The following is a 228,190-nucleotide window of genomic DNA, read 5'->3' on the forward strand; positions in this document are numbered from 1 at the left end:
CGTTGGCCTTGCTGCGGCTCTTCGGCTTGGCGCCGCTGCCGAGCAGGTTCGCCGGCGGCAGCGTGTAGTCGCCGGCAAGCCCGGTCAGCGCGAGCTGCTCGGCCCGGGTGGGCAGCGGCGAGTGCTCCGGCGGCTCGACCGGCTTGCGGTTCGCCGGCACCTTCGGCGGCTTGCGCGGCAGCACCAGCGTCTCCTGGAGGTCGACGCCTGCCAACTCGTCGTCCGGGTCCAGCGGCTCCAGCGGCGGCGGCATCCGCTTCGCGGGCCGCTTGCGGGCGGGCTTCGCCGGTGCCTCGTCCTCGGCGGACTCCTCGTCGGCGTCCGCCCCGGCCGGGTCGGCGCGCAGGCCGAGCCGCTCCGGGATCTTGTTGATCGGCGTCGCGGTGACCACGAGCAGGCCGAACACCAGCAGCAGGAGCAGCAGCGGCATGGCCACCCAGGCGGTCACCGCCGACTTCAGCAGGTCGCCCACGCCCGCGCCGATCAGACCGCCGGCGAAGTCGCGCTGGACCTCGTCGACCGGGTTCTGCCCGATGTGCAGCATCGCGGCGGTCGCCAGCATCATCGAGCCCCAGCCGACCAGGCCGCGACCGCGGTGCTCGGGGTCGGCGGGGGTCCGCATCAGCCGCCACGCGCCGACGATGAACAGCACCGGAAGGATTATCGAGATGGCGCCGATGAACAGCCGTACGGTGTCGGCCAGGTGCCGGCCCACCGGCCCGGCGCCGCCGCCCCAGATGCCCACCGCGCTGAGGATGGCCAGGCCGAACAGCAGCAGCCCGGCGCCGTCGCGGCGGTGCTCCGGATCCAGCTCCCGGGTGGACGCGGCCTGCCGCCCGGCCGCCCGGAACGTCCAGCCGACCGTGTGCGCAAGTCCCATCCAGACGGCACCGACCGCCCGGCCGACGAACGCGGCCGGGCTCGGCCCGGGAGCCGGGCGCCGACGCGCCGGTTTCCGCGCCGCCGCCTTCTTCGCCGGTTGCCGGGCGCGGTTGTTCGTGGTGCCACGCGGCGACGCGCCGCGCCGCCGGCTCGCCTGAGAGGTACGGCCCGCCATAGAGTCACGGTAACGGCGGCACCCGGTGGATCGCCGCTTTTCCGGGTCGTGTCCGCGCGTCGCAGCACGGGTCGGACCGTCGTTTGTGTTATTCGCCTCAGAAGGGATGCCCGATGGCGTCGCCGGAGATCGAGGACGGTCCGGACGGTCCGCTGGCCGGACACCCGCAGGAACTGCGCCCGCTGACCGGCGAGCTGATCGCCGCCGTTCTCGGCCATCGGGGGTACGCGGTGGTCGAGGAACCCGACGGCGCGCTGGTGGGCCGCTGGGAGCGGAACCTGATCTGGTTCCACCGCCGGGGCGTGGCCGGTGAGCTGCTCCAGGTACGCACAGTCGTCGCGGACCACTTCGGCATCGAGCGCGTGCCCGAGCTGCACGCCTTCTGCAACACGTGGAACCACGACCGGCTCTGGCCGAAGGCGTACGTGCACGTCGCCGACGACGGGTCGGCCCAGGTGTGCGGCGAGGTCACCACCGACCTGGAGCGCGGGGTGACGCCGCACCAGCTCGACCGGCTCGTCGACTGTGGCGTGACCACCGGGTGCCAGCTCGCCGCCGCCGTCGACGAGCTGGCCGGCGGGACGCTCCGGTGACCACGGCACGCGACCGAGGGCTGGCCGCCGCGCTCGCCGACGCCCGGGACCGGCCCGACGGTGCGGAGCGCTGCGCCGAGCTGGAGCGGATCGCGTCGCGGGCGGATGCCACCGGCGACCCGCGTACCGCCCTGTCGGCACGGTTCGCGCTGGTCGAGGCGTACCTGCACCGGGGCGAGCGGTGGCGGGCGGTGGAGCCGGTCCGGCGGATGCGGACCACGCTGGACGGGCAACCCGGGCTGCTGGACGCCCGCCCGGACGAGCTGACCCGGTTGCGCCGGCATCAGCGGCAGGCGGTGGAGGCGTCGTTCGGCACGCCCCGGGTGGGTCTGGACCAGGCCCGGTCCCTGTTGGACGCGCTCGCCGGGGAACTGGGCGAGGACGCCGCGCCGGTGGCGGAGCTGCGCTGCCGGCTCGCCGACCACCTCGGCGACGAGCCGGCGGCCCGGCGGGCGTACGAGCGCTGGTCGGCGGCGGACGCGAACGACCCGGTGGGTGGCTGTGCGGGGTGCGCCCCGGCGCGGCGGGCCGACCTGCTGGCCGGCTGGGGCGAGCCGGAGGCGGCTCTGGCGGCGCTGGCCCCGGCGCTGGCCGGCTGGGTCGAGCCGCAGTCGGTACCGACCCGGCGCGGCGAGCGGCAGGCAGCAGCCGCCGGCGCGATGGCCTGCACCGACCAGCCGGAACGGGCGCTCGCCGTGGGGCTGCTGCCGTGGCTGCGTACCGGCGCGGTGACGCGGGCGGCCCGGGCGCACGTGCGCGCGTACCGCCGGCACCGCAGCGAGAAGACGGCGTTCCCGCTGCTCGCCGCACATCTGCGCTTCTGCGCGCTGGGCGGCTACCTGCATCGTGGGCTGGAGATCCTCACCGAGCAGCTGCCCGAGCTGGACCGCCCGGCCGACGACCTGGCCGCGATGGAGTTCGCGGCGGCGGGCGCGCTGCTGTGCGGACTGGCCGCCGAGTCCGGGCTGGGCGGGCGGCGCATCCACCGCCCCGGGCACGGCTCCCGGCCCGCGGCCGAGGTGGACGTGGCGACGCTCGGTACGCAGTTGCAGGGGCTGGCGACGGCGCTCGCCGGCAGCTTCGACGCCCGCAACGGCACCGGGCACCAGTCCGGCCGGATCGCCTCCTGGCTGGCCGAACGGCCACTTGCCGCGCCGGTGTCGCTGGCTGCCGAGAGCGAGTTCGACGAGGAGCCGGACGCCGATGATCCGGCCGAACCCCTGCTGCCCGGGCCGGAGGAACCGGCCCCGCTGGACGCGGCGCTGCTCGCCGCCGCGCTCGACGCCCGGGGCGAGCCGTACACGCCTGAGCCGGACGGCACGCTCGCCGGACGGTGGGGCGAGGCCACGATCCAGTTCCGCCTGCTCGGCCGAGACGGCGACGTGCTGCACGCCCGGGTGGTGGCGGAGCGGCGGCTGCCGGCCGGTCGGCGCGCCGAGGCGTACGCGTTCTGCAACGCCTGGAACCACGACCGGCTGCTGCCCGCCGCGTACGTGCACGAGCCCGGCGACGGGACGCTGGTGCTGGCCGCGGGCATCTCCACCGACCTGTCCTGCGGGGTGGCCCCGGCGCAGCTCGCAATGCTGGTGGCCGCCGCGGTCCGCACCGGCACCGCGTACGCCGAAGCGGTCGCCGCGCTGCCCTGACACGCGGCGCGGCCCCCGATCACCGGGCGGTGGTGATCGGGGGCCGCGGTCTGGGTGCGGCGGTCAGCGGGCGGAGAACGCCAGCGTGTACTCGCCGGAGCCGGACAACCCGACGACGCGGTACCGGTACGCACCGGCCTGGGTCTCGGCGGTCAGGCGGGCCGTGCCGTCGGCGGTGGCCGCGCGGGCCACGGTGCGGAACGCGCCGCCGGTGAAGCGTTGCAGCTCCAGCACCACCCGGGCGCCGTCCGGCGCGGACAGGCACGCCTCCTGGGTGCCGTCGGGCACCCGGTAGAAGCGCCCGTCCGGCTGGACCTGGGTCCGTCCGGCGGCGATCCGGCCGGTCCGGCTCACCTGGCCGGAGCACTCGGTGTCGTCCGCCGGCGGGGTGGGCTCGGCGGTCACCGGCGGGGTGGTCTCGCCGCCGCCCGCAGGCGGCTGCGTGGGCGCGGGCTGGTCGCCTGCGGTGACGAGCGTCAGGTTGTTGCGCTGGAGGATCTCGTTGACCGGCTGGAAGAACGTGGTGCCGCCCCGGGTGCAGTCGCCGGATCCGCCGGACGTGACGCCCTGCGCCTGGTCGCCGGAGAGCCACGCGCCACCGGAGTCACCCGGCTCGGCGCAGACGTTCGTCCGGGTCAGCCCGGTGACGGTGCCCTCCGGGTAGTTGACTGTGGCGTTCTTCGCCTGGATCAGGCCGCAGCGGGTGCCGGTGGTGGAGCCGGACCGGCAGATCGACGCGCCCACCGGCGCCTCGGTGGAGCCGTTCACCGCCACCGTGCCGCCGTCGTTGAAGTCGGTCACCACGCCCTGCGGCGTCCAGTCGGCGTTCACCCGCACGAACGCCCAGTCGTCACCGGGGAACGAGGACGCGGCGAACGTGCCCTGGGCGACCCGGTTGGATCCGGTGGTGCGGTCCCCCGGCCGGCCGCAGTGCCCGGCGGTGACGAACCCGCCGACCACTGAGAAGCCGACCGAGCAGCGGCCCGCGTTGTTGATCAGGTAGGCGTCGCCGCCCCGCACGTCGAACAGCGGGCGCGGGGCCTCGTCGGCGGTCCGCACCCGGACCATCGCGGCCTTCGACCCGGCGGCGGCGGCGAGCCGTCGGCCGTCGGCCTCCGCGCCCGGCCGGGCGATCACGACCACCGCGTTGTCTGCCACGTCGACGTACCAGCCCGCGACGTCCGGGCTGGCGTCGGCGCCCGCCGCGTCCAGCCGGCTCTTCACCGCGTCCAGCTCGGCGACGCCGCGGGCCACCCGCTTCGGGACCGCGCCCGCGGCCCGTACCCGCGCCTCGCCGGCCGGGTCGGCCACCGCCACGGTGAGCGTGGCGCCGTCCGCGCTGAGCCAGCTTCCGCCGTATCCGGCGCCGAGTTCGCCGCGCAGCCGGGTGACGGTGCCGGCCGCCCACCGCTCGGTCCGCAGCCGCTTCACCGCCTGGTCGCGGGTCAGCGCGAGGTCGCGGCCCATCGCGTCCAGGACCTCCGGGGCGACGCCGTCGGCCGCCGGCGCGGCCCGCCGGGGTTCCTCACCGGCGAACGACGGTACGGTCACCGCCGCCGTCAACCCGGCCGCCGCCACCAGTACGCCGATGGCTGTCATCCGTCTGCGGTCCATCCGCCACGCTCCTCCCGACCGGCGCAGGGGCACGCCGGCCATCGGGAGGTACGGAGACGGACGCCGATCGGATGAGTGCGGTCACCACGTTTCGACACCGCGTGTCGGGGCGTACCCGGAAAGCGACGGCGCCGGCCCACCGCGGACGGTGGACCGGCGCGCGGCGCGGTCGGGTCAGACCTCGACGACGGTCGGGACGATCATGGGCCGACGGCGGTACGCGTCGTTGACCCAGCGGCCCACCGTGCGGCGGACGATCTGCTGGAGCTGGTGCGGGTCGGTGATGCCGTCCGCGGCGGCCCGGTTCAGCGCCTCGGTGACCAGCGGGACCACCGCGTTGAACGCCTCCGGGTCCTCGGAGAAGCCCTTCGCCGAGACGGTCGGGCCGGCGACCACCTTGCCGGTGACCGAGTCGACCACGACTGTCGCGGCGATGAACCCGCCGTCGCCCAGGATCCGGCGTTCGGTGAGCAGCGACTCGCTGACGTCGCCGACGGCGAGACCGTCGACGTAGACGTACCGGCTCTTGACCCGCCCGACCAGGCTGGCGCGGCCCTCGACCAGGTCGACCACGTCGCCGTCCTCGCAGAGCACGACCCGGTCCGGCGCGACGCCGGACTCGATGCCGAGCCGGGCGTGCGCCCGCAGGTGCCGCCACTCGCCGTGCACCGGCATCAGGTTGCTCGGGCGTACCACGTTGAGCAGGTAGAGCAGCTCACCGGCCGGGGCGTGGCCGGAGACGTGCACCTTCGCGACGTCCTTGTGCACCACCACGGCGCCGGCCCGGGCGAGCCGGTTGATCACCCGGTAGACCGAGGTCTCGTTGCCGGGCACCAGCGAGGACGCCAGCACCACCGTGTCGCCAGGGGCGATGGTGATGTGCCGGTGGTCGCCGCTGGCCATCCGGCCCAGCGCGCTCATCGGCTCGCCCTGCGAACCGGTGGACATCAGCACGATCTGCTCGGGCGGCAGGTTCGTGGCCTCCTCGATCCCGACCACCAGGCCGGGCGGGATGTTGAGCAGGCCCAGGTCGCGGGCGATGCCCATGTTGCGGACCATGGACCGGCCGATCAGCGCCACCTTGCGGCCGTGCTCGACGGCCGAGTCGAAGACCTGCTGCACCCGGTGCACGTGCGAGGCGAACGAGGCGACGATGATCCGCCCCTTGGCCTTCGCGAAGATCGAGTCGAGGACCGGGCCGATCTCCCGCTCCGGCGTGACGAACCCGGGGATCTCCGCGTTCGTCGAGTCGGACAGCAGCAGGTCGACGCCCTCGGCGCCGAGCCGGGCGAACCCGGCCAGGTCGGTGATCCGCCCGTCGAGCGGAAGCTGGTCCATCTTGAAGTCGCCGGTGTGCAGCACCAGGCCGGCCGGCGTACGGATGGCCACCGCCAGCGCGTCCGGGATCGAGTGGTTCACCGCGAAGAACTCGCACTCGAACGGGCCCAGCCGTTCCCGGCCGCCCTCCCGCACGGTCAGCGTGTACGGCTGGATCCGCCGCTCGGCCAGCTTCGCCTCGACGAGCGCGAGCGTGAACTGCGAGCCCACCAGCGGGATGTCCGGCTTGTGCGCGAGCAGGTACGGCACCGCGCCGATGTGGTCCTCGTGGCCGTGCGTGAGCACGATCGCCTGCACGTCGGCCAGCCGGTCCAGGATCGGGCCGAAGTCGGGCAGGATCAGGTCCACGCCCGGCTGCTCGACGTCGGGGAACAGCACCCCGCAGTCGACGATCAGCAGCTTGCCGTCGTACTCGAAGACGGTCATGTTCCGGCCGATGGCGCCGAGTCCGCCGAGCGGGATGATCCGCAGGCCGCCCTCGGGCAGCGGCGGGGGCAGTTCACCCTCGATGTGCGCCTCGGTCACGCGTCACCTCATTCTGCGACGCCGTCGCGCGGCGTCCGTCGTGTCGTTGATTCATTCGGGCAGGGGCAGGCCCGCCGCGGCGCAGTCGGCGCGCAGCTGGGCCAGTTCGTCACCGGTGGCGTCGACGAGCGGCGGCCGCACCGGGCCGGCCGGGCGACCCTGCGCCCCCAGGCCGGCCTTGACCAGGATCGTGCCCTGGGTGCGGAAGATGCCGGTGTAGAGCGGCAGCAACCGCCGGTGCAGGGCGAGCGCACCGGCGTTGTCGCCCGCCTCGAACGCCTCGATCATCTGCTTGGTCAGCGCGCCGGTGAAGTGGGTGGAGGTGCCGACCACGCCGACCGCGCCGATCGACAGCATCGGCAGGGTGAGCGCGTCCTCGCCGCTGTAGTAGGCCAGGTCGGTGCGGCTGAGCACCTCCGACGTGGCGAACAGGTCGCCCTTGGCGTCCTTCACCGCGACGATCCGGCCGTGCTCGGCCAGCTTGACGAGCGTCTCGGTGGCGATCGCCACGCCCGCGCGGTGCGGGATGTCGTAGAGCATGACCGGCAGGCCGGTGGCGTCCGCGACTGTGGTGAAGTGTCGCAGCAGCCCGGCCTGCGGCGGCTTGTTGTAGTACGGCGTGACCACCAGCAGGCCGTGCGCACCGGCCTTCTCGGCCTGCGTGGCCAGCTCGACTGTGTGCCGGGTGTCGTTGGTGCCCACACCGGCGACGATGCGGGCCCGGTCGCCGACCGCCTCGACCACGGTGCGGATCAGCGACTCCTTCTCCGCCTCCGTGGTGGTCGGGGACTCGCCGGTGGTGCCGTTGAGCACCAGCGCGTCGTTGCCCTGCTCGTCGACGAGATATTCGGCCAGCCGGGCGGCGCCGTCGAGATCCAGGCCGCCGTCCGGCGTGAACGGGGTCACCATGGCCGTCATCACTCGCCCGAACGGGCGCGACGCGCCCCGGCTCGGGGCGGCGGAGTGGTCGTGCGTCATGCTCACAACCTAGCGGACGGCCGCCGGTGGCCCGGCGGCGAAGGGCGACGAGTCACTCCGCGTGCGGCGACGCAGCCACCTCGGAGCCGTCGGGCAGGGTGGAGATCACGAAGTCGGCGAAGACGTTCGGCGCGACACCCTTGAGCTGGCGCAGGCACTCCACCGCCAGCTCGCGGATCTCCACGTCGGCGTGCTCGGTGGCGCGCATCTTCACGAAGTGCCGCCAGGCCCGGTAGTTGCCGGTCACCACGATCCGGGTCTCGGTGGCGTTCGGCAGCACCGCCCGGGCCGCCTGGCGGGCCTGCTTGCGGCGCAGCGTCGGGTTGGGCTCGTCGGTGAAGCGGGCCTCCAGCCCTTCCAGCAACTCGGTGTACGCCCGCACCGCCGCGTCGGTGGCCTCGACGAACTTCTTGTGCAGCTCCGGGTCGTCGGCGATCACCGACGGCTCGACCATCGCCGCGTCCCGCTCGGGCACGTAGCGCTGGGAGAGCTGGGAGTAGGAGAAGTGCCGGTGCCGGATCAGCTCGTGGGTGAACGAGCGGGAGACGCCGCTGAAGTAGAAGCTCACCGAGCCGTGCTCCAGCACGCTCAGGTGGCCGACCTCCAGGATGTGCGCCAGGTAACCGGCGTTGGTGGCGGTGGCCGGGTTCGGCTTCCTCCAGCTCTGGTAGCAGGCCCGGCCGGCGAACTCGGCGAGCGCCTGCCCACCGTCGGCGTCGGTGGACCAGGGCACCTCTTCGGGCGCCTGGAACTGGGTCCACGCGATCAACTTGACCTGGGGCTGAACCATCTCCGGCATTCCTGCGACTGTAGTTGGCCCGCGCCCGGCGTGGAAATCGGGCACGCGGCCGGCCAGCGGGCGCTCCGCCCAGGTGTCTCGGCCTGAGTCGTCCGATATCGCCGCTCCGGCTCTCAAGATCTTGGTAGGAAATGGCCCCCATAGGAGCGCTGCGCTTCCAAGATCTTCTCCGATCCCGCTTTGCGGAACATCGAACCCGGATAGCGGGAGCGCTCCGGCGGAGAGGGCGGAGAGGGCTAGACGTAGAGCGAGGTGAAGGGTGACCAGGGCAGGTTGCGGACGACCGAGAAGACCCCCCACGCGGCCAGGAACACGCCGATGACCTTGGGGCTGAACTGGACCTCGGGCAGCTTCCAGCCGAACGCCCGGTTGCCGGCCCAGGCCACGAAGAGCCAGGCCAGGAACGGCAGCGCGAAGATGAACAGGAAGTGGTGCCGGGCGGCGGCGGGCAGGTCGCCGTGCAGCACGTACCAGAGCGCGCGGGTGCCGCCGCAGCCCGGGCAGTCCAGCCCCGTGGTCAGCTTGAGCAGGCAGGTCGGCGCGGCGTCCGGGTCGCTCCGGGTCGGGTCGCTGATCAGGGCGTACGCGACGCCGAGGCCGACGCAGCCGAGCGCGGCCAGCGGCACCGCCCAGCGCGGGGCGCGGGCGTGCAGGCGCAGCACCATCCGGGTGAACCGGTCGGCCTCGACCGGCTGGTACGCCACCGGGTAACCCGGCCACGGCGCTCCGGGCGCCCCGACGGGAGCTGGCGGGCCGGCGAGCGCGTGCGACGGCGATCCGGACTCCGGCTGCGCGTGCCCGTGCGGGTGCGGCTGGGGGTGCGGGTCGGGCGCGGTGGCAGGCCGGTCAACGCTCGTCACGCGCTCACCGTACACCGGCCACGCCCACCAGCGCGGCGGCCAGCGGCCCCGCGAGGTCGCCCGCGGCGGGCGGGGCGACCGCGTCCAGGCCGAGCCAGCCGGCCAGCCGGTAGAGCTCGGCGGCGAGCGCCACTGCCGTCTCCCCCGGGTCGGCGCCCGGCTCGACCCAGGCGGCCGGCACCAGCAGCGCCCCGGCCTTCCGGTCGGCCTTCAGGTCGACGCGGGCGGTGAAGCGCTCGCCCTGTCGGAACGGCAGCACGTAGTAGCCGTAGACCCGCTGGGGCGCCGGCACGTAGATCTCGATCCGGTAGGTGAAGCCGAACAGCCGCTCGGTGCGCGCCCGCTCCCAGACCAGCGGGTCGAACGGGCTGACCAGCGTGTTGCCGCGTACCCAGCGGGGCAGCCGCGCGTCGGCGTGCAGGTAGGCCGGCTGCCGCCAGCCCTGCACCGTGACCGGGGTCAGTTCGCCCGCCTCGACCAGCTCGGCCACCGCCCGCCGCGCCCCGGCGACCGGCAGCCGGAAGTAGTCGCGCAGGTCCGTCTCGGCGGCGACGCCGAGCGAGCGGGCGGCGATCGACACGAGCGACCGGTGCGCCTCGGCGTCGCCCGGGGTGGGCGCGTCCAGCACGGCGGCCGGGAGCACCCGCTCGGGCAGGTCGTAGCGGCGGGCGAACGAGTTGGTGCGGTCGGCGGCGGTGACCTCGCCGGCCCAGAACAGGAACTCCAGCGCCCGCTTCACGGCCGACCAGTTCCAGCCCCAGTTGCCGGTCTCCCGCGGGGCGTCGTGCTCGATCTCGGCCGCGGTCAGCGGCCCTCGGGCGGCCACCTCGTCGCGGACCCAGGCGACCAGCTCGGGCTGCTCCTCGGCGATCCGGCGCATGCCGCCCCACGCCTCGTCGCGGGCCTTCGCCATCCGCCAGCGCAACGCCGGGTGCAGCCCCACCGGGACCAGCGACGCCTCGTGCGCCCAGTATTCGAACAGCTCACGCGGGCGGCGGTAGGCGGCGGTGTCCAGCAGGGCGGTCGGGTACGGCCCGAGCCGGCTGTAGAGCGGCAGGTAGTGCGCGCGCTGGAGCACGTTCACCGAGTCCATCTGGATCAGCCCGACCCGGTCGAGCACCCGGCGCAGGTGGCGGCGGGTGGGCACGCCTGAAGGCGCCGGGTCGGCGAAGCCCTGGGCGGCCAGGGCGATCCGGCGGGCCTGGGCGAGGGAGAGCGATTCCGGTACGGCCATCGTCGGCGACCCTAATCCAGCGGTACGACATCGGGAGCGGCGGCTGGACCGATCGCCCGCCGGGGCATAGAACGGACAGGTGCTCACCATTCGCCGGGAGGAACCGGACGACGCCGAGGCCATCGCCCGGGTGCACGTCCACGGCTGGCAGGCCGGGTACGCCGGGATCATGCCCGAGGAGGTGCTGAGCCGGCTGAACCCGCGCGCCTGGGCGCAGCGCCGCCGCGACCTCGGCACCGCCGACCCGGAGCACCCGTTCACCACGCTCGTCGCCGTGGACGGCGGCACGATCGTCGGGTTCACCACGTTCGGGCCGTACCGGAACAACCAGGACCGCGGCGACCTCGACCCGGCGCACGGCGAGCTGCTGGCGATCTACCTGGAACCGGCGCACTGGGGTTCGGGCGCCGGCCGGACGCTGCTCGCGGCGGCCCGGGATGGCCTGGCCGAGCGGGGCTGGACCGGGTACCGGCTCTGGGTGCTCGCCGACAACGCCCGGGCGCGCCGCTTCTACGAGCGGGCCGGGCACTCACCGGACGGTGAGGAGTCCGCCTACCCGGTGCCGCTGTCCGGTGGCCGCACCCCGATCCTGCTCCGGGAGCTGCGGTACACCACCGGAGGCTGACCCGGCCGGGACGCCGTCGCCGGGACGCCCGCCTCCGGCCGGCGTGAGCCAGCGCCGGATCGGCAGCCCGAGCAGCAGCGCCAGGCTGATCCACACGTACGTGTTGCTGCCGAGGAAGCCGTCCACGCCGGTGAAGTCCTTCTCCCAGGACCAGACGATCCGGCTGCACAGCAGCGCGTACCCGATCAACGCGGCGGCCAGCAGCAGACGGCGCCGGCGGCTGCGCGCGGGCGCCGCCATGCCGTTGTCGACGAGCAGGATCAGGCCGGGCAGCAGCCAGACCAGGTGGTGCACCCAGGTGACCGGGCTGACCAGGCACATCACGGCACCGGTGAGGGCCAGGCCGGTGGCCTCGTCGCCGGCGGCCACCGCCGCCCGCGAACGCCACGCCCACACCACGAGCGTCAGGAGTACGAGCACCAGCCAGGCGATCGTGCTCGGGTGCTGCGGGTCGAGCCGGGCGACCACCCCGCGCAGCGACTGGTTGGAGACGAACGCCAGTTCACCGACCCGGTCGGTGTTCCACAGCGCCTCGGTCCAGAACTCCCGGGACGCGTCGGGGAAGAGACCGGCGGCCACGAGCGTGGCGACGGCGGCCGTGCCGACTGTGGTCAGCGCGGCCCGCCAGCGGCCGGTGACCAGCAGGTAGACGATGAAGATGCCGGGCGTCAGCTTGATCGCGGTGGCCAGGCCGATGCCCACGCCCGCCCAGCGGCTGCGCGCCGGCAGCAGCCACAGCAGGTCCGCCGCCACCAGGAACAGCAGCAGCATGTTGACCTGGCCGAAGTTGACCGTCTCGCGCATCGGCTCGTACGCGGCCGCCAGGCAGAGCGCCACAGCGAGCGCGAACCAGCGGGTCCAGCCGGACCGGCGGGCCACCGGGTCCAGCAGCCGCCAGATCACCACGGCGCTCGCCAGCACCGTCGCGGTCACGCTCACCACGATCGCCGCGCCCCACGGCAGGTACGCCATCGGCAGCATCACCAGTGCGGCGAACGGCGGATAGGTGAAGCCGTACTGCGTGCCGGGGCGCAAGAAGTCGTAGATCTCCCCGCCGTCACGCGCCCAGTAGGTCAGCGCGCCGTAGTAGACCTGGAGGTCGAAGAAGCCGTGCCGCACGGCCGCCACGGAGAGGAACACGGTGACCGCCGCGGCGAGCGCCACCACGGCGACGACCTGCGTGATCGTCCGCCCGGCACCCTGCGCCACCGTCACCCTCCTCGCCCTGCGTAGGCTCACGTGCCATGGCTGCAGGCTACGTCCGGCCCGCGCGTCCCGAGGACGCCGGCGAGATCGCACGCATCCAGCTCGCGACCTGGCGGGTCGCGTACCGCCGGATCCTGCCACGGCACGTGCTCGACAACCTCGACGAGGCGTACCTCGCGCGGCGGTGGAGTGCGGCGGTGCAGGAGCCGCCCTCGGGCGCGCACCGGGTGCTGGTCGCCGTCGAACAGGCGGCGCAATCCTATCTGGTGGGGTTCGTCGCCTCCGGTCCGGCCGACGCCGACGCGCTCGCCCCCGACGAGCCGGCCGAGGCGCTCGGCTCGGACGTCGCCGCGGTCACGGATCTGCTGGTCGAGCCCCGGTGGGGGCGGCGCGGGCACGGCAGCCGGCTGCTCGCCGCGGCCGTCGACCACTGGCGCGCCGACGGTCTGACCCGGGCGGTGGCGTGGGCGTTCGACGCCGACGCCGCGACCCGGAAGTTCCTCGGCTCGACCGGCTGGGAGCCGGACGGAGCGGCCCGCGCGCTGGACGTGGACGACATGCTGGTCTCCCAGATCCGCCTGCACGTGGCAGTCCCGGAGGAAAATCTTCCGCCGCAGCGATGAGTTCTGCTCGTCTCGCCGGTCCACCCTCGCGTGGGTGGGCCGGCGGTCCCGGCACGGGGCAGGACCGCCACCCCACCCGCCGCACCCCGCCCCGATCCAGTCGATCATGAAGTTGGCGGCCTTTTCGATCTCCCCAACTGCCGCCAACCTCATGATCGACCAGGTACAGGCCCGGGGGGTGAGGGTGAGGGTGAGGGTGGGGGTCAGGCTGGGGGGAGTTCGGCTACCAGTTCTTCGTCCTCCATCGCGCCTGTGGGGTGGAAACCCAGGGACGTGTAGAGGGCGGCGGCGGGCTTGTTGTCGGGGTGGTAGCTCAGGCGGATCGGCCGGCCCGCCTCGGCGAGCCAGTCGGCGAGCGTCCGCACTGTGGCGCGGCCCAGGCCCCGGCCCTGCTCGGCGGCGTCGATCACCATGCCGCCGATCCAGCGCGACTCGTCGTCGTCCACGCCCCACATGACGTGGCCGACGACAGTCTCGTCGGCGTAGACGGCCAGCGAGTTCCAGACGTCCGAGCGCTCGGTGAGAAGCAGGTAGCGGGCGGCCAGCGCGGCCACGAAGGCGCGCTGGCCGTCGTGCGGCGCGACGTCCGCCACGGCCCGCCAGTTGTCGTCGTCCACCGGGCGCAGCGTCACCCGGCGGCCGGTGCGGTCGGAGTGTCCGGAATCGATCATGAAAGCAGCCTAGGTCCACGCCGCCGACCAGGCAAAACGGTTTCCCGCAGCAGGCCGGAGCACGCCGCGCGACGGATCAGTCGAGCAGGGCGTCCAGGCCGACTGTGAGACCGGGCCGGCGACCCACCTCCCGGACCGCGAGCAGCACGCCGGGCATGAACGACACCCGGTCGTACGAGTCGTGCCGGATGGTGAGCGTCTCGCCGGTGGTGCCGAACAGCACCTCCTGGTGGGCGACCAGGCCGGTGGCGCGTACGGCGTGCACGCGTACCCCGTCGATGTCGGCACCGCGGGCGCCGGCCACCTCGTCGCGGGTCGCGTCCGGCGCGAGCCCCAGGCCGGCGTCGGCGCGGGCGGCGGCGATCAGCCGGGCCGTGTGGGTGGCGGTGCCGCTCGGCGCGTCCAGCTTGCGCGGGTGGTGCTGCTCGACGATCTCGACCGACTCGAAGTAGCGGGCGGCGCGCGCCGCGAACTGCATCATCAGCACCGCGCCGATGCCGAAGTTGGGGGCGATCACCACGCCTACGCCGGGCCGGCCGGCGAGCCAGCCCCGCACCTCGGCGAGCCGCTGCCCGGTGAAGCCGGTGGTGCCGACCACCGCGTGCACGCCGTGCTCGACGCACCAGCGCAGGTTGTCCATGACCGCGTCGGGGGTGGTGAAGTCGACGACCACTTCGGCACCCGCCTGCGCCACCGCGTCCAGGTCGTCGCCCTGGTCGACGGCCGCGACCAGCTCCAGGTCGGCGGCGGAGCCGACCGCCTTGCAGACCTCCATGCCCATCCGGCCCCGGGCACCGAGCACACCGACCCGGGCCGCCGTCTTCTGCTGCTCAGTCACGGGCCACAACCTATCCCAGCGCCCGGCACGGGATCCGGCGGACCGGCGCGGCGCTCAGGACCGGTGGGGCGCTCAGCTCGTGGCCGTGAAGCTGCCGGAGTCGAACGGACCCACCACGGCAAGCGACATGGGCCGGCCGAGCAGGTCGGCGGCGAGCGTGTTCACGTCGTCGAGCGTCACCGCGTCCACCCGGGCCAGCAGGTCGTCCACCGGCATCAGGTTGCCGTAGAGCAGCTCCCCCTTGGCGAGCCGGCTCATCCGCGAGCCGGTGTCCTCCAGCCCGAGCACGAACGAGCCCTTGCTCATCCCCTTGCCCCGGGCCAGTTCCGCCTCGGTGATCCCCTCGGCTGCCACCCGCGCCAGCTCCGCGCGGGTCAGGTCCAGCACCTCGTCCACCTTGCCCGGCGCGCACCCGGCGTAGACGGCGAACACGCCGCTGTCGGCGTACTGGCTGGCGTAGGAGTAGACCGAGTACGCCAGGCCACGCTGCTCCCGGATCTCCTGGAACAGCCGGCTGGACATGCCGCCGCCGAGCACGTTGTTGAGCACGCCGAGCGCGAACCGCCTGTCGTCGGTGCGGTCGATCCCCGGGCAGCCGAGGATGACGTGCGCCTGCTCGGTCTCCTTCGGCTCGACGAGCGTGGTGGCCGGCTTGGTGCGTACCGTCGGGGTGGCCGCGCGGTGCGGCGCCGGCGACGCCGGGTCGGTGTCCAGCGGGGTGCCGCGCAGCGCCTGCCGGACCAGCTTGACCACTGCGGCGTGGTCGAGGTTGCCGGCGGCGGCGATCACGATCTGCGGCGCGGTGTAGCGGCGGCGGTAGAAGCCCTGGATCTGCCGCCGGGTCATCGGCGTGACCGTCTCCTCGGTGCCGGAGATGAGCCGGCCCAGCGGGTGGTCGCCGTAGACGGCGCGGGCGAACAGGTCGTGCACCTCGTCGCCGGGCTCGTCGTCGTGCATGGCGATCTCTTCGAGGATGACGCCGCGTTCGGTCTCCACGTCGGCGGCGGTCAGCACCGAGTCGGCGACCAGGTCGCACATGACGTCGATGGCCAGCGGCAGGTCCTCGTCCAGCACCCGCGCGTAGTAGCAGGTGTATTCCTTCGTGGTGAAGGCGTTCGTCTCGCCGCCCACGGCCTCGATCTGCGACGAGATCTCCAGCGCGCTGCGCTTGTTGGTGCCCTTGAACAGCAGGTGCTCCAGGAAGTGCGCGGCACCGGCCTGCGAGCCGGTCTCGTCGCGCGAGCCGACCGCCACCCAGATGCCGAACGACACGCTGCGCATCGCCGGGATCGCCTCGGTGAGCACCCGCAGCCCGCTGGGCAGCACGGTACGGCGGACGGTGCCGCCGAGCGGGTCGTCGCTGAGCGTCCGGGTGACCGCGCGGGCCGCCGAACCGGTCGACGCCACCCCCCGTCCCGTCGAGGCGACTGACGAACTCACGAGAACCTGCTCTCCGGATGACGAGGAACGGCGGGACGTACGACGGCTCCAGCTCGCGCAGGCGACCTGGAGCCGTGGGCCGGCCCGGGCGACGCGGACGTCACCCGGGCCGGTCGGTGGATCAGCTGTGCCGGGTCCGGCGACGCGGACGGGACTCGCCGCCGCCCTCGCCACCCTCGGAGCGGCGCTCGCCACCCTCGGAGCGGCGCTCGCCACCCCGGTCACCGCGGTCACGCGGGCCACGGTCGCCGCCGCGGTCCCGGCCCGACGGACGGTCGCCACCGGCTGCCTCACCGGCGGCCGGCGCCTCGGCGCCCTCCGGACGGATCTTGTCCAGGTAGATCTTGCCGCGGGCGTCGATGTCCGCGATCTCCACCTCGACCTTGTCGCCGACGTTGAGGAAGTCCTCGACCTTCTCGACCCGCTTGCCGTCGCCCACCTTGGAGATGTGCAGCAGGCCGTCACGGCCCGGCAGGAGCGAGATGAAGGCGCCGAACGCGGCGGTCTTCACCACCGTGCCGAGGAACCGCTCGCCCACCTTCGGCAGGGTCGGGTTCGCGATGCCGTTGATCCGGTCCACAGCGGCCTGGGCCGACGGCCCGTTGGTCGCGCCGACGTAGATGGTGCCGTCGTCCTCGATGGAGATCTCGGCGCCGGTCTCGTCCTGGATGGCGTTGATGGTCTGGCCCTTCGGGCCGATCACCATGCCGATCTTGTCGACCGGGATCTTCACGGTGGTCACCCGCGGCGCGTAGTCCGACATCTCGGCCGGCGCCTCGATGGCCCGCTGCATCACGTCGAGGATGGTCTGCCGGGCCTCGTGCGCCTGCTGGAGCGCGGCGGCCAGCACGTCCGACGGGATGCCGTCGAGCTTGGTGTCGAGCTGCAGCGCGGTGACGAAGTCACGGGTGCCGGCGACCTTGAAGTCCATGTCGCCGAACGCGTCCTCGGCGCCGAGGATGTCGGTCAGCGTCACGTACTGGGTCTTGCCGTCGACCTCGTCGGAGATGAGGCCCATGGCGATGCCGGCGACCGGCGCCTTCAGCGGCACACCGGCCGAGAGCAGGCCCAGCGTCGAGGCGCAGACCGAACCCATCGAGGTGGAGCCGTTGGAGCCGAGCGCCTCGGAGACCTGCCGGATGGCGTACGGGAACTCCTCGCGCGACGGCAGCACCGGGATCAGCGCCCGCTCGGCCAGCGCGCCGTGACCGATCTCGCGACGCTTCGGCGAGCCGACCCGGCCGGTCTCACCGGTCGAGTACGGCGGGAAGTTGTAGTTGTGCATGTAGCGCTTGCGGTTCTCCGGGGACAGCGTGTCCACCATCTGCTCCATGCGCAGCATGTTCAGCGTGGTGACGCCCAGGATCTGGGTCTCGCCGCGCTCGAACAGCGCCGAGCCGTGCACCCGCGGCAGCACGCCGACCTCGGCGCTCAGCGGACGGATGTCACGCGGGCCGCGGCCGTCGATGCGGACCTGCTCGCGCAGCACCCGGTTGCGGACCTCGGACTTGGTCAGCGAGCGGAACGCGGCGGACAGCTCCTTCTCGCGGCCCTCGAACCGGCCGGTCAGCTCCTCGGCGACCTTGGCCTTGATCCGGTCCAGGGCCTCCTCGCGGTCGGCCTTGCCGGCGATCTTCAGGGCCTCGGTGACGTCGGCGCGGGCCACGTCGGCCACCGCGTCGTAGACGTCGTCCTGGTAGTCCAGGAAGACCGGGAACTCGCTGACCGGCTTGGCGGCGACCTCGGCCAGCTCGCTCTGCGCCCGGCACAGCTCACGGATGGCCGGCTTGGCGGCCTCCAGGCCGCTGGCCACGATCTCCTCGGTCGGCGCGGTGGCGCCGTCGGAGATCAGGGCCACCGCGTTCGGGGTGGCCTCGGCCTCGACCATCATGATCGCGACCTCGCCGTCGGCGAGGGTGCGGCCGGCCACGACCATGTCGAAGGTGGCCCGGGCCAGCTCCTCCAGGGTCGGGAAGGCGACCCACTGGCCGTCCACGTGCGCGACCCGGGTCGCGCCGATCGGGCCGGAGAACGGCAGGCCGGAGAGCTTGGTCGACATCGAGGCGGCGTTGATGGCCACCACGTCGTACGGGTGCTGCGGGTCGAGCGCCAGCACGGTCTCGACGACCTGGACCTCGTTGCGCAGGCCCTTGACGAACGACGGGCGCAGCGGCCGGTCGATCAGCCGGCAGGTGAGGATGGCGTCCTCGCTGGGCCGGCCCTCGCGGCGGAAGAACGAGCCGGGGATGCGGCCCGCGGCGTACATCCGCTCCTCGACGTCCACCGTCAGCGGGAAGAAGTCGAACGACTCGCGCGGCTGCTTGCCGGCGGTGGTGGCGGAGAGGACGACCGTCTCGCCGAGCTGGGCGACGACGGAGCCGGCGGCCTGACGGGCCAGGCGGCCGGTGGAGAAGGTGATCTCACGGGTGCCGAAGGACCCGTTGTCGATCACCGCGGTGCGGGATTCGGTGCCGAGGTTGGTCTCGGTCATGTGCTGTGGTGCTCCTTCGCGTCGTCGGCCGACGACACGGGAACTGCTCAGGCGGCCGGTCTTCGATCGAAGCGCCCGGGGTGGCCGGCGTCGTGCCGGGATTCCCGGGGGCCACTACCGGAGACCGGTGCTGACCGGCTCCCTCTTCGGGTGTCGCGCGGCCGGGTTCTTCGGTGGTACTGCAACGGGGGAGCGGCCAGGCGGCCACTCCCCCGTCAGGTCATCGGCGCAGGCCGAGCCGCTCGATGAGCGACCGGTAGCGGTTGATGTCCTTCTTCTGGACGTAGTTCAGCAGCCGGCGGCGCCGGCCGACCAGCAGCAGCAGCCCACGGCGGCTGTGGTGGTCGTGCTTGTGCACCTTCAGGTGCTCGGTGAGCTCCGCGATCCGCTTGGTCAGGACCGCGACCTGCACCTCGGGCGAGCCGGTGTCGCCCTCGGCGGTCGCGTACTCCTGGCGGATCTTGGCCTTGGCTTCCTGGTCGAGCGCCATGTTCTCCCTGTTTCGTGGGTCATTCGATGAGGTCCGGAGCGGTCGTGGTGACCGGTGCAACGGACCGGTTCCTCGCACCCGCGGCGTCGTGCAGGCACGCGAGGCCCCCGTCGGTCAGCCGACGTCTCCGTCAGCCTACCAGCCCTCGGGACGGACGGCCGGTCAAGGTGGCCCCGCGCCGGTCAGAGCACCGCCCGGCGGGTGCGTTCCACGTCCTCGGCGATCTGGGCCACCAGCGGTTCGATCGCGTCGTATGTCCGCTGCTCACGCAGGTGCGCCACGAAGTCCAGGGCCAGCCGCTCGCCGTACAGGTCGCCGCTGAAGTCCAGCGCGTACGCCTCCACCCGCCGCTCCCGGCCGGAGAACGTCGGGTTGGTGCCGATCGACACGGCCGCCGCCAGCGGTTCGCCGTCGCGGCGCACCAGGCGGGCCGCGTACACCCCGTCGGCCGGCACCGCCGCGTACCTGTGGGTCAGCAGGTTGGCGGTGGGGTAACCCAGCTCACGTCCGCGCTGGTCGCCGCGGACCACCACGCCCTCGACGCGGTGCGGGCGGCCGAGCGCCGCCGCCGCCGCGCCCACGTCCCCCGCGTCGACGCAGGACCGGATGTACGTGGAGGAGAAGACGGTCCCCGCCTCGGCGACCAGCGGCGCCCCCTCGACGGCGAACCCGAAGGTACGGCCCAGCCGCTCCAGCAGCGGCACGTCACCGGCGGCCCGGTGCCCGAACCGGAAGTTGTCACCGACCACCACCAGCGCGGCGTGCAGGTGCGCGACCAGGACGTCGTGCACGAACGCCTCGGGTGGCAGCCGGGAGAACTCGACTGTGAACGGCACCACGCAGAGCACGTCCACGCCGAGCGCCTCGATCAGCTCGGCCTTGCGGGCCGGCTCGGTCAGGACCGCCGGGTGCGAGCCGGGGCGTACCACCTCGGCCGGGTGCGGGTCGAACGTCACCACCACCGACTTGACGCCCAGCTCCCGGGCGCGCGCCACGGCGTGACCGATGGTGGCCTGGTGCCCCCGGTGCACGCCGTCGAAGACGCCGATGGTGACCACCGAGCGTCCCCAGCCGCCGGGCGCTGCCTCGTACCCCCGCCACCGCTGCATGCCGTTCCTCCCCCTGTCCGCCCGCGCGCCGTTCAGGCCGGGGCCAGCACGATCTCCGCGCGGGCCCGACCGTCCCGCTCGCTGACGATAGCGATCAGCCCGCCCGCCGGGTCGAAGACCGCGTACGGCCCGGTGATCCCGGCGGGCGCGAGCGGCCCGCCGTGGGACAGCACCCGGGTCTCGTCGGCGGTGGCGTCCCGGCGCGGGAAGAACCGCGCGGCGGCGGCGTCCAGCGGCAGGTTCACCACGTCCGGCGCGCGCTCCTCGAGCTGGTCGAGCGTGGCCGCCTCGGCGAGCGTGAACCCGCCCACAGCGGTCCGGCGCAGCGCGGTGAGGTGACCGCCGACGCCGAGCGCCGCGCCCGCGTCGCGGGCCAGCGCCCTGATGTACGTCCCGGACGAGCAGGTCACGTCCACGTCCACGTCCACCACGTCCGGGACGTCCCGGCGGATCGCCAGCACGTCCAGCCGCGACACGGTCACCCGGCGGGCGGGCAGCTCGACCGCCTCCCCGTCGCGGACCCGCTTGTACGCCCGCTGCCCGTCGATCTTGATGGCGCTCACCGCGCTCGGCACCTGGTCGATCTCGCCGGTGAGGGCGGCCAGCGCGGCGCGTACCCCGTCGTCGGTGACCGCTCCGGCCGGGGTGGTCGCGACCACCTCGCCCTCGGCGTCGTCGGTGACCGTGGCCTGTCCCAGCCGGATCGTCGCGGCGTAGCTCTTGCCGGCGCCGATCACGTACGTGAGCAGCCGGGTCGCCCGGCCCACCCCGATCACCAGGACGCCGGTGGCCATCGGGTCGAGCGTGCCGCCGTGACCGACACGGCGGGTACGCGCCAGCCGCCGGATGCGGGCCACGACGTCGTGCGACGTCATGCCGCCGGGCTTGTCGACCACGATCAGACCGTCTGTGCTCACGACCGCCAAGCCTGCCAGACGTCGGTGATCGGCCCTGCGGGGGATACCGCCCAGCTTCGGCGGGGTGTCAAGATCGTGCGCCAGCGCCCCGTCTGCCCGGGAAGTCCGATGACCGATCACCGCTCCGCCCCCGACCCCTCCTTCTCCGCCGGCCCGCCGGAGGACGAGCTGGGACGGGCGCCCGAGTGGCTGCGCCGGCCCGAGCCCGAGGTGCCGCCCGGCCGCGCGGACCGCCTGCGGATCGCGCTCGGCGGGCACTCCGGCAAGCTGCTCGGCGGCGTACTCGCGCTGGTGCTGCTCGCGTTCTTCGGGCTCGTCGGGGGCCTCGGCTACCAGGGCTTCCAGCGCTGGCGGGAACCGGCCGCCGAACACCCCACGGTGAGCCTGCCGGTCGGTGAGCAGGCGTCCTCGTCGGCCTCGACCCCGCCGGCCGCCGGCCCGTTCGACGGCACCCCGGCGGCGGCCTTCCCGGAGGGCGCGGCGGGAATCGCGCTGCCCCGCGCCAAGCGCACCGGCCCGTTCACCGAGAAGCAGGTGGCCGACACGCTGGCCAAGGTACGCAAGGCGCTGGTCACCGCCCGGCTGGACCGCACCTTCTTCACCGCGAAGGACCCGGAGCGGCTGGTGCGCCAGTTCGCCCCGGACGCGCGGGCCGGCGTGCGCGACGACTTCCCCACCGGCGAGGCGAGCACCTACGCGACCCGGCTCGCCCCCGGCGCCCGGCTCACCGCCGACCAGCCCCGGGTCAAGGGCCGGATCAGCTACCGGGCGACGAAGGACCGGGACGGCATCCGCATCCTGGAGGTGACCACGAACTTCGTCTGGGCGTACGCGTTCCCCACCACCAGCCCCACGCCGGGCGACGGCGTCGTGGTGGTCCACGACACGGTGAAGTGGAGCATCCCGCACCCGGCCGACGTGACCACTGCCTCCGCCGGGCTGTGGATCGAGCGGGCCGACTCGTACGCCTCCAACATCGACTGCGCCGCGCTGGACAAGGGGCTGCTCGCGCTCGGCAAGCAGTCGTTCGGCGGGCCGGCCGACCCGGACCCGGACGCGGTCTTCGACCCGGACAAGACGGTCGATCTGCCGGACACCTGCTGACCGGCGTCAGCGCACCGCGCCGACCACCGCCCACGCACCCGAGCGCATCCGCAGCAGCAGGCCGGCCAGCCGCAGCACCACGAACAGCGTCAGTCCGGCCCAGATCCCGCCCAGCCCGAGGTCGAACCCGTAGGCCAGCCAGATCGCCGGCAGGAACCCGCCGAACGCACACACGATGGTGAGGTTGCGCAGGTAGCGCACGTCGCCCGCGCCGATCAGCACCCCGTCGAGCGCGAACACCACGCCGCCGATCGGCTGGAGCGCCACGAACCACGGCCAGGCCGTCATGGCCTGCTCACGTACCTGCGGATCGGAGCTGAACCACGACGGCACGACGCCGGCGCCGGCGGCGATGAGCACCGCGAAGGCCACGCCGCACAGCCCGCCGAGCAGCGCGATGCGGCGGGCCAGGAACCGCGCGGACGCCGCGTCGCCGCCGCCGAGCGCGGCGCCGACCAGCGACTGCGCGGCGATGGCCAGCGCGTCGAGCACCAGCGCGGTGAAGAACCACAGCTGTACGGCGATCTGGTGCGCGCCGACCGCGGCGGCGCCGAAGCGGGCCGCGACGGCTGTGGCGGACAGGAAGCTGGCCTGGAACGCGACGCCCCGCACGAGCAGGTCCCGGCTGAGCACGAGCTGCTGACCGATCACCCGCGGCCGGGGGCGCAGCGAGACCCGCTCCCGCACCAGCGCCGCCGCGAACAGCACCCCGGACAGCGTCTGCGCGATCGCGTTCGCCACCGCCGAGCCGACCAGGCCGAGCCCGGCCGGGTAGACGAGCAGCGGGCAGAGCACCGCGGAGAGCAGGTTCGGGCCGAGCACGAACAGCAGCGGGCGGCGGGTGTCCTGGATGCCGCGCAGCCAGCCGTTGCCGGCGGCGGCGAGCAGCAGGCCGGGCGCGCCGAGCGCCGCGATCCGCAGCCACCCGGCGGCGGCGTCGGCCACCTCGCCGGGGCTGCCGACGAGGGTACGCGCCAGCGCGCCCCCACCGATGCCGATGGCGACCGCCACCAGCACTCCGGTGGCGAGCGCGAGCCAGGACGCCTGGACGCCCTCGGCCACCGCGGCGGCCCGGTCCCCCGCCCCGAAGCGGCGGGCCGAGCGGCCCGTTGTGCCGTACGCGACGACGGTCCCGACCCAGGCGGTGAGCGTCATGACCGTGCCACCGACGGCGAGCGCGGCCAGCGGCACCCGGCCGAGGTGACCGACCACTGCGGTGTCGACCAGGACGTAGAGCGGCTCGGCGGCCAGCACCACGAGGGCGGGCAGCGCGAGCGCGGCGATCCGCCGCGGCGAGGCGGTGACGGAGGTGGCGGTGGTGCTCATCGCCGCCGATCCTGGCACGCCCCCAGTAAGGCACGCAAGGCAGGCGACTACTTACCCACAGCGGCCGGGAAGCGGGCGGGCTCCCGAGCGGCGGTGACGTCGGCGTCGGGCCGGGGTGTGGTCCTCGGGCCCGGCCGGCGTCACCGCCGGACGGCGTATGTCACTGACGGGTGTCCATCGAGGTCTGCAGCGCGCGGCGCATCTGCTCGCGCGCCTCGTCGGTGGTGGTCTCGGTCTGCGGCTTGCGCTTGCTCGGCATCTGAAGGTCCTTCCAGGGTGCGGACCGCCGGGACGTGGCGGTCCTACGGGCGCCCGGCGCTCCGGATCGGCGCGACAGCGAATCGCGCCGCGACCGGAAGTCGTCGGCGGCTGAGCGCCCGGCAGCGGTCCGGGATCACCGGAGCGGCTCGCCTGGCAGCGGGAGCCCGGGTCGGTCTGACCCTGGAGGGAGGCGAAGCCGGGTGCGGCACCACCGCCCGTGACCAGCGCCGCGAAGCGCCGGTCCCGCACCCAAATTAACGTTCACTTTCCAGATGCTGCCCGCTGTTCCCGAAATGCGGAAAGATCAACGTCGTCGTCCGGTCCGGCGAGGGCGGTCAGCGGGCCAGGAAGTGCCAGCCCAGCCACCACCAGAAGCCGAACAGCCCGATCCGGCCGACCGGCACCGGGCCCACCTCGTACCGCATCACGAACGCGCAGACGTCGGCCAGCGACGGGATCCGCGACCCCTCGCGGCGCGCGGCCCACTCGACCACGGCGAACAGCACGATCGAGACCAGAAACCCGCCGATCGCCAGTGCCCGCATCATCGGCGCACCAGTCCCCAGAACGCGGACAGCCACGCGAACCAGGCCGCCGAGCGGGCCAGGTTGTCCTCCAGCAGCGGATCGGCCAGCCGGGAGAAGGTGGGGAAGTCGTCACCCGCCGCCATCACGAACGTCGCCCCCTCGAAGACCCCGAAGACGGTCACCGGGACCAGCCACCAGAGCGCGACCGACGGCAACCGGCGCGGCGCCGGACGCCGGGGCACCCGGTTGCTCAGGCCGACCCAGATCAACCCCCCGCCGGTGGTGAGGATGTAGAGGTTCGCCGCGGTCGAGAAGGACGGCATCTGGCCGCCGACCAGAGAGAGGCAGATCAGCACCGGCACGGAGACGACCGGCCGGTCCCAGGCCCGGGGCGCCTCGACGGTGAGCTCACGGGGATGATCCATCACCCGATTGTCCCCAGCGTGACGCACTGCGGAAAGCCCGGCACGCGTCGTGATCCCCCGAAAACGCGCCGATCAGCTCACACTTCCGATCGCCGCCGCACCGGATCGACCGGACCAGAAGGACATATCGCTCCAGCCGGGCGCCTCACGCCACGGGGGTCACCGCGCCGGTGGCCAGCTCGGCGCGGATCCGTCCGACCACCTCGTCGAGCGCTCCCCGGCCGGTGAAACCGGCGGCGAACCGGTGCCCCCCGCCGCCGAGCGCCACCGCCACCCGGCTCACGTCCACCGCGCCCTTGCTGCGCAGTGACACCGCCCACTCCGCCTCGCCCGACTGCTTCACCACGCAGCTCACGTCCGCCTCGGCGGTGCAGCGCACCGAGTCGATCAGCGCCTCCAGCACGTACGCGGGCTGGTCGTGGCGGACCAGGTCGTCGCGGGTGGCGTACGTCCAGACGAGGCCGTGCCCGGCGGCGGCCGCCGGTTCCAGCGCGGCCCGGCCCAGCACCTCGCCGAAGAGGCGGACGGCACCGAACGGGCGGGTGTCGAAGATCCGCCGGGAGATGTCACCGGGCCTGATGCCCGTGGCGATCAGGCGGGCGGCCGTCTCGTGCACGGCCGGTGTGGTCGCCTCGAAGCGGAACGAGCCGGTGTCGGTGGTCAGCGCGACGTACAGCCCGGTCGCGATATCCGCGTCCAGCGTCACGCCGAGCCGGTCCAGCAGCTCCAGCGCGACCACGGAGGTGGCGGCGGCGTGCGGGTCGACCAGGCTGATCCGGCCGAACCCGCTGTTCGAGGCGTGGTGGTCGAGCACGAGCGACGTGCCGGCCGTGTCCAGCCGGTCGGCCAGGTCGCCCAGCCGGGACTCGCTCGCCGCGTCGAAGCAGATCACCAGGTCCGGAGCCGGGTACGCGTCGTCCTGCGGCACCAGCAGGTCCACGCCGGGCATCCACCGGAACGGCTCCGGCACCTCCGGCGGGCCGGGAAAGGTGGCCTGGAGATCGCGTACGCCGAGCCGGCGCAGACCCAGCCCGAAGCCGAGCATGCTGCCCAGCGCGTCCCCGTCCGGGTTCACGTGGCAGATCAGCAGCACCCGCGCGTCGGCGGGGAGATCGCGTACCGCCGCGACGGCGGCCGCCCATGCGGTCTCGGTGGGCCCGGCCGGCGCGCCACCCGCGGCGGCCTCGGTCACCGACGGTCGCCGGCGCGCGGCTCGTCGTCGCCCTCGTCCTCGGCCGGGGCGTCCTCGCCGTCCTCGTCCTCCTCCTCGACCCGGTACGGCTGGGCGTCACCCGCGTACGAGGCCTGGGCGGCGAGGCGCTGCACCTCGGCGTCGGCGGTACGTGCGGCGGCGAGCAGGTCGTCGATGTGCTTGACCTGGTCCTGCACGTCGTCGAGGACGAACGTGAGCGTCGGCGAGTGCCGCAGCCCGAGCGCCTTGCCGACGGTGCTGCGCAGCATGCCCTTGGCGCTCTCCAGCGCGGCGGCGGTGCTCGCCTGGGCCGCCGCGTCGCCGAGCACCGTGTAGAAGACAGTGGCGTCGCGCAGGTCGGCGGTGATCCGGGCGTCGGTGATCGTGATCATGCCGAGCCGGGGGTCCTTGATCTGGCTGCGCACCACCGACGCGACAAGTTCCCGGATGCGCTCCGCGTGCCGGCGAACCTTTGCCTGATCCGTCATGTCCCCCACCTCCGGGATCACCTGTACCAATGACGGCGCCGGATCACCAGGCGATCCGGGCCGTCGGCCGGAGACGGCGGGCGCGTGGACGCCGCCGGGTCCGACCGCCCAACGCTGAAGAACACTACCCGCGCCCGGCCGGGCGTCGCGCGGCACGGCCGGAGTGCCGCGCGACGCGCCGTCAGTCGTCCGCGCCGTGCAGACGACGGCGCACCGACAGCAGCTCGGTCTCCGGGCGGGCGGCGACCAGCCGCTCGCAGGAGTCGAGCACCTCACGGACGTGGGCCGGCTCGGCGGCCACCACCGCCACCCCGATCTCGGCCCGGCCGTGCAGGTCCAGCGCCCCCACCTCGGCGGCGGAGACCTCGAACTTGCGCAGCGCGGCGACGATCGGCCGGACGTAGGACCGCTTGGCCTTCAGGGACCGGGAGTCACCCGGGAGCAACAGGTCGAACAGTGCGGTTCCGGTATACACGGCGAGCAACGGTACGCCGGGCGGCGCACCCCGGCACGCGATTAAGGCGCGACAGCCACCAGCACGTCCCGCTCGATCGCCTGGTCGACCCGGTGGGCGAAGTCACCGAAGCCCGGGCCGTCGAGCACGCGCAGCCCGGCGTCGGCCAGCACCGCCTCCGCCTGCGCCCGCGGGGCCACGTGCGTGTTCCAGGACAGGCCGAGCGCCCCGCCCGGGCGCAGCAGCTCCCGCCACACGGGCACGGCGGCGGTGAGCAGCTCCAGCGGACTGCGGGACAACCCGTGGTCGGTACGGCTGCCGTGCGCCACGCCGTACGGCGCGTCGGTGACGATCACGTCCGCACAGCGGGCGCGCAACGCCTCGCGGGCCCGGGTGGTGTCGGTGTTCAGCACAATGACGCGCTGGGTGGCCCCGGCCCGGTGCTCGTCCCGCGACGGTGCGACGACGGCCTCGAAGCGGCGGGCGACCAGCTTGCGGTCCCGGCGCACCGACGTCGACTCGGCGGTGTGCTTGAGCCGCTTGCGGCGCAGCCAGGTGCGCAGGAACGCGGCGTACGCGTCCACGTCCTTGCCGTCGCGCTCGATGCCGATGCCGTCGTAGCCGTACATCAGCGCCTGGTTGAGCGTCGTGCCCCGGCCGCAGAGCGGGTCCAGCACCACCACCGGCCCGTCCAGCATCCGCGGCGCGGCGGCGGAGGCGAGCACTGTGACGTTGAGCAGCAGCCGGGTGAACTGCTCGTTGGTCTTTCCGGCGTACTTGGGGATGGTGATCAGGTCGGAGTCGTACCGGGCCAGCGGGCGCAGCGGCACCGGCCGCAGCAGGTCGTCGCCGACCCGCTCGAACAGCGCGTACGCGGCCGACAGGTTCGCCAGGTGGGCCAGGTCCCGCTCGCCCAGCCCCGGTTCGGCGGTGGTGAACGTCAGGTACTCCACCCCGCCGATCCCGGTCACCTCCGCGGCGGCCGGCACGACGTCGAGCACGCCGGAACCGGCGAACACGGCCAGTTCGGCGCGGGCCAGCCGGGCCGCCGCGTCGGCGTAGACGCGGTTGGCGGAGGGGGCGAGGAGCAGCGCGTACCGGATCACGCCGCAGATTGTCGCAGCCTGCACAGACGGCGACGGCCGGGGCCCGAAGGCCCCGGCCGCCGGCCGGTCGTACGCGTGGTCGTCAGGCGCGCGGCTTCTCGCGCATCTCGAACGTCTCGATGACGTCGCCGACCTGGACGTTGTTGTAGCCGCCCAGCGTCAGACCACACTCGAAGCCCTCGCGGACCTCGGTCGCGTCGTCCTTGAACCGCTTCAAGGAGCTGATCGTGAGGTTGTCCGCCACGACCGCCCCGTCCCGCAGCAGCCGCGCCTTGGCGTTGCGGCGGATGAGGCCGGACCGGACGATACAGCCGGAGATGTTGCCGATCTTGGACGAGCGGAAGACGTCGCGGATCTCCGCGGTGCCCAGCTCGACCTCCTCGTACTCCGGCTTGAGCAGACCCTTGAGCGCGGCGTCGATCTCCTCGATGGCCTGGTAGATGACGGTGTAGTACCGGATCTCCACGCCCTCGCGGTCGGCCATCTCGCGGACCTTGTTCGAGGCCCGCACGTTGAAGCCGATGATCGTGACCGCCTCGGACGAGGCGCTCGCGAGCATGACGTCGCTCTCGGTGATCGCGCCCACGCCCCGGTGGATGATCCGAAGCTGGACCTCCTCCGGGATGTCGAGGTTGAACAGCGCGTCCTCGAGCGCCTCCACGGAACCGGAGACGTCGCCCTTGAGCACCAGGTTGAGCGAGGTCTTCTCGCCCTCCTTGAGCTGCTCCATGAGCGTCTCGAGAGTGGCCCGGCCACGGGAGTTGGCGAACGACGCCGCCCGCCGCCGTGCCTGACGCTGCTCGGCGATCTGCCGCACGGTGCGGTCGTCCTCGGCGGCCAGGAAGGTGTCACCCGCACCCGGCACCGTGGTCAGACCCAGCACCATGACCGGACGGGCCGGACCAGCCGAATCGACCGGCTTGCCGTTCTCGTCGAGCATGGCCCGGACCCGGCCGTGCGCCCCACCGGCGACGATCGAGTCACCGGCACGCAGGGTGCCCTTCTGCACCAGCACGGTCGCCACCGCGCCCCGGCCCTTGTCCAGGTGCGCCTCGATCGCGACACCCTGCGCCGGCCCGTCGATCGGAGCGGTCAGCTCCAGCGACGCGTCGGCGGTCAGCAGCACGGCCTCGAGCAGTTCCTCGATGCCGATGCCGGGCTTGGCCGCCACGTTGACGAACATGGTGTCGCCGCCGTACTCCTCGGCGACCAGGCCGTACTCGGTCAGCTGCTGGCGGACCTTGTCCGGGTTCGCCTCGGGCTTGTCGACCTTGTTGACCGCGACCACGATCGGCACGTCCGCCGCCTTGGCGTGGTTGAGCGCCTCGATGGTCTGCGGCATGACGCCGTCGTCGGCCGCGACCACCAGGATCACGATGTCCGTGACCTGGGCACCACGGGCACGCATGGCGGTGAACGCCTCGTGACCCGGGGTGTCGATGAACGTCACCGCGCGGTCCTCGCCCTCGTGCGGGACGTGGACCTGGTAGGCGCCGATGTGCTGGGTGATGCCACCCGCCTCGCCGGCCACCACGTTCGCCTTGCGGATCGCGTCGAGCAGCTTGGTCTTACCGTGGTCGACGTGACCCATGACGGTCACCACCGGCGCACGGCTGACCAGGCGGTCCGCCGCGACCTCGGCGTCGAGGTCGATGTTGAACTGCGCGAGCAGCTCGCGGTCCTCGTCCTCCGGGCTGACGATCTGCACGTCGAAGCCGAGGTGCTCACCCAGCAGCTGCAGGGTCTCGTCGGAGCACGACTGGGTCGCCGTCACCATCTCGCCCAGGTTGAACATCTCCTGGACCAGCGAACCCGGGTTGGCGTTGATCTTGTCGGCGAAGTCCGACAGCGAGGCGCCACGGGACAACCGGACGACCTGACCCTGACCGCGGGGCGCACCCGAGGACATGGTCGGGGCCGACAGGTTGTCGAACTCCTGTCTGCGCTGCTTCTTGGACTTGCGACCGCGGGTCGGCCGGCCGCCGGGACGCCCGAAGGCACCCGCCGCGCCACCGCCACGGCCACGGCCACCGCCGCCGGGACGGCCACCGCCGCCGACCGGGCCACCCGGACGGAAACCACCGCCGGGAGCACCGCCACCGCCGCCGGGACCGCCGCGGTAGCCACCGCCACCGCCACCGCCGCCGGGACCGCCGCGGTAGCCACCGCCACCGCCGCCGCCACCGGGTCCACCACGGTAGCCACCGCCACCGCCGCCGGGACCGCCCGGACGACCGGCGCCTCCACCGGGTCCGCCACGACCGCCACCGGGGCCGCCGGGGCGGCCGGTGGTCGGGCGCTGGCTCGGCATCGAGGCCGGGCTCGGCCGCGGCGGCATCGACGCCGGGCTGGGCCGCGGCGGCATGCCGGCCGGGCTGGGACGGGGACCGCCCGCACCGGCGGCCGGGGGCCGCTGCTGCTGGCCGCCCTGGATGCCGAACGGGTTGTTACCGGCGCCACGCGCCGGCGGACGACCGCCGGGCCGGGCACCGGGGCCCTGACCCTGACCCGGACCGCCGGGACGACCGGCGGCCGGGGAACCCGGACGCGGCGGCATGGCGTTCGGGCCGGGACGCGGACCCGGGCGAGCACCGCCCTCGGCCGGAGGCTCCCGGCGTACGGTCTCGCGCTGCTGCTGACGGGCGGCCTGGGCGGCCTTGACCGCGGCCTCCTGCTCAGCCTTGAGCGCAGCGGCACGCGCCTCGGCGGCCGCCACTTCGATGTCGTGCGCGCTCGCCGGCTTGGCGACCGGAGTCGCCGGCTGCGGCGGGCCGGGGACCGGGCCCTTGGGCTTCGGTCCAGGGGTCGGCGCGGCCGGACGCCGGGGCGGCATCGGCTTGGCCGAGACCCGGGGGGCACCCGGGGTCGGGGTGGGCGTCGGGGTCGGTGCCGGGCCACTGGGCGCGGCAGCCGGCGGGCCGGCAGGCGCCGACGAACCGGCTACGAACGCGCTACGCAGCCGCCGGGCGACAGGCGCCTCGACGGTGCTGGACGCGGACTTCACGAACTCGCCCATTTCCTTGAGCTTGGCGAGAACGGTCTTGCTTTCGACCCCGAGCTCCTTGGCAAGCTCGTGTACGCGGGCCTTTCCTGCCACTGCACTCCTCACTCCGAGGTCGTGCGGGCAGCACCCGCAGCGACCTCACTCCTGCACTTGAAGCCTGGTCATTTCAGGGACTTCATCGTGTGCTCATGTCGGTCGTCCTACCTTGCTAGCGACCCTCGACCGGTCGGGCTTGACCGGTCGTCGGGGGTTGCGCGTCGACGTGCTCCGCAAGCGCACCGTGGTCGGGGACCCCGGTGAGGCGCAGTGCCCGCCCGAAGGCGCGGCGTCGCACCGCCTGCGCGAAGCAGGCCGGATCAGGGTGCATGTTCGCTCCCCGACCCGGCAGTCTGCGGGCCGGATCGGGCCGGAGACTGGTGTGACCAGCCTCGTCACCGATCGCGACGACCCGCAACAACTCGCTGGCCGGCGCTCGTTTCCGGCAGCCCACACAGGTGCGCTCCGGAATCGCGCGTCGTGCCACTGAGTAAGTCTACCCCTAGCCGCCGGAGATCGCGCCGCCCGGCTCCGGGACGTGATCAGCTCCGCCCCGGCTCTGCGGGGCTGCGGTCTCCGCGTCGGACCGGATGTCGATGCGCCAACCGGTCAGACGGGCCGCGAGGCGGGCGTTCTGCCCTTCCCGGCCGATCGCGAGCGAGAGCTGGAAGTCCGGCACGGTCACCCGGGCGGTACGGGAGGCCAGGTCGACCACCTCGACCCGCAGCGCCTTGGCCGGCGACAACGCGTTGCCGACGAAGGTGGCCGGGTCGTCCGACCAGTCGATAATGTCGATCTTCTCGCCGTGCAGCTCGCTCATCACGGCCCGGACCCGCTGGCCCATCGGGCCGATGCAGGCGCCCTTGGCGTTGACGCCGGACGTGGTCGAGCGCACAGCGATCTTCGTACGGTGACCTGCCTCACGCGCGATCGCGCCGATCTCCACGGTGCCGTCGGCGATCTCCGGCACCTCCAGCGCGAACAGCTTCTTCACCAGCGCGGGATGCGACCGGGACAGCGTGATCTGCGGGCCGCGCATTCCCTTGGCGACGTGCACGACCACGCAGCGGATCCGCTCGCCGTGCTCGTACCGCTCGCCGGGGACCTGCTCGGACTGCGGCAGGACGCCCTCCAGCTTGCCCAGGTCGACGCTGACGATGCCCTTCTCCCGGCGGGTCTCGTGCGCCTGCACCACGCCGGTGACCAGGTCACCGTCGCGGCCGACGTACTCGCCGAAGTGCACCTCGTCGGTGGCCTCCCGCAGCCGCTGGAGGATCACCTGCTTGGCGGTCATGGCGGCGATCCGCCCGAAGTCGTGCGGAGTGTCGTCCCACTCCCGGGTCACAGTGCCGTCGGCGTCCAGTTCCTGCGCGTAGACCGAGGCGGCCCCGCTCTTACGGTCGATCTCCACCCGGGCGTGCGGCTCGGCGCCGTCGGTGTGCCGGTAGGCGGTCAGCAGCGCGGTCTCGATCGCCGCGAGGATCGTGTCGAACGGGATCTCCCGCTCGCGCTCCAGGGCGCGCAGCGCCGCGAGGTCGATGTTCACCTCTCCTCGTCCTCCAGATCTTCGTCGTCGTCGGTGTCGTCACCGAAGTCCTCGTCGGCCAGGTCGTCCAGGCGGTTGAACTCCACCTGGACCCGGCCGGGCCCGAGTTCGGCGTACGGGTGTTCGGCGGGGCCGGCGTCGGTCTCCAGCACCACGCGCTCGTCGTCGGCGGCCGTGATCCGGCCGGTGAGCTGGCGGTCCCCCGCGTCGCCGCGGACGGTGACCTTGACCAGCCGCCCGGCGTTGCGCCGCCAGTGCCGGGGCAGGGTGAGCGGGCGGTCCACGCCGGGCGAGCTGACCTCCAGCTGGTACTCGCCGGCCACGATGTCGCCGCCGGCCTCCTCGGCCGCGTCCAGCGCCGCCGAGACCGCGCGGGAGACGTCCGCCACGCCGTCCAGGTTGATCCCGCCGTCGGCGTCCACGATCACCCGGACCACGTGCCGCCGGCCGGCGCGGGAGACGGAGAGGTCCTCCAGGTCGTAACCGGCCGCCGTGACGACCGGTTCGATCACCTCGCGCAGCCGGTTGCGGCGGGCGGCGAGATCGCCGCGGGGTGCGCCGCTCCGGTCCGTGCCGCGGGGCCCGTCGGAGCGGCGGGGCCGCCCGGCGGGCCCCGTCGACCGGGTGGCACGGCCACGCTGCGTCATTGCGCGCACCTCTCCTGCTGTTGCCACGACCCGCGGGCCGTGTTGTCCCTGGCCGGTGCGGGCGATCGGCCCGCCATACCGGCGCGCCACCGGGGCGTCCGCGCCCGGTGGTTGCGCAGAGCGTAACGCTAACGACCGCCGACGGACCCGGCGGCGCACCGAGACCCTGACCCACGAGACGGCGCGAATGGTGTTGACTCTGTCAGGTGGGGATCGGCAGAACACCATCCGACCAGGTCAGAGCGGGGCATTCCCGGCGCTGGCTGCTGCGCGCCGGCGGGCTCGTGGCGCTCGGCGGCGCGACCGCGCCGCTGACCGGTTGTGATCTTTTCGACCGCGACGAGGAGCCACCGGAGCCGGACGCGCTGGAGCCGCTCGTCGCCGAGGCGCTCGCGCTGGAGGCCCGCTACCGGGCCGCCGCCACCGCCGACCCGGCGCTGGCCGGGCGGCTCACCCCGATCGCCGACGCGCACCGGGCGCACGCCGAGGAGCTACGCCGCGTGATCGGCCGGCCGGCGCCCTCCGGCACACCGGCCGCCGGCTCGGCGAGCGCGCCCGCGCCCGACGCCGTGCTCACCGAGCTGCGCCGGGCCGAGCAGGAGGGCCGGACGAACGCGGCCAAGGCGTGCGCGGCAGCGCCGGCCGAGCGGGCCGCGCTGCTCGGCTCGATCGCCGCGGCGCGGGCCACACACGTGGAGGCGCTCAAGTGAACAGCCCGACGACCGGCCCGGCCTCGGCGCTCGCCGACGCGCTCGCCGCCGAGTACGCGGCGATCTGGGCGTACGGGGTGATCGGTGTGCACCTGACCGAGGCGGCGCGTACGGCGGCCCGTGCCGCCGAGGCGGCCCACCGGTCCCGCCGCGACGCGCTGCTGCTCCAGCTCGCCGAGGGCTCCGGGCAGGTGCCCGCCGACCGGGCCGGGTACGCGCTGCCCTACCCGGTGACGGACCGGGCGAGCGCGCTGCGCCTGGCGGTGGAGATCGAGGAGCGGACGGCCGGGCACTGGCGGGCCGCGCTGCCGCACACCACCGGCGCGGACCGGAACACCGCGCTCGCCGCGCTCACCGACTGCGCGTTGCGCGCCACCCGCTGGCGGCGTACGGCAGGCGTGACGCCGGTCACCGTTCCGTTCCCGGGCCGCCCGGCCTGAGCGCGACGCCGGTCACCCGGCGGAACCCTCCGGTTGCGTAGCGCATACCAGGTATGCATACTCGCGGTCATGTCCATCCGTCACGGCCTGCTCGCCCTGCTCGAACGCGGCCAGATGTACGGCTACCAGCTCCGTGCCGCGTTCGAGGAGTCCACCGGGTCGACCTGGCCGCTGAACATCGGACAGGTCTACACCACGCTGGCGCGGCTGGAACGTGACGGCCTGGTCCGCCCGCTGCCGGAGAACGAGAGCGGGCAGCGGCCGTACGAGATCACCGACGCCGGACGGGCGGACCTGGCGCTGTGGTTCGCCACGCCGATCAGCCGCGCCGACCGGCCGCGCGACGAGCTGTCCATCAAACTGGCGCTGGCGCTGACCACCCCCGGCGTCGACGTGCGGTCGGTGGTGCAGACCCAGCGCACCGCCACCATGCGCGCGCTCCAGGAGTTCACCCGGTTGAAGTACACGAGCGACAAGCCGGAGGATCTACCCTGGCGGCTGGTGCTGGACGCGATGATCTTCCAGACCGAGGCCGAGGTGCGGTGGCTCGACCACTGCGAGACGAGCCTGGTCCGGCACCGCCCGGCGCCGATCCGGGCGGTCGACCACCCCGAGGCGGTGGACCGGGCCGGCGACGAAGCCCGCCGGTGACCCGGCACGGGAGGCGCTGATGGACCCGATCGACGGGGTGCTGGAACTGCGTGACGTACGCCGGACCCACGGCGCCGGTGAGGCCGCCGTGCACGCGCTGCGCGGCGTGAGCCTGACCGTGCGGGCCGGTGAGCTGGTGGCGGTGATGGGCCCCTCCGGGTCCGGCAAGTCCACGCTGCTGGCGCTCGCCGGCGGCCTGGACCGGCCCACCGGCGGCGAGGTGGTGGTCGAGGGCGAGACCCTGGTCGGGCTGTCCGCCCGCGAGCTGGCCCGGCTGCGGCGCCGCCGGATCGGGTACGTCTTCCAGGACCTGAACCTGCTCGGCAGCCTGACCGCCGTGGAGAACGTGGCGCTGCCACTGGAACTGGACGGCACCGGCGTACGGGCGGCCCGCCAGCTGGCGCTGGCCGCGCTGCGCGAGGTCGACCTGGAGGACCTGGCCGACCGCTTCCCGGACCAGATGTCGGGTGGCCAGCAGCAGCGGGTGGCGATCGCGCGGGCCCTCGTCGGCGAACGCCGCCTGGTCCTCGCCGACGAGCCGACCGGCGCGCTGGACTCCCAGACCGGCGAGGCGGTGCTGCATCTGCTGCGCCGCCGGGTGGACGCCGGAGCGGCCGGGGTGCTGGTCACCCACGAGGCCCGGCACGCCGGCTGGGCGGACCGGGTGGTCTTCCTGCGCGACGGGGTGATGGTCGACTCGACCGCCCCGCTGATCGGCGTCGACCACCTGCTCAGCGGCAGCACCCGGTGACCGGCGGCCGCCTCGCCGCCGTACGCGGGTCGTGGCGGACCGCGCTGCGGATCGCCCGCCGGGAGGCCCGGCGGTCCCGGCGGCGCACGCTGCTGGTGCTGGTGATGATCGCGCTGCCGGTGTTCGGCCTCAGCTTCGCCGCGGTCAGCTACGACATGGGGGATCTGACCCGCGCCGAGCGCATCGAGCGCCAGCTCGGCGGCGGCGACGTCGCCCTGCGCTGGGACAGCCTCGCGCCGGTGACGCAGGACGCCTGGGGCGAGTCGGCCTGGCCGGTCCAGGGCGAATGGGTGTCCCGGACCCGCCCGGCGACCGCCGAGGAGGTGCGCGCGCTGCTGCCCGAGGGCAGCCGGCTGGCTCGCACCCGCTGGTGGATGACGTTCTCGACACGGGTGGACCGGCACGTCGAGTCGCTCGAGGCGCGCGCCGTCGACCTGACCGACCCGCTCACCCGGCCGCTGGCCCGGGTACGCGACGGCCGGCCGCCGGTACGCCCCGACGAGATCGCGGTCAGCCCGACGGCGCTGCGCCGGCTGGAGACCCGCATCGGCGATCCGGTACGCACCATCGACGGTGCCACGTACCGCGTGGTCGGGGTGGTGGAGTATCCGGACAACCTCCGGGACGTGATCACGCTGCCCGCTGTGACCCCGGAGGGCATGGCCGGCAGCGACACCTGGCTGGTGGACCTGCCCGGCCCGCTGGAACCGTGGCTCGTGGACCGGCTGAACGCGCAGGGCGTCCAGGTCGTCGCCCGCAGCCCGCTGCCGGGACGGCAGGAGTTCACCCGCGGCATGTCCGTACCGGACGCCGACGAGGCGGGCGTCATCGGAGTCGTCGGCGGGCTGGGCCTGCTGGAGGTGGTGCTGCTGGTCGGCCCGGCCTTCGCGGTGAGCGTCCGGCGCCGGCGGCGGGACCTCGCACTCGTCGCGGTGGCCGGTGGCGACGCCTCCCACCTGCGCCGGATCGTGCTCGCCGACGGGGTGGTGCTCGGCGCCGGCGGGGCCGCCCTGGGCATGCTGCTCGGCATCGGGGCGGCGTTCGCCGGCCGGCCGATCGTCGAGCAGTACCTGCTCGGGGAGCGCCTCGGGGCGTACCGGATCTTCCCGGCCGCGCTGGTGGCGATCGCCGCGACGGCGGTGCTGGCCGGGGTGCTCGCGGCGATGGCGCCGGCCTGGGCGGCGGCCCGGCAGGACGTGGCGACCGGCCTGGCAGGCCGGCGCGACGCGACCCGGCCACGCCGCCGCTGGCTGCTGGTCGGGGTGGCGCTCACCGTCGCCGGGACCGCGATCGCCGCGTTCGCCGCCGGCCGCACCTCGCAGACCGGAGTGCTGGCCGGTGTCGCGCTGGGCGAGCTGGGGCTGGTGTTCTGCACCCCGTCGCTCGTCGGCGTGCTGGGCCGGGCCGGCCGGCTGCTGCCGCTGACCCCCCGGCTCGCGTTGCGCGACGCCAGCCGCAACCGGTCCTCGGCCGCGCCCGCCATCTCGGCGGTGATGGCGGCGGTGGCCGGAAGCGTCGCGCTCGGCGTCTACGTGGCGAGCGACGAGACCCGCTCACGGGCGCTCTGGCAACCCGGCCTGCCGCCGGGGAACGTGCTGCTCACCCACTCCGGTGAGACCCCGGCGGACCCACCGTCGGCCGAGGTAGTGGCCGGCCGGGCCCGCGCGGTCCTGTCCGACGCCACAGTGGTGTCGGTCGCGATCCCCGGCTGCGGCGGCGACGTCCGGGAGAAGGACGACTGCAGCCCCTACGCGCTCATGCCGCAGGCGCAGCAGTGCCCGTACAGCTCCTCCGACCCGGTCATCCCCGATTCGGCCCGGCGGGATCCGCGCTGCGTGAGCCCCTTCCAGGAGCCCGTCGACGTCTACCTGCCGGCGCTCGTGGACGACGGCGCCGCGCTGCCCGCGCTCACCGGCGCGCCGGACGACGAGCTGGCCGCCGCGCGCCGGACGCTCGCCGCCGGGGGCGTGGTGGTCACCGACGCCCGGCGGGTGGTGGACGGGCAGGTCCGCGTGGAGGTCAACTACAACTCCGGCGGCCCGCCCACCGGGCGTCTCCTGCCCGCGTACGCGCTGCGCGGCGGTCTCACAGTCGACCGGCTGGTCCTCTCCCCCGCCGCCGCGGACGCGCTCGGCCTGTCCGCCGTGCCGATGGGTTACCTGCTGGACACCGCCGGCTCGCCCACCGACCGGCAGGTCGAGATGCTGACCGACGAGCTGTTCGACATCGGGCCCATGTCCGCGCAGGTGGCGACCGCCGAGCCGCCGTCGGACCAGCGCTCGATGCTGCTCCTGCTGGCGGTGGCCTCCGGGGTGATCACGCTGGGCGCCGCCGCGGTCGCCACCGGCCTCGCCGCGGCCGAGGGCCGCCGGGACCTGTCCACGCTCGCGGCGGTGGGCGCCGATCCCCGGGTACGCCGCCTGCTGTCGCTCTGCCAGGCCGGAGTCATCGCGGTGCTCGGCTCCGCGCTGGGCATCGTCGCCGGGCTCGGCTCCGCCGTGGTCGTCCTGTCCGCGCTCAACCAGCGGTACGCGGAGTCCTGGCCGGTGCAGCCGCCGTACCCGGTGACAGTGCCCGGCGTGACGCTCGCCGCGCTGGTCGTGGTGCCGCTCGTGGCGATGGGCGGCGCAGCGCTGTTCACCCGGTCCCGCCTGCCGATCGAACGCCGGCTCGACTGACCGTCCCGCCATGATCGACACCACTTCCGGCCATGATCGACACCATTCCGCCGGAGTGGCGGTATCGCGGTGGGGTGGATGCCACCACTTCGGCGAAATGGAGTCGACCTTGGGCGGACTGACCGTCCGAGGGATGACGGGGCACCCCGCGGACGGCACACTTGTCGGATGTCAGCCCTGGGAGCCCTCACCCGCCGTCTCGGTCACCAGCGTTGGTTCGGCGCCACCATGCGCCTGCTCGTCCCGGCCGACCGGCTGGTCGGCCGGATGACGAAGGGCCGCGTGGTCGCCTTCGGGCTCGTGCCCACGCTGGTGCTCACCTCCACCGGCCGCCGCTCCGGCAAGCCCCGCAGCAACCCCCTGGTGTACGTCCCCGACGGCGACGCCTACGTGGTGATCGGCTCGAACTGGGGGCAGCAGCACCAGCCGTCCTGGACGTTCAACCTGATGGCCGACCCGGCCGCCGAGGTGGACGTCAAGGGACGCCGGATCCCGGTCACCGCCGAGCAGGTCACCGGCGAGGAACGGGAACGGCTGTTCCAGCGGCTGGTGCAGGAGTGGCCCGCGTACCGCACGTACGTCGAGCGGGCCGGTGGCCGCGAGATCCGCGTGTTCCGGCTGGTCCCGAACGTCTGAGCGACGGCTCACCGTGGCCGGAATCGCGGCGAGCAGGAACGTAGCCATGGACCGAGTCCAGCGGTGACGCCTCCGCCGTCCGTCACCTTCGACCGACGCCGTCCGGACGAGCTGACGTCTGTCGTCGACGCTCTCGCCGACCTGTACGCGCTGGTCTACGCCGAGCCGCCCTACCTCGAAGGCACGGCACAGGTCGCCCGGTTCCGGACCGGGCTGCCCGACGAGGCGGCGCGGCCGGGATTCCGCCTCGTCCTGGCCTGGGAAGGCGAGGAACTGATCGGAGCGGCGTACGGGTGGACCATGGCCGCCGGCACCTGGTGGTCTCGGGCGAAGGATGAACCCCCGGCCGAGGTACGGGACCGCGACAAGTTCGCCGTACTGGAATGGATCGTGCATCCGCGGCATCGATCTCGTGGCGTCGGCGCGGAGTTGATGCGTCGGCTTCTTCAGGGGCGCCAGGAGAGCTGGGCGACCCTCGCCTCCGATCCGCGAAGCCGGGCGAACGGCATCTATCGCCGCAACGGCTGGATAGTTGCCGGGCACTCCGAGCTGCCATGGGGTCCGTCGATGGAACTGCTGGTCCGCGATCTGCGGATCGCGGAGGAGGCGCGGGCTGGAACGCCCCGGCCGGATCAGCGGCGATGACTGCCGCATTCTGGCTCAGCCGCGCCCCTTTCATACGATCCAGTTGAGCACCCTGCGCGCGTGGCCACGCTATCGTCGTGCACCGAGCGCTGTGAGGGTGACATGGATGATTCAATGGAGCGTTCCGCAGGCCGAAGAGCGGCAATCTGGCTCACCAGCGCAGTCGTGATGCCAGCGCTTCTTGGCCTCATCTTTATGGCCGATCCCCCCATGTGGACGAAATGGCTGAGCGAGGGGTTCGTCACCAAAGGTGACTGCTCGCCATATCGGGTCTACGCGCAAAACCGCTGGACTCCACTCGGAACTGCCATTCGCGCCAAGCCGGCTGTCGAGTCGGAGAAAATCGGCGAATTCTCCGGCAATCAATCGATCATGGTCGACGGCTGGATGCACGGAGCTGTCGCACACCCGACAAATCCCGAGCCGTGGAACAGCGATATCTGGTTCCACTTGACTGACAACAAGGGCTGGGTCTCCTTTGGTGGAGTACGCGGTGTTCCAACCGAGCCTGATCCAACCCTCCATTCTCCAGACGGAGGGCAGCCAGCCCTCTTGCTGACTAATTGCGAGGGTGAGATCAAGTAGCGCACGCATGCTCATCGGCAGCAAGCCGAACGCCAGGACTGCTCAGGGCTGCTCTGATTGTGTCGTCAACGCGAGTCCTGGCCCCGCTGCGGTCCGGCCCTGCGGGCGGCCTTTAACGACACAGCGCAAGGGGTTTCCGGAAGCGACCTGCTAGAGGATCTTGACTGCTGCCCGATCGATCTCGGCCGTGTAGACGGGGTGACACCTGCCTGCTCATAGACGCGACCCCCTACGCAGGTCAGGGGGAGATAGTCGCTTCTACCCAGTCCAAGCGGCCGGTGCGGCCCGGGGACCTCGTCACGTTCGACCGCCTCGGCGATCCACCGGAACAATGGCAACCAACCGCAGCGCATACAGCTCGCACGAGTCGTACAACCGGAAAGCGACAGGCGTGCGGAATGGAGGTGGGCCATGGTCGGCGAACGAGACGCCGAGCGGCGTCTGGACGACCCGCGATGGCAGGTGGCCGAGCGCGTCGGTGACGCCGTCCTGCGGCGGTTCCCGGCCGATGTGCTGGCGGTCGCCGTACACGGTCCGCTCGCGCACGGCGACGACGACGGCGGCGGGGACCGCGAGGTCGGCCTGCTGGTCGTCACCTACCGGCCCGGCGCCGGACCGCCGCCCGCCACCCGGCGGGTGGACGGGGTGCTCGTCGACCTGACAGTGGCCGGGGCGGACGACTACCTGCGCCGGGCGACGACGATCACGTCCCGCTGGCCCCTGGTCGCGGACCGGTACGTCACCACCCGCGCCCTGCACGATCCGACCGGCTGGCTGCGAAAACTGCGCGACGAGCACCTGGCGCGCCTGGCACGCGCCCGGCCGGCGGAGTTCACCGGCGCCGCGCGGCAGGCGTGGTACCGGGGCAGCGCGGCGCACGCTCGCGCGTTGCGGCTGGCCGAGTGGTACGAGACTGACCAGGCGCTGCTCATGCTCGGCGAGGCGCGGCTGGCCGCCGCGACAGTGCAGGGACTGTTCAGCCGCACCTATTTCCGCGACCCCGGTGACGCGGTGCGGCGTACCGGGCTGGCCGGGGCGGACATGACCGAGGTGGGTGCGGCGCTGACCCGCCAGGCCGAGGAACTGGCCGCCCGGGGGCGGCCGGTCGACGGCACCGTCGACGACCTGCTGGACGGCTGACGGCCCGCCGACGGCCGACCGTCAGCCGATGCCGCCGCCGACGCCGATCAGCGCGCCGATCAGGTAGGTGGCGCCGGCCGCCAGCGCGCCGAGCAGCAACTGCCGCAGACCGGCACGCCACCAGGCGCGGTTGGTGAACCGGGCCACGATCGCACCGGCGACGAAGAGGCCGACGCCGCCGACGCCGAGCGCCAGCCAGAGGCTGGTGAAACCGAGCAGGTACGGCAGCAGCGGCACCAGCGCGCCGATCGAGAAACAGATGAACGACGAGATCGCGGCGGCCCACGGGCTGGGCTGGTCGTCGGGGTCGACGCCCAGCTCCTCCCGTACGTGCACCCGCAGCGCCTCCTCCGGGTTGGCGCGTACCGCCTCGGCGACCTGCGTCGCCAGCTCGCGGGGCAGTCCACGGGCGACCCAGGCGTCGGCCAGTTCCCGGGCCTCGGCCTCCGGGTGGCGTTCCAGCTCGCGTCGCTCCTTGGCCACCTCGGCGGCGACCTGCTCGTTCGCGGACCGGACACTCGTGTACTCGCCGAGGCCCATCGAGATGGCGCCGGCCACCAGGCCGGCCGTGCCGGTGAGCACCACGCTGCGCGGCGACACCCCGCCGCCGCCCACGCCGGCGATCAGTGCGATGTTGGTGACCAGCCCGTCCATCGCGCCGAAGACGGCCGGACGCAGCCAGCCGCCGGAGACGTCCGCGTGGTGCGCCTCGCGCAGTGCCGCAGGGGTGTCGGTCACGGCAGCGTCAGGATCTCGTAGCCGTCGTCGGTGACGACGATGGTGTGCTCGAACTGGGCCGTCCACCGGCGGTCCTTGGTGACCACCGTCCAGCCGTCGTCCCACATGTCGTACTGGTAGGTGCCGAGCGTGATCATCGGCTCGACGGTGAACGTCATGCCGGGCTCCATCACGTCGGTGGGGCGCGGGCTGTCGTAGTGCGGCACGTAGAGGCCACTGTGGAACGCCTCGCCGATGCCGTGCCCGGTGAAGTCGCGGACCACGCCGTAGCCGAAGCGCTTCGCGTACGACTCGATCACCCGGCCGATGACGTTGATCTGCCGCCCCGGCGCGATGGCCTTGATGCCGCGCATCATCGCCGTGTGGGTCCGCTCGACCAGCAGGCGGGCCTCCTCGCTCACCTCGCCCACGCAGAACGTGGCGTCGGTGTCGCCGTGCACGCCGTTCAGGTACGCGGTGACGTCGACGTTGATGATGTCGCCGTCCTGGAGCACCGTGGTGTCCGGGATGCCGTGGCAGATCACCTCGTTGAGGCTGGTGCAGCACGACTTGGGGAAGCCCCGGTAGCCGAGCGTCGACGGGTAGGCGCCGTGGTCGCAGAGGAACTCGTGCACCACCCTGTCGATCTCGTCGGTGGTCACCCCGGGCTTGCAGTGCTCACCGGCGAGCTGGGTGGCCTGGGCGGCGAGACGCCCCGCGACGCGCATCTTCTCGATGGTCTCCGGCGTCTGCACGTGCGATCCGCGCCACTCCTGGGGGCGCTTCTTACCCACGTACTCCGGGCGCGGGATGTGGGCGGGGACCGCTCGCCACGGGGAGAGCGTGCCGGGGGTCAGCGGCGCACGGACGGTCATGACGCAAGCCTATCGCCGGGACCGGTGTGCCCCTCGCCACAGCCCCGCCGGGCAGGTTGTTGCCGTGCCGCAAACGCTGTGCCATTGTTGCTCCGTGGATCAAGGGGGCGCGGCGCCCGTCTTCTCCGTGACGGCGCAGGCCGACGGCGACCAACTGCGCGTCCAGGTGACCGGCGAGGTCGACATGGCGACCGCCGACACCATGTTCCAGACCGCGCTCCGCGAGCCCGCCAAGCGGCTCACGCTCGACCTGCGGGCGGTCACCTTCTTCGACTCGGCCGCCATCCACGCGGTGGTCCGGCTCGCCCAGCGGTTCCCGGACGCGTTGACCGTGCTGCCGTCGCCGCAGGTCCGGCGCGTGCTGGACATCTCCGGCCTCGGCGACCAGGACTGGCTCGCCGGCTAGATCGAGGGCTGCTCCCCGCGTGAACGCCGTCGACGCGGGACAGCGGGCAGCCCGGCCCGTCACTACGGTGCGGAGGATGGACAGCTCCCATCCGTCGATGGCCGGTGTCGTGCACGAGGCGCCCGGCTCGACCGTACGACTGCGCCCGGTGGCCGAGGACGATCTCGCGATGCTGCGCCGGTTCGCTGTCGAACCCGGGCTGATCGGCCTCGACTGGGCCGGCTTCCAGGACGCCGCCGCGCCGGCCCGCCGCTTCGCCGAGGACGGCTATCTCGGCGACCGGAGCGGTGGCCTGATCGTCCAGGTCGAGCCCCCGGACGCGCCGGTCGGTTACCTCAGCTACCTGCAGCGCGAGAGCGGGCGGGCACCGTACTGGGAGATCGGGATCGTGCTGCTGCCCGAGTGGCGCGGCCGGGGTCTCGGCTGGCGAGCGCAGGCGCTGCTCTGCGACTACCTGTTCAGCCACACCCCGGCGCAGCGCATCCAGGCCGGCACCCATCCCGAGAACGCCGCCGAGCAGCGGTCGCTGGAGAAGGCCGGCTTCCAACTGGAGGGAGTTCTGCGGTCCTGCGAGTTCCGGGCCGGCGCCTGGCGCGACGGGTGGCTCTACAGCCGGCTGCGCGACGACCCGTCGCCGCTGTGACCGGCCGCCTCAGCGTCCCGAGGGCGGCGCCTGATCGGCCAGCCGGCGGCGCAGCGTCAGCTCGGTGCCGTTCGCGGAACGGGTCACGTTCATCTCCCCCAGCGCCTGGATCAGCGCCAGCCCGCGCCCCCGGAAGGTCGACCCGCTCGACTCCCGCCAGCGTCCGCTGTCCCGGATGGTCGCGGTGACCGTACGGTCGGCGATCGTCACCTCGACCTCGATCGTCGGGTCCACCGGGTCGACCGGGTGCTCGATCGCGTTCGCCGCCGCCTCGGAGACCGCCACGGTCAGGTCGAACAGGTCGGTCTCGCCGACCTGGTGGGCGACGAGGAAGTCCTCCAGCCGCTTGCGGAGCACGCTGAGCCGGGTCGGGTCGGCGGGCAGGCGCAGCACGAACCGGTTCAGTTCGGCCGCCTCCAGCGCGAGCACCGCCACGTCGTCGTGCCGGGACCGCTCGGCCACCTGGGCCATGACGGCGTCGACAAGGTCCGCCACGTGCCCGGCGCGCGCCGTCGCGTCGGCCCGCAACTGGCCCAGCCCGGCGTCGATGCCCGCGGACCGGTCCTCGATCAGGCCGTCGGTGTAGAGCAGGAGCCGGTTGCCCGGCGCGAGTTCGCCCTCGGCGGCCGGGTAGACGGCGCCGGGGATCGCCCCGATCGGCGGTCCGAGAGCCCGATCGTGCAGGAACGCCACGTCGTCTCCTCGGATCAGCAGGGGTGACGGATGACCCGCGCTCGCGTACCGGATCCTGCCCGTGCGCGGGGAGAAGCCGAGGCAGACCACAGTGGCGAAGGAGCCGCTGCCGGCGGAGTGGACCAGCCGGTTGAGCCGGGTCAGCGCCTCGCCCGGGTCGTAGCCCTCCAGGACGTACGCCCGAAGCGCGTTGCGGAGCTGGCCCATCGCCGCGGCGGCCCGCACGCCCTTGCCCACCACGTCGCCGATGACCAGCACCAGGTCGTCGTCGGCGGTGGCCATCACGTCGTACCAGTCGCCGCCGACCTCCACGTCGGCGCTGCCGGGCAGGTAGCGGCTGGCCACCACCGCGCCGGGCAACTGCGGCAGCGTACGCGGCAGCAGGCTGTGCTGGAGCGTGGTCGCGATGTGGTGCTCGGCCTCGTAGAGCTGGGCGTTCTCCAGCCGCACGCCGATCAGCCGGGCCAGTTCGGTGAGCGCCGCCTCCTCGGTGCCGCCGCCCTCGCGGCGCCACACCCGCAGCTCGCCGAGCTGCTCGCCGGCGGTGCCGGTGAGCGGCAGCACCACTGTCGGCTCGGCGGGCAGGTCGCCGCCGGCGTCCTCCTCGTGGCGGGCGCCGGTGGCGGTGACCCGGACCCGTCCGGCCTCGGCCAGGCGCAGCGCGTGCCGGGCGGCCACCCGGACCACCTCGGCGGTGGACCGGGCGGTGTTGATCTCCACGGCGGCGTCGGCGAGTGCCCGCAGCCGGCGGATGATCTGCCCGCGCAACTGGCCCAGCTCGACGTTGGCCCGCACCCGGGCCACCAGCTCCTGGCTGGAGAAGGGCTTGGTCAGGTAGTCGTCCGCGCCGGTGGACAGACCCGCGACCTCCTCGGCGGCGCCGGCCCGTGCGGAGAGCAGCACGATCGGCACGTGCCGGGTGGCCGGCTCGGCCCGCAGCGCGGCGACCAGCCCGAAGCCGTCCAGCCGGGGCATCATCACGTCGGTCAGCACCAGGTCGAACGGGGTCTCGACGGCCAGCCGCAGCGCCTCCACGCCGTCCGGCACGGCCACCACCTCGTACGCCGGGGACAGCAGCCGGACGACGTGCTCGCGCAGGTCGGAGTTGTCGTCGGCGAACAGGATGCGACCGGACCCACCCGGCGCGCCGGACGCCTCCGGCAGCCCGGTGGGGCGGGCCACCTCGTCGGTCCAGAGCGCCGTCTCGGCGACGTACAGGCGGGCCTGCTCCGGTTCGGTCAGCGGGACCGGCGACAGGGCGGCCACCCGGTCGGCGGGCAGGTGCGCGTACCCGAAGGGCATGGTCACGGTGAACGTGGTGCCCCGGTCCACGACGCTGTGCGCGGTCACCGTGCCGCCGTGCATCTCGACCAGCTCGCGGACCAGGGCGAGCCCGATGCCGGTGCCCTCGTGGGTACGCGAGCGGGCGCCGGCCACCCGGTGGAACCGCTCGAAGACCTGCGGCAGTTCCTCCGGCGCGATGCCGACGCCGGTGTCGGTCACCTCCAGGACGGCGGCGCCGTCGTCCGCGCGGACCCGGACCCGGATCTCGCCGTCGAACGTGAACTTGACCGCGTTCGACAGCAGGTTGAGGACGATCTTCTCCCACATGTCCCGGTCGACGTAGACCGGCGCGGGCAGCGGCGGGCAGTCCACCACCAGGCGCAGCCCGGCCCGCTCGGTGGCCGAGCGGAACGTGCTGGCCAGCCGGGAGGTGTAGTCGGACAGGTCGGTGGGCTGGTAGCGGGCGGCCAGCCGGCCGGACTCCAGCCGGGAGAAGTCGAGCACCGTGTTGACCAGCTTGAGCAGGCGCAGCCCGTTGCGGTGCATGACGGTGAGCCGGTCCAGGTACCGCTCGGGCAGCTCCCGGTCGGCGAGCATCTCCTCCATCGGCCCGAGGACCAGCGTGAGCGGGGTACGGAACTCGTGGCTGACGTTGGCGAAGAAGTTGGTCTTGGCACGGTCCAGCGCGGCCAGCTCGGCGGCGCGGGCGCGTTCCTGCTCGTACGCCCGCTGCTTGCCCACGGCCCGGGACACCTGTGCGGCGACCAGGTCGACGAAGTCGCGGTAGTCGTCGGTGAACGGCAGCCGGCGCGACACCCCGAGCAGCAGCGCGCCGGCCGGCTCGTTCGTGGCGGTCAGCGGCAGCAGGAGCGCCTGGCCGGCGGCGTCCGGCGGCACCGCGCCCGGCAGGTCGGCGGTGGCGATCCAGCGCGGCTCGGTGAACGGCTCGCCCTCGGGCAGGCCGGGCGGCGGATCGGCGACGGTGGCCGGATCCACGCCGGAGCAGCCGCCCGGCACGAGTGTGCCGCGCTCGTCGGCGAACCACAGCGCGCTGAACGGCACGTCGGCGCGGTGGGCGTCGAGCACCCGGGTGACGGCCTGGCCCAGTTCGAGCATGCCGGGTACATCGCCCAGCTCGTTGCCCAGCTCGGCGAGGGCGCGCAGCCGGCGCTCGCCGAGCACCCGGCCGGTGGTCTCGTTGACGAAGCAGAACAGACCGCCGACGGTGCCGTCGGCGCTGCGGATCGGGTCGTACGAGACGTCGAAGTAGACGTCCTCCAGGAAACCGTGGCGGTCGAGCACGAAGGGGTGGTTCTCGCCCCGGTACGGCACGCCGGTGCGGCGCACGCCGTCCAGCAGCGGGCCGAGCACGTCCCAGGTCTCCGCCCAGTGCAGCCGGGCGGGCTGCCCGATCACGGCCGGGTGCTTGTCGCCGATGGTCGGCCGGTAGGCGTCGTTGTAGAAGGCCAGGTGCTCCTCGCCCCAGAAGACGACCATCTGGGCGCGGGACGACAGCATCGTGCTCACGGCGTGGCACAGCGCCGCGGGCCAGCGGTCCGGGCTGCCGAGAGCGGTGGTGGACCAGTCGAAGCCGCGCAGCCGGCCGCCCATCTCACCGCCGGCGGCGAACGCCGCGGCGAGCAGTGGCGGTAGGGACGCCTCGCCGGCCGCCGGGGACGAACGACCGTCCTCCCCGCCCCCGTGGGCCGAGCTCATGCAGCCTCCCGCTCCGGCCATGATCATGACGGCCGGCGATTCTCCGCCGACCGTCCCCGCCTACTACCCCGACGGACGAGCAACGTAACGCACCCGCACCGTTCGACGCTGCTTACCTCCGCCTCATCCTGGCGTAACCGACGCTCCGGGGCGACTCGGGCGGTCCTCGCCTGGTCGGCGGGCCGCCGATTCGGCTGTCCGCACCTACGAAACGCGGGTGTGTGATCTGGCCGACATCGCGGCCCGGACCAGCGCGGCCACGGGCCGCGGCTCGGCCTCGTTCTCCGGATGCCACTGCACCCCGAGCACGAAGCGCCGCGCCGGATCCTCCACCGCCTCGATCACCCCGTCGTCGGCCCAGCCGGTCACCGCCAGGCCGCCGGGGTCGGCCACCGCCTGATGGTGGTACGAGTTGACCCGGTCCACCCCGGCCATCACCTCGGCGGCCCGGCTGCCGGCGGCGAAGCGCACCGGATGCGACCCGTAGACGCCCGGCGCGGGACGGTGCCCGTCATGCCCGACCACATCCGGCAGGTGCTGGTGCAGCAGGCCGCCGTACGCCACCGCCAGCAGTTGCATGCCCCGGCACACACCCAGCACCGGCAGGTCGGCGGCGAGCGCGGCGGTCAGCAGCGTCGTCTCCCCCGCGTCGCGCTCCGGCCGGCACTCGGTACGCGGGTCCGGCGGCTCGCCGTACCGCTCCGGCCCGACGTCCGCGCCGCCGGCCAGCAGCAGCCCGTCCAGCAGCCCCAGCACGTCCGCGTCGGCGTCGTCCGGGGGCAGCACGACGGCCCGGCCGCCCGCCGCGGTGACCGCGCGGACGTACGCGTGCGGCACGAGCGTCGCCGGCACGTCCCGCCACACCGCCCAGCCGGCCGGCTCGACGTACGCGGTGATGCCGATGACCGGCCTTCTCGCGCTCACAGTGCCGGCCTGGGTTCGCGACTGCGGGGCTCGCAAAACCGGCTCACTCCTCGCACTCACAATGCCGGCCTGGGTTCGCGACTGCGGGGCTCGCAAGACCGGCTCACTCCTCGCGCTCACAATGCCGACCTGGTTCGCGACTGCGGGGCTCGCAAGACCGGCTCACTCCTCGCGCTCACAGGGGGGTGACGTACGCGCCGGTGATGCCGCCGTCGACGACGAACTGCGCTGCGGTCATGAACGAGGCGTCGTCGCTGGCGAGGAACGCCACAGCGGCGGCGATCTCGGCCGGGTCGCCGAACCGGCCCATCGGCACGTGCACCAGCCGCCGGGCGGCCCGCTCCGGGTCCTTGGCGAACAACTCCAGCAGCAGCGGCGTGGCCACCGGCCCGGGGCACAGCGCGTTGACCCGGATGCCCTCGCGGGCGAACTGCACGCCCAGCTCCCGGGTCATCGCCAGCACCCCGCCCTTGCTCGCCGTGTACGCGATCTGCGACGTCGCAGCGCCCATCAGCGCCACGAACGAGGCGGTGTTGATGATCGAGCCCTTGCCCTGGCGGCGCATGTGCGGGATGACGTACTTGCAGCACAGGTACACGCTCGTGGTGTTCACCCGCAGCACCCGTTCCCAGGCGTCCAGGCCGGTCTCCAGGATCGAGTCGTCCTCAGGCGGCGAGATGCCCGCGTTGTGGAACGACACGTCCACCCGGCCGTGCCGCTGCACCACCCCGTCGAACAGGTCACGCACCGCCGTCTCGTCGGCCACGTCGGCGGCGACGAACTCGCCACCCACCTCCTGCGCGGCCCGGGTACCGGCGTCGGCGTCGATGTCCACGCACACCACCCGGGCGCCCTCGGCGGCGAAGCGGCGTACGGTGGCGAGCCCGATGCCGCTGCCCGCGCCGGTCACCACTGCCACCCGGTCGGAAAGCCGTCCCTGCACTGTGATCACTCCTCGGTGCCGATGAACACGTTCTTGACGTCGGTGAAGGCGTGCAGCGCGTCCGGACCCAGCTCCCGGCCCAGGCCGGAACGCTTCATCCCGCCGAACGGGGTCCAGTAGCGCACCGAGGAGTGCGAGTTGACGCTGAGGTTGCCCGACTCGACGGCGCGGGCCACCCGCACCGCGCGCCCGACGTCCCGGGTCCAGATCGAGCCGGAGAGCCCGTACTCGGTGTCGTTGGCGAGCCGGATCGCGTCGGCCTCGTCGTCGAACGGGAGCACCGAGACGACCGGGCCGAAGACCTCCTCCCGCCAGTGCCGGTCCGCCGGGGAGCCGGCGAGCAGCACAGTGGGGGCGTACCAGAAGCCGGGGCCGTCGGGGCACGAGCCGGTGAATGCGACGTCCGCCCCGTCGATGTACCCGGCGACCCGGTCCCGGTGCGCGGCGGAGATCAGCGGCCCCATCTCGGCCGTCTCCCGGGCCGGGTCCTCCACCCGGAACGCCCGCACGGCCGGTTCGAGCAGTTCCAGAAACCTGTCGTACACCCGGCGCTGGACGAGGATCCGGGAGCGGGCGCAGCAGTCCTGGCCGGCGTTGTCGAAGACCGCGTACGGCGCGGTCGCAGCCGCCTTCTCCAGGTCCGCGTCGGCGAAGACGATGTTGGCGGACTTGCCGCCCAGCTCGAGCGTCACCCGCTTCACCTGGGCCGCGCAGCCGGCCATGATCCGGGTGCCGACCTCGGTCGAGCCGGTGAAACAGATCTTGCGGACCGCCGGGTGGGTGACGAACCGCTCGCCGACCACGCTGCCCCGGCCGGGCAGCACTGTGAAGACGCCGTCGGGCAGGCCGGCGTCGCGGGCCAGCTCGGCCAGGCGCAGCGCGGTGAGCGGGGTCAGCTCGGCCGGCTTCAGCACCACCGTGTTGCCGGCCGCGAGCGCCGGGGCGAACCCCCAGCCGGCGATCGGCATCGGGAAGTTCCACGGCACGATCACGCCGACCACGCCCAGCGGCTCGTGGAACGTGACGTCGAGCCCGCCGGGCACCGGGATCTGGTGGCCGGTCAGCCGTTCCGGCGCGCCCGCGTAGTAGTCGAGCACGTCGCGGACGTTGCCCGCCTCCCAGCGGGCGTTGCCGATGGTGTGCCCGGCGTTGCGCACCTCCAGGAGAGCCAGCTCCTCCAGGTGCGCGTCGACCTGGGCGGCGAACCGCCGCAGCAGCCGCCCCCGATCCCCCGGCGCCACGTGACGCCACGTCTCGAAGGCCGCAGCCGCCCGCGAGACAGCAGCATCCACGTCCTCCACGGAGCACCCCGGAACGACCCCGATCCCCGCCCCGTCAACAGGCGAGATCACCTCACCCACGCGGTCCCCTCCCCTCACCTCGGCGATCTTGCAGTTGCTGCCCCGGCGAAAGCCGCACAACACCCGCGCCAAGGGTCGCAAGTGCAAGATCGCGGGAGCGAGAGGGCGCGGACGCGGGCGAAGGCGAGGGCGCGTACACGTCAGAGGCGTTCGAAGCCACGGTTCAGCTCCCAGTCCGTCACCGCGGCGTCGAAGGCGGTCAGCTCGACCTTCGCCTGGTTGGCGTAGTGGGCGGCCACCTCGTCGCCGAACGCCTCCCGGGCCACCTCCGAGCGCTGCCACAGGTCCAACGCGTCACGCAGCGTGGTGGGCACCCGCTCGGCGTCCGGGTCGTCGTACGCGTTGCCGGTGCACTCGTCCGCCAGCTCCAGCTCGTTCTCGATGCCGTGCACCGCCCCGGCCACCAGCGCGGCGATCGCCAGGTACGGGTTGACGTCGGCCCCCGGCACCCGGTTCTCCACCCGCATCCCCTGCCCGTGCCCGACCAGCCGCAGCGCGCAGGTGCGGTTGTCGGTGCCCCAGCGCAAAGCGGTCGGCGCGAACGAGCCGGGCTGGTAGCGCTTGTAGGAGTTGATGTTGGGTGCGAAGAACAGGCTGAACTCGCGCATGGTGGCGAGCAGCCCGGCCAGCACCCGCTGCCCGGTGACGCTCAGGTGCGCGGGCCCGTCCCCCAGCATCGCCGAGGAGCCGGAGGCGTCGCGCAGCGAGAAGTGGATGTGGCAGGAGTTGCCCTCCCGCTCGTTCGGCTTCGCCATGAACGTGATCGCCATGCCCTCCTGGGCGGCGATCTCCTTGGCGCCGTTCTTGTAGATGACGTGGTGGTCGGCGCAGCGCACCGCCTCGTCGTACCGGAAGGCGATCTCGTGCTGGCCGAGGTTGCACTCGCCCTTCGCGCTCTCCGGGGTGAGCCCGGCGCCGGCCATCTCGGTGCGGATGCGGCGCAGCAACGGCTCGACCCGGGCGGTGCCGAGCAGCGAGTAGTCCACGTTGTACTGGTTGGCCGGCGTCAGGTCGCGGTAGCCGCGCTGCCACGCCTCCTCGTACGAGTCGCGGTAGAGCACGAACTCCAGTTCGGTGCCGGCGTACGCGGTCAGCCCGTGCGCGGCCAGCCGGTCGAGCTGCTTGCGCAGGATCTGCCGGGGCGAGGCGACCACCGGGCCGGAGCCGTCCAGCCACTCCAGGTCGGCCAGCAGCAGCGCGGACCCGGGTTGCCAGGGCATCCGGCGCAGCGTGTCCAGGTCGGGGCGCATGGCGAAGTCGCCGTAGCCGCGTTCCCAGCTCGACATCGCGTACCCGTCGACGGTGTTCATGTCGACGTCCACGGCGAGCAGGTAGTTGCAGCCCTCGCTGCCGTGCGTGACCACCTGGTCGAGGAAGTAGGGCGCGTGGAACCGCTTGCCCTGCAGGCGGCCCTGCATGTCGGTGAGCGCGAGCACCACCGTGTCGATCTCACCCTCGGTGACGGCGACCCGCAACTGTTCCAGCGAGAGCGGCGTTGGTTTCATCAGGGGCCTCCATCACCAAGGTCTACTGGCAAACCGGATCACCGTCAATGCCCCGGCGAGGTCGGGTGCGAAACCGAGGAGTGCACATGCGCCGTCGTACCGTCGCGGTCGTCGCCGCCGTCCTCGCGATCGTGCTCGCAGCGACCGACGCGCACGCCGACCGCAGACCCGCCGAGGGGCGACCCGCCGCCGGGCCGGACCGGCCGGCGACCGCCGACGCGCGACCGGTCACGCTCGACCTGCGCGGCTTCGACGGGCGCGCCGGCTGGTCCGGCTACGACCTGACCCGTCCCCGCGTCGTCGCGACCGGGCTGGAGGCGCCGTGGGGGCTGGCCTTCCTGCCCGACGGCAGCGCCCTGGTCGCGCAGCGGGACCAGGGCACGATCCTGCGCGTACGCCCGGGTCGCCCGGCCCGGCAGGTGGCCCGGATCGCCGACGTGGCCGCGGGCGGCGAGGCGGGCCTGCTCGGGCTCGCGGTCTCCCCCCGGTACCGCCGGGACAGGTGGGTCTACGCCGCCTACACCACGGCTGCCGACATCCGGATCGTCCGGTTCCGCCTCGGCTCGTCCCAGCCGCCGCAGGTGCTGGTGAGCGGCATCGCCCGCAGCGCGGTCCACGACGGCGGCCGGATCGCGTTCGGCCCCGACGGCATGCTCTACGCCGGGATCGGCGACGCCGGGGTGTCCGCCCGCGCGCAGGACCTGACCAGCCGCAACGGCAAGATCCTGCGGATCCGCCCGGACGGCGGCGTGCCGGCCGGCAACCCGTTCCCCGGTTCGCTGGTCTACAGCTACGGCCACCGCAACGTGCAGGGCCTCGCCTGGGACCGGCAGGGGCGGCTGTTCGCCACCGAGTTCGGGCAGAGCACATGGGACGAGGTGAACCGGATCGTGCCCGGCGGCAACTACGGCTGGCCGCTCGTCGAGGGCGTCGCCGGTGATCCCCGGTTCCGCGACCCGGTCGTCGTCTGGCCGCCCGCGCAGGCGTCCCCGAGCGGTGCCGCGTTCACCAGGGGCACGCTCCACGTCGCCGCGCTGCGCGGCGCCCGGCTCTGGGCGGTGCCCGTCGACGCCGCCGGCCGCGTCGGCGTACCCGTGGCGGAGCTGGTCGGCACGTACGGCCGCCTGCGTACCGTCGAGGTGGCGCCCGACGGCGCGCTCTGGGTCGCGACCAGCAACCGCGACGGCCGCGGCACCCCAGCGGCCGGCGACGACCGCATCCTCCGCTTCCCGCTCACCCACCGCCGCCCCACGATCTGACCCTTGGGGTACGCGGACAGCGTCCCCGCGTCAGCCACGAACCCGTGCCCAGGCCAGGAAGCGGCCGTGCAGATCCGGCGCGTGGTCCGGATTCAGCCGGGCGAGGTGTTCCCGCGCTTCGGCCATCAGCCCGCCGAGATAGAGAAGCAGCGCGGTGCGGTCCTCCCGGTACTCGACGAGCAGCGACAGCCGGGCCGGCTGGCAGGGCCACTCCGCCCCGCAGTTGCGGCACCGCCAGAGCGGGCGCATAGGCAGGTGCGGAACCACGCGCCGGCCCATCACCGCAGCCGACGGGCGATCGCACGCGCCTCGTCGTCGGTGAGCGGAAGGAACCAGAAGAACCGCCTGACGATCTCGGGTGGCTCCGGCCCCTCGACTCGGCCACGCAGATCCCGGATCGCGCCGCGCACGAGGAACGCCATCATCCGGATGAGCGCTGCCGGATCGAGCTGATCACGCGGAATGCGTCGCAGGGCGGGACACGGCCACGGCTCCCGGCAACGCTCGCATACCCAGTCCGGCTCGTACCCGATGTGACCGATGGCGCTGAGGACACCGACCAGAACCGTCACCACCGGCCCCCGTTCGCCCGCCACTCCTGCGCCGGTGTCAGACGCCCCGGGCTGCCCGGGCGAACCGTGGGAAACACCCGGGTCGGCTCGCGCATCCACGCCGGCAGGTTGCTGCCGGGGTCGCGCTTCGGCAGGGTGGGCAGCTCCCGGGTACGGCACCGGAACCATCGGACACGCACATCGGCCTCCTCGTTGATGGAGGGGGCCGCCCGGCATCGTCGGGACCGGGCGGCCCCGGGCTGGAATCCGCCCGTGCTCGCCTGCGACGAGCGGATCCGCATGCGTGACAGTCTGGTGAGGACACCGCTACGGTCGGAAGGCATCGAGCCTGGTCACGGCGCACCAGTGAAGCGCACATCCCAGCGCCGGATGGTGAATGAAGTTCACGCACGAACTGTGGAGGAACTGTGGAGGAACCGACAGCCGACCTCATCCGATCGCAACTCCGCCGGATGCGCTCCGCCGCCGGTCTCAGTCAAGAGGAGTTCGGCAGGCTCCTGCACTACTCCGCCTCCATGGTTTCGGCAGTGGAGACTGGGGCCCGTCCGCTGGATCGCGTGTTCCTCGCCCGAGCAGATGAGGCGCTGAAGACCGGCGATCTGCTGACGACACTGCTGAACATGGCCAAACGGGAGAGCCAGCCTTCGTGGTTCCAGCCCTGGCTGGAGGCCGAACGCGCGGCCCGACAGCTTCGGTACTTCAATCCGTCTCTGATCCCTGGCCTGCTTCAGACGGCGAACTATGCCCGCATGGTGCTGCGCTTCGACAGCACGAGACCGTCCGAGGAAGTGGAGAAGCGGGTAGCTGGACGGCTGGAGCGGCAGGAGATCTTGCTCCGCGACCATCCCCCGCTCGTCATCGCAGTGATTGATGAGTCAGCGCTCCGCCGCCGTGACGCCATCATGGCCGAGCAGCTCGCGCACCTGCTGCACGTGGCCGAACTCCCGCACGTCCAACTACACGTCATTCCAGCCGATGCCGGCCATCACGTCGGCCTTTCCGGGCCGCTGGCGCTGGCCCACTCGGCGGAGGGCGGCTGGGTGGGACACCTGGAGAACCAGCTTGACGGTCTGCTCATCGATGGCGAGGATGCGATGGCGACGCTCCTGGCACGGTGGGAAGGCGTCCGCAGCGTAGCCTTGCCGCAGACCCTGTCGGTCTCCCTGATCAAGGAAGTTGAGAGTCAGCATGGACCTCAGTAACGCGATCTGGAAGAAGTCCACCCGCAGCGGCACGAGCGGTGGCGACTGCGTGGAGGTGGCCGACAACCTGCCGGGAGTGGTGCTGGTGCGTGACAGCAAGGACCGCGACGGCGGAACCCTCCACGTCACCCCGTCCTCGTGGCGGTCGTTCGTCTCACTGGCCAAGCAGACCGGGCCCGCAGCCTGACCAAAAGGCCATCTCACATCGGCTGGATCCAGGCGGATCGCCACTGCGGGGACGGGTCCGCGCCGAGGCTCGTCCAGTACTCCCGGCCCTCGACGATCCGCCCGTCCCGCACGGTCCAGAACGACGCGACCCGATGCACGCCCATCCCCTCGTGCGGCACCTCCACCTCGGACACCACAGTGTCGCCTGATGCCACCACCCGCAGCACCCGGATCGACCAGCCCTCCGGGTACTCGGCGTTGACCTTCACGTAGTTGTCGCGGTCGACGATCCGCTCGGCGCTGACCGGCCACTCGACCACCACGTCGTCGGCCAGCAGCTCGCCGACGCCGGTCCAGTCGCGGGCCTGCATGCGATCCCACAACGCGCGTACCACCGCTTCCGAGTCCATGGCCGGATCATGGCAGGCCCCACCGACAGCTACGACGGCTCGGCGGGCTCGGGCTCGGGTTCGGCCTGGTCGACGGTGCGGCGCGGGCCGGTGAACCACTTGCGGGCCGAGGCGTACCACCAGATCGCGACGCCGAGCAGCACGCCACCGATGGCGATGGGCGCGTAGTTGACAGCCGTCCAGCTGAAGTCGGGGTTGCCTGGTACACCCGCTGGGACGATCGGCAGCACGAAGTAGACCGAGATGACCGCGATCTCGACCACCGCGATCCAGCCGAGCAGCTTGTAGCGGCGGCCGAGCGTCCACGGGCCCGGGGTGAACCGGTCGCCCATCCGCAGCCGCAGGAAGATCGGGATGATGAAGGACAGGTACAGCCCGATCACCGCGACCGACACCACCGCGTAGAACGCCACAGGGATGCCGCCGCGCTGGTAGAGCGCGGGCAGCGTGAGCACCAGCCCGGCCAGCGTCGCGCCGATGATGGCGTTCACCGGCGTACCGTTGCGGTTCACCTTCGACCAGAGTTTCCAGCCGGGCACCGCGCGGTCCCGGCTGAACGCGTACGCCATCCGCGACATCGACGTCACGCAGCTCATGCCGCAGAAGAACTGCCCGATGGTGGAGATGATGATGACGGCCTTGAAGAAGAACGGCGTCAGCGCGGACTCGAAGATCGCCCCGGAGAAGCCGCCCGCCTCGTTTATCGCGTCCACGTCGGTGGCCGCGAACAGGAACGCCAGCAGCAGGATCCAGCCGCCCACCGCCGAGTAGAAGATCGACCGCCACAGCCCCTGCGCGGCGGCCTTGGACGCGCCCCGGGTCTCCTCGGAGACGTGCGCGCAGGCGTCGAAGCCGGTGATCGTGTACTGCGTGAGCAGGAAACCCAGCGGCAGCACGTAGAACCAGAACGCCAGCCCGCTGGTGTCGCCGTCACCGAAGCCGGAGTTGTTGAACCGCTCGGTGAACACGAACTGGAAACTCTGGTGGTTGTCCGGGACCAGGACCAGGATCAGTACCACGGCGGCCGCGCCGGCGACGTGCCACCAGACCGAGACGTTCTGGAGTACGTCGATGATCCGGTGCCCGTAGATGTTGATCAGCCCGTGCAGCGCGAGGATCACCACGAACAGCCCGAACGTCTGGTGCCCGGTGCCGGCCCAGCCGTCGAACAGCGCCGACAGCGTCAGGTTGAGGAACGTGGCGCAGCCGTAGTCGACCGACGCGGTCACCGCGACCAGCCCGATCAGGTTGAGCCAGCCGGTGAACCAGCCGTGCACCGGCCGGCCCATCGTCGCCGCCCACCAGTAGATCCCGCCCGCCGTCGGGTACGCCGACACCAGCTCGGCCAGGCAGAAGCCGATGATCAGGATGAACAGCGAGATCAGCGGCCAGCCCCAGGAGATCGCCACCGGGCCGCCGTTGTTCCACGCCTGGCCGAACGTGGTGAAGCAGCCGGCCAGGATCGAGATGATGGAGAACGAGATCGCGAAGTTGGAGAAGCCGCTCCACTTGCGGCGCAACTCCTGTTTGTAGCCGAGTTCGGCGAGTCGTCGGGCGTCGTCGTCCATCGGCTGCTCGGCGGTCGGCGCGGGCGTCGTGGCCACTGCACACCTCCTCGAGGCGATGCTCGTGCGAGTGCTCGCAGTGTGCTCCCGGCCGATCAAGGCGGTCAATACGTACCCCGGTAATTGCGTTGTCGCCCGATCCCACCCGGGGCATCATTGTGGGCGTGACCAGGCCCGACCCGACGGGCCGGCACCGGGCGCTCGGCAACGCCCGGTCCGCGGCGGCGCGCGGCGTCCACCTCTCTCTCACTGAAGTACGGCGATCGGCCGTACCCTCCGGACGCCCCGCGCCGCCGCTCCCTACCGGCCGACTGTCACCGTCAGCCCGGGCGCAGCCACCTCCACCGGGCCGGCGAACCCGCGCCGTACGGCGGCCAGCGCCTCCCGCGGCTCCGTCCCCGGCCACAGATGGGTGAGCAGCAGGCGCCGCACCCCGGCCTCGACGGCGTACCGGCCGACCTCGACGGCGCTGGACAGGTTCCCCTCGTGCCGCTGCGGGATGTCGTCCGGATAGGTCGCCTCCGCGATCAGCAGGTCCGCGTCGCGGGCCAGCTCCACCAGCGCCGGGCTGGGTCCGGTGTCCCCGGTGTAGGCGAGCACCAGGCCCGCCGCCGAGAACCGGGCCCCGGCGTTCGGCACCCAGTGCGGCAACGCGAACGTCCGCACCTCGTACGGCCCGAGACGCAGCGTCTCCCCCGGTGTGAACCCGGTCAGCCGGTACCCGGGTTCGAGCAGGCCCGGCTCGTCGATCGCGAGCAGTCCGGCGAGGCTGCCGGTGGGGGCGTACACCGGCAGGGGCGGCCCGGACCGGTTCGCGAGCACCCTGGCGCGGACCAGCGGTTGCAGGTCGGCGCAGTGGTCGGGGTGGCCGTGGCTGACGTAGACGGCGTCGACGTGCTCCGCCCTCGTGAGCGCCAGCAACGGTTGCAGCGTCGCGTAGCCGGGGTCGATCAGCAGCCGGAAGCCGTCGTGTTCGACGAGGAAGCCGGCGCAGGCCTGGTGGGCGGTGGGGAAGGCGCCGAGGCCGCCCAGGACTGTTGTCCGCATCCGGTCGACCGTACCGGCCGGGTGGTCGCCGGGTGGCCCGGCGACGGTCAGACGAACAGCAGCCCCGCGACCCACAGCGCGGCGATCATCAGGCCGGCGGTGAACTCCAGGACCATCGACAGCCCGGCCGCCTTGAGCGCCTGCACCGTGGCCGGCCAGGCGAGCCGGGTGTCGCCGAGCCGCAGCCGTTCGGCGCCGAAGATGCCGCCGACGAAGCCGATCGGCAGCCCGACCACCGGGATCACGAAGAACCCGACCACGCCGAGCAGCCCGCCAGCCAGCAGCGAGGTGGTGGGCACGCCGGTCCGCTTCAGGTTGCGCCCCGGCCAGAGGTACTTGAGCACGGTGCCACCGGCGGCGATCGCCGTGGCGGCGGCGAGCACCGCCCAGCGACCCGGCCCGGCGTCGCCGAACAGCGTCCACACCAGTACGCCGCCACAGCACAGCGGCAGCGCCGGTAACCCGGGCACCACCACCCCGGCCAGGCCGGCGACGATCGCCAGCGCGGCGACCACCGACACCACGGCCTGCGAATCGGTGAGGCTCACCGGTTCTCCCTTCCTCGCCTGCCGCGTGCGCGGGAGGTGTTAAGCGGGGCCCCCTCCTCTACCGGAGGCGTTAAGAGGGGGCCCTTCCTTACCCGCCCAGGCGGGCGCGGATGCCGTCGGCGGGCATCGGGGCGCCGAACAGCCGGCCCTGCCCGGTGTCGCAGCGCAGCGCCCGCAGCCGTTCGGCCTGCACCTCGGTCTCCACCGCCTCGGCCGTCACCGACAGCTCCAGCGCGTGCGCCAGCCGGACCAGCGCGTCCACGATCCGCTCGTCCCGATGGTCGGCGACCGCGTCCCCGCCGTCACCCCGGATCCCCTCGACGAACGGGCCGGCCAGCTTCACGCAGTGGATCGGCAGCCGCCGCAGGTACGCGAGGTTCGAGTAGCCGGTGCCGAAGTCGTCGATGGCCAGCCGCAGCCCGAGGCCGGCGAGCTGGTGCAGCGTCCGCAGCGGCTCGCCGGCGCTGCCCATGACGGCGCTCTCGGTCAGTTCCAGCTGCAACAGCTCCGCGGGCAGGCCGGTGTGCTGCAACGCCTCGGCCACCGTCTCCACGATGGCCGGGTCGTCGGCCTGCCGGGCGGCCAGGTTGACGCTGACAACAGGCGTGGTGTCCGGGTACGCGCGCCGCCACGACTCGGCGTCGCGGCACGCCTGACGCAGCACCCAGGCGCCGAGCCGGACGATCAGGCCGGTCTCCTCGGCCAGCCCGATGAACCGGTCCGGCCCGATCAGCCCCAGCTCCGGGTGCTGCCAGCGCACCAGCGCCTCGACCGCCACCATCGTGCCGTCCAGCAGCGACACGATCGGCTGGTAGTGCAGCACGAACTCGCCCCGGTCCAGCGCGGCGGGCAGATTCGCGGCCAGCGCGGAGCGGGCGATGTCGGCGGCGCTGCGCTCCGGGTCGTACACCGCCCAGCGGCCCCGGCCCTCCGCCTTGGCCCAGTAGAGCGTGGTGTCGGCGGCCTTCATCAGGTCGCCGACGCTCGTCTCCGCCGCCGGGCACTCCACGATGCCGATGCTCGCCGACACGGCGAGCTGCTGGTCACCGACGTGCACCGGCGCGGACACCGCGGCCAGCGCCAGCTCGGCGACCTCCACCGCGTCGTCGATGCCGCCGTCGGAGTCGACCAGGATGACGAACTCGTCGCCACCCATCCGGGCCACCAGGTGGCCGCGCCCGGCCACGCAGTCGCTGAGCCGGCGGGCGATCACCTTGAGCAGCCGGTCGCCCAGGTCGTGGCCGAGGCTGTCGTTCACCGCCTTGAAGCCGTCCAGGTCGATGAAGCACAGCCCGACGCGCTGGTCCGGACCGGCGCCGTCGAAGACGTCACCGAGCGTCTCGAAGAACAGCGTCCGGTTGGGCAGGCCGGTCAGCGGGTCGTGCAGCGCCTGGAAACGCAGCCGCTGCTGCAACTCGTACCGCTGGGTGATGTCCTCCACCATCGCCACGGTGAACCGGGGCCGGCCGTCGTCGTGCCGGATGAGCGAGACCGCGAGGTCGGTCCAGACCACGCTGCCGTCCTTGCGGTAGTAGCGCTTCTCCACCCGCGCGCTGTCCCGCTTGCCCTCGATCAGCTCCTGGTACAGCTCCCACATCCCGGCCGCGTCGTCGGGGTGGAACAACGCCGAGACGTTCATCCGCCGCATCTCCGCGACGGCGTAGCCGAGCATGTCCGCGAAGGACTGGTTGACCTCGATGATCTGCCCGTCCACCCCGGCGATGCCGATGCCGATGGCGGCGCCGGTGAAGACCGCCCGGAACCGGGCCTCGCTGTCCCGCAGCGCCTGCTCGACGGTGTCCCGGGCCTGCCACGCGGACCGGGCGATCCGCTCCTGCTGGCTGAAGACCCGGTCGCGCAGCGCGCGGGCGAACCCGGCGGCGAACGCGCCCTGGAGCAGCGCGACCCGCTCACGCAGCTCCGGCGACTCGGTGCGCGACGGCAGCACCCAGGGCAGGAACCGGTCGCCGAGCGCCTGCACCGACCAGTCGAGCACGCCGGGCTCGGTGAGGTGCGCCTGGACCAGGGCACGCCCCACCTCCTCCGCCGGGCGGGCGGAGAAGGTGGGGGCGAGCAGGGCCTCGCCGAGTCGCTCGGTGAGCGGCACCAGCAGGCGCTCGGTCTCGGCCGCGCTCAGCGGCACGAACCCGATACGGCGCACCGCGCGAGCCCACTCGGCGGCGTACGCGGCGGCGCCGGGCCGGCTGACGTCTCCCCCGTCGCTGTCCGGGGCGCGCATGGGGCTCAGCCGGCGGCGCGGTCGTGCCGGGCGACGCCGCCGAAGGCCCCGAACCGCTCCGGGTGCTCGTCCACGTCCGACGGGGAGTCGGGCCGCCACAGCGGCATGTGCACGACGCCCGGTTCGAGGATCGTCCAGTCGCCGAAGAAGCCGGTGATCTCGGCCCGCGAGCGCAGTGTGATCTCGGTGGCGGTACGCGCCGACAGCCGCTGCGCGTCCAGCATCTCCTGCGGCTGATCCTCGAACGTGGAGTGGGAGATGACCAGGTAGCTGCCGGGTGCGGCGGCGGCGCGCAGCGTGGCCAGGATGTCGGCCGGGCGGTCGGCGTCGGGCACGAAGTGCACCACGCCGGCGAGCAGGATGCCCAGCGGCCGGTCGAAGTCGATCAGGCCGCTGGCGCGGGCGTGGTCCAGGATCAGCTTCGGCTCGCGCAGGTCGGCCAGGATCGCCGTGGCCCGGTCGTTGCCGGCGAGCAGTTCGTGGCTGTGCGCCACGGCGACCGGGTCGATGTCCACGTACACGATGCGGGCGTCCGGGTCGGCGGCCTGGGCGACCTCGTGCACGTTGCCGACGGTGGGGATGCCGGAGCCGACGTCGAGGAACTGGTCGATGCCGGCGTCGAGCAGCACCCGTACGGCCCGGCGCAGGAACTCCCGCCCGGAGCGCATGGTGGCGGCCAGGTTCGGCGTCATCGCCGCGATCTGTTCGGCGAGCTGCCGGTCGATCTCGAAGTTGTGCGCCCCACCGAGGAAGTAGTCGTAGACCCGGGCGGCGCTCGGCCGGGTCAGGTCGATCTCGGTGGGCAGGCTCTCCGGCGTCTGCATCGCTCGGTCCCCCAGGTCGTCGTCCGCCGTCGATGGCGGATCATGTGGTCCAGACCACTCTAGGCCGGTACGGCCGGGTTCGGGAGATCCACTGGAGGCGATGCCGGCGGCCCGGTTCAGGCGGCCGACTCCAGCAGCAGCGAGATGCCCTGGCCGACACCGATGCACATGGTGGCGAGCGCCCGCCGGCCGCCCCTTCGGCGCAGTTCCAGCGCGGCGGTCAACGCCAGCCGGGCACCGCTGGCGCCGAGCGGGTGACCCAGCGCGATGGCCCCGCCGCCGGGGTTGACGTGCTCGGCGTCCTCCGGCAGGCCCAGCTCGCGCAGCACCGCCACCGACTGCGCGGCGAACGCCTCGTTCAGCTCGATCACGTCCACGTCGGCAAGCGACAGGCCCGTCCGGTCGAGCAGCTTGCGGGTCGCCGGAACCGGACCGATGCCCATGATCCGCGGCGGTACGCCTGCCGACGCGGCACCGCGTACCCGGGCCAGCGGGGTGAGGCCGTAGCGCTCGACGGCGGCCGCGGAGGCGACGAGCAGCGCGACGGCGCCGTCGTTGACGCCGGAGGAGTTGCCAGCGGTCACAGTGCCGCCCTCGCGGAACGGGGTGGGCAGCGCGGCGAGCTTCTCCAGCGACGTCTCGCGCGGATGCTCGTCGGCCTCGACCAGCTTCGTCTCGCGCTTGCCCGCGGGCACCGTCACCGGGACGATCTCCTCGGCCAGCCGGCCGTCGGCCTGCGCCTTGGCGGCCCGCTGCTGCGACCGGTACGCGAAGGCGTCCTGCGCGGCCCGGTCCACGCCGAACTCCGCTGCCACGTTCTCCGCCGTCTCCGGCATCGAGTCGATGCCCCACCCCTTGCGCATCAGCGGGTTCACCAGCCGCCAGCCGATCGTGGTGTCGTACACCTCGGCGGTGCGGGCGAACGGCGTGGCCGCCTTCGGCATGACGAACGGCGCGCGGCTCATGCTCTCCACGCCGCCGGCCACCACCAGGTCGGCCTCCCCGGCGACGATCGCGCGGGCGGCGGAGGCGAGCGCGTCCAGGCCGGAGCCGCAGAGCCGGTTGACGGTGCTGCCCGGCACCTCCTCCGGCAGGCCGCCGAGCAGCGCGGCCATCCGGGCCACGTTGCGGTTGTCCTCGCCGGCCTGGTTGGCGCAGCCCAGGATCACGTCGTCGGTGCGGGCCCAGTCGACCGAGGGGTGGCGGGCCACCAGCTCGCGGACGACGTGCGCGGCCAGGTCGTCGGGGCGGACCCCGGCCAGCGCGCCGGCGTACCGGCCGATCGGGGTGCGGACTCCGGCAACGAGATAGGCCACTGTCATCGCGCGTACGTCCTTCGGGGGTGGGAAGGGGCCGGTCGGCGGGTCGCGGGGGTACCCGGCGCCAGGATATCCGTGACCGGAGCGGATAGGTTTGCCGCATGTCCGGGGCCCAGTTCAGCGCAGAGACCAGCGGCGGCGGCGCGTTCGTCCGCCAGCCCAACCGGTTCACCGGCCGGGTCACCCCGCACTCCACAGCACCCGAGGGGGGCGGGCCGGACGAGCAGGGACGCTGGCCGCTGGAGGCGGGCCGCTACCGGCTGATCTGGTGCCGGGCCTGCCCGTGGGCGCACCGGGCCCGGATCGTGCGCGGCCTGCTCGGGCTGGACGAGGTGATCTCGCTGGGCACCGTCGACCCGATCCGGGACGAGCGGGGCTGGCGGTTCGCGCTCGACCCGGACGGCTTCGACCCGGTGCTCGGCATCGGCTTCCTGTCCGAGGCGTATCTGTCCACCGACAGGGACTACACCGGCCGGGTGACGGTGCCGGCGCTCGTGGACACGCTCACCGGACGGGTCGTGACGAACGACTATCCGCAGCTCACGCTGGACTTCTCGACCGAGTGGCGGCGGTTCCACGCGCCGGACGCCCCGGATCTGTACCCGGTCGAGCTGCGCCCGGAGATGGACGCGCTGATGGCGGAGATCCACCGGGACGTCAACAACGGCGTCTACCGGTGCGGCTTCGCCACCTCCCAGGAGGCGTACGACGAGGCGTTCACCGCGTTGTTCGCCCGCCTCGACGCGCTGAGCGAGCGGCTGTCCGGTCGGCGCTATCTGATGGGCGACGCGATCACCGAGACGGACGTGCGCCTGTTCACCACGCTGGTGCGCTTCGACGTGGCGTACCACGGCCACTTCAAGTGCAACGAGCGCAAGCTCACCGAGATGCCGGTGCTGTGGGCGTACGCGCGGGACCTGTTCCAGACGCCGGGGTTCGGCGAGACGGTGGACTTCGACCACATCAAGCGGCACTACTACGCCACCCACGACATGATCAACCCGACCCGGATCGTGCCGCTGGGGCCGGACCTGTCCGGCTGGACCACCCCGCACGGACGTGGTTGAGGACACCGGCCGCCGGATCGCCGCCGCGTTCGCCGCCGTCTGCCTGGCAGCCGGCGCGGCAGCGGTGACTGTCGCGGTGATCGCCGGTCCCGGCCCGGGCCCCATCGCGTACGTGAGTGAGGCGGGCATCACCGACAGCGGGTACGCCGGGGCGTACCGGATCGGGATCTTCTCGGTGGCCGCGTCGCTGCTGCTGCTCGCCGGGTCGCTGCCACCGGGGTTGCGGGCGGCGGCCGGGCTGCTCGGCGTCGGCGCGGTCGCCACGGTGCTCTCCGGCGCCGTCACGTGCAGCGAGGGCTGCCCGCTGCCGCCGTTCGAGGCCACAACGGTGGCCGACCTGGTGCACGGCGGTGCGAGCATCGCGGCGACCGCCGCGGTGGTGCTCGCCATGCTCGTACTGCTGTTCTCCCCGGCGGCGGACCAGGGGCTGCGGCGGATCGCCGCGGTCGGCGCGGCGGTGGCGCTGCCGGTGGCCGCCGTAGTAGCGGCGGCGCTGCTCCTGGTCGGGCGCAGCGCGCTGCTCGGGGTGTCGGAGCGGGTGCTGCTGGTCGTGGTCGCCGCCTGGGGACTGGTCACCTCCGGCTACCTGGCTGTAAGGAGCCTCACCGGCGACGGTCCTTCCGTTCCGGCCCGGGGCGGGAGTAACGTGTCGCGACGATGACCAATGTCTGGTGCCTCACCGAGCGCCTGTACGTCGATCTGCGACGGCAGGCCAGCGGCGTCTGTCCGGCGTAGCTCCACGCCCCGACGCCCGCCTTCCCTCTCCAGACCTTGGATCCGTCCTCATGACTTCCGCCCTGCGCAGAATCCCCTTCTCCGTCCAGATCCTGCTCGGCCTCGTGCTCGGCGTGGCGCTCGGTTTCCTCGCCCGCGCCGCCGACCTCGCCTGGCTGACCAGCACGCTCGACACCGTCGGCGGCCTCTTCGTCCAGCTCCTCAAGCTCGCCGTGCCGCCGCTGGTCTTCACCGCCATCGTGGTCAGCGTGGTCAGCCTGCGCGGCGTCGCCAACGCCGCCCGGCTGGCAGTCAAGACGCTGCTCTGGTTCGGCGTCACAGCGCTCATCGCGGTGAGCATCGGCATCGGCCTCGGCCTGCTCACCGACCCCGGCCGGGGCGTCAACCTGGACCCGGCCGGCGCCACCGCGCCGAAGACCACCGGCTCCTGGATCGACTTCCTCACCGGCATCGTCCCGACCAACCCGGTCGGCGCGTTCGTCGAGGGCAACGTCCTGCAGATCGTCTTCCTCGCCCTGGTGGTGGGCGCCGCCGCGCTGCTGGTCGGCGACGCCGCCGAACCGTTCGTGGCGCTCAACCGCTCGCTGCTCTCGATCGTGCAGAAGGCGCTCTGGTGGGTCATCCGGCTCGCCCCGATCGGCACGCTCGGCCTGATCGGCAACGCCGTCGCCTCGTACGGCTGGGACCTGCTCGCCCCGCTCGCGAAGTTCACCACAGCCGTCTACGTCGGCTGCGCGCTGGTGCTGTTCGTGGTCTACCCGGTGCTGCTCGCGGTGGCCGGCAAGCTCAACCCGCTGCGCTTCTTCGCCGGCGCCTGGCCCGCCATCGAGCTGGCGTTCGTCTCCCGCTCCTCGGTGGGCACCATGCCGGTGACCCAGCGCTCGGTCGAGCGCCTCGGCGTCCCCCGCGAGTACGCCTCCTTCGCGGTGCCGTTCGGCGCCACCACGAAGATGGACGGCTGCGCCGCCATCTACCCGGCGCTCGCCGCGATCTTCGTGGCGCAGGTCTTCGGCGTGAACCTGGGCGTCACCGACTACCTGCTGATCGCGTTCGTCTCGGTGGTGGGCTCGGCCGCGACCGCCGGCCTGACCGGCGCGATCGTCATGCTGACGCTGACCCTGAGCACGCTGGGCCTGCCTCTGGCCGGGGCCGGCCTGCTGCTGGCCATCGACCCGATCCTGGACATGATCCGTACCGCCACCAACGTGGCCGGGCAGGCCGTGGTGCCGACCATCGTGGCCGCCCGGGAGGGCACGCTCGACCGGGCCGCGTACGACTCGGCCGGCAAGCGCGACCTGATCGAGCCCGCCGAGACCGAGCGGCTCGACCCCGTACCCGCCTGATCCACACCCCTTCGGGTGCGTCTCCTGAGAAGGAGGCGCACCCGTTGCCACGACCGGAGGATCCGAGAATGAGCGCCCTGTTCACCCCGCTCGCCCTGCGCGGCGTCACGCTGCCCAACCGGATCGCGCTGGCGCCCATGTGCCAGTACAGCGCCGGGCCCGACGGCCTGCCCACCGACTGGCACCGGGTCCACCTCGGCTCCCGCGCGGTCGGCGGGGCCGGACTGGTGATCACCGAGGCGACGGCTGTGGTGCCCGAGGGCCGGATCAGCCCGCAGGACATCGGGCTCTGGTCCGGCGCGCACGTCGACGCGTGGCGGCCGATCACCGCGTTCGTCGCCGCCCACGGCGCGGTCCCGGCCGTGCAGCTCGCGCACGCCGGGTTCAAGGCGTCCACGTACCGGCCGTGGGCCCCGCGGCGCGGCGGCGTGCCGGACGCCGAGGGCGGCTGGACCCCTGTCGGCCCCGGCGACCAGCCGTTCGTGCCGGAGTACCGCACACCGACCGCGCTGGACGAGGCGGGCATCGCGGCCGTGGTGGACGCGTTCGCCACCGCCGCCGGACGGGCGCTCGACGCCGGGTTCGCCGCCGTGGAGATCCACGCCGCGCACGGCTACCTGCTGCACGAGTTCCTGTCCCCGCTGACCAACCGGCGCACCGACGGCTACGGCGGTGACCGGGCCGCCCGGATGCGGCTCACCCTGGAGGTGGCCCGCGCGGTACGCGCCGCCGTCGGCGAGTCCGTGCCGGTGCTGACCCGGATCTCCGCCACCGACTGGACCGACGACGGCTGGACCGTCGACGACAGCGTGGTGCTCGCCGGGGAACTGGCCGCCACCGGAGTCGACCTGATCGACACGTCCTCGGGCGGCGCGGCCGTCCAGGCGTCCATCCCGGTCGGCCCCGGCTACCAGGTGCCGCTGGCCGCCCGGATCCGCCGCGACGCCGGCGTGTCGACCGGCGCCGTGGGCCTGATCGTCGAGCCCGAGCAGGCCGAGCAGATCGTGGCCGGCGGCGAGGCGGACCTGGTGCTGCTGGGGCGGGAACTGCTGCGCGACCCGTACTGGCCGCGCCGCGCCGCCGCCAAGCTCGGCGCCACCCCGGCCTGGCCCGACCAGTACACCCGAGCCTTCTGACCCACCCCGCCCCGCCCGGTGGGGTGGGGGCGGTCAGCCGGCCAGGTGGTTCCAGCGGGGTTCCAGGTCGGTCCAGGTGCCCTGGTCGGCGACAGTGCCGTCGATCAGCACCACCACGTGGTCGGCCCGGACCAGGGCGGCCCGCTTCGCGGTCGAGCCGACTACAGTCACCCCGTGCTCGCGCAGCGCCGCCCACAGCGCCAGCTCCGTGCTGACGTCCAGCGCCGACGACACGTCGTCGGCCACCAGCAGCTCGGTACGCGGCGCGAGCGCCCGGGCCAGCGCCAGCCGCTGGAGCTGACCGCCGGACAACCGGGTTCCCTTGTGCCCGATCAGCAGCCCGAGCCCGCCCCCGGCCGCGGCCAGGTCGTGTTCGAGCTGGGCGGTCGAGACCGCTCCGGCGGCGTCCACCTGGTGGCCGAGCGCGATGTTGTCGGCCACCGTGCCGGAGAGCACCCGGGGTAGCTGGCCCACGTACCCGACCTGGTTGGGGCGCAGGAACATCTCCGGCTCGGTGACCGGGTCACCGTTCCAGCGCAGCTCGCCGACGTGGTGCACGATCCCGGCGAGCGCGCGCAGCAGCGACGACTTGCCGGACCCGACCGGGCCGACGACCAGCACCAGTTGCCCGCGCTCGACCACCAGATCGACGTCACGGACGGCGAGCATGCCGTCGGAGTGCAGCGCGCCGAAGCCGGACAGCTCCAGGCGGCACAGCGGATGCCGGGGCGGCGGCTCGGGCGCGGGCGCGGTGCCCGCGACCAGATCGAGGCCGGGCACCGGCGCCGCGTACACGGCCTCGCCGGTCATCGCCACCGTCCGCTTGGTCCACACCCGCGCCGACGGGTGCTGCGACACCAGTGACGCGGTGGTCCACGCGAACCAGCGGGCCGCGCCCAGGGTGGACACGGCCACCAGTGTGGCACCCGCCGACAGCTCACCGGCCAGGTAGAGCGCCCACGCGCCGATCGGCAGCAGGCCGCTGGCGACCGACGGGGTGGACCGGGCCCACACCTGCATGGCGATCTCGCGTCGCTGCCGCTCGCTGCGTACCTCGTCCAGCCGGGCGAGGTGGCGCAGCACCGGGCGGGTGGCGCCGGCCAGCTTGACCGTACGGGCGGCGGACAACGCGGACACCAGCGCGGTGGCGAACGCGGCGCGCGCCTTCACCGTCCCTGCCGCGGTGCGTTCCAGCCGCGGCCCGAACAGCGTCGCCGCCAGCCCGGACACCACCATCGTGCCGACGAAGAACATCGCCGGTACGAGACTGCCCGTCACCAGCGTCATGGCGACCACGATGACCAGCGAGATGAACTGGTCCATCAGGTTGTCGGCCAGGTGCACCACCCGGTCGGTGTCGCCGCCCTGGGCCACCACCTCGGCCGGGGTGTGCCCGCTGACCCGGCGCGCGCCGGTCTGCCCGTGCACCAGCCGGGCGCTGATCCGCAGCATCTGCCGGATCCACCACTGCGGGAACCACAGGTTCGTCAGGTACGGCAGCGGCAGCACCACCAGCAGCGCGGCCACGATGCCCAGCGCCGGCAGCCACGGGTCGCCGCCGCCGACCAGGTCGGCCCAGAGCCAGGGCAGCACCGCGCCGTCCAGGCCGAGCACCGTCATCACGACGAACAGGCCGACCGAGAGCAGGCCGTACCGCGGATCGTTGGTGCCCAGCCGGAAGATCTCCCGCATGGTCCGCGCGGGCGGCGAGGGCGGCGCCGGTGGCGGATCGGTGCGCGGCACGGCGGCCGGCCGCGTCGAGGGCGCGGCCGGTGTGGCGGGCGCGTCGTCCCAGGCGGGCGCGTCGAGCAGGTCCACGCCGCCGCGCCGGGAACCCACCCCGGCGTACGCCCCGGCGTGGCTGGTGGCGAGCAGCTCGGCGAAGCGGGCCGACTCGCGCAGCGGGCCGGCCTCCAGCACCGCGCCGTCGGCCATCACGACCACCTCGTCGCAGCGGCGCACCGAGGAGAGCCGGTGCGCGATGACGATGCCGATCCGGTCGGTGAGCAGCCGTTCGGTGGCCTCTCGTACGCGGTTCTCGGTGACCGGGTCGAGCCGCGCGGTGGCCTCGTCGAGGATCACCACGTGCGGGTCGCGGACCAGGATGCGGGCGAACGCGACGAGTTGTTCCTGCCCGGCGGAGAGCACGTAGCCGCCGTCGCCGAGCCGGGTGTGCACGCCGTCGGGCAGTTCGGCGATCCAGCCGGCCAGGCCCAGTTCGGCCAGCGCCCGCTCGGCCGCGTCCAGCAGCTCCGGATCGAACAGCGCCACGTTCTCGGCGAGCGTGCCGGCCAGGATCTCGGTGCGCTGCGGCACCACGGCGATCCACCGGCGCAGTTCCTCCACGTCCAGGTCGACCAGGTCGGTGCCGCCGAGGAACACCGTGCCGCGCGGTACCTCCACCGCCCGGGTCAGCACCTTGGCCAGCGTCGACTTGCCCGAGCCGGTCCGCCCGACGAGCGCGTACGAGCGCCCGCGGACGAAGTCGAGGTGGACGTCGCGCAGCGCCGGACCGCGGTCGTCCCCGCCGGACGGGTAGCGGTAGGTGAGCCCGCGCACGGTCAGGTCGCCGTCGACCGGGGTGTCGCCGCCGTCCGGCTCCTGCGGCGATCCGGCGAGCAGTTGCACCCGGCCCCAGGCGCCGAACGCCTGTTGCAGGTGCGGCACCCAGCGGGCGATCTGCTCGACGGTCGCGCCGAACGCGACGGCCAGCAGCCAGATCGCGGTGAGCCGCGCGGCGTCCACCCGGCCGGTGGACAGCGCCCACGCGCCGCCCAGCACCACGCCCGCGACGCCGAGCCCGACCGCGCCGGCGGCGACCGCGGTGACCCGCGCGGAGAGCCGGAAGACCCGGCCGCACCGGGCGATCACCTCGGCCGCGCGGCGGGCGTAGAGGCGCAGCACGTACGGCCGGGCGAGGCTGGTGCGCACGTCGTCCTGCCCGTGCACCGCCTCCTCCATCACTGCGGCGAGGTCGGACCACGCCTCCTCCTCGGCCATCCGGGCCGGGGCGATCCGGGCGGTCGGGCGGCGCAGCGTCACCGCGAGCAGGGAGGTGAGCACGATCATGCCGACACCGGCGGGCCACCAGACGATCAGCGCGCTCACCGTCGCGAGGACACAGACCGCGAGGCCCTGCGCCAGCCGTACGCCGGTGTTCCGCATCTCGGCGGCGACCTGGTAGACGTCGTTGTCGATCCGGTCGAGCAGTTCGCCGACCGGCGTGGTCTCCAGGGTGGGCAGGTCCTGGCCGAGCGCGACCCGGCAGAGCCGCCGCCGCACGTCGGCCGACCAGTCGGCGGTGAGCCGGGCCATGATCAGGCCGATCAGCAGGTCGGTGACGACAGCGGCGACGAGCGCCACCGCGAGCGCGACGAACCACCCGGACGAGCGGTGCACCAGCACCGGCCCGGCCAGCGCGGAGGCGGCCGCCTGGCCGGCGGCGCCGAGCACGATCAGCAGCAGGACCGCCGTCATCCGCCGGGGCGCCGTGGCCCAGAGATCTCGGAGCAGGCGCATGGAAGGTCCTCCGGACTCGGATCGGTGGGGGCGGTGCCCTCACCCTCACCCTTCCGGCGGCCCGGAATCAACCGAATTACCGACCGCTGGTCAGGTCCGGGCGACCCGCCGGACGATGCCGAGCAGCGACTCCTGCACCTCGTCGATCGGCCGCTCCGGCGAGAAGACCAGCCAGTCCACTGCTACCACCAGCCCGACGCCGAACAGCGCCGAACTGGCGGTACGCACGTCCAGGTCGGCGGGCAGGTCGCCGCTGTCCACGCCGGCCTTCACCGTGTCGGCGATCACCGCGACGGCCTCGCCGCGCAGCAGCCGCAGCGTCTGCTGCCACTCCCTGTTGGTCCGCCACATCTCCGAGAGCAGGAGCTGGGCGAAGGCGCGGTAGCGGCGGATGTACTCCAGCTGGGCGCGGACCAGCGCGCCGAGCGCCTCCAGCGGCGGCAGCCCATCGACGGCGGCCCGGAACTCGGCGGTGAGCAGGCCGATGCCGTGCCGCAGCAGCTCCTCGAACAGGACGGTCTTGGACTCGAAGTTGTAGTAGACGGTCCCCTTCGCCACACCGGCGCGGGCCGCGATGTCGTCCACAGTGGTGGCCGAGAAGCCCTGCTCGGCGATGAGGTCCACCGCCGCCACGAAGAGCCGCTGGCGGGTGTCCTCGCGCCGGCGCGTCCGTCCGTCCGTCACCGGCTCATCCTCACATGGTCAGTTCGGGGTGCAGCTTGGCCGGGGTCAGGCGGCGGGACCGGCGGGTCGCGCCGACGGTGAGCGCCATGGCGCCCAGCCCGAACGCGAGCAGCACCAGCGCGGCGGTGACCACCGGGGCGGTCGTACCGCCGTTGACGGTGTGCCGCAGGCCGTCCACCACGTACGTCATCGGCAGCCAGGGGTGGATCGCCTGGAAGAAGCCGGGCGAGGTCTGCACCGGGTAGGTGCCGCCGGACGAGGTGAGCTGGAGCATCAGCAGCGCCAGCGCGGCCAGCCGCCCGGCCGGGCCGAGCGCCACGCCGAGCAGTTGCATGATCGCGGTGAACGCCAGCGAGGTGAGGGCGAGCAGACCGAACGTGGCCGGTCCGTGCCGCGGGTCGAGCCCGAGCCCGAGCGTCACCACCGTGTAGAGCACAGTGACCTGGGCCAGGCCGATGCCCGCGGCCGGGAGCCACCCGGCGAGCACGACCCGCCAGCCGGGGGCGCCGGACATCACGTGCCGCCGGTTGACCGGCCGCAACAGCATGTACGTGATCATCGCGCCGACCCAGAGCGCCAGCGACAGGAAGTACGGGGCGAAGCCGACGCCGTACGAGCCGGCCGGGTTCTGCGAGTCGCGGATCAGGCCGACCGGGTCGCCGAGCACGCCGGCGCGGGTGGCCGCGTCGTCGTACCCGGGTAGTTTCCGCTCCCCGGCGGCGAGCCCGTCGGCGAGGTCGCCGGCGCCGCCCTCCAGCCGGGTCAGCCCGTCGACCAGGCGGTTGCTGCCGCTGCCGAGCTGGGCCAGGCCGCCGTCGAGCTGGCGGGCGCCGGTGGCGAGCCGGTAGAGGCCGCCGCGCAACTGGTCGGCGCCGGTCGACGCGTCGCCCAGCCCGTCGCGGAGCTTGGCGCTGCCCTGCGCCAGCGTGGTGAGCCCACCGGCCAGCTCGTTGACCTTCGCGCGGGCGGAGGCGACGTCGTCGGCCAGGTGCGGCGCGGCGGCGGCCACCTCGCGGGCGGTCTTCGCCACGTCGGTCATCTGCTTGCGCAACGTGGCCATGTCGGTCTTGTCCAGCGCGGCCACCACTGAGCGGGCCTGCGTGACGGCCCGGTCGGCGGCCTTGCGGGCGGCGGCGAAGTCCGGGTCGTCGGCCAGTTCGGGGTGTTCCTTCGCGACCGCGTCGAGCCGGCCGCTGACCTCCTCGGCGGTCGCGACCACCTCGGCGGCCTTGCCGGGTAGCGCGTCCAGCCCGGCGGCGAGCTGCTGCGCGCCGTCGGCGACGAGCGTGGCCGCCTTCTCGATCTTGTCGGCGTTGCGGCGCAGCACCGGCTCGTACCTGTCGGCGGCGGCGTTCACGGTCGCGGCCGCGGCCTTGGTCTCGGTGGCGGCGCGCCCGGCGCCGTCGGCGAGCTGGGCGGCGCCGGTCCGCAGCTGGTCGAGGCCCTTGGCGAGCTTGTCCGCGCCCTGGACCGTCTGGTTGAGTCCACCGGCGAGCTGACCGGCGCCGTCCTCGGCGTCACCGAGCCCGTCGGCGATCTTTCCCGCACCCTGCTGGGAGCTGCCGAGCCCGTCGGCGATCTTCCCGGCGCCGTCGGCGGCGCGGCCGGTCTCGGCCTTGGCGTCGGTGAAGCCGATCAGCATCTTGTCGAAGTACGTGGCAGCGGTGCTCTGCGCGGCGGCCGCCCGGATCTCGCTGAACGCCGACCGGGCGAGCAGCCCGGAGAGGTAGTTGGTGGCGTCGTCGTTGACGACCTTCAGCTCGCCCTGCCGGGCCGGGCGGTCCGGTTCCGGGCCGGCGGCGAGGGTGGCGGAGAAGTCCTCCGGGATGGAGAAGACCAGGTGGTAGCGCCCGTCGCGCAGCCCTTTGGTGGCGTCGGCCTGGTCGGTCACGGTCCAGCCGAACACCTTGCGGTCGAGCAGCTTCTCGGTGAGGTCGCGGCCGGCGTGCACCTCGCTGCCGTCGCCGGCGGTGGCCGGGCGGTCGGCGTTGACAAGCGCGACCGGGATCCGGTCCATCTTCCCGTAGGGATCCCAGAACGCGTACAGGTAGAGCGCGCCGTAGAGCAGCGGGACGATGGTGAGCACTGCCAGGGCGGCGCGCGGCAGCCGGCCCCGGGTCATCCGGCGCAGCTCGAACAGGGCCAGTCGCAGGACGCTCATGCGGACACCTCGGTGGGCACGGTCAGGGCGGGGACGGGCAGGGCCGGGTCGCCGATGCGGTGCACGGTGGCGGTCACCCCGGGTTCGACGGCGCGGGCGCTGGCGACCACCGCGTACCCCTGGTCGGCGAGGCGTTCCAGCGCGCCCCACATCCACTCCCGCTCGGGCCGGTCGGCGCCGGCGTCCACGTCGTCGGCGACGATCAGGCTGGGGCCACCGAGGCTGGCGAGCACGAGCCCGAGCACCTGCCGCTCGACCGGGGTGAGGTCGCGGCCGTACCGGTCGGGGTCCAGGGGCGCGTCGGTGAGTCCGGCGCCGGCGATGGCTGCGGCGTAGGCGTCGCGGCGGTAGGCCCGGCGGGCCCGGACCGCTGCCACCGGGACCAGCCGGCGCCGGCGGCGGGGCACCGGGCCGAGCAGCAGCAGGCGTTCGGTGATGTGTTCGGCGACGGTGAGCGTCGGGTCGGGTTCGTGCACGCCCGCGACCTGGCCGAGCGCGGCCGGGCCGCGGCGGCGCAGCTCGCCGTGGTTGTGCGGGAAGCGCCCGGCCAGCGCGAGCAGCAGCGAGGTGCGTCCGCTGCCGGGCGGGCCGGTGACGGCGTGCAGCTCACCGCTCGCGGCGGTGAGGTCGACGTCCCGGTAGACCCAGCCCCGGCGGGTGCGCAGACCCAGGCCGACGGCCTCGACGATGTTCATCAGGACCCCGAATTCCGAACTGACTGGTCAGTATAAAAACATGCCCAGCATAGCGCCGGGTGTCCGGTTCGGGACGTCTGGCGGGAGTGATCCTCAGAACAGCACTGTGGCGAGCGTGCCGACCGGGCGGAAGCCGCAGCGCTCGTAGACCCGGCGGGCGGGCAGGTTGAAGTCGTTGACGTACAGGCTCACTGTGGGCGCGACCCGTTCCAGCGCGTCGCGGACCACTGCTGCCATCGCGGCGGCGGCGATGCCCCGGCCACGCCACTCGGGCGCCACCCAGACGCCCTGCACCTGCGCGGTCCGGCGGGTCACCACTGCCAGCTCCGCCTTGAAGACCACCCGCCCGTCGACGAAACGGGCGTAGGCGCGGCCGGCGCGCACCAGCTCGGTCACCCGCCGCCGGTAGCCGCGCCCGCCGTCCTCGGCCAGCGGCGACACCCCGACCTCCTCGGTGTACATCGCCACCGCCGCCGGGAACAGCAGGTCGACCTCGCTGCCGCGCACCCGCCGCACGTGCGGGTCGGGCGCCACGGCGGGCAGCGCGTCCGTCGCCAGCAGCGGCTGGTTCGGGCGTACGTCCCGAGCCGGCCCCCAGTGCGCGGAGAGGCGGTCCCAGAGCCCGAGCACCGCGTCGGCGCGGCCGACGATCGAGGAACAGAGCCGCTCCTCGGCGCTCAACTGGTCGGCGAACGCGGTCACCGCCGACTCGGACGCGAGCACCGGGGTCAGGTTGCCGCCCAGCCAGCAGATCGACTCCAGGTGCCGGCGGGAGCCGTACCCGAGGATCCGCGCCTCGGCCCGCCACCAGGCCAGCCCGCGCGCCGCCACCCGCTCGGCGACCTGCGCACCGGCGTACGGGTCGAGGTCGAGCAGCCGCTCGACCGCGCGGCGCTCCGACTCCCCCAGTTGGCGTACCGGCATGGTGAGCACGGCTACCAGCCTGCCAGATCCACCCCGGCGTGCGCGGGCCGACCGGGCACCTGCCGCACGGCGCTCAGCCGGCCGGCACCGGCACCGGTTCGGGTGCGGGCGGCCGGGTCCGGGCGGCCCATCGCACCACAGGCGGCACCATTGCGCCGAGCAGCAGGAACACCACGCCGAGCACCAGCCAACCGGGCACGCCCCAGCCGATCGCGAGCGTGGTCACGACCACCGGGGCGACCATCGAGCCGAGTTGCATGCCCATCCCGTACGCGCCCTGGTACTGCCCGTGTGCGTGCGCCGGGGCCAGGCCGAAGGAGATGCCCCAGCCGGCCGCCGCGTGCCACAACTCCCCCACGACGTGCACCAGCGCTCCGGCCAGCAGCAGCGGCACCGCCACCGCCACCGGTACACCGCCCCCTGCGGCGAACAGCGCGCAGGCGGCAGCGAGCAGGACACCGGCCCGGCGGGCGGCCCGGCCCGCGCCGGTCAGGTCCTCGGTGCCCCGCGAGGCGCGGACCTGGAACAGGATCACCACCACGGTGTTGACGAGCAGGCAGACGGAGATCAGCCAGTTCGGCGCGCTGGTGTGCCCGGCGATCCACAGCGGCAGGGCGATGTTGATCAGCGAGAAGTGCATGGACATGAGCCCGTCCAGGACGGTGAAGGCGAGGAACGGGCGGTCCCGCAGCGCGATCAGCCGCGGCCCGTGCGCCGGGGCGGGCATCGGCGGCACCGGCGGGAGCCGCAGCAGCACCGCCGCCGCCAGCACGTAGGTGGCGGCGTCGAGCAGGATCAGCGTGACGTACGCGGCGCGGGTGTCGGCGGCGAGCGCGAACCCGGCCAGCACCGTGCCCACCGAGATCCCGACGTTGGTGACAGCGCGCAGGTAGGCGCGGGTGCGGACCCGCTGGTCGGGCGGGACGGCGCCGGCGATCAGCGCACCGCGGGCGCCCCGGGTGCCCGCGTCGGCGACCGCCATCAGCACGCCGACGACCAGGAAGCCGGTGAACGAGCGCACCGTGACCAGCGCGGCCGTGCACCCGGCCGAGGCGAGCAACGCGGCCATCTGGAGCCCGCGCGGGCCGAGGCGGTCGGCGAGGTAGCCCATCGGCGTGCTCGCCACCAGGCTGACCAGCGCGGTGAGCGTGAGCGCCACACCGACCTGGGTCACCGAGAGCCCGACCGACCGGGTGAGGAACAGCGCGCTGGCGGTGAGCCAGGTGCCCCGCCCGACGGTGTTGACGAGCGTGGAGAGGGCGAGGGTCCGGGACGGGCCCGGTTCGGGAAGCAGGCGCACACCGGCACCCTAACAGTACGTACGTACGGTTTTCAGCCCGGTTACGTGACGTCTTGTCGGCGATGCATTGCCGATATATCGTTGATGCATCAGTGATACGACGACAGAAGGAGAGCCCTGATGGGTTTCCATCGACGCATGCACGCCATGCACGACGAGATGCGCCGCCGTGGCGGTTTCGGCTTCCCGCCCGTACCCCCGGGTCCGCCGCCCTTCTCCCCCGGACCCCACGGCCACGGGCGGGGCCGGGGCGGGCGCGGACGCGGCCGGCGGCCGAACGTGCGCGGGGCCGTGCTGGCCCTGCTCACCGAACGGCCGATGCACGGCTACGAGATGATCCAGGAGATCGACTCCCGCACCGGCGGGGCCTGGCGGCCCAGCCCCGGCTCGATCTACCCGACGCTGCAACTGCTGGAGGACGAGGGGCTCATCGCGACGGCCCCCGACTCCGAGGGCGGGCGCAAGCGGTTCGCGCTGACCGAGGCGGGCCAGGCCGAGGCGGCCGGCGCGGCGCAGGCCCCGCCCTGGGCGGAGTTCGCCGAGCAGACCGTCAACAGCTGGCACGACATCCGCGACGCCGGGGCGCAGGCCATGCAGGCGCTGCGGCAGGTCATGACCACCGGCACCGACGACCAGCGCGCCCGTGCCGCCCAGGTGCTCGACGAGACCCGGCGCAAGCTCTACGCCATCCTCGCCGAGTCCGAGTGAGCACCGCCGCCGGAACGGCACGCCGGCCGGACGACGACCGGCGTGCCGTCAGGCGCGGCGCGCGGTGACGAGCAGGTACTCCCAGCGCATCACGCCACCGTCCAGGTGCCGGGCGGCCAGGTCGGTCAGAGCCCGGTCGAGCCCGGCCGTACGCTCCGGATCGCCGGCGTTCGCCCGGTAGACCGCCACAGTGGGCCCGTAACGGGTCGCGAAGAACTCCCGGAACTCCCCCGGCGTGGCGAACCGGTCCACCACCACGGCGTCACGCGCCGACGTGAACGCGTCGACCCGGTCGCCGAACAACTCCCGGACATGGTCCTCGTCGCCCCAGAGCGGGGGCGGCTGCGCGCCCGGCGGCGGTGGCGGCGCGTACGGCCGCATGGCCGCGAACAACTGGCCCACGAAGCCCTCCGGAGTCCAGTTGACCAGCCCGATCGTCCCGCCCGGCCGGCACACCCGCAGCACCTCGTCGGCTGCGGCCCGGTGCCGGGGCGCGAACATCACGCCCACACACGACAGCACCGCGTCGAACGCGGCGTCCGCGTACGGCAGCGCCTCCGCGTCCGCCTCCTCCCAGGTCAGCGTCAAGCCCTCCCGCTCGGCCTCCGCCCGCCCGATCGCCAGCAACTCCGGGGTGAGGTCGCCGGCCACCACCTCCGCACCGGCCCGGGCCGCGGGCAGAGCCGCGTTGCCGGTCCCGGCCGCCACGTCCAGCACCCGCATGCCCGGCGCCACCCCGGCGGCCCGGACCAGCGTCGCCCCCAGCTCCGGGATCACCTGCGCGGCCACGGCGGCGTAGTCCCCCATCGCCCACATCGCGCGGTGCCGGGCCTTCACCGCGGCGTCCTGTTCCCGTTCCTCGATCATCGGTCGCTCCTCACCTGTCGTCCCTGCACAGGACGCTAGGCAGCGGACGACCCGGCCCCCAGTACGAGATCTGTACCGCTCCCGACAGGCGGCTGGCCGGGGTGGCGGGCCGCGCGTAGCGTGCCCGCCATGGGGGCCTCCTACCACCAGTTCTGCCCCGTGGCGAAGGCCATGGAACTGCTCGACGAGCGGTGGACCCTGCTCGTGGTCCGGGAGCTGGTCAGCGGCTCGGAACGCTTCAACGAGCTGCGCCGGGGCCTGCCCCGGATGTCGCCCACGCTGCTGTCCCGCCGGCTGCACCAGCTCGTCCGCGCCGGGGTGGTGGAGCGGCGCGTCGACGGCGCCGACGTGCGCTACGTCCCGACCGCCGCCGGACGCGAGCTGCGGCCCGTGGTGGAGGCGCTCGGCGCCTGGGGCGTGCGCTGGATCGGCGAGCTGGGCGACGCCGACCTGGACCCGAAGCTGCTGCTGTGGGACATGCACCGCCACGTCGACCACGACGCTGTTCCGCCGGGGCGTACCGTCGTGCGGTTCCGCTTCCGGGACGTGCCCACGACGCAGCGCGACTGGTGGATGGTGATCGCCGCGGGCGAGGCCGACGTCTGCGACAGCGACCCCGGGCACGACGTGACGGTGACCGTCACGGCGGACCTGCGCGCCCTGGTCCAGGTCTGGATGGGCGACCTGGAGTGGGCCGCGGCGCTGCGCGGCGGCGCGGTGGAGGTGGCCGGACCGGAGGCGTTGCGGCGCGCCGCGCCCGGCTGGTTCACCCTCTCCCCCTTCGCCGCCGTGCCCCGGCCCTGAGACGGCGCGTGCGGCCGCCCCCTGCCGGGGACGGCCGCACGACGACGCGAAAAGCAGATCAGTGCACTGTGACTGTGGCGCCGCCCGGCACCAGGTCACGCAGTTCCTCGGGAATCTCGGCGCCCATCTCGTCGGCGATCCGCAGCGCCTCCTCGATCAGCGTCTCCACGATCTGCGCCTCGGGCACGGTCTTGACGACCTTGCCCTTGACGAAGATCTGGCCCTTGCCGTTGCCCGAGGCCACACCCAGGTCGGCCTCGCGGGCCTCGCCCGGACCGTTCACCACGCAGCCCATGACCGCGACACGCAGCGGCACCGGCAGGCCCTCCAGCCCGGCGGTGACCTCCTCGGCCAGCTTGTAGACGTCGACCTGCGCCCGCCCGCAGGACGGGCAGGAGACGATCTCCAGGCCGCGCTCGCGCAGGCCCAGCGACTCCAGGATCGCGTTGCCGACCTTGATCTCCTCGACCGGCGGGGCGGACAGCGAGACCCGGATGGTGTCGCCGATCCCCTCGGCCAGCAGCGCGCCGAACGCCACCGCCGACTTGATCGTGCCCTGGAACGCCGGGCCGGCCTCGGTGACACCGAGGTGCAGCGGGTAGTCGCACTTCTCGGCCAGCAGCCGGTACGCGCGGATCATCACCACCGGATCGTTGTGCTTCACCGAGATCTTGATGTCCCGGAAGCCGTGCTCCTCGAACAGCGAGCACTCCCACAGCGCCGACTCCACCAGCGCCTCGGCGGTGGCCTTGCCGTACTTGGCCAGCAGGCGCTTGTCCAGCGAGCCGGCGTTGACGCCGATCCGGATCGGCACGCCCGCGTCGCCGGCGGCCCGCGCGATCTCCTTGACCTTGTCGTCGAACTGCCGGATGTTGCCCGGGTTCACCCGAACCGCGGCGCAGCCGGCGTCGATCGCCGCGAAGACGTACTTCGGCTGGAAGTGGATGTCGGCGATCACCGGGATCTGCGACTTCTTGGCGATCGCGGGCAGCGCCTCCACGTCGTCCTGCGACGGCACGGCGACCCGGACGATCTGGCAGCCGGACGCGGTCAGCTCGGCGATCTGCTGGAGCGTGGCGTTGACGTCGGCGGTGAGGGTGGTGGTCATGGACTGCACCGAGACCGGCGCGCCACCACCGACCGGCACCGAACCGACCATGATCTGGCGGCTGGCCCGGCGCGGGGCCAGCGGCGGCGGCGGTACGGGGGGCATACCGAGACTGACAGCGGTCACTTCAGGCACTCACCTTGAGAAGAGCGTGATGGGGTTGATGACATCAGCGGTGACTGTGAGCAGCGTGAACGCGCCGCCGATCAGGATCACCGCGTACGTGAACGGCATGAGTTTGAGGTAGTCGACGCGGCCCGGATCGGCGCGGCCGATGCGTGCGTAGAGCCAGGACCGCGCCCGTTCGAACCAGGCGATGGCGATGTGGCCGCCGTCCAGCGGGAGCAGCGGCAGCAGGTTGAACACGCCGATGAAGAAGTTCAGCGACACGAACAGCATGAAGAACACCAGCCAGGCGTTGTTCTCCACGGCCTCGCCGCCGAGCCGGCTGGCGCCGACCACGCTGATCGGGGTGTCCACGTCGCGCTCGCCGCCGGTGATCGCGTTCCACAGCGCGGGCACCTTCTGCGGGATGCGCTGCATGGCGTGCGCGGTCTGCACGGCCATGGTGCCGGTGAAGTCGGCGGTGGCGCCGAACGCGGCGACCGGGCCGTACTCGACCCGGGTCGGGGTGCTGGGCGAGAGCGCCACACCGAGCGCGGAGACCGCCGAGGCGGCGCCCTTCGGGTCGCCCAGCGGCGGACGCTGCACCGAGGCCAGGTCGACCCGCGCCTCGGCCGGCTTGCCGTCACGCACGTAGGCGACGGTGGCCGTGCCGGGCGGGGTGGCCCGGACCACGTCGAGCATGTCGCCCCAGGTGGAGACCGGCTTGCCGTTCACCGCGGTGATCCGGTCGCCGTCCTTGAGCTGGGCCTTCTCGGCCGGGCTGGCCGGGTCGCCGGACTCGCAGGCGCGGGCCGCGTTCTCCACCACCACGCACGGCGCGATGGCGATCACCGCCGGCTCGGCCCGGAAGCCGGCCTCGGTGCTGGGGAACTTCGGGTTCGGCAGCCCCACCGACACCGCGATGATCCAGAGCGCGATCAGGGCCAGGGCGAAGTGGGTGATCGAGCCCGCGGACATCACGATCGTCCGCTTCCACACCGGGTAGCGCCACATGGCGCGCTTCTCGTCCCCCGGCTCGACGTCGTCGTCCTGCGGTGTCATGCCGACGATCTTGCAGAAGCCGCCGAGCGGGATGCCCTTGATGCCGTACTCGGTCTCGCCCCGCTTGAACGACCAGAGCGTCGGGCCGAAGCCGACGAAGTAGCGGGTGACCTTCATCCCGAACGCCTTGGCGGTGAGCATGTGCCCCGCCTCGTGCAGGCTCACCGAGATGAGGATCGCCAGGGCGAACAGCACCACCCCGAGCAGATAGCTCATCGAGCTCCTTCCACCGACCCGACGATGATCTCCTGGGCGTGCGCCCGTGCCCACGACTCGGCGGCGAGCACGTCCTCGACGGTACCTGGTTCGTCGAAATCGGGAGCGTCCTCCAGCACCCGCTGGAGGGTGTCGACGATGCCGAGGAACGGCAGCCGGCCCGCGACGAACGCGGCCACGCACTCCTCGTTCGCCGCGTTGTAGATCGCCGGGCGGCAGCGCCCGGCCTCCCCCGCCGCCTTGGCCAGCGCGACAGCCGGGAACGCCGCGTCGTCGAGCGGGAAGAACTCCCACGTGTGTGCGGTGGTCCAGTCGACAGCCGCGGCGGCGCCGGGTACGCGGTCCGGCCAGCCGATACCCAGCGCGATGGGCAGTCGCATGTCCGGCGGGCTGGCCTGGGCGAGCGTGGACCCGTCGGTGAACTCGACCATCGAGTGGATCACCGACTGCGGGTGGACCATCACCTCGATGTCGGCGTACGGCACGTCGAACAGCTCGTGCGCCTCGATCACCTCCAGCGCCTTGTTGACCATCGTGGCGGAGTTGATCGTGACGACCGGGCCCATGTTCCAGGTCGGGTGTGCCAGCGCCTGCTCCGGCGTGACGGCGGTCAGCTCGTCACGCCGCCGCCCCCGGAACGGGCCGCCGCTGGCGGTGACCACCAGCCGCCGCACCTCGCCCCGGGCGCCGCCGCGCAGGCACTGCGCCAGCGCCGAGTGTTCGGAGTCCACCGGGACGATCTGCCCCGGGTGCGTCACCGCGGCCCTGACCAGCGGGCCGCCGGCCACCAGGGACTCCTTGTTGGCGAGCGCGAGGGTACGACCGGCGTGCAGCGCGGCCAGCGTCGGCGGCAGGCCCAGCGAGCCGACCACGCCGTTGAGCACCACGTCGCACGGCCACTGCGCCAGCTCGGTCATCGCGTCCGGCCCGGCCACGATCTTGGGCAGCTTGAAGTCGCCGGTGGCCCAGCCACGCCGGCTCGCCTCGGCGTAGAACGCGAGCTGAAGATCCTGCGCGGCGGACGCGCGGGCCACACCGACCGCCTCCACGCCCAGCTCCAGCGCCTGCGCGGCGAGCAACTCCACGTTGCCGCCACCCGCGCCGAGGGCCACCACCCGGAAGCGGTCCGGGTTGCGCTTGACGATGTCGATGGCCTGGGTGCCGATCGAGCCGGTCGAGCCGAGCAGCACGAGATCTCGGGGAGTGGTCACCGGACCATTGTTCCCCAGCGCCTCACCCCGGTTCGTCCCGGAGTGCCCGGCGGCATGATCGACTCCACTTCGCCGAGGTGGCGGCATCAGGGTTGCCGCGATGCCGCCACTTCGGCGAACCGGTGTCGATCACGCCTGCGGCGCCTCCTCGTCGAGCAGGTCGGCCGGGTCGACGCTGAACTCGACCTTCGGGCCGTTGGTCTCCGGTAGGAGATCGAGAGCGAGCTGCCCGGTCCAGGGCTCGTCGTGCCAGCGGAGCACGTCGAACGACGGCTCGGCGGGCTGCGGTGCCGGCTCGGGCGCGAATGCGGCCTGGGCCATCGGGCTCACCCCCTCAGCGGGTGATCGTGCTACCCCTCACCTAGCGGCGCTGCCCCGATCCGCCCTGCTCGCACACGTTGTCCGTCCCCACCGCCACTCCCGTTGATCATGAGGTTGGCGGCGTCGGCGGTCCGATTTGTCGCCGCCAACCTCATGATCGCCGGGGCGGGGGCAGCTCCGCCGAACGGTCAGGCGGGGCGCTCCAGGACGAAGGTCTCCAGCTCGACGCCGCCGTACCAGTCGGTGCGCACACCCGCCTGCGTCATGCCGAGGCGCCGGGCCACCGCCATCGACGGGTCGTTCCCGGTCATCACCACCGCGTACACCCTCGGGGTGCCGGCGGCGAACTCGCGCTTCAGCACCGCGCGGGCCGCCTCGGTGGCGTAGCCGCGGCCCTGGGCGTCGGGGTGCAGGTGCCAGCCGACCTCGATGTCATCGGTGAGAGTGACGCCGTCGCGTCCCGGTAGCGGTTTGAGCAGGATGCTCCCCGCCACCGGCCCGCCGTCGCGCGGCTCGATCGCCCACAGGCCCCACCGGCCGCCGTACGGCGTCCAGCGTTCGTGCCACATCCGGACCCGCTCGCGCGCCTCGGACGGGTCGGTCATCCGCCCTTTGCCGCCGCCCAGCCAGCGCATCACCTCGTCCCGGGAGTAGATGTCATAGATCCGGGCCAGGTCGTCCGGCGACTCGGTCCAGTCCCGGAGCACCAGCCGGTCGGTCGTGGCGATCGTCATGCCGCCGGATCGTAATGCGTGGCGCGGGGGCGTACGGGGAACGAGAGGGCGATGGGCGACGGGTGGGCACGGACCAAGCGGATCACGGCGGCGGCGTTCCGGCCGGTCCGCGGTCGCGACCTGTCGCTGCACGCCGCCGCGATCACCTTCTACGGCGCGATCGCCGTGGTGCCGGTGGCGCTGCTGGCGATCTGGCTGACCGGGCTGCTCGCCGGGGCGGACCGGGTACGGCGGCTGACCGGGTACGCGATCGACACGCTGCCCACCGAGATCGGCGCCCACCGGGCGGCGGCCGCGCTCGTCGAGGCCGGTCTGGGGCTGACCCCGCTGCTGGCGCTGGCCTCGCTGCTGCCGGCTTCGCTCTACGGCGAAGGGCTGCGCCGCGCGTTCGTCTCGGTGGCCGAGCCGCGCGCCGAGTCCGGCGCGCTGGTCGGCTGGCGGGGCCGCCTGCTGCTGCTCCCGCTGCTGGCGCCGGCCCCGGCGCTGCTGCTGTCGATCCTGCTCGGGCTGCCGCTGACCACCCGGCTGGTACGCCAGGGCGGCTGGGTCGGCGCGCTCGGCGTGGTGCTGTCGTTCCTGGCGGTGTGGCTGGTGCTCACACCGGTGCTGATCTGGGTGTTCCGGGTGGTCGGCCCGGCTTCCCCGGACTGGCTCGCCACCGTGGCCCTGGGCTCGTTCACCGCGGCGAACCTGTCCGGCTTCCTGCACGGCTTCGTGCTGTTCTGCTCGCTGCCGCTGGACCTGGGCGTGCCGTTCGGCGGGTTCGACGAGATCGGCGGCGGCGTGGCGGTGCTGCTCTGGCTGTACCTGTTCCACGTGATCGTGCTGTCCGGCTACTCGGCCACGCTGGCGGCGAGCCGCTGGCGGGCCACCCGGGAGGCGGCCCGCGCCTGACGGCGGGAGGTCAGCGCCGGAACGGGCCGCGCACCTCGTACGTGATGCCGCCGGTGCCGGCCCGGGCGCCGCTGGTGCCGCGCTGCGAGGAGAAGTAGAGCCGGCTGCCGTCCGGCGAGAACGCCGGCCCGGTGATCTCCGACTCGGACTGCCCGAGCAGCCGCAGGAACGGCGTCACCACACCGGCCGGTGTGATCACGTTGATCTCCATGTTGCCGCCGTCCTCGGCCACGTAGAGGTCACCGCCGGCGGTGCCGGTGATGTTGTCGACGCCGGTCAGCGGCGCGGCCCCGGCCGGCACCAGCGAGTCGTCGTACGCGAGGTCGAGCCGCTGGTTCACCGCGTCGTACGCCCACACCCGGTTGTCGCCCTTGGTGGTGAACCAGCAGGTGTCGTCGGCGTACCAGCAGCCCTCGCCGCCGTCGAACGTCTGCGCCGCGGCCACCTGGTAGCGGGTGGGCACCGGGAACCCGTCGCGGTCCGGCAGGTCCCGCCAGGTCACCGGGCCGGTCACCTGGCCGTCCGGGGCGCAGAGCACCTGCACCCGGCCGGTGCGCAGGTCGCCCCAGGTGTCCGGGACGAACCGGTAGAAGCAGCCGTCGCCCTCGTCCTCGGTCAGGTAGACCACCCGCCGCTGCGGGTCGCAGGCCGCCGCCTCGTGCTTGAAGCGGCCCATCCGGGTCCGCTCCTCACCGGCCCGGCCGCCCTCCGGCCAGGTCTCGAAGACGCGGCCCAGCGGCACCTCCTCGCAGGACAGCCACGTCCCCCACGGGGTCGGTCCGCCCGCGCAGTTGACGTTCGTGCCGCCGAGGATCCGGTACGCGGCGGCGATCGCGCCGTCGGCGGCGAACCGCACCGCCGAGGCGCCGCCGACGAGCGGCACCTCCGAGTTGGAGACGTAGATCCAGCCGTCGCCGGCCGGGAAGCAGGCGCCGCCGTCGGGCGCCGGGTGCCAGGTGTACGAGGTGCCCGCGACCCGCTGACCGGAACGCGCGATCACCCGGCTGGTGAAGCCGGCCGGCAACTGGAGGCCGTTGGCGTCGGCGGCCAGCAGGTCGCCGTACGGGCCGGGGCCGGGCTGGGCGGGCTGGGCCGGGGCGGCCGCGGCGGCCCAGAGACCACCGGCGAGAGCGGCGGCGCCACCGGCGGCTGTGGCGCGCAGGACGGTACGACGATCCATCGGGGATTACCTCCCGGAGGCGGTGGGTGTCCCGTCGACGGTAGGACGAAAATGCATCGACAACTGCCACTATAGGGTGAACGCGGGGTGACGGCCGTCCGGCGTCAGAGGCCTTCGACGTACCGCTTCGCGTCGGCGAGCGACATGTGCGTGTGCTCCCGCACCACCTTGATCGCCTGGATCTTCTTGCCCCGGTACAGCAGCCGCGTGGCCTCGGCCCGCACCGCGTCGTCGACACCCTTTCCGGGGGCCGGCGGGCCGGGCGACCAGGTTCCGCCGGCCGCCAGCGCGTCCACCGCCCGCTTCGCGTCCAGCAGCGACAGCCCGGTCTGCTCGCGCAGCACCTTGACCGCCTCGACCGTACGCCCCGCGCGGGCCAGCCGGAGCACCTCGGCCTGCCCGTCGCCGGCCGGGCGATCAGGGGCGACCAGGTCCCGGGGACGGTCGCGCCGCAGCACGAGCAGGAGCAGGAGCACCACCACGACGAGCGCCACCGCGAGCGCGATCTGAACAGCCGGGGACATGCCCGGAACGGTAGCGCCCCGCCGCGAACCCTCCCGTCCGGGACGGGCCGCCGCTACGCTCCGCGGCATGAGCGAACGCACCGAGCGAAGCGAGGGCCGTGAGCGCATGCCCAGCCCGCACTCCATGAGCGACGCCAGTGAGCTGCCGTCCCGCGCCGACGTCGTGGTGGTCGGCGCCGGACACAACGGCCTGGTCTCGGCGATCCTGCTGGCCCGCGCCGGCCTGGACGTGCTGGTGCTGGAGGCGTCAGCGGTGATCGGCGGGGCGACCCGCACCGAGAACCCGTTCCCGAAGGTGCCGGGGCTGCGTCACTCCACCGGGTCGTACCTGCTCGGGCTGATGCCGCCGGAGCTGCTGGCCACGCTCGACGTGACCATCCCGGTGCTGCGCCGCGACCCGCACTACTTCCTGCCCACGCCGGGCGGGCTCGGCTCGCCGTACCTGCTGGCCGGCAGCGACGTGGCGGCGAGCCGGCGGCAGCTCGCGGAGATGTTCTCCCCCGCCGACGTCGCAGCCGACGACGCGCTGCACGCCGAGCTGGCCCAGCTGCGGGAGGATCTCGCCCCGGCGTGGCTGGCCGAGCCGCTGCCGGTCGAGGAGACCGCCGAACGCTACGTGCGGCCCGCGCTGCGGCAGGTCTTCGTCGACCTGGTACGCGGCTCTGTCGCCGACCACCTGGCCCGCTTCGATTTCCGCTCCGAGCTGCTGGTCAGCATGTACGCGGTCACCGACGGCCTGTCCGGGCTCAACGCCGGCCCGGACGATTCTGGAACGGGTCACAACTTCCTGGTGCACAACATGTGCCGGCTGCCGGGCGCGGACGGCACCTGGATGATCACCCGGGGCGGCATGGGCACGGTGTCCCGCACGTTCGCCGAGGCCGCCGTGCGCGCCGGGGCGCGGATCGTGGCCGACGCGCCGGTCACAGCGATCCGGCTGGCCTCCGGTGCCGCCGCCGGGGTGACGCTCGCCGACGGGCGGGAGGTGGACGCCTCCGTGGTGCTCGGCGCCTGTGACCCGTACCGGCTGATGGAGCTGCTGCCCGACGGCGCGCTCCCGGCCGAGCTGGGCGCGCGGATGGCGGCGGTCCGCCGACCCGGCACCACGCTCAAGCTCAACCTGGCGCTGACCGGGCTGCCGCGCTTCTCCTGCCTGCCGGACGACGCGCCGAGCCCGTTCGGGTCGACCATCCACCTGCTGCCCGGCTCGGCCTCACTCGTCGGCGACGGCGGCGAGTCGCCGATGGCGGCGCTGCGCGGCATGTGGGCGGACGTGCGGGCCGGGCGGCTGCCGGAGGAGCCGACGATCGAGTGGTACCTGCACACCACAGTCGACCCGTCGCTGTCCGACGACGCGGGGCACCACTCGTCGGCCCTGTTCGTGCAGTCGGTCCCCTACGAGCTGGCCGGCACCACCTGGGAGGCGGCGCTGCCCGGCTACGTGGAGCGGCTGATCGCGATCTGCGAGCGGTACGCCCCGGGCGCCGGTGACCTGGTCGCGGACGCGGTGCCGCTGCCGCCGCCCGGCATCGAGGCGCACTTCGGCATCACCGGCGGGCACATCCACCACGTCGACAACACGGTGTCGTTCACCGACCGGATGCCGTACGCCACGGGGGTGGACGGCGTGTACGCGGGCAGCGCCGGCTGCCACCCGGCGGGCAGCGTGATCGGCGCGGCCGGGCACAACGCGGCCCGCCGCATCCTCGCCGAGATGTAAGGAAGGGCCCCTTATTAACGCCTCCGGTAGAGGAAGGGCCCCTTCTTAACAACCGCCTCAACAACCGCTCACGGCGTCTCGGGCGCCTCCTGGCCGGCGGGCGGGAGGTCGCCCGGCCCGCGCACCAGGTAGACGCCGACCAGCAGCAGGTACGCCAGCAGGCTCAGCACCGGGTCGACGAACACGATCGCGAACGCGATGAGGTAGAGCAGCGGCCCGAGGCGGAACCGGCGGGCCACGGCCCGCGCCAGCCTCGGGTCCAAACCCGGTTGCAGCAGCCCGCGGCGGCGCGCCCACCACCAGCTCAGGTTGAAGAACAGCGCCTCACCGAGCACCACGCCCGCGTACAGCGCGGCGGTCAGCCGCTGGTCGCCGACGGTGCCGCGCAGGTTGTCCGCGAGCAGGTCCGCGGTGAACGGGATCGCCGCCACGAACATCAGCAGCAGCAGGTTCAGCACCAGCAGCATCTGGTCGACCCGGCGGACGTAACGCCACATGTTGTGGTGGGTCAGCCAGACCTGGCCGACGATGGCGAACGTGATCACGTACGCCAGGTAGGCGCGCCACTCGTGCAGCAGGGCGGCCGGCAGCCCGTCGTCCTGCGGCGTGTCCGGGTCGAACGACAGCAGCTCGACGGCCATCAGGGTGAGCACGATGGCGATCACCGCGTCGCTGAACGCCTCCACCCGGGAGGCGTCGCGCGCCATCTCGTTGCCGCGCCCGAACCGGTACGCCGGTTCCCTGTCCGCACCCGTCACGCCGCCCCCCTCACGACAGATGGTCGCGTGCCGGGGACGGCGGACGGGGCGGAACTCGTCAGATGGCCGCTTCCCCGGCCGGCGCCGGGGTCTCCGCGTCGGCGCGGTGCGCGCGGATCTTGTGCCCGACGCTGGTCAGGCAGCGCCCGCTGGCCAGGTCGAACTTCCAGCCGTGCAGCTGGCAGGTGAGCTGGTCGCCGTCGACGATGCCGAACCGGCTCAAGTCCGCCTTCAGGTGCGGGCAGCGCCGCTGCACCACCCAGCCGTCGAGCGTGATGTCCTCGGCGTCGACCGCCCGCTCGTGCTCGTCGTACCAGCCCTCGGCGTACTGGAGGCGCTCCTCGGACAGGCACTTGAAGAAGGCGTAGACGAACTCGTTGTACTGGCCGATGCGGGCCGCGGAGAAACGGCAGGACAGGAAGAGGGAGTTGACCCAGTCCACCTCGCCGATGTGCAGCAGGTGCTCGATCAGCGCCCGCTCGGTACGGAACCGGTAGCGGACCTTCTCGTCCGCGTACGGCCGGACCTCCTTGCCGGGGAAGTCCACGACGATGGATTCGACGCTCTCGCCGTCGTAGCCGACCAGGTCGAAGCGGACCGGCCCGCCGACGCCCTTGGCCAGGTAGATCGACTCGTCGAGCAGCGGCTCGACCCGGCGCTTCATCTCGCCGAGCACGTCGACCTCGGGGTGCCGCCAGGACGCCTTCTCGGCCTCGATGACGCCGCGCTTGCGCTCCCGCATCTCCTCCAGGTGGGCGACCTTGTTCGCGAAGAACTCCTCCACCGGCACCGGGTGGGTGGTGGTCGCGCCCTCGGTGGTGATCTCCGAGACGCTGCCCGGCAGCAACACGATGCCGTTGGTGCCGCCGACCTTGGCGTACTCGGCGAGGAACACCGACTGGTCGGGGAAGATGTTGCCCTCGTCGCCGAAGATGTCGTTGAACTGCCACAGCTCGTCGTCGAGGAAGCACGGCGGGCCGGCGATCGGGAAGACGTGGTCGGCCTTCAGGTCGTCGATGTAGCGCCAGGTGCGGTCGAACTGCCGGTCCCGCTTCTGCTTGCCGAACGCGGTCTTCGCCGCCTGCGGCAGCTCGTAGACCATCGGGTACCAGATCGCGCCGGAGAACTGGAGCATGTGCGCGTGCACGTGGCCCAGCTCGGCGAACACGCTGAGGTCGGTCGGGCGGGCGTCGTTCTGGTTGAGCAGCCGGACGCCGTCGTACTCGACCCAGAGCGAGGAGTCGCCGATCGGGCCGTCGGTCGGGCTGGTCAGCGCCTGGATCATGATCTTCAGGCCGCCGGGCAGCTCCACGACCTGCTCGTTCGGGGCCTTGAGGAACTTGGTGAAGCCCAGCTCCCGGAACTCGTCCTCCATCTCCGAGGTGGGGAACTCGGGCAGCAGGACGGTGGCGTCCTTCGACACGAAGTCACGCAGGTGCTTCGCGTCGAAGTGGTCCCGGTGCAGGTGCGACACGTACAGGTAGTCGACCTGGCCGAGGGTCGCCCAGTCGAGCAGGGAGTTGTCCGGGAAGGGGAACCACGAGGCGAAGTAGGCGGGGTTGACCCACGGGTCGCACAGGATGCTGCCCGCGGCCGTGTCGATCCGCATGCTGGCATGCCCTGTACCGGTCACTCGCACCGCAGTCCTCCTCAAAAAGGCATCAAGGTGTACGTCAAGACGCTACCGGAGGCAGTGTGCTCGCCGTCCCGCGACGCCGGTAGTGGCCAACCGCCCCCACCGGTACGGGACCAACGACCCGGGCCGTGCCGCCCGCCCGCTGTCGCCCGCCCGGGTCATCCCCGGCACAGGAGGTCGGACCCTGCGCCGGGCCCGGTTCGGGCCGTGCCAGACTGATCGGAGATCCGATCGCGAGGGAAGGACCGACAGTGGCAGGAGACGAGCCGGTAACCGCGCCAGATCAGCACAAGCCCGGACACCGCAAGTCCGGACGGATCGGTGCGGTGCTGTCGGCGGTGGCTTTGGTACTGATGGCGCTCTGCGGGATCGAGGAGGGCCGGGTGGAGCACATCTGGCTGTTCGGGATCGCCGGACTGCTGATCGCCATCGTCATCGGCGACGCCGTGCTGCGCCGCAACGGCCTGCGGTCCTGACGCGCGGCGCCCACGGTAGTGCGCGAAGGGCCCGCCCCCTCGCCGGGGGGCGGGCCCTTCGTCGTCTCGGGAGGCGGGGTCAGCGGCCGAGCAGGATGTCCTGCACGTCCTTGAGCGCGGCGTCGACCTCGGCCTCGAAGTAGCCACCGGGCACCAGCCCGAAGCGCAGCGTGTCGAGTTCCTTGGGGTTCACCGGCATCGGGTTGCGCCCCTGCATGCCGCCGAGCAGCGTCTCGAAGAACCGGTCGACCTGGTCCGGGTCGTACCCGCTGCCGAACCGCCGGACCTGGAAGCTGCGCCGGATCTGGTCGACCCGGTGCAGGTCGCTGCCGGGCGGGCCGGCCATCGGCGGCCCCACCATCGGCGGACCGGCGACCGGCGGGCTCACGAGCGGCGGGCCGGTCATCGAGGGGCCCGGGCCGTAGCCCTGGTCCGGCGGCCCGTAACCCGGGTCCGGCGGGCCGTAGCCGGGCTCCGGTGCGCCGTAACCCTGCTGCGGCAGCGCCGGCGGGCCACCGGGGCCACGACCGCGCAGCTCACGCTCGGGCATGCGGATCTCGGCGGTCATGTCGGCACGGGCACGCCGGCCGGCCTCGAACCCGTCGAAGCGCTCCTCCTGGCCGTACCCACCGGGGCCGCTGTCCGGCGGACCGTAGCCGCCCGGGCCGTTGTCCGGCGGGCCGTACCCACCGGGGCCGTTGTCCGGCGGCCCGTAGCCACCAGGGCCGGGCGGCAGGCCGCGCGAGGGCGGGCCGCCGTGCCCCATCGGCGCGCCCGGGCCCATCGGGCCGGGGCCACCCGGGCCGCGGGGGCCGTCGTAGCCACCGCGCGGGCCGTCGTAGCCACCGGCGAACGCGCCGGTCGGCTCGTCGTAGCGGTTGCCGTAGCGGTCGGCGGGCGGGCCGGGCTGGGCGGGCATCTGCCGGGGCGGCATCGGCGGCTGCGGCACCGGCGACATGCCCCGGTCGTCGCGCATCGGCGGGCCGAGCCGGTCGGCCATCCGCGGGTCGCCACCGCGCCCGGCCGGTGCGCCACCGCGCTCCTCCAGCTCGGCGAGCTGGCGCTCGACCCGGTCGAGGTGCAGGTCGACCTGCCACTCGTCGTAGCCGTTGAACCGGACCCGGAAGACGACGTCGTGGACCTCCTGGGAGGCCACGGGCGCGCCGATCGGCTGGCCGTCGAGTGTCGCCTCGACCCGGTCCAGGAAGGCATCGACCTCGTCGACCTTGTAGCCCCGGCGGAGCGCCTTACGCCGGAAACGCTGACCCTGACTCGCCACTATGTCTCCTGGTCTCGTACCGCTACGCCGTTGCCGCGCGTGAGTCGCCGTCCGTGTCCCCGGCGGCGGCGAGCTGCCCACAGGCCCCGTCGATCTCGCGTCCCCGGGTGTCGCGCACCGTGGTCGACACCCCGGCGTCGCGCAACCGCCGGACGAACTCCCGCTCGACCGGCTTCGGGCTGGCGTCCCAGCGGCTGCCCGGAGTCGGGTTGAGCGGGATCAGGTTCACGTGGGCCAGCTTGCCGGCCAGTAGCCGCCCGAGCAGATCGGCTCTCCACGGCTGATCGTTCACGTCCTTGATCATCGCGTATTCGATGGACACGCGACGCCCCGTCGTGGCCGCGTAGTCCCACGCCGCGTCCAGCACCTCGGACACCTTCCAGCGCTGGTTGACCGGGACGAGTTCGTCGCGCAGCTCATCATCGGGGGCGTGCAGCGACAACGCAAGGGTCACCGAGAGGTCTTCGCTGGCCAGTCGGCGGATCGCCGGCACCAGACCGACGGTCGAGACGGTGATGTGCCGCTGCGACAGGCCCAGCCCCTCCGGCGCCGGGGCCACCAGCCGGCGGATCGCCGCCACCACCCGCGAGTAGTTCGCGAGCGGCTCGCCCATGCCCATGAACACCACGTGCGACAGCCGCGGCGGCGAACCGGCCACGACGCCGGACGCGGCCACCCCGGCCAGGTAGACCGCCTGGTCGACGATCTCGGCGGTGGACAGGTTGCGGGTCAGCCCGGCCTGGCCGGTGGCGCAGAACGGGCAGGCCATGCCGCAGCCGGCCTGGCTGGAGATGCAGACGGTCACCCGGTCCGGGTAGCCCATCAGCACGCTCTCCACCAGCGAGCCGTCGTGCAGCCGCCAGAGCGCCTTGCGGGTCGCGCCGTCGTCGCAGGCCAGCTCGCGGACCGGGGTCAGCAGCGTGGGCAGCAGCTCGCCCGCCAGCCGCTCCCGGGTCGCCGCCGGCAGGTCGGTCATCCGCTCCGGGTCGCGTACCAGGCGGCCGAAGTAGTGGTTGGAGACCTGCTTGGCGCGGAACGCGGGCTCACCCAGCTCGGCGACGAGCGCCTGCCGGCCCGGCAGGTCCAGGTCGGCGAGGTGGCGGGGAGGCATCGAGGGCCGGCGGCCGCGGGCGTCGGGGTCTACGGAGATCAGCGGAAGACTCGTCATGGCGCGTCCAGTCTGACACGCTCCCGCCCGGACGCACCCGTCCGTACGTGTCGAATCGCCCCCGGCCACCCGGCCCGCAGCGGGTCGCCGCCGTGACGCATGCCTCAGTTCACCACCGGGACGAAGACGGCGAGCAGCAGGTAGGCCACCGGCACGGCGAACAGGATCGAGTCGAGCCGGTCCATCAGGCCGCCGTGCCCGGGCAGCAGGTTGCTCATGTCCTTGACGCCGAGATCCCGCTTGATCATCGACTCGGCCAGGTCACCGAGCACCGCCGAGACCGAGATCGCCATCCCGAACAACGCGCCCCACCAGGGCGCCACGTCGAACAACGCCCACAGCAGCGCCGCGCTGCCCGCCGCCGCTGCGGTCACCGAGCCGGCGAAGCCCTCCCAGGACTTCTTCGGGCTGATCGTGGGCGCCATCGGGTGCTTGCCGAACGACACGCCCGCGGCGTACCCGCCGGTGTCGGAGAGCACCACCGCAGCCAGCGTCACCAGCACCCGCAGGTGCCCGTCACCAGGCGCCGCCGCGAGCATGGCCGCGAATCCGGCGAGGAACGGCACGTACACCGCGATCAGGGTGGCCGCGGTCAGGTCGCGCTGGTAGTTGCCGGGCCCGTCACCGAGCCGCCAGATCATCGTGCCCAGCACCGTGACCAGCAGGCCGAGGCAGAGCGCGTCGGGGCCCGCGTACCAGGCCAGGCCCACTGTGATCACGCCACCGGCGACGAGCGGCGCCAGCGGCGGGTGGGCGCCGCTGCGGCGTACCGCGCGGGCCATCTCCCAGATGCCGATCCCCACAGCGGTCGCCAGCACGGCGAGGAACGCCGGCATGAAGAAGAACAGCGGCACCACGACCGCCGCGCCGAGGGCCACCCCGACGCCGATCGCGGCCGGCAGGTTGCGCCCCGCCCGGGACGTCTTCGGCACGGTGGTCGGCGGACGCTCGGCGCTCGCCCGCCGGCGTCCCGGCCCGCGGCGCCCGGCCGGCGGCTCCGAGGCGGGCTCGTCGCGTACCGCCGGGATCTGCTCGGTGGGCTCGTCGCGCACCGGCGCGATCTGCGCGGTCGGGTACTCGTCGTCGCGGGCGGGCTCACCCCACGGGCCGTCGTGGTCCGGCCCGGCGGGCCGCCCACGGTCGCCGGCCGCCGGTCCGTCGTACCGGCCCGGGCCGTCGTGGTGCCGCGAGGTCGTCGGGTACGGCCCGGCGTAGGTGTCGGACCCGGTGTACGTGTCCGGCGTCGCGTACGTGTCCGGACCGGCATACGGGTCCGGGGCTGCTCCGGGACGCGCGTAGGTGTCCGGCTCGGCGGGGTGGGTGTGCGCGGCCGGGCCGGGCCGCCAGGGGCCGGGCTCCAGATCGGTGTCCGGCCAGGGCAGGGCCGGGGCGGCCGGGCGGTCCCAGCCACGCGACTCGGTGTTGCCGTAGGGGTCGGGGTGGGACATCACGCACCGGCAGCCGGTACGAGAGCCACCACATGACGCAAGACCAAGACCATCCCCTACCGGCGTGAGACTTCCTGTTGACCGACCGACGGCCGGGCGACTCCCGCCGTTCACCCCGTGGTGGTCGGGAATCGTGCCGAGCCTACTGCACCCGCCGCGGCCCCGAGGGTGTGCGCCGCCGGGCACGACGACGGCACCGGGCCGCCGCCCGGGCGGGCGACGGCGGCGCGGTGCCGTGCGAGGTACGCGGGTGCTCAGACTTCGAGCAGCTCGCTCTCCTTGTGCTTGACCAGCTCGTCGACTCCTGCGACGAAGCGCTGGGTCAGGTCGTCCAGCTCCTTCTCCGCGCGCCGGCCCTCGTCCTCGCCGACCTCGCCGTCCTTGACCAGGCGGTCCAGCTCCTCCTTGGCCTTGCGGCGGATGTTGCGGACGGCGACCTTGGCCTCCTCGCCCTTCTGCCGGGCGACCTTGATCATGTCGCGGCGCCGTTCCTCGGTCATCTGCGGCAGGACGATGCGGAGCTGGTTGCCCTCGTTGTTCGGGTTGGCCCCGAGGTCCGAGTCGCGGATCGCCTTCTCCATGGCGCCCAGCTGCGAGTTGTCGTACGGCTTGATGATCACCATGCGCGGCTCGGGCACCGCGATGGACGCCATCTGCGGCAGCGGGGTCGGGCTGCCGTAGTAGTCGATGACGATCCGGGAGAACATGGCGGCGTTGGCGCGTCCGGTACGGATGCCGCCGAACTCCTCCTTGGCGTGCTCGATGGCACGCTCCATCTTCTCCTCCGCCTCGAGGAGGGTGTCGTCGATCACCGGTCTCCTCGCCTCCTTCTGTCGCTCGTCGTGTGTGGTGCGGGTGCTGCCGTGGCAGAGGGACCGCTGCCGGCCGGCGGGCCGGTCAGGCGGTGATCAGGGTGCCGATCTTCTCGCCGCCGACGGCCCGGACGATGGTGTCGTCGCCCTGGGCGCCGAAGACCAGCATCGGCAGGCCGTTCTCCATGCAGAGGCTGAACGCGGCGGCGTCGGCCACCCGCAGGTTACGGCGCAGCACCTCGGAGAAGGTGATGGAGTCGAGCTTGCTCGCGGTCGGGTCGATCCGGGGGTCGGCGGTGTAGACCGCGTCCACGCCGTTCTTGCTCATCAGCACCACGTCCGCGCGGATCTCCAGCGCCCGCTGGGCGGCCACCGTGTCGGTGGAGAAGTACGGCATGCCGGCGCCGGCACCGAAGATGACCACGCGGCCCTTCTCCAGGTGGCGGATCGCGCGCAGCGGGATGTACGGCTCGGCGACCTGGGCCATCGTGATGGCGCTCTGCACCCGGGTCTCGATGCCCTCCTTCTCCAGGAAGTCCTGGAGGGCCAGGCAGTTCATGACCGTGCCGAGCATGCCCATGTAGTCGGCGCGGGCGCGGTCCATGCCGCGCTTCTGCAGCTCGGCGCCGCGGAAGAAGTTGCCGCCGCCGACCACCACCGACACCTGCACGCCGCGGCGTACCACTGTGGCGATCTGGCGGGCGATGCCCTGCACGACGTCGGGGTCGACGCCGATCGCGCCGCCGCCGAAGACCTCACCGGAGAGCTTCAGCACCACCCGGCGGGACCGACCGGGCGGAGGGGCGGTCGGGTCCTCCGCCGCCAGGCTCCGGTCACTCACAACCTGCGTCATCCGCCCCGCCCCTTCTCCCCGCGCATCGCGCGAGCGTCGCGTACGTGCCCCTGCCGACCCTATGTGACGAGGAGGCCGCGGTGCCTGTCGCGTACACCGGCGGCCTCCTCGTCGACGTTGTCCCCTGTGCCCGGGCCGGACGGCCCGGTGCGGCGGCTCAGGCCTGGCCGACCTCGAACCGCAGGAAGCGGGTCACCTCGATGCCGGCGTCGGCCAGCACCTGCTTGACGGTCTTCTTGTTGTCGGCGACCGACGACTGCTCCAGCAGGACGAAGTCCTTGAAGAAGGCGTTGACCCGGCCCTCGACGATCTTCGGCAGCGCCGCCTCGGGCTTGTTCTCCTCGCGGGCGGTCTGCTCGGCGATGCGCCGCTCGGACTCGACGGTCTCGGCCGGCACCTCGTCGCGGGTGAGGTACTTCGGCCGCATCGCGGCGATCTGCATGGCCACGGCGCGCGCGTCGGCGTCCGCCGCCTCGTCCGACTTGCCGGTGAACTCGACCAGCACGCCGACCGCCGGGGGCAGATCCTGGCTCTTGCGGTGCATGTAGACCGCGGTGGTGCCGTCCAGCTTGGCGAAGCGGTTGAGCACCAGCTTCTCGCCGATCTTGGCGGACTGCTCCTGGATCAGGTCGGCCACGCTCTTGCCGTCGATGCTGCTGGCGAGCAGCTCCTCGGCGTTGGTGGCGCCGCTGGCCACGCCGTGCTCGACCAGCTGCTGGGCCAGCGCGATGAAGGCGTCGTTCTTGGCGACGAAGTCGGTCTCGCAGTTGAGCTCGAGCAGCGCCTGGCCGGAGTGGGCGATCAGGCCGTTGGCGGCGGTGCGCCCGGCCCGCTTGCCGACGTCCTTGGCGCCCTTGACGCGCAGGATCTCGACGGCCTTGTCGAAGTCGCCCTCGGCCTCGGTCAGCGCCTTCTTGGAGTCCATCATGCCGGCGCCGGTGAGGTCGCGGAGCTTCTTGACGTCCGCGGCGGTGAAGTTGGACATGACTCTCTCTTCGGTGTCAGTGAGGTGGTCTGGGGTGCTGGTTACCCGGTTCCGGGCCGGTTCTGCCCGGCGTACCCGTCACGCCCCCACCGCCGGGAATCGCCGACGGTGGGGACGCGACGGCGAGATCACTCCGCGGAGGCGGTCGCCGGCTGCTCGGCGGCAGGCGCGGCCGGCTCGGCGGCGGCGGCGGGCTGCTCGTCGGCCTTCTTCGGCTCCTCGAGCAGCTCGCGCTCCCACTCGGCCAGCGGCTCGTCCGCGCCGACCTGGCCGGCCTCAGGCTTCTCGTCCGCGCCCCGGTTGCGGCCGGAACGGGCGATCAGACCGTCGGCGACGGCGGCGGCCACGACCTTGGTCAGCAGCTCGGCCGAGCGGATGGCGTCGTCGTTGCCCGGGATCGGGAAGTCGACCTCGTCCGGGTCGCAGTTGGTGTCGAGCACCGCGATCACCGGGATGCCCAGCTTGCGGGCCTCGTCGACGGCGATGTGCTCCTTCTTGGTGTCGACGATCCACACCGCGGCCGGGAGCTTCTGCATGTCCCGCAGACCACCGAGGGTCTTGGTGAGCTTGATCTTCTCGCGGGAGAGCTGGAGCGTCTCCTTCTTGGTGTAACCGGCGGCGGTGCCGCTCAGGTCACCCAGGGCCTCCAGCTCCTTCATCCGCTGCAGCCGCTTGTACACGGTCTGGAAGTTGGTCAGCATGCCACCGAGCCAGCGGTGGTTGACGTACGGCTGGCCGACCCGGGTCGCCTGCTCGGCGATGGCCTCCTGGGCCTGCTTCTTGGTGCCGACGAACAGGATGCTGCCGCCACCGGCGACGGTGGTGCGGACGAACTCGTACGCCTTCTCGATGTAGTCGAGCGTCTGGCGCAGGTCGATGATGTAGATACCGTTGCGCTCGGTGAAGATGAAGCGCTTCATCTTCGGGTTCCAGCGGCGGGTCTGGTGCCCGAAGTGCACACCGCTTTCCAGCAGCTGACGCATGGTCACGACGGCCATGGTGGGTTACTCCTACGTTGTCCCTGGTTGTCCGTCCAGCCGGCGGCCGGACGCCTGGCGCCCGATCGCCGGCCAGGGTGGGCCCGATACGTCAGACCGGGACCAGGGAGGCCGTCGCCCCACGGAGGAGACCGTGGAGAGGGCACGCGAGGTCGACCGCACGAGGCGGTCGCCAGTCGACCAGTGTACGCGCCCTCTCCGCTGTACGACCTCCGGGTGCGGAGGCCGGCCTGATCGACTCCAGGTGCGCCTTGATCGGCCCCAGGAGCGCCTTGATCGACTCCAGGACGGCGAAGTGGCGGCGTCACCCTGTCGGTGACACCGCCACTCCGGCGTACCGGGGTCGGGCCGCGTCTCAGCCCGCCGCGAGGGCGGCGGCGAGGAACAGCACCAGCCCGACGGTCAGGTACGCCGTCGGCGGGCGCAGCCAGCCCCGGCTGCCGTCGGCCAGCGCCAGCCCGCCGGTGCGCAGCCCGTACAGGCCGGTGCCGAAGATCGGCAGGCCGACCACCAGGAAGATGCCCACCACCACGTGCGACGTCGACACCGGGTCGCCGAACAGGCCGTGCAGCAACACCCGTACCGCCGGCACCTCCAGCACCAGCACCATCACCGCCAGCAGCACCGCCAGCGCGGGGCGCCGGGTCCGGTAGACGCCGTCACCGGGCGGCGGCCCGTCCGGACGCGGCAGCACCGCGGGCATCGGGCCGGTCGGCATCTCCAGCGGATTCGGGGTCGCGGCCGGCTGGGCCGGGCCGCCCGGACGCTCACCGATCCGCAGCGGGGTGGCCTCACCGGGGTTCAGCCGCGCCGCGGCGGTCGCCTCGGCTCCGCCGTCCGCGCCCGCGGTACCAGGCGCCGCCTCGACGACCGGGTAGCCGCCGATCGGGCTGAGTCGGGGTTTGTCGACGCCGCCGACAGCGCTGCGGGCGTCGACGCCGGCGCCACCGGCCGGGTCGCTGCCGTGGGCGATGAGGCCGTACGGGTCGGTGCCCGCCGGGGCCGCGCCGGTCAGCGGGGCGGTCGCCGGCGTACCGAGCGTGCTCGACAGCGGGTTGCCGTGCGCGGCGGTGCCGAGCGCGTCGACGCCGCTGCGGGACACCGCGCCGAGCGGGTCGGCCGCCGACTCGCGTGCCGCGCGACGGCCGGCGCGCGATCCGGGCAGCTCACCGGAGACCTCCGGGTCGTCCGGACGCTGCGACCGCCAGCTGCTCGTGTCGTCCACCAGCGGATCGGCGGCGGAGTACCGGCCCGGCTCGGCGTACCGGTTCTCACCGGCGCGCTGCTCGGGCGTGCGGTAGTCGTCGTCGCGGTAGCGGGGCTCGCCCGCGGCGCGCCAGTCCGACTCGTATCCCCGGTCGCCCCATCGCGACCCCTGCTCATCCTCGGAGTAGCTCCGTCGTCCGTCCACGACCGGCACGGTATGCGACGGGCACCAGCCGCGCCATTCGGGTCTCCTGGGGATCGGCCCAGGTCAGCACCGATGTCGCCGGGTCGCCAACGAGACACGGTCAGTAGCCGTAGGGCGTGAACGTCGGCGCGACGTCCGGGTACGGGAAGTCGTCGGGGAAGGCGGGCACCACCCACTCGCGGTTCAGCACGGCGACCAGGCTCCGTAGCAGATCGGGCCCATGATCGTCGTTCCGTCCACAAGCCCACCCCTGTCCACAGGCAACCGATCCGCGTCCCCCGCGACAGTGGCCTCCGGTCGCATCCTGGCCGGCATGACGAACCGGAACCGAGCCGTCGGGGCGTACGGCGAGCGGTGCGCGCTACGGCACCTGATCGAGACGGGCCTGCGCCCGGTCGCCCGAAACTGGCGCTGCCCCGAGGGAGAGATCGACATCATCGCCTGGGAGGGTCCGGTCCTCGCCATCTGCGAGGTCAAGACCCGCCGGAGCGAGCAGTTCGGCTCCCCCGCCGAGGCCGTCGTGCGGGCCAAGGCCCGCCGGCTGCGCGGCCTGGCCGCCCGCTGGCTCGCCGAGACCGGCACCACCGCCGCCGAGGTCCGCTTCGACGTGCTCTCCGTCCGGCTCCCGCTCACCGGCCCCGCCCGCGTCGAGCACCTCCGCGGCGCGTTCTGACATGGGGTACGCGAAGGTGCTGAGCGTCGGCCTGGCCGGAGTCGCCGGGCATCTCGTCGAGGTCGAGGCCGACCTGGCTCCCGGACTGCCCGCGGTGATCATCTCCGGTCTGCCGGACACCGCGTTGCACGAGGCGCGCGACCGGGTCCGCGCCGCGATCGTCAACTCAGGCCAGAAGTGGCCCAACCGCCGCATCACGCTCAACCTGCTCCCCGCCACCCTGCCGAAGTACGGCTCGGCGTTCGACCTCGCCATCGCGCTCGCCGTCCTGGCCGGCTCGGGCGAACTGCCACCGGTCGCCCTGGACGCCACAGTCGTGCTCGGCGAACTCGGCCTCGACGGCGCGGTACGCCCCGTCCGCGGCACGCTGCCGATGGTCGCCGCCGCCGCCCGCGCCGGGCACACCCGCGTCGTCGTACCCGCCGGCAACGCCGCCGAGGCGGCAGTCATCCCGGGCGTACGCGTGCACGCGGTCGACACGCTGCACCGGCTCGTCGCCCACGTCCGCGACGGCAGTCCGCTGCTCGCCCCACCCGCCCACGTCCCGGCCTGCGGCCCGGCCGGGCCCGACCTGGTCGACGTGGCCGGGCAGCCGCTCGGGCGGCGTGCCCTGGAGATCGCCGCCGCGGGGGGCCACCACCTCGCACTGTTCGGTCCACCCGGCGCCGGCAAGACCATGCTCGCCGAACGGCTGCCGTCGATCCTGCCCGAACTGGACGACGAGGCAGCCCTGGAGGTGACGGCGCTGCACTCGATCGCCGGCCTGCTGCCACCCGGTGGCGGGCTGCTGCGCCGTCCCCCGCTCCAGGCGCCGCACCACACCGCCACGGTGCCCGCGCTCGTCGGAGGCGGTTCCGGGCTGGCCCGGCCCGGCGCGGTGTCGCTCGCCCACCGTGGGGTCCTGTTCCTGGACGAGGCGCCCGAGTTCAGCAAGGGTGCGCTGGAGGCGTTGCGGCAGCCGCTGGAGAGCGGCCGGGTGCGGGTGGCGCGTACCCGGGGCGCCACCGAGTACCCGGCCCGCACCCAACTGGTGCTGGCGGCCAACCCCTGTCCGTGCGCGAAGCCCTCCGGCGACGTCGACTGCGAGTGCCCGCCCCTGGCCCGGCGACGCTACCTGGGACGGTTGTCGGGTCCGCTGCTCGACCGGGTGGACGTACAGGTCCGGTTGACTGCGGTACGCGCGGCGGAGCTGCTGAGCACCGACGCCGCGCACGAGTCCTCGGCCACCGTCGCCGCCCGGGTCGTCGCCGCGCGGCACGCCGCCGCCGATCGCTGGGCGGCCACCGGGCATCGGGTGAACGCCGACGTCCCCGGCCCGTACCTGCGCCGGCCGCCGTGGCACCTGCCGGCCCGGGTCACCACGGATCTGCGCCGCCGGCTCGACACCGGATCGCTGTCCGCGCGCGGCTACGACCGCGTACTCCGTCTCGCCTGGACCATCGCGGACCTGGACGGGCGGGACCGGCCCGGCCACGACGACGTGGCGGAGGCCATCCAGCTCAGGACCGGGGAGGTCGCGTGAGCGCCGACGACCGCCGGCTGGCGCGGGTCGCGCTCACCTGGCTCGCCGAGCCCGGCACCCGGTCGGTGTACGCACTGGTCGAGCGGCTCGGCCCGGTCGCCGCACTCGACCTGCTGCTGTCCGGCGGGGCGCCGGAGCGGACACTGCGGTCGGCCGTCGCGGCGCGCGGCGCCGCCGGTGACGCCCGGACGGTCGCCGCCGACGCGCTGGCCCGCGGCGAACGGCTCGGCGCCCGCCTGGTCACCCCGGAGGACGACGAGTGGCCGGCTCAGGTCGGCGACCTGCGCCGGCTGGCGCTCTCCGGTGCCACCCGGCGGGTCGACGTGGAGACCGATCCGCCGCTCTGTTTCTGGGTACGCGGAGCGTGGCCGCTCGGCGAGGTGCTGGCGCGCTCGGTGGCGGTGGTCGGCGCCCGGGCGGCCACCCCCTACGGCGCGCACATCGCCACCGAGCTGGGCTACGGCCTGGCCGACCGGGAGTGGACAGTCGTGTCCGGTGGGGCGTTCGGCATCGACGCCGCCGCACATCGCGGGGCGCTGACAGCGGGCGGGCGCACCGTCGCCGTGCTCGCCTGCGGCGTGGACCGCCCGTACCCGATGGGCAACGCCGCGCTGTTCGACCGGATCGCCGAGACCGGCCTGCTGGTGAGCGAGTGGATTCCCGGGGCGGAGCCGTTGCGGCCACGGTTCCTCATCCGCAACCGGGTCATAGCGGCGGCGACGAACGGCACTGTCCTCGTCGAGGCCGCCGCGCGCAGCGGCGCGACCCAGACGCTCAACCGGGCGCTCGGCCTGCGCCGGCCGGCGATGGTGGTGCCGGGGCCGGTGACCTCAGCGATGTCGGTCGGCGGGCACGAGGTGCTGCGGGAGCGGCCGGAGGCGCGGCTGGTCACCAACGTCGCGCACGTGCTGGAGGAGGTGGGGCGGATCGGGTACGACCTGGCGCCGCCCGCCCGGGCCCCCGAGCGTCCTCGGGACCGGCTCGACGAGGAGGCCACCCAGGTGCTGGAGGCGCTACCCCGCCGCCGAACGCTCGACCTGGAGAGCGTCGCGGCGCGCGCAGGGGTGGACCTGCGCACCGCCATGCGCAAGCTGTCCATGCTGGAGGAACTGGCGATGGTGGTACGCCGTGACGACGGCTACGCGCTCGCACCGCCACCACCGGTCGCCCGCTCGTGAGCGGGTCAGTCGCCCTCGAACCGGATCTCGGCGTCAAGGCGCTCCGCACATCGGCGGACGAGCCGGGCCAGCCGGTGGACGTGGTCGACCTCGGCCGGCGCCCCGGCCACCTCGGCGAGGCACCGCAGCTCGGCGAGCAGTTGCGGCATCCGCTCGGCGCTCACGGTCAGCTCGCCGAGCGGGTCGACGCGATCCAGCAGCGGGGTCCGGCCACCGCCGCGGACACGCTTGAGCAGGTCGAGCAGCACGTCCTGCGGGTCCGCCACGACTTCGATCGAGACGTACGCGGGCCGCCTACGACCGTTGCCCGCCGATATCTGCCGGTAGAGGACGGCGTCCACTCCCACTCTCGGCCTCCTCGTACCGGCGCCACCGTCACGGGGACGCGTTCGCCTGATCGCGGCCGGATCGACCCTCCGTCGGGGCCGGCTCGGCCACGCTGCCCGCCGGTCGCCGCACCGGAGTGTGCCGCAGCATGAGTTTCCCCTGTCCAGACCGGCTTCTGCCACCCCGCTCAGCGCGTCGGCACCTATCCCACGCCGGAAGGACCCGGCCGACGTGGCGGACGGCACAACCCACGGGCGACGGGCCGGCACCGCGAAGGCCGAAGCGACGGCCGGACCGGCACGGCGGCCAGGCGACTCCACGGCGGGGAACGGGGCGGGGTGGGGCGGCCGGGCGACTGAACGGCGAGGGCGGTGTGGCGTCGGGCGGCACGGCGCACGGCAGCGCTCCGGCCTTACGCTGGGGCGGTGATCGCCGGCCGCCTCCCCCGCCGCGACCCCGTACGCCTGGGTCGGGTGCCGCAGTGAGCAAGCGGCAGCGCGGCACCCGGGAGGCGCACGAGGAACTGCCCGCCTCGATGCGCGAGGCGGTGGACGACTTCGCCGACCACCTGTCGCGGGTGCGCAACCGCTCCGTCCACACCGTCCGGGCCTACGTCACGGATCTGGTGTCGCTGCTGGACCACGCCGTCCGGATGGGCTGCGCCGAACTGCCGGAGCTGGACCTCGCCGTGGTGCGCAGCTGGCTGGCGAAGCAGCGGACCATGGGCGCGGCCCGGACGACGATGGCGCGGCGCGCCGCCGCGGCCCGGACGTTCAGCGCCTGGGCGCACCGGACCGGCCTGCTCGCCGACGACGTGGCCGCGCCGCTGGCCAGCCCTCGGGCCCGGCGGGAACTGCCCACCGTGCTGCGGGCCGACCAGGCCGCCGCTCTGGTGGAGGCCCCGTCGCGGCAGCGCCGGAGCCCGCCCGGGGCCGACCGCTCGACGGTCCACCCCGAGGGCACCGGGCTCGGACGCGACCACGGAACGGCCGCCGAACCGGCATCCGGCGAACCGGCCGGCGACGGACCGCCCGACGCGGTGCTGCTGCGCGACCGGCTGCTGCTGGAACTGCTCTACGGCACCGGGGTACGCATCAGCGAGGCGTGCGGCCTGGACGTCAGCGACGTCGACCAGGCTCGCCGGGTGGTACGCGTGCTGGGCAAGGGCGGGCGGGAGCGGGCGGTGCCCTACGGGGTGCCGGCCCAGCGGGCCCTTGACGCCTGGCTGCGCGACGGCCGGCCCGCACTGCTGGCCCCGGGCTCGGGCCGGGCGCTTCTGCTCGGGGCGCGGGGTGGACGGCTCAACCCGACCACCGCGCGACGGATCGTGTCCGGCTGGGCCGGTGCCGCCGGGGTACCGCGGGTGACGCCGCACGGGCTGCGCCACTCGGCAGCGACGCACCTGCTCGAAGGGGGCGCGGACCTGCGCGCCGTGCAGGAGTTGCTAGGGCACTCGTCGCTCGCCAGCACCCAGATCTACACGCACGTCTCGGTCGAGCGGCTCCGCGCCGCGTACCGGCAGGCGCACCCCCGCGCCTGACCGCCGAGAGCGCGCAGGCAGCGTCGGTGGCACCGGTCAGCGGGCGGAATCCGGCCGGCGCATGATCCATCTCGGGCTAGGATCGACTGATGACGGTGCCGCAGCCACCCGAGCCGATTCCCGGGGCTCGGCTGCTCTTCTCCCTCGATCCCTCCGTCAGTCACCTCAACCACGGATCGTTCGGCGCCGTACCGATCGCCGTGCAACGCGCCCAGCAGCGCCTGCGCGACGAGATGGAGGCCAACCCGCTGCGGTTCTTCACGCAGGGCCTGGTCGACCGGATCGCCCACGCCCGGCGGCACCTGGCCACGTTCCTCGGCGCCGACCCGGAGGGCACCACGCTCGTCGGCAACGCCACCACTGGCGCGGCCGTGGTGTTGCAGTCGCTGGCGCTGCGCCCGGGCGACGAGATCGTGACCACCGACCACGGGTACGGGGCGGTGGCGCTGTCGATCGCCAGGGAGTGCGGCCGCACCGGGGCGGTGCACCGCACCCTGCCGGTGCCGTTGACCGCCACCGACGAGGAGGTGGTGGAGATCCTCCGCAACGGGCTGCGCCCCGGGCGTACCAGGCTGCTGATCGTGGACCAGCTCACCTCCCCGACCGCCCGGCTGTTCCCCACCGCGGCGATCGTCGCGGTGGCCCGGGAGCAGGGCGTGCCGGTGCTGGTGGACGCCGCGCACGCACCGGGCATGCTGCCGGCCACCGTCGCCTCGGTCGGCGCCGACTTCTGGGTCGGCAACCTGCACAAATGGGCGTACGCGCCGCGGGGCACCGCCGTGCTCGTGGTGGCCCCGCAGTGGCGGGAGAAGATCCAGCCGCTCGTCGTCTCGTGGGAGCAGGACAGCGGCTTCCCGGTTCGTGTCGAGTGGCAGGCGACGCTCGACTACACCGGTTGGCTGGCCGCCCCGGTGGGCCTGTTCACGTTGCGCAGCCTCGGCGTGGACCGGGTACGCGCGCACAACGCGGCGCTGGCCGCGTACGGGCAACGGGTCGTCGGGGACGCGCTCGGTGTGGCGCCCGAGCGGCTGCCGGAGCCCGGCGGACCGGCGGTCGCCATGCGGCTCGTGCCGCTGCCGCCCGGTGTCGCGACGACGCTGGACGCGGCCCGGGAGCTGCGGGCCCGGATCGCGGACCGGCTCTCCGCCGAGGTGTCGATCGCCGGCTGGAACGGGCGCGGCTACCTGCGGTTGTGCGGCCAGGTCTACAACACCCCCGACGAGTACGACCGGCTGGCCGTCCGGCTGCCCACGCTGCTCGCCCAGGGCTGAGCAACACACCCGATCACCCGGCGGGGACGGGGTGCAGCGGCAGCAACCGAACGCGACCGAGCCCGAGCAGGGCCAGCGGATCGAGGTACTCCGCGTCGCGTCGCAGTCCCCAGTGCAGGCAGGCCGCCTCGGCGCAGCCCCGATGCCCGGCGAGCAGGTCGCCGACCGGCGTGCCGGCGTCCACAGGGGTACCGGCGGTGAGCCGGGAGCGGACCGGTTCGTATGTGGTGCGCAGCCCGTCGGAATGGCCGACGGTGAGCACCGGCCGGCCGGCGACGGTGCCGGCGAACAGGACGGTCCCGGCGCCGGCCGCCAGCACCGGCACACCCGGCTCGGCGGCGAGGTCGACGCCCCGGTGCCCGGACAGCCAGGGCTGCGGCGGCGGGTCGAAGCGCCGCACCACCCGGGGCGCGCCCGGCAGCGGCCACCGGAACGGCCCGGCAGGCGCACCCCGAAGTCCCGCAGCCGAGCCGCCCGCCGCCGAAGCACCAGGAGCCGGGGCACCCGCTGATGCGGAACCATCCGGCCCACGCGCGGGTGCAGCCGGAGACGGCCCGACCGCGAGCGAGTAGACCCCGACCCGGGACGACAACGGCGACGGCCCGGCCGAGGACGACGGCACCATGGCCCGGGGCGGCGCGAGGGCGCCCGGCAGGCAGACGACGAGGAACAACACCACGGCGTAAGAGATCGAGGAACGCACGCCGACCACCCTGCCCACCCCGGGCACCCTCCCGCGCACCCCACCCGCCGGCCCTGTGGACGACGCTCCGACTGTGGACGAGCGCCGAAATCGGGGCCGATCTGCTACGGCCCGGACGCCTATGCTGGCCGGGTGACGAAGGACTGGTACGCCTGGCACAGCGACTACGACCAGCCCGAGTCCGCACTGGCCCGGCGACTCGCCGAGGTGCGGCAGCGTGTGGCCGACGCGCTGGACGCGGCGCCGCCCGGCCCGCTGCGCGCGTTGAGCCTCTGCGCGGGTCAGGGCCGCGACCTGATCCCGGTGCTGGCCGCCCATCCCCGGGGCGGCGACGTGACCGCCCGCCTGGTCGAACTGGATCCACGCAACGCCGACCTGGCCCGCCGGGCGGCCGCCGACGCGGGGCTCACCGGCGTGGAGGTGGTGACCGGGGACGCCTCGCTGACCGACCGCTACGCTGACCTGGCCCCGGCGGATCTGGTGCTGGCCTGCGGCATCTTCGGCAACATCACCGACGACGACATCCGGGCCACTGTGCGGCACTGCGCCTCGCTCTGCGCCACAGGCGGCACGGTGCTGTGGACGCGGCACCGGCGCGAGCCGGACCTGGTGCCGGTCATCTGCGAGTGGTTCGCCGAGGAGGGCTTCGAGCCGGTGGCGGTGAACAGCCCGGCCGACGGTGTGGGCGTCGGCGCGCACCGCTTCACCGGCACGCCCCGCCCGCTGGCGGCGGGGGCGCGGATGTTCACGTTCGTGGGCTACGACGTGCTGGAGCGGACGGAGCAGTCATGACCACTGTGGACGACGTCAGCCGGCCCTCCCGGGTGGCCGGGCCGGACGAGGCGATCAGTGCCGAGGAGCTTCAGCTCGCCGCGCGTAACCACGGCATCCCGCTGGAGGCGCTGCGGTACGACGTGACCCCGGCGGGCCTGCACTATCTGCTCATCCACTACGACATCCCGGACGTCGACCCGGCCGCGTACGCGCTGAGCGTGTCCGGCGCGGTCGAGCGTCCACTTCGCTTGGACCTGGCGGCGCTGCGCGACCGGCCCCGGGTGACCCACAGCGTCACGCTGGAGTGCGCCGGCAACGGCCGGGCGCTGCTGCATCCCCGGCCGGTCAGCCAGCCGTGGCTGGTGGAGGCGGTGGGCAACGCCGAGTGGACCGGTACGCCGCTGGCGCCGCTGCTGCGCGAGGCCGGCCTGTCCGGCGACGCGGTGGACGTGGTGTTCACCGGCGCGGACCACGGGGTGGATCGCGGTGTCGAGCAGGACTACCAGCGGGCGCTGCCGGTGGCCGACGCGCTGCGCGAGGAGGTGCTGCTGGCGTACGAGATGAACGGCGCTCCCCTGCTGCCGCAGCACGGCGCGCCGCTGCGCCTGATCGTGCCCGGCTGGTACGGCATGGCGCACGTGAAGTGGCTGCGCGACATCACTGTGACGACCGAGCCGTTCGACGGCTACCAGAACGCGGTGGCCTACCGGCTGCGGCGCGACGCCGACGACCCGGGCGTGCCGGTGACCCGGATCGAGCCGCGTGCACTGGTGCGTCCGCCCGGGTTCCCGGACTTCATGTCCCGCACCCGGGTGCTGCGGCCCGGACCGTGCACTCTGGACGGCCGGGCCTGGTCCGGCCACGCGCCGGTGACCTCGGTCGAGGTGACGGTGGACGGCGGTGAGACGTGGACACCGGCGGTCCTGGACGAGCCGGCCGGGGGCGAGTGGGCGTGGCGCCGGTGGTCGGTCAGGTGGACGGCGACGCCGGGGCGGTACGTGCTCGGCGCCCGGGCGACCGACGCGTCGGGGCGTACCCAGCCGGTCGAGCAGCCGTGGAACCGGGGCGGGTTCGCGAACAACCTGGTGCAGCGGGTCGAGGTGGTCGTGCCGGCGGAGTGATCCGAGGGCGTTCAGCCGCCCGTGGTCAGCTCCCGAATCCGGAATCTGCGGGAAGCGAGATGTCGGGCTTTTCGAGCTCTTCCACATTGACGTCCTTGAACGTCATCACTCGAACATTCTTGACGAAACGGGCAGGCCGGTACATGTCCCACACCCAGGCGTCGTGCATCTCGACCTCGAAGTAGACCTCGCCGTCGGAGTTGCGCACGTGCAGGTCGACCTGGTTGGCCAGGTAGAAACGGCGCTCGGTCTCCACCACGTAGGAGAACTGGCGGACGATGTCCCGGTACTCCCGGTAGAGCTGCAGCTCCATCTCGGTCTCGTACTTCTCGAGATCTTCCGCGCTCATCGCACTCCGCCTTCCATGACCACATCTTCCCCCACCGACGCCGGAGGTCGCGGCTGCTCGCCCAACGCCACGCCGACGGTACCCCCTGACGCGCCGCAGTGCCCCATCGGCTCGTCCGGGCGGCCGGCGAACGCTCCGGGCCCGAGACCCGGCAGCCCGGCCGCGGGCTCGGGCCGCGCCGCGTCGGCGCCCGCCGGGCGGCGGGCGCGGGGAGGCCGGCCGTCCCGTCCGGAGACGGCGGCCACGTTCACGTACGAGAAGCGGTGTTCCCGGCAGGGCCCGAGCGCGCGCAGGGCGGCGCTGTGCTCGGCGGTGATGTAGCCCTTGTGCTCGGCGAAGCCGTAGCCGGGGAACCGCCCGTCCAGTTCCACCATGATCCGGTCCCGGGTGACCTTCGCGAGCACGCTCGCCGCCGCCACACACGCGGCCACCCGGTCGCCCTTCCAGACCGCCAGGCCCGGCACGTCCAGCCCGTCGACGCCGAAGCCGTCGGTCAGCACGTACTCGGGGCGGGTGGTGAGCGAGGCGAGCGCCCGGCGCATCGCAGCGAGATTGCACACGTGCAGCCCGCGGGCGTCGACCTCCTCGGCCGGGATGACCACCACGGCGTACGCCAGGGCCCGCGCCACCACCTCGTCGTGGACGCGCTCGCGTGCGGCGGGGGTGAGCAGCTTCGAGTCGGCCAGCTCGTCGATCTCGCCGCGCCGGCCCTCGGGCAGGATCGCGGCGGCGGCCACCAGCGGCCCGGCGCAGGCGCCCCGGCCGGCCTCGTCGGCGCCCGCCACGTGCCGGAAGCCACGCCGTTGCAGGGCGCGCTCCAGCGCGTAGAGGCCGCCGTCGCGGCGGACCACGGTGCGCGGCGGGGTCAGCATGCGCCGCCTCCGGCCAGCACGGCGCCGAGCCGGCCGGGCAGGTCCGGCGGGTAGTAGCGCTCGGCGGTGGCGGCCAGCTCGGCGACCGGCCACCAGCGGTGCCCGTGCACGCTCGCCCATTCGACGTCGTTGAAGCCGGTCGTGTCGACGTCCCAGCCCGTCACCCGGACCAGGTAGAACTGCTGGTCCTGGCGGTACCACACGCCGTCGAACGGGAACTCGACGGTCTCCGACCAGACCGGCGCGCCCAGTTCGGCCGGGGCCAGCCGCAGGCCGGTCTCCTCGGCCAGCTCCCGGGCGGCGCCGTCGGCCGGGGACTCCCCCGGGTCGAGCCCGCCGCCGGGGGTGAACCAGTAGCGGTGACCCGGCCGGGCCGGATCACTGCCCTCGAAGAGCAGCACCCGGTCGGACGCGTCGACCAGCAGCACCCGGGCCGCGCGACGAGGGGTGTAGACGGTCACCGCACCAGCCTGCCAGACGCCTGCGACGAACGACCACGCCCTCCCGCCGTCGAGGCGTGGCAGGCGTGCCGGAGCCTGGCGCGGGCCGGCTCAGGGATTGGGGATCCCGTCGAACTGCTCGGGGACGCTGAGCCAGGTCGCACGGCTGACCGGCCAGAAGATGGTGAAGGCCCGGCCGACGACCTCGCCCTCGGGGATGGTGGCGACGTTGATGTCCTCGCCCGACTGCTGCCAGTGCTCCAGCGAGTCGCCGGAAGCCTCCCGGTGGTCACCCATGACCCACAGGCGCCCCTTCGGCACGGTGATGTCGAAGTCCTGGTCGGCGGGCTTGTTGCCGGGGAAGATGAACGGCTCGTCGATCGGCTTGCCGTTGATGACCAGCCGCTCCTGGCCGCCCGTGCGGTCGCAGCAGACCACGTGATCGCCGCCGACGCCGATGACCCGCTTGATGAAGTCCTCACCGTCGGGGTTGCCGCTCCACTCGGTGGGCGCCTTGAAGACGATCACCTCACCCCGGTGCGGCGAGCGGAAGTCGTAGACCAGCTTGTTGACAAGCACCCGATCGTCGATCTTGAGGGTGTTCTCCATGGACGGCGACGGGATGAAGAAGGTCTGCAGCACGAAGGCACGCACCAGCACCGCGACCAGGATCGCCACGCCCAGGAGGATGGGCAGCTCCTTCCAGAAGGAGCTGCGGGGCTTCTCGGTCTGCTCGTCGATCACGGGAGGAGCCTACGTCGCCGGGTACGGAGCGGTCGCCCCGAACCCGCCAGAACGGTGAGCGTCGCCGCGAGCGGGAGGATCAGGACGACGCCGCCGACCGGGTCGGGTTCCACCGGCACCGGCCCGGGCGCCGCCGCGGCGTCCGCGCGCGGCACGCTCGCGAACGTCTCCGGTACGGGCAGACCGGTCCACCGCTGCGACGGCCATACGATCATGAAGGCGCGGCCGACCACGTTCTCGATCGGCACCGGCCCCTGACATCGGGCGTCCTGCGAGACGAGCCGGTGGTCACCCATCACGAAGATCTGCCCCGGCGGCACCACCACCTCGGTGAACTGCCGGGACCGGCACTCCTTCGGATTGGGCGGCAGCTCGACCGGGGAGTCCTCGGAGACGTACGCCGTCTCGTCCAGCGGCACCCCGTTGACCACCACCCGGCCGTCGTCGCAGCACCAGACCTTGTCGCCCGGTACGCCGATGACGCGCTTGATGAAGTCCTTCTCGCCGGGGCGGCTGACGCCCACCAGGTCACCGAGCGTACGGCCGACCCGGCCGGCGAAGTTGGCCGGCGGCGCGGGCGCCTCCTGGGCGACCCAGCGGTCGGTGCCCCGGAACACCACCACCTCGCCGCGGACCGGGTCGCGTACGTCGTAGACGACCTTGTTGACGAGCACCCGGTCACCGACGAGCAGCGTGTTCTCCATCGACCCGGAGGGGATGAAGAACGCCTGGAGCAGGAACGTACGGATCAGCACCGCGAGGCAGAACGCCACGATCAGCAGCAGCGGCAGCTCCTGCCAGAGCGGCATCTGACGGCGGCCACGGCGGGCCCGCCGGCGCCAGGGATCGACGGCGCCGTCCTCGTCAACCATCTGCACCATGCCACTCTCCGGTCCGCGGAAACGACACTACCGCCCGGGAGTCCCCTCGGAGACCCCACGGGCGGTAGTGGACCGTTTCGCACCGTCCGGCTGCGCCCGTACCGACCAGGGTAATGCGGTCTGGTCGATACGACATCCGCGCAGGCCGGGCGGCGTGGCGAACGTGGATCAGTTCGCCGGCTGCTTCTCCCGCAGCTCCTTGATCTTGGCCTTCTTGCCGCGCAGCTCACGCAGGTAGTAGAGCTTGGCGCGACGCACGTCACCGCGGGTCACGACCTCGATCCGGTCGATGCCCGGGCCGTTGAGCGGGTAGGTCCGCTCCACGCCGACGCCGAAGCTGACCTTGCGGACCGAGAAGGTCTCGCGCAGACCGTCACCCTGGCGGCGGATGACGACGCCCTGGAAGATCTGGACCCGGGAGCGGTTGCCCTCGACGACCCGCGCGTGCACCTTGACGGTGTCACCGGCACGGAAGTCGGGCAGGTCGGTACGCTTCGACTGGGCGTCAAGGGCGTCCAGGATGTTCATCGCTGCGTCCTCGTGAGGCTCACGGCGCATCGTCAGTCGATGCGCGGATGGGTGATTCTGACCCCCGGGTGGTGACCGGCGAGACCGGCCCCGGTCGAGGGTCCTCGCAACCGCCCACGGCGTGGACGGATGCGGCAACCCCTCTACTTTGCCACATGCCCCGGTGGCGGGGAAAATCCGCCCCGGTCCAGCGTCGCCCGGTCCCGCTTGTCGAGCGTCTCCGGTGCCAGCGCGCCGATCATGTCGGGGCGCCGGGCCGCCGTCCGCAGCAGCGACTCGTCCCGCCGCCAGCGGTCGATCCGGGCGTGGTCGCCGGAGCGCAGCACCTCGGGCACGTCCAGCCCGCGCCAGCTCGCCGGCTTGGTGTAGAGCGGGGCCTCCAGCAGCCCGTGCGCGTGCGACTCCTCGTCCAGCGACCCGGCGTTGCCGAGCACGCCGGGCAGCAGCCGGGTGACCGCCTCCAGGATCACCAGCACGGCCACCTCGCCGCCGAACAGCACGTAGTCGCCGAGGGAGACCTCGGTCACCGGCATCCGGGTCGCGGCGTGGTCCAGCACCCGCTGGTCGATGCCCTCGTACCGGCCGCAGGCGAACAGCAGGTGCGACTCGGCGGCCAGCTCGTGCGCCAGGGCCTGGGTGAACGGGACGCCCGCGGGCGACGGCACGAGCAGCCGGGGCAGCGTGTGCCCGTCCGGGCTCAGCTCGCCCGGCGCCAGCGCGTCCAGCGCCTCACCCCACGGCTCCGGACGCATGACCATGCCCGGACCGCCGCCGTAGGGCGTGTCGTCGACGGTGCGGTGCACGTCGCGGGTCCAGGTCCGCAGATCGTGTACGGCCAGCCGCAGCGTGCCGTTCGCGCGGGCCTTGCCGATGAGCGAGAGGTCCAGCGGGGCGAAGTACTCGGGGAAGATCGACACGATGTCGACGCGCATGCGGTGGGCTCCAGCTAGAGGTCGAGCAGGCCGCCGGGCAGGTCGACGACGACGCGACCGCCGGCCAGATCCACCTCGGGCACGATCGCCTTGACGAACGGGACCAGCGCGGTACGCCCCTCGGGGCGCCGCAGCACCAGCATGTCGGACGCGGGCGCGTGGTCGATGCGGGCCACCTCGCCCACGTGCTCGCCGTCGCGGGTGACCACTGTGAGCCCGACCAGCTGGTGGTCGTGGAACTCCTCCGGGTCCTCCGGCGGGGCGACGTCGGCGCTGTCCACCCCGAGCAGCGTGTTGCGCAGCGCCTCGGCGACGTCGCGCTCCAGCACGCCCTCGAAGGCGACGAGCAGACGGCCCTGATGCCAGCGGGCCGACTCGACGGTGAGCGTCGGGGGCACCCGCCAGGCGCCGGGCTCCGACGGGGTGACCCCCGGCTCGGTGGTCAACACCGAACCGGGGGCGAACCGTGCTTCGGGCTCGTCGGTACGCACCTCCACGGTGACCTCACCGCGGATGCCGTGCGGCTTACCGATCCGGCCGACGACGAGAAGCATCAGTACGAGTCGACGATGTCGACGCGTACCCCACGCCCGCCGATGGAGCCGATCACCTGGCGCAGCGCCTTGGCGGTCCGGCCGGACCGCCCGATCACCGTGCCGAGGTCCTCGGGGTGCACGCGGACTTCGAGGCGCTTGCCCCGACGGGAGTCGACCATGCGCACCCGGACGTCGTCCGGGTGGTCGACGATGCCCTTGACCAGGTGCTCCAGAGCGGGACGCAGCGGCATGTCAGGCCTGCTCGCCGGACTCGGCACCGGTCTGCTCCTCGGCCTTGGCCTCGGCCTTCGGCTCCTCCGCCTTGGCGGCGGCCTTCTTGGCCGGCTTCGCCGGGGTGTCGGCCACGCCGGCGGCGGCCTTCGCCTCGGCCTCGTACGCCGCCTTGCGGTCGGCCCGCTCGGGGGCGACCTTCAGCGGCGGCGGGGCCGGCAGGCCCTTGAACTTCTGCCAGTCACCGGTCAGCTCCAGCAGGCGCTGCACGGCCTCGCTCGGCTGGGCGCCGACCGAGAGCCAGTACTGGACCCGCTCCGACTTGACCTCGATCACCGAAGGGTCTTCCTTCGGCTGGTACACACCGACGAACTCGATCGCACGACCGTCACGCTTGGTGCGCGAGTCGGCGATGACGATGCGGTACTGCGGGTTGCGGATCTTGCCCATCCGCAGGAGCCGGATCTTTACGGCCACAGTTGTTTCGCTCCTGTTGCGATCTCACCGGCCCGTACGGGCGGTGTGGCGGGTGAGCGCCGACCGGCACAGTGGGGTTTGGGCCGGAGACTGCTCGGTGAACTGGCGACGCGCCCGGGTTAGAGGGCGCCGGACGCGTGCCGGATACCAGCGAACCATTCTGCCAGATCCGAACCGGAACTCTCACACCGGACCCGGACACCACGCCCGGGGCGGCCCGGGCCGTGACCGAGGACACTCGTTCAGCGCACCGGCGGGCGGTCCCACCCCGGCGGAAGTTCGTCCGGTACGTCCCATCCCACGGGTGGGGTGAAGTCGCACCAGGTGCCGTCGAACGGAAACTCCCCCGCCTCGGCGATCCGGATCACCCGCTCGCCCTCGGCGCGTACCGCCTTCTCGTCGGCCACCCAGTAGTGCTCCGGGAACGCCAGCCGCTCGGCGAACTCGTCCTCGTCCTTCCACTCCCAGCTCAGGTCCGGGTGGACCACGACGTCGAGATCCTGGTCGACCATGTCGACCCCGGCCACCGTGCCGTCGTCCCAGCGGACGCCGGGCTCCTCCAGGTTCACGTACCAGTTCTGGAAGCGGCCGGCGGCGTCGCGGAACCACCAGACCGAGTGGGCCGCGCCGGTGGGCAGGAACTTCAGCACCGGCGGGCCGTTCCACAGCCCCTGCGCGAGCCGGTAGGACGACGTCACCCACTCGGCGAACGGCACCGCCCGCATGCCCAGGCCGGCGGCGTTCACCTCGTGCGCGACGGGCGCCTCGCGCGCCACCCAGAGCACCAGGCCGCGCTCGTCGTCGGAGACCACCCGGGCCGACCGGACCCAGCCGATCCGGCCGTTGCGCACGTTCCGGTGCATGATCAGCCGCCCCGGCTCGAACCGCACGCTCACCCCCGCCGTCCTGTTAACAAGGGGCCCCTCCTCTGCGGAATGCGTTAAGAAGGGGCCCTTCCTTACACCCTCAGTAGGCGCGGGCGAGGATCGCCACCAGGTCGGGCTCGTCCTCCGAGTCCGGCACCGAGCCGTCGGCGCGTACCAGGCAGCGGACCGTCACGCCCTGAGCGTTCGCCTCGGCCTCGCCCTCGACGCCGACCGCCGACCACGGCACCCGCGCCCAGCCGGTGGCGGACGCCTCGATCGCCTCGGCCAGCGTCGACACCTCGACGGTGCGGGACCGGCGGAACTCCAGCGCCTGGTCGTGCAGCGCCTGCTGGTCGGCCTCCAGCGCGGCCAGGACCGCGCCGACCACGTCGGCCACCGGCGTCGGGGCCTTCGAGCCGTCCGTACGCCGGACCACCACCGCGTTGCCGGCGGCCAGGTCACGCGGGCCTACCTCGACGCGTACCGGGTAGCCGCGCAGCTCGGCGTCGACGGCGCGGCGGCCGAACGCGGTGTCGGTCCGGTCGTCGAGCGCCACCCGCACCCCGGCGTCACGCAGCGCGTCGTGAAGCTTTCGCGCCGCCTCGCCGACGCCCTCGCCGTCCTTGACGATCATCACGTACGCCTGGACCGGCGCCAGCTTCGGCGGCACCCGCAGCCCGTTGTCGTCGCCGTGGCACATGATCAGACCGCCGAGCATCCGGGTGGAGGTGCCCCAGGAGGTGGTCCACGCGTGCTCCCGGCCGCCCTCGGCCGAGGAGTAGCTGATGTCGAACGCCTTGGCGAAGTTCTGGCCCAGCTCGTGGCTGGTGCCCAGCTGGAGTGCCTTGCCGTCGCCCATCATGCCTTCGCACGTGTACGTGGCGGTGGCGCCGGCGAAGCGCTCCCGGGCGGTCTTCAGGCCGACCACCACCGGGATGCCGAGCACGTTGACCATCAGGTCCTCGTACGCCTCGTGCAGGATCCGCCGCGCGTAGGCGCGGGCGTCCTCACGGGTCGCGTGCGCGGTGTGCCCCTCCTGCCAGAGGAACTCGCTGGTACGCAGGAAGATCCGCGGGCGCAGCTCCCACCGGACCACGTTCGCCCACTGGTTGAGCAGCAGCGGCAGGTCACGGTACGAGTCGATCCACTTGGCCATGAACTCGCCGATGACCGTCTCGCTCGTGGGGCGCACCACCACCGGCTCGGCGAGCTGCTTGCCGCCACCGTGCGTGACGACTGCCAGCTCCGGCGAGAAGCCCTCGACGTGCTCGGCCTCCCGCTTGAGGTAGCTCTCCGGGATGAACAGCGGGAAGTACGCGTTCTCCGCGCCGGCCGCCTTGATCCGGGCGTCCATCTCGGCCTGCATCCGCTCCCAGATGGCGTAGCCGGCCGGTCGGATCACCATGGTCCCCCGGACCGGGCCGTTGTCGGCCAGCTTCGCCTTGGCGATCAGGTCCTGGTACCAGCGGGGAAAGTCCTCCGCACGGGGAGTGAGCACGCGTGCCATGACCACGCATCCTATGCGTCCCGTCACGGGTGGGCGCAGCCGGGCGCGCCCGCACTACCGTCTGCCGTCATGCTCTCCACCCACCCCGGCGCCGGGGACGCACCACCTGACCTTCGCCGGCCACGACGGCGGGCGGTTCCGGGCCGAGGCGGAGTACGACCTCGAGGTGCGCTGAGCAGCGCCCGTAGACTTCGATCACCATGTCTAAGCCGAGGAACGTCACTCCGGTGCGCGAGACGATCGTCGACGCCGCCCGTTCGCTGACCGTCACGACCGGCTGGGCCGGGGTCCGGATGGGTGCCGTCGCAAGCGCCGCAGGGGTGAGCCGGCAGACGGTCTACAACGAGTTCGGCACCAAGGCGGGCCTGGGCGAGGCGCTGGCCCGGCACGAGGTGGACCGGTTCGTCGGCCAGGTCCGGTCCGCGCTCGACGAGCACGACTCCGACGTCCGCGCGGCAGCGTACGCGGCGATCCACCGCACGCTCGCCTCGGCCGCCGAGAACCCGCTGGTCCGGGCGGTGCTGACCAGCACCCGGGGCGGCTCGGAGGAGCTTCTGCCGTACCTGACCACCCGGTCCGAGCTGGTGCTCGCCGAGGCCGCGGCGGCGCTGCTGGAGTGGACCGGCGAGCGCCTGCCGGACGCCGATCCGGCGGCCCTCGCGTTCGCCGCGGACAGCGTCGTACGTCTGGTGGTGAGCCACATCGTGCTGCCCGGGGGCCCGGTCGACGAGACCGCCGACCGGCTGGCCGACCTGGCGGTGCGCCTGTTCCTGATGGCGGCGACCGCCCGCTAGAGCCGTCGCCGCCGGCCGGTCAGCGGACGACCCGGCCGCGCAGCACGATCCGGCTGGGCGTCCGGACCACACGCAGGTCGCGGCGCGGGTCCTCGGGGTAGACCACCAGGTCGGCGAGGCCGCCCTCGACGAGCCCGGGGAAGCCGAGCCACTCGCGGGCCCGCCAGGAGGCGGCGGCGAGCACGTCCGTGGCCGACATGCCGGCCTGCTCGTGCAGCAGCAGCATCTCCTCGGCCGCCAGGCCGTGGTCGATGCCGCCGCCCGCGTCGGTGCCGACGTAGATCGGCACACCCGCCTCGTGCGCGGCGCGCACCACCTCGGGGAAGCGGTCGCGCAGGCCGAGCATGTGGTCGGCGTACCCGGGGAACTTGGGGCGGGCCTGCTCGGCGATGTGGCCGAACGTCCGGATGTTGATCATCGTGGGGACCAGCGCGGTGCCCTGCCGGGCCATCAGGTCGATCAGGTCGAGGCTCAGCCCGGTGCCGTGCTCCACGGAGTCGACACCGGCCCGCACCATGATCTCCACGGCCGACTCGGAGAACGTGTGCACCGCGGCGCGTACCCCGGCGGCGTGCGCGGCGGCGACCGCCGCGGTCATGGTGTCGGCGTCCCAGGCCGGCGCCAGGTCGCCGACGCCCCTGTCGATCCAGTCGCCGACCAGCTTGACCCAGCCGTTGCCGGCCGCGGCCTGCGCGGCCACCGTCGCGGCGACCTCCGCCGCGCCGACCTCCACGCCGATGTCACGCAGGTAGCGCTTGGGCGGTGCGACGTGCCGGCCCGCGCGGGCCAGCCGCGGCAGGTCCGACTCGTCCTCCAGTTCGGGGTACGGGTACGGCGACCCGGCGTCCCGGATCGCCAGCACACCGGCGTCCCGGTCGATCCGGGCCAGTTCCCGCGCCTGGTCGAGGGAGGTGATCGGGCTGCCGCCGCGGGCGATGCCGATGTGGCAGTGCGCGTCGGTCAGGCCGGGCAGCACGAAGCCGCCGTCGGCCACCGTCTCGGCGCCGGGCACCGGTTCGAAGGTGACCCGGTCGCCGACCAGCCAGACGTCCCGGACCTCGTCGTCGGGAAGGAACACACCGCGCACGTGCAGAGCCATGTGCACAGTCCTACCCGATCAGTCCTCCTCGACGGCGAGCAGGTCGTTACGGCGCGCGGTCAGCGCCGGCAGATCGACCGAGACCTTCCACGGCCGCTCGGTGACGAACAGGTCCTCGGTGTGGGCCAGTTGCTCGTACTCGCGGGCGGCGCCGTCGAGCGTGTACTCGGTGAGTGCGATCCGCTCGTGCTGCGGATCCACCACCCAGTAGGAGCGGACCCCGGAGCGGGAGTAGACCTTCGCCTTGTCGTACAAATCGCGGAAGTGCGACGTCGGCGAGACGACCTCGACGGCGAGCAACGCGTCCTCGACCGGGACGGGCGACCGGCCGGCGTGCTTGCGCCGGATCACCACCACATCGGGGCGCGGCTCGTTGCGGCGGTCCACGCGCATGGACAGGTCGATGCTCACCAGGAACTCCGGCGGGCAGTTGACGCGCAGCGCGAGCAGCAACTCGACGCAGATCTCCTGGTGCAGGGCGGTGGGTGACGGCACGATCAACCTTCCGTTGATCAGTTCGTACGGAAGGTCCTTGGGCAGTTCGCCCAGGTCGTCGACCGTCCACTCGTGCCGCTCCGGCAGGATCGGGGCCGCGGTCATTGACATCTCCTTCCAGGGGGCGACATCACCCTAAGAGAGAGCGACGTCGCCCACCGTCACCGACACGCTAGCGGGGGCCCTTGTCGCCGCCCTTGCCGAGCTTGTTGAAGTCGATCTTCGGCAGCTTGAAGCCCGACGGCAGGCCCTGCCCACCGGCCAGGTCACCCGGGTCCAGGCCCGGCGGGAGCTGCGGCATCCCGCCCGGGAAGCCGCCCGGCATGCCGGCGCCGGTACGCGGCCGCCCGCCGCCCTTCGTGCCCTTGCGCTTGTTCTTCGGCGACTTGGTCGCCTTGCGCCGGCCACCGCCGGGCAGGCCCATCATGCCGCCCATCTGCTTCATCATCTTCTGCGCGTCGGCGAAGCGGTTGAGCAGCTGGTTGACGTCCATGACGGTGACGCCGGAACCGCTGGCGATACGGGCCCGGCGGGAGCCGTTGATGATCTTCGGGGTGGTGCGCTCGGCCGGGGTCATCGACCGGATGATCGCGGTGACCCGGTCGAAGTGCTTGTCGTCCAGCTCGGCGAGCTGGTCCTTCATCTGCCCCATGCCGGGCATCATGGCCAGCACGTTGGCGATCGGGCCCATCCGCCGGACCGCGATGAGCTGATCGAGGAAGTCCTCCAGCGTGAAGGTCTCCCCGCCCATCAGCTTGGCGGTCATCTTCTCCTTCTGATCGGTGTCGAAGGCCGCCTCGGCCTGCTCGATCAGAGTGAGGACGTCGCCCATGCCGAGGATCCGGCTGGCCATCCGGTCCGGGTGGAAGACGTCGAAGTCCTCCAGCTTCTCGCCGGTGGAGGCGAACAGGATCGGCTGGCCGGTCACCTCGCGGACGGAGAGCGCGGCGCCACCGCGGGCGTCGCCGTCGAGCTTGGACAGCACCACGCCGGTGATGCCGACGCCGTCGCGGAACGCCTCGGCGGTGCGCACCGCGTCCTGGCCGACCATGGCGTCGATGACGAAGATGACCTCGTCGGGCTGGACCGCGTCGCGGATGTTCGCGGCCTGCTGCATCATCTCGGTGTCGATACCGAGGCGGCCGGCGGTGTCGACGATGACGATGTCCCGGGCGGCGCGGCGGGCGTGCTCGATCGAGTCGCGGGCCACCTGCACCGGGTCACCGACGCCGTTGCCGGGCGCCGGGGCGTACACCTCGACGCCGGCCCGGCCACCGAGCACCTGGAGCTGCCCGACGGCGTTGGGACGCTGGAGGTCGGCGGCGACGAGCAGCGGCTGGTGGCCCTGGCTCTTGAGCCAGCGGGCCAGCTTGCCGGCAAGCGTCGTCTTGCCGGAACCCTGGAGGCCGGCCAGCATGATCACGGTCGGCGGGTGCTTGGCGAACTGGAGCCGCCGCCCCTCGCCGCCGAGGATGTTGATCAGCTCCTCGTTGACGATCTTGACGATCTGCTGCGCCGGGTTGAGCGCCTGGGAGACCTCGGCGCCGCGCGCCCGCTCCTTGACGTTCGCGATGAAGCCCTTGACCACCGGCAGGGCGACGTCGGCCTCCAGCAACGCCATCCGGATCTCGCGCGCGGTGGCGTCGATGTCGGCGTCGGTGAGCCGGCCCTTGCCGCGGAGCTTGGTGAAGATCCCGGACAGGCGGTCACTCAAGGTGTCAAACACGCGAACATCCCGTTTGTCGTTTTCGGCGGGCACATGCTGCCGGGCCGGTGGTCCAGCCCACCGTTAGGGTAGCCCGCCGCCCATCCGCCCGCTCCGGCCCGGCGGCCCGTTCCACTACACGGCGGCCAGCACGGCGGCCTCGATCCGGGCCCGTTCCTCGTCCGACGGCCAGCCGCCGACCAGGTAGAACGCGTCCACCACGTCGCCGCCCAGCGTCGAGATCCGGGCCGCCCGCACCTGGGCACCCGCGTCGTCCAGCGCGCAGGCGACCCGGTACAGCAGTCCGGCCGCGTCGGCGGCCCGCAGCTCCAGCAATACCGCGTCGGTGGCCGCCTCCCGGTGCCAGACCACCCGTGGGGCGGCGCCCTGGCTGCGCGCGGCCAGGGCCCGGCCGCGCAGCCGCTGGATGACCGAGACGTCGCCGCCGACCGCGCGGCGCAGGTCGGCGCTGAGCGCGATCGGGTCCGGGGCCAGCCCGTAACGCGGCTGCACCCGGCACTCGACCAGGGCGCGGCCGTCGACGGTGGCGGCGTCCGCGGAGATCACCTCCAGGCGGTGCAGCGCCAGGCACCCGGCGACAGTCGCGAGCAGTCCGCGCCGGTCGGCGGCGGCCACCGACACCCGGTCCTCCCCCAGGTGTACGACAGGCAGCGGCCCGGCCACGAGCGCCGGGTCGGGGGCCGGCGGGGCGGGCACCACGCCGGTGTCCAGCGTGGTGCGCACCCGGCTCACCAGCTCGGCGATCAGCCGGCCCTTCCAGCCGGACCAGGCCGCCGGGCCGGTGGCGGCGGCGTCTGCGCGGACCAGGGCGTGCAGCAGTTCCAGCGTGCCGGTGTCGCCGACGCGCTCGGCGACCCCGGCGACGGTCTTCGGATCGGACAGGTCGCGCCGGGTGGCCACGTCGGGCAGCAGCAGGTGCAGCCGGACCAGCGTGCCGATCAGCGCCGCCTCGGCCGGCGGCAGCCCGATCCGGGTGGCGACCGCCTCGGCCGGCGGCGCGCCGACCACCGAGTGGTCACCGTCCAGCCCTTTGCCGATGTCGTGCAGGAACGCGCCGATCAGCAGCAGGTCAGGTCGTTCCACGTCGCGGGTGTGCCGGCTTGCCTCGTACGCGGTCTGCACCAGGTGCCGGTCGAGCGTGAACCGGTGCACCGGGTTGTGCTGGGGCAGGCTGCGCATCCGGGTCCACTCGGGCAGCCAGCGGTCGATCAGCCCGTACCTGTCGCAGGTCTCCCAGGCGGGCACCAGGCCGGGACCGGCGCCGAGCAGGGTGATCAGCGCGGCGCGGGCCGCCGGTGGCCAGGGCGCGGGCAGCGGCGGACAGTACGCGGCCAGCCACTCGCAGGTGGCCCGCGCGATCGGCAGCCGGGTGGTGGCGGCAGCGGCGGCCACGCGCAGCGACAGGCTCGGGTCGGGGCGGGCCCCGATGGCGGTACGGGCGAGCACCAGTTCGCCGTCCTGCTCCACCACGTCCCGGGCGACCGGGCGGCGCAGCGGCCGGCCCGGCGCGGCGCGGTGCCGGCCGGAGCGGAGCCGGTCGGCGGCCCGCCAGGCGTCGTCGAGGGCGTGGCTCACCGTGCGGGCGTCGCCGGCCACCAGCCGCAGCAGCGCGTCGCCGTCCTCGACGCCGAGCAGGCGCGCCACGCCGTCGCGTTCCTGGGCGACCAGGCGGTCGACCCGGCGGCCCACCTGCTGGTGCAGCGCGTCGCGGGTGTCCAGCAGCCGCCGGTGTGCCGCGTGCACGGCGGGGCGGAGCGCGTCGGTGACCCCGGCGGTGGCGATGGCGCGCAGGATGCCCACGTCGCGCAGCCCGCCGGACGCCTCCTTGAGGTCGCCTTCGAGCAGGAACGCCAGTTCGCCGTGCGCCTCCCAGCGGGCGGAGGTGATCTCGCGCAGGCCGGGGAGCTGGCGGATCGCGGTCCGCCGCCAGTGGTCGGTGGCGGTACGGGAGAGCTGGTCGGTGAGCGCCGGGTCGCCCGCCACGTGCCGGGCGTCGAGCAGGCCGAGGGCGACCTTGACGTCGTCCTGGGCCACCGACAGCGCCTCGGCGACGGTGCGCACCGAGTGGTCCAGCCGCAGTCCGGCGTCCCAGATCGGATACCAGAGCGAGGCGGCCAGCTCGTCGATGCCGGGCACCCCGGCGTGCAGCAGCACCAGGTCGAGGTCGCCGTAGGGGGCGCACTGGCGGCGGCCCAGCCCGCCCACCGCGACGAGCGCCACCCCGTCCCGGTCCGGGAAGGCCCGGCACAGCCAGGCGTCGAGCGCGTCGGCCCGCGCGGACCGGGCCGCCGCGCCGATCCCTGCGGGTACGCCGGCGACCTCGTTGACCACGGGCGCGCCGTCCCCGGTGGGGGCGGCGGCCGTGGTCAACGAGGTCACGTCGGCGGGTCCGGCGATCAGAGGGCGTCGAGCCCGCGCTCGCCGGTACGCACCCGGACGACCTCCTCGACGCCGGTCACCCAGACCTTGCCGTCGCCGATCTTGCCGGTCCGGGCGGCGCCGACGATCGCGTCCACGATCTTGTCGACGTCCATCTCGTCGGTGAGCACCTCGACCCGGATCTTGGGCAGGAACTCGACCGTGTACTCGGCACCCCGGTAGACCTCGGTGTGCCCCTTCTGCCGGCCGTAGCCCTGGACCTCGCTGACGGTCAGCCCGGCCACGCCGAGCGCGTGCAGAGCCTCCTTCACCGCGTCCAGCTGGTACGGCTTGATGACCGCGGTCACCAGCTTCATGTCCAACCCCTCCATCCCAGGAACGTTAACCGGCGACCTTCTCGCTGACCGGCGCGGACTCGTCGGTCTCGACAGCGGGCTCCGCGGCCGGCTTGCCGGCGCCGATCCCGGCCATCGCGAACGCGCCACCGCTGCTGCCCGTGGTGGGCGACAGGTCGTAGCCGCTCTCCGCGTGCTCGGCGATGTCGATGCCGTCGACCTCGGCCTCGGCGGAGACCCGCAGGCCGATCGTCTTGTCGATCACGAAGCCCAGAGCGAAGGCGACCACGAAGGAGTAGACGCTGACGATCAGCGCGCTGATCGCCTGCTTGCCGAGCAGCGACGCGTCGCCGCCGACGAACAGGCCGTCGGTCTCCACCAGCGAGCTGACCGAGGCGGTGCCGAACAGGCCGATCCAGAGGCAGCCGATCCAGCCGCCGACGAAGTGCACGCCCACCACGTCGAGCGAGTCGTCGTAGCCGAGCCGGTACTTCAGGCCGACCGCGAGGGCGCAGACCGCACCGGCCACCACGCCCAGCAGCACCGCTGCGGCCGGGGTGATGAACGCACAGGCCGGGGTGATCGCGACCAGGCCGGCGATGGCGCCGGACGAGGCGCCGACCAGGGTCGGCTTGCCGTCGCGCAGCCACTCCACCACGATCCAGCCGAGCAGCGCGGCGGCGGTGGCGACCTGGGTGTTGATGAACGCCAGCGCGGTGACCCCGTCGGCGGTCAGCTCGGAACCGGCGTTGAAGCCGAACCAGCCGAACCACAGCAGCGCGGCGCCGAGGGCGACCATCGGGACGTTGTGCGGCTTCATGCTCTCGCGCGGCCAGCCGACCCGCTTGCCGAGCACGAGCACCAGCGCGAGCGCCGCCGCACCGGCGTTGATGTGCACAGCGGTACCACCGGCGAAGTCCAGCGCGCCGATGTCGCCGCCGATCAGCCCGCCGCCCCAGACCATGTGGGCGACCGGGAAGTAGACCAGGGTGGCCCAGCCGAACGCGAACAGCAGCCAGCCGGCGAACTTCACCCGGTCGGACAGCGCGCCGCTGATCAGCGCCACGGTGATGATCGCGAACATCATCTGGAAGGCGATGAAGACGTAGATCGGGATGCCGGTCTCGCCCCACAGGTCGTTCTCGCCGACGAAGGTCTTGGTGCCCAGGTACTGGCCCAGGTCACCCCAGAACCTGCCGCCCTCGCCGAAGGCGACGGTGAAGCCGTAGAAAAGCCACAGGATGCTGACGAGCCCGATGGACGAGAAGCTCATCATCATCATGTTCAGAACGCCCTTGGACCGGTTCAGGCCGCCGTAGAACAGCGCGAGACCGGGGGTCATGAGCAGCACGAGGGCAGTCGAGACAAGCAACCAGGCAGTGTTCCCGGTGTCGATCTCCACGCTGCCTCCTCTCGTTGTCGTATTCCTCCCTCCGACTGAGACCTGGCAGCATCGCCCGTCAGCCGGTTGCGCGGAAGCTTTGTCGCCGGCTGTTTCCTTCAGCGACACCGCGCGATTTCCGACGCGTGACGGGTTGTTTCCGGCGTGTGAAGAACGCCGATCTTGCTCAGCGCAGCGCGTACTCCAGCTGGTGCCGCTCGTAGTCGAGCAGCCGCAGGTCACGCATAGGCCGACGCAGGTGGCCCTTGTGGACGATCCGGACGAACGCCGGCTCACCGGCGGCGGCCATCCGCCGGATGCCCTCGACGTGGTCGACGATGCGCTTGCGGATGGTCCGGATGAGCCGGTGCCGGTCGCGCGGGATCAGCCCGTACGCGTCGGCGAACAGCCGCAGCCGGCGCGGCCGGTCCGGGTGCTTCCAGCCGAGCGTGATCGAGTCCCGGTCGGAGAAGATCGGCACCCAGGTCCAGGCGGCGTACGCCACGTCGTAGATGCGGGCGCCGGGCGAGGCGAGGTCGAAGTCGATCAGCCCGAGCGTGCCGTCCGGCCGCCAGATCACGTTGTGCGGCGCGGCGTCGTGGTGGCAGATGACCTCGGTGTCCGGCGGGGGCGGCCCGAACGAGCGCCAGACCGCGCCGGGCGGCGGGGTGAAGCCGTACTGCGCGTCGTGGAACATCCGCAGCATGGTGGCCACCGTGACCAGGGCCTCGTCGGTGACCCAGTGCGGGGCCAGCGGGTACTCCCCGCACTCCCCCTCCAGGTACGACAGGACCTCCCGGTTGCGCTCGTCCATGCCGAGCGCCCGGGGCGCGCCGGTGAATCCGACGTACTCCAGGTGGCGCAGCAGCGCGTGCACGGAGGGCGTCCACGGGCCGGCGTTGCGCCGGACCGTGTCTCCCACACGGACCACGGTGCTCACGTTCCCGCCGTGCAGCGGGATCTCCTGCGAAGTCACGTACGGTCTCCCGAGGCGTGGCGACGGGTGGCTGGGGTCGCGCCACCCCGCGTAGGCGCGATCGTCAGTCGTCACGGGAGAGGCTACGCGTCCCGGGCGAGCGGCTCGGTGCCGAGCAACGCGTCGACGAACTGTGCCGGGTCGAACGGGGCCAGGTCGTCCTTGCCCTCGCCGAGGCCGACGAGCTTGACCGGGATGCCGAGCTTGCGCTGCACGGCGATCACGATGCCGCCCTTGGCGGTGCCGTCGAGCTTGGTCAGCACCACGCCGGTGACGTTGACCGCCTCGGTGAAGACCCGTGCCTGCTCCAGCCCGTTCTGGCCGGTGGTGGCGTCGAGGATCAGCAGCGTCTCGTCGATCGGGCCGTGCTTCTCCACGACCCGCTTGACCTTGCCCAGCTCGTCCATCAGGCCGATCTTGTTCTGAAGCCGGCCGGCGGTGTCGATGAGCACGGTGTCGACGCCGGTGTCGATGCCGCGCTTGACCGCGTCGAACGCGACGCTGGCCGGGTCGGCGGCCTCGGGCCCGCGGACCGTCTCGGCGCCCACCCGGCCGCCCCAGGTCTCCAGCTGGTCGGCGGCGGCGGCCCGGAACGTGTCGGCCGCGCCGAGCAGCACGCTGCGGCCGTCCGCGACGAGCACCCGGGCGATCTTGCCGCAGGTGGTGGTCTTGCCGGCGCCGTTGACGCCGACCACGAGCACCACCGCCGGGACGCCCTCCTTCGGCGCGGTGCGCAGCGAGCGGTCCAGGCCCGGGTCGAGCGCGTTCACCAGCTCGGCGGCGAGCAGCGCCCGCAGCTCCTCCCCGGTACGGGTGCCGAGCACGCGGGTCCGCTCGCGCAGCCGGTCGACGATCTCCCGGGTGGCGTCGATGCCGACGTCGGCGGTGATCAGGCTGTCCTCGATCTCCTCCCAGGTGTCCTCGTCCAGCCGGTCGCGGCTGAGCAGGCCGAGCAGGCCCTTGCCGAAGACGTTCTGCGAGCGGGACAGCCGGGAGCGCAGCCGGACCAGCCGGCCGGCGGTCGGCTCCGGCACCTCGACCTGCGGCACCTCGACCGGAGGGGCCGGCGGCGCCTCCACCACCACACCGGTGGTGAGTTCCGCCTCGGGGGCCTCGACCGGCGGGCCGGCCAGGTCCTCCTCCGTCCGGGTGTCGACCTCCGTGCGCGGCAGCGGCGGCTGCGGGCGCCGGCGCAGCCGGGGCACCACGAGGCTCAGGCCGCCGATGATCAGCACGCCGAGCAGGGCGAGAGCGACGAGGAGGTATTCCGTCATGCCCGAAATCCTGTCAGATGCCGACGACCGCGTCCCACTCACCGCCTCGGCACGCGAACAACCTGCGGGTACGCTCGCACCGGAAGGCGTACCGCAACCGCCGGCCGGGTAGGGAACAGCCGAAACGATCTTGTCGGAGGTGTGTCGTGCCCGGTTCCCGCCTGCTCATCGGCCCGTTGCTGCGCCGGGTCGTCGACACGCGGGCGACCGTCTGGGTGGAGACCAGTTCGCCCGCCGTGGTCACCGTCCGCACCGCGGACGGCGCCACCGGCAGTGCACCCACCTTCTCCGCGTACGACCACCACTACGCGATCGTCGTGGTGAGCGGGCTCACCCCGGACAGCGCCACGACGTACGAGGTGCTGATCGACGACGAGGTGGCGTGGCCGCTGCCCGACTCGTCGTTCCCGCCCAGCGTGATCCGCACCCGCGCGCTCGACGACGCCGACCAGCCGGTGCGGCTGCTGTTCGGCTCGTGCCGGGAGACCACCCAGCACTCCACCGCGCGGAAGCTGCCGCCTGACGCGCTGGACGCGTACGCCCGCCGGGTGATGGCCGCGCCCGACGAGGCCGTGCTGCCCGACCTGCTGGTGCTGCTCGGCGACCAGGTGTACGCGGACGAGACCTCGCCGACCGTGCGGCGGCTGCTCAAGCGGCGCCGGCGGCGGCCGAAGGACGCCCCGGCGACGCAGGTGGTGAGCTTCGACGAGTACACCAAGCTCTACCTGGAGTCGTGGCGCGACCCGGAGATCCGCTGGCTGTTCTCCACCGTGCCGAGCGTGATGATCTTCGACGACCACGAGGTGATCGACGACTGGAACACCTCGCAGTCGTGGCGCGCGGACATGCGCGAGCAGCCGTGGTGGGCCGAGCGGATCCGCAGCGGCCTCGCCTCCTACTGGGTCTACCAGCACCTGGGCAACCTCAGCCCGGACGAGATCGCCGCCGACCCGGTGTACGCGAAGGTGGTCGCCGCCGAGGACGCCACCGGCGTGCTGCACGAGTTCGGCGAGCGGGTCGACAAGGAGGCCGACCTGGCGCACGACACCGAGCGCTGGCGGGCCGTGCAGTACCAATGGAGCTACGCGCTGGACCTGGGCCGCACCCGCCTGGTCATGCTGGACAACCGGTCCAGCCGGGTGCTCCTGCCGGGCAACCGGGCGATGCTGCCGCCGGGCGAGTGGTCGTGGTTCCTCGATCAGGCGCACGGCACCTACGACCATCTGGTGGTGGGCAGCTCGCTGCCGTGGCTGCTGCCGCCGGGCATCCACCACGTCGAGGCGTGGAACGAGCGCCTGGCCGACTCCGGCCGCCCCTGGGTGGCCCGGCTCTCCGAGCAGATCCGCCGGGCGCTGGACCTGGAGCACTGGGGGGCGTTCCGGCGCTCGTTCGAGGCGCTGGGCGAGCTGTTCGCGCGGCTGGGCAGCGGCACCGCGCCGCGCACCGGGGCACGGGTGGGCGCCGGGCCGGCGTACGCGCGACCGGCGTCGATCAGCGTGCTCTCCGGTGACGTGCACCACTCGTACGTGGCCCGGGCCCGGTTCGCCGACCGCAACGTCCGTACGCCCGTGCACCAGCTCACCTGTTCGCCGATCCACAACCAGGTGCCGGCCGCGATGCGCCCGCTGATGACGCTGGGCTGGAATCCCGGCCCGGCCGGGGCGACCCGGGCGCTGGCGCGCTCGGCCGGCGTACGCCGCCCGCCGGTGCGCTGGCGGAAGCTGGCCGGGCCCTACTTCGGGAACGCGGTGGCCACGCTCACGCACCAGGGCCGCAGGGCCGCCGTGGTGATCGAGGGGACGACGAGCGAGGGCGAGCTGCGGCCGGTGGCGCGACAGCAACTCAGCGACGAGGACTGAGTACCCTCTGAGCGTGGACGAGACGCTGCGCGCCGTGGAGCACGAGTTGACCGCGTTGCTGCGCCGCGGCCGGGCGCTGTCCTGGGAGATCGCCCGCGAGGTCCACCCGAACCTGGAGCCCAACGCGTACGGCCTGCTCCTCTGGCTGCGCCGCTCCGGGTCGATCCGGCTCACCGACCTGGCCGCGAAGCTGGGGATCGGCAAGGGCACGCTGAGCCGCCAGATCGGCGGGCTGGAGGCGCTGGGTCTGGTCCGCCGCGACCCGGACCCGACCGATCGGCGGGCGGCCCAGCTCAGCCTCACCGAGGAGGGCACCCGGCGGTTCGACGCGGCCCGGGCGGCGCGACTCGGACAGATAAGGCGTTCGCTCGAAAGCTGGCCGAAAGAGGACGTGGCGGACCTCGCCCGGCTGATGCACCGCTTCAACGAGTCGTTCTGAGCCCGCCGGCAGGGGGAACAATCCGGGCCCGGCCCGAGTTGTTGCTCAAGGCAACGGCTTCTACGGTTGCCCGAGGCAACCTTTCTCCCCCGCTCCGGAGGCACTCCACGATGACTCAGGCGACTGCGCCCGCACGGGCGACCGCCGTCGACATGTCCCACCGGCAGATCCTGGAGGCGCTCTCCGGCCTGCTGCTGGGCATGTTCGTCGCGATCCTCTCCTCCACGGTCGTCTCCAACGCGCTGCCGCGGATCATCACCGACCTGCGCGGCGGTCAGTCCGCGTACACCTGGGTGGTCACCTCGACGCTGCTGGCGACCACCGCGACCACGCCCATCTGGGGCAAGCTCTCCGACCTGTTCAGCAAGAAGCTGCTGGTCCAGCTCTCCCTGGTGGTCTTCGTGCTGGGCTCGGTGCTCGCCGGGCAGGCCCAGACCACCGGCGAGCTGATCGCCTGCCGGGTGGTGCAGGGCGTCGGCGCGGGCGGCCTCACCGCCCTCGCCCAGGTGATCATGGCGACGATGATCGCGCCGCGCGAGCGCGGCCGGTACAGCGGCTACCTCGGCGCGGTCATGGCCGTCGGCACCATCGGCGGCCCGCTCATCGGCGGCGTCATCGTGGACACCTCCTGGCTCGGCTGGCGCTGGTGCTTCTACGTCGGCGTGCCGTTCGCCGTGCTCGCCCTGATCGTGCTCCAGCGGACGCTGCGGCTACCAGTGGTCAAGCGCGAGGTGAAGATCGACTGGTGGGGCGCCACGCTCATCACCGCCGCCGTCTCGCTGCTGCTGGTCTGGATCACCCTGGCCGGTGACCGGTACGACTGGATCTCCTGGCAGAGCGGTGTGATGGTGGCCGGCGCGGCGCTGCTCGGCGCGCTCGCGGCCCGGGTCGAGAAGCGTGCCGCCGACCCGATGATCCCGCCGCACCTGTTCCGCAACCGCACCATCACGCTCGCCGTGATCGCCAGCATCGCGGTCGGCGTCGGCATGTTCGGCGCCTCGGTGTTCCTCGGGCAGTACTTCCAGATCAGCCGCGGCGCCAGCCCGACCATGTCCGGCCTGATGACGCTGCCCATGATCGGCGGCCTGCTGGTCTCCTCGACAGTGGTCGGCCGGATCATCACCAGCACCGGCCGCTGGAAGAGCTGGCTGGTCATCGGCTCGGTGCTGCTCACCGCCGGCTTCGCGCTGATGGGCACCATGCGCGCCGACACCCCGTACTGGCACCTCGCCGTCTTCATGGCGCTGATCGGCCTCGGCGTCGGCATGTCCATGCAGAACCTGGTCCTCGCCGTGCAGAACACCGTCCGCCCGGACGAGCTCGGCGCGGCCAGCTCGGTGGTGGCGTTCTTCCGCAGCCTCGGCGGCGCGATCGGCGTGAGCGCGCTCGGCGCGGTGCTCGGCCACCGGGTCACCGGCTACATGGCCGACGGCCTGAGCCGCCTCGGCATCCCGGCCTCCGGGCCGGGCGGCGGCGGTCTGCCGGACGTGCACACGCTCCCCGGCCCGATCCGCACAGTGGTCGAGGCCGCGTACGGGCACGCCGCGGGTGACATCTTCCTGGCCGCCGCCCCGTTCGGGCTGCTCGCCCTCGTCGCGGTGGTCCTCATCCGGGAGGTGCCGCTGCGCCGCTCCAACGCCGAGCCGGTCCCCGCCGGGCGGGAGACGGCCGAGGCGGTCCCGGCCGGAACGAAGGACTGACGATGGACGCCGCGGAGCGCGAGCGGTACGGCCCGCAGACCCGTCCGCTGCCCTACGAACGGGGTACGGACGGGCCACGGGTCGTGCTCGTCGGCGTGGACGGCAGCCGCACCTCGATGCGCGCCGCCGCGTACGCCGCCGGCCTGGCCCGGCGGCAGGGCGCCACGCTGGTGGCGGTGTTCGTCAGCTCGCCGGCCTCGTACAGCGCGATGCTCTCCGGCGTGGTGGCCGGGGCGGTCCAGCAGACCCACGACGAGCTGGCCGACGAGCTGCGTGCCGAGTGCCGGCGCGGGGCCGAGGAACTGGACCTGCCGGTGACGTTCCTGTGCCGGCGCGGCGACGCCTACACCGAGCTGTGCCGGGCCGCCGACGAGCACCGGGCCGACATGGTGGTGGTCGGCTCCTCGGAGCAGGCCGGGCACAAGCTGGTCGGCTCGGTCGCCACCCGGCTCGTGCGCACCGGCCGCTGGCCCGTCGTCGTGGTCCCCTGAGGGTGTAAGGAAGGGCCCCCTGTTAACGCCTCGCGTTGTACAGGGGGCCCCTCTTAACATCTGCGCCCATGACCTGGACCGCACCCGAGATCGACCGCCGCCACGAGCCCTACGTCGCCGACGAGCGCACCATGCTCGAAGGCTGGCTCGACCACCACCGCGACACCCTGGTGCACCCGGCCTCTACGACGACCAGGAAGACCCGGACGCCGACCTGAACGCGGTCGCCGACGCCGACCCGGAGCAGACCTTCGCCACCTACCTCGCCGAGGTCGCCGCCGCCCGGCAGGCCGCCGCCGCCCTCTCCCTGGATCAGACCTTCCGGCGCCCCCGCCGGGACGGCACCGCCGAGACTCGGACGATGAGCGTCCGCTGGGTCTACATGCACATGATCGAGGAGTACGCCCGGCACAACGGCCACGCCGACCTGATCCGCGAGCGTATCGACGGCGTCACCGGGGCCTGACCCCTGCCGGGCCGCCCGCCCGCAGCACCTGCTCGCCCAGCGGGGTGAGGCAGTGCCGCACCCCCGCGCCGTCCCGCCGCGTGGTGATCAACCCGGCGGCCCGCAGGGTCGCCGCGTGCTCGCTGGCGGTGGCCGCGGAGACGCCGACCCGGCGGGCCAGCTGGGAGGTGCCGGGAGCGTCGGCGGTCGCCGCCAGCACGGCCGCCCGGGTCCGCCCGAGCAGGTCGGCCAGTGGCGCCCCGGCCCCCAGCTCACGCCGCCCCGGCCGGATCGGGTAGACCAGCACCAGCGGGCCGCCCGGGTCCGCCAGCAGGTAGGGCTGCGGGGCGAGATGACAGGGCAGCAGGGTCAGGCCCCGGCCGCCCGCGGCCACCTCGACGTCGTCGGCGACCGCGCACCGGTAGGACAGCGCGTAGTGCTCCCCCGTCTCGGCCCAGGCCAGGTACGGGCTGAGATCGCGCAACACCCGGTCGAGGCCGCCGACCGCCAGCGTGTGGCCGCGTACCGCCCGGTCGGCCCGTACCGCGCCCTCGATCTCCGACCAGTAGGGCGCGAGCGCCACGCCGTGGAAGGCGCGCATCGCGGCCCGCAGCCGGGCCCGGGCGGCGGGCTCCCCGGCGGCCAGCGGCGCCACCCGGGCGGGCAGCGCGCCGGACGCCACCAGCGGGCCCAGCTCGGCGGCGAGCACCTCGTCCGGGGTGCCGGCGACCCGGTCCAGCAGGGCGTCGAGGCCGCCGTCGAACACCGGCGGGGTCACCAGGTCCGGCACCAGGTACGGCGTCCGGCACAGGTCCAGGTAGGAACGCATCTCGGGGCGCAACGCCGCCCGGGTCCGGGTCCGCCACCCGGCGAGGTGCTCCGGCACGTCGGCCAGGACCAGCCGCTGGGCGGCCATCGCCAGCTCGACCAGCACCGCCGGTTCGGACCGCAGGACGGTGCGGCTCAGGTCGGCGGCGTTGAGTCGCAGGGTGGTCACCGGCGAACGGTAGCCACCTTTCGGCCCGTGCCGAAAGGGGCTTCCGGGCGGGCCGGCGCCGCCGGACGCTGCGTGGCGTGAAGACACTCCCCGCGGCGGCCGCCGCGGTCCTGACGGCGGTGACCGTCGGCGTACCCCGGCCCGCCCCCACCGACGTCCATCCCGACACCTACGTCGTCTCCCGCGCGCCCGGCGTGCTGCCCGAAGGGCTCGCGGTAACCGCCAGCGGCACCATGTACGTGACGAGTTCGGCCACCGGCGCGGTCTACCGGGGCGACACCCGCCGGGCCGGGCTGCGCCCGTTCCTCGCCCCCGGTGCCGACGGCCGGACCAGCGCCGCCGGGGTCCGGGTGGACCGCCGGGGCCGCGTCCTCGTCGCCGGCTGGACCACCGGCACGCTCTTCGTGTACGCGCCGGACGGCACCCTGCTGGCCCGCCGCGCCGCCGCACCCGGCACGGCCCTCAACGACCTGGCGGTCACCGAAGACGCCGTCTACGTCACGGACTCCGCCACCGGCACCGTGTGGCGGGCCGGGCTCACCGGCGGGCGCGTCGGCGCCCTGGTCCCCTGGGTGGGTCCGGACGACTTCCCGGCCGTCCCGGTCTTCCTCAACGGCATCGTGGTCGACCCGTCAGGCCGGGTCGCCCTCGTCGCGGAGCAGGGCGGCGAGCGCCTGTTCCGGGTCGACCTCGCCGACCGGTCCGTGACCGAGGTCGAGGTGAGCGGTGGCCGGATGGGCGCGGACGGCCTGCTGCTGGAGGGGGACCGGCTCTACGGCGTGGTCAACGAACCGGACGGCGCCGGCGGCACCCGGTTCCTGGTGAACCTGGCCCGGCTCGACCAGGAACTACGTACCGCCCAGGTGGTCGACCGGTCCCGCCCGGTCGGCATCCAGCGGTCGCCCACCTCGGTGGCGCGCGACGCCGGCCGACTGCTCTGGGTGGACAGCCAGCTCTTCGCGACCACGCCCGCCCCGCCGTTCACGGTCACCGAGGTGCCGGGCCTGCGGTGAGCGGCGCACGAGCCGGGCGGGACACGGGGCCCGTCCGGCTCAGTACGCCAGCGCCGCCCGCAGGTACCGCAGGTCGGCCGGGCCGCTCCAGCGGTGCGCGGACAGACCAGCCACCCGGGCGCCGGCCACCGCGCGGTCCTCGTCGTCGACGAACAGCACCCGCCCCGGCGGCGTCTCCAGCGCCTCGCAGGCGGCCTGGAAGTACTCCTTCGCCGGCTTGTGCACCCCGACGACCGAGGAGTTGACGATCACGTCCAGCTCCCCGGTCAGGCCCAGCGCGGCCAGGTCGGCGTCGAGCAGGTCGGTCGCGTTGGTGCCCAGCCCCACCCGTACGCCCGCGGCCCGCACCTCGCGGACGAACGCCAGCACGTCCGGGTCGACCTCGCCGCGGTAGCTCTGCCACTGGTCCACCGCCGCCCGGGCCCGCTCCGGGTCGCCGATCGTCGGGGTCAGCGCGTCGGCCACGCTCGCCATCCACTTCGCGTGGCTGACCTGGCCGGTGAGCACCGGCTGGAGCAGCCCCCAGGACATCGCGATCTCACCGAGGACGCCCTCGGGCAGCCCGTACTCCCGCTCGACACCGGCGGCCACCGCCGGATCCCAGCGGCGCAGCACGCCGTCGAAGTCCACCAGGAGCGCCGTGGCGCGTTCCCGACTCACTCGTCTGTCACCTGTTCCTCGTCGTCGGCCCGGTTGAGCCGCTGGCTGATCACCTGGGTCACACCGGCGCGCATCGTCACTCCGTAGAGCGCATCGGCGATCTCCATGGTCCGCTTCTGGTGCGTGATCACGATGAGCTGGCTCTTCTCCCGCAACTGCGCCAGCAGTGTGATCAGGCGGCCCAGGTTCACGTCGTCGAGCGCCGCCTCCACCTCGTCCATGATGTAGAACGGGCTGGGCCGGGCGCGGAAGATCGCCACGAGCATCGCCACCGCGGTCAGCGACCGCTCCCCGCCGGAGAGCAGCGAGAGCCGCTTGATCTTCTTGCCCGGCGGCCGGGCCTCGACCTCGACACCGGTGGTGAGCAGGTCCTCCGGGTCGGTGAGCACTAGCCGGCCCTCGCCGCCGGGGAACAGCACGGTGAAGACCTGCTCGAACTCCCGTGCGGTGTCTTCGAACGCGCTGGCGAAGACCTCCAGGATCCGGTCGTCCACGTCCTTGACCACGGTGAGCAGGTCACGCCGGGTCGCCTTGAGGTCCTCCAGCTGCTCGGAGAGGAACTTGAAGCGCTCCTCCAGCGCCGCGAACTCCTCCAGCGCGAGCGGGTTCACCTTGCCCAGCAGGGCCAGCTCCCGCTCCGCCTTGGCGGCCCGCTTCTCCTGCACCGGCCGCTCGTAGCGGACCGGCTCGGGCACCGGCCGGCCCTCCTTCTCGGCGAGCGCCACGTCCGCGTCGGTGGGCGGGACCAGCCGGTCCGGGCCGTACTCGGCGACGAGCGTGGGCACGTCCAGCCCGAAGTCCTCGGCGGCCTTGGCCTCCAGCTGCTCGATGCGCATCCGCTGCTCGGCGCGGGCCACCTCGTCGCGGTGCACCTGGCTGGTGAGCCGTTCCAGCTCGGCGGCGAGGCGCTTGGCCGCGCCGCGTACCTCGGACAGCTCGGCCTCGCGGGCGGCGCGCTCGCGGGCGACGGCGTCGCGGTGCTCCTCGGCCCGGGCGATGGAGACGGTGAGCCGGGTGAGCGCCTCCCGGGCGCCGCCGACCACGGCGCGGGCGATCTGGGCGCCGCGGGTGCGGGCCGCGCGCCGGGCCGCGGCGCGCTCCCGCGCCGCCCGTTCGGCGGTGGCCTGCCGGGCCAGCGAGTCGGCCCGCCCGGCGATCGAGGCCACCCGCTCCTCGGCGGTACGCACCGCGAGCCGGACCTCCATCTCGTTCTGCCGTGCCTGCGGCACCATGGCGGCGAGCTGGTCGCGCTCCTCGGTGGAGGGTTCGGCGTCGAGCGGGGTGGCCTCGGCCAGCCGCAGCCGTTCCTCCAGCTCGGCGAGCGCCACGAGGTCCCGCTCCCGGGCCGCCTCGGCGCGTGCCCGGGACTCGCCGAGCCGGTCGGTCTCCGCCTTGGCCGAGCGGGCGGCGGCGCCCAGTTCGGCGAGGCGGCGCGCGGCGGCGTTGCGGTGGCTCTCCGCTTCCCGCTTGGCGGCGGCGGCGTGCTGCACCGCCTCCTTGGCGGCGGCCACCTCGGCGCGCGCCTCGGCGAGCTGTTCGCGCAGTTCCGCGGCGGTGCGTTCGGCGGTGGCCCGGTTGGCCCGCGCCTCCTCGACGGCGGCCTGCACCTCGATGAAGCTGGGCGCCTTGGCCGACCCGCCCGCCGCCGCGTACGCCCCGACCACGTCGCCGTCGGGCGTGACAGCGCGCAGCTCCGGATTCGCGGCGACGAGCGCGGACGCGGCGGCCAGGTCGTCGACGAGCGCCACGTCGCGCAACGCCCGGTGCACGGCCGGGCGGATCGCGGGCGAGCACTCCACCAGGTCGGGGGCCCAGCGGGCGCCCTCGGGCAGCTTCGGGCGCAACGCGTCGGCGGGCCCGTCCATGCCCGGCCCGGCGGGGCTGCCGACCAGCAGCCCGGCCCGGCCGGCGTCGGAGATCTTGAGCAGCCGCATCGCCTCGACCGCTTCGTCCACACCGCTGACCGCCACCGCGTCGGCCAGGCCGCCCAGCGCGGCGGCGAGCGCCGCCTCGTCACCGGGGGCGACGGTGAGCAGCCCGGCGAGGCTGCCGAGCAGCCCCGGCACCTGGTCGGCGCGGGCCAGCAGCTCCCCTGCGCCGTCCTTGCGGCGCAGCCCCATGGCGAGCGCCTCCTCGCGGGCCTTCCAGGTGGCGGCGTCCTTCTCGGCGGCGCGCTCCCCGTCGGCCAGGCTGCGCACCGCCGCCTGGGCCCGCTCGTGGACGGCCACCGCCTCGTCGTGCCGGGCGTCCAGGTCGGCGTTGTCCCGGTCCGCTTCGGTCGACTGCTCGGCGACCGCGTCCAGGTCCGCCTGCGCCTTCTCGGCGCGGCCCATCGCGTCGGTGTGCGCGGCGGCGAGCCGTTCGATCTCCTCGCCGGCGCTCGTGGTCCGCGCCCGGGCGGAGTTGACCTGGCCGGTCAGGCGGGCCAGCCCCTCCCGCCGGTCGGCGATCGCCTTGGCCGCAGCGACCAGTTCCCGTTCGGCGGCGGCGAGCTGCCGTTCCAGCTCCTGGCGGTGCTCGACCGCCTCGGCCAGCCGGATCTGGTCCTCGGTGAGCGCCGCGCGCAGTTCCTCCTCCTGCTCGCGGACCCGCCGCGACTCCGCCTCCAGCTGCTCGGGGTCGCGCCCGGGGCGCTCGTCGTCGCCGGCGGCGCTGAGGTGACGCAGCCGCTCCCGGGCCAGTTGCTCGATCGAGCGGAACCGCTCCTGGAGCGCGGAGAGGCGGTACCAGGTGTCCTGCGCCGCGGCGAGCAGCGGCGCGTCCTCGGCCAGCGCCGCCTCCAGCTCGCCGAGGCGGCCCTGCACCTCGCCGTGCTCGGCCTCGATCAGCTCGCGCCGCTCGCGCAGCGCGGTCTCGTCGGCGATCTCCTTGTCGAGTGTGGTCCGCAGCGTGTGCAGGTCGTCGGCGAGCAGCCGCAGCCGGGCGTCGCGCAGGTTGGCCTGGATGCCGGCGGCGCGGCGGGCCACCTCGGCCTGCCGGCCCAGCGGCTTGAGCTGGCGGCGCAGCTCGGCGGTGAGGTCGGTCAGGCGGTTGAGGTTGGTCTGCATCGCGTCGAGCTTCCGCAGCGCCTTCTCCTTGCGCTTGCGGTGCTTGAGGACGCCCGCCGCCTCCTCGATGAACGCCCGCCGGTCCTCCGGCTTGGCGTGCAGCATGCCGTCGAGCCGGCCCTGCCCGACGATGATGTGCATCTCGCGGCCGATGCCCGAGTCGGACAGCAGCTCCTGGATGTCGAGCAGGCGGCAGGAGTCGCCGTTGATCTCGTACTCGCTCTCGCCGGAGCGGAACATCCGGCGGGTGATGGAGACCTCGGTGTACTCGATCGGCAGCGCGCCGTCGGTGTTGTCGATGGTGAGGGTGACCTCGGCCCGGCCCAGCGGCGCCCGTCCGGCGGTGCCGGCGAAGATGACGTCCTCCATCTTGCCGCCGCGCAGCGCCTTGGCGCCCTGCTCGCCGAGCACCCAGGCGATGGCGTCGACGACGTTGGACTTGCCGGAGCCGTTCGGGCCCACCACGCAGGTGATCCCGGGCTCCAGCTTCAACGTCGTGGCGGAGGCGAAGGATTTGAAGCCCTTCACCGTCAGGCTCTTGAGATGCACCTTCTCGATCCTCGTCCGGTGGCCGCCGTACCGTCGCCGGCTGCGCGGACCTGGTGAACCCGCAGACTAACCCGGGACCGGGGCGCCGCCGCCACGCGACCCACCCGCCGGACCGGCTGTCCGCTCTCCGCCCCGCGGTCGCGGGCGGAACGGAAATGCATGATCACAATTACCGGGCGCAATTCCGGACGGTTCCGCAAGATCGAGAATTGCGACGCCGGCGACGAAAAGGGGTACGCACATGGCTGCGCGCCGGCACTTGAGTGTCGGCGCGCTTTTCGGTGTGGTGCGATTCAGTTTTCCGACAACTGGAGATCAGGTCAGTGCGGGCTCGGCCAGACGGAGGAGGTCATCGGCCTCCGCCGCTGCCGCCGCAAGCCGATCGTTGTCGGCGCGCAGACGCGTGATCTCGAACTCCAGTGCCTGAACCCTGGCACGCAGTCGGGTGACCTCGTCGAGCAGACGCCGGTCGGGCGCTGCACTTACGTGGCCGTAGAGGGCCTTCGCCATGCTGACTCCTTGATGTGCGCTGCCGGAAAGGCCGGCCAACGCGCGCCCATGATGTTCGCGGCTGCCATTCCCACTGCATCGGGGCATGGCTGGGCGCGACTGGCGACACCTACATATTGAGCCGAAACCCCCTCCTTCGTCAAGTTGACCAAGGCCGTAGATCATCTCCACGTCGGCCGGTCCACTCGCCGGGGGGCTGCCACAAGGCGCGGACACGCTCTGTCCGGACGCCTTTACTGTACGCCGGGAATGTGTGAACGACTCATCCTTGCCGCCGGCTTCGCCTTAACTCTTTCTTAGCCACGTTGCCGCAGCTCGGAGTGCGCCCGTAGCGTCACCCCGGCCCGCAACCGACCCGTGGAGGGGACAGGCGTGTACCGCTGGAACGACCCGATCGAACCGGAGGGCGCCCGCCGGCGTCCCGAGCCGCCGACCGACGAGGGTCCGGCGTGGCTCAGCGACCGGCCCGAGCCGCGGTCGTCGTACCTGTTCGGGGACGAAGCGCAGCAGCGGCCCGCCGGTCACGGCGTCGAGCCGGCCGCCGGGGGCTTCCGCCCCGAGAGCGCACCCCCGGCCTACGGACCCGCCGGCTCGTACCCGCCGGCCCGGGACAGGTGGAACGGCGAGGAGCAGCCGACCGACGCGTGGCACGGCCAGGAGCCCGCGTGGCGGGGCCACGAGCAGCCCGCGGCGTGGCAGGGCCAGGACCAGCCCACCGCCTGGCAGGGGCACGAGCAGCCGGCCGGTGGCTGGGAACAGCCCACCGCGACCTGGCAGCCGGCGACCGACACCCCGGCCGACGACCGGCAGCGCCCGAAGCGGCGCCTGTCCCGGCCACTCGTGATCGGCGGGGCCGCCGCCGCGGCGACGCTCGTGGTGAGCCTCGGCGTGGGCGCCGTCCTGCTGCCCGGCGACGACCAGGGCACGAAGCGCACCTCCGCAGACGCGCCGGTGGCCGCCGCGCCGCAGGCGCCCGACGGGACCGATGAGGCGCCCGCCGACGCGCTCGCGCCCGAGTCGGCGAGCCCGTCCGCCGTACCGACCACCGTCGTGCCGAGCCCGACGAAGAAGGCCACCCCGAAGCCGAGCCGCAGCACCGCCCCGTCGCGGCAGCAGGAGCGCAGCAGCGCCCCGAGCGGCGGCACGTCGGGCGGCGGCTCCACGAGCACCAAGGCCACCGCCACGACCGGGCTCAGCGCCGAACTCCAGAAGGTCGTCACGATCGTGAACCAGGAGCGGGCGAAGGCCGGCTGCAAGGCGCTCACGGTCAACGCCAAGCTGAACCTGGCCGCCCAGCGGCACAGCCAGGACCAGGCCGACCACAAGAAGATGGACCACACGGGCAGCGACGGCAGCCAGCCCTGGGACCGGGTCAAGGCCGCCGGCTACAGCTACCGCATGGTGGGCGAGAACGTGGCCTGGAACTACCAGACCCCGGCGGCGGTCATGGAGGGCTGGATGAACTCCGAAGGCCACCGGAAGAACATCCTCAACTGCTCGTACACCCAGATCGGGGTGGGCGTGGCGCGCAGCAACGGGCCGTACTGGACGCAGGTCTTCGCCACCCCGAGCTGACCGCGCGTCGTGACCGGCCCGGCGTTCGTTGACCGGTCGGGGGCGGCGTCGGGCCGCCCGCGTCCGGGGAGCTGTCGATGCGGATCCGACCGGTGTGGGCCGCGCCGCGCTCCCGGCCGGCCCACGTCCGCCGACGTGGCCCGCGCCGGGGCGTGGCGCTCGCGCTGACCGCGCTGCTGCTCGCCCCGGTGCCGGCCTGCCGCCGGCCGATCACGCCGCCCGGCGCGCCCACGCCCTGGCCGGCCGCGCAGGCCGACCGCTGGCGGTGGCAGTGGCAGCTCACCACCCCGGTGGACGTGGCGGTCGACGCCGACGTCTTCCTCCTCGACGCGGTGGCGACCACCTCGGCCGAGACCGCCGAGCTGCGCGAGCAGAGCCGCCGGCTGGTCTGCCACGTCCGGGTCGGCACGTACGCCGCCGACGACCCGGACGCCACCCGCTTCCCCGCCGCCGTACGCGGCGCGGCGGTGCCGGGACGGCCGGGGAGCCGTTTCCTGGACGTACGGGGCTGGGACGCGCTCGCGCCGGTGCTGGCCGACCGGTTCCGGCTGTGCCGGGGCAAGGGCTTCGGCGCGGTGGCGCTCGCCGACGCGGACGGCTACCGGCACCGCTCCGGCTTCCCGCTGGACTTCGACGACCAGTTGCTGTTCAACCGCCGGCTGGCCGGGCTGGCCCGCAAGCTGGACCTCTCCCCCGGCCTGGTCGACGACGTGCCGCAGGTGGCCGCGCTGGCCCCCGACTTCGACTTCGCGGTCAACCAGGAGTGCGTACGCCGCCGCGAGTGCGCGAAGCTGCTGCCGTTCGTCGACGCCGGCAAGCCGGTCTTCCACGTCGAGTACACCGGCGAGCCGGCGGACTTCTGCGTCACCTCGGTCGGCTACGGCTTCGCCTCGATCCGCAAGGACCGCCAGTTGGACGCCTGGCGGGAGCCGTGCGCCCTGCCGTGACAACCCCGGCGGCCCCGCTCGCCGGGGAGCGGGGCGCCGATGACGATCATCCGGTACGAAAGCTGCCAACACTCTCCGTCACCCTCAGCGGCGAACAGATGCACGGAAGGCGGTATACCTGAGAGTCATACTTATGACTCTCAGGTATACCGCGCGAACACGAATGCCTTCTCAGCGGCCGGCACGAGCCGGAACAGATGTCAAGCTGTTCGGCACTTCCGGTTGGGCGCCGGGGCGGGTCCGCTCGGGCTCAGCGGGCGCCGACCAGCTCCGGCGCCGGGGCGGGCGGCGGCTCGACCGCCGGGGTGGGCGTACGGCGGCGCATGAACCGCGGCGCCCACCAGTTCGCGTCACCCAGCAGCGTCATCACCGAGGGCAGCACGACCGCGCGGATGATCGTGGCGTCCAGCAGGATCGCCGCCGCCAGGCCGATGCCGAGCTGCTTGAAGTCGATCATGCTGAGCGTGGCGAAGATGGAGAACACCGCCACCATCACCACCGCCGCACTGGTCACCACCCCGGCCGACGAGGTGATCCCGTGCGCCACCGCCTCCCGGGTCGGCATCCCCCGGTCGACCGCCTCGCGGATCCGGCTGACCACGAAGACGTGGTAGTCCATCGACAGTCCGAACAGCACCACGAACAGGAACAGCGGCAGCCAGGTGACGATCGCGTCCATCGAGGTGAAGCCGAGCAGCCCTTCCGCCCAGGTGCTCTGGAAGACCAGCACCAGCAGCCCGTACGCGGCGCCGGCCGAGAGCAGGTTCAGCACGATCGAGGTCAGCGCCACCACCATCGACCGGAACGTCCACGCCATCACCAGGAACGTCAGCGCCAGCACGAACGCCGCGACGATCGGCAGCTTCGCCCAGATGTGGGCGGCGTAGTCCTCGCTGGCGGCCACGCCGCCGCCGACCGCGTACTCCACGCCCGGGATGCCGCCGAGCGTGGCCGGGACCAGGTCCTCGCGCAGCTCGTGCAGCGACCGGGACGCCTCGTCGGAGCGGCTGGCGTGCGGCGTGGCCACCTCCAGGACCGACACCCGCCGGTCCGCCGACACCTGGATCTCCGGGCCGTCCCCCTCGGCCGGCGCGAAGAGCGGGTCGGCGGCGGTACGGCCGGCCAGGTCGGTGAGCGCGGCCCGCACCCGGTCGGCCTGCTCGGCCGGTGCCCGCACGGCGACCGTGTGGCTGGTGCCGTTGCTCGGGAAGGCCGCGGTGAGCCGGTCGTACGCCTGCATGGCCGCCGTGGTGCGCGGCACGTCCTCCGGGCCAGGGAACTTCAGCTTCATACCGAGCGCGGGCGCGGCGAGCGCGAGCAGCAGCGCGACCGAGATCAGCAGCGTGGCCACCGGCGCGCGCAGCGCCGGCTTGAGCACCGCCGGCCAGAACCGGGGCCGGGCCGGCTGCCCGTCACGCGGCGCGGTGAGGCGCCACAGCAGCGGCACCCGCGGCCGGTCCACCCAGCGGCCCAGCTTCGCCAGCAGCGCCGGCAGCACTGTGAGCGAGCCGATCACGGCGACCGCGACCACCAGGATCGAGCCGACCGCCAGCGACGAGAAGATCGCGTCCTGGGCGAGCAGCAGACCGCCCATCGAGATGATCACAGCGGTGCCGGAGACCACCACGGCGTGCCCGGAGGTCTCCGCCGCGATCTCCACCGCGTCCAGTCCGGATCGGCCCTTGGCCCGTTCCTCCCGTTCCCGCCGCACGTAGAACAGCGAGTAGTCAACGCCGACCGCCATGCCGATCAGCAGGATGACGCTGGCGGTGGTGTCGGTGGCCGGCACCAGGTGCGAGGCGAGTGTGGAGAGGCCCATCGCGGCGGCCACCGAGGAGAGCGCCAGCAGCACCGGCACCCCGGCGGCGATCAGCGCGCCGAACGCGATGATCAGGATGGCCAGCGTCACCGGCAGGCTGAGCAGCTCGGCGCGCTTGAAGTCCTTGCCGAGCGTGTCGTCGAGCGCCTTGTCGATCGACGGGCCGCCGACCTGCTCCACCCGTAGCTGCGGGTGCGCGTCCTGCACCTTCGCGGTGGTGTCCCGCAGCGGCTGCACCCGGTCACCGGCGGTGCCCGGGTCGCCCGACATGGTGATCGGCACCAGCAGCGCGCTGCCGTCGCGCGACGGCATCGGCGTACCGATCGAGGCCACGCCGTCGACCTGCCGCAGCCGGTCCGCCGCGTCCTGCGCGGCGGCCTTCGCCGCGGCCTGGTCGAGCGAACCCGAGCGGGCGGTGATCAGCACGTTCTCGGTCGCCGGCCGGTCGAACCCGCCACTGTCGACGATCAGCTGTGCCTGTCCGAACTCACCGATCGCCTGATCCTCGTCGGTCGCCTCGTTCAGCCCGGCGGCGCTGCCGCCCACGAAACACACCGCCACGAAGACCACCCACAACGCGATCGCGCGCCACGGATGCTCCGCACTCCACCGTGCCAGCCGCACGGTCACCGGTCGCCTGCCCATGTCCCGGGTTCCACCCTCCTGATGCCGGCCCTGTGCCGACCCCAGATGACGCTAGGCAGCAGGCGGGGCCCCGACATCGGGGAACGGCCCCCGCTCGTCCCCGATCCGGCGGACGAGGTCCACGCGGCCGGAACCGGCCGCGCGGACCGGGCGGAAAAGGGCATCTCCGGGTACGCTCCGGCGCGTCTCCGGGGACCGTCGGGCGAAGCACACGGGCGCAACCCCGAACCGGCTCGGGGTCATCCCCGGAGGGTGCCCCGGGGCCGCGGCTGGCATCGCGGGCAGCTGTAGGAGGACCGGTTCATGAACGCCTCCCGCCGGATCGGCGCGCCGCAGCGCGGGCAGGGCTCCCCCTCCCGGCCGTACGCGTTCAGCGACCGGTCGAAGTAGCCGCTCTCGCCGTTGACGTTGACGTACAGCTCGTCGAAGCTGGTGCCACCCTGCTTGATCGCCTCGGCGAGCACGTCCCGCACGTGCCCGAGCAGCCGCAGCGCGGCGGGACGGGTGAGCGCGTCGGCCGGGCGGGTGCCGTGCAGCTTCGCCCGCCACAGTGCCTCGTCGGCGTAGATGTTGCCCACTCCGGAGATCAGCGTCTGGTCGAGCAGCGCGCGTTTGATCTCCGTACGCTTGCGCCGCAGCGCCGCCACGAACGCCTCGTCGGAGAACTCCGGGTCCATCGGGTCGCGCGCGATGTGGGCGATCTCGGCGGGCAACTCCGCCCCACCTTCGGACACGGACAGCCCGCCGAACGTGCGCTGGTCGACGAAGCGCAGCTCCGGCCCGTCGTCGGCGAATCGGAACCGGACCCGCAGGTGCAGTTCGTCGGCCGCCCCGACCGGCTGCAGCAGCAGCTGGCCGGACATGCCGAGGTGGCCGATCACCGCGTCGCCGCTGTCCAGCGGCAGCCAGAGGTACTTGCCCCGGCGCTGCACGCCGGTGACCGTCCGGCCGGCGAGCACGTCGGCGAAGTGCGCGCCACCGGGCGCATGCCGGCGTACGGCCCGGGGGTGGCGTACCTCGACGGCGGCGATCCGCCGGCCGATCACCCACTGGGCGAGTCCCACCCGGACGGTCTCGACCTCGGGCAGCTCAGGCACGGCCCGCGCCCGCCTCGACGTCCGTCGCGTCGTCCTGGACCTGCGGGCTCGTCTCCGCCTCGGCCTGTGCCGCCGCCTCCGCCTCGGCCTGCTCGGTGAGCGTCCGCCAGGCCGACTCGGCCGCGCGCTGCTCGGCCTCCTTCTTGCTGCGTCCCTCCGCGCCGCCGTAGCGGTTGCCGGCCACCACCACCCACGCGGTGAACGTCTTGAGGTGATCCGGCCCGGTGCCCTCGATCCGGTACTCGGGCACGCCGAGCCCGAGCGCGGCGGTCAGCTCCTGGAGGCTGGTCTTCCAGTCCAGGGCCGCGCCCCGGCCCGCCGACTCGGCCATCAGCGGGTCGAACAGCCGGTGGATGACGATGGCGGCGGTGTCCAGGCCGTACTGGAGATAGATCGCGCCCAGCAGCGCCTCCAGCGTGTCGGCCAGGATGCTCGCCTTGTCCCGCCCGCCGGTGGCCTCCTCACCCTTGCCGAGCAGCAGGTACGCGCCCAGCCCGTCCGGGCCGAGACCACGCGCCACGTCGGCGAGCGCCCGCATGTTGACCACGCTGGCGCGCAGCTTCGCCAGCTGCCCCTCGGGCAGGTCGGGGTGGTTGTGGAACAGCGCTGTGGTGATCACCACGCCGAGGACCGAGTCGCCCAGGAACTCCAGCCGCTCGTTCGTGGGCAGGCCGCCGTTCTCGTACGCGTACGAGCGGTGGGTCAGCGCGCGCTCCAGCAGTTCCGGGTCGAGCGACACCCCGAAGGCCGCCTCCAGGTGGCCGACGGGAGCACGCCGCCGCTTGTCGTTGGTCATGGTGCTACCTCGGTGTCGTGTCGGTCAGGTGCGAGATCGTGCGGGATGTCGGCGAGCAGGGCGCGGACCGTTCCGGCGGCGTCGCGGCGCCACAGGTGGGCCGCGAGCGCGATACCGGAGGCGACGTCCTCGGAGCCGGCCGCGCCGTGGCACACCACCACGGTGCCGCCCACCCCGAGCAGCGCGGCGGCACGTGGGGCGCCGCCGCGTGACGGTGGGCCGCCGGCCATGGCGTACGCGCCCTCGATGGCCTTCAGCAGGACGTTTCCGGTGAAGCCGTCGGTCACCACGACGTCGGCGCGGGTGCCGAGCGAGATGTCGTACCCCTCGACCAGGCCGACGTAGCGGCCGTCGCAAGGCAGCGGCGCGGCGGCGAGCGCGGGCGCGGCTACGCGGCGCAGCCGGTCGCCCTTGCCGGTCTCCAGGCCGACGGAGAGCAGCCCGACGCGGGGTGCGGTGACGGCGTGGGCCACCGACGCGTAGGCGGCGCCGAGGAGGGCGTGCCGGGCCAGCGTGGCCGGGCCGGGTTCGAGCGTGCCGCCGACGTCGAGCAGCACCACCGGCCCCTCGACGGCGGGCAGCGTGGCGGCGAGCGCCGGGCGGCGGATCCCGGTCCAGCGGCCGAGGCCGAGCGCGGCGGCGGTGACTGTGGCACCGGTCGAGCCGGCGGAGACGACCGCGTCGGCGAGCCCGTCGCGGACCGCCTGCACGGCGGTGCGTACCGTGCTCTCGCCGCGGGCGGCGGTGGGATGGTCGGCCATGCCGACGGCGGTCCGCACCGGGCGGACCGTGACCCGTGCGCGCTGAGCCGGGTCGAGCGCACCGATCAGCTCGTCGGCCACCTCGATCGGGCCGACGAGCATCAGGTGCAGGGCGGGATCCGTGCGTACCGCTCGCAGAGCGCCGTCAACCACGACGGCGGGAGCATCGTCCCCGCCGAGGAGGTCGACGGCGATCCGCGCGGTGCCCGGCTCCGACGGTCCGCCGGCCGTGAGCCGGTCGGCGGTGGCGGGAGCCGGGGCACCGGGCGAGAGCCTTGGTGCGCGCGTCACCCGACCGGTGGTCGGGGACGTCACTCGGCGGCCGGGTCAGACCTCGAGGACCTGACGGCCGTTGTAGGTGCCGCAGACGGAGCAGGCGGCGTGCGGCAGCTTGGCCGACTTGCACTGCGGGCAGGCCACGGTCGCCACCGCCGAGGCCTTCCAGTTCGCCCGGCGGGCGCGGGTGTTGCTGCGCGACATCTTGCGCTTGGGGACGGCCACGGTTCTTACTCCTCTGTACGGGTCAGTTGCGTCAGGCTCGCCCAACGCGGGTCGACCTGCTGATGGCTGTGGTCGGCCGGCAGATCGTCCCAGTGCACCCCACACTCGGGGCACAGGCCTGGGCAGTCCTCCCGGCAGAGCGGATTCGTCGGCAGCGCCAGCACCACCGCGTCCCGCAACGCCGGCTCCAGGTCGATCAGATCGCCCTGCATCCGGCCCACCTCGTCGGTGTCGGTCGTGTCGTCCGTGGCGCTGTTCTCGTACGCGTACAGCTCCTGGATCGTCACGGCCAACGAGTCGTCGATCTCGCGCAGGCAGCGGCCGCACTCGCCCTTGACGGGACCGGAGACGGTCCCGGAGACGAGCACGCCCTCGGACACCGACTCCAACCTCAGGTCGAGGTCGAGGTCCGCGCCCTCCGGCACACCGATCAACTCCACGCCGAGGTCCGCCGGTGCCGGCACGACCCGCTTGTGCGTACGCAACGCGCCAGGTCGGCGCGGCAGTTCCCTCGTGTCGAGAACCAGCGGCGACCTGGGGTCGAGTGTGCTTGGCGAGTGTTTGGGCATAGTCAGACTCCGGCCGTTGAGAGGCCGACAAAGAAGGTTACCTGCCAGGTGGGCGGACCGTCGAACCGGGGCTCACCTCCGGCTCGACGGCAGCCGGCTGTCGGCGACCGGCCTGCGCGCCGCTCAGAAGGGTAGCGGGCGGTCCGGCTCGTCCCCGGCGAAGGTGCCGATCTCGCGCAGCGCGTGCATCTTGTCCCGGCCGCGCTCTATCGAGGCCAGCGCCCGGGTGAGGAACTGCTCGAAGTTCGCCAGCGCGGTGTCGACGTAGTCGTCCACCTCCTCGCGGAGGCGCTGCGCCTCGGCCCGCGCCTCGGCGATGATCCGGGCGCCCTCGTGCTCGGCCGAGACGGTGATCTCGTTGACCGAGACCAGCCGGGCGTGTTCCGCCTCACCCTCGCTGATGATCCGGTCGGCCTCGCGCTTGCCGGCCTCCATGATCTTGTCCCGCTCCTCCAGCAGCGCGGCGGCCCGGCGCAGGTCCGCGGGAAGCTCCGCGCGCAGCTCGTCGAGCGTGGCGATCATCTCGCCCCGGTCGACCATGCAGTTGTTGCGCGACATCGGGACGGAGCGGGCCTGCTCCACCATGGCGATGAGTTCGTCGATGCGATCGAGCGGGTCCACCGGTACCTCACTCCTGTCTTCGTCGGCCGCCCTCCATCATGCGGCCTACGCCCCGTCTCGGCGCTGCAGACATCATGTCGCGCCCGGGCCACAAGCACCCCACCCGCCCCACCCGGCGCGTCGCCCTCCCCCACCCTCCACTCGGCGATCTTGCACTTGCGGCCCGGCACTCGTCCCTTGCGGGAGGAATGTCCGGGCCGAAAGTGCAAGATCGCGGGGGTGGGGGGAGGGCGGGCGGGGGTCAGGGGCGGAGGCGGGTGGCGAGCTGGGCTCGGACCAGGTCGGGGACGTGGGCGGAGATGTCGCCGCCCCACTTCGCCACGTCCTTGATCAGGCTGGACGAGATGAACGAGTAGAGCGGGTTGGTCGGCATGAAGAGCGTCTCCACGCCGGCCAGGCCGATGTTCATCTGCGCCATCTGCAGCTCGTAGTCGAAGTCGCTCACCGCACGCAGGCCCTTGATCAGCACACTCGCCTGCTGGGCGCGGCAGAAGTCGACGAGCAGGCCGCGGAACGACTCCACCCGGACGTTGTCGTACGAGGCGGTCACCTCGCGGAGCATGGCGATCCGCTCCTCGACGGTGAACAGGCCCTGCTTCGACTGGTTGACCAGCACTCCGACGATCACCTCGTCGAACAACCGGCTGGCCCGGCCGATGATGTCGAGGTGTCCGTTGGTGACCGGGTCGAACGAGCCCGGGCAGACCGCACGTCTCATGATCGGCGACCGTACCAAAGAGTGGTCTCGCCGTAACGTCTGCTGCGCTCCGGAGTGACACCTTCCACCCACGTGACCGGTCCGGTACGGCTGGACCGCTCGACGACCACCAGGGCGTCCGGGGCGAGCCAGGCGCCGTCGACCAGCGCGGACAGCATCGCGGTGATCTCGGCGTCCGGCACCGCGTACGGCGGATCGGCGAAGACCACGTCGTACGGCCCGTCGGTGGGCCCGGCCGCCAGCACGGTGGCGACCTTGCCGGTTACCAGGCGCGCGGCCGGCGCGGCCCGGAGCGCGGCGATGTTCTCCCGGATCACCCGGGCGGCCCGCGCGTCGGACTCGACGAGCAGGACGTGGGCCGCGCCCCGGGACAGCGCCTCCAGACCGACCGCGCCGGAACCGGCGTACAGGTCGGCGAAGCGCGCCCCGTCCAGGTCGACGTGGGAGTGCACGGCGCTGAACAACGCCTCACGGACCCGGTCCGAGGTGGGACGGGTGCCGGCGCCTGGTGGCGCGGCGATCCGCCGGCCGCCGAGCGTGCCGGCCACGATCCGGGTCACCGTCGCTCCCTGCGCATGCCCCGACGCTACGCGACGCCCGGCCCGGTGACGCGTCGGCCACCCGCCCGGCCGAACCTCGCGTGGATCACCGCGCCTCGGGGGTGTCGAGCGCCGACGTGATCGTTCGCGGATCGACCTCGGCCCGGTTCGTCAGCAGGACGAGCCGCTGGTCGGAGTCGGGCAGCCAGGCGGCGAACGCCTTGTAGCCGCCGTTGTCCCCCGAGTGGTGCAACGCCCGCCGGCCGGCCAGCGGGCCGACGAAGAAGCCGTAGCCGTACGCCTCGTCGGACCGTCCGGTGGGCGCGTGCGGCGCGGTCATCGCCGCCACCGGGTCCGGGGCGAGCAGCCGGCCCCGGCGCGGTACGTCCAGCCAGGTGAGCAGGTCCGCGCCGGTGCACCAGACGTCACCCGCGCCCATGCTGACGGTCGCCAGGTCCCACGACGGCACCGGACGGCCGCCCACGTGTCCGACCGCCACGTCCGGCCGTCCGTCGCCCGCGCCGGCGAAGCTACCGGTCATGCCCAGCGGCGCGAAGACCTCGTCGGCGAGGAACTCGGCGTACGGCCGGTCGGCCACGCGCTCGACGGTCCGGGCCAGCAGCACGTAGCCGGGGCTGCTGTAGTGCCACCCCGCGCCGGGCCGGAACAGCGGCGGCAGCGCCGCGAACCGGTCGAGCAGCTCGTCCGGCTCGGCCGGCCCGTGCAGGTCGATCGCCGGGTAGTCCTCCCAGTGGCCCAGGCCCGAGGTGTGGGTGAGCAGGTGGTGCAGCGTGATGCCGGACCACTCCGGCGGCGGCGTGCCGGGCAGCCGGCGTACCACCGGATCGGACAGGCTCAGCGCCCCCCGCTCGGCGAGCAGCAGCACCGCCACTGCGGCCATCTGCTTGCTGATCGACGCGATCTGGAACCGCGTCGCCGCCGTGCACAGCCGGCCGGACGCCTCGTCGGCGACTCCGGCGACCCGGTCCACAGCGAGTTCGTCGCCCCGGGTCAGAAGCAGCACGCCGTGTTCGAGTGATGGTGTCGACATCTGCGCGAGCCTAGGCACGCGACGCGCGTGCCGCAGTCCCGCGAGGCCGCACCGGGACGCCGTGCGAGCCCGCGCCTCAGCCCTTCTCCAGGTATTCGGCGCGCTCCTCGTCGACGAGCGCGGCGACCGACGCGGCCAGCGCCGGATGCCGGGAAAGATCCGGGTCGTCCTCGACCAGTTCGATCGCCTCGGCCCGCGCGTCGCGGATCAGCTCGGTGTCGCGCAGCAGCGACAGCAGCCGCAGGTGCGAACGCCGGCCGGACTGGGTCGCGCCCAGCACGTCGCCCTCCCGGCGCTGCTCCAGATCGAGTTCGGCGAGCTTGAAGCCGTCGGTGGTGGAGGCGACCGCGTCCAGCCTCTCCCGCGCGGACGAACCCTCGGCCGCCTCGGTGACCAGCAGGCAGAGACCGGCGGCCGAGCCCCGGCCCACCCGGCCGCGCAACTGGTGCAGCTGGGAGACGCCGAACCGGTCGGCGTCCAGCACGATCATCACTGTTGCGTTCGGCACGTTCACGCCGACCTCGACCACTGTGGTCGCGACCAGCACGTCCAGCTCGCCGTCGGCGTACGCGCGCATCACCGCGTCCTTCTCGTCCGCAGGCAGCCGCCCGTGCAGCACCCCGATCCGCAGCCCGTGCAGCGGCCCCTCGGCCAGCAGCGGGGCCACCTCGGTCACCGCCAGCGGCGGGCGGCGGCCGTTGTCGTCCTCCCGCGGCGGCTCCTCGTCCGACACTGGCCCCTCACCGATACGCGGGCACACCACGTACGCCTGGTGGCCCTTCGTGACCTCCTCGCGCAGCCGGCGCCAGGCCCGGTCGAGGAACGCCGGCTTCTCGGCGGCCGGGACCACGTGCGAGGCGATCGGCGAGCGGCCCTGCGGGAGCTGGGACAGCGTGGAGGTCTCCAGGTCGCCGTAGACGGTCATGGCCACGGTGCGCGGGATCGGGGTGGCGGTCATCACCAGCACGTGCGGCGGCTGCTCGGCCTTGGCGCGCAGCGCGTCGCGCTGCTCCACGCCGAAGCGGTGCTGCTCGTCCACCACGACCAGGCCGAGGTCGTGGAAGTCGACGCCCTCGTAGAGCAGGGCGTGCGTGCCGAGCACGATGCCGGCGCGCCCCTCGGCCACCTCGGCCAGCGCCCGGCGCCGGGCCGCCGCGCCGAGCGAGCCGGTGACCAGCTCCACCCGCGTGGCGTCGTCGGCGGCGCCCAGCTCACCGGCCCGGCCGAGCGGGCCGAGCAGGTCGAGGATGCCCCTGTGGTGCTGGGCGGCGAGCACCTCGGTCGGGGCCAGCAGCGCGGCCTGCCCACCGGCGTCGACCACCTGGAGCATGGCGCGCAGCGCCACCACCGTCTTGCCGGAGCCCACCTCGCCCTGGAGCAGCCGGTGCATCGGGTGCGGCCGGGCCAGGTCGGCGGCGATCTCCCGCCCGACGACCTGCTGGCCGGAGGTCAGCTCGTACGGCAGCCGGGCGTCGAACGCGTCGAGCAGGCCGCCCGCCTTCGCCGGCCGGGCCCGCCCCGGCGACGCCGCCGCCCGCTGCTTGCGCTGCACCAGCGTGAGCTGCACGGCGAACGCCTCGTCCCACTTCAGCCGGCGGCGGGCCCGGTAGAGCGCCTCCTTGCTGGTCGGACGGTGGATCTCGCGCAGCGCGGTGCCGATGTCGGCCAGGTTGCGGGTGGCCCGCACGGTGGCCGGCAGCGGGTCCTCCGGCGGGGTGAACGTGTCGAGCACGACGCGGACGCAGCGGGCGATCACCCAGGTCGGGACCGCCGCCGCGGCCGGGTAGACCGGGATCAGCGCCCCGGCGAACTCCTCGACCTCCTCGTTTGCGGCCGCCTCGCCCTCGCCGCCCTCGCCGAGCAGGACGTACTCCGGGCCGTTGAGCTGCCGCTTGCCCCGGAACTCGGTCACCTTGCCGGCGAACAGCCCCCACCGGCCGGGCCGCAGCTCCCGCTCCCGCCACGCCTGGTTGCCGAAGAACGTGCAGGTGAGCACGCCGCCGGAGCCGTCGCCGACGGTCACCTCCAGCAGGTTGCCGCGCCGCTGGCGCATCGGGCGCACCGCTGTGCGCTGCACCTGGGCGAGCACCGTGACCTGCTCCCCCACGTCGAGCGAGCGGATGTCGGTGTGCTCGCCGCGCTCGTCGTACCGGCGCGGGAAGTGGTAGATCAGGTCGCCCGCGGTGTGCAGGTCGAGATGCCCGGCCAGCGCCTTCGCGGTGCGCTCGCCGACCAGCTTCTTGAGCGGCGTGTCCACAGTGGCCGCTTCACCAGTCATTCGACCCCCACCAGGAGCGGATAGTGCGGCTGCCCGCCCTCGTACGCCTGCACCTCGACGAACGGCCAGGCCCCCTCGACGTGCGCGCGGACCCGGTCGGCCAGCCCGGCCGGCGCGTCGGCGCCGCAGAGCAGCGTGACCAGCTCGCCGCCACCGCCGAGCATCCGGTCCACCACTGCGGTGCAGGTGTCGACCAGATCCTGCCCGATCAGGTGCACCTCGCCCTCGACCAGGGCCAGCACGTCACCCGGGCGGGCCGGGCCGGCGACGGTGAGCGCCTCCCGGGCGGCGTGGCAGACCTCGGCGTACCGGCAGGCGCCGGCCGCCTCGGCCATCGCGATGACGTCGTCCTCGAACCGCCGCTTCGGATCGCGTACGGCGAGCGCCGCGAGCGCCTGCACCGGCGAGCGGGTCGGCACCACGCTCACCTTGATGCCGAGGCCGTGCGCCTCCTTGGCCGCCGCGCTCGCCACCGACTGGGTGTTCGGGTCGTTCGGCAGCACCACCACCCGGGCGGCGCCGGTGGCCCGGATCGCGTCGAGCAGCTCACCGGTGGACGGGTTGGCGGGCACCACCACGGCGCCCTCGGCGGCGAACAGCTCCGCGATGCCCGCGCCGGTGGCCACCACCACGGCGGCCCGCCCGTCGGGCAGCGCCACCTGCGGCCCCGGTGCCGGGGCGGTCTGGTCGGCGAAGCGGGTCACGCCGATCCGGTGCGGGCGGCCGGCGACCACGCCCGCCTCGACCGCCGCCCCGATGTCGTTGACGTGCACGTGCACGTTCCAGGTGCCGGCGCCGTCGCCGACGATCGCCACGGAGTCGCCGAGCGCGTCCAGCTCGGCGCGCAGCCGGTTCACCGCCTCGTCGGTCGCGTCGAGCAGGTACTGCACCTCGTAGGCGTACGCGTCGGAGCCGCTCTCCCGCACGGCGGTGACCGGCGCGCGGCGGGCGGGCGGCGCGGACGCCGGCTGCCCCGGGCTCTCCCCCGTGATCACCTCGACGAGCGCGTCCAGCAGCAGGCACAGGCCGCGCCCGCCGGCGTCGACCACGCCCGCGCGGGCCAGCTCCGGCAACTGCTCGGGGGTACGCGCCAGCGCGTGCGCCGCCGCCTCGGCGGCGGCCCGGGCCACGGCGCGCAGGTCGTCGCTGTCCGCCCGGCGGGCCGCGTGGGCCGCGGCGGCGACCACGCTCAGCAGCGTGCCCTCGACCGGCCGGGCGACAGCGGCGTAGGCGGCGGTGGTGGCGTCGGCCAGCGCGTCGGCGAGCTGCCGCCCGCGCACCGCGGGCACGGCGGCGAGCGTGTCGGCGAGGCCGCGCAGGATCTGCGAGAGGATCACGCCGGAGTTGCCGCGCGCCCCGAGCAGCGCGCCCCGGGCCATCAGCCGCAAGGCGTGCCCGTGCGGGGTGTGCCCGTCGTCGGGAAGGGTGCCGAGATCCATGGCCAGGGCCTGCTGGGCCGAGGTGAACGTGAGCACCAGGTTGGTGCCGGTGTCGCCGTCGGGCACCGGATAGACGTTCAGGTCGTCGATCTCGCCCTGGTGGGCCCGGAGAGCGGTCAGCCCGCTCGCGCACCAGCGGCGTACCGCTGCGGCGTCGAGGGTCTCCAGCACGTCGGGAAGCCTACTGGCGCACACCGACACGCGCCGGGGTCGTCCGCCGCGTGTCCGCCCCGGCCGACGGCCCGGCCGGGACGCCGGTACGCTGGGTGGGCTCGCGAAAGGGCCGGTTGGGCGTACCGACTGTCATCGGGTAACCTGACCAGGTTGCCCGGGCAGCGCCTGGCGGCGACCTCATGAACGTTTCAATCCCAGGAGTATCCCGTGGCTAGCGTGTGCGACGTCTGTGGCAAGGGGCCGGGCTTCGGCCACAACGTGTCCCACTCGCACCGGCGGACCAACCGCCGCTGGAACCCGAACATCCAGTCGGTGCGTACCCCGGCCGGTGGTGGCACCACCAAGAAGTTGCAGGTCTGCACCTCGTGCATCAAGGCCGGCAAGGTCACCCGCGCCTGACGCGGTAGCGCCACCGGAACATCGTCGGTCGCCGGCGGATCCCTTCGGGGTCCGCCGGCTTCTGTCGTGTCCCGGCGGTCCGTCGCCCGGTATCCACCGACCGTCCCCGCACCCCTGACCGACCGTACGGCGACCCGCTGGTACGAGCCGGTTAGGGTGCTGCTGCGCCGGCCGTCCGGTTCCGGCGCGAGCCGTGGGGAGGATGACCGGTGGACCTCGATCTGGGTCGCGAGCAACTGGTGGTGGTGGGCGCGTCGTTCGGCTCACTGAGCTGGTTCGACCAGGAACTGCCGCGCGGCAGCGTGGTGCTGGTCGAGGAGCCGGACGTGATCGCCCGCCGCGACCTGGCCCGGTTCGCCGAGCGGCTGCCGATGATCGGGCGCCTCGTCGCGGCCGAGTACCAGACCGGCTTCGACCCGGACGCCCTGCTCGCCCGTGAGCCGGGCCTCGCCGACGCCCGGCTGGTCCTGCCCGGCCTGGAGTACGCGGTCGGCGCCACCGCCCGGCTCGCCGAGCGGCTCGGCCTCCCCGGCGCCGGGGTCGAGGCCGCCGACGTCTTCTCCGACAAGCACCGGATGCGGCTGCTCGCCGACCGGATCGGACTCGCGAACCCGGCGTACGAGCTGGTCGACGACCCGGCGCGGGCGGTGGAGTTCGCGCAGGCGCACGGCGGGCGGTGCGTGCTCAAGCCCACCCGCCGCTCGGGCAGCCTGGGCGTGCAGCTGATCACCGACCCGGCCGAGGTGCCGGCCCGCTGGGCGGCCAGCGCCGCCCCGCCCGACCCGGCCGAGGCCACCGAGCGCGGCCTGCCCACGGGTGTGCTGGTCGAGGAACTGCTCGTCGGCACCGAGCACAGCGTGGAGCTGCTCGTGGCCGAGGGCGAGGTGGTCTTCGCCAACGTCACCGACAAGCGGATCGCCGGCGGCCGCTACCCGGTGGAGACCGGCCACACCGTGCCGTCCGCGCTGCCCGCCGACGCGCACGACGCGCTGCGCGCCGCAGCGGTACGTCTCGCCGAGGCGGCCGGCTTCCGCAGCGGCATGCTGCACAGCGAATGGATCCTCGCCGACGGCGTGCCGACGCTCGTGGAGTGTGCGGCCCGGATGCCCGGCGACATGATCACCGCGCTCATCTCGATCGCCTACGAGCGGGACGTCATCGAGGCGTACCTGCGGATCCTGCGCGGCGAACGGCCGGCGCTGCCGGCGCGGGCGACCGGCGCCGCGGCGATCGAGTTCCTGATCGCGCCGCCCGGCCGGGTCACCGCCGTGGACGGCAGGCGCGACGCGCTGCGCGTGCCGGGCGTGCTCGACGTGCAGGTGGAGACGAAGGTCGGTCAGACAGTGCCGGAGCTGCTCTCCTCGGCGCACCGCAGCGGGCACCTGATGGCCTGGGGCGCCACCCCGGACGAGGCCGCGAACGCCGCCCGCCGCGCCGCGAGCGAGATCCGCATCTCGGTCGGCTAGAGCGTGCGGCCGTACGACAGGCAGCCCGGGGCGTCCTTGTAGAAGCCGAAGTTCGGGATCCGCTCGTAGCCGGCCGAGGTGTACATGGCGATCGCCTCGGGCTGCTTGTCGCCGCACTCCAGCACGATCCGCTTGCGGCCGTGGTCGCGGGCGGACCGCTCGACCGCGCCGAGCACCGCGCGGGCCACGCCCCGGCCCCGGGCCGCCGGGTCGGTGTACATCCGCTTCAGCTCGGCCGTGTCGCCGTCCTCGCCGTGGCTGCGCCATCCGCCGCAGCCCACCGGCCGCCCGTCCAGGTAGGCGACGAGGAACGCGCCGTCCGGCGGGGTGAACTCGGCCGCGTCGACAGGGGTCTCGTCGCCGCTGCCGCCGTACCGGGCGCCGAGGTCGGCCAGCGCCGCCCGGATCAGCGCCTGCGACTCGGGCGCGTCGAAGCGCCGCTCCCGGATCTCGATCTCGCTCACCGTGCCAGGTTACGACCGCCGCCGGCCCCGGCCCGGCCCGGCGGCCCGGGGTCGGACGCAGATCACTCCGGGCCCGCTGGTCTCCCCGTCCGGCGACTGTGCCGGCTATTCCGCCGTCCGGCGGCTGTGCCGGTTATTCCGCCGTCCGCCGGAAGTGGTCCCAGCCGCGCGGGCCGCTGTAGGCGGCACCGTCGACGGTGACCCCGGTGCCGGCCGCCACCCGCCCGACCGGCCGCCAGCCCTCGGGCAGCGCGGCGTCCGCCGGGAACGTCGCCGCCAGCGCGTGGTCCTCGCCGCCGGCCAGGATCCAGGTGTACGGGTCGACGCCGAGCGCCTGCGCCGCGTCCCGCATCTGCCGGGGCACCTCGAACGCGTCGCGGCTCACGTCGATCGCCACGCCGCTGGCGGTCGCCACGTGCCCGAGGTCGGCCAGCAGCCCGTCCGACACGTCGATCATGGCGGTGGCCCCTGCCGCGGCGGCAGCGGGTCCGGCGGCGTACGGCACCTCGGGGCGGCGGAACGCCTCGACCAGCAGCCGGGGCGTGCGGAAACCCCGGGACAGCACGGTGTAGCCGGCCGCCGACCAGCCGGTGCGCCCGGCCAGCGCCACCACGTCGCCGGGGCGGGCGCCGGAGCGCACCACCGGGTCGCGGCCGGCCAGGTCGCCGAGCGCCGTCACCGCGACGGTGAGCGTCGGGCTGCCGGACATGTCCCCGCCGACCACGCTCGCGCCGACCAGCGCCGCCTCCGCGCCGAGCCCGTCGGCCAGTTCCTCGGCCCAGGCCGGGTCCAGCTCGGCCGGCATGCAGAGCGCGACCAGCAGTGCGGTCGGGGTGGCGCCCATGGCGGCGATGTCGGCGAGGTTGGCCGCCGCCGCCCGGTGTCCCACGTCCCGCGCCGACGACCAGTCGCGGCGGAAGTGCCGCCCCTCCACCAGCACGTCGGTCGAGGCGACCACCCGCCGGTCCGGTGCGGCCACCACCGCGCCGTCGTCGCCGGGGCCGAGCAGGCAGCTCTGTCCCTGCGCCAGCCGGGCGGTCACCCGGTCGATCAGGCCGAACTCGCCGACATCAGTGACAGTCATTCCGTCCCCTCGCTCCGCTGCGTCGTTCCGCACGTCCCACCCCTGTCCGTACCGGCGTGTGCTCGCTCACCGCGTCCGACCGGCAACCGATAGGGATCACGGCCGCTCAGTACGGTAGTTTCACCCTTCGGGTCGCCCGGAGGCGACGGACGGAGGTCGAGTCGTGGTACAGGCGTACATCCTCATCCAGACCGAGGTCGGCCGGGCGCGTGACGTGGCCGGTCTGATCGCGGACCTGGCCGGCGTGGTACGGGTCGACGCCGTCACCGGGCCGTACGACGTGGTCGTGCTCACCGAGGCGAACACCGTCGACGAGCTCGGCAAACTCATCGTCAGCAAGGTGCAGATGGTGCCCGGCATCACCCGCACCCTCACGTGTTCGGTGGTGCGGCTGTAAGTGGACGAGAAGGACACCTCCCCCCGCCGGGACGGCGCCACCCGCCGTGCCGCGCTCTGGGCGACGCTCGTCGCGGTGCCGGTGACCGTGGCGGTCGCCGGGTTCACGTTCGCCAAGCTGGCCCCGGAGTCGCCGGACGCCGGGCCGAGCGCGTCGGCGAGCCCTCGGGCCCAGTCGAGCGCGCCGGTCGAGATGCCCGCCCCGGCGCTGGCCGAGCGCCCGACCGTCCTGTGCCGGGCCCTGATGTCGCAGCTCCCGGACAGCGTGCGTGACCTGACGCAGCGCCCGGTCACCGCGGGCCCGGAGCAGAACGCCGCGTACGGCGACCCGGCGCTGACGGTGGCCTGCGGCGGCAGCCCGGCGCAGTTCCCGCCCACCGACGAGGTGTGGAAGGTCAACCAGGTCTGCTGGCACGCGGCGCAGGAGGCCGACGCCACGGTGCTGACCACGGTCGACCGGGAGACCCCGATCCGGGTGCGGGTGCCGAAGTCGTACGAGCCGCCGTTGCAGTGGGTGACCTCGATCTCCGACACGATCGTCAGCTCGGTCCCCTCGGCGAAGCAGGCCCCCTCGGGCTGCTCCGCCTGACGCCCGGCCGGCTCAGCGGCCGGCGGGGCGCTACGGGCGGTCAGCGGCCGGCGCGGCGGTGCAGGGCGGTACGGATCAGCCGGTTGACCAGCTTCGGGTACTCCAGCCCGCTGGCCGACCACATCCGCGGGAACATCGACGTCGGGGTGAAGCCCGGCATCGTGTTGATCTCGTTGAGGTAGACGTCCATCTGCGGGGTCACGAAGAAGTCGACCCGGGCCAGCCCGGAGCAGTCGAGCGCGGTGAAGGCCCGGGTGGCGTAGTCGCGCACCTGCCGGGCCACCGGCTCGGGCAGGTCGGCGGGTACGTCGTACTCGCAGACCTCGTCGGCGAAGATGTACTTGGCCTCGAAGTCGTACCAGTCGCGGTCGCCGATCATCCGCACCTCGGCCAGCACGGAGGCCTCCGGCGCGCCGCCGGCCTCGCCCTCCAGCACGCCGCACTCGATCTCGCGGCCGACCACGGCGCCTTCGACGAGCACCTTGCTGTCGATCTCGCGGGCGGTGACGAGCGCGGCGTCCAGGTCCGCCCAGTCGTCGACCTTGGTGATGCCGAACGAGGAGCCGGCCCGGGACGGCTTGACGAAGACGGGCAGCCCGAGGCGCTCCTTGTCCTCGTCGCTCAGCGACATCCCGGCGCGCAGCACCGCGTACGGGCCGACCGGGATGCCCTCGGCGGCGCAGAGCTTCTTGGTGAACTCCTTGTCCATGGCCGCGGCGGAGGCGAAGACGTTCGCGCCGACGTAGGGGATGTCGGCCATCTCCAGCATGCCCTGGATCGTGCCGTCCTCCCCGTACGCGCCGTGCAGCACCGGGAAGACCACGTCCACGTCGGCCAGCGCGACCGGCCCCTGGGCCGGGTCGAGCACCATCAGGCCGCCGACGGCGGGATCGGCGCGCAGCACCAGCTCGGCGCCGGAGCCGGCGGTGATCTCGGGCAGCTTGCGGTCGGCGATGGCGAGCCCGCTCGGGTCGCCGCTGGCGAGCACCCACTGGCCCTGCCGGGTGATGCCGACCGGGACCACCTCGAACTCGTCCGGGTCGAGCGCGGCCAGCACGCTGCCGGCGCTGACGCAGGAGATGCCGTGCTCGGGGCTGCGGCCGCCGAAGACGATCGCCACACGGGTCTTGCCTGGGGTGGTCATGGTCACCTCATCGTTCGCGACTGCGGCTGGCCGTGCTCGCCGGTGGCGCTCACCCGACTGACCTTACTGTGCGTTGCCGCAAGCGGTGGTCGTTACCCGGGGAGACGCGGAGTCGCGTGGCAAACGGTCAAGGAGACCTATACAGGGAGTAACGGAACGGTGCGCGTCAGAAGGCCGGGTGCCGGGGCCGGCGGCCCACCGCGATGACCTTCACCCGCTGCCGGCCGGCCCGCACCATGCCCAGCGCCATGAACGCGCCGGCGATCCGGTCGGCCGCCTCCCGGCTGCTCGCGCCGACCACCTGACGGCGGCGTTCCGGGCTGGTCCGTTCGTCACGCCGGGTGCCGTCCGGTAAACGCACGTCGGTCAGGACCACCAGGAACCTGGTCACCGCGGAACCCCTCCCCGTCTCGTGGACCGGCAGGGGCACGCGGCGGTCGGATCGTGGGGGAGTGAAGAATCCGACCACCGCGCGCCCCATCCCCTCCGGTCGCTCACCACCACCGTCGCCACGACAACCGGCGGTGAGGACGCCGTCACACACTGACAGGTTCACCGGCGTGAATGCAACTCTCATCGGCTTTCTCTCATGCCCATTTTCCCACGGGATGTGCGACCATCGATGCATGGCGCCGAAGACCGCCCGGGCCCGACGGCTCGGCATCGCCCTGCGGACCCACCGGGAGGCCGCCGGCCTCACCCTGGAGGCCGCGGCCGACGAGATCAACAGCACCCGGAGCACGTTGTCCCGCTACGAGAACGCGCAGACGCTCGTCAGTCCCGCCACCGTGCGCGCGCTGCTGACCAGCTACGGCGTGGGCCCGGCCGACATCGCCGCCGCGGTGCAGCTCGCGAAGGACGCCCGCAAGCCGGGCTGGTGGGTGTCCTATTCGTACCTGCTGGACCAGCGCACCATCGACTTCATCGCGCTGGAGGCCGAGGCCACCGGCATCGCGAACTTCGAGCCGTCGGTGGTGCCCGGTCTGCTCCAGACCGCCGACTACATCCGCGGGGTGATGCGCGGCGGGCCGCACACGCTCACCGACGAGCAGGTGGAGCAGCGGGTCCAGCTACGGCTGGACCGCCAGCAGCGGCTCTCCGGCGCCGAGCCGCCGATCCTCGACGCCATCATCGACGAGGGCGCGCTGCTGCGCCCGGTCGGTGACCGCTCGGTCATGTCCGGCCAGCTCCAGCACCTGCTGAAGATGGCCGAGCTGCCGAACGTCACGGTGCAGGTGATCCCGCTCGCCGCCGGCTACCACCGGGGCACCCGGGGATCGCTGCACATCCTGGAGTTCGCCGACCCGGAGGACCCGATCATCGCCTCGGTGGAGACGGTCGCCGGGCAGATGGTCCTCGACCGGCCGGGTGACCTGCGAACCTGCGCCAAGATCATGGAGCACCTGCGGACCGTGGCGCTGAGCCCGGCGGCCAGTCGGGACCAGCTCCTCCGCCTGCTGAACGAGAGGTGACCAGATGAACGGCACGAACCGCACGAACCCCACACCGGCCCGCTGGCGCAAGAGCAGCCACAGTGGCGACGAGGGTGCGTGCGTGGAGATGGCGCCGCTGACCGGCGCGGTGGCGGTCCGCGACTCCAAGGACCCGGCCGGCCCGGTGCTGGTGTTCCCGCCGCACGCCTGGGCCGCGTTCACCGCGGCGCCGCCGCGCGCCTGACCGGCTGAGCGGCCCGTCAGGCGGCGGCGTCAGCCGAGTGGGGCGGCGGCGGTGACGATGCCGCGCACCGCCTCCAGCGCCGCGATGGCCACCCCGCGCGCGCCGGCCATGTCCCGGTCCGGCACCAGCGCGAAGGTGGCCACCGCCCGCTGCTCCTCCCGGAGCACCGTGTGCTCGGCGACCGCGGCGAGGAACCAGTCCCGGAACTCCGGCGCCGCTTCCACCACACCCCCGCCGACGAAGTAGGCGTGCGGGTCGGTGAAGTTCGCCGCGATGGTGAACAGCCGGCCCAGCGCCTTGGCCTGCTGGGTGAACACCAGGCGGGCCAGCGGGTCGCCGCGTTCGCCGTAGCCGCGCAGCAGCTTCGCCGCCCGGTCCGGCTCCTCCGCCGCGAGCGGATGCTCCGGGTGCCGGGCCAGCCAGTACGGCAGCAGGTTGCGCCGGATCGCGGTGAGCGAGGCGACGCTCTCCGCGTCCCCGGTGAAGCCGCAGGCGCAGACCGGCGCCGCCTGGTCCGGCTCCACCAGTCCGTCCAGCGGGATGTGCACGTGCCCGAACTCGCCGGCCATGCCGGCCGCGCCGCCGACGACCCGGCCGGACTCCACCACGCCGCCGCCGAGCCCGGTGCCGACGATCGCGGACACCGACGACCGGGCCATCGCCTCGGCGCCGAAGTACACGTGGTGGGCGTAGAGCGCGGCGGCGTTGCCGTCGTTGGCGTACACCACCGGCAGGCCCAGCCGCCGCTCCAACGCGGTGCGCACGTCGAAGCCCCGCCAGGCGGGCTGGGAGAAGTTCGTCGAGCCGCGGGACGAGATCACGCCGGTGGCGCTGGCCGGGCCGGGCGTGTCCAGGCCGACCGCGCGGACCAGGTCACGCGGCACACCGGCGTGGGCCAGGACGCCGTCGAACGCCCGCGCCAGCGCCTCCACCGCCGCCTCCGGCCCGGCGCCGACGTCGCTCGGGATCTCCAGCAGCCCGTCCACCAGGAACCGGCCGTCGACGGTCAGCACCGTGGCGTTGTCGCTCGTGCCCCCGTTGTCCAGCCCCACCACCACCGGCACACCTGCGCTGCCCACCGCCACCGCCTCCCGCCGCGCCTGACCCGAGGCTAGTTCCCGCCCGGCCCACCCGCCACGCCCCCGCGAGGACTCCCGCCACGATCAGCCGGGGCGGCGGGCGGTGACCGCTGTCGCCTCCCGCTCCTCGTCGCGGACCACCGCCGGGTCCAGCCCGACGGCGGTGAACACGGCGCACAGTTCCGGGGCCTGCGCGGCGCTCGCCTCGACCACGACGTGCCCGCCCGGTGCGAGCCACTCGGCCGCGCCGGAGGCGACCCGGCGCAGCACGGCCAGGCCGTCCGTGCCGCCGTCCAGCGCCACCGGCGCCTCGTACCGGCGCGCCTCGGCCGGCAGCGAGGCCACCGCACCGGTCGGCACGTACGGCGCGTTCGCCACCACCAGGTCCAGCTCTCCGCGCCGCCCGGCCGGCAGCGCGTCGAACAGGTCGCCCTGGTAGACCGGGACGCCGAGCGGTTCGAGGTTGCGCCGGGCGCAGGCCACCGCCACCGGATCGATGTCGGCGGCGGCCAGCCACCGGGGAGCCAGCCGCTCGTGCAGCACCACGGCGGCGGCGCCGGAGCCGCAGCACAGGTCGAGCACCGCCGGCGCCGGCCCGGCCAGCGCCGTCGCCGCGTCGACCAGCAGGGCGGTACGACCGCGCGGCACGAAGACGCCCGGGTGGACGGCGATCCGCCTCCCGCAGAACTCGGCCCAGCCGAGCAGGTGTTCCAGCGGCAGGCCGGCGACGCGACGGTCGACGAGCCGGGTCAGCGACTGCGCGGAGTCGGCGGCGGCGATCAGCAGTTCCGCCTCGTCCTCGGCGAAGACGCAACCGGCGGCGCGCAGCCGCCGGACGAGGGCCTGACGGTCGGGGGTGAACACGGTGGATGCCATGGCAAGCCTTTCGGGAAGCGCTCGTCGGCGCCCCCGGCGTCGCCTCAGCCCCGAAGCGACGCGGACTCGGAGGGAGCGCCGGTCCTCTGCTGGTGGATCGGACTCACCTCCTCGGGTCGGGGCCGCACGGGCCGTGGCTGCCCGTCACCTTAGCCCAGTGGCCGTCACGCCGTCAGCCCGCCGCGTCGAGCGCCGCCGTCACGTCGGCGAGCAGGTCGTCGGTGTCCTCGATGCCGCAGGAGAACCGCACGAAGCCCGGCGTCGTGTCGTCGCCCCACTGAGCGCGCCGGTCGGCCGTGGTGTGCAGCCCGCCGAACGAGGTGGCGGCGGCCACCAGCCGGGAGGCGCCGAGGAACCGGGCCACCCGGCGCTCGTCGCCCAGGTCGAACGAGAGCACGCCCGGTACGCGCCGCATCTGGACCGACGCGACCGGGTACGCCGGGTCGTCCGGCCGGCCGGGCCAGCGCACACCGGTGACGTCCGGGCGTGCCGCGAGCAGGTCGGCCAGCGCCCGCGCGTTCGCGGTCTGCCGGGCCAGCCGCAGGTCGAGCGTGGCCAGCGAGCGGTGAGCGAGCCAGCAGTCGAACGCGCCCGGCACCCCGCCGGTGGCGTTGCGCCAGGCGGTCGCCACGTCGCGCAGCCCGGCGTCCCGGGTGGCCAGGTAGCCCAGCAGCAGGTCCGAGTGGCCGGTCAGCGCCTTGGTGCCCGAGGCGACAACCACGTCCGCGCCGAGGTCCAGCGGGCGCTGCCCGAGCGGCGTGGCGGTGGTGTTGTCCACCGCCACCAGCGCACCGGCGGCGCGTGCGGCGGCGGCCACCGCCGGAACGTCGGCGACGTCCAGGCCGGGGTTCGCCGGGGTCTCCAGCAGCACCAGCCGTACGCCGTCGAACGACGGGTACGGCCCGGCCGTCGGCACGAGCACCACACGTACGCCGAGCTGTTCCAGCGTGTCCGAGGCGAACGAGCGCACCGAGAAGTAGCCGTCGGCGGGCAGCAGCACCGTGTCGCCGGGGCGCAGCACTGTCAGCAGCAGCCCGGTGATGGCGGCCTGGCCGCTGGCGAAGACCCGGCAGTCGCCGCCCTCCAGCTCGCCGATCGCCGTCTCCAGCAGCCGCCGGGTTGGGTTGTCGGGCCGCCCGTACCCGTCCGCCGCCGCCGACGGGCCGCGCTCGGGGTCCAGGTGGTACGGCGCGGCGAAGACCGGGCCGGGCAGGAACGGCTGGCCGGGTGCCGCGTCCGGCAGGCCGGCGTGCACGGTGCGCGTGCCGTCGCCCCAGTCCTCGTTCGTCATCCCGGCTCCGCTCACTCGTACGACTCGGGCTTGGCGGTGCGGCTCATCAGCGCGTCCACCGCCAGGCGCGGATCCATCCCCTCGTGGCAGATCCGCTCGATCTGCTCGGTGATCGGCATCTCGACGCCGTGCGCCCGGGCCAGGTCGCGGATGGCCAGGCAGCTCTTGACGCCCTCGGCGGTCTGCCGGGTGGCCGCCTGGGCCTGCTCCAGCGTCTCCCCCCGGCCCAGGTGCTCGCCGAAGGTGCGGTTGCGGGCCATCGGCGACGAGCAGGAGGCGACCAGGTCACCCATGCCGGCCAGCCCGGCGAACGTGATCGGGTCGGCGCCGAGCGCCACGCCCAGCCGGGCGGTCTCGGCCAGGCCGCGGGTCATCAGCATGGCCCGGGTGTTGTCGCCGAAGCCCATCGCGGTGGCGATGCCGTACGCCAGCGCGATCACGTTCTTCACCGCGCCGCCCAGCTCGCAGCCGATCACGTCGTCGTTCGTGTACGGGCGGAAGTACGGCGTCCGGATGGACGCCTGCACCAGCGCGGTCCGGCGGCTGTCGGTGCCGGCGACCACAGTGGCGGCCGGCTGCTCGGCGGCGATCTCCGGGGCCAGGTTGGGCCCGGAGACGACCACCACCCGGTCGGCGGGCACCCCGGCGGTCTCGGTGATCACCTGGCTCATCCGCTTGGTGGTGCCCAGCTCGATGCCCTTCATCAGCGACACGAGCGTGGCGTCCGGCGCCAGGTACGGCGTCCAGTCGGCGAGGTTGCCGCGCAGCGTCTGCGAGGGCACCGAGAGCACCACCACCTCGGCCCCCTCGATCGCCTCGGCGGCGTCGCCGGTGGCGGTCACCCGCTCGGGCAGGCGGATCCCCGGCAGGTACTCCGGGTTGTGCCGCCCGGTCCGGATCGCCTCGGCCACGGCGGCCCGGCGGGCCAGGACCGTCACGTCCCGCCCGGCGTCGGCGAGGATCTTGGCGAACGCGGTCCCCCAGGAACCGGCGCCCAGCACGGCGACGTGCCCGCTCATTCGGTGACCTCCCGGGTGCCGGTGCGGGCGGGCCGCTGCCAGAGCGGCGGTGGTGTGCCGCCGCGGATCTCCGCGACCAGATCCCGGATGCGCAGCATGATGGTGTCCGTCATCTCCTCCAGGATCGGCCGGGTCGGCGTGGCGCCGGCCCAGCGGCTCAGGTCCACCGGCGGCCCGGCGATCACCGTCACCGGGGTACGCGGGCGCAGCCCGAACCGGGCCGTACGCGGGTCGAACATCCGTTCCGGGCCGACCATGGCGATCGGGACCACCGGGGCGCCGGTGGCCAGCGCCAGACGGGCCGCGCCGGTCTTGCCCTTCATCGGCCACAGGTCCGGCTCCCGGGTGGTGGTGCCCTCCGGGTAGATCACCACGGCGCCGCCCTCGGCCAGCGCGGCGACGAGCTTGTCGAGCGACTTGACCGCCTCGACGGTGCCCCGCTCGACCGGGATCTGCTGGCAGCGGTGCAGGATCCAGCCGACAACCGGCACCCGGAACACGCTGGCCTTGCCGAGGAAGCGCGGCCAGCGCCCGGCGTCGTAGATGTAGTGCGCGACCACGAGCGGGTCGGCGTGCGAGATGTGGTTCGGCACGAGGATCACGCCGCCGTCGCGGCGCAGGTGCTCCATGCCCCGCCAGGTGCGCCGGGTCCAGACCGTCATCAGCGGCTTCACCAGCACCACGGCGAGTCGTCGCCAGAACCCCAGCCTCCGCCGTGCCACAGTGCCTCCTCGATCCGCCCACGCGCCCCGGCACAGAATCATGCCTGTTCGCCCCCGCTGCGGCCAGTGCGGGTACCGGCGCTCCCGCTGGCAGGATGGTCGGCGTGTCTGAGGCCCGCTGGACCGTGGTGATGCCGGTGAAGCGCCTGGGGGCGGCGAAGAGCCGTCTGCGGGGCGCGCTGCCCGGCGTACCCCATGAGGAGCTGGCACTGGCCCTGGCGGCCGACACGCTGCGCGCGGTGCGGGCGTGCCCGGCGGTGGCCGGGGTGCTCGTGGTCACCGACGACCCGCGGGTGGCCGCGGCAGCCGGCGCGGCGGGCGCCCGCGTCGCCGCCGACCCCGGCGGCGGCCTGAACGCGGCGTTCCGGCACGGCGCGGCGGTCGCCGGGTCGCGCTCCGCCGTGGCCGGCCTGACCGCCGACCTGCCCGCGCTGCGACCGGCCGACCTGGCCGCCGCGCTGCGGGCCACCCAGGGGGTACGCGGGTTCGTGGCTGACGCCCCGGGCGGAGGCACAGTGCTGCTCGCCGCGCCGGCCGGTGCGCCGCTGGCGCCGCAGTTCGGGCCCGGCTCGGCCGCGGCCCACGCGGCGAGCGGGGCGCTGCCGCTCGCCGGGGAGTGGCCCAGCCTGCGCCGGGACGTGGACACCCCGGCGGACCTGGCCGACGCCGCCGGGCTGGGCGTGGGGCCGCGCACCGCCGCGCTGCTGGCCCGGGTCGCCGGAGCGGTCCGGTACGGTGCTGGCATGCAGGGGACGGTGGCCACCTACGACGCGTCGACCCGCAGCGGCGTGCTGCTGCTCGACGACGGCACCGAGCTGGCGTTCCCGGCCCGCGCGTTCGACGCCTCCGGGTTACGGCTGCTCCGATTGGGGCAGCGTGTCCGGATCGAGCGGGACGCCGACGGCGAGGTGGTCCGGGTGACCTTGCCGACGATGGCGTGAACAACCTGGCCCGAGTTCATTTTCCGTTCACCCTTATCGGGGAATCATGAGGTGGTGAGCACCCCTCGCGAGCACCCCGACGGCCCGCCGCCGATCCTCGACCCCGGCACGCCCCGCAACGGCCGCCCCACCCGCGGCCCGGACGGGCGGTTCCGCCAGACCCGGCCCCCGGAGGAGCGCCTCGGCGCCGACCCGGACGCGGCCGGCGCGACCGGCCTGGACGAGCCGCTCGACCCGGTGGAGGGCCCCGGCCCGGCCGGCGAGACCGCCGCGGACGCCGGTCCGCCGACCGCGCCGCCGCTGCCGGAGGACCGCTTCCTCAACCGGGAGCTGTCGTGGCTCGACTTCAACGCCCGGGTGCTGGCGCTCGCCGAGGATCCGCGCACCCCGCTGCTGGAACGGGCGAAGTTCCTGGCCATCTTCGCCAGCAACCTGGACGAGTTCTACATGGTCCGGGTCGCCGGGTTGAAGCGGCGGCTCTCCGCCGGCCTGCCGGTACGCGGCGGCGACCGGCTGCCGCTGCGCACCCAGCTCGACCTGATCACCGAGAAGGCCGCCGGCCTGGTCGCCCGGCACGCCACCTGCCTGGTCGACGACGTGCTGCCGAAGCTCGCCGCCGAGGACATCCGCATCCTGCGCTGGAGCGACCTGGACGACGCCGAGCGGGAGCGGCTGCGCACCTGGTTCCGGGAGCACATCTTCCCGGTGCTCACCCCGCTGGCGGTCGACCCGGCGCACCCGTTCCCGTACATCTCGGGCCGGTCGCTGAACCTGGCCGTGTCGGTGCGCGACCCGGACGGCGGCTCGGAGCTGTTCGCCCGGGTCAAGGTGCCGAACAACGTGCCCCGGTTCGTCCGGGTGCACCGCGACCAGCAGGGCGTGCGGTTCCTGCCGGTCGAGGACCTCATCTCGGTGCACCTCGGCCAGCTGTTCTCCGGCATGCAGGTGGTCGAGTGCCACCTGTTCCGGGTGACCCGCAACGCCGAGGTGGAGGTGGACGAGGACCGCGACGAGGACCTGCTCCAGGCGCTGGAACGGGAGCTGGCCCGGCGCCGGTTCGGCCCGCCGGTACGCCTGGAGGTCGCCGCGTCCATCTCCGACCACATGCTGGAGCTGCTGGTCCGCGAGCTGGACATGGACGGCCACGACGTGCTGCGGGTCCGCGGCCTGCTCGACCTGTCCGCGCTGTGGCAGGTGTACGGCGAGGCCGACCGGCCCGACCTGAAGGACCCGTCGTTCGTGCCGGCCACCCATCCGCGGCTGGCCGAGGGCGAGGTGCCGCGCAGCGTCTTCGCCACGCTGCGCGACGGCGACGTGCTGGTGCACCACCCGTACCACTCGTTCGCGACGAGCGTGCAGCGCTTCGTCGAGCAGGCCGCGGCCGACCCGAACGTGCTCGCCATCAAGCAGACGCTCTACCGCACCAGCGGCGACTCCCCGATCGTGGACGCGCTGGTCGACGCGGCCGCCGCCGGCAAGCAGGTGGTGGTGCTGGTCGAGCTGAAGGCGCGCTTCGACGAGGTGGCGAACATCGGCTGGGCGCGCACGCTGGAACGGGCCGGCTGCCATGTGGTCTACGGCCTGGTGGGGCTCAAGACGCACTGCAAGACCGCGCTGGTGGTACGCCAGGAGGGCAACCAGATCCGGCGCTACTGCCACATCGGCACCGGCAACTACCACCCGAAGACCGCCCGGCTCTACGAGGACTTCGGCATGCTCACCGCCGACCCGGAGATCGGCGCGGACCTGACCGACCTGTTCAACGTGCTCACCGGCTACAGCCGGCAGACCGCGTTCCGGCGGCTGCTGGTGGCGCCGCAGGGCATCCGCAGCGGCCTGATCGAACGCATCGACCGGGAGATCGAGCACGTCCGGCTGGGCATGCCGGGGCTCGTGCAGTTCAAGGTGAACTCCCTGGTGGACGAGGAGATCACCGACGCGCTCTACCGGGCGTCGCGGGCCGGCGTGCACGTGGACCTGCTGATCCGGGGCATGTGCACGCTGCGGCCGGGCGTGCCGGGGCTGTCGGAGAACATCCGGGTCCGCTCGATCCTCGGCCGGTTCCTGGAACACTCCCGGATCTTCCGGTTCGGCAACAACGGCGACGCCGAGTTCTGGATGGGCTCGGCCGACCTGATGCACCGCAACCTGGACCGCCGGGTCGAGGCGCTGGTGCAGGTGAGCGATCCGGTGGCCCGGGCCGAACTGGACCACGTCCTCACCGCCGCGTTCGATCCCGACGTGGACGCGTTCGAGCTGGCCGCGGACGGCACCTGGCACCGGCGTACCGGGGACGGCGACGTGCGGCTGACCCACCTCCAGGATCTGTTGCTGCGCCGGGTCGGCGGCCGGGCGGACTGACCGTGGCGCGTGCCGGGCGGGCATACGGTGAGCGGGTGAGCGACGACGAACCGGTACGGATCCGGGCCGCGGGCGGCGTGGTGTGGCGCCCGGGTCCGGCCGGCGTCGAGGTCTGCCTCGTGCACCGCCCCCGGTACGGCGACTGGTCGCTGCCGAAGGGCAAGCTGGACCGCGGCGAGCACCCGCTCGTGGCGGCCGTCCGCGAGGTGGCCGAGGAGTCCGACGTACGCGCCGTGCCGCAGGTACGCCTGCCCACCGTCCGCTACCGCAGCGAGGGTCTCGCCAAGGCGGTCGACTACTGGTCCATGCGGGCGGCCGGCACCGGCGGTTTCCAGCCCGGCACCGAGGTCGACGACGTGGCCTGGTTCCCGGTCGACGACGCGGTACGCCGGGTCAGCTACCCGCACGACGCCGAGGTGATCGCCGCGTTCGCGGCGCTGCCGCCGGTCACCGCCACGGTGCTGCTGGTCCGGCACGCGCACGCCGGCAAGCGCGGCACCTGGACCGGCCCGGACCACGGCCGCCCGCTCGACGAACAGGGGTGGGCGCAGGCACGGGCGCTGGTCCCGCTCGTCGCGCTGGTCCGCCCGGCCCGCCTGTTCTCCGCCTCGGCCCGGCGCTGCGTGCAGACGCTGGACCCGGCGGCGGCCCGGCTGGACCTGCCGATCGAGGTCTGCGGCGACTTCGACGAACCGGCGCCGGGCCAGCAGGTCGAGGAGTGCGCGCTCGCTGCCGCGGCCCGGCTGACCGCGCTGGCACAGGCCGCCGGGACGGTGGCCGTGTGCAGCCAGGGCAAGGTGATCCCGGGCGCGCTGGAACGGCTCACCGGCCGCGTGGACGAGGACTTCACCACCGCCAAGGGCGGCGGCTGGCTGCTGCCGTTCGCCGGTGACCGGCTGGTCCTTCCCGACCGGTTGTGAGGCGGGCCGCGGCCGCGCGGCGGGTACCGGTTGTCCGGCGGCTCAGGGCAGCGTGACGGTGAGCGTCACCGGGAGGTGGTCGCTGGCCTCGGTGCGCGGCGCGCGTACCTCGGTGGCGGTCAGGCCCGGCGACACGAAGACGTGGTCGATCTGGGTGCGCGGATCGTCGGCCGGGCTGGTCCGCAGCGGCCGGGCCGCGGCCAGCGCGTCCACCAGCCCGGAGCGGGTGAACTCGGCGAACGCCGGGTCGTCCGGCTCGGTGTTCAGGTCACCGCCGAGCACCAGTGGACGGCCGTTCGCGTACCGGCCGGCGAACGCGGCCACCTCCCCCGCCTGCTCGACCGGATCCCGGCCGGGCGGCGGTTGCAGGTGCGTGGCGACCACCGCCAGTTCCCGGCCGCCGAGGTCGAGCGTGACGCCGAGGGCCTGCGCCCCGGTCGGCGCGCCGTGTGCGGTCAGCCGCCGGGTCTGCCCGGAACGCATCGGGAAACGGCTGAGCACCGCGTCGCCCCAGACCGGGTCGGCGGCGGGCGCGAAGACGTACGGCATCCCCAGCCGCCCGGCCGCCAACGCCAGCGTGTCGTGGCCGCCGTTGAGCCACCAGCCCCGGTCGACCTCGCTGAGCAGCACCACGTCCGCGCCGCGCAGCTCCCGGGCCACCGCGTCCACGTCCAGCCGCCCGTCCAGGCCGAATCCCATCCGGATGTTGTACGCGGCCACCCGTACCGCCGCCGGTGTCGTGGTGGTCCGGGCCTGCGCGGGCGGCACGTGCAGCACGGCGGCGAGCCCGGCCAGCGCGGTCAGCCCGGCCAGGGCCGCGACCCGGCCCGTTGCGGGCAGCGCCGGGCCGGCTGATGCCGCACCGGACGGCGTCGGCCCGGGGCGGAGAGGTGCCGTAGCCGCCACCAGAGCCACCAGAACGGCCGTGGCGACCGGCGCCCAGCCGTTGGGGTACCCCAGGTCGTAGGCGGCGTAGTAGGCCACCGTGGCCACCGCGAACACCAGCATCCCGAGCACCGCCGCCCACCCCCGCCGCGCCCCCGCCCGCCCGTCGTCGGTCGTGTCGGTGAGGGCCAGGCAGCCGCCGAGACCGGCGGCGGTGAGCAGGTACGCCGGCACGAGCAGCCCGGTCACGAACAGCACCGACCCGGCGAGCAGCGCGAGCGGCCACAGCACCCGCGCCACGAGCGCCGGTGCCCGGAACAACGCCGCCGCGAGGAACAGCAGCACCGCGAGCGCACCCGGCAGGGCACCGTTTCCGGGGCGGACGAGGCCGGGGAAGTCGGGCGATCCGGTGCCGGCGGCGGCGCTCCAGAGTGCCGGGGCGAGCGCCACCTGACCGGCCAGCAGCAGCGCCGGCCCGCACAGCAACCAGGCCCGGCGGCCCGGGGTCGGCACGCGCCGCCCGGCGTGGCCGTCCGCCGCATCCGTCGCCGGGGCGGCCGTCCGCGCCGCGTCGCCGCGTACCGGAGCGGCGGCCCGCTCCCGCCGTACCGCCGCCGAGGCGGCCAGGAACGCCAGCACCAGCAGGGCGCTCAGGCTCCAGGCGAGCACGCCGCCGCGCCACACCAGATCCTCGGTGCCGAGCAGGGCGTGCCCGACCGCGTTCCCGGCCAGGCCGAGCGCCAGCCCGGCGACCGGGCGGGGCACGGACGCGGCGACGGCGGCGAGCCAGACCAGGCCGGCGAACAGTCCGGCGCAGGCCAGCCAGAGCTGGGCCGGGCCGCCGGGTTGCGCGGTGAGCGCCAGCCGGGCCACCGCCAGCACACCGGCGGCGACGAGTCCGACCGGGGCGGCGCCGACGCGGCGTACGAGCGTGGGCGCGGCGAGGGCGAGCAGGAACCAGCCGAGCGCGAACGCGCCGAGCAGCTCGGCAGGCGTCTCGGCGGCCCGGCCGAACAGGGTGATGACCGACGGCAGCCAGACCCGCAACACGTCCAGCAGGACCGCGATACCGAGGGCGAGCGTGAGGGTGGAGAGGTGACGGTGCCGCACGGGGCGCCTCTTCTCGTGACCGACGGGGGTTTTCGGCACGGCGATTCTGCGGGGCGCGACGGCGGGCGGTCAACGCGTACCCATGCGAAAGGGCGCCCACCGCGAACGGTGGGCGCCCTTTCGTGGGCCGTCCGGTCAGCGCCGGGTGGCGGCCTTCTTGGCCGGCGCCTTCTTCGCGGGCGCCTTCTTCGCCGCCGTGGTCTTCTTCGCCGCGGTGGACTTCGCCGCGGTCGTCTTCTTCGCCGCCGTGGTCTTGGTCGCGGCGGCCTTCTTCGCCGGCGCGGCCTTCTTGGTCGCGGTGGTCTTGGTGGCCTTGGTGGCCTTCGCCGCCGTGGTCTTCTTGGCGGCGGCGGTGGTCCGGCCTCCGGTGGCCTTGGCGGCACCGGTGGTCTTCTTCGCGGCGGCGGTGTCCTTGGGCACCTTGCCGCTGGCCACCATCTCCTTGAAGCCCGCGCCCGCCCGGAACGTCGGGACGGCGGTCTTCTTGACCTTCACCGCCTCGCCGGTCCGCGGATTGCGCGCTGTTCGGGCTCCCCGGACGCGCTTCTCGAACGCTCCGAAACCGGTGATCGCCACCTTCTCGCCCTTGGTGACCGCCGCCTGGACCTCAGCGAGAACCGCGTCGAGCGCGGCCGTCGCCGTCTTCCGGTCCCCCAGGCGAACGGCGAGCGCCTCGATGAGCTCGGCCTTGTTCACGACTTCCTCCCGATTGTGCAACTGACTCGACGCGAGCCATTCTGCGCGCACGGTATGCCCTGTGCTGCCTGGACACAAACATTCGGTCGAAAAAAGCCCTTGTGTCGCAACGGATTCGCCCCCACCGGATGCGCCGGTGGGGGCGAATAGCGCTGGAGATCAGGCGATCGAGGGCAGGAACGCCGGCCGGGCGGCCTCGTACGCGCTGATCTCGGCCTCGTGCCGGAGGGTGAGTCCAATGTCGTCCAAGCCCTCCATCAGCCGCCAACGGCTGTGGTCGTCCAGCGGGAACGCCCAGGTGGCGTCACCGGCGTGGACCTGACGGGCGGCGAGGTCGACAGTGATCGGCGTGGTCGGCTCGGATTCCACGAGATCCCACAGTTCTTCCACGGCTTTCAATTCCAGCTCGACCGGAAGGAGACCTTCCTTGAGCGCGTTGCCGCGGAAGATGTCGCCGAAGCGAGGCGAGATGACGGCCCGGAAGCCCCAGTCCCGCAGCGCCCAGACGGCGTGCTCCCGGGAGGATCCGGTGCCGAACTCGGGGCCGGCGATCAGAATCGACGCACCCGAATGGGCGGGATCGTTGAGGACGAATGACGGGTCCTCCCGCCACGCGTTGAACAGACCGTCGGCGAATCCGGTCCGGGTCACCCGCTTGAGGTACACGGCGGGGATGATCTGGTCGGTGTCCACGTTGGATCGGCGCAGCGGCACGGCCGTGCCGGTGTGGGTGGTGAACTTGTCCATGTCGGCTGCCCTTCTACAGGTCGGCGGGGGCGGCCAGCCGGCCGACCACGGCGGTGGCGGCGGCGACCGGCGGGGACACCAGGTGGGTACGCCCGCCCCGGCCCTGGCGGCCCTCGAAGTTGCGGTTGGAGGTCGAGGCGGAGCGCTCGCCCGGCTTCAGCGTGTCCGGGTTCATGCCCAGGCACATGGAGCAGCCGGCGAAGCGCCACTCGGCGCCGGCGTCGGTGAAGACCTTGTCCAGCCCTTCGATCTCGGCCGCCTCGCGGACCGCGGCGGAGCCGGGGACCACGAGCATGCGTACGCCGTCGGCGACCCGATGCCCGCGCAGCACCTCGGCGGCGGCCCGCAGGTCCTCCAGGCGGCCGTTGGTGCAGGAGCCGACGAACACCACGTCCACGGCGAGGTCGCGCATCGGGGTGCCCGGGGTGAGGTCCATGTACTCCAGCGCGCGGCGGGCGGCGACCCGCTCCGGCTCGGTGACGAAGTCCTCCGGGTCCGGCACGGTCGCGCCCAGCGGCACGCCCTGCCCGGGGTTGGTGCCCCAGGTGACGAACGGCGTGATCCGGCTCGCGTCGAGCGTGACCTCGGTGTCGAAGGTCGCGCCCTCGTCGGTGGGCAGCGTCCGCCAGTACTCCAGCGCCGCGTCCCAGTCGTCGCCCTGGGGCGCGCTCGGCCGCCCCTTCAGGTACGCGAACGTGGTCTCGTCCGGCGCGATCATGCCGGCCTTGGCGCCCCACTCGATGGACATGTTCGCGATCGTCATCCGCCCCTCCATCGAGAGGTCGCGGATCGCCTCGCCCCGGTACTCGACGATGTGACCGCGTCCACCGCCGGTGCCGACCTGCGCGATCAGCGCGAGCACCAGGTCCTTGGCGGTGACGCCGGGCGCCAGCTCGCCGACGACGTTCACGGCCATGGTCTTCGGGCGGGCCTGCGGCAGCGTCTGCGTGGCCAGCACGTGTTCGACCTCACTGGTGCCGATGCCGAACGCCAGCGCCCCGAACGCGCCGTGGGTGGCGGTGTGCGAGTCGCCACACACGATCGTCATGCCGGGCTGGGTGAGGCCGAGCTGCGGGCCGATGACGTGCACGATGCCCTGGTTCTCGTCGCCCAGCGGGTGCAGGCGGACACCGAACTCGGCGCAGTTGCGGCGCAGCGTCTCGATCTGGGTGCGGGAGGTGGGGTCCGCGATCGTGAGCAGGTCGCCGCGCCGGGAACGGAACGCCGGGTCGTCGTACCCGGTCGGGGTGTTGTGGTCCTCGGTCGCGATCGTCAGGTCGGTACGGCGGACCCCGCGCCCGGCCAGACGCAGCCCGTCGAACGCCTGCGGGCTGGTCACCTCGTGCAGCAGGTGCAGGTCGATGAAGAGCAGGTCCGGCTCGCCGGCGGCGGAGCGGACCACGTGTGCGTCCCAGACCTTCTCGGCCAGGGTCCTCGGTTGAGTGACTCCCACCATCTGGACATCCTAAATTCTGGGAGGTAAATTTCGGCTTGTGGGACACAGTATGAGCGGTGTCGGCGTTCTCGACAAGGCGGTGGTCATCCTGGCCGCCTGTGTCGACGGCGCCAGCCTGGCCGAACTCGTTGAACGCACCAAGCTGCCCCGGGCCACCGCGCACCGGCTGGCACAGGCGCTGGAGATCCACCGGATGCTCGTCCGGGACACCCAGGGGCGCTGGCGCCCGGGTCCACGCCTGGGCGAGCTGGCCAACGCGGCCCCGGACGTGCTCCTGACCGCCGCCGAGCCGCTGCTCGCCGCGCTACGGGACGCCACCGGCGAAAGCGCCCAGCTCTACCTGCGCCGCGCCGACGAGCGGATCTGCGTGGCCGCCGCCGAGCGTGCCAGCGGCCTCCGGGACACCGTCCCGGTCGGCTCGGTGCTGCCGATGACCGCCGGTTCGGCGGCGCAGATCCTGCTCGCCTGGGAGCCGCCGGAGGCGGTCATGCCGCTGCTCCCCCGCTCCAAGTTCACCGGCCGCACGCTGGCCGAGGTGCGGCGGCGCGGCTGGGCGCAGAGCGTCGCCGAGCGGGAGGCGGGTGTGGCGAGCGTCTCGGCGCCGATCCGGGACCGCACCGGGCGGGTGATCGCCGCGATCAGCATCTCCGGCCCGATCGAGCGCCTCGGCCGCCGCCCCGGCGAACGCCACGCCATGGCCGTCGTCCGAGCCGGCCAGCGCCTCTCCGGCCTCTAACCCCCCGCCCTCCCACCCCCCTCACCCCTAGCCCTCCTCGCGTTGATCATGAAGTTGGCGGCATTTTCGATCTCCCTGACGGCCGCTAACTTCATGATCAACGCGGCAGGGCCGGGGGGGTGGGAAGGGAGGGGGGCGGGAGGGGCGGGGATGCGGAACGGCCCGCCTCGCGTTGCGAGACGGGCCGTTCGTGGATGTAGCCCCGACCGGATTCGAACCGGCGCTACCGCCTTGAGAGGGCGGCGTCCTGGGCCGCTAGACGACGGGGCCAGGCACTTTTCCTGCTTCACCACCCTGCCGGGCGGTGTGGCAGTAGTCTAGCGGCATCCCGTCCGGCACCACCGCCGGGGGTCACCCCCTGCGCACGTGGCCGGACAGCAGAAAGCCCGCCCCGGAAACGGGACGGGCTGTCGGTGCTGTAGCCCCGACCGGATTCGAACCGGCGCTACCGCCTTGAGAGGGCGGCGTCCTGGGCCGCTAGACGACGGGGCCAGAACCTTCATTGCACTCCGTCAGCGTGAGCTGCCGGAATCCAGCGTCCGAGAGTTCTCGCGAACCCTCGGTTGCGCTGGGGTACCAGGACTCGAACCTAGACTAACTGAACCAGAATCAGTCGGGCTGCCAATTACCCCATACCCCATTGGCCCCTTGCGGCGCCGGGAATGAACTTTACCCTCCCGGTGCCGACAGGCCAAATCCAACCCCTCGAAACCCACCTGACCAGCGGAAACGAGGCATCGGAGCGGATCAGGCGACGGGGACCACCGGGTTGCTCAGCTCCCCGATCCCCTGGATCCGCACGGTGACCGTATCCCCCTCGGTGAGCGGACTAACCCCCGCCGGCGTGCCGGTCAGCACCACGTCGCCGGGCAGCAGCGTCATCACGTGCGAGATGTACGACACCAGGCCCGGTACGTCGAACACCATGTCCTTGGTCCGGCCGAGCTGGCGCACCTCCATCTCCTCCGGGTTGCGGCCCACCTCACACCGGATCTCCAGGTCGCTGACGTCGAGCCCGGTGGTGATCCACGGCCCGATCGGGCAGAACGAGTCGAAGCCCTTGGCGCGGGTCCACTGCCCGTCGGAGCGCTGGAGGTCCCGCGCGGTCACGTCGTTGGCGCAGGTGTAGCCGAAGATGGCCCGCTCGGCGGCGGCCCGGTCGGCCCGGCGGGCGCCCGGGGCGCCGATCACCACGGCGAGTTCCGCCTCGTGCTCGACCTGCTTGGAGAAGATCGGCAGCCGGATGGCGTCGCGCGGGCCGATCACCGAGGTGGACGGCTTGAGGAAGAGCAGCGGCTCCTTCGGCACCTCGCTGCCGTGCTCGGCGGCGTGCTCGGCGTAGTTGCGGCCGACACACACCACCTTGCTGGGCAGGATCGGCGACAGCAGCCGGACGTCGGAGAGCGCCCAGCGGGCGCCGGAGAACTGGATCTGCCCGAACGGGTGGCCCTCGATCTCGGCGATGGTCAGGCCCTGCGGCCCGGCCTCCGGCTCGCCCTCGACGACCCCGAACGACATTCCCTTGGCATGAGCGAAACGAGCGATACGCACCCGGCCAATCTATCCCCGCCCGCGGGCCGCCCGGCGGACACCGGCAGGCGGCACGCCCCGGCGGTCGCGCACCACACCTCGCGGGCCGCCGGCGGCACCGGACCGCCAGGAGCCGGACAGGGTACGCGCGATCGCGCCGGACAGGGCGGGAATGGCGGCTTCGTACCCGCCCGGCGGGCCCCGGACCATAGCTTCGGGTCCGGAGGTTCGTTGGTATGCCTGCATCGAGACGACACCACAGGGCCCTGGCAGTGTTCGTGAACTGCCTCGGCGTCATCGCCGCCGTACCGGCGCTGTCCCCGGCGACGCCCCGCGCGGCCGCCGCCCCCGCCCATCCGGCCCCACCACCGGCTGTCATCCCCGGTGCCGCGGCCACCCCGATCCCGACCGGCGTGCCGGCGGTGCCCCCGGCGGTGCCGACCACCGGCCCGGCACCGGTCCGCCCGTCGATGCCCCCGGTCAGCGTGGCGGTGGGCGCGGCGGGCACCCCGGCGCCGGGTTACCGGATCGAGGTCCGCAACGCCGGCACGGCACCCGTCGACACGATGGTCCGGCAGGAGCTGCCGAACGGGTCGCGGGCCACCACGGTGACCGGCGGTGGGCGGACCAGCCGTCCGGCCGGGATGAGCGCCGGTGAGGTGACCTGGCGGCTGCGGCTGCCGGCGAAGAGCACCACCACGCTGCACACCGCGCTGTCGGTCCCCGGTCCGGGCCGCTCGGTGACGGCACCCACCTGTGTCTACGGCTCGGACGGCACGCGCCCGTTCGACTGCGCCACGGCGACCTGGGTGGGCGCCGCGACGGCCCCGGCGGCGCAGGTCACCGCCGCCCCGGCCTGGCGGCGGCCGCCGGTGCTGCTCGCCGCGTTCACGGCGCTGCTGGTGGTCACCGCCGGTGTGGTGTGGTGGGCGGTGTGGCGCCGCCGCCGGCGCACCGCGGCGGGAAGCGCCGCACCCGGCGGCATGGCCCGCGGCGGGACGGGCGCCCCCGGAGGCGGCGCGACGCCCACCGGTACGCCCGCGGGCGGCACCATGCACACCGGCGCCCCCGGAAGCGGTATGCCCGGCGGAGCCGGACCGGGCCAGGGCGGACCGGGCCCAGGCGCGACCGGTGGGCCGGCCGAGCGCGGCACGGTCTACCCGCGTACGGCCGTGCCGTCGCCCGCGAGCCGCCGCCGAAGGCCGCCGGTCTGGCTCGTGGTCGGCGTGGCGGCGGCCGTGCTGGCCGGTGTGGTGGGCGCGGCGGCCTGGTCGGCCACGCAGCGGGTGGCCGCGATGGACACCACGAAGCAGCCGACGAGCGGCGCGTGGGTGGGCAGCAGCGTCACCGGCGCGCTGGGCCAGCCGCTGCGCGAGACCGCGTTCGAGTTCACCGTCTACCGGCTGAGCTGCGGCGCCGACGTCCTGCCACCGGCGCCTGGCGGCGGTCGGCCGTGCCTGGCCACGGTCGGGGTGCGCAACCTCACGACCGAGGACCAGACCTGGCACGGGCAGTTGCAGCGGGCGTACCTGCCCAGCGGCAACTGGGTGGCAGCCGACGAGGACGCGACCCGGGTGGCGAACCTCGGCCGGGACGTCTTCTCCCAGCCGGTGGCCGCCGGGCGGCGGGTGCTGCTGCCGCTGGTGTTCACCATGCGCGGCGACGAGCCGCCGAAACGGCTGGAGCTGCGCAGCGGCGTCTTCTCGGCGGGCGTGCGGGTGGACGTGGCGTGATCCGGGCACGGGCGGCGGTCGTACCCTGGGGTGTGTGACCGCCGCCCTCGCCCCCGCGCTCGACCTGGCCGACTGGCAGGCGCGCCGGCACGCCCACGAGGCGCGGGTGGACGCCTGGCTGACGCCGCACCTGGAACGCCGCCGCACCGGGGTGAAGCACCCGGTGGAGGACTTCCTGTTCACCTACTACTCGCACCGCCCGGCGCAGTTGCGCCGCTGGCACCCGGGCGCGGGCGTGGTGCTGCGCGACGCCGACCCGGCCGGTTTCGGCCCGGACTACACAGCGGGCGCCGCCGGGCTCACCCTCGACACCGATCGGGTACGCGAGCGGCGCGCCGAGTCGATCACCTGGATCCGTACGCTGCTCGCCGCCACCGCCGGACGCCCCGCGCAGTTCGGGTGCTTCGGCATGCACGAGTGGGCGATGGTCTACCGGCAGACCCAGGATCAGGTACGGCACAACGCCTGGCCGCTGCGGCTGAGCCCGGCGGCGACGGCGGCTGTGGTCGAGGAGCGCGGCGTGCGGTGCAGCCACTTCGACGCGTTCCGGTTCTTCACCGCTCCGGCCCGGCCGCTGAACGTGCTCCAGCCGACCCGGGAGGGTCAGCACGCGCTGGAGCAGCCGGGCTGCCTGCACGCCAACATGGATCTCTACAAGTGGGCGTACAAGCTGTCGCCGCTGGTGCCGTCGGAGCTGGTGGCGGACTGCTTCGCGCTGGCCCGGGAGATCCGGGCGCTGGACATGCGGGCCAGCCCGTACGACCTGGCCGACCTGGGCTACCCGCCGGTGCGGGTGGAGACGCCGGAGGGCCGGGCCGAGTACGCCACCGCCCAGCGCGGGTTCGCCGAGCGGGCCGCCGGGCTGCGCGCCCGGCTGCTGGCCGCGCTGGACCGGGCCGCGCCGGCCGACCACCGCTGAGCGCGGGGCCGGCCGGCGCGGGGGTCAGTTCGCGGCGCAGGTCACTGCCGGCACCGGGCTCGGGACGGCACCGTCGGCCAGGAACCCGAACGTGGTCTGGGCGGCAGGGGCCAGGGCGCCGTTCCAGCTCGCGTTCCGGGCGGTCACTGTGGTTCCGCTCTGCGTCACGTCCGCGCTCCACGCCTGGCTGATCCGCTGGCCGGCGGAGAGCGGGAAGCGCACGGTCCAGCCGGCGATCGGCGCGGCGCCGCCGTTGCGGACCGTCACCTCCCCCTGGAAGCCGCCAGGCCACTGACCGGCGACCCGCCAGGTGGCGGTGCAGCCGCCGGCCGTGGGCGACGGGCTGGCCGTGGGCGACGGGCTGACGGTGGGCGACGGCGTGGGGCTGACGGTCGGGGACGTGGTCGGGCCGGGCGTGGTGCGGCCCAGCGCGGCGACCAGCGCCGGGTACCACCTGTCGGACATCTTCTGGTCGCCTGCGGCGTTCGGGTGCACGCCGTCGTACGTGTCGGTGGCGGTGCTGAACCCGGTCCACTGGTCGACCACCACGATCGGCGACGCGGCTGTGGTCTTCCCGGCCGCCCAGCCGTCGATCAGCGAGTTGAGCGCCACCGTCCGCTGGCCGCACTCGGGACAGCTCGCCGGGTTCATCGGGATGATCTTCGCGACCAGCACGGTCATGGCCGGGTTGGCGGCCCGCATCTGGTCCACCAGCTTCGAGTACGCGGCCAGGATCGTGGCGGGCGCGATGTTGCTCCACACGTCGTTGGTGCCGAAGTGCATGAGCACGACGTCCGGACGGGTGGCGGACAGCCAGCCGGGCAGCAGGTTCTGGTTGGCCACGTTCGTCGCGAGGTAGCCGCCGTGCCCCTCGTTGTCGCCGTCGTACGGCACACCGCAGCCCTGCGGCCCGAGCGTGCCGACGAAGTCGACGTCGGTGTGGCCGGTGGACTGGAGGCGGTTCCAGAGCAGCGCCCGCCAGCAGCCGGGCGACCCGGTGATGGAGTCGCCGAGCGGCATGACGCGGACCGGGGTGGCCGCCGCGGCGGCCGGGGGTGTGGTGGCGGTGAGGGCGAGGCCGAGGGCGAGGACCGGTAGCAGCGCGGCGAGCGCGGTCAGCGCGGCGCGCAGGGGGTTACGGGACATGCGGAAGGGACTCCTGTCACTGTGACGTGGTGGTCGGTGACGGCCCTGAAGCTCCCGTACGCATTGAAGCGCTTCGACGCCTCCGACTCAACCCTCCGGGTGCCCCCGATGCCGGTTCCACTCCGGGGCGAGGATCGACATGACAGTGGCGTCCACCCAGTCGTCGCCGTCGCGCAGCACCTGCCGCAGCGTCCCCTCGGCGACGAAGCCCACCTTCTCGTAGGCGCGCCGGGCACGCGGGTTGAACGCGAACACCTCCAGGCCGATGCGGTGCAGGCCGAGTTGCTCGAAGCCGTACCCGACGATCAGCCGGACCGCCTCGGTGCCGAGGCCGCGGTCGCGGCCGCCGGGGCCGATCAGCGTGCGGAAGTTGCAGCTCGCGTTGGCCCGGTCCCACTCGTTGAGGACCACCTCGCCGACGCAGGTGCCGCTCGCCCGGTCCACGACCGCGAGGTCGAGCCGGTCGTCCTGGCTGTTGCGGGTGCCGTACCAGGCCCGCAGGCGGGACGGCTCGAACGCCTCGCCGGCCGGGCTGCCGGTCAGCCGGGCCACCTCCGGGTCGGCCAGGATCTCGGCGAGCGCCGGCAGGTCGTCGTCGTGGAACGGGCGCAGCACCACCCGCTCGCCGGTGAGCGTGGGCTTGACGGAGAAGTCGATCACGTGGCGGAATTCTCCGGGCGGCGCGCTCGGCGGCTCAACAGGTTTTCGGTCAGTCGCCGTCCACCCGGCGGTCGCGTTTGCGCTGCGACTGACGCTTCTTCTCGGCCAGGCGACGCTCCTTGGCGCCACGGGAGGGGCGGGTCGGCCGGCGCGTCTTCGGCGGCGGGGCGACGGCCTCGCGCAGCAGCGCGGCCATCCGCTCGCGGGCCGCCTCCCGGTTGGCCAGCTGGGCGCGGTGCTCGCTGGCGGTGACCGTCAGCACGCCACCGACCAGGCGGCCGGCGAGCCGGGCCAGCGCCCGTTCCCGCAGCGTCTCCGGCACGCTCGGCGAGCCGCCCAGGTCGAAGCTCAGCTCCACCCGGGAGTCGGTGGTGTTGACTCCCTGGCCGCCGGGCCCGGACGAGCGGGAGAACCGTTCCCGCAGCTCGGCGGCGGGCACCGTGAGCCGATCGGTGACCCGCAGTCCGTCGTCCACTCCCCGAGGCTAGCGCCCCGCGCGGTGACTCGGGGTGGGGGTGGCGCTCGGCGTGGGACCGGCCCGTTCCTCGCCGCCGCCGGACGCCGCGTACGCGGCCGCGCCGACGAGCAGCAGGGCGATCACCGCGAGCTTGACGACGACGCCCCGGATCGCGAGCCAGGCGTTGCGCCGGGCGCCGGGGACGCTGGTCCGGATGGTCTGGTAGTCGGTCCAGCCGCGTTTCGCACGCGCGTAGGACGCGCCGACACCGGCGCCGATGATCAGGCCCACCACGAGGAGGGCCGCAATGACAGCTTGCTCCACCTCCGCCAGTATTCATACTCAGCGTAATATTTCTATGGCCCAATGATCCCACGCCGGATATCCGACACTTCGCACCGATCTTGCGACGCTTGTGCAGGTCAGCGCCGGGAGGGGCGGCAGGGCAACCCCGCGCGGGCGCCAGGCCGGGCCCGCGCGGGTGGCCGCGCAGACGACTCAGCCGCCCCGGCCGATGATGGTGTCGGCGGTCTGCTGGACCTGGTCGATCGGGATGGCGAAGCCGATACCGATGGAGCCGTTGCCGTCGATGGTGGCGATCGCCGTGTTCACGCCGACCACCTCACCGCGCGCGTTCACCAGCGGACCACCGGAGTTGCCCGGGTTGATCGAGGCGTCGGTCTGCACCGCCGTGTGCCGGCCGTTGCCGATCCGTACCTGCCGGTTGAGCGCGCTGACGATGCCGGCGGTGACCGTCCCGGCGAGCCCGAGCGGCGACCCGACCGCGAGCACCGGCTCCCCCACTCTCGTCGAGTTCGCCTTTGCCAGCGGCAACGGCGGCAACCCGGCCGACGCGGGCACCTTCAGCACGGCCAGGTCGCTGGCCGGCTCCCGGCCCACCACCTCGGCCGGGAAGCGCCGCCCGTCCGACGTCTCCACAGTCACCACGCCGGAACCGCCCCGGGCCAGGATGTGGTCGTTGGTGACGATGTGCTGCTCGTTGTCGATGGCGAACCCGGAGCCGGACGCGGACGCGCCGGAGCGGCCCCCGACCATCACCGACACCACCCCGGGCACCGTCTTGCCGGCGGCGGTGATCAGCTCCGCCGGCACCGGCGCGGCGGACGCCGCTGCCGGTCCCGGCGCGCCCCGGTCGGCCGCCCAGGTGCCGGCCGCCGCGCCGGAGACGGTGGAGAGCGCCACCACCGCCGCCACGCTCAGCAGCCGGTGCCGCAGGCTACGCCGCCCGGCCTCCGGCCCGCCCCCGGGTACGTCCCGGTAGCCGCGCCCGTCCGGGTCCAGCTCCGGCGAGACGAACCACGGTCCGCGTGGCTCGCCGAGTCCGGTCTGCACTGCCATGCCTGGCTCCTCACATGTCGTGCGGTAGTGGTGTGCGGGTCAGGGCAGCCGGGAGAACCACCGCAGCGAGCCGGCCGCGGCGCCCATCGCCAGGACCAGCCCGAGGCCGATGAAGCGGGCCGAGATGTCCTGCCGCTCGGTGCGGTAGCCGACCGAGGTGCCGATGTCCTCGTAGACGTCCTTCAGCTCGGCGGTGGTGGACGCCTCGTGGAAGCCCCCGCCGGTCTGCTCGGCGACCGCCCGCAGCGTCTGGCCGTCCACCGGCACCTGGATCGCCCGGCCACCCCTGTCGACCGAGCCGCCCGGCGTGCCGAAGGAGATGGTGTGCACCGGCACCTTCGCGGCGACCGCCTGGTCGGCGGCCTCCATCGGGTCCATGCCGGAGGTGTTCGCACCGTCGGAGAGGATGATGATCCGGGCCGGCGGCGGATCCTTGGCGGCGGTGGCGTCCAGGCTCTTGACCGCGCCGAGCGAGGTGCTGATCGCCTCGCCGATGGCGGTGCCCTGCACGCCGGTGATGCCCTCGGCCAGCCGCCCGATCCCGTCGTGCAGCGCCTCCCGGTCGGTGCTCGGCGGCACCAGCACCGCCGCGCTGCCGGCGAACGCGACGAGGCCGACGTTGAACTCGTCCGGCAGCCCGTCGACGAACCGCCGGCCCGCCTCCTTGGCCGCTGTCAGCCGGTCCGGGTCCACGTCACCGGCGAGCATCGAGGTGGAGACGTCCACCGCGACCATCACCGTGGCCCGCTCCCGGGGCACCCGCACCTCCGCCTCGGGCCGGGCGAACCCGACCACGAGCAGCGCCAGCATGGCGAGGAACAGGCCCGCCGGGACGTGCCGCCGCCAGGCCGGGCGGCGCGGGGCGACCCGGTCGAGCAGGCGCAGGTTGGTGAAGCGCACCGCGTACCGGCTCTGCCGCCGTTGCAGCACCAGGTAGCCGGCGACCAGCGCGACGACGGCGAGCAGCAGCCAGAGGCGGGCGGGTGACTGCCAGGTCATGCGACACCTCCGCGGGCCGCGGCCGGTACGGTGGCCAGCCGGCGCTGCTCGTGCACGTACCGGACGACGTCCGCGCACCAGTCCCGGTCGGTGCGCAGCGCCAGGTGGGTCGCGCCGGCCCGGCGCAGCGTGCGGCGCACCTGGTCGCGCTGCTCGGCGGCGGCACGCGCGTACCGCTCGCGCAGGCCCGGGTCACCGGTCCACACCTCGCGGTGCCGGCCGCTCTCCGGGTCGACGAGCGTGACCAGGCCGACGTCCGGCAGTTCCAGCTCGCGCGGGTCGGTCACCTCGACGGCGAGCACCTGGTGCCGTACCGCGAGGCGGCGCAGCGCGGCGGCCCACGGCGGCGGCGCCGCGTCCGGGTCGTCGGGCAGCTCGTCGAGGAAGTCGGAGACGATCACCACGAGCCCGCGCCGGGTGGCGACGCGCTGGAGGCCGTCCAGCCCGTCGGCCAGGCCCGGCGCCGCGTCCGTCCGGCCCGCGCCGGCCGCGCCCGCGCCGCCGGAGTCCGGCAGGTCGCCGGTACGCGGGGCGCCGAGCAGCGCGCGGAGCAGCCCGAGCAGATGGGTACGCCCGCTGCGGGCCGGGAACCGGCGCAACCCGCGCGGGGTGAGCACCTGGGCGCCGAGCCGGTTGCCGACTCCCGCGGTGAGGAAGCCGATCGCCGCCACGGCGGCCACCGCCAGTTCCCGTTTGTCCAGCGTGGACGTCCCGTACTCCATGCTGGGGCTGGCGTCGACGAGCAGCCAGGTGGTCAGTTCCCGGTCCGCGTCGACCTCCCGGACGTGCGGGACGGTGGTCCGGGCGGTGACCGCCCAGTCCATCCGGCGTACCTCGTCCTCGCCGGGGCGGTACTCGCGGCTGCCTGCCGCCTCGCTGCCCGGTCCGGGGAGCAGGCCGCGGTACCGGCCGTGCAGCAGCCCGTCGAGCCGCCGGGTCACCGTCAGCTCCAGCCGGCGCAGCCGCTGGTCCGGGGCGAGATCGGCGAGCCCGGGTCCGGCCTCGCCGGTCATGCCGCCGCCAGGTCGTTCACCGTCTCGGTGGGCCCGTTCACCAGCCGGGGCGGCGGCACCGCCTCGATCACGCGGCGCACCACGTCCTCGCCGGAGATCCCGTCGGCGATCGCGTCGAAGGAGAGCACGAGCCGGTGCGCCAGCACGTCCACCGCGAGTTCCCGGATGTCCTCGGGGAGCACGTAGTCCCGGCCGTGGATGAGCGCCTGGGCGCGGGCGGCGGCCACCAGGCCGAGCGTGGCCCGGGGGCTGGCCCCGTACGCCAGCAGGGGCGCGACGTCGGGCAGGCCGAAGCGCTCCGGGTCGCGGGTGGCGAGGATGAGGCGGACCACGTACTCGGCGAGCGCGTGGTGGACGAAGACGTCGGTGGCGCGGCGCTGGAGTTCGCGCAGCCGGACCGGGTCGAGCACGGTGCGCGCGGTGGGCCGGTCGGTGCTCATCCGGTAGAGGATGGCCAGCTCGTCGGCGTCGCTCGGGTAGTCGACCACCACCTTCATCAGGAAGCGGTCGCGCTGTGCCTCCGGGAGCTGGTAGACACCCTCGGACTCGATCGGGTTCTGGGTGGCCAGGACCAGGAACGGGTCCGGCACCGGCCAGCTCCGGCCGGCGATGGAGACCTGCCGCTCGGCCATCGCCTCGAGCAGCGCCGACTGCACCTTGGCCGGGGCCCGGTTGATCTCGTCGGCGAGCACCAGGTTCGCCATGATCGGCCCCAGCTCCACGTCGAACTGTTCGGTGGAGGCGCGGTAGATGCGCGTGCCGACGATGTCGGAGGGGACCAGGTCGGGGGTGAACTGGATCCGGGAGAACGTGCCACCGACCACTGTGGCGAGTGTCTGCGCCGCCAGCGTCTTGGCCACCCCCGGTACGCCCTCCAGCAGGCAGTGCCCGTCGGCGATCAGGGCGGTGAGCAGGCGGTCGACGAGCCGATCCTGCCCGACGATCACGCGTTTGACCTCGACGAGGGTCTGTTCCAGCTCGACGCCGCTCGCGTCGGCGTCGACCGGGCTGAGCACGCTGGCCGGGGTGTCCGAGATGTCCGTCACGGTGCTTGCTTCCCGGGCCGGACCGGCGACAAACGTCGGATTATCGGCCCCTGGGCGGTGGTCGGCGGGCCGGACCGGCAGCTTCTCCCCAGCCGGGCGGGAACGACACGAAGCGGCGCGGCACCGGCCGGAGGGGTACGGAACACGACACCGGCCCCCGCCGGAGCGGGGGCCGGTGCGGGGCCGGACGGATCAGTTGGCGATGACCAGGTGGAACGGCCGGTCCGAGGCGCTGCCGGAGGAGCTGCGCGTCTGCACGAAGACGGCGTTCGGGGTGAGCGTGCGGGGTGCGACCGACACCTCACCGGCCGGCGGCACGTTCGCCGTGTCGTTCGTGCCGATGGTCGCCACGTACGCCTTGGCGGACACGTTGTAGTCCAGCAGCACCTGGTACTGCCCCGGCGACACCCCGATGCCCGGGGTGAACCGGAACGAGGACACCACGTTGCCGGAGTGCTGCAACAGCGTGCCGTTGGCCGCCACGACGGCCCAGGCGACCTGGCCGGCCGCCGGCGGGGCCAGGGTGGCCCGCATCGCGGTCCGGGCGGCCTGCCGCTCGACGGCGGTCACCGGCGGCTGCGCCGTGGAGTGCCGCGGGCCGGGCTGCGGCTTCGCCTCCGGCTGGGCGGCAGCGGCGATCCCGCCACCGGCCAGGCTGAGCGACAGCGCGGCAAGCGCCACCACCGTCGCCTTCCGCTTGAAGAATGTGGCCATGAGTTCTCCCTTTGTAGACCGTGGTGATACGGCGACTGCGCGCGTCAAATTGCGGATCATCGGGTATCCGCTCGGGAGCGCACCGCTCGTGAGCTGGCCTTACTACAGAGAGTCGCGACGTCTCAACCAGGTGGAACCTAGCACCGGAAAATGTGGGCGGTCAATAGCGTTATTGCGTGTCCGACCGATCGGCAAAGATGGCCGCAAAATTGCGAGGAACAATTCACGAAATTGTTTCGGAGGGCATCGCGCCGACCCGGCTCCGGGTAGCCTCACCGTCGTGATCACCATGCCGCGACCAGCCCGGGCCGGCACCCGGGGCGGCCGCCCGGCCACCGCCGCATGCTGGCTCGCCGTCGCACCGGTCGCCGCATGGGCGCTGGTACGCCTGACCGGGCTGGAACGCGGTCCGCTGGTGCAGGCGGTCGCGTTCACGCCGTACGCCGCCGCCGTGGCCCCGGTCGTGGCGGTGGCGGCACTCGCCCTGCGGCGCCGCACCCCGGCGGTGGTCGCGGTCCTGGCCGCGCTGGCGCTGATCGGCGCGGTGGCGCCCCGTGCGGTCCCCGGCGACCGGCCCGCCGCCGACGGGCCGACGCTGCGGCTGCTCACCGCCAACCTGCGCCTCGGCTCGGCCGACCCGGCGGCGCTCGTGGACCTGGTCCGGACTCGGCGGGTCGACGTCCTCACGGTGCAGGAGCTCACCCCGCCGCTGGCTGCCGAGCTGGACCGGCTCGGCCTGGCCGAGCTGTTGCCGCACCGGTCGCTGACCCCCGAGGTCGGCTCGACCGGCTCCGGCGTGTACGCCCGGCACCCGCTGCGCGACACCGGCCACCGGCGCAACAAGGGCTTCTTCTTCACCCAGGCGTACGCCACGGTGACGCTGCCCGGGGCGCCACCGGTGCGGGTGGAGTCGGCGCACCCGGCCGCGCCGTACGCCCCGCACGTGGTGCCGGACTGGTGGACCGACCAGCGCGCCCAGCCGCCTGCCACCCCGGACGGCGGGCTGAGCGTGCTGGCCGGCGACTTCAACGCCACGCTCGACCACGCGGCGCTGCGGGACCTGATCGCCACCGGCTACACCGACGCGGCGGACGCGGCCGGGGCGGGGTTCGGCGGCACCTGGGGCCCGTACGACGGCGACCCGATCCCGCCGGTCACCATCGACCACGTCCTCGTGGACCGGCGCATCGCGGTGCGCGCCGCCCGCACCTACCCGGTGCCGGGCAGCGACCACCGCGCGCTGCTGGCCGAGCTGCGCCTGCCGGCCGGGTGAGTCAGGCCGCGCTCCCGCCCGGCACCCGGGCCCGGTCCAGGCCGTAGGTGAGCGCGTCGACCAGGGCGTGCCAGCTCGCCTCGACCACGTTCGGGTGCACGCCCACTGTGGTCCAGTCGCGGCCGGCGCCGGCGGTCTCCACGAGTACGCGCGTGACAGCGCCGGTGCCGTGGCTGCCCTCCAGGATGCGCACCTTGTAGTCGGCCAGCTCGAACTCGCGCAGCTCCGGGTAGTGCCGGGCCAGGCCGACCCGCAGCGCCTCGTCCAGCGCGTTGACCGGGCCGTTGCCTTCGGCGGTGGCGATCACCCGCTCGCCGCGTACCCGGATCTTCACCGTCGCCTCGGAGACCACCGCGCCGTCCTCGCGGTGCTCGACGATCACCCGGTACGACTCCAGCGCGAACGGCCGGGCCGGCGCGGCATCCGGCAGCTCGGAGCGGACCAGCAGCTCGAACGAGGCGTCGGCGGCCTCGAACGACCAGCCGTCGGCCTCCAGCTCCTTGACCCGCCCGGTGACCCGGGACAGGGCGTCCGGATGGCCGGCCAGGTCCAGACCGAGCTCGCGGCTCTTGAGCTCGATGCTGGCCCGGCCGGCCATCTCGGTCACCAGGATCCGCATGTCGTTGCCCACCACAGCGGGTTCCACGTGGTTGTAGAGCAACGGGTCGACCTTGATCGCGCTCGCGTGCAGCCCCGCCTTGTGAGCGAAGGCGGCGGCCCCGACGTAGGCCTGGTGGGTGTCGGGGGCGATGTTGGCGATCTCGGAGATGGCGTGCGAGACCCGCACCATCTGTTCCAGGCAGCCCTCCGGTAGGACGGGCATGCCCAGCTTGAGCTGGAGGTTGGCGACGATCGCGAAGATGTCGGCGTTGCCGGGGCGCTCGCCGTACCCGTTGGCGGTGCCCTGCACGTGCCGGACGCCCGCCTCGACAGCGGCGATGGTGTTGGCGACCGCGCAGGCGGTGTCGTTCTGGGCGTGCATGCCGAGCCGTTCCGGCGCGATGCCGGTCCGCGCCACCAGTTGCTCGACCACGGCGGTGACCTGGGAGGGCAGCATGCCTCCGTTGGTGTCGCAGAGCACGAACCGCTCGGCGCCGGCGGCCAGCGCGGTCTCCGCCACGGCGGCGGTGTAGCCCGGGTCGAACCGGAACCCGTCGAAGCAGTGCTCTCCGTCGACGAAGACGCGCCGCCCCTGCGCCACCAGGTACGACACGGTGTCGCGGATCATGGCGAGGTTCTCCTCGGCGGTGGTGCGCAGCGCGCGCTCCACGTGCCGCAGGTCCGCCTTGGCGACCAGGGCCACGGCCGGGGTCCGGGCGTCGAGCAGGCCGCGCACCTGCGGGTCGTCCTCGACCGCGAGGCCGGCCTTGCGGGTGGCCCCGAAGGCGACCAGGATCGCGTGCCGCAGCTCCAGCTCGGTACGGGCGCGGCGGAAGAACTCGGTGTCCTTCGGCACCGCGCCCGGCCAGCCGCCCTCGATGAAGCCGACTCCGAGGTCGTCGAGCAGGCGGGCCACCGCCAGCTTGTCGACCACCGAGTACGTGAGCCCTTCGCGCTGCGCGCCGTCGCGCAGCGTCGTGTCGTACACCTGGAACGTCATCGGAGTCCTCTTCTCGTGCCCTGGGGAGCAAACAAAAAGACCCCCCGCGGATGCGGGAGGTCTGCGCGCTCGGCGGGGGAAGGGCCGGCGCGCTAGCTGCTAATGATCAGGACGAAGCTGGTCACGACCCGTACTCTGCCACCCCGGCTCCGGTTTTGGGAGGCGAAACCCATATTCCGGGACGATCGCGCGTGCGGTGATCGTCTTCACACCCGGCCACCGCCCGCCACGAGCGCAAACGGGGCTACGGAAGAATCTTGAACAGATCCAGTTACTGACCCGGCGGTGCTGCCGGGTCACGCTCAAGGAGGACCCGTGCTCACTGTCGGTGACCACTTCCCCGAGTACGAACTCACCGCCTGCGTGTCGCTCGACGCCGACAAGGCGTTCGAGACGATCAACCACAAGTCCCACGAGGGCCAGTGGCGCGTCGTGTTCTTCTGGCCGAAGGACTTCACCTTCGTCTGCCCCACCGAGATCGCCGAGTTCGGTCGCCTCAACGGCGAGTTCGCCGACCGCGACGCCCAGGTGCTCGGCGTCTCCGTCGACAACGAGTTCGTCCACTACGCCTGGCGCAAGGACCACCCGGACCTGCGCGAGCTGCCCTTCCCGATGCTCAGCGACATCAAGCGTGAGCTGACCTCCGCCTGCGGCGTGCTCGGCGCCGACGGTGTCGCGCAGCGGGCCACCTTCATCGTGGACCCGAACAACGAGATCCAGTTCGTCATGGTGACCGCCGGTTCGGTCGGCCGCAACGTCTCCGAGGTGCTGCGGGTGCTCGACGCCCTTCAGACCGACGAGCTGTGCCCGTGCAACTGGAACTCCGGCGGCGCGACGCTCGACGCCAAGGCTCTTCTCGCCGGCGCCGGGGCCTGACCATGGGCCTGGACGCGATCAAGGCGGGCCTGCCCGAGTACGCCAAGGACATCCGGCTCAACCTCGGCTCCACCATCACCACCTCGACGCTGAAGCCGGAGCAGGCGTGGGGCACCGCCCTGGCCTGCGCGGTGGCGGCCCGCAACCCGGTGGTGCTGCGGGAGATCGCCGCCGAGGCGGCCGGTCACCTCACGCCCGAGGCGGTCGAGGCGGCCAAGGGCGCGGCGGCGGTCATGGCGATGAACAACGTCTACTACCGGGCCAAGCACCTGATCGGCGACGAGCAGTACGCGTCGCTGCCGGCCCGGCTGCGAATGCAGATCATCGCCCGCCCCGGTGTGGAGAAGACCGACTTCGAGCTGTGGTGCCTCGCCGTCTCGGCGATCACCGGCTGCGGCGTCTGCCTGGAGTCGCACGAGAAGACGCTGCGCGCGGCCGGGTTCAGCCGTGAGCAGGTGCACGAGGGGCTGCGGATCGCCGCCGTCGTACACGCCGCCGCGGTGACCCTGGACGCGGAGGCCGCACTGGCCTGATCGACCGGCCCGCACGTGCCCGACCGGCACCGCACGGGCCGACGACCCGAGGGGCCGGCGTCACCACCGTGGCGCCGGCCCCTCGGCGTCGGCGGGCCGGCCGCCGGCGGGTTGGTGCCCGGACAGGGTGGGTAACCCTCCCGACTGACGACGGCGCCGCGACGGCCGCGGCCCTGGGGACGGGAGGCGGCACATGGACGGACTGGACCCGCGCGCCACGCACGGCGGCACCGAGCCGATCCTCGACGACGGCCGGGGCACGGTCGCCGGGGGCGCCCCGGCGGGCGCCTTCGACCCGTGGCGCTACCGCGACGAGGCGGGTGTGGCGAGCGCCGACCTGACCGGCTACAAGGTCGAGGCCACCGACGGCGCCATCGGCAAGATCGACCGGGCGAGCCACGAGGTGGACGACAGCTACCTGGTCGTGGACACCGGGCCGTGGATCTTCGGCAAGAAGGTGATGCTCCCGGCCGGGACCGTGAACCACGTCGACCACGACGCCCGCACCGTGCACGTCGACCGGGAGAAGGACCAGATCAAGGCCGCCCCGGAGTACGACGAGTCCAGCCACGCCGAACCGGGCTACCGGGACCGGCTGGGCGGCTACTACGGCGAGAACCACTCGGCGCTGCCGCCGGACGTGCCGCCGCGCGCCTGACATCCCGGCGACGGCCGGCGGGGACGGACGAACGCCCCGCCGGCCGTTACCGTGTCGGATGTGGACGCCCCGCAGAGCCCCTTCCCCGCCCTGTTCAACTTCCGCGACGTCGGCGGATACGCCGCTCGGGACGGGCGCACGGTCCGCCGCGGCCGGCTCTACCGCTCCGACTCGCTGCACCGCATCGACGAGACCGACCGGAGCGCGTTCACCGCGCTCGGCATCCGTACCGTCATCGACCTGCGCCGGCCGTCCGAGGTGGAACGCGACGGGCGGGTGCCCGACTACGACGGGCTGACCTACCGGCACATCCACCCCGAGCACGCCGACTGGGGTGCGAACCGGTTCGACGCCTCCGGCGTCAGCCTGGCCCGCTACCTGGCCGACCGGTACGCCGACCTGGCGCGTACCGGAACCGCCGGGCTCGCCGAGGCGGTCGGGCTGATCGCGGACAGCGCCAACGCCCCGGTGGTGGTGCACTGCGTCGCCGGCAAGGACCGCACCGGCATCGTCTGCGCGCTCACGCTGGCAGTGCTCGGGGTGCCCGACGAGGACGTGGTAGCCGACTACGCGCTCAGCACCGCCGCGTCGCAGCGCTTCACCGCCTGGGTCCGGGCCACGCTGCCGGACGCGGAGGAACCGCCGCCGCCGTTCCTGGAATCGCCGGCCGAGGCGATGGAGCTGTTCCTCGCCGAACTGCGCACCGGCTACGGGTCCGTCGAGGGCTACCTGACCCACGCCGGCGTCACCGAGGCGCAGGTGGAGTCCCTCCGCACCCATCTCCTGGACTGACCCGGCCTCGCGGTGATCGAGGAGCGAACCCCTCGATCACCGCGAAGCGCCGTCAGAGGACCCGGGTGACCCAGCCGTACGGGTCGGCGGCACGCCCGCGCTGGATGTCGACGAGCTTCTGCCGCAGCGCCATGGTGGCCCGGCCCGGCTCGCCGCCGCCGATGAGGAACTCGCCGTCGGGGAAGCGCACGCCGCCGATCGGGGTGATCACGGCGGCGGTGCCGCAGGCGAAGACCTCGCGCAGCCGCCCGCTCGCCGCGTCGGCCCGCCAGTCGTCGAAGGCGACCGGCGCCTCCCGCACCTCGTGCCCGGCCTCGGCGGCGAGGGTGAGGATCGCGTCGCGGGTGATGCCCGGCAGGATCGTGCCGCCCAGCGGCGGGGTGACGATGCTGCCGTCGTCGTAGACGAAGAAGACGTTCATGCCGCCCAGCTCGTCGACGTACCGCCGCTGCACCGCGTCCAGGAACACCACCTGGTCGCAGCCCGCCTCGATCGCCTCGGCCTGGGCCGCCAGCGAGGCGGCGTAGTTGCCGCCGCACTTGGCCGCGCCGGTGCCGCCGGGCGCGGCCCGGGTGTAGTCCGGCGAGACCCACACCGTCACCGGCTTCACGCCACCGGCGAAGTACGCACCGGCCGGCGAGGCGATCACGCAGTAGAGGTATTCGTTGGCCGGGCGCACACCGAGGAAGACCTCGCTGGCGAACATGAACGGCCTCAGGTAGAGGCTGGCGTCCTCGTGCTCGGGAATCCACGCCTGGTCGACCTCGACCAGCCGGCGCAGCGACTCCACGAACGTCGCCTCCGGCAGCTCCGGCATGGCCAGCCGGCGCGCCGACGCGGCGAACCGGGCCGCGTTGGCCTCGGGACGGAACATCGTCACCGCGTCACCGGTGCGGTACGCCTTCAGCCCCTCGAAGATCTCCTGCGCGTAGTGCAGCACCGCCGCGGCCGGGTCCATCGGGATCGGCGCGCGCGCCTCCAGGCGGGCGTCGTACCAGCCCTTGCCCTCGGCGTAGCGGATGGTGACCATGTGATCGGTGAAGACCCGGCCGAAGCCCGGGTTCGCCAGCAGGGCGGCCCGGTCGGCGGCGGATACCGGCGCGGGATTCGGACGGATCTCGAAATCGAGCATGTCACCACCGCTCATCGCGCTGACCTCCCTGCGGGTTCACGGCATGCGGGATCGCACGCCGACGTCACTGGTGCCAGAAACTTACCCCGAACGGTCGTTCAGCGGATAGCTCCGCCCCGGCGGATGCGACGCGCCGGACGGTCGGGTGGGCCCGGTGACGGGTCTGGCGGCCCGGTACCGGGCCGCCAGCAGGGTCGGCCCGGTCAGGCTACGGCGTACGCGGCGAGCCGGTCGCCGACCTCCTCGGTTCGCAGCGGCGTCCCCGGCGTACGCCCGGCCAGCTCGGTGCCGACCGCGGCGGTGACCCGGGCGGCGGCGTCGGCGTGGCCGAGCTGGTCCAGCAGCAGCGCGGCGGACAGCACCGCGGCGACCGGGTCGGCGACGCCCTGGCCGGCGATGTCCGGCGCCGAGCCGTGCACCGGCTCGAACATCGACGGGTAGCGCCCCTCGGGGTTGATGCAGCCGCTGGCCGCGAGCCCGATGCCACCGGTCACGGCGGCGGCGATGTCGGTGAGGATGTCGCCGAACAGGTTGTCGGTGACCACCACGTCGTACCGGGACGGGTTCGTCACCAGGAACATCGCTGCGGCGTCGATGTGCTGGTATTCCGTGGTCACGTCCGGGTGCTCGGCGGCCACCGCGGCGAAGGCGCGCGCCCAGAGCGACCCGGCGTGGGTGAGCACGTTCGTCTTGTGCACGAGCGTGACCTTGCGCCGCTCCCGGCGGCCGGCGCGGGCGAACGCGTCGCGGATCACCCGCTCGACGCCGTGCCGGGTGTTCAGGCTCTCCTCGGTGGCCACCTCGGCCGGGGTGTCCCGGTGCAGCGCGCCGCCGGCGCCCGCGTACAGCCCCTCGGTGCCCTCGCGGACCACCACGAGGTCGACCTCGCCGGGCTTGACCGCCGCGAGCGGACCGGCCACGCCGGGCCAGAGCCGGGACGGGCGCAGGTTGACGTACTGGTCGAAGGCGAACCGGAGCTTCAGCAGCAGACCGCGCTCCAGCACACCCGGCGGCACGGTCGGGTCGCCCACCGCGCCCAGCAGGATGGCGTCGTGACCGGCCAGCTCGTCGAGGACGGAGTCGGGCAGCACCTCGCCGGTGCGGTGATAGCGCGCCGCGCCCAGGTCGTACTCGGTGGCCTCGATCCCGGGCACCACCGCGTCGAGGACCTTGCGGGCCTGCGCGACCACCTCGGGTCCGATGCCGTCGCCGGCCACCACCGCGATGTGTGCCACCTGGCGCTCCTCGTCTCGTCGTTAGGCGCAACCGTACGTCGCCGTCCCGGCCCCCGGTACGAATCTTCCATCATCCGGGACGGCGAATCACAGGAGGCTCCCAGCCGACATTCATGGTGCGGTCATCTCCACTGCTTAGGGTCGAGTCCACGGGTCGACGGGGGCCCGGAATGCGGCACCGCCGCGACGTAGCGGCGACCACCGAGGGGGCAGGTGTCATGCGGATCGAGCACCGGCGGGCCCACTGGGCGGACGAGCAGCCACGTACCCGCTGGGTCGACCAGTCCGCGTTCCGCCCGACCCGCCCGGACCTGCACCTGGGCGCCACGAACCACCGCGTCGAGCGGGCCGGTGCCGCGGCGTCCGGCCGGATCAGCGTCCGCCACACCGTCACCACCTCGACCGCCGACTACACCATGCTCCTCAACGCGCCGGAGTGGTTCGGCCACCGGGCGGTCAGCGAGGCGCTGCGCGACGCCGTCGCCGAGCTGCGCGCCGTCGACCTCACCTACGGCCCGAACCGGCCGGACAGCCTCGTCTCCCGGCTGCGCCGCGACGAGATCAGTCCCGACTCGTACCCCCCACTGGCCGACCTGATCGACCTCTGCGCCGCGATGCGGGCGGCGACCGACGGCTGGTTCGACGCCTGGGCCGTGCCGGGCGGCTTCGACCCGGGCGGCCTGCTCGGCGGCTGGGCGGTGGAACGGGCCGCGGCGCGGTTGCGCGCCGCCGGCATCCACGACTACGCCGTGCTCAGCGGCGCCGACCTGACGGTACGCGGACACGCCGCCCACGGCGGCCCGTGGCGTGTCGCCGTGCACCACCCCACCGACACCCGCCGGACACCTGTCGTGCTGGAGATGACAACGGGCGCGGTCGGCACGTCGGGCGTCACCGGCCGGCGCGGGCACGTCGTCGACCCGCACACCGGCGAGCCGACCGACCGGCTGGTGGCCGCCACCGTGCTCGGCCCGAACCTCGCCGTCGCCGACGCCTACGCCACCGCCCTGTACGCCGCCGGACCGGCCGGGCTGGCCTGGTTCCGTCACGACACGGACTACCGCCCGCTGTTCGCGCACCACCGGCGCTGAGTCGCCGTCCGCCCGCACGACACCGGCCGGGAGCGCGATCGGCCCCCACGGTCTCGGCAACGACCGTGAGGGCCGGTCAGCGACGAGTGCGCGTGGCTCGCGCAATCGAGGGGTGCGGGCCGAGGGGCCGGACGCCCGACCGCGCCACCCGAAGACGGGCCGGGGATCGACTCAGCGGAAACCGCATCGGTACGCTAGCGAATCGACGCAACTCGACGCAAGAGTCTCCACAGCGGACGCCGGGTGAACGATGTCGGCAATCAGCGGTGAACGCACGGTGGGGCAGAGGTGACGGGCCGGGCCCGGGATGGCACGCTGTCCGCCGTGAGTTTCGATCTGAGCGTGTGGGCCCTGCCGAACGGGGCGACACCGGAGCAGGTGCGGGCGGCCGTGCAGCAGTGCCGCGAGGGCCGCCACGGCGAGCAGCACCCCGACCCGCGACTCGTCGCCTTCTACCGGGCGATCACGGCGAGCTATCCGGACCGCCCGGCCCGGCCCGGTACGCCGTGGGAGGCGCCGCTGCACACGGCGGCCGACCACATCGAGATGAACCTGAACCCGGCCTGCCCCGATCAGGTCCTGCTGGACGTCGAGCGGCTGGCCGGCGAGCACGACCTGATGCTCTTCGACGCGCAGGACGGCTCGGTCTACCCGCCACCGGCCCGCGTCCGTTCCTGACCCACCGGGACGACGAAGGGCCCGGCCGATCCGGCCGGGCCCCGATGTGTCCTGTCCGGACTACACGTCGCGCAGGTCGGCCGCGCTGGCCGCGACCGCGCCGATCGAGTCGGCGGCGGAGGTGAGCAGGTCGGCGCCGAGCGCCTGGTCGACGGTCAGCGTCATCAGCGTCTCGCCACCGGCCTCGCGGCGGGCCACCTGCATGGCCGCGATGTTGACGCCGGCCTCGCCGAGCAGCGTGCCGACGGTGCCGACCACGCCGGGCCGGTCCGCGTAACGCAGGAAGACCAGGATGCCCTCCGCGCCGATCTCCACGTCGAAACCGTCCACCTCGGTCAGCTTGAACACGTCGCGGGTGCCGGTGTGCGCCACGGTGCCGGAGACGCGGACGGTACGCCCGTCCGGCAGCGCCCCGCGCACGGTCACCAGGTTCGGGTGGTCGACGGTCTCGCCCGGCGTGGCCAGCGTGACCTCGACGCCCCGCTCGGCGGCCAGATGCGGCGCGTTGACGTAGGTGACCTGCTCCTCCACCACGGAGCTGAACAGCCCCTTGGTCGCGGCGAGCTTGAGCACCGACACGTCGTGGGCGGCGATCTCGCCGCGCACCTCGACGGTGACGCTGGCGGCCACCCCGCCGGCCAGGGCGGTGAACGCCCGGCCCAGCCGCTCGGCCAGCGGCAGCAGCGGGCGGACGTCCTCGGCGACCACGCCGCCGGCCTGCACGTTCACCGCGTCCGGGACGAACTCGCCCTGGAGCGCGAGCTTGACGCTCTTGGCCACCGCGAGACCGGCCTTGTCCTGCGCCTCGTTGGTGGAGGCGCCCAGGTGCGGGGTGGCCACCACGTTGTCGAAGGCGAACAGCGGCGAGGAGGTGCACGGCTCCTTGGCGTACACGTCGACACCGGCGCCGGCGACCCGGCCCTCCGCGATCGCGTCGGCGAGCGCCTGCTCGTCGACCAGGCCGCCGCGGGCGGCGTTGACGATCCGGACGCCCGGCTTGACGATCGCCAGCTCCTTCTCGCCGATCAGGCCGACCGTCTCCGGCGTCTTCGGCAGGTGGATCGAGATGAAGTCGCTCTCCCGCAGCAGCTCCTCCAGCCCGACCAGGCGGACGCCGAGCTGCGCCGCGCGGGCCGGCTGGATGTACGGGTCGTACGCGATCAGCCGGGTGCCGAACGCGGCGATGCGAGACGCGAAGAGCACGCCGATGCGGCCGAGGCCGACCACGCCCACGGTCTTGCCCTGGATCTCGACGCCGGTGTACTTGGACCGCTTCCACTCCCCCGCCTTGAGCGCGGCGCTGGCGCTGGCGGTGTTGCGGGCGACCGCGAGCAGCAGCGCGACGGCCTGCTCGGCGGCGGAGACGATGTTCGAGGTGGGCGCGTTGACGACCATGACGCCCCGGGCGGTGGCGGCCGGCACCTCGACGTTGTCCAGACCGACGCCGGCCCGGGCGACCACCTTCAGCCGCGGCGCGGCGGCGATCGCCTCGGCGTCGATCTGGGTGGCGCTGCGTACGATCACCGCGTCGGCCTTGGAGAGGGCGGAGAGCAGAGCGGGGCGGTCGGTGCCGTCCACGTGGCGCACGTCGAAGTCGTGCGCGAGCACCTCGATGGCGGCGGGGGCGAGTTCTTCGGCGATCAGTACGACAGGATTCATCGGTCCTCGTAGACGCTCGGTAATGGTTCGGCCTGGGGCGCCGGGACGCCGCGCTGCGCCCTGCGCCGATCCGTGCCACGGCCGTCGGGTGCGCTCGGGCACCACACCAAGGAATGGTAGGTGCCTGCCCGCTCTCCGGGTCGCGGACTACGGGGTGAGCGCCCTCACACAGGTCCGTCGCACGCCCGTCATCCCCCGTTCACCGGGGCGGTGCGGGACGAGGCGTTACTCACCGTGTCCCAGCACGTGAACGAACGGCGGCCCGCGGCCGGACGCCGGGGAGAGCGTCGGGCCGCGGGCCGCACGAGGGAGAAGCTCAGGCGGTCTCGGTGATCGGCCGGTCGACCCAGCTCATCATCGCGCGCAGCTTCTGCCCGGTCTCCTCGATCGGGTGCGCCGCGCCCTCGGCCCGCCACTTGGCGAAGTTCGGCCGGCCGGCCTCGTCCTCGGCCACCCACTCGCGGGCGAACTCGCCGGACTGGATCTCGCCGAGGATCTTGCGCATCTCGTCCTTGACCCGCGAGTCGATGACGCGCGGGCCACGGGACAGGTCGCCGTACTCGGCGGTGTCGGAGATGCTGTAGCGCATCCGGGCGATGCCGCCCTCGTACATCAGGTCGACGATCAGCTTCAGCTCGTGCAGGCACTCGAAGTAGGCCACCTCGGGCGCGTAGCCGGCCTCGGTGAGCACCTCGAAACCGGTCTGCACCAGCGCCGCCGCGCCACCGCACAGCACCGCCTGCTCGCCGAACAGGTCGGTCTCGGTCTCCTCGGTGAACGTGGTCCGGATCGCGCCGGCCCGGGTGCCGCCGATCGCCTTGGCGTAAGCCAGGGCCAGGCCGAACGCGTTGCCGCTGGGGTCCTGCTCGACCGCGACCAGGCAGGGCACGCCCTTGCCGTCGACGTACTGGCGGCGGACCAGGTGACCGGGGCCCTTCGGGGCGACCATCGCCACGTCCACGTCGGCCGGGGGCTTGATCAGGCCGTACCGGATGTTGAAGCCGTGGCCGAAGAACAGTGCCTTGCCCGCGGCCAGGTTCGGCGCGATGGCGTCGGCGTAGAGACCACGCTGGGCGGTGTCCGGCGCCAGGATCATGATCACGTCGGCCTCGGCCGCCGCCTCGGCGGGCGTGAGCACCCGCAGGCCCTGCTCCTCGGCCTTCGGCCGGCTCTTCGACCCGGCGGGCAGGCCGATCACCACGTCGACGCCGGAGTCGCGCAGCGACAGCGCGTGCGCGTGGCCCTGGCTGCCGTACCCGATCACGGCGACCTTGCGGCCCTGGATCAGGCCCAGGTCGGCGTCGTCGTCGTAGAACACCTCAACGCTCATTGACTTCCCTTTCGTACGGCGGTGCCCGTCGGCCCGTCGAAAAACTTGTGGGTACGGATCAGGCGGCGCGCAGGGCCGGGCCGGCGGTGATGGCCCGCGAACCCCGCCCGATCGCCACGGTGCCGGACTGGACCATCTCCTTGATGCCGAACGGCTCCAGGTCGCGCAGCAGCGCGTCGAGCTTGTCCGGCGTGCCGGTGGCCTCGATGGTCAGCGTGTCCGGCGCGACGTCGACCACCCGGGCGCGGAACAGGCCGACCGTCTCCAGCACCTGGGCGCGGGCCGCGCGGTCCGCGCGGACCTTGACCAGCAGCAGCTCCCGCGCCACCGACACCTGCGGATCCAGCTCCACGATCTTGAGTACGTTGACCAGCTTGTTGAGCTGCTTGGTCACCTGCTCCAGCGGCGAGGACTCGGCGTTGACCACGATGGTGATGCGGGAGACGTCCGGGTTCTCGGTCTCGCCCACGGCGAGGCTGTCGATGTTGAACCCGCGCCGGGAGAACAGCCCGGAGACGCGGGCCAGGACACCCGGCTTGTTCTCCACCAGCACGGACAGCGTGTGCATAGTCATAGCTGTGCCTTCCTCGTCATGCCCTCATGGCCCTCGCTGCGCTCGGTGCATTCGGTCATGACCTAGAGCTCGTCCTCGTCGAAAGCGGGACGCACGCCCCGCGCGAACATGATCTCGTCGTTGCTGGTGCCGGCGGCGACCATCGGCCAGACCATCGCGTCCTTGCCGACCACGAAGTCGATGACCACGGGCGCGTCGTTGATCGCCATGGCCGCCTCGATGGTCTTGTCCACGTCGGCGGCGTTCTCGCAGCGCAGCCCGACGCAGCCGAGCGCCTCGGCGAGCTTGACGAAGTCCGGGATGCGGTGCTTGTGGGTGCCCAGCTCGGTGTTGGAGTAGCGCTCCCCGTAGAACAGGGTCTGCCACTGCCGCACCATGCCGAGGTTGCCGTTGTTGATCACGGCGACCTTGATCGGGATGCCCTCCAACGCGCAGGTGGCCAGCTCCTGGTTGGTCATCTGGAAGCAGCCGTCGCCGTCGACCGCCCACACGGTGGTGTCCGGCTTGCCGACCTTCGCGCCCATCGCGGCCGGGACGGCGTAGCCCATGGTGCCCAGGCCGCCGGAGTTGAGCCAGGTGTGCGGCTTCTCGTACGAGATGAACTGGCTGGCCCACATCTGGTGCTGGCCGACGCCCGCCACGTAGACCGCGTCCGGGCCGGCGATCTCGCCCAGCCGCTTGATCACGTACTGCGGGGAGAGCGTGCCGTCGGCCGGCTCCTCGAAGCCCAGCGGGTACCGCTCGCGCAGGTCGTCGAGCTGGGCCCACCAGTCGGTCAGGTCGGCCGGCGGGTGCGCGGCCTGCTCGGCGGTGACGGCGGCGATCAGCTCGTCGATCACGTGCCGCGCGTCACCCACGATCGGGACGTCGGCGTGCCGGTTCTTGCCGATCTCGGCCGGGTCGATGTCGGCGTGCACCACAGTCGCGTCCGGCGCGAACGAGTCCAGCTTGCCGGTCACCCGGTCGTCGAAGCGGGCGCCCAGCGCCACGATCAGGTCGGCCTTCTGCAGGCCGTAGACCGCGGCGACGGTGCCGTGCATGCCGGGCATGCCCAGGTGCTGGCGGTGCGAGTCGGGGAACGCGCCCAGCGCCATCAGCGTGGTGACCACCGGGATGCCGGTCTGCTCGGCCAGCTTGCGCAGCCCCTCGGTGGCGCCGGCCTTGAGCACGCCGCCGCCGACGTAGAGGACCGGACGGCGGGCGCCGGTCATCAGCCGGGCCGCCTCGCGGATCTGCTTGCCGTGCGGGTGCAGCGTGGGCCGGTAGCCGGGCAGGTCGAGCGTGGGCGGCCAGGAGAACGTCGCCGGCGCCTGGAGCACGTCCTTCGGGATGTCGACGAGCACCGGGCCGGGCCGGCCGGTCGCGGCCAGGTGGAACGCCTCGGCCAGCACGCGGGGGATCTCGTCGGCGGTCTGCACCAGGAAGTTGTGCTTGGTGATGGGCAGCGTGATGCCCTGGATGTCCGCCTCCTGGAAGGCGTCGGTGCCGATCGACGGCCGGGCCACCTGCCCGGTGATCGCCACCATCGGGACCGAGTCCATGTACGCGTCCGCGATCGGCGTCACCAGGTTCGTCGCGCCCGGGCCGGAGGTGGCGATGCAGACGCCGACCCGGCCGGTGGCCTGCGCGTAGCCGGTGGCCGCGTGCCCGGCGCCCTGCTCGTGGCGGACCAGGATGTGCCGGACCGTGGAGTCGTAGAGCGGGTCGTAGGCGGGCAGGATCGCGCCGCCCGGAATGCCGAAGACCACGTCGACGCCGAGCGCCTCCAGCGACCGCACGAGCGAACCGGCGCCCGAGACCTCCGCGGTGGCGGGCTCCCGTACGGGCGTCTCGGTGGTGGCGGCCGCCGGGACGGTACGGCCGGGGCGGGCGGCGGGGTCGGAGTCACCGGCCGCGCCGGTGCCGGAGCGGGCACGGCGGGCGGAGTGGGCGAGGGTCTCTGGCGTGGGTCTCGTCATGGCGGTTCAAGCCTTCGGAAGTGAGTGGGTGACGCGCTTCTCAGGATGGGACGGGGAGGTCCCGGCGATGGTCCGACGGCAACAAAAAAGCCCACGTGCAGGATGCACGGGGCCAGCGCACTCTCGGTGGGAGAGTGCGCTCAGGTAAGTACTCGCGGCGACCGGTTCGACGACATGCGGCTAAGCCTGACGCATCTCACGCGATGAGTCAACTGATCCCACATTTTGGTTCACGGACGTGGGCGTGTCGGTCGCCGCGACCCCCTCCGCGACCGGCGCCACCTGCGAAGATCCCTCCATCGAGGGACGCGGGGCGGGCGGGTTGTTGCGCAGCCGGGGCAGCAGCGGCGACGGGGCGCGCGCCGGCGCGGGCGGCGGCACCGGCGGCATCGCGGTGTGCCGGTTGCCGGGCGCCGTGGCCGCCTCCAGCATCGCCTCCAGGTGCTCGGCCGGTACGCCCCAGCCGAACAGCGCGCCCTGGCCGAACCGGCACCCGGCGGCCACCACCGCGGCCAGCTCGGTCGGGTTGGTGACGCCCTCGGCGATCACCTCCAGCCCGAGCTGGTGCCCCAGGCGCATGACGATGTCGACCATCGGGGCGAACGCCGGACCGTCCCGCCCGACCGGCCGGACCGGCTCGTGCTCGGCGACCAGACTGTGGTCGATCTTCAGGATGTCGATCGGCAGCCGCCGGAGCTGGCCGAGCGACGAGTAACCGGCGCCGAAGTCGTCGAGCGCGATCCGGACGCCGGTCAGCCGCAGCGCGGTGAGCCGCCGGATCAGCTCGTCCAGGTCGGTGGCCACCGCGTGCTCGGTGACCTCCAGCACCAGCCGCTGCGGCGGCACGTGGTGCGCGCGCAGCGCGTCGGCGACCTGGACCACGTACTCGGGGGCGTGCAGCTCGCGCGGCGACACGTTCACCGACACCCAGACGTCGTGCCCGTCGGCCAGCCAGCGGGAGAGCTGGTAGCAGGCCTGGTGCAGCACCCACGCGCCGAGCTTGGCGATCATCCCGCACTCCTCGGCGAGCGGGATGAACTCGTCCGGCCGGACGTTGCCCAGCTCCGGGTGCCGCCAGCGCAGCAGCGCCTCCGCGCCGACCGGCCGCACCGACGGCAGCGAGGCAACCGGCTGGAAGACCAGCCGCAGCTCGTCGCGCTCGATCGCGCCGCGCAGCTCGTGCTCCATCCGGGTACGCCGGCTCAGCAACTGGTCGTAGGTGGCGTCGTAGCGCTCGATCCGGTTCTTGCCGCGCTGCTTGGCGTAGCGCAGCGCCAGGTCGGCGTTGCGCAGCAGCAGTTCGACGTCCTGCTCACCGTGCCCGGCGGCCACGCCGATGCTCACCGACAGGAAGACCGGCCCGTCGCCCTGCTCGTACGGGCGGCCGAGCACCCCGAGCAGGCGGTCCGCGACCGGGCCGGGGTCGGCCGACCCGTGCATCAGCACCGCGAACTCGTCACCACCGAGCCGGGCGGCCAGGTCGCCCGGGCGCAGGTTGCCCCGCAGCCGTCGCCCCACCTCGATCAGCACCGCGTCGCCGACGTCGTGCCCGCGCATGTCGTTGACGTTCTTGAAGCCGTCGAGGTCGAGCCCGAGCAGCACGCACGGCACGCCCGCCTCGGCACTGCGGTGCAGGGCACGCAGCAGCCCGCGCCGGTTCGCCAGCCCGGTCAGCGGGTCGGTGTGCGCCAACTCGCGGAAGTGCGCCTCCCGCTCGGCCAGCCGGATGGCGTAGCCGCGGACGTCGTTGAGGGCGAGGTACTGCCGGGTCACCAGGGCGAACCCCTCGACCGTGCCGGCCACGATGGCGTACCCGTCGAACCCGCCGCCCTGCACCAGGTGGTAGATCGCGGAGGCGGCCATGGCGAACATCGGCACGAAGGCGTACTCGCCGTCGCGGCGGATGAAGTCGACGTCGAGCTGCGTCAGATCGGCCCGGCGCCCGGCCACGGCGGTGGCCAGCAGACCGGCGGCGGTCAGCACCGCGCCGGTGAGCACCATGCCCGGGCCGGCCTGGCAGAGCCCGGCGGACACGGCCAGCCCGCCCGCCGTCACCGCTATCGCGCCGGCGGCGAGCAGCGTGAGCCATCCGCGCGGCGGCGCGACCCGCAGCACGACGATCACCGTGAGCCCCGTGGTGAGCGCCGCGCTGACGGTGGCCAGCACGATCGGCAGGCAGGCGACGGGTGTGGCGTCGCCGAGCAGCCGGGTCGGCTCGCTGAACGCCACCCAGCCGACGAACCAGAGTGCGCTGCCCATGATCAGGCCGTCGAGCAGCAGCCGGGCGGTGGCGGCCCGGGTCGCGGCCGCGCCGGGCAGCCGCAGGACGGCGGCGCCGAGACCGAGCGCGGCGAGCGTCGTACCGGCGGCGACGAGGACCGCCCATCCGGTCCGCTGGCCCTGCCGGTGCGCCCAGTGGTCACCGGCGGCCAGCAGACCGCCGAGGCCGACCAGGAGGCTGAACAGGGCGGCGCCGGCGGCGACCGCGAGCAGCAGGTGAGCCGGCCGGCGGGGGCCGGTGCGACGCCGCACCGACGCGACGAGCAGCACGGCGGCACCGGCCGCGGCGATCCCGCTCAACACCGCGACGGTGACCATCCCCGGGGACGACTGCACGCGTCAACTCTGCCGGATGAGCGCCTCCCGTGGGGGACCGGGTGTGCAACTGTTGGGACACAGGGTGCGCGCGGCGGAGTCGCCGCGCGGATGGTGTCAGACTGGTTGTCATGCCTGAGCTGCGGTCGAGGACCTCCACCCATGGTCGGACGATGGCCGGCGCCCGGGCCCTCTGGCGGGCCACCGGGATGACCGACGACGACTTCGGCAAGCCGATCGTCGCCATCGCGAACAGTTTCACCCAGTTCGTACCCGGTCACGTCCACCTCAAGGACCTCGGTGGCCTGGTCGCCGACGCGGTGGCCGAGGCCGGCGGCGTCGGCCGGGAGTTCAACACGATCGCCGTGGACGACGGCATCGCCATGGGCCACGGCGGCATGCTCTACTCGCTGCCCAGCCGGGAGCTGATCGCCGACGCGGTGGAGTACATGGTCAACGCGCACTGCGCGGACGCCCTGGTCTGCATCTCCAACTGCGACAAGATCACCCCGGGCATGCTGCTGGCCGCGCTGCGGCTCAACATCCCGACCGTCTTCGTCTCCGGCGGCCCGATGGAGGCCGGCAAGACGGTGGCGATCGAGGGCGTGGTGCACTCCAAGATCGACCTGATCGACGCCATGATCGCCTCCTCGAACGAGGCGGTAACCGACGACCAGCTCGGCGAGATCGAGCGCTCCGCGTGCCCGACCTGCGGCTCCTGCTCCGGCATGTTCACCGCCAACTCGATGAACTGCCTCACCGAGGCGATCGGCCTGGCCCTGCCGGGCAACGGGTCGACGCTCGCCACCCACGCCGCGCGGCGGTCGCTGTTCGTCGAGGCCGGGCGCACCGTCGTCGAGATCGCCAAGCAGTGGTACGAGGAGGACGACGCCTCGGTGCTGCCGCGCTCGATCGCCGGCCGGGAGGCGTTCGAGAACGCGATCGCCCTCGACGTGGCGATGGGCGGCTCCACGAACACCGTGCTGCACCTGCTCGCCGCCGCCCGCGAGGCGGAGCTGGACTTCGGCGTGGCCGACATCGACGCGATCTCCCGCCGGGTGCCGTGCCTGGCCAAGGTCGCCCCGAACTCCCCGAACTACCACATGGAGGACGTGCACCGCGCCGGCGGCATCCCGGCCATCCTCGGTGAGCTGGACCGCGCCGGGCTGCTGCACCGCGACGTGCGGTCGGTGCACTCCCCCAGCCTCGACAAGTGGCTGGCCGACTGGGACGTCCGGGGCGGCTCGGCGACGCGAGAGGCGGTCGAGCTGTTCCACGCCGCGCCGGGCGGGGTGCGCACCACCGAGCCGTTCTCCACCACCAACCGCTGGTCGTCGCTGGACACCGACGCGGCCGGCGGCTGCATCAGGGACCGGGAGCACGCGTACAGCGCGGACGGCGGCCTGGCCATCCTGCACGGCAACCTCGCGCCGGCCGGCTGCGTGGTGAAGACCGCCGGTGTGCCCGAGGAGTGCCTGACGTTCCGCGGCCCGGCCAAGGTCTACGAGTCGCAGGACGACGCGGTGACCGCGATCCTCGCCAAGGAGATCGTCGCCGGGGACGTGGTGGTGATCCGCTACGAGGGCCCGAAGGGTGGCCCCGGCATGCAGGAGATGCTCTACCCCACCTCGTTCCTCAAGGGCCGTGGGCTGGGCCGCTCCTGCGCGCTGCTGACCGACGGCCGGTTCTCCGGCGGCACCTCCGGCCTGTCCATCGGGCACGTCTCCCCGGAGGCGGCCTCGGGCGGGCTGATCGCGCTGGTCCGCGACGGCGACGAGATCGTCATCGACATCCCGGGCCGGTCGATCGAGCTGAACGTGCCCGCCGACGAGCTGGAGGCGCGGCGGGTGGCCGAGGAGAAGCGGGACCGCCCGTACACCCCGGTCGACAGGCAGCGTCCGGTGTCGGCGGCGCTGCGCGCGTACGCGTCGATGGCGACCTCGGCCAGCGACGGCGCCTACCGTCGCGTCCCGGAGTGACGTAAGGAAGGGCCCCCTTTTAACGCCTCCGGTAGAGGAGGGGGCCCTTCTTAACGCCCGCGCGCCGGTAACCTCTGGCGGCGTGGAGACGACGGTGAGTTGCGCGCGACTGGTCCGGCCGGCGATCGACCGGGTGTACGTGGGCGCCAGGTGGGGAGCCCGCGCCCGGATGGAGGCGTTCTACGCCGAGCGCGGCTGCACACTCGGCGCGGAGAACAGCTTCTTCTCCGGCGTGCTGGCCCGGCCGATGCCCGCCGAGTCGCTGGCCGACGGCCTGATCTACACGTCCGGAAGCATGGACGAGGAGCTGGAGCAGGGCGTCGTGGTCCGGGACGCCGACGGCGCCTGGCACCTCACCGACCTCGGCCGCGAGCTGACGCTGTTCGCCCAGCGGGCCACCGGTGAGGCAGCCGAGGAACTGTGGTCGACGCTGCCCGGTGTGCTGCCCGGTCTGCGCATCGTGCCCCGCCTCGCCGACCTGGTCGGCCGGGTGCTGACGCACGCGCAGGCCACCGGCGGGCCGGTGTTCCGGGCGATGTCCCCGCCGTACGAGCCGGAGGGCGCCTCGCCGGCGCTGCTGCTCGTCACCCGGCTGGGCTCGCTGCGCCACCACCGCGCCGACGCGCACCGGGCCGCGTGGCGGGCCGCCGGGCTGACCGCCGAGGGGATCCGGGCGCTGCCGGACGGCCCGGAGCGCGCGGCGATCGAGGCGGACACCGACCGCCGCGACGAGCCGGCGTACGCGGTGCTCACCGAGGCCGAGCGGTGGGAACTGCTGGCCGGCCTCGCCGCCCTGCCCGACTAGCGCTCGTCCTTTCCCGCCCTCGGGTGGGAACGCCATGACCCGTTTGACACCCATGGCGTTCCCCTCACCGCTGGGTGGGGTCCTCCTCGGCCGGTGCGGTGCCGTCGATGGGCAGGCCGAACTCCGCCGGCGAGTTCTCGTCGGTGCCGTCCAGGTCCGCGTGCGGGTCCTCCGGGGTGACGTCGTCGGGGTCGGCGCCTCCGGCGTGCAGTTCGGACAGCTCAACCGGATCAGTCATGCCGTCCTGGTACCCGCCGCACGCCGCCCGAACCCGCCCGTCCGTCAGGGCTGGACGAAACGCCCCCCGCTACGGGCGGAACCGTGGGGTCACTCGCCGGGGCGGTCCGAGGAACCAGAGCCTCCGGGCGTTCCCTCGGTGTCGAACTCGGGGCTGTCCTGGGAGGAGATCGCGGTGGAGACGAGGCTGGAAGCGACCGGCTGAACGGGGATCACGTCCTCCGACGTACGCAACCGGGGCGGCGCGGGCATCCACGGCTTGAGGTTCTGGATGATCTGCTCGTAGAAGTCGTCGACGGCGTGCAGCACGGAGTCGATAAAGGCGCCCCGACCACTGCCACGCTTGGTTCCCGCAGCCGTGCTCTGGGCGATACGGAATGCTCGCAGCTCGCGCGAGGGGTCGGTGATGAGCGTCGTGGGCTCGGCGCGTACCTGGCGGAGGAGATCGGTGGCGCCACCTCCTCGGGCGTGCATGGCGAATGCCTCGATCCGGACCGTGTCCGGCGCGTCCTTCAGTTGACGGACCAGCCAGTTCACCCGGGTGGTCGGCCGGCCCGACCGGGGAGCGTCGACATCGACGTGGCAGACGATCTGCCCGGCCCGCAGATCGGCCGTCACGTGCAGGTGCCCGACCGCGCCCGGAATCCGGATGCTGCCGCTCAGGGTGCCGGCGCTGGCGAGTTGGTTGGCGAGCGACTGGGTGCGCGCCGCCGGATCGGCGAGGTCGCGGCGGCTCAGCGCGGGAGTCACGTCGGTGCCCAACTGTCGGCCGAGCCGGAGGCACGCGTAACGGATCAAGGCGTCGAAGCGCCCGGCGACCTGCGCCGCGGCACTGTCGCCGGCCCGCAATGTCCCGGCCGACACCCCGTCCCGCACCTGCACCCAGGCCGGCCCCATGTCGCTGAACTCGAGAGCGCCCGAACGCGGGTGTTCGAGGTATCGGATCAGCTCGCCCAGAACCCATGCCTGATCCGGGTCTGCGACGCCGCGGTATTCCTTCTGGATCACGGCCTGGGTCAGGATCTCCGTCCAGGGCAGGTGATACAGGGCGACCTTGCGCAGTTTCCGGCGATCGACTGTCGTCGGATGCTGACCCGGAACGGGAGCGATCTCGTTCGAGATCGTGATGAGGGCATCGAATCCCTGCTCCCGCGCGATGTCCAGGTAGGCCTCCAACTGCTCGGATCGCAGCGGGTTACTGCCGGTCTTCACCTCCACGAGCGCGGTCCACTGGCGTTGCCCCCTCGTGACGCGGATGAGGCCGTCCGGAAAGAGTTGCTGGTTTCCGATTTTGAACGGAACCTCGATGAAGGTCTGCACGACTCCGGCCGGCGCGCCGAAGGACTGGGTCAGGACACGCCCGAACTCCCGGACCGCGCTCATCACCGCCAGCAGGGCGGAGGTCGCCCGGCGTTCCTGCTCCTCGGCGCCGTTGATACCCGAAGTAGGAATCAGACGTGCCGCGAGCCAGGTTTCCTCAGACATAAGTGACTCCTCGTGAATGCGGTGGTACGAGAAGTTACTCGCGAGCCCGGTCGAAAAGCGGCGCGACCATTGGCGCGTACGAACGAAAAGAGTTGGCCGGTCGGATGTCGAGCGATCCATCCCGGCCGAAAGCGAATGCCGGACGGATACGCGGTCTCATCAGTTCGGCTTTCGTCGGCTTCTCAGTCCGATACCTGACTGCGAATGGCACGGGCCGGGTCAAGGGCTCGGGCGGTGTCGCTCCAGGCCGTCGAAGAGCAGGTCGAGGGTGAACTCGAACTCGGTCTGAGAATCGCACCAGCCGAGCGTCGGATCCGCCGCGTCGTGCGTCTCGGCGGCCACCATCGCGGCCAGGTGCGGCAACCGTTCGGCCAGCGCCACCATCTCGGCCTCCGCCGCGTCGGCCTCCCCGCCCGCGTCCGGCCGGAACACCTCCTGCGCGAAGCCGAGCGCCAGGCTGCCGAAGGCGTGCAGCGCCCGGTGGGCGATCCGGTACGAGAAGCCACCGTCGACGAGGGTGGCGAGGATGCCGTCGTAGTAGGCGTACACCCCGGCGGGGACGGTCGGGCGGGAGCTGAGCAGCGCCGGGGCCCACGGGTGCCGCAGCATGACCGCACGCGCGGCGAGGAAGCGCAGCCGCAGCCGGGTACGCCAGTCACCGCCGGGCGCGTCGGCCTCGGCCCGTTCGGCGGCTGCCGTGATCTCGGCGGCGACGGCGTCCACGAGGCCGTCGAGCAGTCCGGCCTTGCCGGGCAGGTGGTGGTAGAGCGACATGGCCTCGACGCCGAGTTCGGCGGCGAGCCGGCGCATCGTGAGCGCCGCCATCCCCTCGGCGTCGACCAGGGCGATCGCGCTGGCCAGGGCCCGCTCGCGGCTGAGCGGCTCCCGAGGCTTCCTCGCTCCCATGCGGCTTCCCATCTCCCTTGACCTTACAACGTATGGTTGGCCTTACGACGTAAGGCGACCCCGGCCACGGCACGTCGATCACCCCCGAAGGAGCCGCCATGCACCAGCTGATCCGTACCGCCCGGGTGACCGGGCTGTTCTACCTCGGGCTCGCCGTCACCGGCGCCCTGGGGTTCCTCACCGTCCGTCCCATGCTCTTCGACGCCGATGACGCGGGCACGACGCTCGCCAACCTGGTGGCCCACGAGCCGCTGGCCCGCCTCGGCATCGCCCTCGAACTACTGGTCGTCCTCACCCAGACGCTCACCGCGGTCTGGTTCCACCGCCTGTTCCGTACTGTCGACGGCACCGCCGCGGGCAGCATCGCCGCCTTCGGGCTCGTCAACGCCGTCGCGATCCTCGGCAGCGCCGCCGTCCTCGCGACGGCCTTGCAGGTCGCGACCGGCGGGCCGGGCGACGCCGACACCGTCCAGCTGCTCTACCTGGTCAGCGGGAACCTGTGGGAGGTGGGCGGGCTCTTCTTCGGCCTCTGGCTGGTGCCGATGGGCTGGTGCGTGCTCCGGTCGGGCTGGCTGCCCCGGCCGCTGGGCTGGGTCCTCGTCGCCGGTGGTGTCGGCTACGTGCTCATGACGTTCGTCGCGTACCTCGCCCCCGGCGCCGGCGCCGCCGGCGACCTGCTGGTGATCCCCGCCACTGTGGGCGAGGTCTGGATCCTCGGCTACCTGATCATCTTCGGCGTGCGCAGGCGGGCACTCGAAGGGACCGAAGCCTAGGCCGGGCTCGCGGCGAGGGCGACACCCCGGGCGTACCGGATGGCGGCCGGGGTGTCCGCGAACACCAGGCCCTCGCGGCGCAGCTCGTCGGCGACGCCGAGCGTGCTGAGCACCTGGTCGTGGCCCGGGGTGATGCCGGAGAGCAGCACCATGATCCCCCGGCCGCGCAGCCGGGCGATGGCGTCGCCGAGCACCTGGGCACCGGTCGCGTCGACCGTGGAGACGCGGGACATGCGCAGGATCACCACCCGCACGTCGGCCACCTCGGCCAGTTCCAGCAGGAACGTGTGCGCGGCGGCGAAGAACAGCGGCCCGTCCAGCCGGTACGCCACGATGTGCTCGGCGAGCAGCGCGTGTTCCTCGTCGCTGTGCTCGCCGGTGTCCAGCGGCACCTGTTCCAGCTTGGCGCTGCGGGCCACCGCGCGCAGCGCCAGGACGACCGCGACCGCGAGCCCGACGACCACTGCTGTCACCAGGTCCCAGATCACCGTGACGGCGAACGTCAGCACCAGCACCACCGCGTCGGCGCGGGTGGCCCGCATCAGCGCGAGCAGGGAGGCCGCCTCCACCATCCGTACCGTGGTGGCGAGCAGCACCCCGGCCAGGGCGGCCAGCGGGATACGGCCGACCAGCGGGGCGGCGGCGAGCACGATCGCGGCGAGGGCGACCGCGTGGGTGAGCGCCGCGAGCTTCGAGGACGCCCCGGCGCGGACGTTCACCGCCGTACGGGCGATGGCGGCGGTCGCCGGGATGCCGCCGAAGACCGGGGAGGCGAGGTTGGCCAGGCCCTGGCCGAACAGTTCCCGGTCCGGGTCGTGCCGCTCGCCGACCGTCATGCCGTCCGCCACAGTGGCGGAGAGCAGGCTCTCCAGGGCGGCGAGCGCGGCCACGGCGAGGGCGCTCGGCAGCAGTACGCCCAGCGCGCCGAGGTCCACGAAGTCCAGCGACGGCGCGGGCAGCCCCTGCGGCAGCTCGCCGATCCGGGCCAGGTCGATCGGGGCCAGCTCGGCGAGCAGCGTCGCGGCGGCCACCCCGACCAGGGAGAACGGCACGGCGGGCCGCCATCGGCCGCCGAGCAGCATCAGCGCCGCCACGCCGAGCGCCACAGCGATCGCGGCGGGCCGGGGGTGCGCGGCGAACCGGGCGACCGCGTCGGCAGCCACCGCCCACACCTTCTCGCCGTGCGCGGCGGTGACGCCGAGCGCGGCCGGCACCTGTTGCAGCGCGATGACCACGGCGATGCCGGCGGTGAAGCCCTCGATCACCGGGGCCGGCAGGTAGCGGACGTACCGGCCGAGGCGGGCCACTGCGAGCGCGATCAGGATCAGCCCGGCCAGCGCGCCGACCATCAGCACGCCACCGGCACCGAACTGCTGCACCACTGGCACCAGCACGACTGTCATGGCCCCGGTGGGACCGGAGACCTGGAGGTTGGAGCCGCCGAAGACCGCCGCGACGGCCCCGGCGACGACGGCGGTGACCAGGCCGGCCTGCGCCCCGAGCCCGGAGGTGACGCCGAAGGCGAGCGCCAGGGGCAGCGCCACCACGGCGACGGTGAGCCCGGCGAGCAGGTCGCGCCGGGGTGAGCGGCGCGCGTTCTGCCAGTCGGCCCGGCCGGGCAGCAGCCCGGCGAACAGCCGGCCCGCCCGGCGTACGGCGTCACCGGCGCGAAGGGCAGCCGCGCTCACCGGTCCGTCCCGGAGGCCCGCAGTTCGTCCAGCAGGGCGTCCCGGTCGGTGAGGACCGCGCCGAGGATGCGCCGTCCGGCGGCGAGCAGGTCGGCCACGTCGGGGGTGCTGAGCGCGTACATGACCAGCGGGCCGTCCCGGTACGAGGTGACCATGCCGGCGCGGCGCAGCACGGCGAGCTGCTGGGAGAGGTTCGACGCCTCCACGTCGATGGCGGCCAGCAGGTCGCGGACCGGCTTCGGCCCGTCCTGGAGCAGTTCGAGCACCCGGATGCGCACGGGGTGCCCGAGGGTGCGGAACAGCTCCGCCTTGGCCTGGTACAGCGGCACCGACATGACTCACCTCTCCGACGACTCTGAAGACTTTATCACTTGCAGAAATCTTCAAATCGACGGAGATGCGGGTAAGGCCCTTCAGACGAGGTCGTTGACGCAGCGCAGCACCGGGCGGCGGGTGAGCGCGTCGGCGTCGAGCGGGCCGGGCGCGTGCACGGTGAACGTCGCGCTCTCCCCCGGCAGCAGCGTCACCAGCGCCCGGTCCACCTGCGCGGCCGGATCGAGGCGATCAGGGAACAGCGTCAGGTCGCGCAGCACGGTCCGGGCGGTCACCCGGACCCGCCGGCCGCCGTCGACCGGCTCGACAGTCGCGTCCCACTGCGCCGCCGGCCACCGCACGTCGCGGTCCTCGGCGAAGAACCACAGCGCGCGCTCCGCGGTGTCCCCGGCGTCCGCGACGAGCAGTTCCGCGCGGCCGTCGTCCGGCCGCGCCAGCTCCGCCGGCAGCGCCAGCACCACCGAGGAGTACGCGGGGACGTCGAGGTCGACCGAGGTCTTCGCCCTCGGCTCCCCGGTGAGCGCCAGCCGGGTGACGGTGGCCGGCCCGCTCCACGCCCGATCGGTCTCGTTCACCGCCACCAGCGCCAGCCCGCCGTCGCGCGGCTGCACCGTCAGCAGCCGGTCGGCGTAGGCGCGGCGCAGCGCGTACCAGAGGGGTTTGCGGCGGCCGTCGCCGTCGATCGCCGACCAGGACGTGACCGGCCAGCAGTCGTTCAGCTGCCACACGACGGTGCCGGTGCAGACCGGCCGGTGCGAGCGGAAGTGCTCCACCCCGAGCTGGATGGCGCGGGCCTGGTTGAGCTGGGTGAGGTAGTGCCAGTCGTCGAAGTCGGCGGGCGGCGGCAGGTGGGCGTCGAGCCCGCGCCGGAGCTTGCCGTCCCCGTCCGCAGCCTTCTGGTGGTGTGCCATGCCCGGCGAGTCGTGCGTGAGCGGGTCGTCGGAGAGGGCCCGGCGCAGCGTCGCGTACGCGGGCGGCGCCTGGTAGCCGAACTCGGCCACGAAGCGTGGAACGTAGTCCCGGTAGCGCGTGTAGTCGTCGGTGTTCCACACGTCCCAGATGTGCGTGGTGCCGTGCGCCGGGTCGTTGGGGTGGACGTCCTCGCTGCCGGACCAGGGGCTACCCGGCCAGTACGGGACCGTCGGGTCCAGCTCGCCGACGATCGCGGGGAGCAGGTCCAGGTAGTAGCCGCGTCCCCAGGTGCGTCCGGCCAGGGGCTCCTGCCAGTCCCAGTCGTGCCAGCCCCAGATGTTCTCGTTGTTGCCGGTCCAGAGCACCAGCGACGGGTGCCCGGCGAGGCGGGTCACCTGCTCCCGCGCCTCCGCCTCGACCTCGGTGCGGAACGGCTCCTCCTCCGGGTACGCGGCGCAGGCGAACAGGAAGTCCTGCTGCACCAGCAACCCCATCTCGTCGGCGAGGTCGTAGAAGTCGTCCGACTCGTACCGGCCGCCGCCCCAGACGCGCAGCAGGTTGACGTTCGCGTCGGCCGCCTGGCCGAACCGCCCGGCGAGGCGCTCCCGGGTGACCCGGTTGGGGAACGCGTCGTCGGGGATCCAGTTGACGCCCTTGACGAACACCGGCACGTCGTTGACGTGCAGCGTGAACGGGGTGCCGTGGGCGTCGGGCGTGGTGTCCAGCCGGACCGAACGGAACCCGATCCGGCGGGCGGCGGCGTCCAGCTCCCGGCCGTCGGCGCCGTGCAGGGTGACGTCGAGGTCGTACCGGGGCTGGTCGCCGTACCCGATCGGCCACCACAGCGCGGGGTCCGCGACGGTGAGCGTCACGACGGCGGTCCGCTCCCCCGCCGGTACGGCGACGTCGGCGGTGACCCCGGCGACGGCGGCGCGGACGGTCAGCGGCTCGTCGCCGGCCCGCTCGACCTGCACGTGCAGCTCGACCCGGCCGACGTCGTCGGCCACCGTGACAATCGGCCGGACCGACGCGAGCCGGGCGGTGGACCAGGAGTGCAGGCCGATGTCGCGCCAGATGCCGGCGGTGACGAGCGTCGGCCCCCAGTCCCAGCCGAAGTTGCAGGCGGTCTTGCGGATGAAGTGGAACGGCTCCGGGTACGCGTTCGGCCGGTCACCGAGCCGGTCCCGGTGCGCCTCCGCGTACCGGTACGGGGAGTCGAAGCGTACGGCGAGGGTGTTGCCGTCCGGGCGCAGCAGCCCGCGGACGTCGAAGCGGTACGAGCGGTGCTGGTTCTCGGTGCGGCCGACCTCGACGCCGTTGAGCGTGACGGTGGCGACCGTGTCGAGGCCGGCGCAGACCAGGTCGACCCGCTCGTCGTCACCGGGCTGCCCGGCGAACGTGGTCTCGTAGACCCAGTCGGTGCGGCCGATCCAGGTGAGGCGGTTCTCGTTGTCGTCCAGGTACGGGTCGGGGATGAGGCCGGCCGCGAGCAGGTCGGTGTGGACGCAACCGGGGACTGTCGCCGGCACCGCCGTCCCGGCGATCTCCGGCGGCACCGCCGGCCCGGGCTCGGCCCGCAGCGTCCACCCCTCGTGCAGCAGCGTTCGACGGCTCACGACTTCACCGCGCCTTCCATGATTCCGCGGACGATCTGACGTCCACCGATGAACAGCATGACCAGCAGGGGAACGGTGGCGATGAACGCGCCCGCGAGCACCCGCCGGTAGATCACGTAGTTGCCGCTGGCCAGGTCGGAGACCGCCACCATCGACGTCGGGTAGTCGGTGCCGCTGAGCGTGATCAGCGGCCACTGGAAGTCGTTCCAGGTGGCCACGAACGTGAGCAGGCCGAGCACCGCCAGGGCCGGGCGGATGGCCGGGAGCACGATGGTCGCGTACACCCGCATGGTCGTGGCGCCGTCGACCCGGGCCGACTCGATCAGCTCGTCCGGGACGGTGTTCACGATGAACTGCCGCATGTAGAACACGCCGAACGCGGTGACCAGGCCGGGCGCGATGACGGCGAGCAGTGTGCCGTTCCAGCCGAGCTCGCCCATCACGATGTAGAGCGCGACGATGCCGAGCTGGTTGGGCACGGTCAGGGTGAGCACCACGAACAGCATGAGCGCGCGGCTGCCCTTGAAGCGCAGCTTGGCGAAGGCGAAGCCGGCCAGTGAGCAGAAGAACAGCACCGAGGCGGTCACCACCACCGAGACGATGACGCTGTTGACCAGTGATGCGGCGAAGTAGACGTCCTGGAGGGAGAAGACCTCGTCGACGTTGGTGAGGAAGCGGTCGCCCGGTACGACAGCCGGTGGCAGCATCGCCAGCGCCTCGTCGTCGCTGGTGGCGATGACGAACATCCAGTAGAGCGGGAACGCGGCGAACAGCATGCTCACCGCGAGGAGCAGGTAGGTCCAGAGCCCGGCCGGGGTGTCCTGTGGCGCCCGGGCCACCACGCGTCGCGTCGTCACCGGCGGCCTCCGGAGAGTCGGTTGGTCAGGAGGTAGTTGACGCCTGCGACGACCAGGATGATCAGAAACAGCGCCCAGGACATCGCGGCGGCGTACCCGAGGTTGAGGTCCTTCCAGCCGACCTTGTAGATGAGCTGGGCGATGGTCTGCCACTCGCCGTCCGGCCCGCCGGTCGCGGCCTGGGCGTTCGGGTCGAACAGCATCGGCTCGGTGAACAGCTGCAACCCGCCGATGGTGGACAGGATGACCGTGAACAGGACCACCGGCTGGATCATCGGGACGGTGATCCGCCAGAGCTGCTTCCACGGCCCGGCGCCGTCGATCGCCGCGGCCTCGTAGACGTCGCGCGGGATGGACTGCATGGCGGCCAGGTAGAGCAGCGCGTTGTAGCCGATCCACTTCCAGTTGACCATGGTGGCGATGGCGATCCAGGCGTGCAGCTTGTCCGCCCGCCAGTCGATCGGGTCGTCCGGGCCGCCGATGCCGAGCAGGCCGAGCGCCCAGTTCGCCATGCCGAAGTCGCGGGAGAAGAAGACGCTGAACACCATCGTCGAGGCCACGATCGGTGTTACGTACGGCAGCAGCACGCCCACCCGCCACCACGTCTGCGCCCGCAGCTTGCGGTTGAGCAGCGACGCGACGAGCAGCGCGAGCAGCAGTTGCGGCACGGTGGAGAGCAGGAAGATGCCGAACGTGTTGTAGAGGGCGTTCCAGAAGTCCTCGTCGGCGAACAGGCGGCTGAAGTTCTCGGCGCCGGCCCAGTACGGCAGCGTCGGGTCGTCCAGCCGGTAGTTGCGCAGCGACACGACCGCGTTGAACAGCAGCGGGAACAGCCCGAACACGAGGAAGAGCAGGAAGAACGGCGCGATCATCAGGTACGGCATGTACCGCATGTCGAAGCGGTACAGCCGGTCGCGCCAGGTCATCCGCCGGTCGCCGGCGCCGGTACGGCCGCGCTTGCGCGCGGGTGGGCGGCCGGGCGGCGCGGGCGCGGCACGGGTGCTGGACATCGGTTCACTCCAGGGCCGGGAGATCGGACGGTGACGGGGCGGACCGGGCCGCCCCGTCACCGCTGACACGTCAGGACTTGGCGGCCTTCTCGGCCTCCTTGACCGCCTCGGACCAGGCGGCGTCGGACTTGAGCGACTTGTTCTCCACCCGCCGGATCACGTTCTCCACCGCCACCCGGGTCGGGCCGTTCTTCCGGCCCAGGTACTGCGGGGTGAGGCCCTGCGCCATCTTCGGGAAGATCTGGCCGACCGGGGCGTCGTTGAAGAACGGGTTCTTGAAGTCGGCGATCGCCGGGTCGGTGTAGAGCGCCGGCTGCGACGGCAGGTTGCCGACCTTCTTGAAGATCTCGATCTGCTGCTCCGGCGCGACCAGCCAGGTCAGCAGCTTGTACGCCTCGTCGACGTTCTTGCCCTGCTTCGGCAGCGTCAGGAAGGAGCCACCCCAGTTGCCGCCGCCACCCGGTACCGCGGCGATGTCCCACTTGCCCTCGGTGCCCGGCGCGGTGTCCTTGATGTGGCCGAGCATCCAGGCCGGGCAGGCGAGCACCGCGAACGCGCCGCTGGTGAAGCCCTTGTCCCAGTCAGCCTGGAAGCTGACCAGGTTGGCCGACAGCCCGGCGCCCACGGCCTTGACCGTGTAGTCGAACGCGACCTTCGGGCCCTGCTCCATCCGGAGCTGGTCCTGCTCGTCGTAGAAGCCGACCGGCTGCTGGCCGAGAATCGGGTTGAACAGGTTGGTGCCGGCGTCGATGAACTTCTTCTTCGTCGTGGCGGTGTACTGCTGGCCGACCTCGATGAACTTGTCCCACGTGGGCCAGAGCGCTGACACCTGGTCGCGTTCGGTGGGCAGGCCGGCGGCCTTGAACAGGTCGGTGCGGTAGCACATGGCCAGTCCGCCGACGTCGGTGCCGAGGCCGATCTGCGTCTTGCCGTCGGCCGACAGCGACTGCTTCCACTTCCAGGGCAGGTACTTGCTCTCGTACGAGCCGGCGCCCTTGTCGAGCAGGTTGACGAACTTGTCGGACTGGCTGCGGAACTGGACCATGAAGCCCTCGTCGATCGCCGCGATGTCCGGCGCCCCGTTGCCGGCGACGAGCTTCTTCTGCAGGTCCTCGTGCTGGGCGTTGTACTCGCCCGAGTTGAGCTGGATCTTGACGTTCGGGTGTTCGGCCTCGTACTTGGCCTTCAGATCCTGGAGCCCGAAGTCGCCCCAGAAGTTGATTTTCAGCGTGACCTGACCACCGGCCGAGTCCGAGCCGCCGGTGGTGCTCCTGCCGCTACAGGCGGCGATCATGACCAGGCTGACGGCACCGACGGCGGCCACGCGCGCCAGGTGCGTCCAGGACCGTTTCATGTCATCCTCCGCGCCGAATGGGAACGCTCCCGATATCGAGGAACGTTGACTGAACCGGATAAGTGAGGCCACCGTACGGTTCACCTTCAGGGCTGTCAACGGGCGGTTACCGATGTGCCCGTCCGGCAACCTCACCGCCGCTCACGACTGCCGTTCACGGCCGTCCAGGGCAGGTGCCGGGCGATCGGCGCTCTAAGCTGAACCGCACAAGCGACGGCCGCCGGAACCCGTCCACCGCCACCCGCCGGTGGCACCCGGGACCGGCGCGGCGTGCAGTAGCGTCACCAGACGCCGGTGACCCGGCGACCGAGAACGCCCGCGAGGGCCGGACACAGTGGAGGAACGCTTCGGTGAAGCGGCCGACCATCGCCGACGTCGCCCGGCGCGCCGGGGTCTCCAAGGGCGCGGTGTCGTACGCGCTCAACGGCCAGCCCGGTGTCTCCGAGGCGACCCGGCAGCGGATCCTCGCCATCGCCGCCGAGATCGGGTTCCGTCCGAGCAGCGCCGCCCGCGCACTGTCCGGCGCCACCGCCAAGGCGGTCGGGCTGGCGCTGTGCCGCCCCGCCCGGATACTCGGCATCGAGCCGTTCTTCATGGAGCTGATCAGCGGCGTCGAGGCCGAACTGTCGGCCCGCTCGTACGCGCTCACGCTCCAGGTGGTCAGCGACCAGGAGGCCGAGATCGCCGTCTACCGGCGGTGGTGGGCCGAACGCCGGGTGGACGGTGTGCTCGTCTGCGACCTGCGCACCGACGACCGGCGGGTGCCGGCACTGGAGGAACTGCAACTGCCGGCGGTGGTGATCGGCGGCCCCGGGCACACCGGCGGCCTGGCGAGCGTCTGGGCCGACGACGCGGCGGCCCTCGTCGAGACGGTGGAGTACCTGGTCGCGCTCGGCCACCGGCGCATCGCCCGGATCGGCGGGCTGCCCACGCTGCTGCACACCGAGATCCGCACCGAGGCGTTCACCGGCGTGTGCCGGCGGCTCGGGCTGGACGAGGCGACCACCGTCTGGTCCGACTACACCGGTGAGGAGGGCGCGCGCGCCACCCGCCGGCTGCTCAGCTCCGCCGGCCGCCCCACCGCGGTGATCTACGACAACGACGTGATGGCGATCGCCGGGCTCTCGGTGGCCCAGGAGATGGGCCTCACCGTGCCCGGCGACCTGTCCATCGTGGCCTGGGACGACTCGCCGCTCTGCCGGCTGGTGCACCCGCCGCTCACCGCGCTGGGCCGGGACATCCCGGCGTACGGCGCGCACGCCGCCCGGCAGCTCCTGGCCGTGATCGCGGGCGAGCCGGCAGCCGTCGTGCAGGACGAGACGGCGCACCTGACGCCGCGCGGCAGCACCGCCCCACCTCGTACGACGACCCGCTGAACCGGTTCAGCTCACCGGGCGGTGGACGGATACTCCTCGAACCACGCCTCGACCCGCTCGGCGGTCGCCGGCCGGGCCAGCGCGAAGCCCTGGCCGTACCGGCAGCCGGCCCGCCGCGCGCCGGCCACCTGCCCCTCCGACTCCAGCTCCTCGACCACCAGTTCCACGCCGAGCCGGTCGGCCAGGTTCGCCACCACGTCGATCAGTGGGCGCTGACCGTCCCCACCCGGGCCGACCAGGTGCGGACCCACCTTGAGCAGGTCGATCGGCAGTCGGCGGAGCTGCGCGAGCGAGGCGTGCTCGGCCCGGAAGTCGTCGAGCGCGATCCGCACACCGATCGACCGCAGGCCGGCCAGCCGAGCTACCACTGTGGACAGCTCCAGTCCCACCACCGGCTCGGCCACCTCCACCACCAGCCGTTCCGGTGCCACGTCGTACGCGGCCAGCGCGGTAGCGGTACGCGCCACGAAGTCCGGCGCGGCCAGCTCGCGCGGCGTCACGTTCACCGCCATCCACAGCTCGCGACCGCCCTCCGACCACGCGGTGAGCTGGCGGCAGGCCCGGTCCAGCACCCACCGCCCGATCTCGCCGGTCAGGTCCAGGTCGGCCGCCACCGGCAGCAGCTCCGCCGGGAGCACTGTGCCCAGCGCCGGGCTGCGCCACCGCAGCAACGCCTCCGTACCCACCGGCATCCGATCGGCGAGCGCCACCACCGGCTGGTAGACCAGGTCCAGCTCACCGCGCGCCACCGCGCCGGGCAGCTCCCGCTCCAGATCCAGGCGGCGGACCAGCTGCTCCTCCAGGTAGGCGTCGTACCACTCGACCCGGTCCCGGCCGAGCTGCACCGCCCGGCGGCGGGCCAGGTCCGCCTGGCGCAGCACGTCCTCCGGATCGCCACCGCTGGTCTCGGCCAGCCCGACGCTCACCCCGAGCCGGGCGACGCCTCCGGGCCGGGGGTACGGCTCGGCCAGCGCCGCCAGCAGCCGCAGGCCGAGCGCGTACGCGAGCACCGGCCCGAGATCGGTGAGGACGGCGTACTCGGTGTCGCCGAGCCGGGCCACCAGATCGTGCGTCTCGGAGCTTGCCCGCAGCCGGCGCGCGGCCTCGCTGAGCACCGGCCCCTCCGGCACGGCGCCACCCACCCCGTGCAGGTCGACGACGAGCAGCCCGCCGCCACTGCGTTCCGCCATCGCCCGGACCAGATCCGCGCGGGTCAGCGGCACGGGCTCCACCGGCCGGGAGTCCGGTCCGAGCCGGCGCCGCAACCACGCCTCGCGGGCCGCGAGCCGTTGCACCCGGCGGCGCTGGTCGGCGGCGGCGAGCAGCTCACCCACCATGATCGGCGGAATGACGGCCAGGCCCAGGGCCATCGCGGCGGTACTGAACTCCCCCGCCGTCATCAGGTGGACCCCGGCGGCCAGCGCGGCGATCCCGGCCGGCGCGGTGAGGCGGGGCCAGGCGGCCGGCGCCGCGTCCCGGCCCGGCCGCTCACCGCCCGAGGTACGCCGGGCGCCTGCGGCCGTGAGCAGCGCCCCGGCCACCAGGGGCGCCGCGACGAGCGGCAGCGCCCGGTCCGGCGCGCCGTAAGCCAGCAGCACCACCAGTAGCGTCAGCCCGCCGAGCGTCAGGGCGGCCCCGGCGTGGCAGCGCGCGGCGCCCGGCCGGCGGCGGCGTTCGGCGACGGCCGCCACCGCGAGCACGGCGAGCACCACCGCGCCGCCCGCCGCCACCATTCCGGCCACGGCCGGGACCGGGCCGCCCGGCAGCAGCATCCAGCCCGCGAAGACCAGGCTGACGCCGAGCGCCAGCACGTCGACGGTACGGCGCACCAGCTCCGGGCCGGACAGCCGCGATCGGCCGGGCAGGCGCAGCAGGGCCGTCACGTGCAGCGCCCCGGTGAGGCACAGCCCGGCCAGCGCGATCGGCAGCCGGTGGGCGGCGTCGCTCAGTGGCAGCACCGCGACGGTGAGCCCGGCGACCAGGACGGCGCTGTCCAGGATGGCGGCGACCCGGCGGGACAGCGCAGCCCGGCGAGCCCGCCGCCCGGTCCTCGGGCCGAGCGCCGTCGCGCCATGGGTCACGGCGAGGTCCGGCGCTTCGCCCGTCGGCACGGGACGGCCGGTCGGCGCGCGGTGGCCGTTCGGTGCGGGACGGTCGGGCGGTGCGGGGCCGTCGGGCGGTGTGGCGGCTCCGGCCAGCCAGGCGAGCCGGAGGCAGGCGAGGGCGAAGCCTCCGGCGACGGCGAGCGCGGCGGCTGCGGGGCCGGGCAGGGCACCGGCGACGCCGGCGAGGAGGAAGGCCGTGCCGGCGAGTGAGACGGCGACATCGGGCAGGACTGATCGCCGACGGGGAACGGCGGGAGGGGGGACGGGCACGGCGGTCGCCTTCGTGAGGGGGCACGGGGGCGGTGCGGTTGCGGTGCGCGGTACGACGTGCGGGGTCGGGGCGGTACGGGAACGCATCGGCGGGGACCGCTGCGGCCACGCCTAGAAACGATCCCGGAAGCGCCCGGTGACGTCACCGCCACAGTGACATCCGTCACATCAACGGCGGTCACCGGCCCGGATCACGCCCGAGATCGACGCGTCGGTCCCGCGTCGGTCTCCCGGGCGAGATCTTGGAAGGAAACGGCCCGCGGAGGGGCCCAACGCTTCCAAGATCTCCAACTCGAGCGAGATCTTGGTACCGGACCGCCCCGCGAGGGGCGGAACCGTACCAAGATGGTCGGCGGGAGTGGGGAGGGACGCGGGAGCGGTGGGGACGCCCGCGGGGTGGGGTGGACTGGCCGGGTGGGATTATCGGGGGGTGAGCCGCGCCGATACCGTCCGTTTCCGTCACAACCAGGCCATCCTGGTCGCCGCGATCGTCGCCTTCATCGGCGCGCTGCCGCTGGCCTCCGCCCGCTGGTGGCTGCTCTGGGTGCTGCTCGTGCCGCTCGCCGTCGCGGTCTGGGCCTGGCGGGCCGGCACCGACGCCGATGCCCGGGAGCTGCGGCTGCGGGCGCTCGTCGGGCAGCGCCGGGTGCCGTGGAACCAGGTCGCCGAACTCGCCGGTGACCCCCGCGGCCGGGCGGTGGCCCGGCTCGACGACGGCGAAGTGGTGATGCTGCCGGCGGTACGCGCCACCGAACTGCCCCGGCTGATCGCCGTCACCGGGCAGGAGCTGCCGGACACCGGCAGCGATCATTAAGCCACCGGCGATCAGTAGCCGTCGACCACCCGGTTCGTCAGCTCCTCCCCGGCCACGTACCGGCGCAACTGCTCGCCCACCAGGCGGTACGCGCGGGGCAGCAGCCCGCGTACCGAGCCGGCGACGTGCGGGGTGAGCAACACGTTCGGCAGCTCCCACAGGGGATGGTCGGCGGGCAGCGGCTCCGGGTCGGTGACGTCCATCGCCGCGCGCAGGCGGCCCGAGGTCAGCTCGGCCACAAGCGCCGAGGTACGCGCCACCGGCCCGCGGGCGGCGTTGACGAGCAGCGCGCCGTCAGGCATCGCGGCGAGGAAGCGCTCGTCGACCATGCCCCGGGTCTGCTCGGTCAGCGGCACCAGGAGAACCACCACGTCCGCCTCGGGCAGCAGCGCGGGCAACTCGTCCACCCCGTGCACGCCCTGGTCGGGTCGCGGCGTACGGGCCACGAGCGTGAAGCTCACCTCGAACGGGGCGAGCCGGTCGCGTACCGCGGTGCCGATCGAGCCCGCGCCGACGATCAGCACCCGCTTGCCGGCCAGTTCGTCGGTGGGCGCCACCTCGTCGTACGCCCACTCGCGCCGGTCCTGCGCGCGGGCCAGCGGCGCGAATCCGCGCAGCGAGGAGAGGATCGCGGCGACCACCCATTCGGCGGTGGGTGAGTCGTGCACGCCCCGGGCGTCGCAGAGCGTCACGCCGTCGGGGATCCGCCCCACCCAGGCGTCCGCCCCGGCGGAGAGCAGTTGCACCACCTCGACGTCGGGCAGCTCGGCGAGGAGCGCCCCGGCGTCCGGGCCGGACAGGAACGGTGGCACCCAGAACCGCACCCCGGACGGGGACGACGGAAGCCGCCGCGGGTCGTCCAGCAGCTCCACGGTGACGCCGGGCGGCAGCTCGCCGAGCAGCCGGCGGCCCTCCGGGTGCGGGATCCATACCTTCACGACCGCCGACGATATCGGCCCCGGACCGGCCGGCGCGGCGTGACCCGTGACGAACACCGCGCCGGGAATGGAGTGGCGGCCCGGCGGGGTATAACCGAGAACGGGATGCCGGTCGGGTGTTCCGCTTGCTGAGGGCGGTGGCGATGAGCGAGGACGGCCGGGGACGGGTGTCCGTGCCGATTCCGGCGCTCGCCGACCCCGACCGGTTGCGTTCACTCGACGAGACCCGGCTCGACGCCGTACTGGACGAGGCGTTCGACAGGTTCGCGCGTCTGGTCGGCGACCTGCTGGACGTGCCTGTCGCACTCGTATCCCTGGTGGACGCCGAGCGCCAGTTCTTTCCCGGCGCGACCGGCCTGCCGGAGCCGTGGGCGGCCCGCCGGGAGACGCCGCTGAGCCACTCGTTCTGCCAGCACGTCGTCGACATCGAGATGCCGCTGGTGCTGCCCGACGCCCGTCTCTACCCGCGCGTACGCCTCAACCTGGCGATCGAGGATCTGGGCGTGGTGGCGTACGCGGGCATGCCGCTGACCGACCTGGAGGGGCGGGTGCTCGGCTCGCTCTGCGCGATCGACAGCAAGCCCCGGGCCTGGACGAAGGAGCAGCTGCGGACGCTCGCCGACCTGGCCGCCGCGTGCTCCTCGGAGCTGCGACTGCGTATCGCGGTCCGCGGCGCCGAGCAGGCCCGCCGCCGCGCCGAGGAGGCGCACGACCGGCTCGCCATGCTGGCCGGGATGAGCGAGATGCTCGGCGGCACGCTCGACGTGGCCACCGCCGTGGACCGGCTCGGGCACGCGATGGTGCCGCTGCTCGCCGACTGGTGCCTGATCACGCTCGTCGACCCGGCGGGCCGGCCGCGCACCGTCACCGGCGTGCACCGCGACGCCGAGCGCAAGGCCGACCTGACCCGCATCGCCGAGTTGCTGACCACCGGGCTCAGCGCGGAGTCGCAGATCCGGTCGGTGCTGCGTACCGGGCGGCCGGCGGTGCGCGCAGTGGCCGACCTGGACGACGTGGCGCGCGGCACCACGCGCCCGGAGCTGGTGCCGCTCGCCGACCGTCTCGGCATCGGCTCCCACCTGACCGTGCCGATCACCGCCGCCGGGGACCGGGTGATCGGCGCCGTCACGCTCGTCAACCGTCAGGGGCGGCGCGGTTTCGACGCCAGCGACCTGCGCACCGCGCAGGACATCGGGGTACGTGCCGGACAGGCGGTCGGCAACAGCCGCCTCTACGGGGAGCAGCGGCACGTCGCCGAGGTGCTCCAGCACAGCATGCTGCCGAGCCTGCCGGCCGTGCCCGGAATCGAGCTGGCCGCCCGCTACCTGCCGGCCGCCGACCGGGTGGAGGTGGGCGGCGACTGGTACGACGCGTTCGTCCAGCCCGACGGCGAGCTGATCGCCGCGATCGGCGACGTCGCCGGGCACGACATCGAGGCGGCGGCCACCATGGGCCAGTTGCGCAACCTGGTGCGG

The 228,190-nt window shown here is 73.4% G+C and carries 213 protein-coding genes, 3 tRNA genes and 4 pseudogenes (2 of these 220 only partly in view); 70 read left to right on the forward strand and 150 right to left on the reverse strand.

Annotation, left to right across the window (positions count from 1 at the left end; translation table 11 throughout):
* Positions 1-1,057, reverse strand: partial view of an FtsK/SpoIIIE family DNA translocase gene (locus FB454_RS09390; RefSeq protein ID WP_145822822.1) — the start only. 1,400 nt of this gene lie to the left of the window's left edge; the window shows 1,057 of its 2,457 coding nt (coding positions 1-1,057); it begins with the start codon at positions 1,055-1,057; its stop codon lies off the left edge, out of view.
* Between the two features lie 113 nt (positions 1,058-1,170).
* On the opposite strand from FB454_RS09390, the gene FB454_RS09395 reads away from it, so the two are divergent.
* Positions 1,171-1,650 (forward strand): type III secretion system chaperone family protein, encoded by a 480-nt coding sequence (locus tag FB454_RS09395; RefSeq protein WP_013284693.1) that lies wholly within the window; start codon positions 1,171-1,173, stop codon positions 1,648-1,650.
* Positions 1,647-3,296, forward strand: coding sequence for a type III secretion system chaperone family protein (locus FB454_RS09400; protein WP_145822823.1), 1,650 nt, complete (start codon positions 1,647-1,649; stop codon positions 3,294-3,296). The genes FB454_RS09395 and FB454_RS09400 overlap by 4 nt, the downstream gene beginning before the upstream one ends.
* 63 nt (positions 3,297-3,359) lie before the next feature.
* On the opposite strand, the gene FB454_RS09405 is transcribed toward FB454_RS09400, so the two are convergent.
* The 6 genes from FB454_RS09405 to FB454_RS09430 all read right to left on the reverse strand — a co-directional run bounded on the left by FB454_RS09405 (position 3,360) and on the right by FB454_RS09430 (position 10,644).
* The gene (locus FB454_RS09405; protein ID WP_013474451.1) at positions 3,360-4,910 is read right to left on the reverse strand and encodes a S1 family peptidase; all 1,551 of its coding nucleotides are present in this window, start codon (positions 4,908-4,910) and stop codon (positions 3,360-3,362) included.
* A 174-nt stretch (positions 4,911-5,084) separates the two neighbouring features.
* Entirely contained in the window at positions 5,085-6,773 is a 1,689-nt protein-coding gene (locus tag FB454_RS09410) for a ribonuclease J (RefSeq protein ID WP_013284690.1), read from the reverse strand.
* 51 nt (positions 6,774-6,824) lie between these two features.
* Positions 6,825-7,751, reverse strand: a complete 927-nt coding sequence (gene dapA, locus FB454_RS09415; protein WP_013284689.1) for a 4-hydroxy-tetrahydrodipicolinate synthase — start codon at positions 7,749-7,751, stop codon at positions 6,825-6,827.
* A gap of 52 nt (positions 7,752-7,803) precedes the next feature.
* Complete coding sequence (gene thyX, locus FB454_RS09420) at positions 7,804-8,541, reverse strand: FAD-dependent thymidylate synthase (protein ID WP_145822893.1); 738 nt, start codon at positions 8,539-8,541, stop codon at positions 7,804-7,806.
* 245 nt (positions 8,542-8,786) lie between these two features.
* Positions 8,787-9,425, reverse strand: coding sequence for a DUF2752 domain-containing protein (locus tag FB454_RS09425; RefSeq protein ID WP_145822824.1), 639 nt, complete (start codon positions 9,423-9,425; stop codon positions 8,787-8,789).
* A complete protein-coding gene (locus tag FB454_RS09430; protein WP_013284686.1) occupies positions 9,415-10,644 on the reverse strand; it encodes a winged helix-turn-helix domain-containing protein in 1,230 nt (409 codons plus the stop codon). The genes FB454_RS09425 and FB454_RS09430 overlap by 11 nt, the downstream gene beginning before the upstream one ends.
* Positions 10,645-10,723: 79 nt before the next feature.
* On the opposite strand from FB454_RS09430, the gene FB454_RS09435 reads away from it, so the two are divergent.
* The gene (locus tag FB454_RS09435) at positions 10,724-11,269 is read left to right on the forward strand and encodes a GNAT family N-acetyltransferase (RefSeq protein ID WP_013284685.1); all 546 of its coding nucleotides are present in this window, start codon (positions 10,724-10,726) and stop codon (positions 11,267-11,269) included.
* Here FB454_RS09435 and FB454_RS09440 read toward each other — a convergent pair.
* The gene (locus FB454_RS09440) at positions 11,174-12,478 is read right to left on the reverse strand and encodes a glycosyltransferase family 87 protein (protein WP_145822825.1); all 1,305 of its coding nucleotides are present in this window, start codon (positions 12,476-12,478) and stop codon (positions 11,174-11,176) included. The two genes, FB454_RS09435 and FB454_RS09440, sit on opposite strands and share 96 nt — an antisense overlap.
* Positions 12,479-12,513: 35 nt before the next feature.
* Here FB454_RS09440 and FB454_RS09445 point away from each other — a divergent pair, with 35 nt between their 5' ends.
* Positions 12,514-13,098 (forward strand): GNAT family N-acetyltransferase, encoded by a 585-nt coding sequence (locus tag FB454_RS09445; RefSeq protein ID WP_145822826.1) that lies wholly within the window; start codon positions 12,514-12,516, stop codon positions 13,096-13,098.
* Positions 13,099-13,301: 203 nt separating this feature from the next.
* Here the strand turns inward: FB454_RS09445 and FB454_RS09450 are convergent, their stop codons facing one another.
* From FB454_RS09450 to truB, 7 genes are all read right to left on the reverse strand, one after another.
* A complete protein-coding gene (locus FB454_RS09450) occupies positions 13,302-13,769 on the reverse strand; it encodes a GNAT family N-acetyltransferase (RefSeq protein ID WP_013474446.1) in 468 nt (155 codons plus the stop codon).
* A gap of 76 nt (positions 13,770-13,845) precedes the next feature.
* Positions 13,846-14,607: a 4-hydroxy-tetrahydrodipicolinate reductase gene (gene dapB / locus FB454_RS09455; RefSeq protein ID WP_145822827.1), complete on the reverse strand. Its 762-nt coding sequence runs from the start codon at positions 14,605-14,607 to the stop codon at positions 13,846-13,848.
* A gap of 72 nt (positions 14,608-14,679) precedes the next feature.
* Positions 14,680-16,047, reverse strand: a complete 1,368-nt coding sequence (locus FB454_RS09460; RefSeq protein WP_041784159.1) for a M16 family metallopeptidase — start codon at positions 16,045-16,047, stop codon at positions 14,680-14,682.
* 121 nt (positions 16,048-16,168) lie between these two features.
* Complete coding sequence (locus FB454_RS09465) at positions 16,169-18,538, reverse strand: polyribonucleotide nucleotidyltransferase (protein WP_013474443.1); 2,370 nt, start codon at positions 18,536-18,538, stop codon at positions 16,169-16,171.
* 220 nt (positions 18,539-18,758) lie between these two features.
* On the reverse strand, positions 18,759-19,028 hold the full coding sequence (gene rpsO, locus FB454_RS09470; RefSeq protein WP_013284678.1) for a 30S ribosomal protein S15: 270 nt from the start codon (positions 19,026-19,028) through the stop codon (positions 18,759-18,761).
* Positions 19,029-19,210: 182 nt separating this feature from the next.
* Entirely contained in the window at positions 19,211-20,137 is a 927-nt protein-coding gene (locus FB454_RS09475) for a bifunctional riboflavin kinase/FAD synthetase (RefSeq protein WP_013284677.1), read from the reverse strand.
* A 32-nt stretch (positions 20,138-20,169) separates the two neighbouring features.
* On the reverse strand, positions 20,170-21,054 hold the full coding sequence (truB, locus tag FB454_RS09480) for a tRNA pseudouridine(55) synthase TruB (protein WP_013284676.1): 885 nt from the start codon (positions 21,052-21,054) through the stop codon (positions 20,170-20,172).
* Between the two features lie 108 nt (positions 21,055-21,162).
* Here truB and FB454_RS09485 point away from each other — a divergent pair, with 108 nt between their 5' ends.
* The gene (locus FB454_RS09485) at positions 21,163-22,158 is read left to right on the forward strand and encodes a hypothetical protein (protein WP_145753098.1); all 996 of its coding nucleotides are present in this window, start codon (positions 21,163-21,165) and stop codon (positions 22,156-22,158) included.
* Between the two features lie 6 nt (positions 22,159-22,164).
* Here the strand turns inward: FB454_RS09485 and FB454_RS09490 are convergent, their stop codons facing one another.
* From FB454_RS09490 to rimP, 11 genes and pseudogenes are all read right to left on the reverse strand, one after another.
* The gene (locus FB454_RS09490; RefSeq protein ID WP_145753101.1) at positions 22,165-23,484 is read right to left on the reverse strand and encodes an MATE family efflux transporter; all 1,320 of its coding nucleotides are present in this window, start codon (positions 23,482-23,484) and stop codon (positions 22,165-22,167) included.
* Between the two features lie 596 nt (positions 23,485-24,080).
* Positions 24,081-24,290, reverse strand: coding sequence for a DUF6186 family protein (locus FB454_RS09495; protein WP_030269837.1), 210 nt, complete (start codon positions 24,288-24,290; stop codon positions 24,081-24,083).
* Entirely contained in the window at positions 24,290-24,697 is a 408-nt protein-coding gene (locus FB454_RS09500; protein WP_145822828.1) for a hypothetical protein, read from the reverse strand. Before FB454_RS09500 ends, FB454_RS09495 begins: the two co-directional genes overlap by 1 nt.
* A gap of 145 nt (positions 24,698-24,842) precedes the next feature.
* Complete coding sequence (locus FB454_RS09505) at positions 24,843-25,889, reverse strand: DHH family phosphoesterase (protein WP_013284670.1); 1,047 nt, start codon at positions 25,887-25,889, stop codon at positions 24,843-24,845.
* The gene (gene rbfA / locus FB454_RS09510; RefSeq protein WP_013474438.1) at positions 25,886-26,377 is read right to left on the reverse strand and encodes a 30S ribosome-binding factor RbfA; all 492 of its coding nucleotides are present in this window, start codon (positions 26,375-26,377) and stop codon (positions 25,886-25,888) included. Before rbfA ends, FB454_RS09505 begins: the two co-directional genes overlap by 4 nt.
* Before the next feature lie 181 nt (positions 26,378-26,558).
* On the reverse strand, positions 26,559-26,852 hold the full coding sequence (locus tag FB454_RS09515) for a DUF503 domain-containing protein (protein WP_013284668.1): 294 nt from the start codon (positions 26,850-26,852) through the stop codon (positions 26,559-26,561).
* A gap of 41 nt (positions 26,853-26,893) precedes the next feature.
* Positions 26,894-27,937 (reverse strand): TRM11 family SAM-dependent methyltransferase, encoded by a 1,044-nt coding sequence (locus FB454_RS09520; protein ID WP_145753104.1) that lies wholly within the window; start codon positions 27,935-27,937, stop codon positions 26,894-26,896.
* Positions 27,938-28,019: 82 nt separating this feature from the next.
* Positions 28,020-31,034 carry a translation initiation factor IF-2 gene (infB, locus tag FB454_RS09525; protein WP_030269840.1) on the reverse strand — a complete coding sequence of 1,005 codons (3,015 nt, stop codon included), beginning with the start codon at positions 31,032-31,034 and terminating at the stop codon, positions 28,020-28,022.
* 93 nt (positions 31,035-31,127) lie between these two features.
* A pseudogene (locus tag FB454_RS09530) lies at positions 31,128-31,464 on the reverse strand (YlxR family protein).
* A gap of 15 nt (positions 31,465-31,479) precedes the next feature.
* Entirely contained in the window at positions 31,480-32,523 is a 1,044-nt protein-coding gene (gene nusA / locus FB454_RS09535; protein WP_013284665.1) for a transcription termination factor NusA, read from the reverse strand.
* Complete coding sequence (gene rimP, locus FB454_RS09540; RefSeq protein ID WP_071096342.1) at positions 32,520-33,170, reverse strand: ribosome maturation factor RimP; 651 nt, start codon at positions 33,168-33,170, stop codon at positions 32,520-32,522. Before rimP ends, nusA begins: the two co-directional genes overlap by 4 nt.
* Before the next feature lie 263 nt (positions 33,171-33,433).
* Between rimP and FB454_RS09545 the strand changes: the two genes are divergently transcribed.
* The 9 genes from FB454_RS09545 to FB454_RS09585 all read left to right on the forward strand — a co-directional run bounded on the left by FB454_RS09545 (position 33,434) and on the right by FB454_RS09585 (position 41,406).
* Positions 33,434-33,880: a hypothetical protein gene (locus FB454_RS09545; protein WP_030269842.1), complete on the forward strand. Its 447-nt coding sequence runs from the start codon at positions 33,434-33,436 to the stop codon at positions 33,878-33,880.
* Positions 33,877-34,320 carry a ferritin-like domain-containing protein gene (locus FB454_RS09550; RefSeq protein ID WP_013474432.1) on the forward strand — a complete coding sequence of 148 codons (444 nt, stop codon included), beginning with the start codon at positions 33,877-33,879 and terminating at the stop codon, positions 34,318-34,320. The genes FB454_RS09545 and FB454_RS09550 overlap by 4 nt, the downstream gene beginning before the upstream one ends.
* A gap of 69 nt (positions 34,321-34,389) precedes the next feature.
* The gene (locus tag FB454_RS09555) at positions 34,390-34,971 is read left to right on the forward strand and encodes a PadR family transcriptional regulator (RefSeq protein WP_013284661.1); all 582 of its coding nucleotides are present in this window, start codon (positions 34,390-34,392) and stop codon (positions 34,969-34,971) included.
* A gap of 19 nt (positions 34,972-34,990) precedes the next feature.
* Positions 34,991-35,722 (forward strand): ABC transporter ATP-binding protein, encoded by a 732-nt coding sequence (locus FB454_RS09560; RefSeq protein WP_013284660.1) that lies wholly within the window; start codon positions 34,991-34,993, stop codon positions 35,720-35,722.
* On the forward strand, positions 35,719-38,400 hold the full coding sequence (locus FB454_RS09565; protein WP_145822829.1) for an ABC transporter permease: 2,682 nt from the start codon (positions 35,719-35,721) through the stop codon (positions 38,398-38,400). The genes FB454_RS09560 and FB454_RS09565 overlap by 4 nt, the downstream gene beginning before the upstream one ends.
* Before the next feature lie 168 nt (positions 38,401-38,568).
* Entirely contained in the window at positions 38,569-39,036 is a 468-nt protein-coding gene (locus FB454_RS09570) for a nitroreductase family deazaflavin-dependent oxidoreductase (protein ID WP_145822830.1), read from the forward strand.
* Between the two features lie 63 nt (positions 39,037-39,099).
* Positions 39,100-39,681: a GNAT family N-acetyltransferase gene (locus tag FB454_RS09575; RefSeq protein WP_225319648.1), complete on the forward strand. Its 582-nt coding sequence runs from the start codon at positions 39,100-39,102 to the stop codon at positions 39,679-39,681.
* Between the two features lie 60 nt (positions 39,682-39,741).
* Positions 39,742-40,266: a hypothetical protein gene (locus tag FB454_RS09580; RefSeq protein ID WP_145822831.1), complete on the forward strand. Its 525-nt coding sequence runs from the start codon at positions 39,742-39,744 to the stop codon at positions 40,264-40,266.
* Positions 40,267-40,677: 411 nt separating this feature from the next.
* Positions 40,678-41,406 carry a nucleotidyltransferase domain-containing protein gene (locus FB454_RS09585; protein ID WP_145822832.1) on the forward strand — a complete coding sequence of 243 codons (729 nt, stop codon included), beginning with the start codon at positions 40,678-40,680 and terminating at the stop codon, positions 41,404-41,406.
* Between the two features lie 21 nt (positions 41,407-41,427).
* Here the strand turns inward: FB454_RS09585 and FB454_RS09590 are convergent, their stop codons facing one another.
* On the reverse strand, positions 41,428-42,144 hold the full coding sequence (locus FB454_RS09590) for a VIT1/CCC1 transporter family protein (RefSeq protein WP_013284653.1): 717 nt from the start codon (positions 42,142-42,144) through the stop codon (positions 41,428-41,430).
* The gene (gene map, locus FB454_RS09595; protein ID WP_030269849.1) at positions 42,141-42,998 is read right to left on the reverse strand and encodes a type I methionyl aminopeptidase; all 858 of its coding nucleotides are present in this window, start codon (positions 42,996-42,998) and stop codon (positions 42,141-42,143) included. Before map ends, FB454_RS09590 begins: the two co-directional genes overlap by 4 nt.
* A 94-nt stretch (positions 42,999-43,092) precedes the next feature.
* Between map and FB454_RS09600 the strand changes: the two genes are divergently transcribed.
* Positions 43,093-43,404, forward strand: a complete 312-nt coding sequence (locus tag FB454_RS09600) for an STAS domain-containing protein (RefSeq protein WP_030269851.1) — start codon at positions 43,093-43,095, stop codon at positions 43,402-43,404.
* Positions 43,405-43,480: 76 nt separating this feature from the next.
* The gene (locus FB454_RS09605; protein ID WP_013474428.1) at positions 43,481-44,047 is read left to right on the forward strand and encodes a GNAT family N-acetyltransferase; all 567 of its coding nucleotides are present in this window, start codon (positions 43,481-43,483) and stop codon (positions 44,045-44,047) included.
* A gap of 9 nt (positions 44,048-44,056) precedes the next feature.
* Here FB454_RS09605 and FB454_RS09610 read toward each other — a convergent pair whose 3' ends face one another.
* From FB454_RS09610 to FB454_RS09630, 5 genes are all read right to left on the reverse strand, one after another.
* Positions 44,057-47,740, reverse strand: coding sequence for a SpoIIE family protein phosphatase (locus tag FB454_RS09610; RefSeq protein WP_145822833.1), 3,684 nt, complete (start codon positions 47,738-47,740; stop codon positions 44,057-44,059).
* A gap of 204 nt (positions 47,741-47,944) precedes the next feature.
* Positions 47,945-48,664: a gamma-glutamyl-gamma-aminobutyrate hydrolase family protein gene (locus tag FB454_RS09615; RefSeq protein ID WP_486485408.1), complete on the reverse strand. Its 720-nt coding sequence runs from the start codon at positions 48,662-48,664 to the stop codon at positions 47,945-47,947.
* A 175-nt stretch (positions 48,665-48,839) separates the two neighbouring features.
* Complete coding sequence (locus FB454_RS09620) at positions 48,840-49,607, reverse strand: 3-oxoacyl-ACP reductase (RefSeq protein WP_013284647.1); 768 nt, start codon at positions 49,605-49,607, stop codon at positions 48,840-48,842.
* A 5-nt stretch (positions 49,608-49,612) separates the two neighbouring features.
* Positions 49,613-50,968 (reverse strand): aldehyde dehydrogenase family protein, encoded by a 1,356-nt coding sequence (locus FB454_RS09625; RefSeq protein WP_145822835.1) that lies wholly within the window; start codon positions 50,966-50,968, stop codon positions 49,613-49,615.
* 140 nt (positions 50,969-51,108) lie between these two features.
* Positions 51,109-52,473, reverse strand: coding sequence for a glutamine synthetase family protein (locus FB454_RS09630; RefSeq protein WP_145822836.1), 1,365 nt, complete (start codon positions 52,471-52,473; stop codon positions 51,109-51,111).
* An 86-nt stretch (positions 52,474-52,559) separates the two neighbouring features.
* Here FB454_RS09630 and FB454_RS09635 point away from each other — a divergent pair, with 86 nt between their 5' ends.
* Complete coding sequence (locus tag FB454_RS09635; RefSeq protein ID WP_145822837.1) at positions 52,560-53,732, forward strand: PQQ-dependent sugar dehydrogenase; 1,173 nt, start codon at positions 52,560-52,562, stop codon at positions 53,730-53,732.
* Between the two features lie 30 nt (positions 53,733-53,762).
* Here the strand turns inward: FB454_RS09635 and FB454_RS09640 are convergent, their stop codons facing one another.
* From FB454_RS09640 to FB454_RS09650, 3 genes are read right to left on the reverse strand one after another with little or no spacing between them, the layout of a single operon-like run.
* Positions 53,763-54,011: a flavin reductase gene (locus FB454_RS09640; protein WP_145822838.1), complete on the reverse strand. Its 249-nt coding sequence runs from the start codon at positions 54,009-54,011 to the stop codon at positions 53,763-53,765.
* Positions 54,011-54,304, reverse strand: coding sequence for a hypothetical protein (locus FB454_RS09645; RefSeq protein WP_486485409.1), 294 nt, complete (start codon positions 54,302-54,304; stop codon positions 54,011-54,013). The genes FB454_RS09640 and FB454_RS09645 overlap by 1 nt, the downstream gene beginning before the upstream one ends.
* Positions 54,301-54,483: a hypothetical protein gene (locus tag FB454_RS09650; RefSeq protein WP_073830305.1), complete on the reverse strand. Its 183-nt coding sequence runs from the start codon at positions 54,481-54,483 to the stop codon at positions 54,301-54,303. Before FB454_RS09650 ends, FB454_RS09645 begins: the two co-directional genes overlap by 4 nt.
* A gap of 273 nt (positions 54,484-54,756) precedes the next feature.
* On the opposite strand from FB454_RS09650, the gene FB454_RS09655 reads away from it, so the two are divergent.
* Both FB454_RS09655 and FB454_RS09660 read left to right on the forward strand, forming a co-directional pair.
* Entirely contained in the window at positions 54,757-55,506 is a 750-nt protein-coding gene (locus tag FB454_RS09655) for a helix-turn-helix domain-containing protein (RefSeq protein ID WP_145822894.1), read from the forward strand.
* Positions 55,493-55,693 carry a DUF397 domain-containing protein gene (locus FB454_RS09660; RefSeq protein WP_145822840.1) on the forward strand — a complete coding sequence of 67 codons (201 nt, stop codon included), beginning with the start codon at positions 55,493-55,495 and terminating at the stop codon, positions 55,691-55,693. The genes FB454_RS09655 and FB454_RS09660 overlap by 14 nt, the downstream gene beginning before the upstream one ends.
* Before the next feature lie 13 nt (positions 55,694-55,706).
* On the opposite strand, the gene FB454_RS09665 is transcribed toward FB454_RS09660, so the two are convergent.
* The 7 genes from FB454_RS09665 to pcaF form a co-directional block, all read right to left on the reverse strand.
* On the reverse strand, positions 55,707-56,084 hold the full coding sequence (locus FB454_RS09665) for a nuclear transport factor 2 family protein (protein WP_145822841.1): 378 nt from the start codon (positions 56,082-56,084) through the stop codon (positions 55,707-55,709).
* A 29-nt stretch (positions 56,085-56,113) separates the two neighbouring features.
* The gene (locus tag FB454_RS09670) at positions 56,114-57,688 is read right to left on the reverse strand and encodes an amino acid permease (protein WP_145822842.1); all 1,575 of its coding nucleotides are present in this window, start codon (positions 57,686-57,688) and stop codon (positions 56,114-56,116) included.
* A gap of 261 nt (positions 57,689-57,949) precedes the next feature.
* On the reverse strand, positions 57,950-58,696 hold the full coding sequence (locus tag FB454_RS09675) for an MBL fold metallo-hydrolase (RefSeq protein WP_145822843.1): 747 nt from the start codon (positions 58,694-58,696) through the stop codon (positions 57,950-57,952).
* A 47-nt stretch (positions 58,697-58,743) separates the two neighbouring features.
* Positions 58,744-59,244, reverse strand: a complete 501-nt coding sequence (locus tag FB454_RS09680; RefSeq protein WP_145822844.1) for a DUF456 domain-containing protein — start codon at positions 59,242-59,244, stop codon at positions 58,744-58,746.
* Positions 59,245-59,332: 88 nt separating this feature from the next.
* Positions 59,333-61,483 (reverse strand): putative bifunctional diguanylate cyclase/phosphodiesterase, encoded by a 2,151-nt coding sequence (locus FB454_RS09685; RefSeq protein WP_013474415.1) that lies wholly within the window; start codon positions 61,481-61,483, stop codon positions 59,333-59,335.
* A gap of 5 nt (positions 61,484-61,488) precedes the next feature.
* Positions 61,489-62,307 (reverse strand): SAM-dependent methyltransferase, encoded by an 819-nt coding sequence (locus FB454_RS09690; RefSeq protein WP_114919674.1) that lies wholly within the window; start codon positions 62,305-62,307, stop codon positions 61,489-61,491.
* A gap of 116 nt (positions 62,308-62,423) precedes the next feature.
* On the reverse strand, positions 62,424-63,629 hold the full coding sequence (gene pcaF, locus FB454_RS09695) for a 3-oxoadipyl-CoA thiolase (protein ID WP_013284637.1): 1,206 nt from the start codon (positions 63,627-63,629) through the stop codon (positions 62,424-62,426).
* Positions 63,630-63,727: 98 nt separating this feature from the next.
* Between pcaF and FB454_RS09700 the strand changes: the two genes are divergently transcribed.
* From FB454_RS09700 to FB454_RS09715, 4 genes are all read left to right on the forward strand, one after another.
* Positions 63,728-64,693 (forward strand): glutathione S-transferase C-terminal domain-containing protein, encoded by a 966-nt coding sequence (locus tag FB454_RS09700; RefSeq protein WP_145822845.1) that lies wholly within the window; start codon positions 63,728-63,730, stop codon positions 64,691-64,693.
* On the forward strand, positions 64,686-65,354 hold the full coding sequence (locus FB454_RS09705; RefSeq protein WP_145822846.1) for a DUF998 domain-containing protein: 669 nt from the start codon (positions 64,686-64,688) through the stop codon (positions 65,352-65,354). The genes FB454_RS09700 and FB454_RS09705 overlap by 8 nt, the downstream gene beginning before the upstream one ends.
* Positions 65,355-65,490: 136 nt before the next feature.
* Positions 65,491-66,771, forward strand: coding sequence for a dicarboxylate/amino acid:cation symporter (locus tag FB454_RS09710; protein ID WP_186461575.1), 1,281 nt, complete (start codon positions 65,491-65,493; stop codon positions 66,769-66,771).
* Positions 66,772-66,839: 68 nt separating this feature from the next.
* Positions 66,840-67,907: an NADH:flavin oxidoreductase/NADH oxidase gene (locus tag FB454_RS09715; protein WP_145753132.1), complete on the forward strand. Its 1,068-nt coding sequence runs from the start codon at positions 66,840-66,842 to the stop codon at positions 67,905-67,907.
* A gap of 33 nt (positions 67,908-67,940) precedes the next feature.
* On the opposite strand, the gene FB454_RS09720 is transcribed toward FB454_RS09715, so the two are convergent.
* The 6 genes from FB454_RS09720 to FB454_RS09745 form a co-directional block, all read right to left on the reverse strand.
* Positions 67,941-71,426, reverse strand: coding sequence for an ABC transporter ATP-binding protein (locus tag FB454_RS09720; protein WP_145753134.1), 3,486 nt, complete (start codon positions 71,424-71,426; stop codon positions 67,941-67,943).
* Positions 71,427-71,516: 90 nt separating this feature from the next.
* Positions 71,517-72,110 (reverse strand): TetR/AcrR family transcriptional regulator, encoded by a 594-nt coding sequence (locus tag FB454_RS09725; RefSeq protein WP_013284631.1) that lies wholly within the window; start codon positions 72,108-72,110, stop codon positions 71,517-71,519.
* 10 nt (positions 72,111-72,120) lie between these two features.
* Positions 72,121-74,271 (reverse strand): YhgE/Pip family protein, encoded by a 2,151-nt coding sequence (locus FB454_RS09730; RefSeq protein ID WP_145753136.1) that lies wholly within the window; start codon positions 74,269-74,271, stop codon positions 72,121-72,123.
* Entirely contained in the window at positions 74,268-74,966 is a 699-nt protein-coding gene (locus FB454_RS09735; protein ID WP_013284629.1) for an ATP-binding cassette domain-containing protein, read from the reverse strand. The genes FB454_RS09730 and FB454_RS09735 overlap by 4 nt, the downstream gene beginning before the upstream one ends.
* 93 nt (positions 74,967-75,059) lie before the next feature.
* A complete protein-coding gene (locus tag FB454_RS09740; protein ID WP_030269880.1) occupies positions 75,060-75,899 on the reverse strand; it encodes a GNAT family N-acetyltransferase in 840 nt (279 codons plus the stop codon).
* Between the two features lie 64 nt (positions 75,900-75,963).
* Positions 75,964-77,190 (reverse strand): MFS transporter, encoded by a 1,227-nt coding sequence (locus FB454_RS09745; RefSeq protein ID WP_145753138.1) that lies wholly within the window; start codon positions 77,188-77,190, stop codon positions 75,964-75,966.
* Between the two features lie 120 nt (positions 77,191-77,310).
* On the opposite strand from FB454_RS09745, the gene FB454_RS09750 reads away from it, so the two are divergent.
* Positions 77,311-77,898 carry a PadR family transcriptional regulator gene (locus FB454_RS09750; RefSeq protein ID WP_013474406.1) on the forward strand — a complete coding sequence of 196 codons (588 nt, stop codon included), beginning with the start codon at positions 77,311-77,313 and terminating at the stop codon, positions 77,896-77,898.
* A gap of 48 nt (positions 77,899-77,946) precedes the next feature.
* On the opposite strand, the gene FB454_RS09755 is transcribed toward FB454_RS09750, so the two are convergent.
* On the reverse strand, positions 77,947-78,765 hold the full coding sequence (locus FB454_RS09755; RefSeq protein ID WP_145753140.1) for a class I SAM-dependent methyltransferase: 819 nt from the start codon (positions 78,763-78,765) through the stop codon (positions 77,947-77,949).
* Between the two features lie 129 nt (positions 78,766-78,894).
* On the opposite strand from FB454_RS09755, the gene FB454_RS09760 reads away from it, so the two are divergent.
* Positions 78,895-79,569 (forward strand): winged helix-turn-helix transcriptional regulator, encoded by a 675-nt coding sequence (locus FB454_RS09760; protein ID WP_013474404.1) that lies wholly within the window; start codon positions 78,895-78,897, stop codon positions 79,567-79,569.
* Positions 79,570-79,627: 58 nt separating this feature from the next.
* Here FB454_RS09760 and ispG read toward each other — a convergent pair whose 3' ends face one another.
* From ispG to FB454_RS09785, 5 genes are all read right to left on the reverse strand, one after another.
* Positions 79,628-80,803, reverse strand: coding sequence for a flavodoxin-dependent (E)-4-hydroxy-3-methylbut-2-enyl-diphosphate synthase (gene ispG / locus FB454_RS09765; protein ID WP_013474403.1), 1,176 nt, complete (start codon positions 80,801-80,803; stop codon positions 79,628-79,630).
* 9 nt (positions 80,804-80,812) lie between these two features.
* Positions 80,813-82,060: a M50 family metallopeptidase gene (locus tag FB454_RS09770; protein ID WP_013284622.1), complete on the reverse strand. Its 1,248-nt coding sequence runs from the start codon at positions 82,058-82,060 to the stop codon at positions 80,813-80,815.
* Complete coding sequence (gene dxr / locus FB454_RS09775) at positions 82,057-83,271, reverse strand: 1-deoxy-D-xylulose-5-phosphate reductoisomerase (RefSeq protein WP_071096366.1); 1,215 nt, start codon at positions 83,269-83,271, stop codon at positions 82,057-82,059. The genes FB454_RS09770 and dxr overlap by 4 nt, the downstream gene beginning before the upstream one ends.
* A 129-nt stretch (positions 83,272-83,400) precedes the next feature.
* Complete coding sequence (locus FB454_RS09780) at positions 83,401-83,592, reverse strand: hypothetical protein (protein WP_145822847.1); 192 nt, start codon at positions 83,590-83,592, stop codon at positions 83,401-83,403.
* 188 nt (positions 83,593-83,780) lie between these two features.
* Positions 83,781-84,326, reverse strand: coding sequence for a GNAT family N-acetyltransferase (locus FB454_RS09785; protein ID WP_145822848.1), 546 nt, complete (start codon positions 84,324-84,326; stop codon positions 83,781-83,783).
* A 51-nt stretch (positions 84,327-84,377) separates the two neighbouring features.
* Here FB454_RS09785 and FB454_RS09790 point away from each other — a divergent pair, with 51 nt between their 5' ends.
* Positions 84,378-85,220 carry a YhjD/YihY/BrkB family envelope integrity protein gene (locus tag FB454_RS09790; RefSeq protein WP_145822849.1) on the forward strand — a complete coding sequence of 281 codons (843 nt, stop codon included), beginning with the start codon at positions 84,378-84,380 and terminating at the stop codon, positions 85,218-85,220.
* A 10-nt stretch (positions 85,221-85,230) separates the two neighbouring features.
* Here FB454_RS09790 and FB454_RS09795 read toward each other — a convergent pair whose 3' ends face one another.
* Together FB454_RS09795 and FB454_RS09800 are read right to left on the reverse strand one after the other, a co-directional pair.
* Entirely contained in the window at positions 85,231-86,400 is a 1,170-nt protein-coding gene (locus FB454_RS09795) for an alkaline phosphatase PhoX (protein ID WP_145822850.1), read from the reverse strand.
* Positions 86,401-86,504: 104 nt separating this feature from the next.
* Positions 86,505-86,924, reverse strand: coding sequence for a 50S ribosomal protein L7/L12 (locus FB454_RS09800; RefSeq protein ID WP_145822851.1), 420 nt, complete (start codon positions 86,922-86,924; stop codon positions 86,505-86,507).
* 124 nt (positions 86,925-87,048) lie between these two features.
* On the opposite strand from FB454_RS09800, the gene FB454_RS09805 reads away from it, so the two are divergent.
* Positions 87,049-88,644, forward strand: a complete 1,596-nt coding sequence (locus FB454_RS09805; protein WP_145822895.1) for a phytoene desaturase family protein — start codon at positions 87,049-87,051, stop codon at positions 88,642-88,644.
* 68 nt (positions 88,645-88,712) lie between these two features.
* Here the strand turns inward: FB454_RS09805 and FB454_RS09810 are convergent, their stop codons facing one another.
* The gene (locus FB454_RS09810; protein WP_049794868.1) at positions 88,713-89,351 is read right to left on the reverse strand and encodes a TMEM175 family protein; all 639 of its coding nucleotides are present in this window, start codon (positions 89,349-89,351) and stop codon (positions 88,713-88,715) included.
* 109 nt (positions 89,352-89,460) lie between these two features.
* Positions 89,461-91,041, reverse strand: a complete 1,581-nt coding sequence (locus FB454_RS09815) for a Rieske 2Fe-2S domain-containing protein (RefSeq protein ID WP_145753146.1) — start codon at positions 91,039-91,041, stop codon at positions 89,461-89,463.
* A gap of 248 nt (positions 91,042-91,289) precedes the next feature.
* Here FB454_RS09815 and FB454_RS09820 point away from each other — a divergent pair, with 248 nt between their 5' ends.
* The gene (locus tag FB454_RS09820; protein ID WP_013284612.1) at positions 91,290-91,514 is read left to right on the forward strand and encodes a hypothetical protein; all 225 of its coding nucleotides are present in this window, start codon (positions 91,290-91,292) and stop codon (positions 91,512-91,514) included.
* A 79-nt stretch (positions 91,515-91,593) separates the two neighbouring features.
* Here FB454_RS09820 and FB454_RS09825 read toward each other — a convergent pair whose 3' ends face one another.
* The 8 genes from FB454_RS09825 to FB454_RS09860 form a co-directional block, all read right to left on the reverse strand.
* Positions 91,594-92,793 (reverse strand): DivIVA domain-containing protein, encoded by a 1,200-nt coding sequence (locus FB454_RS09825; protein WP_145822852.1) that lies wholly within the window; start codon positions 92,791-92,793, stop codon positions 91,594-91,596.
* Positions 92,794-92,815: 22 nt separating this feature from the next.
* Positions 92,816-93,961: a dual-specificity RNA methyltransferase RlmN gene (rlmN, locus tag FB454_RS09830; RefSeq protein ID WP_013284610.1), complete on the reverse strand. Its 1,146-nt coding sequence runs from the start codon at positions 93,959-93,961 to the stop codon at positions 92,816-92,818.
* Positions 93,962-94,065: 104 nt separating this feature from the next.
* Entirely contained in the window at positions 94,066-95,409 is a 1,344-nt protein-coding gene (locus FB454_RS09835; RefSeq protein WP_145822853.1) for a phosphatidate cytidylyltransferase, read from the reverse strand.
* 254 nt (positions 95,410-95,663) lie between these two features.
* Positions 95,664-96,221 carry a ribosome recycling factor gene (gene frr / locus FB454_RS09840; protein WP_013284608.1) on the reverse strand — a complete coding sequence of 186 codons (558 nt, stop codon included), beginning with the start codon at positions 96,219-96,221 and terminating at the stop codon, positions 95,664-95,666.
* 85 nt (positions 96,222-96,306) lie between these two features.
* The gene (gene pyrH, locus FB454_RS09845) at positions 96,307-97,074 is read right to left on the reverse strand and encodes a UMP kinase (RefSeq protein WP_013284607.1); all 768 of its coding nucleotides are present in this window, start codon (positions 97,072-97,074) and stop codon (positions 96,307-96,309) included.
* A gap of 157 nt (positions 97,075-97,231) precedes the next feature.
* A complete protein-coding gene (gene tsf / locus FB454_RS09850) occupies positions 97,232-98,059 on the reverse strand; it encodes a translation elongation factor Ts (RefSeq protein ID WP_013284606.1) in 828 nt (275 codons plus the stop codon).
* 128 nt (positions 98,060-98,187) lie between these two features.
* A complete protein-coding gene (gene rpsB / locus FB454_RS09855) occupies positions 98,188-99,057 on the reverse strand; it encodes a 30S ribosomal protein S2 (RefSeq protein WP_013284605.1) in 870 nt (289 codons plus the stop codon).
* Between the two features lie 355 nt (positions 99,058-99,412).
* On the reverse strand, positions 99,413-100,477 hold the full coding sequence (locus tag FB454_RS09860) for a hypothetical protein (protein WP_013284604.1): 1,065 nt from the start codon (positions 100,475-100,477) through the stop codon (positions 99,413-99,415).
* Between the two features lie 304 nt (positions 100,478-100,781).
* On the opposite strand from FB454_RS09860, the gene FB454_RS09865 reads away from it, so the two are divergent.
* The 3 genes from FB454_RS09865 to FB454_RS09875 are packed head-to-tail and all read left to right on the forward strand — an operon-like array spanning position 100,782 to position 103,841.
* Positions 100,782-101,141 (forward strand): YraN family protein, encoded by a 360-nt coding sequence (locus FB454_RS09865; RefSeq protein WP_030269908.1) that lies wholly within the window; start codon positions 100,782-100,784, stop codon positions 101,139-101,141.
* Between the two features lies 1 nt (position 101,142).
* Positions 101,143-102,663, forward strand: a complete 1,521-nt coding sequence (locus tag FB454_RS09870) for a YifB family Mg chelatase-like AAA ATPase (protein ID WP_013474390.1) — start codon at positions 101,143-101,145, stop codon at positions 102,661-102,663.
* A complete protein-coding gene (locus tag FB454_RS09875; protein ID WP_145753174.1) occupies positions 102,660-103,841 on the forward strand; it encodes a DNA-processing protein DprA in 1,182 nt (393 codons plus the stop codon). Before FB454_RS09870 ends, FB454_RS09875 begins: the two co-directional genes overlap by 4 nt.
* Positions 103,842-103,846: 5 nt before the next feature.
* Here FB454_RS09875 and FB454_RS09880 read toward each other — a convergent pair whose 3' ends face one another.
* Positions 103,847-104,188: a hypothetical protein gene (locus FB454_RS09880; RefSeq protein ID WP_013284600.1), complete on the reverse strand. Its 342-nt coding sequence runs from the start codon at positions 104,186-104,188 to the stop codon at positions 103,847-103,849.
* A 515-nt stretch (positions 104,189-104,703) separates the two neighbouring features.
* On the opposite strand from FB454_RS09880, the gene FB454_RS09885 reads away from it, so the two are divergent.
* Positions 104,704-105,708, forward strand: a complete 1,005-nt coding sequence (locus tag FB454_RS09885; protein WP_184977848.1) for a tyrosine recombinase XerC — start codon at positions 104,704-104,706, stop codon at positions 105,706-105,708.
* 89 nt (positions 105,709-105,797) lie between these two features.
* On the forward strand, positions 105,798-106,979 hold the full coding sequence (locus FB454_RS09890; RefSeq protein WP_145753178.1) for an aminotransferase class V-fold PLP-dependent enzyme: 1,182 nt from the start codon (positions 105,798-105,800) through the stop codon (positions 106,977-106,979).
* Between the two features lie 13 nt (positions 106,980-106,992).
* On the opposite strand, the gene FB454_RS09895 is transcribed toward FB454_RS09890, so the two are convergent.
* Positions 106,993-107,604 (reverse strand): M23 family metallopeptidase, encoded by a 612-nt coding sequence (locus FB454_RS09895; protein ID WP_145753351.1) that lies wholly within the window; start codon positions 107,602-107,604, stop codon positions 106,993-106,995.
* Positions 107,605-107,814: 210 nt separating this feature from the next.
* On the opposite strand from FB454_RS09895, the gene FB454_RS09900 reads away from it, so the two are divergent.
* A complete protein-coding gene (locus FB454_RS09900) occupies positions 107,815-108,474 on the forward strand; it encodes a methyltransferase domain-containing protein (RefSeq protein ID WP_145753180.1) in 660 nt (219 codons plus the stop codon).
* On the forward strand, positions 108,471-109,577 hold the full coding sequence (locus FB454_RS09905) for a sulfite oxidase (RefSeq protein ID WP_145822854.1): 1,107 nt from the start codon (positions 108,471-108,473) through the stop codon (positions 109,575-109,577). The genes FB454_RS09900 and FB454_RS09905 overlap by 4 nt, the downstream gene beginning before the upstream one ends.
* Positions 109,578-109,602: 25 nt before the next feature.
* Here FB454_RS09905 and FB454_RS09910 read toward each other — a convergent pair whose 3' ends face one another.
* The 12 genes from FB454_RS09910 to proS form a co-directional block, all read right to left on the reverse strand.
* Positions 109,603-109,926 (reverse strand): DUF2469 domain-containing protein, encoded by a 324-nt coding sequence (locus FB454_RS09910; protein ID WP_011905215.1) that lies wholly within the window; start codon positions 109,924-109,926, stop codon positions 109,603-109,605.
* Positions 109,923-110,798, reverse strand: coding sequence for a ribonuclease HII (locus FB454_RS09915; protein WP_047894129.1), 876 nt, complete (start codon positions 110,796-110,798; stop codon positions 109,923-109,925). Before FB454_RS09915 ends, FB454_RS09910 begins: the two co-directional genes overlap by 4 nt.
* Positions 110,792-111,259 (reverse strand): NUDIX hydrolase, encoded by a 468-nt coding sequence (locus tag FB454_RS09920; RefSeq protein WP_145753184.1) that lies wholly within the window; start codon positions 111,257-111,259, stop codon positions 110,792-110,794. The genes FB454_RS09915 and FB454_RS09920 overlap by 7 nt, the downstream gene beginning before the upstream one ends.
* Before the next feature lie 90 nt (positions 111,260-111,349).
* Positions 111,350-111,982, reverse strand: coding sequence for a signal peptidase I (lepB, locus tag FB454_RS09925; RefSeq protein ID WP_114919649.1), 633 nt, complete (start codon positions 111,980-111,982; stop codon positions 111,350-111,352).
* Positions 111,979-112,863: a signal peptidase I gene (gene lepB / locus FB454_RS09930; protein ID WP_145753186.1), complete on the reverse strand. Its 885-nt coding sequence runs from the start codon at positions 112,861-112,863 to the stop codon at positions 111,979-111,981. The genes lepB (FB454_RS09925) and lepB (FB454_RS09930) overlap by 4 nt, the downstream gene beginning before the upstream one ends.
* 168 nt (positions 112,864-113,031) lie before the next feature.
* Positions 113,032-113,391, reverse strand: coding sequence for a 50S ribosomal protein L19 (gene rplS / locus FB454_RS09935; RefSeq protein ID WP_013284591.1), 360 nt, complete (start codon positions 113,389-113,391; stop codon positions 113,032-113,034).
* 143 nt (positions 113,392-113,534) lie between these two features.
* Positions 113,535-114,323, reverse strand: a complete 789-nt coding sequence (trmD, locus tag FB454_RS09940; RefSeq protein ID WP_145753188.1) for a tRNA (guanosine(37)-N1)-methyltransferase TrmD — start codon at positions 114,321-114,323, stop codon at positions 113,535-113,537.
* A 14-nt stretch (positions 114,324-114,337) separates the two neighbouring features.
* Entirely contained in the window at positions 114,338-114,877 is a 540-nt protein-coding gene (gene rimM, locus FB454_RS09945; RefSeq protein ID WP_030269963.1) for a ribosome maturation factor RimM, read from the reverse strand.
* Positions 114,877-115,137, reverse strand: coding sequence for an RNA-binding protein (locus tag FB454_RS09950; protein WP_026268109.1), 261 nt, complete (start codon positions 115,135-115,137; stop codon positions 114,877-114,879). Before FB454_RS09950 ends, rimM begins: the two co-directional genes overlap by 1 nt.
* A complete protein-coding gene (gene rpsP / locus FB454_RS09955; RefSeq protein ID WP_013284587.1) occupies positions 115,112-115,567 on the reverse strand; it encodes a 30S ribosomal protein S16 in 456 nt (151 codons plus the stop codon). The genes FB454_RS09950 and rpsP overlap by 26 nt, the downstream gene beginning before the upstream one ends.
* Before the next feature lie 242 nt (positions 115,568-115,809).
* Positions 115,810-116,457, reverse strand: a complete 648-nt coding sequence (locus FB454_RS09960; protein WP_145753353.1) for a ribonuclease FAU-1 family protein — start codon at positions 116,455-116,457, stop codon at positions 115,810-115,812.
* Between the two features lie 76 nt (positions 116,458-116,533).
* Complete coding sequence (gene proS / locus FB454_RS09965; protein WP_030269967.1) at positions 116,534-117,940, reverse strand: proline--tRNA ligase; 1,407 nt, start codon at positions 117,938-117,940, stop codon at positions 116,534-116,536.
* On the opposite strand from proS, the gene FB454_RS34825 reads away from it, so the two are divergent.
* Both FB454_RS34825 and FB454_RS09970 read left to right on the forward strand, forming a co-directional pair.
* Complete coding sequence (locus FB454_RS34825; RefSeq protein ID WP_157551464.1) at positions 117,939-118,115, forward strand: hypothetical protein; 177 nt, start codon at positions 117,939-117,941, stop codon at positions 118,113-118,115. The genes proS and FB454_RS34825 overlap by 2 nt on opposite strands.
* 25 nt (positions 118,116-118,140) lie before the next feature.
* Positions 118,141-118,734, forward strand: coding sequence for a TetR/AcrR family transcriptional regulator (locus tag FB454_RS09970; RefSeq protein ID WP_013284583.1), 594 nt, complete (start codon positions 118,141-118,143; stop codon positions 118,732-118,734).
* Positions 118,735-118,753: 19 nt separating this feature from the next.
* Here FB454_RS09970 and FB454_RS09975 read toward each other — a convergent pair whose 3' ends face one another.
* The 8 genes from FB454_RS09975 to ftsY all read right to left on the reverse strand — a co-directional run bounded on the left by FB454_RS09975 (position 118,754) and on the right by ftsY (position 128,399).
* The gene (locus tag FB454_RS09975; protein ID WP_145822855.1) at positions 118,754-119,833 is read right to left on the reverse strand and encodes an amidohydrolase family protein; all 1,080 of its coding nucleotides are present in this window, start codon (positions 119,831-119,833) and stop codon (positions 118,754-118,756) included.
* 18 nt (positions 119,834-119,851) lie between these two features.
* Positions 119,852-120,433 (reverse strand): Uma2 family endonuclease, encoded by a 582-nt coding sequence (locus FB454_RS09980; protein ID WP_013284581.1) that lies wholly within the window; start codon positions 120,431-120,433, stop codon positions 119,852-119,854.
* A 67-nt stretch (positions 120,434-120,500) separates the two neighbouring features.
* A complete protein-coding gene (gene ffh, locus FB454_RS09985) occupies positions 120,501-122,054 on the reverse strand; it encodes a signal recognition particle protein (protein ID WP_145822856.1) in 1,554 nt (517 codons plus the stop codon).
* Positions 122,055-122,168: 114 nt separating this feature from the next.
* The gene (locus FB454_RS09990; protein WP_145822857.1) at positions 122,169-124,433 is read right to left on the reverse strand and encodes a [protein-PII] uridylyltransferase; all 2,265 of its coding nucleotides are present in this window, start codon (positions 124,431-124,433) and stop codon (positions 122,169-122,171) included.
* A gap of 17 nt (positions 124,434-124,450) precedes the next feature.
* Positions 124,451-124,789 (reverse strand): P-II family nitrogen regulator, encoded by a 339-nt coding sequence (locus FB454_RS09995; protein ID WP_013284578.1) that lies wholly within the window; start codon positions 124,787-124,789, stop codon positions 124,451-124,453.
* A gap of 25 nt (positions 124,790-124,814) precedes the next feature.
* On the reverse strand, positions 124,815-126,170 hold the full coding sequence (locus tag FB454_RS10000; protein ID WP_013284577.1) for an ammonium transporter: 1,356 nt from the start codon (positions 126,168-126,170) through the stop codon (positions 124,815-124,817).
* A 166-nt stretch (positions 126,171-126,336) separates the two neighbouring features.
* Positions 126,337-127,200 carry a phosphotransferase gene (locus FB454_RS10005; RefSeq protein ID WP_174361701.1) on the reverse strand — a complete coding sequence of 288 codons (864 nt, stop codon included), beginning with the start codon at positions 127,198-127,200 and terminating at the stop codon, positions 126,337-126,339.
* 8 nt (positions 127,201-127,208) lie between these two features.
* Complete coding sequence (ftsY, locus tag FB454_RS10010) at positions 127,209-128,399, reverse strand: signal recognition particle-docking protein FtsY (RefSeq protein ID WP_013284575.1); 1,191 nt, start codon at positions 128,397-128,399, stop codon at positions 127,209-127,211.
* 146 nt (positions 128,400-128,545) lie between these two features.
* Between ftsY and FB454_RS10015 the strand changes: the two genes are divergently transcribed.
* From FB454_RS10015 to FB454_RS10035, 5 genes and pseudogenes are all read left to right on the forward strand, one after another.
* Positions 128,546-130,258: an alkaline phosphatase D family protein gene (locus FB454_RS10015; protein ID WP_013284574.1), complete on the forward strand. Its 1,713-nt coding sequence runs from the start codon at positions 128,546-128,548 to the stop codon at positions 130,256-130,258.
* A 13-nt stretch (positions 130,259-130,271) separates the two neighbouring features.
* Positions 130,272-130,697, forward strand: a complete 426-nt coding sequence (locus tag FB454_RS10020; protein ID WP_013284573.1) for a MarR family winged helix-turn-helix transcriptional regulator — start codon at positions 130,272-130,274, stop codon at positions 130,695-130,697.
* 110 nt (positions 130,698-130,807) lie between these two features.
* Positions 130,808-132,397 carry an MDR family MFS transporter gene (locus tag FB454_RS10025; RefSeq protein ID WP_013284572.1) on the forward strand — a complete coding sequence of 530 codons (1,590 nt, stop codon included), beginning with the start codon at positions 130,808-130,810 and terminating at the stop codon, positions 132,395-132,397.
* 2 nt (positions 132,398-132,399) lie between these two features.
* Positions 132,400-132,888 carry a universal stress protein gene (locus FB454_RS10030; RefSeq protein WP_013284571.1) on the forward strand — a complete coding sequence of 163 codons (489 nt, stop codon included), beginning with the start codon at positions 132,400-132,402 and terminating at the stop codon, positions 132,886-132,888.
* 68 nt (positions 132,889-132,956) lie between these two features.
* A pseudogene (locus FB454_RS10035) lies at positions 132,957-133,354 on the forward strand (mycothiol transferase).
* Here FB454_RS10035 and FB454_RS10040 read toward each other — a convergent pair.
* Positions 133,341-134,330 (reverse strand): helix-turn-helix domain-containing protein, encoded by a 990-nt coding sequence (locus tag FB454_RS10040; protein WP_145822858.1) that lies wholly within the window; start codon positions 134,328-134,330, stop codon positions 133,341-133,343. The pseudogene FB454_RS10035 and the gene FB454_RS10040 overlap by 14 nt on opposite strands.
* Before the next feature lie 77 nt (positions 134,331-134,407).
* Between FB454_RS10040 and FB454_RS10045 the strand changes: the two genes are divergently transcribed.
* A complete protein-coding gene (locus tag FB454_RS10045) occupies positions 134,408-135,343 on the forward strand; it encodes an SMP-30/gluconolactonase/LRE family protein (RefSeq protein ID WP_145822859.1) in 936 nt (311 codons plus the stop codon).
* 39 nt (positions 135,344-135,382) lie between these two features.
* Here FB454_RS10045 and FB454_RS10050 read toward each other — a convergent pair whose 3' ends face one another.
* From FB454_RS10050 to FB454_RS10060, 3 genes are all read right to left on the reverse strand, one after another.
* On the reverse strand, positions 135,383-136,003 hold the full coding sequence (locus tag FB454_RS10050; protein WP_013284568.1) for an HAD-IA family hydrolase: 621 nt from the start codon (positions 136,001-136,003) through the stop codon (positions 135,383-135,385).
* Positions 136,000-139,599: a chromosome segregation protein SMC gene (smc, locus tag FB454_RS10055; RefSeq protein ID WP_145822860.1), complete on the reverse strand. Its 3,600-nt coding sequence runs from the start codon at positions 139,597-139,599 to the stop codon at positions 136,000-136,002. Before smc ends, FB454_RS10050 begins: the two co-directional genes overlap by 4 nt.
* A 315-nt stretch (positions 139,600-139,914) precedes the next feature.
* Positions 139,915-140,109: a hypothetical protein gene (locus FB454_RS10060; RefSeq protein WP_013284566.1), complete on the reverse strand. Its 195-nt coding sequence runs from the start codon at positions 140,107-140,109 to the stop codon at positions 139,915-139,917.
* A 372-nt stretch (positions 140,110-140,481) separates the two neighbouring features.
* Between FB454_RS10060 and FB454_RS10065 the strand changes: the two genes are divergently transcribed.
* Entirely contained in the window at positions 140,482-141,684 is a 1,203-nt protein-coding gene (locus FB454_RS10065; protein WP_145753200.1) for a CAP domain-containing protein, read from the forward strand.
* A gap of 77 nt (positions 141,685-141,761) precedes the next feature.
* On the forward strand, positions 141,762-142,631 hold the full coding sequence (locus FB454_RS10070) for an endo alpha-1,4 polygalactosaminidase (RefSeq protein WP_145753202.1): 870 nt from the start codon (positions 141,762-141,764) through the stop codon (positions 142,629-142,631).
* A 250-nt stretch (positions 142,632-142,881) separates the two neighbouring features.
* Here the strand turns inward: FB454_RS10070 and FB454_RS10075 are convergent, their stop codons facing one another.
* The 12 genes from FB454_RS10075 to FB454_RS10130 form a co-directional block, all read right to left on the reverse strand.
* A complete protein-coding gene (locus FB454_RS10075) occupies positions 142,882-145,095 on the reverse strand; it encodes an MMPL family transporter (protein WP_013284563.1) in 2,214 nt (737 codons plus the stop codon).
* Positions 145,096-145,334: 239 nt separating this feature from the next.
* On the reverse strand, positions 145,335-146,192 hold the full coding sequence (gene mutM / locus FB454_RS10080) for a bifunctional DNA-formamidopyrimidine glycosylase/DNA-(apurinic or apyrimidinic site) lyase (protein WP_013284562.1): 858 nt from the start codon (positions 146,190-146,192) through the stop codon (positions 145,335-145,337).
* The gene (rnc, locus tag FB454_RS10085) at positions 146,185-146,988 is read right to left on the reverse strand and encodes a ribonuclease III (RefSeq protein WP_145753204.1); all 804 of its coding nucleotides are present in this window, start codon (positions 146,986-146,988) and stop codon (positions 146,185-146,187) included. The genes mutM and rnc overlap by 8 nt, the downstream gene beginning before the upstream one ends.
* Entirely contained in the window at positions 146,985-147,944 is a 960-nt protein-coding gene (locus FB454_RS10090) for a fatty acid synthesis plsX protein (protein WP_030269999.1), read from the reverse strand. Before FB454_RS10090 ends, rnc begins: the two co-directional genes overlap by 4 nt.
* A 132-nt stretch (positions 147,945-148,076) precedes the next feature.
* A complete protein-coding gene (rpmF, locus tag FB454_RS10095; protein ID WP_030500827.1) occupies positions 148,077-148,250 on the reverse strand; it encodes a 50S ribosomal protein L32 in 174 nt (57 codons plus the stop codon).
* Between the two features lie 5 nt (positions 148,251-148,255).
* Positions 148,256-148,819 (reverse strand): YceD family protein, encoded by a 564-nt coding sequence (locus FB454_RS10100; protein WP_145753206.1) that lies wholly within the window; start codon positions 148,817-148,819, stop codon positions 148,256-148,258.
* Positions 148,820-148,942: 123 nt separating this feature from the next.
* Positions 148,943-149,440, reverse strand: coding sequence for an SPFH domain-containing protein (locus FB454_RS10105; RefSeq protein WP_013284557.1), 498 nt, complete (start codon positions 149,438-149,440; stop codon positions 148,943-148,945).
* 241 nt (positions 149,441-149,681) lie between these two features.
* A complete protein-coding gene (coaD, locus tag FB454_RS10110; RefSeq protein ID WP_013284556.1) occupies positions 149,682-150,158 on the reverse strand; it encodes a pantetheine-phosphate adenylyltransferase in 477 nt (158 codons plus the stop codon).
* Positions 150,155-150,718, reverse strand: a complete 564-nt coding sequence (gene rsmD, locus FB454_RS10115) for a 16S rRNA (guanine(966)-N(2))-methyltransferase RsmD (protein WP_013284555.1) — start codon at positions 150,716-150,718, stop codon at positions 150,155-150,157. Before rsmD ends, coaD begins: the two co-directional genes overlap by 4 nt.
* Before the next feature lie 85 nt (positions 150,719-150,803).
* Positions 150,804-151,748, reverse strand: a complete 945-nt coding sequence (locus FB454_RS10120; RefSeq protein ID WP_145753208.1) for a serine hydrolase domain-containing protein — start codon at positions 151,746-151,748, stop codon at positions 150,804-150,806.
* A gap of 76 nt (positions 151,749-151,824) precedes the next feature.
* Positions 151,825-154,026 carry an ATP-dependent DNA helicase RecG gene (gene recG, locus FB454_RS10125; RefSeq protein WP_013474348.1) on the reverse strand — a complete coding sequence of 734 codons (2,202 nt, stop codon included), beginning with the start codon at positions 154,024-154,026 and terminating at the stop codon, positions 151,825-151,827.
* Positions 154,023-155,636: a DAK2 domain-containing protein gene (locus tag FB454_RS10130; RefSeq protein ID WP_013474347.1), complete on the reverse strand. Its 1,614-nt coding sequence runs from the start codon at positions 155,634-155,636 to the stop codon at positions 154,023-154,025. Before FB454_RS10130 ends, recG begins: the two co-directional genes overlap by 4 nt.
* Positions 155,637-155,846: 210 nt before the next feature.
* On the opposite strand from FB454_RS10130, the gene rpmB reads away from it, so the two are divergent.
* Both rpmB and FB454_RS10140 read left to right on the forward strand, forming a co-directional pair.
* Positions 155,847-156,038 carry a 50S ribosomal protein L28 gene (rpmB, locus tag FB454_RS10135; protein WP_013284551.1) on the forward strand — a complete coding sequence of 64 codons (192 nt, stop codon included), beginning with the start codon at positions 155,847-155,849 and terminating at the stop codon, positions 156,036-156,038.
* Positions 156,039-156,247: 209 nt separating this feature from the next.
* Complete coding sequence (locus FB454_RS10140; protein ID WP_145753210.1) at positions 156,248-157,504, forward strand: ATP-grasp domain-containing protein; 1,257 nt, start codon at positions 156,248-156,250, stop codon at positions 157,502-157,504.
* Here the strand turns inward: FB454_RS10140 and FB454_RS10145 are convergent.
* Both FB454_RS10145 and FB454_RS10150 read right to left on the reverse strand, forming a co-directional pair.
* Complete coding sequence (locus FB454_RS10145) at positions 157,501-157,968, reverse strand: GNAT family N-acetyltransferase (protein WP_013474345.1); 468 nt, start codon at positions 157,966-157,968, stop codon at positions 157,501-157,503. The genes FB454_RS10140 and FB454_RS10145 overlap by 4 nt on opposite strands.
* A gap of 133 nt (positions 157,969-158,101) precedes the next feature.
* Positions 158,102-159,052 (reverse strand): thiamine-phosphate kinase, encoded by a 951-nt coding sequence (locus FB454_RS10150; RefSeq protein ID WP_013284548.1) that lies wholly within the window; start codon positions 159,050-159,052, stop codon positions 158,102-158,104.
* A gap of 163 nt (positions 159,053-159,215) precedes the next feature.
* Between FB454_RS10150 and FB454_RS10155 the strand changes: the two genes are divergently transcribed.
* On the forward strand, positions 159,216-159,449 hold the full coding sequence (locus FB454_RS10155; RefSeq protein WP_013284547.1) for an Lrp/AsnC ligand binding domain-containing protein: 234 nt from the start codon (positions 159,216-159,218) through the stop codon (positions 159,447-159,449).
* A complete protein-coding gene (locus tag FB454_RS10160; protein ID WP_013284546.1) occupies positions 159,450-160,037 on the forward strand; it encodes a DUF3515 family protein in 588 nt (195 codons plus the stop codon).
* 40 nt (positions 160,038-160,077) lie between these two features.
* On the opposite strand, the gene FB454_RS10165 is transcribed toward FB454_RS10160, so the two are convergent.
* Both FB454_RS10165 and FB454_RS10170 read right to left on the reverse strand, forming a co-directional pair.
* Positions 160,078-161,181 (reverse strand): D-alanine--D-alanine ligase family protein, encoded by a 1,104-nt coding sequence (locus tag FB454_RS10165; protein ID WP_013284545.1) that lies wholly within the window; start codon positions 161,179-161,181, stop codon positions 160,078-160,080.
* Between the two features lie 166 nt (positions 161,182-161,347).
* Positions 161,348-161,572 (reverse strand): hypothetical protein, encoded by a 225-nt coding sequence (locus FB454_RS10170; RefSeq protein WP_145822861.1) that lies wholly within the window; start codon positions 161,570-161,572, stop codon positions 161,348-161,350.
* A gap of 235 nt (positions 161,573-161,807) precedes the next feature.
* On the opposite strand from FB454_RS10170, the gene FB454_RS10175 reads away from it, so the two are divergent.
* The gene (locus FB454_RS10175; protein WP_013474343.1) at positions 161,808-162,653 is read left to right on the forward strand and encodes a helix-turn-helix domain-containing protein; all 846 of its coding nucleotides are present in this window, start codon (positions 161,808-161,810) and stop codon (positions 162,651-162,653) included.
* 4 nt (positions 162,654-162,657) lie between these two features.
* Positions 162,658-162,858 (forward strand): DUF397 domain-containing protein, encoded by a 201-nt coding sequence (locus tag FB454_RS10180; RefSeq protein WP_145822862.1) that lies wholly within the window; start codon positions 162,658-162,660, stop codon positions 162,856-162,858.
* 29 nt (positions 162,859-162,887) lie between these two features.
* Here FB454_RS10180 and FB454_RS10185 read toward each other — a convergent pair whose 3' ends face one another.
* From FB454_RS10185 to FB454_RS10205, 5 genes are all read right to left on the reverse strand, one after another.
* Positions 162,888-163,937: an ROK family protein gene (locus FB454_RS10185; RefSeq protein ID WP_145822863.1), complete on the reverse strand. Its 1,050-nt coding sequence runs from the start codon at positions 163,935-163,937 to the stop codon at positions 162,888-162,890.
* Between the two features lie 84 nt (positions 163,938-164,021).
* The gene (locus tag FB454_RS10190) at positions 164,022-164,813 is read right to left on the reverse strand and encodes a putative protein N(5)-glutamine methyltransferase (RefSeq protein ID WP_145822864.1); all 792 of its coding nucleotides are present in this window, start codon (positions 164,811-164,813) and stop codon (positions 164,022-164,024) included.
* A 172-nt stretch (positions 164,814-164,985) separates the two neighbouring features.
* Positions 164,986-166,104 carry a cystathionine gamma-lyase gene (locus FB454_RS10195; RefSeq protein ID WP_145822865.1) on the reverse strand — a complete coding sequence of 373 codons (1,119 nt, stop codon included), beginning with the start codon at positions 166,102-166,104 and terminating at the stop codon, positions 164,986-164,988.
* Positions 166,105-166,115: 11 nt separating this feature from the next.
* Positions 166,116-167,123, reverse strand: coding sequence for an NAD(P)H-dependent glycerol-3-phosphate dehydrogenase (locus tag FB454_RS10200; protein ID WP_013284538.1), 1,008 nt, complete (start codon positions 167,121-167,123; stop codon positions 166,116-166,118).
* Positions 167,120-167,845, reverse strand: a complete 726-nt coding sequence (locus FB454_RS10205; protein WP_013284537.1) for a lysophospholipid acyltransferase family protein — start codon at positions 167,843-167,845, stop codon at positions 167,120-167,122. The genes FB454_RS10200 and FB454_RS10205 overlap by 4 nt, the downstream gene beginning before the upstream one ends.
* 95 nt (positions 167,846-167,940) lie before the next feature.
* Here FB454_RS10205 and cofC point away from each other — a divergent pair.
* The 3 genes and pseudogenes from cofC to FB454_RS10220 all read left to right on the forward strand — a co-directional run.
* A pseudogene (gene cofC / locus FB454_RS10210) lies at positions 167,941-168,564 on the forward strand (2-phospho-L-lactate guanylyltransferase); the annotation flags it as partial.
* A gap of 276 nt (positions 168,565-168,840) precedes the next feature.
* Entirely contained in the window at positions 168,841-171,147 is a 2,307-nt protein-coding gene (locus FB454_RS10215) for an RNA degradosome polyphosphate kinase (protein ID WP_030270023.1), read from the forward strand.
* Between the two features lie 2 nt (positions 171,148-171,149).
* Positions 171,150-172,067 carry an NUDIX hydrolase gene (locus FB454_RS10220; protein ID WP_013284534.1) on the forward strand — a complete coding sequence of 306 codons (918 nt, stop codon included), beginning with the start codon at positions 171,150-171,152 and terminating at the stop codon, positions 172,065-172,067.
* A gap of 42 nt (positions 172,068-172,109) precedes the next feature.
* Here FB454_RS10220 and FB454_RS10225 read toward each other — a convergent pair whose 3' ends face one another.
* From FB454_RS10225 to leuC, 4 genes and pseudogenes are all read right to left on the reverse strand, one after another.
* Positions 172,110-174,062 carry an endonuclease/exonuclease/phosphatase family protein gene (locus tag FB454_RS10225; RefSeq protein ID WP_145753223.1) on the reverse strand — a complete coding sequence of 651 codons (1,953 nt, stop codon included), beginning with the start codon at positions 174,060-174,062 and terminating at the stop codon, positions 172,110-172,112.
* 138 nt (positions 174,063-174,200) lie between these two features.
* A pseudogene (locus tag FB454_RS10230) lies at positions 174,201-174,758 on the reverse strand (HU family DNA-binding protein); the annotation flags it as partial.
* 159 nt (positions 174,759-174,917) lie between these two features.
* The gene (leuD, locus tag FB454_RS10235) at positions 174,918-175,505 is read right to left on the reverse strand and encodes a 3-isopropylmalate dehydratase small subunit (protein WP_013284531.1); all 588 of its coding nucleotides are present in this window, start codon (positions 175,503-175,505) and stop codon (positions 174,918-174,920) included.
* Positions 175,506-175,518: 13 nt separating this feature from the next.
* On the reverse strand, positions 175,519-176,961 hold the full coding sequence (leuC, locus tag FB454_RS10240; protein WP_145753227.1) for a 3-isopropylmalate dehydratase large subunit: 1,443 nt from the start codon (positions 176,959-176,961) through the stop codon (positions 175,519-175,521).
* 49 nt (positions 176,962-177,010) lie between these two features.
* Here leuC and FB454_RS10245 point away from each other — a divergent pair, with 49 nt between their 5' ends.
* A complete protein-coding gene (locus FB454_RS10245; RefSeq protein WP_013284529.1) occupies positions 177,011-177,697 on the forward strand; it encodes an IclR family transcriptional regulator in 687 nt (228 codons plus the stop codon).
* A gap of 197 nt (positions 177,698-177,894) precedes the next feature.
* Here FB454_RS10245 and FB454_RS10250 read toward each other — a convergent pair.
* The 4 genes from FB454_RS10250 to FB454_RS10265 form a co-directional block, all read right to left on the reverse strand.
* Positions 177,895-177,967, reverse strand: a tRNA-Glu gene (locus FB454_RS10250).
* 149 nt (positions 177,968-178,116) lie between these two features.
* A tRNA-Glu gene (locus tag FB454_RS10255) sits at positions 178,117-178,189 on the reverse strand.
* Positions 178,190-178,265: 76 nt separating this feature from the next.
* Positions 178,266-178,337: transfer RNA gene (locus tag FB454_RS10260), tRNA-Gln, on the reverse strand.
* A gap of 107 nt (positions 178,338-178,444) precedes the next feature.
* Positions 178,445-179,248 carry a fumarylacetoacetate hydrolase family protein gene (locus tag FB454_RS10265; RefSeq protein ID WP_013284528.1) on the reverse strand — a complete coding sequence of 268 codons (804 nt, stop codon included), beginning with the start codon at positions 179,246-179,248 and terminating at the stop codon, positions 178,445-178,447.
* Positions 179,249-179,463: 215 nt separating this feature from the next.
* Here FB454_RS10265 and FB454_RS10270 point away from each other — a divergent pair, with 215 nt between their 5' ends.
* Together FB454_RS10270 and FB454_RS10275 are read left to right on the forward strand one after the other, a co-directional pair.
* Positions 179,464-180,960, forward strand: a complete 1,497-nt coding sequence (locus FB454_RS10270; RefSeq protein WP_145753228.1) for a DUF4352 domain-containing protein — start codon at positions 179,464-179,466, stop codon at positions 180,958-180,960.
* 34 nt (positions 180,961-180,994) lie between these two features.
* Positions 180,995-181,879, forward strand: a complete 885-nt coding sequence (locus FB454_RS10275) for a 3-methyladenine DNA glycosylase (protein ID WP_145753230.1) — start codon at positions 180,995-180,997, stop codon at positions 181,877-181,879.
* 24 nt (positions 181,880-181,903) lie between these two features.
* Here the strand turns inward: FB454_RS10275 and FB454_RS10280 are convergent, their stop codons facing one another.
* The 9 genes from FB454_RS10280 to FB454_RS10320 form a co-directional block, all read right to left on the reverse strand.
* Positions 181,904-183,025: a cellulose binding domain-containing protein gene (locus FB454_RS10280; RefSeq protein ID WP_145753232.1), complete on the reverse strand. Its 1,122-nt coding sequence runs from the start codon at positions 183,023-183,025 to the stop codon at positions 181,904-181,906.
* Positions 183,026-183,112: 87 nt separating this feature from the next.
* Entirely contained in the window at positions 183,113-183,685 is a 573-nt protein-coding gene (locus tag FB454_RS10285; RefSeq protein ID WP_013284524.1) for a GNAT family N-acetyltransferase, read from the reverse strand.
* A gap of 49 nt (positions 183,686-183,734) precedes the next feature.
* Positions 183,735-184,160, reverse strand: a complete 426-nt coding sequence (gene arfB, locus FB454_RS10290; protein WP_013284523.1) for an alternative ribosome rescue aminoacyl-tRNA hydrolase ArfB — start codon at positions 184,158-184,160, stop codon at positions 183,735-183,737.
* A 9-nt stretch (positions 184,161-184,169) separates the two neighbouring features.
* Entirely contained in the window at positions 184,170-184,466 is a 297-nt protein-coding gene (locus tag FB454_RS10295; protein ID WP_013284522.1) for a hypothetical protein, read from the reverse strand.
* Between the two features lie 174 nt (positions 184,467-184,640).
* A complete protein-coding gene (locus tag FB454_RS10300) occupies positions 184,641-185,501 on the reverse strand; it encodes a S1C family serine protease (protein ID WP_145753234.1) in 861 nt (286 codons plus the stop codon).
* A gap of 39 nt (positions 185,502-185,540) precedes the next feature.
* Complete coding sequence (locus tag FB454_RS10305) at positions 185,541-186,500, reverse strand: VWA domain-containing protein (RefSeq protein WP_013284520.1); 960 nt, start codon at positions 186,498-186,500, stop codon at positions 185,541-185,543.
* On the reverse strand, positions 186,497-187,513 hold the full coding sequence (locus tag FB454_RS10310) for a DUF58 domain-containing protein (protein WP_145753236.1): 1,017 nt from the start codon (positions 187,511-187,513) through the stop codon (positions 186,497-186,499). The genes FB454_RS10305 and FB454_RS10310 overlap by 4 nt, the downstream gene beginning before the upstream one ends.
* Positions 187,510-188,559 carry an AAA family ATPase gene (locus tag FB454_RS10315; protein WP_013284518.1) on the reverse strand — a complete coding sequence of 350 codons (1,050 nt, stop codon included), beginning with the start codon at positions 188,557-188,559 and terminating at the stop codon, positions 187,510-187,512. The genes FB454_RS10310 and FB454_RS10315 overlap by 4 nt, the downstream gene beginning before the upstream one ends.
* Before the next feature lie 192 nt (positions 188,560-188,751).
* A complete protein-coding gene (locus tag FB454_RS10320) occupies positions 188,752-189,273 on the reverse strand; it encodes a hypothetical protein (protein ID WP_013284517.1) in 522 nt (173 codons plus the stop codon).
* Between the two features lie 289 nt (positions 189,274-189,562).
* On the opposite strand from FB454_RS10320, the gene FB454_RS10325 reads away from it, so the two are divergent.
* Positions 189,563-190,546 (forward strand): endonuclease/exonuclease/phosphatase family protein, encoded by a 984-nt coding sequence (locus tag FB454_RS10325; protein WP_145753357.1) that lies wholly within the window; start codon positions 189,563-189,565, stop codon positions 190,544-190,546.
* Between the two features lies 1 nt (position 190,547).
* Here FB454_RS10325 and cimA read toward each other — a convergent pair whose 3' ends face one another.
* Positions 190,548-192,146 (reverse strand): citramalate synthase, encoded by a 1,599-nt coding sequence (cimA, locus tag FB454_RS10330; protein WP_013284515.1) that lies wholly within the window; start codon positions 192,144-192,146, stop codon positions 190,548-190,550.
* 315 nt (positions 192,147-192,461) lie between these two features.
* Between cimA and FB454_RS10335 the strand changes: the two genes are divergently transcribed.
* The 4 genes from FB454_RS10335 (at position 192,462) to FB454_RS10350 (ending at position 195,005) form a co-directional block, all read left to right on the forward strand.
* Positions 192,462-193,022, forward strand: a complete 561-nt coding sequence (locus FB454_RS10335) for a peroxiredoxin (RefSeq protein ID WP_013474324.1) — start codon at positions 192,462-192,464, stop codon at positions 193,020-193,022.
* Positions 193,023-193,024: 2 nt separating this feature from the next.
* A complete protein-coding gene (ahpD, locus tag FB454_RS10340) occupies positions 193,025-193,555 on the forward strand; it encodes an alkylhydroperoxidase, AhpD family (protein WP_013284513.1) in 531 nt (176 codons plus the stop codon).
* A gap of 193 nt (positions 193,556-193,748) precedes the next feature.
* Positions 193,749-194,213 (forward strand): hypothetical protein, encoded by a 465-nt coding sequence (locus tag FB454_RS10345; protein WP_013284512.1) that lies wholly within the window; start codon positions 193,749-193,751, stop codon positions 194,211-194,213.
* A 51-nt stretch (positions 194,214-194,264) separates the two neighbouring features.
* Positions 194,265-195,005 (forward strand): tyrosine-protein phosphatase, encoded by a 741-nt coding sequence (locus FB454_RS10350; RefSeq protein WP_114919628.1) that lies wholly within the window; start codon positions 194,265-194,267, stop codon positions 195,003-195,005.
* Between the two features lie 52 nt (positions 195,006-195,057).
* Here FB454_RS10350 and FB454_RS10355 read toward each other — a convergent pair whose 3' ends face one another.
* Together FB454_RS10355 and FB454_RS10360 are read right to left on the reverse strand one after the other, a co-directional pair.
* On the reverse strand, positions 195,058-196,152 hold the full coding sequence (locus tag FB454_RS10355) for a branched-chain amino acid aminotransferase (RefSeq protein WP_114919627.1): 1,095 nt from the start codon (positions 196,150-196,152) through the stop codon (positions 195,058-195,060).
* A 188-nt stretch (positions 196,153-196,340) separates the two neighbouring features.
* A complete protein-coding gene (locus FB454_RS10360) occupies positions 196,341-197,372 on the reverse strand; it encodes a 3-isopropylmalate dehydrogenase (RefSeq protein ID WP_013284509.1) in 1,032 nt (343 codons plus the stop codon).
* A gap of 218 nt (positions 197,373-197,590) precedes the next feature.
* Here FB454_RS10360 and FB454_RS10365 point away from each other — a divergent pair, with 218 nt between their 5' ends.
* Together FB454_RS10365 and FB454_RS10370 are read left to right on the forward strand one after the other, a co-directional pair.
* On the forward strand, positions 197,591-198,463 hold the full coding sequence (locus tag FB454_RS10365; RefSeq protein ID WP_145753238.1) for an FAD:protein FMN transferase: 873 nt from the start codon (positions 197,591-197,593) through the stop codon (positions 198,461-198,463).
* Positions 198,464-198,787: 324 nt separating this feature from the next.
* Complete coding sequence (locus FB454_RS10370) at positions 198,788-199,141, forward strand: hypothetical protein (protein WP_030270079.1); 354 nt, start codon at positions 198,788-198,790, stop codon at positions 199,139-199,141.
* A 60-nt stretch (positions 199,142-199,201) separates the two neighbouring features.
* On the opposite strand, the gene serA is transcribed toward FB454_RS10370, so the two are convergent.
* The 5 genes from serA to FB454_RS10395 all read right to left on the reverse strand — a co-directional run bounded on the left by serA (position 199,202) and on the right by FB454_RS10395 (position 207,278).
* Complete coding sequence (gene serA / locus FB454_RS10375) at positions 199,202-200,800, reverse strand: phosphoglycerate dehydrogenase (RefSeq protein WP_145822867.1); 1,599 nt, start codon at positions 200,798-200,800, stop codon at positions 199,202-199,204.
* A 316-nt stretch (positions 200,801-201,116) separates the two neighbouring features.
* Entirely contained in the window at positions 201,117-202,130 is a 1,014-nt protein-coding gene (gene ilvC / locus FB454_RS10380) for a ketol-acid reductoisomerase (RefSeq protein WP_013474320.1), read from the reverse strand.
* Positions 202,131-202,188: 58 nt separating this feature from the next.
* Positions 202,189-202,704, reverse strand: coding sequence for an acetolactate synthase small subunit (gene ilvN, locus FB454_RS10385; RefSeq protein WP_013284504.1), 516 nt, complete (start codon positions 202,702-202,704; stop codon positions 202,189-202,191).
* Between the two features lie 62 nt (positions 202,705-202,766).
* Complete coding sequence (locus tag FB454_RS10390; protein WP_013284502.1) at positions 202,767-204,662, reverse strand: acetolactate synthase large subunit; 1,896 nt, start codon at positions 204,660-204,662, stop codon at positions 202,767-202,769.
* A gap of 180 nt (positions 204,663-204,842) precedes the next feature.
* Positions 204,843-207,278 (reverse strand): bifunctional diguanylate cyclase/phosphodiesterase, encoded by a 2,436-nt coding sequence (locus FB454_RS10395; protein WP_145822868.1) that lies wholly within the window; start codon positions 207,276-207,278, stop codon positions 204,843-204,845.
* Between the two features lie 110 nt (positions 207,279-207,388).
* Here FB454_RS10395 and ilvD point away from each other — a divergent pair, with 110 nt between their 5' ends.
* Entirely contained in the window at positions 207,389-209,236 is a 1,848-nt protein-coding gene (ilvD, locus tag FB454_RS10400; protein WP_145822869.1) for a dihydroxy-acid dehydratase, read from the forward strand.
* Positions 209,237-209,318: 82 nt separating this feature from the next.
* Positions 209,319-210,041 carry a hypothetical protein gene (locus FB454_RS10405; RefSeq protein WP_486485410.1) on the forward strand — a complete coding sequence of 241 codons (723 nt, stop codon included), beginning with the start codon at positions 209,319-209,321 and terminating at the stop codon, positions 210,039-210,041.
* Between the two features lie 64 nt (positions 210,042-210,105).
* Here the strand turns inward: FB454_RS10405 and FB454_RS34830 are convergent, their stop codons facing one another.
* The 3 genes from FB454_RS34830 to FB454_RS10415 form a co-directional block, all read right to left on the reverse strand.
* A complete protein-coding gene (locus tag FB454_RS34830) occupies positions 210,106-210,279 on the reverse strand; it encodes a hypothetical protein (protein ID WP_013284489.1) in 174 nt (57 codons plus the stop codon).
* Between the two features lie 89 nt (positions 210,280-210,368).
* Complete coding sequence (locus FB454_RS10410; RefSeq protein WP_145822870.1) at positions 210,369-211,763, reverse strand: stress response protein; 1,395 nt, start codon at positions 211,761-211,763, stop codon at positions 210,369-210,371.
* A 219-nt stretch (positions 211,764-211,982) separates the two neighbouring features.
* Positions 211,983-212,681, reverse strand: a complete 699-nt coding sequence (locus FB454_RS10415; protein ID WP_145822871.1) for a TetR/AcrR family transcriptional regulator C-terminal domain-containing protein — start codon at positions 212,679-212,681, stop codon at positions 211,983-211,985.
* An 86-nt stretch (positions 212,682-212,767) separates the two neighbouring features.
* On the opposite strand from FB454_RS10415, the gene FB454_RS10420 reads away from it, so the two are divergent.
* The gene (locus tag FB454_RS10420) at positions 212,768-213,442 is read left to right on the forward strand and encodes a DUF4386 domain-containing protein (RefSeq protein WP_145753247.1); all 675 of its coding nucleotides are present in this window, start codon (positions 212,768-212,770) and stop codon (positions 213,440-213,442) included.
* On the opposite strand, the gene FB454_RS10425 is transcribed toward FB454_RS10420, so the two are convergent.
* From FB454_RS10425 to FB454_RS10450, 6 genes are all read right to left on the reverse strand, one after another.
* On the reverse strand, positions 213,439-215,130 hold the full coding sequence (locus FB454_RS10425) for a SulP family inorganic anion transporter (protein WP_145753250.1): 1,692 nt from the start codon (positions 215,128-215,130) through the stop codon (positions 213,439-213,441). The genes FB454_RS10420 and FB454_RS10425 overlap by 4 nt on opposite strands.
* Positions 215,127-215,465, reverse strand: coding sequence for an ArsR/SmtB family transcription factor (locus FB454_RS10430; protein WP_013284484.1), 339 nt, complete (start codon positions 215,463-215,465; stop codon positions 215,127-215,129). The genes FB454_RS10425 and FB454_RS10430 overlap by 4 nt, the downstream gene beginning before the upstream one ends.
* Positions 215,466-215,543: 78 nt before the next feature.
* Positions 215,544-217,991, reverse strand: coding sequence for a glycosyl hydrolase 2 galactose-binding domain-containing protein (locus FB454_RS10435; RefSeq protein WP_145753252.1), 2,448 nt, complete (start codon positions 217,989-217,991; stop codon positions 215,544-215,546).
* Positions 217,988-218,848, reverse strand: coding sequence for a carbohydrate ABC transporter permease (locus FB454_RS10440; RefSeq protein ID WP_145753254.1), 861 nt, complete (start codon positions 218,846-218,848; stop codon positions 217,988-217,990). Before FB454_RS10440 ends, FB454_RS10435 begins: the two co-directional genes overlap by 4 nt.
* Positions 218,845-219,858, reverse strand: a complete 1,014-nt coding sequence (locus FB454_RS10445; protein WP_013284481.1) for a carbohydrate ABC transporter permease — start codon at positions 219,856-219,858, stop codon at positions 218,845-218,847. The genes FB454_RS10440 and FB454_RS10445 overlap by 4 nt, the downstream gene beginning before the upstream one ends.
* A gap of 70 nt (positions 219,859-219,928) precedes the next feature.
* A complete protein-coding gene (locus tag FB454_RS10450; protein WP_013284480.1) occupies positions 219,929-221,212 on the reverse strand; it encodes an ABC transporter substrate-binding protein in 1,284 nt (427 codons plus the stop codon).
* Positions 221,213-221,562: 350 nt separating this feature from the next.
* Here FB454_RS10450 and FB454_RS10455 point away from each other — a divergent pair, with 350 nt between their 5' ends.
* Entirely contained in the window at positions 221,563-222,588 is a 1,026-nt protein-coding gene (locus FB454_RS10455) for a LacI family DNA-binding transcriptional regulator (RefSeq protein ID WP_145753256.1), read from the forward strand.
* A gap of 11 nt (positions 222,589-222,599) precedes the next feature.
* Here the strand turns inward: FB454_RS10455 and FB454_RS10460 are convergent, their stop codons facing one another.
* A complete protein-coding gene (locus FB454_RS10460) occupies positions 222,600-224,963 on the reverse strand; it encodes an EAL domain-containing protein (RefSeq protein WP_145822872.1) in 2,364 nt (787 codons plus the stop codon).
* Between the two features lie 430 nt (positions 224,964-225,393).
* Here FB454_RS10460 and FB454_RS10465 point away from each other — a divergent pair, with 430 nt between their 5' ends.
* The gene (locus tag FB454_RS10465; RefSeq protein WP_030270122.1) at positions 225,394-225,777 is read left to right on the forward strand and encodes a PH domain-containing protein; all 384 of its coding nucleotides are present in this window, start codon (positions 225,394-225,396) and stop codon (positions 225,775-225,777) included.
* 11 nt (positions 225,778-225,788) lie between these two features.
* Here FB454_RS10465 and FB454_RS10470 read toward each other — a convergent pair whose 3' ends face one another.
* On the reverse strand, positions 225,789-226,715 hold the full coding sequence (locus FB454_RS10470; protein ID WP_145753261.1) for a 2-hydroxyacid dehydrogenase: 927 nt from the start codon (positions 226,713-226,715) through the stop codon (positions 225,789-225,791).
* Positions 226,716-226,858: 143 nt separating this feature from the next.
* Here FB454_RS10470 and FB454_RS10475 point away from each other — a divergent pair, with 143 nt between their 5' ends.
* Positions 226,859-228,190, forward strand: the 5' portion of a protein-coding gene (locus FB454_RS10475) for a SpoIIE family protein phosphatase (RefSeq protein ID WP_145753263.1). 474 nt of this gene lie beyond the right edge of the window; the window shows 1,332 of its 1,806 coding nt (coding positions 1-1,332); it begins with the start codon at positions 226,859-226,861; its stop codon lies beyond the right edge, outside the window.

The organism is Micromonospora sp. CNZ297, assembly GCF_007827625.1.

Bases quoted from the DNA above. Each gene is read 5' to 3' on its own strand.
- FB454_RS09395 (WP_013284693.1), top strand. From the start codon at position 1,171: ATGGCGTCGCCGGAGATCGAGGACGGTCCGGACGGTCCGCTGGCCGGA.
- FB454_RS09405 (WP_013474451.1), bottom strand. From the start codon at position 4,910: ATGGACCGCAGACGGATGACAGCCATCGGCGTACTGGTGGCGGCGGCC.
- dapA (WP_013284689.1), bottom strand. From the start codon at position 7,751: ATGACGCACGACCACTCCGCCGCCCCGAGCCGGGGCGCGTCGCGCCCG.
- thyX (WP_145822893.1), bottom strand. From the start codon at position 8,541: ATGGTTCAGCCCCAGGTCAAGTTGATCGCGTGGACCCAGTTCCAGGCG.
- FB454_RS09430 (WP_013284686.1), bottom strand. From the start codon at position 10,644: ATGGCCGTACCGGAATCGCTCTCCCTCGCCCAGGCCCGCCGGATCGCC.
- FB454_RS09445 (WP_145822826.1), top strand. From the start codon at position 12,514: ATGGCTGCAGGCTACGTCCGGCCCGCGCGTCCCGAGGACGCCGGCGAG.
- FB454_RS09450 (WP_013474446.1), bottom strand. From the start codon at position 13,769: ATGATCGATTCCGGACACTCCGACCGCACCGGCCGCCGGGTGACGCTG.
- FB454_RS09465 (WP_013474443.1), bottom strand. From the start codon at position 18,538: ATGACCGAGACCAACCTCGGCACCGAATCCCGCACCGCGGTGATCGAC.
- rpsO (WP_013284678.1), bottom strand. From the start codon at position 19,028: ATGGCGCTCGACCAGGAAGCCAAGGCCAAGATCCGCCAGGAGTACGCG.
- FB454_RS09475 (WP_013284677.1), bottom strand. From the start codon at position 20,137: ATGCAGCGGTGGCGGGGGTACGAGGCAGCGCCCGGCGGCTGGGGACGC.
- FB454_RS09485 (WP_145753098.1), top strand. From the start codon at position 21,163: ATGACCGATCACCGCTCCGCCCCCGACCCCTCCTTCTCCGCCGGCCCG.
- FB454_RS09490 (WP_145753101.1), bottom strand. From the start codon at position 23,484: ATGAGCACCACCGCCACCTCCGTCACCGCCTCGCCGCGGCGGATCGCC.
- FB454_RS09495 (WP_030269837.1), bottom strand. From the start codon at position 24,290: ATGCGGGCACTGGCGATCGGCGGGTTTCTGGTCTCGATCGTGCTGTTC.
- FB454_RS09500 (WP_145822828.1), bottom strand. From the start codon at position 24,697: ATGGATCATCCCCGTGAGCTCACCGTCGAGGCGCCCCGGGCCTGGGAC.
- rbfA (WP_013474438.1), bottom strand. From the start codon at position 26,377: ATGACGGATCAGGCAAAGGTTCGCCGGCACGCGGAGCGCATCCGGGAA.
- rimP (WP_071096342.1), bottom strand. From the start codon at position 33,170: ATGACGCAGCGTGGCCGTGCCACCCGGTCGACGGGGCCCGCCGGGCGG.
- FB454_RS09555 (WP_013284661.1), top strand. From the start codon at position 34,390: ATGTCCATCCGTCACGGCCTGCTCGCCCTGCTCGAACGCGGCCAGATG.
- FB454_RS09560 (WP_013284660.1), top strand. From the start codon at position 34,991: ATGGACCCGATCGACGGGGTGCTGGAACTGCGTGACGTACGCCGGACC.
- FB454_RS09570 (WP_145822830.1), top strand. From the start codon at position 38,569: ATGTCAGCCCTGGGAGCCCTCACCCGCCGTCTCGGTCACCAGCGTTGG.
- FB454_RS09585 (WP_145822832.1), top strand. From the start codon at position 40,678: ATGGTCGGCGAACGAGACGCCGAGCGGCGTCTGGACGACCCGCGATGG.
- map (WP_030269849.1), bottom strand. From the start codon at position 42,998: ATGACCGTCCGTGCGCCGCTGACCCCCGGCACGCTCTCCCCGTGGCGA.
- FB454_RS09605 (WP_013474428.1), top strand. From the start codon at position 43,481: ATGGACAGCTCCCATCCGTCGATGGCCGGTGTCGTGCACGAGGCGCCC.
- FB454_RS09610 (WP_145822833.1), bottom strand. From the start codon at position 47,740: ATGAGCTCGGCCCACGGGGGCGGGGAGGACGGTCGTTCGTCCCCGGCG.
- FB454_RS09630 (WP_145822836.1), bottom strand. From the start codon at position 52,473: ATGAAACCAACGCCGCTCTCGCTGGAACAGTTGCGGGTCGCCGTCACC.
- FB454_RS09635 (WP_145822837.1), top strand. From the start codon at position 52,560: ATGCGCCGTCGTACCGTCGCGGTCGTCGCCGCCGTCCTCGCGATCGTG.
- FB454_RS09640 (WP_145822838.1), bottom strand. From the start codon at position 54,011: ATGGGCCGGCGCGTGGTTCCGCACCTGCCTATGCGCCCGCTCTGGCGG.
- FB454_RS09655 (WP_145822894.1), top strand. From the start codon at position 54,757: ATGCGCTCCGCCGCCGGTCTCAGTCAAGAGGAGTTCGGCAGGCTCCTG.
- FB454_RS09660 (WP_145822840.1), top strand. From the start codon at position 55,493: ATGGACCTCAGTAACGCGATCTGGAAGAAGTCCACCCGCAGCGGCACG.
- FB454_RS09665 (WP_145822841.1), bottom strand. From the start codon at position 56,084: ATGGACTCGGAAGCGGTGGTACGCGCGTTGTGGGATCGCATGCAGGCC.
- FB454_RS09675 (WP_145822843.1), bottom strand. From the start codon at position 58,696: ATGCGGACAACAGTCCTGGGCGGCCTCGGCGCCTTCCCCACCGCCCAC.
- FB454_RS09685 (WP_013474415.1), bottom strand. From the start codon at position 61,483: ATGCGCGCCCCGGACAGCGACGGGGGAGACGTCAGCCGGCCCGGCGCC.
- FB454_RS09690 (WP_114919674.1), bottom strand. From the start codon at position 62,307: ATGCAGACGCCGGAGAGCCTGCCCACCGAGATCGACCTGACCCGGCCG.
- pcaF (WP_013284637.1), bottom strand. From the start codon at position 63,629: ATGACAGTGGCCTATCTCGTTGCCGGAGTCCGCACCCCGATCGGCCGG.
- FB454_RS09700 (WP_145822845.1), top strand. From the start codon at position 63,728: ATGTCCGGGGCCCAGTTCAGCGCAGAGACCAGCGGCGGCGGCGCGTTC.
- FB454_RS09715 (WP_145753132.1), top strand. From the start codon at position 66,840: ATGAGCGCCCTGTTCACCCCGCTCGCCCTGCGCGGCGTCACGCTGCCC.
- FB454_RS09720 (WP_145753134.1), bottom strand. From the start codon at position 71,426: ATGCGCCTGCTCCGAGATCTCTGGGCCACGGCGCCCCGGCGGATGACG.
- FB454_RS09730 (WP_145753136.1), bottom strand. From the start codon at position 74,271: ATGAGCGTCCTGCGACTGGCCCTGTTCGAGCTGCGCCGGATGACCCGG.
- FB454_RS09735 (WP_013284629.1), bottom strand. From the start codon at position 74,966: ATGAACATCGTCGAGGCCGTCGGCCTGGGTCTGCGCACCCGCCGGGGC.
- FB454_RS09750 (WP_013474406.1), top strand. From the start codon at position 77,311: ATGGGTTTCCATCGACGCATGCACGCCATGCACGACGAGATGCGCCGC.
- FB454_RS09755 (WP_145753140.1), bottom strand. From the start codon at position 78,765: ATGATCGAGGAACGGGAACAGGACGCCGCGGTGAAGGCCCGGCACCGC.
- FB454_RS09760 (WP_013474404.1), top strand. From the start codon at position 78,895: ATGGGGGCCTCCTACCACCAGTTCTGCCCCGTGGCGAAGGCCATGGAA.
- FB454_RS09770 (WP_013284622.1), bottom strand. From the start codon at position 82,060: ATGAGCTATCTGCTCGGGGTGGTGCTGTTCGCCCTGGCGATCCTCATC.
- FB454_RS09780 (WP_145822847.1), bottom strand. From the start codon at position 83,592: ATGGCCCAGGCCGCATTCGCGCCCGAGCCGGCACCGCAGCCCGCCGAG.
- FB454_RS09785 (WP_145822848.1), bottom strand. From the start codon at position 84,326: ATGACGATCGCCACGACCGACCGGCTGGTGCTCCGGGACTGGACCGAG.
- FB454_RS09790 (WP_145822849.1), top strand. From the start codon at position 84,378: ATGGGCGACGGGTGGGCACGGACCAAGCGGATCACGGCGGCGGCGTTC.
- FB454_RS09795 (WP_145822850.1), bottom strand. From the start codon at position 86,400: ATGGATCGTCGTACCGTCCTGCGCGCCACAGCCGCCGGTGGCGCCGCC.
- FB454_RS09800 (WP_145822851.1), bottom strand. From the start codon at position 86,924: ATGTCCCCGGCTGTTCAGATCGCGCTCGCGGTGGCGCTCGTCGTGGTG.
- FB454_RS09805 (WP_145822895.1), top strand. From the start codon at position 87,049: ATGAGCGACGCCAGTGAGCTGCCGTCCCGCGCCGACGTCGTGGTGGTC.
- FB454_RS09810 (WP_049794868.1), bottom strand. From the start codon at position 89,351: ATGGCGCGCGACGCCTCCCGGGTGGAGGCGTTCAGCGACGCGGTGATC.
- rlmN (WP_013284610.1), bottom strand. From the start codon at position 93,961: ATGACGAGTCTTCCGCTGATCTCCGTAGACCCCGACGCCCGCGGCCGC.
- FB454_RS09835 (WP_145822853.1), bottom strand. From the start codon at position 95,409: ATGTCCCACCCCGACCCCTACGGCAACACCGAGTCGCGTGGCTGGGAC.
- pyrH (WP_013284607.1), bottom strand. From the start codon at position 97,074: ATGACGCAGGTTGTGAGTGACCGGAGCCTGGCGGCGGAGGACCCGACC.
- tsf (WP_013284606.1), bottom strand. From the start codon at position 98,059: ATGTCCAACTTCACCGCCGCGGACGTCAAGAAGCTCCGCGACCTCACC.
- rpsB (WP_013284605.1), bottom strand. From the start codon at position 99,057: ATGGCCGTCGTGACCATGCGTCAGCTGCTGGAAAGCGGTGTGCACTTC.
- FB454_RS09865 (WP_030269908.1), top strand. From the start codon at position 100,782: ATGACGAACCGGAACCGAGCCGTCGGGGCGTACGGCGAGCGGTGCGCG.
- FB454_RS09870 (WP_013474390.1), top strand. From the start codon at position 101,143: ATGGGGTACGCGAAGGTGCTGAGCGTCGGCCTGGCCGGAGTCGCCGGG.
- FB454_RS09885 (WP_184977848.1), top strand. From the start codon at position 104,704: ATGCGCGAGGCGGTGGACGACTTCGCCGACCACCTGTCGCGGGTGCGC.
- FB454_RS09890 (WP_145753178.1), top strand. From the start codon at position 105,798: ATGACGGTGCCGCAGCCACCCGAGCCGATTCCCGGGGCTCGGCTGCTC.
- FB454_RS09895 (WP_145753351.1), bottom strand. From the start codon at position 107,604: ATGGTGCCGTCGTCCTCGGCCGGGCCGTCGCCGTTGTCGTCCCGGGTC.
- FB454_RS09905 (WP_145822854.1), top strand. From the start codon at position 108,471: ATGACCACTGTGGACGACGTCAGCCGGCCCTCCCGGGTGGCCGGGCCG.
- FB454_RS09910 (WP_011905215.1), bottom strand. From the start codon at position 109,926: ATGAGCGCGGAAGATCTCGAGAAGTACGAGACCGAGATGGAGCTGCAG.
- FB454_RS09915 (WP_047894129.1), bottom strand. From the start codon at position 110,798: ATGCTGACCCCGCCGCGCACCGTGGTCCGCCGCGACGGCGGCCTCTAC.
- lepB (WP_145753186.1), bottom strand. From the start codon at position 112,863: ATGGTGCAGATGGTTGACGAGGACGGCGCCGTCGATCCCTGGCGCCGG.
- rplS (WP_013284591.1), bottom strand. From the start codon at position 113,391: ATGAACATCCTGGACGCCCTTGACGCCCAGTCGAAGCGTACCGACCTG.
- trmD (WP_145753188.1), bottom strand. From the start codon at position 114,323: ATGCGCGTCGACATCGTGTCGATCTTCCCCGAGTACTTCGCCCCGCTG.
- rimM (WP_030269963.1), bottom strand. From the start codon at position 114,877: ATGCTTCTCGTCGTCGGCCGGATCGGTAAGCCGCACGGCATCCGCGGT.
- FB454_RS34825 (WP_157551464.1), top strand. From the start codon at position 117,939: ATGACCACGCATCCTATGCGTCCCGTCACGGGTGGGCGCAGCCGGGCG.
- proS (WP_030269967.1), bottom strand. From the start codon at position 117,940: ATGGCACGCGTGCTCACTCCCCGTGCGGAGGACTTTCCCCGCTGGTAC.
- FB454_RS09970 (WP_013284583.1), top strand. From the start codon at position 118,141: ATGTCTAAGCCGAGGAACGTCACTCCGGTGCGCGAGACGATCGTCGAC.
- FB454_RS09975 (WP_145822855.1), bottom strand. From the start codon at position 119,833: ATGGCTCTGCACGTGCGCGGTGTGTTCCTTCCCGACGACGAGGTCCGG.
- FB454_RS09980 (WP_013284581.1), bottom strand. From the start codon at position 120,433: ATGACCGCGGCCCCGATCCTGCCGGAGCGGCACGAGTGGACGGTCGAC.
- FB454_RS09995 (WP_013284578.1), bottom strand. From the start codon at position 124,789: ATGAAGCTGGTGACCGCGGTCATCAAGCCGTACCAGCTGGACGCGGTG.
- ftsY (WP_013284575.1), bottom strand. From the start codon at position 128,399: ATGACGGAATACCTCCTCGTCGCTCTCGCCCTGCTCGGCGTGCTGATC.
- FB454_RS10025 (WP_013284572.1), top strand. From the start codon at position 130,808: ATGACTCAGGCGACTGCGCCCGCACGGGCGACCGCCGTCGACATGTCC.
- FB454_RS10030 (WP_013284571.1), top strand. From the start codon at position 132,400: ATGGACGCCGCGGAGCGCGAGCGGTACGGCCCGCAGACCCGTCCGCTG.
- FB454_RS10060 (WP_013284566.1), bottom strand. From the start codon at position 140,109: ATGGCGAAGGCCCTCTACGGCCACGTAAGTGCAGCGCCCGACCGGCGT.
- FB454_RS10070 (WP_145753202.1), top strand. From the start codon at position 141,762: ATGCGGATCCGACCGGTGTGGGCCGCGCCGCGCTCCCGGCCGGCCCAC.
- FB454_RS10075 (WP_013284563.1), bottom strand. From the start codon at position 145,095: ATGGGCAGGCGACCGGTGACCGTGCGGCTGGCACGGTGGAGTGCGGAG.
- rnc (WP_145753204.1), bottom strand. From the start codon at position 146,988: ATGACCAACGACAAGCGGCGGCGTGCTCCCGTCGGCCACCTGGAGGCG.
- FB454_RS10100 (WP_145753206.1), bottom strand. From the start codon at position 148,819: ATGCCCAAACACTCGCCAAGCACACTCGACCCCAGGTCGCCGCTGGTT.
- coaD (WP_013284556.1), bottom strand. From the start codon at position 150,158: ATGAGACGTGCGGTCTGCCCGGGCTCGTTCGACCCGGTCACCAACGGA.
- FB454_RS10120 (WP_145753208.1), bottom strand. From the start codon at position 151,748: ATGTCGACACCATCACTCGAACACGGCGTGCTGCTTCTGACCCGGGGC.
- recG (WP_013474348.1), bottom strand. From the start codon at position 154,026: ATGACTGGTGAAGCGGCCACTGTGGACACGCCGCTCAAGAAGCTGGTC.
- FB454_RS10150 (WP_013284548.1), bottom strand. From the start codon at position 159,052: ATGACTGTCACTGATGTCGGCGAGTTCGGCCTGATCGACCGGGTGACC.
- FB454_RS10165 (WP_013284545.1), bottom strand. From the start codon at position 161,181: ATGACCACCCCAGGCAAGACCCGTGTGGCGATCGTCTTCGGCGGCCGC.
- FB454_RS10175 (WP_013474343.1), top strand. From the start codon at position 161,808: ATGGCGCCGAAGACCGCCCGGGCCCGACGGCTCGGCATCGCCCTGCGG.
- FB454_RS10180 (WP_145822862.1), top strand. From the start codon at position 162,658: ATGAACGGCACGAACCGCACGAACCCCACACCGGCCCGCTGGCGCAAG.
- FB454_RS10190 (WP_145822864.1), bottom strand. From the start codon at position 164,813: ATGGCATCCACCGTGTTCACCCCCGACCGTCAGGCCCTCGTCCGGCGG.
- FB454_RS10195 (WP_145822865.1), bottom strand. From the start codon at position 166,104: ATGACGAACGAGGACTGGGGCGACGGCACGCGCACCGTGCACGCCGGC.
- FB454_RS10200 (WP_013284538.1), bottom strand. From the start codon at position 167,123: ATGAGCGGGCACGTCGCCGTGCTGGGCGCCGGTTCCTGGGGGACCGCG.
- leuD (WP_013284531.1), bottom strand. From the start codon at position 175,505: ATGGACAAGTTCACCACCCACACCGGCACGGCCGTGCCGCTGCGCCGA.
- leuC (WP_145753227.1), bottom strand. From the start codon at position 176,961: ATGGTGGGAGTCACTCAACCGAGGACCCTGGCCGAGAAGGTCTGGGAC.
- FB454_RS10245 (WP_013284529.1), top strand. From the start codon at position 177,011: ATGAGCGGTGTCGGCGTTCTCGACAAGGCGGTGGTCATCCTGGCCGCC.
- FB454_RS10270 (WP_145753228.1), top strand. From the start codon at position 179,464: ATGCCTGCATCGAGACGACACCACAGGGCCCTGGCAGTGTTCGTGAAC.
- FB454_RS10280 (WP_145753232.1), bottom strand. From the start codon at position 183,025: ATGTCCCGTAACCCCCTGCGCGCCGCGCTGACCGCGCTCGCCGCGCTG.
- FB454_RS10300 (WP_145753234.1), bottom strand. From the start codon at position 185,501: ATGGCAGTGCAGACCGGACTCGGCGAGCCACGCGGACCGTGGTTCGTC.
- FB454_RS10305 (WP_013284520.1), bottom strand. From the start codon at position 186,500: ATGACCTGGCAGTCACCCGCCCGCCTCTGGCTGCTGCTCGCCGTCGTC.
- FB454_RS10310 (WP_145753236.1), bottom strand. From the start codon at position 187,513: ATGACCGGCGAGGCCGGACCCGGGCTCGCCGATCTCGCCCCGGACCAG.
- FB454_RS10320 (WP_013284517.1), bottom strand. From the start codon at position 189,273: ATGGCCACATTCTTCAAGCGGAAGGCGACGGTGGTGGCGCTTGCCGCG.
- FB454_RS10325 (WP_145753357.1), top strand. From the start codon at position 189,563: ATGCCGCGACCAGCCCGGGCCGGCACCCGGGGCGGCCGCCCGGCCACC.
- cimA (WP_013284515.1), bottom strand. From the start codon at position 192,146: ATGACGTTCCAGGTGTACGACACGACGCTGCGCGACGGCGCGCAGCGC.
- ahpD (WP_013284513.1), top strand. From the start codon at position 193,025: ATGGGCCTGGACGCGATCAAGGCGGGCCTGCCCGAGTACGCCAAGGAC.
- FB454_RS10345 (WP_013284512.1), top strand. From the start codon at position 193,749: ATGGACGGACTGGACCCGCGCGCCACGCACGGCGGCACCGAGCCGATC.
- FB454_RS10355 (WP_114919627.1), bottom strand. From the start codon at position 196,152: ATGAGCGGTGGTGACATGCTCGATTTCGAGATCCGTCCGAATCCCGCG.
- FB454_RS10365 (WP_145753238.1), top strand. From the start codon at position 197,591: ATGCGGATCGAGCACCGGCGGGCCCACTGGGCGGACGAGCAGCCACGT.
- serA (WP_145822867.1), bottom strand. From the start codon at position 200,800: ATGAATCCTGTCGTACTGATCGCCGAAGAACTCGCCCCCGCCGCCATC.
- ilvC (WP_013474320.1), bottom strand. From the start codon at position 202,130: ATGAGCGTTGAGGTGTTCTACGACGACGACGCCGACCTGGGCCTGATC.
- ilvN (WP_013284504.1), bottom strand. From the start codon at position 202,704: ATGACTATGCACACGCTGTCCGTGCTGGTGGAGAACAAGCCGGGTGTC.
- FB454_RS10390 (WP_013284502.1), bottom strand. From the start codon at position 204,662: ATGACGAGACCCACGCCAGAGACCCTCGCCCACTCCGCCCGCCGTGCC.
- ilvD (WP_145822869.1), top strand. From the start codon at position 207,389: ATGCCTGAGCTGCGGTCGAGGACCTCCACCCATGGTCGGACGATGGCC.
- FB454_RS34830 (WP_013284489.1), bottom strand. From the start codon at position 210,279: ATGACTGATCCGGTTGAGCTGTCCGAACTGCACGCCGGAGGCGCCGAC.
- FB454_RS10410 (WP_145822870.1), bottom strand. From the start codon at position 211,763: ATGTCTGAGGAAACCTGGCTCGCGGCACGTCTGATTCCTACTTCGGGT.
- FB454_RS10415 (WP_145822871.1), bottom strand. From the start codon at position 212,681: ATGGGAAGCCGCATGGGAGCGAGGAAGCCTCGGGAGCCGCTCAGCCGC.
- FB454_RS10420 (WP_145753247.1), top strand. From the start codon at position 212,768: ATGCACCAGCTGATCCGTACCGCCCGGGTGACCGGGCTGTTCTACCTC.
- FB454_RS10430 (WP_013284484.1), bottom strand. From the start codon at position 215,465: ATGTCGGTGCCGCTGTACCAGGCCAAGGCGGAGCTGTTCCGCACCCTC.
- FB454_RS10445 (WP_013284481.1), bottom strand. From the start codon at position 219,858: ATGTCCAGCACCCGTGCCGCGCCCGCGCCGCCCGGCCGCCCACCCGCG.
- FB454_RS10450 (WP_013284480.1), bottom strand. From the start codon at position 221,212: ATGAAACGGTCCTGGACGCACCTGGCGCGCGTGGCCGCCGTCGGTGCC.